The sequence below is a fragment of the Thermanaerovibrio acidaminovorans DSM 6589 genome, assembly GCF_000024905.1.
Lineage (GTDB): Bacteria > Synergistota > Synergistia > Synergistales > Synergistaceae > Thermanaerovibrio > Thermanaerovibrio acidaminovorans.
In genome coordinates this window covers 115344-346029 of sequence record NC_013522.1, presented here as the reverse complement: position 1 = coordinate 346029, position 230686 = coordinate 115344, and the positions used below count along the sequence as shown (strand labels likewise).

The window sequence follows — 230686 nt, the reverse complement described above, 5'->3', positions numbered from 1 at the left end:
ATGCGGCCGAACCGAGCCAGCCTGCCCAGGTCCTCCTCGATCTCCAGGAGGCGGTTGTACTTGGCGATCCGCTCGCTCCTGCAGGCGGAGCCGGTCTTTATCTGGCCGCCCCCCATGGCGACGGTGAAGTCCGCCATGAAGGTGTCCTCCGTCTCCCCGGACCTGTGGGAGATCACGTAGCCCCAGCCGGCCCGGCGGCAGAGTTCGATGGTCTCCATGGTCTCGGTGACGGTGCCGATCTGGTTCAGCTTTATCAGCACCGCATTGGCCGCCTTGGCCTTGATGCCCCGGCGGACGAAGTCCGGGTTGGTGACGAAGATGTCGTCCCCAACGATCTGGACCCGGTGCCCCATCCGGGCGGTCATCTTGGCGAAGCCATCCCAGTCGTTCTCGTCCAAGCCGTCCTCGATGGACGCTATGGGGTAAGCGGAGCACCAGCGATCGAATAGGTCGATCATCTCATCGGTGGACTTCTTGCCCTGGCCGGACTTGTCCAGCATGTAGGAGCCGCCGCTGAAGAAGCTGCTGGCTGCGGGGTCTAGGGCCAGGCAGATGTCCTTTCCAGGCTCGTAGCCCGCAGCCCTTATGGCCTCAACGATGACGTCGCAGGCCTCCTCGTTGCTCTTCAGGTCCGGGGCGAAGCCCCCCTCGTCCCCCACGCCCACCGCGTAGCCCTTCTTCTTGAGGATCCCCTTCAGGGCGTGGAACGTCTCGGCCCCCATCCTCAAGGCCTCCCGGAAGGAGGATGCCCCCAGGGGGAACACCATGAACTCCTGGAAGTCAACGCTATTCTCCGCATGCTTGCCCCCGTTGAGGATGTTCATCATGGGCACCGGCAGGGTGACCGCCCCGGGGCCCCCCAGGTAGGCGTAGAGGGGCAGGTCGCAGTACTCCGCCGCCGCCTTGGCGGCCGCCATGGAGACCCCCAGGATGGCGTTGGCTCCCAGCTTGCCCTTGTTAGGGGTGCCGTCCAGCTCGATCATGGCCCGGTCGATGGCCGCCTGATCCCGGCAGTCCATGCCGATCACCGCCGGGGCGATCACGTCGTTCACGTTGGCAACCGCCTGGAGGACCCCCTTGCCGCCGTAACGCCCCTTGTCTCCATCCCTAAGCTCCACCGCCTCGTTCTCCCCAGTGGAGGCCCCGGATGGCACCGAGGCGCTCACCCTTATCCCGCACTCCAGCTCCAGCCTCACCCGGACGGTGGGGTTGCCCCTGGAATCCAGGATCTCCAAAGCCCTTATGTTGGTTATCACGGAGCTCATAACCCAATCCCTCCCATTGATCGGCCCCAACAAACTCTGGTCTCTGAAGGGCACGGATTGCGTCCCAATGGACGTTGAAATCTATGTTACCACAAGGAGTGGGATGAGATAAACATTTATCAAAACCACGAAAACTTTAGCACTAAAGATTAACCAAACGGCCATGCAATCCAAATTGGATCGTGGTACATTATAACTATTTAGAATAGGGGGTGCTTCTAATGTCGTCATGGCTAAGAGACATGAGCATCAAGGGCAAGATGTGGGTCCTCATCGGGGTTGGGCTGCTTGGCCTTGGAGTCGCCTCCGCCACCGGCTACCGGTTCCTGTCCCAAAGCAACCGCAACTTGGAGGACATGTACCAGGATCAGCTTCTCCCGATCCGCTGGCTCATAGACACCAAGGCTAACGCGGCGTTGATTAAGGGACTGGTATCGGAAATCATAGTTGCAGATAGCGATGCGGAGCGGGACGAGCTGGTTCAACGGATAGGCGAGCTGGTCAAGGCCAACGACTCTAACCTGGAGCTCTACGGCAAGACGAAGTTGGAAAGCTTCGAGGTGGAACACCTGCGAAAAGTCCATGAGGCCATGACCGACTGGCGGGCCAAATGGAGGAAGGTGCTGGAGCTGTCTAAAGAGGGGTTAAAGGAGCAGGCGGAGGACTACTTCAAGGCCGAGGCCATACCGGCCATTAAAAGGCTCATCGGGGAGATTGAGGCGCTAGCCAATTTCAACGTGGAGTTCGCCGAGAAAGTCAAAGACCAGAACGATCAAAGCGCCGCCCGGGCGCTCTACCTCCTGGTTGTGATGTCCATTGGATCGCTGCTGGTCATGGCTCTACTTGGGGCCGTCATTTCTCAACGCATAGCGGGCTCCGTTAGATCCGCCCTGAGCGCCCTGGAGAGGGTTAGGGACGGGGATCTAACCTTATCCAGGGATCAGATAGGCGCCCAGGGAAGGGACGAGATGGGACGCCTGGGGGACGCCCTATTTGAAGCGGTGCTCCAGATCAGGTCCACGATTGAGCAGGTTCTTAGACAGGCATCCGATGTGGCCTCCCGTGCGGAGGACTTCTCCGCCCTGGCGGAGGAGTCCTCCGCCTCCGCCCAGGAGTCCAGGGCCTCGGTTGACGAAGTAGCCTCCCGGATGAACGAGCTGGGGGCAGCAAGCCAGGAGATAAACGCCAGCGTCGAGGAGGTGGCCAGCGGCGCCCAGGCGGTGGCCCAGCGCAGCACCGACATAGCCGCCGAGGTGGACCAGGCCAGGAGCGCCGGGGAGGAAGGCGCAAGAGCGGTGGCCAAGGCGGCCTCCAGTATAGCGAAGGTGGCGGAGGAGGCCTCCCGATCCGCTGAGATGGTGGCTTCCCTGGGCGAGATGGCACACCAGATCCAGTCCTTCGTCGGCCAGATCGGCCAGATAGCGGACCAGACGAACCTTCTGGCGCTGAACGCCGCAATTGAGGCCGCCCGGGCGGGGGATGCGGGCAAGGGCTTCGCGGTGGTGGCCGAGGAGGTTCGCAAGCTGGCGGAGGAGAGCAACCAGGCGGCTTCTAGGATCGCGGAGCTGGCGGACGGGATAGGCCGGGAGCTTGGGACGGTGATATCCGCCTCCCAGAGAAACGCCCAGGAGAGCCAGTCGTCCAAAGAGCTGGCGGAGGAGACCCGGGCCACCATTGAAAGGATCATGGACTCCCTAGGCAGGATCTCCAATGCGACCCAGGACCTGGCGGCGGTGGCGGAGGAGCAGGCGGCCTCCAGCCAGGAGATAGCCTCGGCGGTACAGGACGTGGCCTCCAAGGTCCTTCAGGCGGCCAACGCATCCGAGGTGGTGAGGTCCCAGGTGGCGGAGGTGTCAGCCGCAGCGGAGCGGATCGCCCAGGGATCGGAGGACTTGGTTAAAACCTCTGAGGCCCTCCGGGAGGCGGTGCGGCACTTCAAGGTGGACGACATGTCGTCCCCCGTACATCTTCCCCCTTCGCTGGCATAGGGGCTAAGCTCCAGATCCCAGGGGGAAAAAGCGGAGGGGCGGGTTCCCCCGCCCCTCCGCCAGGTGGTGAAATTCGACCTAGAGGAACACGCCCCGCATCTTGACCGCGTCGGCCACCCGCTTGATGGCCACCATGAAGGCCCCCTTCCTCATGGAGACGTTGTGCTCCTTGCTGTAGTTCCACACCCGCCAGAAGTTGTCCGCCATGAGGGTAAGCAGCCGCTGGTTGTACTCCTCCTTGGTCCAGAAGAAGCCCATCAGGTCCTGGACCCACTCGAAGTAGGAACCCACCACGCCGCCGGAGTTGGCCAGGAAGTCGGGCACCACCAGCACGTCCTTGGGAAGGGCCGCATCTCCCTCGGGGGTGACGGGGCCATTGGCACCCTCCACGATGAACTTGGCCTTGATCTTGTGGGCGTTGTCCCCGTTGATGACCCCCTCAAGGGCGCAGGGGCAGAGCACGTCCGCCTCCAGGTAGAGGATATCCTCCCCGGCGATCTTCTGGAGACCCGGCTGCTCGTAGCCCTCCAGCAGGTGCTTGGGGTGGTTGGTCACGTGATCGAAGGCCTTCTTGACGTCGATCCCGTCGGGGCAGTAGTAGCCGCCGGTGATGTCGCTGATGGCCAAAACCTTGGCCCCCATGTCAACCAGGGTGAGGGCGCAGTGGGTGCCCACGTTGCCGAAGCCCTGGATGATGGCGGTGGCACCCTTCACATCCCGGCCGGCGGCCTTCAGGACCTCCCTCACGCAGGTGGCCACGCCGGCGCCGGTGGCCTCGGTGCGCCCCTTGGAGCCCCACAGGGAGACCGGCTTGCCGGTGAAGATGGCGGGCTCCAGGCGATTGCGCATCTTGCTTATGGTGTCCATGAACCAGACCATCTCCTGGCCGCCGGTGTTCACGTCCGGGGCGGGAACGTCGGTCCAGGCGCCCACCAGGGGCTCTATGCGAGCGGCGAAGGTGCGGGAGATCCTCTCCTTCTCAGCGGTGGACAGCTCCAGGGGGTTGCAGGCCACACCGCCCTTGCCGCCGCCGTAAGGGATTCCGGCCAGAGAGCACTTCCAGGCCATGAGACACGCCAGGGCCTCGCACTCCTCAAGGGTCACGTCCGGGTGGAACCGGATGCCACCCTTGGCAGGACCCAGGGCGGTGGAGTACTGGACCCGGTAGCCCTCGAACACCTTCACGGTGCCGTCGTCCATGGTGACGGGAATGGAGACGCAAAGCTTCCTCTCCGCCCTGCTCAGGATCTCGATGAGACCCTCGTCCAGCCCCATCTCCTCCGCGGCGGCGTAGAAGTTCTTGAGCGCCGTGTCCAGAAGAACGTTGCTGGAAGTCCTCTTCGTAACTGCCATTACGAATCCCTCCTTGTCTTTTTAGGCCAAAGGCCCTGCACGGAACCAACCTAAAATGTTTGTGAAGGAACCCCACAAACCCCAGGCCTATTCTATTCCAACCGGAACTTTCAGTAAAGAGTCAAACGGGACTGATTTTTTGGAAAAATTTTATATATGCACTGAATACCAAATACACTTGCTAGACGATTCTGCGACTAGGTGAAATCCCCGAGCCCCAGGCGTCTGGCCGCCTCCGCCATGTCCGGATAGAGGGGGGCCTCAAAGGCCGCACCGGCCAGGTCCCCCAGGGACTCGCCAAATGGCAACAGCACCCTTCGGGCGTGGAGCATGGTTCTCCCCACCCCCCGGAACCTCACCCCGTACCTGACGTCCCCGAGGATCGGAAGCCCCAGGTGGGCCAGGTGGACCCGGGCCTGGTGCTGGCGTCCGGTGAGAAGCTCCACCTCCACCAGGGAGAAACCACCCCGAACGGCCAGGGGACGCACCACCGACCTGGCGGGTTGCCCTGAGGGCGAAGGGGTCACGTTGCCCCTTCCGTCCTTGGACAGCGGCAGGTCCACCAAAGCCTCCCCAACGCAGGTGCCCCTCACCAGCGCCCAGTAGAGCTTCCTGATGGTCCCCTCCCGGAACAGCCGGTGGAGCTCCCGCCCAAGGGCCCCGTCCAGCGGCACCAGCACCACCCCGGTGGTGTTCACGTCCAGCCTGTGGGAGGGCACGGGCCCCCGGTCAACCCCCAAAAGGCGCCACACCTCCTCGGGCAGGCTGGTCCCCCTGCCTCCCCCGGGCTGGCATATCCACCCGGCGGGCTTGTTCGCCACCAGTAGCCTCCGGTCCCAGTGGATAACCCACCGGGGCAACTCCCTGCCCTCGGCTGGGCATGGGGTCCCAGATCCGGACCGCCTTGGCTCCTGGTCCCAGGGGACCGTCAGCTCCTGCCCCTCCAACAGCCGCTGGGAGCAGGGCACCCGCCTGCCGTCCAGCCGGACCTGGCCGCGCCTTATGGCCCCCATCCGGAGTCCCATGTTCACCTCTGGCCACCACTCCCGAATGAGCCTGTCCAGCCTGCGCCCCTCCTGATCGGGGGGGATCCTGTAGGTCCTCATGGCCGCTGGGGCAGCTCCCCGGTCCAGAACCTGCGCTGGGTGGACCGGTTGAAGTCCGATACGGCCTGGCCGTCCCGGAGCCACCTGAGCCCCTCCCGGCAGCAGAAAAGATGAAAGTCCAGCTCGTCCGCGGCGGACACGATGAGCGCCTCCAGCGTCTGGGGAACCACCGGGGAGCCGTACTCCTTCTGGCCATGGTGGCTCAGTATTATGTGCCCCAGGTGGACCGCCAGCTCCCCCCGGAGCCCCCGGTCCCTCACCAGCTCCTCGAACAGGGCGTAGCCCATGGCCACGTGATCCAGCACGCTCCCTTCCACGGTCACCTCCGGCAGGGGGCTCATCCGGTAAGCCCTGACCTTGCCCAGATCGTGCAGCAACGCCCCCGCCGCCACTACCTCCAGGCTCACGTCCCGGTAGGGACCGCACATGCCCAGCGCCGCCTCCGCCACGTGAACCGTGTGCTCCAAGAGCCCCGCCCGGTACGCATGGTGGTTGGACACCGCCGCAGGGTACGAGAAGAACCTGTCCCTCAGGTCACCAACGAAGATTCCCTCAAGGAAGCCCCGCAGCTCCTCCCCGCAGGACCCGACGATCCTCCAGAAGCGCTCCTCCAGCTCCTCCTGGGGGAATGGGGAACGGGGCACCAGGTCCAGAGGGGGGTACTTGTCCTGGTCCAGCCGGTACAGCTCCCGGAAGTCCACCTGGAGGGACCCCCGGTAATCCTTCACCTGTCCCACCACCCCCACCGACATGCCTTTCAGGGACTGGATCTGGTCCTCGCTCAACGGCTCCCCTTCCCGGCGGTCCAGCCACCGGGCGCTACTCCAGGCCTTCCCCTCCATTGCCCCGGTGGGGTCCATCACCGTAACCGACCAGTAGGTGCCGCCCCCCCTGTCCCGGTTCGCCTGGAGGTCCCGCACCGCGTAGACCCCCTTGAAGGACTCCCCGGGCCTCAGCCGGAGCACCGCCTCCACCGTCATGAGCTCGTCCCTTCCCACGGACCCACCTCCGCTCTAAAATTAAAAAGGGAAATCCCTATTATGCGCTTGAATCATGCGGATCAATAGTTTAATCTTACCCCATGGCGGCCTAGGCCGCAGCAGCGATCGAAGGGGGTAGGCGCCTTGCGGTGGATCACCTCTCCTCCCATAATATCCGTTCCCCTGGTGGCCCTGCTCCTCGCCCTGGGCTCCGGGCCCACCGAGGGGCTACCCCTGCCCCTTTGGGGGCTCTTCCTGGTGGCCTACGGGGCGGCCACCGCGTTCCACTCCATGAACCTGTCAACCCGCCGGGGTGGTCTGGCCTTCTTCACCAACCTGACCGCCCAGGGGCTGGTCCTGGCCTTCGTGTCCCCCGCAGTGGGGGTCACCCCCATCGTCTCCTGGCTTGGACTGGCCCTGGCATCGTCCGGCATGGTGGGACTGGTGAGCCTTGGGATATCCAAGGGTCCGAGCGGCCAACGCCAGCCTATATCCCCAGAGCAGATCAGCATATCCGATATCCAGCAGGAGCTCAAGTCGCTGGAGACCGAGCTGGACATACCCTCCATGATCCCCCTGCCGGCCCTGTGGGGACAGGGAGGGGTGATACTCAAGGCCAACCGGGAGGCGAAGCTGCTCCTGGGGACCAACGACCTGGAGGGAAAGGAGCTGGACAAGATGATCAACCCCTCCCTCCACGAGCTGGAGCTGGGGGGCACCGGTTGGCTGGTCTTCCGGAGGTCCCTGGAGGGGGAGGACCTGGTGCTACTCTCACCCAAGGGGGAGGGATCCGGCGGGGACGACTCGGACTTTGTGGACCCCAAGACCGGGCTCTACTCGGACCGGTACGCCCGAAGGAGGGGTGAGGAGGAGATCGAGCGGGCCAGGCGGTACCGCCGCTGGCTCTCCATGGCGCTGCTAAAGCTGGAGCTGGAGAGCCTGAGCCAGGGCCCCATCCCCAGGAGCTTCCAAGAGGAGGCCTACAATCGGCTCATCGCCACGGTGAAGAAGACCATCCGCACCTCAGACCTGGCCTTCCACCTGAAGGACGATTGCGTGCTTCTCTTGCTCCCCGAGACCCCCTCCTCCGGGGCCAGGACCCTTTTCGACAGGATAAAGGCCCAGCTGAACAAGCTGTTCGAGGAAGGGGAGGCGGCCCCCTACAGGCCCAGGCTCATGGGAGGTTTCTCCTTCTACGGGGGCAACGGCACCACCTCCTACGGCCAGATGCTGGAGGAGGCCTACTCCAACATGGCCCTCAACGAGGACTGAGCCCCTGGACTTCACAAACGATCCGGACTCCCCATGGTGTATCATCTAGTCTGAAGGCCAGAAGGGCCCAAGCTGAGGGATTCAGCCGGGCGTCCGGCCCTAGAAAATGACGAGGAGGGATCGCTTTGTCCAGTTTCTTCCAGGGTCTCTACGGTGAGAGGGTCAAGGACCTGCGTCCATCCCCCATAAGGGAAATGCTGCACCTGGTGAGGCGTCCGGGGATAATCTCCTTCGCGGGGGGCATGCCGGACCCGGAGGCCTTCCCGGTGGAACTCTTCTACCAGGCGGCGGGGATAATAAAGTCCCAGGGCAAGGACGTGCTCCAGTACGGGACCACCGAGGGCTACGCCCCCCTGAAGGACTTCCTGATCCAGTGGACCGCCCCCAGGATGGGCCGCAAGCTGGAGCACGACGAGATGCTCATAACCGCCGGCTCGTCCCAGGTGTCGGACCTGCTCTGCTGGGCCCTGATCGACAAGGACGACCTTATCCTCATGGAGGAGCCCTCCTTCCTGGGGGTCTTCCTCAACATGCACAACCACGGGGCCAAGTTCCTCACCGTCCCCTGCGACGACGAGGGCATGATGGTGGACCTGATCCCCGAGAAGGTGGAGCGGGCCCAGCGGGAGGGCAAGAAGGTGAAGCTCTGCTACACCATCGCCAACTTCCACAACCCCCTGGGGACCACCCTGTCGCTGGAGAGGCGCCGTAAGCTCATCGAGTACGCCCACCGCTACGGCTTCGCCATAATGGAGGACGATCCCTACGGCTACGTGCGATTCGAGGGGGAGCACCTGCCCACCCTGTTCTCCCTGGATGACCGGGGTGTGGTTATCTACGCGGGCTCCTTCTCCAAGATCCTGGCCCCCGGAACCCGGGTTGGATGGTGCTGCGGCCACAAGGATATAATCCGCAAGATGGCCATCTTCAAGCAGGGGGTGGACGTGTGCACCAGCCTTGTGGCCCAGGCCATGGTCTACGAGTACTGCCGGCTGGGGCACCTGGACTCCTTCCTCCCCAAGATAATCGACCACTACCGCAAGAAGCGGGACGCCATGGAGGACGCCATGAGACGGCACCTCCCCCTGGAGAAGCTCCACTGGGTCAAGCCCCAGGGGGGCTACTTCTACTGGGTCAAGATGGACGGGATAGACTGCGACCGCCTCTTCCAGGTGGCGGTGGACAAACAGGTGGCCTTCGTCCCCGGCAAGGCCTTCTACCCCAACCGGGACGGGGGGGATCAGGAGATCCGGCTCTGCTACACCTTCGCCTCCCCGGAGCAGACCGACCAGGGCATGAGGCGCCTGGGGGAGGCCATGAGGGAGATGATCCGGTAGGTGAGGGACGAGCAGGTCATAGCCGCCATATCCACCCCCTTCGGCCAGGGGGGCATAGCGGTGATCCGGCTCTCCGGCAGGGGGAGCGCCCAGGTGGTGGATCGGGTCTTCCGGGGGCGCTCCCCCCTCTCGTCCTCACCCCCCTGGACCATGAGACACGGCCACCTGGTGGACCCCCGGGGCAACCCCATCGACGAGGTGCTGGCGGTCCACTTCAAGGCCCCCAAGAGCTACACCGGGGAGGACTCGGCGGAGGTGCACTGTCACGGGGGTCCATTGGTGGCCCAGATGTGCCTGGAGGCCCTAATATCCGCCGGCGCCAGGCTGGCGGAGAGGGGGGAGTTCACCCGTCGGGCGGTGATTAATCGCCGGATGGACCTGAGCGCCGCCAGCGCGGTGATGGCCCTGGTGAGCGGCCAAAGCCCCAAGGCGGTGGAGGCCGCAATGGGGTCCCTGTCGGGGGCCACCCGCCGGGCCATGGAAGAACTCATGAGGGACCTGACCCGGGCCTGCAGCCACCTGGAGGCCACCTTGGACATGCCGGAGGATGAGATACCCCCCCTGGACTGGGAGCGCCTCCGGGAGGACCTCTCCCGGATAGCCCGGGGGATCCGGGACCTCCACCAGAGGGGCCTGGCGGGCATGGCCCTCTCCCAAGGAGTCCAGGTGACCCTGGTGGGACGCCCCAACGTGGGCAAGTCGTCCCTGCTGAACAGCCTCTCCCGACAGGCCCGAGCCATAGTCACCCCCATACCGGGCACCACCAGGGACGTGGTGGAGGCGGCGGTGATCCACCGGGGCGTGCCCATAAAGCTCCTGGACACTGCGGGCATAAGGGACTCCAACGATCCGATAGAGGCCCTGGGGGTCAAGCTGGCCCGGGAGACCATGCTCACCGCAGACCTTAGGGTACTGGTGCTGGACGGCTCCAGCCCCCCCCACCGGGAGGACCTGGAGCTACTTGGGTCCCTCGATATGCCCGCCGCGGCGGCGCTCAACAAGGCGGACCTGGGGACGGACCCATCCTGGGACCAGGTCCTCCGGGACGCCAGGGTCCCCAACGTGACCCTCTCCGCCCTGTCGGGCAAGGGGGTGGAGGAGCTGAAGGACCTGATGGTCCGGTCCATATGCTCAAACCCCGCGGTGGACGGGGCGGTCACCATGTTCCGCCACCAGCTGGACGCCCTGTCCAGGGCAGCGGAGGCCCTTGATGGGGCCCTGTCATCCCCCTACCTGGACGCCACCGCACAGCTGGCGCTGGAGGCCCAGCGTCACCTGGCCTCCGCCCTGGGGCTGGACCCCACGGAGGAGGTGCTGGAGGCGGTCTTCCGGAACTTCTGCGTAGGAAAGTGAAGGCGGGGCCCCGGGGCCCCGCCTCTAAGACATGGGTTGGATATGCTCGCCCGTGGGCTAGTAGGCCTTGGCGAATATGGCGAGCCTGCCCTCCCTGCCGGTGTAGAAGCACCGCCCCACCGATCGGTCACCGCTGGGGAAGCACCGGACGGTGGCGCCGGTGGCCTCCTTTATGGCCCGCTCGTCCTCCGGGGTGCCGGCGAAGTGGGCCTCCACGAAGCCCCCCTTGGACTCCATGACCTCCTTGAACTCCTCAATGGAGCTCACCCGGTGGGTGTTGTCCCGCCGGAACTTAAGGGCCCGATCGTAGAGCCTGGCCTGGATCTGGTTCAGCACCTCCGCCACCCTCTCCGGAGCCCCCTCCATGGGCACGTCGATCCTCTCCCCGTTGTCCCGGCAGACCAGCCTAACGGTGCGGTTCTCCAGCTCCTTCTGCCCAAGCTCTATCCTCAAGGGAACCCCCTTCTGAAGGTGGCTAAAGAACCGGTCCGAGGGACGCAGGTGGTACTGCCGATCCAACGCCACGGTTCTGGGGCCTATCCGATCCTCTATGGCGGCCTTGAGCTCCATCGCCTTGGGCTCCAGGGAGGAGGAGATTAGGTCCTGATCGGTGCTTATGGGCAACAGCGCCACCTTCACCGGTGCCACTCTAGGGGGCAGGATCAGCCCGTCATCGTCCGAGTGGGTCATGATTATGGCGCCGATGAGCCGGGTGGAGACCCCCCAGCTGGTGGTCCACGCGTACTTGACCTCCCCGTCCCGATCCTGGAACCTTATGTCGAAGGCCTTGGCGAAGTTCTGCCCCAGGAAGTGGCTGGTCCCCGCCTGGAGGGCCTTCCGGTCGCTCATCATGGCCTCGCAGGTGAAGGTGTTGTCCGCCCCAGGGAACCGCTCCCCCTCGGACTTCTCACCGGTCACCACCGGAAGGGCCAGGACGTCCTTCATTATGGTCTCGTAGACCCCCAGCATCCGCAGCGTCTCCTCCATGGCCTCCTCCCGGGTGGCGTGGGCGGTGTGCCCTTCCTGCCACAGGAACTCGGAGGTCCGAAGGAAGAGCCGGGGACGCTTCTCCCAGCGCATCACGTTGCACCACTGGTTTATTAGGATTGGCAGGTCCCGCCAGGACTGGACCCACTTGCTGTACATGTGGCCTATCACGGTCTCCGAGGTGGGGCGCACCACCAACGGCTCCTCCAGCTCATCCCCCCCCGCGTGGGTCACCACCGCGCACTCCGGCGCGAACCCCTCCACATGCTGGGCCTCCCTCTCCAGGAAGGAGTTGGGGATCAGCAGGGGGAAGTAGGCGTTAACGTGCCCCGTCTCCTTGAAGGCCTCGTCGAAGTGCCGCTGGATCGACTCCCAGAGGGCGTAGCCGGTGGGACGGATCACCATGCAGCCCCTCACCGGGGCGTAGTCCGCCAGCTCCGCGGCCCTTATGACATCCAGATACCACTGGGAGAAGTCGCTAGACCTGGGTGTTACGTTCTTAGCCATCTCGATCCCTCTCATGTCCTCGATTTCGAAATCCGTGATGGATCATTATATCCCCAAAGGGCGGGGGGTTGCAAAGCGCCCTCTGTGCCTAACTGAAAAGAAACAACTAGAAGATTGACGTTTTACGCATCGAAGATATACTTTAACTAAGATGCTCCCGCGAGTCATCTTGTTTAAGTAAAATTAAAAAGAACTATCAATCAGGGGAGGTATTAAACCATGGGAAGCCAGTGGAAGGACAGCCTGACGGATCAGCTCTGCCGAGCGTTCCTGTGCCTGGAGAACGAGGATGAGGTGTACCGCTTCCTGGAGGACGTGGCCACCATAGCGGAGATAAGGTCTCTGGCGCAGCGGCTGGAGGTGGCCCGCCGTCTGATGGAGGGGGAGACCTATCCGTCCATCTCCAAGGAGACCGGCGCCAGCACCGCCACCATAAGCCGGGTCAAGAAGTGCGTGGACTACGGCTCCGATGGCTACAAGCTGGTGCTGGAGCGGCTAAAGGGGAAGTAGCCGGTGGCCTGGTGGTTCCCGTTCCTCCACCCCTCCGCCCTGGAGATCCACCGGATGGGGCAGGAGGTCATATGCGCACTCCGGGAGGGGGAACGGCTTCCGGACCAGATCCCGGGGGTGATGGCCGAGGGGGGCATCCGGGGAATCTACAGCGCCACCGTGAGGGCCGCGGAGGAGGCGGACCTGTCGGACATGGTCCTGTGGGTCAAACCTCCCAGGGACGCGTCCAACCTCCTGGACCTGTCAGAGGGGGACTGGAGGCGGGCCTTCGAGGCCCTGGAGGAGGGCCTGGAGGCGCTCCGTTGCGCCCTGCCTTACCTCCTGGGGGAAGGATCCCCCAAGCTGGTCCTCCTGTTGCCCAGGCCCCAGGGGCTCATATCCTCCGCCATCCGGGGTGCCCTCTCCGCCCTGGCGTCATCCTTCGAGGCGGAGGCCCGGGATCTGGGCCTGTCGGTCATCTGCCGCGAGGAGGACCAGCCCCTAGGATAGCATCAGGTACAGCACCACCGCAGCGAGCGCCAGGACCCCCGCCACCGCCGCGTAGGCCACCGGGAAGGACTCCCGGGCCTCCAGCGCCTCCGCCGCGGGGGTCTTTATCTTCAGTTCCCCGGGGGATATGAACTTAAAGAAGCTGCCGTCCCGGTCGAACTGGCCGTGCACCTCGTACTGACCGTTCTTGAGGAGCCGTATCATGTATATGGTGCCCGGCAGCTCCACCTCCCGGGCGGGCTCCACCACCACCGGGTCCCCGGGGCGCATCAGCGACAGGGCCACCCCATGCAGCGGATCCACCGATGGTCTCACCTCCATCACCCCCTGGGGGACATCCAGGGTTCCCTCCTGCGAGACCGGACGGCTGGGGAGGGCGGCCCCCACGTAGGAGTCCAGGGTGGCCTGAAGGGACGTCACCTCGAGCCCCATGTCTCTAAGCTCCGGCAGGGAGGTCACCGCGTACCTCACCGCCCCCAGGGGGACGCTGCGCCCCACCGCCTCCCTTATCTCCTTGGAGACGTCCACCGACAGCCGGGAGTTGATCTCCGAGCTCTCGATCACCTGCCCCTCCCCCACGGACTGGCCGGTGGCGTTGATCCACTCCTCCACCTCCGCGAGGAACATGGGGGCCCATTGGTCCCAGTGGCGGATGAGCGCCCGGTGCACCTGCTCGGCGGACCAGAGATCCGTCTCGGACACCCGCCGATCCTCCTGGACGCCTATGCCGGAGGCCAGCTCCAGCACCCGGTTCCAGAGCCTCAAGGCACCGCTGTCGGAACCCAGGGGCAGAACCGATGACTTCCTCCAGATCATCTGCCTGTCCGGGCCGAACACCGCGGCGAAGAGGATGCTTATAAGGTCCCCAACCGGGAAGGCCGCCCACAGGACCCGGTACTTTCGGCCGTTGACCGACAGGAACTTGAAGAGCCCCGCCGGGTCCGGGGTCCCCCCCGATGAGGCGTACTGCTCCACCAGACCGTCCAGGTCCTCGGGGGGGACCCCGAACATGTAGACCATCAGGTCCCTCACGTACCAATCGATCCCGCCCTGGTTCCTCTCCTCCACTTGGCACCTCCCAACCGGCGCCCGGGACGCCGCCTACGAAAAAGGGGGGCGGATCGCCGCCCCCCGGTAACACCCCACCTGACCTACCCCTTGAGGGCCAGGGGCCCATCGGAGTCTATTTTAAACCCTTGGATGGCCCGGGTGAACTCCTCGGAGAACCGGTACAGGTCGTCGGAGCTGGCCTTCAGCAGATCACTGTTGCGGGATATCTGGTCCACCACCTGGCTTATCCTGGCGGCCACGTCCTTGAGGGATCCTATCCCCACCGCCAGCCGGTCTATGGAGGCCGCCATCTCCTGGGCGCTGGCGGACTGCTCCTGGGCGGTGGCCGCCACGTTCTGGATCTGGCTCACTATCTCCCCTATGGCGTTGAGCACCCCATCGATCTGCTCCCTCATGGCCCGGGTCTCCTCCTCCGCCGCCTGGGCCACCGAGACCCCGCTGGTGGCGGTCTTCACCGCGTAGGAGGTGCCGGATATTATGGCCCCCGCCAGCTCCCCGATGCTCTTGGCCGCCTGGTTGCTCTCCTCCGCCAGCTTCCGGACCTCCTCGGCCACCACCGCGAAGCCCTTGCCCGCCTCCCCGGCCCGGGCCGCCTCGATGGCGGCGTTCAGCGCCAACAGGTTCGTCTGGTCCGCTATCTGGGATATGGTGTTAACTATGCTGCCGATCTGGCTGGCCTGGTCGTTCAGCTTCACCACCGCGTCCGCCACCCCACGGAACGAGGAGGCCATCTCCATCACCCGGTCGGAGGTCTTGACGATCAGGTCCCGGGCCCCCTCCGCGTTGCTCTTGAGGCTCTCCGCGTAGCTGGACGCGTCCGACGCCGCCTGGGCGGCCCCCTGGGAGGCGGAGGCCACTTCCTCTATCCCCGCGTTGGCCGCCTCCACCGCCTCGGAGTTGTCCGTGGCCATCCGGACAAGCACCTCCGCCTGCTCCCTCATGTCCACCAGGGTCTCCACCGTCCGGTCAGACACGTCCTCCAGGACCCGGGCCTGCTGGAGGATCCTATCGCTCTCACCCTTGAAGCGCCGGAATATCTCCCGCTGGGAGGAGATGACCGTGTCCAGCGCCCTTCCAAGCTGGCTCATCTCGTCGTTACCGGCGAAGCAGGCGGACACGCTGAGGTCCCCCTTGGCGGCCTCGCCGGACACCGACATGAGGCACTGGATGGGCCTCATGAGGCCCCGGATCACCGACAAGACCAGCACGGCCAGGAGGGCCATGGCCACCAGGGCCATGAGGAGCTGCTTCATCGCAAGCCCACTAAGCGGACTGAATATCTCCTTCTCGGACACCACCAACGCCAGCGTCCAACCTAAGTTGAGGGGCCTGGTGAAGATTAACCGTACGTCTCCATCAACGCTCCTGTACCTATAAAGACCGTACTTGCCCGACAGGATATCCTGGCCTATCTTGGACAGTTCCTTGCTGACGAACCGAGATTCCTTGGCGATGTTCTCCTTGAGTACCAGATCCTTCTTTGGATGCGCCACGAAGGTGCCGTCCGGCGCCAATAGGATCCCGTAGCCATGCCCCATGATCCTCTGGGAGGAGACCATCTGGATCAGGGTGTCTATGGCCATGTCGGCCCCAAGCACGCCCAGCAGCCTGTCCCCGTAGCCCTTGAGCGGCGTCGCTATGGTGACGATCATCTTACCGGTGTTGGCATCCACGTAGGGCATGGTTATGACGGGACCATCCTTCCTGACCGCCTCCTGATACCAAGGCCTGGTCTTGGGATCCCAGCCATCCGGGGGGGTCCAGCCACTTCCGTCCACGAACCGGCCGGTCTCCAGACCTATGTATATGTCCATGAAGCCCTTGTTGGAGTACTCCTTGGTGAGCCCCTCCATGTAGGGCTGGAGCAGCTGCCCCGCCATGCCGTAGTTGAGCCACAGGTACTGGGAGTTCATGGCGGCGGTGAGCACTATGTCGGTGCGGCCGTCCAGCCAGTTCCTCACGCTGGCAGCGGCGGACTCCGCCGCCAATTCGCCTCCAGACATTATATGGGCCTCAAGGATCCTCCGCCCGTTGTAGTAGGCCAAAAACCCCATGCCCCCAAGGGCTAACACCGCCATCAGCAGGATGGCATAAAGACGCTGTCTCATGGTCATGGCAACTACCCCCTCGAAGGAAATTTTACAAAAATGCTACTTTTACCAGTATATATCAGAACAAAAAATGCCGGAAGGGGGGACCCCAACCAGCATCCGGATCCTTGCGGCGGCCACGTCACTCGTGGAAGGAGAGGACCAGGTATACCCTTCCCTTCTCGGGTCCCACATCGAAGGGGAGGGTGAAGCTCTTCACGTCCGCCTTCTTGGTGGGTATCGCCTTCAGGTTCTCCCCCGCCATGAGCTGCGGAGGGGTTATGTCCAGCCCGGGCACCTCCACCTTCATGAGCGCCTGGCCGCTGGTCATGTTGGTCAGCTCCCCTATGACGCTCATGGACATGGGATCCTCCGGGTTGGCCTCGATCATGCCACCGGTCATGGCCTTCACGTAGGCGGAGAAACCCGCCATGTCCGCCATCAGGGCCACGGTGCCGTGAACGCTGGGCCCCACCACCCCTATGAGGGCCGCCACCCTGCTGCCCGGGGCGTTCACCCCGGGGGTTATCTCTCCCTTGAGGAAGGTGGCCTCCACCCCCATCATCTGACTAACCGATACGAAGGCCCCCGCGTAGGCGTTTACCAGGGACGCTATAACCTGAGTGGACATCCTTCTCGCACTCCTCGATCTTCAGTCTTAAGGCACAAACCCGATGCTCAATTCTATACCTTGGGCAAGCGAAAGACAAAGGGGGGATTAAGATTGAAAATACCTTAAGACGCCCCTAGGTCCCCCTCCCCATCAGGACTATCACCCAGGCGGCCAGGTCGTCCACATCCCGGGGCGGCACCCGGAGCCCACGGGGGATGAGCCTCCCAAGTCCCCGGGGGGGATGGAGGCGGAAGTAGAGCTCCCGGGCCATAAGGGTGCTCCCCGCCTCCGGGACCGGGACGAACCGCACCCCCGCCCTCCGAAGCTCCTCCAGCACCTCCCCAGAGCCGGTCCCGGCCCCCACGAAAACCGATCCGGACAGGTGGACCTCCGGCGGAATGCTGCCATAGGTAAGGTACTCCCTGAGGGGCTCCAGGTCCCCTTGGGTCAGCACCCGGATCAGCTCCCCCAGCCGGTCCCGGGGGATCACCAGGGAGAAGCGGAGCTCCCGGTCCCCGAAGGCCACCCCCACCTTGCACCTGCCGGGATCTATGCCGCAGTCCAGGCCTCCCGGGGAACCGTGCTGGCCCATCGGTCGTACATCCACATCCACTGTTGGGGCACCTCCCTTATCCAGCCGGACAGGAGACGGTTACAGACCCCAACGGACCCCGCCTCGTCCAGACCGAACTCCTCCCCATTTGGTCCCTTGAGGGGATCCAGAAAACGGACCGAGTGACGGGTAGGGTCCGACAGGCTTCTCTGGGACCTGCAGGGCACCACGGGACAGCCCAGCTTGCGGGCCAGCTTCACGGGCCCCAACGGGGTGCTGGCGGGGAAGCCCAGGAAGTCCGACACGATCCCCTTGGCCTTTGCGTCCTGGTCCAGCAGGACCGCCAGGGCCCCTCCCTCCTCCAGACACCGGAAGACCCCCTTGAGGTCCGTGGCCTTACCGATGGTCACCACCCCGCAACTGGACCTCAGGTTCACCAACGTCTGGTTCACCCGGGGATCCCGCTGATCCGCCGCCACCACCCGAATGGGGTAGCCCAGAAGGGCCAAGGCGGCGGCGGTGAGCTCCCAGTTGCCCATGTGACAGGAGAGTATTATGGCCCCCCTGCCCAGAGACAGGGCCCGATCCAGCCTCTCGAGATCCTGAAACTCCACCAGGTCCAAAAGATCCCTCCCCATCACGGGGAAGCGCATCAGCTCCGCCAAGGCCATCCCGAAGTGCCGGTAGGCCCCCAGCACCACCTCCCGGGCCTCCCCAGGAAGGATCCCCAGAACACGGGAGCATCGGCGGGAGGCCTCCTCAAGGCGCCTTGGGGAGGCCCGGCCCACCAGCTCGCCGAGACTCCCCCCTAGCTCAAGGGCCCTCCGGTGCCCCAGGGACCTGAAAAGGGCCCCAACCAGGTTGAGGCCCCGGTAAATCAACGGCTGTTCCATCCATCACATCTCCAAGGACCCTAAAGAGGGGCAGGGGCCGCTCACTGGGACTCCCTTCCCCTCGCCCAATGCTCGAACATGCCCCTGGCCTCGTCCATGCTGAGCCCAAATCCCTGGCCCGAGAGGGCCATCTGACAGGCCACCACCGCCTGCCCCGCCAGGACCGACGCCAGGTAGTCAAGACAGCCGCAGTTGTCCCCCACATCCCCAAGAGTGAGGCACACCGCCGTGGCGGACGCCCGCTCCACCACCTTTATGGACCCATCGCTAAGCTTGGCTAGTCCCGCGGCGCATCCCGCCGCAGCCCCAAGCAGCAGGTCGTAGCCCACCCGACCATCCAGCCGGGACGTGATGTAGCAGCCCACTAGCCCCCCAAGCGCCATGGCCTCCGCCAGCGCCCGCCGGTCCTTGCTCAGGTAGTTGCATATGACCGTCAAGGGCACCGTCAGCAACACCCCGGAAGCCACACAGCCCCTCAGGGGCACCGCCCCCGCCTTGGGGTCCGACAGGGCGAAGTCAAGGGCGGCGCCGCACATGGCCCGGACCACCCAGATTGGGTCCTCGTCGAAGGAGCCCCGCCAAAGACGATAACCCAGGGCCCTACCCCGGGGCTTCAAAACCCCCCGCTGGGCCAGGCGGTAGTTCTGGTCCGCCCTCTCGAGGATCCACTCCTCCTCCTCTTGGGTCAGGTGGGGCACCAGAGCCCATAGATCGCCCCAGGACGCAAGGCCAACCTCTCGATCCACCAAAGGATCCGGAGTATTAGAGTAAAGAGACCTCAGATAGCGGCTTATGTCCAAGACAACTCCTCCCATCCCTAGCCCGGGGGCCCCCCTGTTGAGATTGGTTAACCGTCGCGAAGATATTATCACACAAAGACATCTTATGGAAAAACAATTAGTTTGTTTTAGCAAAATCACCCTCCGTCCAGGGGGGGCAGGACGCATATCTCCCCCGCTGGGACCTCCTCATCCAGGTCCAGAAGGCGCCAGTCCCACACCACCATCCCCACGTGGGACAGGTCCACCCCCGCCTCCTGGAGGGCCCGCCGGACCGGGGCTCCCCTGGGGACCCGGACGCTGAGACTGGATCCGTCCAGCAGGACCCTAATCCGAATGTCATCCATCCATCATCTTCCGGGCCCCGGCGGGCCCCGAGGCGTATATGTCCCCCCCGTGGGCGTCCCCAAGGACCACCAGTCCCATCCGGTCCACGGTGATCTTGAGTATCGCCTCGGGCCCCAGATCCTGGTAGGCCACCACCTCGCAGGATCTTATGGACCGGGAGAGGAGCACCGCCGCCCCCCCGGTGGCCCCCAGGTAGACCGCCCCGTGCCGGGCCATGGCATCCAGCACCTCTTTAGAGCGCCTACCCTTTCCTATCATACCCCGAAGCCCCAGCTCCAGGAGCCTGGGGGTGAAGGGATCCATCCGGCCGCTGGTGGTGGGCCCCATGGCGCCTATCACCCGTCCCGGGGGGGTTGGGGATGGCCCCGCGTAGTAGATCACCTGCCCCTCCAACTGGAACGGGAGGGACCCCCTATCCAGGTCCTCCAACATCCTCCTGTGGGCCTGGTCCCGGGCCACATAGACCACCCCGGAGAGAGACACCAGGTCCCCAGCCCGGAGGGACCTCACCTCCTCCCCCAGGGGGGTGGTGAGCTCTATCCTGGACATCAGATCACCCCCTTGGCGTGACGCAACGCATGACAGCAGAGGTTGACCGCCACCGGCATGCCCGCTATGTGGGTTGGCAACGCCTCGATCCTCACGTCCAGGGCGGTGACCAGCCCCCCGTAGCCCCCAGCCCCTATGCCCAGGCGGTTTATCCTACGGAGAGCCTCCTCCTCCAGCCGGGCGTACCGGGGATCCGGGTTCCTCTGCCCCATGGGACGGAGCAGGGACCTCTTGGCCCAGAGGGGGGCGGTCTCGAAGTTGCCCCCCACCGCCACCCCCACCACTACGGGAGGACACGAGTTGGGGCCCGCGGAGCTCACCACCTCCTCGATGAACCGAAGCACCCCCTCCTCCCCGTCAGCGGGCTTCAGCATCCGGATGGCGCTCATGTTCTCGCTGCCCATCCCCTTGGGCGCCACGGTCACCTCCACCCGATCTCCGGGAACCATCCGAAGGTGAATCACCGCCGGCGTGTTGTCGAAGCTGTTGCGCCGGTCGTATACGGGATCGTACACCACCGACTTGCGCAGGTACCCCTCCACGTAGGCGTCCCTTATGCCCAGATCCACCGCCTCCTGAAGGCTGCCGCCGGTGAGCAACACCTCCTGCCCCCAATCGACAAACACCACCGCAAGCCCGCAGTCCTGGCAGATTGGCATCTTCTCCGTCTCTGCCATCTGGAAGTTCAGGACCAGATCCTCCAGTGCGGACCTGGCAAGCTCTACTCTCTCCAGCTCCAGCGCCGAGGACAGGACATCCCGCACGTCCCGGGGCAGGACGAAGTTGGCCTTAAGGGCCAGGTCCCTGACCAGCCGCGAAAGCTCATCGGAATCTATCAGCCTGGGCAACCGGATCCCTCCAATCTGTACCCCCATAAGGAAACCAACGTAAACTGGCGTAATTTTAACATCAACCGCCAGCGGAACCAAACCCAAGGGAGACAGGACACCCCATAGAAGTGGAGGGAGGGTATCTCCCTCCCTCCACCGGGGCTTGGGCAGCATCTCCTAATCGACCCCATGGGGTCTGACCGCGCACTCCTGGAAACCGCTAGGACCTCTCTCCTAAGATTCCCTCACCCCCCCGACCGGGAGCATGCTCCCGTTCCTGATAAGTCTTAGGTGAAACGAGAAGGCCTCCTTGAGGTCGTGGGGCTCATGTCCTCCATTGGCCTGGGCCCGTCTTATGTAGTCCATCAGGGCCGACCGGTAGTCCGGATGGGCGCACTTGCCCACTATCTCAACGCTCCTCTCCCTGGGGGTCAGCCCCCTGAGGTCCGCCACACCCCACTCGGTGACCACCACGTCCACGTCGTGCTCCGTGTGGTCCACGTGGGAACAGAAGGGAACTATGCGGGATATGCTCCCACCCTTCGCGGTGGAGGGGGTGAGGAACACAGTGAGGTAACCGTTCCTGGCGAAGTCCCCGGATCCACCTATGCCATTTATCATCTTGGACCCCAGGGCCATGGTGGAGTTCACGTGACCGTATACGTCCACCTCGACCGCGGTGTTCATGGCTATGACCCCCAGGCGCCGGATCACCTCCGGGTGATTGCTTATCTCCTGGGGTCTTAAGATCACCCTCTGCCGATAGAGGTCCATGTTGGCGTACATGCGCCGGGCCCCCTCCGGGCTGGGGGTGAAAGAGGTGCCGGAGGCAAAGGAGACCTTGCCCGCATCTATGAGGTCCAACATGGAGTCCTGGATCACCTCGGTGTACATCCTCAGGTTCTCACTGGGCCACTCCAGGAAACCCGCCAGGACCGCATTGGCCACCTCCCCAACCCCGGACTGGAGGGGGAACAGGTCCCTGGGGAGCCGCTGGGCCTTCACCTCCACGTCCAGGAAGTCCAGCAGGTTGCGAGCCATACGGGCACTTACCTCATCCACCGCCGCCAAGGGCCGTTGCTTGTCCGGCACGTCCGAGGGCACTATGGCCACTATCTTGGAGGGATCACAGGGGATGAAGGGGGTCCCTATACGGTCCGAAACGGACGCTATGGGGATGGGCTCACGGCTTGGCGGGTCCCCGGGGATGTAGATGTCGTGAACCCCCTCCAGGGACATGGGCTGGGTGACGTTCACCTCCACGATAACCTTCTCCGCCATCTTCACGAAGGTGGGGCTGTTCCCCACCGACGTGGAGGGCACTATGCTTCCGTCCTGGTTGATGGCCACCGCCTCCACTATGGCCACGTCCATCTTGCCGTAGAAGCCGTAGCGAAGGTTCTGGGTGCCGTGAGAGAGATGTATGTCCTGGAAGAGCACCGTCCCCTCGTTTATGGCCTTCCGCAAACGGTCGTCGGTCTGATAGGGGAAGCGCCGGGCCAGGGCCCCGGAGGCGGTGAGTTCCCCGTCCAGCTCGGGCCCCACCGAGGCACCGCACCAGAGGGTAAGGTTAGAGGGGCTGCCGGTCTCGAGCTTCCTCCTGGCTATGGCCATGGGCACCTCCTTGGGGTACCCCGAGGGGGTGAACCCGCTGGCACCTATCACATCCCCATCGTTGATCAGCTTGGCCGCCTCGTGGGGGTCCATTATCAACGAACGAAGGGACTCGCACCTAACCCTGTCCCTTATATCCAACGCAACGGTCTTCATAGCCGCCACCTCCATCACTCAAGCAACATGTGGAGCATCGAGGTGAAGATCACCATGCCCAGCAGCGCCACGGGATAGGTGGCCCCGTACCCCACCGCCACGTCCTCGGTCTTGGTGGCATCTATGGCGGCTCCAAGACCTGGTGTGCTGGTCATCCCACCGCATATGGCTCCCGCTATAAGTATCCAGTTCATCCTCCAACCGTAACGGGCCAACAGGAACGCCGCCACCTCCGCCGCCAAGGCGGCGAAGAAACCTATCAGCACCAGGAGAACCCCGTGAACTTTCAAGACCTCCACCACCTCGGCGCCGGCGTTGATCCCCACTATCGCCAGGAAGTAGGACAGCCCAAGGGATCTCACCGCCCCGAGCACCTTCGGGTCCATCCGCATGTCAAACGGACCGGACTTTATCATGGACCCAAGGACCAGGGCCGCGATGAGACCGCCGCCGGTGGCGCCAAGGCTTATGGAGAGCTTGCCCCCCAGGGGCACCTTGATGCCTCCCAGAAGGTAACCCGCCACGATGCACAGACCAAAGGCCACCATGGAGAAGGCGTTCTTGTAACCCCCACCTGCCTCACCCTGGCCGTCCCTCATGGCCGCCAGGGTGGCCTTGAACTCCTCCCTCTCCCGGTCCACGTCGATCCTGAATACCATGGGGATCAGTTGGACGAAGAGTATAACCGCCAAAACACCAAATGGATAGGCTATGCTGTGCCCCACCGTCACGTCCGGATTGTTGTTGGTGGCCTCCAACGCCGCCGCAAGCCCAGGAGAGCTGGTCAGAGCCCCGGTGTAGGTACCCCCTATGAGGTGCGGGCTGGCCCCTCCACGGAACATCAAAGCCAGAACATATGTAACCAGGGCTCCGACAAAGGTGATGAACCCACCGAGAAAGGCAAACTTCAGACCGTACCGCCTTATGACGTTCAGCATGTCCCCCGAAGCCAGGAGCCCCACCGCCACCACAAAGAGGGTCAACGTGAAGTTGAAGAACGCCTCCGGCACCGAGTAGCCCACGGCACCCACCACCAGACCAACAAAGAGGGCCCCAGAGGTCTCCAGGCTGAAACGCCCCAGCTTGACCTTCCCGATGAGAACCCCCAACATGGCCGTCAACGTCATCACGAAAATAGGATTCTGCATTAACTTAGCAAAGCTCAACATGCGAACTTAGCCTCCTCCCACCGGAGAGCAAGGATGACGAAACACGGTTGACAAACCAACACGACGCGCAATGACACAGGGGATGGGAATGAAAGGTGTTCAGATAGGCCCTCATCCTGCGAACCTGGCCCGTAGCCTTGCAGGTGGGGTGGCTACGAGGAATAGGCCCGCTTGTGGATGTGTGAATTATCCCACCTGCGGGCCCTAAAGTCAACTGTCAAATCAAAAAATACTACATAATGAAAATATTTTCAGCGCTTTCCCAAAGTGTTCAGGTTAGTTCCGAGGATCACAGACGGTACTCGTCGGTGAGGTCCGGAATAGGGTCCCTCTCGAGCTGCTCCATCACCTCGTCGTACCGCTCGAACAGGCGCTTAACCGCGGTGATCACCGCCTTGCGTCCGCCCCCCCAGTAGCGACTCTCGAAGGCCTTCAGTATGACCTCCCGGTCGAGAACGATGTTCTTCCCCTTCAGGATGGCCCTTATCATGTTTATGGACACTTGGGAGTAAAACGAAACGTCCGCCTCGATTATCACCCCCGTATCCACCTCCACCTCCGCATAGACCCCCACGCTCTTGTAGAGCCCATAGGCCGCTATGTCCTGGGGCAGCCTCGCGTAGGCGGCCAGGAAAACGGTGTTCTCCCCCATGTTCACCACCCGCTTCGATTAAATTTGACCTTGACCACGCCCGGAAGGCCATTTAACCTTGCCCGTCAAGATGATACATGATAATCTCAATATCCAGAAGATGGCCTCCTCGATCACGCCAGGTACTCCACGGTTCAAACCTTCCCCACAGGACGTCCACGATCGGAACGTCAGCCGCATAGCCGCCACTTCACGGGGGCCACACAGAGGGGGGATTGGACATGACCGTTGAACCGATGGAGCCCTTCCGCTTCCACAGTTGCGAGATGGCCATAGTGAGCACCGGTCTGGTGGCCAGGACCCTGTCGGAGCTCCGGGACTGCGTCCGGCGGGCCCCGGAGGGGAGCCTTCACACCCACTTCTGGGGCTGGAAGATGAGGCCCCAACTGGGTGAGAGGGAGTACACCAACGACCTAGCCAACTGGGTGGCCTCCACCCTGAGGGACCGGGGTATGGCGGAGAAGCTGAGCGCCCTGTCACCCAAGGACTTCGAGGATCTGGACTCCCTGAGGGAGGAGATAATCTCCGTCCTGGACCGGCGGCTCGAGGGGGACGACGCCATGGCCTGGTCCAGGGCATCGCACCCCTTCTTCTTCACCGACTCCAGGATGCTGGTCTTCGACACCGGGCAGACCGCCTCCACGCTGAAGGAGTTCCGAGAGGCCATAAGGACCATAGACACCAACAGCATCTTCTACCACGTGATCGACGCGGTCCGCAGGACCCCGGGACATGAGGACGACTTCTCCGCCTGGCTCTCCGGATTCGGGGAGCTGACCGCCAACTTGAGGGCAAGGCTCCGCCGGATCGACACCGCGCTCCTTACCCTGGGGGAGATCCGGGAGAAGATCAACTCCGCCATCCGGAAGTCCCTGCCCTGGGAGGGGGATGAGCAATGAGCCTCAGCATAACGGACTACGAGCCGGTGATAGGCCCCGGCCCCCTCATGCACCTCAGGAGGCTGGGGGAGATGCTGAAGGACAGGTCGGTGGTTCACTTGAACTCCACCCGGGTCGGGGGAGGGGTGGCGGAGATCCTGGAGAACTTCGTGCCCCTAATGCGCGAGCTCGGCATTGACGCCCGATGGGAGGTCATCACCGGCACCGAGGACTTCTTCAAGGCCACCAAGCTGATCCACAACTCCCTCCAGGGGGCGGAGCAGGACCTGTCGCCCACCATGAAGGAGGTCTTCATGGAGACCAACCGGGAGAACGCCCAGCGGCTCGCAGGCCTACTGGAGGAGGCGGACTTCGTGGTGATCCACGACCCACAGCCGGCCCCGCTGCTATCCATGATCCCCCAAAGGAGGGGCAAGTGGATATGGCGGTGCCACATCGATGTGAGCCGCCCCAACCGATCGGTCTGGAACTTCATAAAGGGCCTGGTGGGGCGCTACCATGCCAGCGTCTTCTCCCTGGTGGACTTCGCCCAGCCCCTTCCCCACCCCCAGTACATAATCCCCCCGGGCATAGACCCCTTGAGCTACAAGAACCGGGACCTCTCAGACCAGGAGCTGAATAGGGTCTACGAGGAATTCAACCTGGACCCCACCAGGCCCATAATAACCCAGATCTCCCGCTACGACCGGTTCAAGGACCCGGTGGGGGTCATAAGGGCCTACCGGATGGCCAAGGCCTACCACGAGAACCTCCAGCTGGTCCTGGCGGGGGGGGACGCCACCGACGACCCGGAGGGGGCCTTGGTGCTCAGGGAGACCCTGGAGGCGGCGGGGGATGACCCGGACATCCACGTGCTCTCCCTCCCGTCGGACGCACACCTTACGATCAACGCCCTACAGAGGATCAGCCACGTGATCCTGCAGAAGTCCACACGGGAGGGCTTCGGCCTCACCGTCTCCGAGGGACTGTGGAAGAGGAAGCCGGTCATAGGGGGGGACACGGGGGGCATAAGGCTCCAGGTGATCGACTACCACACGGGCTTCCGGGTCAGATCCCCCGAGGGTGCGGCGCTGAGGATCCGCCAGCTGCTCCAGGACCCCAGGATGATGAGGTCAATGGGGGAGGCGGGACACTCCCACGTGAGGGACCACTTCCTCATAACCCGGCAGCTCAGGAACCTGATGACCACCCTGGCTTGCCTCCAGATGGAGGAAACGGGGGTGACCGCTTGATCAGCACCGGAGCATCAACCGTCAATATCCCCTCCACCATCCCCCCAAGGGGCATACCCGCCTGGTTCTGGAACCAGCTTCGAAGATCCGGGGGGCTATCCCTGTTCCTGGACTACGACGGGACCCTGGCCCCCTTGACCGCCGAAAGAGACCGGGCCCATCCCTGGCCAGGGATCAGGGAGGCGTTGGAATCCCTCATGAACCTTGGGGCCCGGCTGGCGATCATATCCGGCAGGAGGGCCCACCAGATACCGACTCTCCTGGGGCTCCGCCCGGCGGACATATTCGGCTGCCACGGGGCGGAGCGTCTGATGCCAGACGGCACCCGGAGCAGCCAGGAGATCCCCCGGTGGGTAGAGCATCTCCTCAACGCCGCCCACCGGGAGGCGCTGGAGCTGCTGCCCCCCGAGATGGTGGAGATGAAGGCGGCTTCGGTGGAGGTCCACCTCAGGTCCATGCCCCAGGACCTGCGCCCCCTGATACCCCAGCTGGCCCGCTCCTGGGAGGCTCTGGTTCACCGGGGGCTGTCCTTCAGGCACTTCAACGGGGGCTTCGAGCTCAGGGCCCCGGGGATCCATAAGGGCCTGGCGGTGGAGCGGCTCCTCCAGGAAACCCCAAATGGACATCTGGTGACTCTACTGGGGGACGACACCACCGACGAGGACGCCTTCGAGACCCTGGGAGAACGGGGGCTATCCATCCTGGTCCACCCAAAGGGCAGACGATCGATTGCCCAATGCCACATAAAGCCCCCGGAGGAGCTGCTGGACTTCCTCCGGCAAATTCACCGGGAGCTGGAAGGGAAGATGCGGAAAGGAGTGAAGATGTGTGCCGAATAGACCGTCCAGGTTGGTAATAGCCTCACACCGGCTCCCCATAGTGCTCTTCATGGAGGACGGGGAGCTAAAAGTCATCCACGGGGCGGGGGGATTGGTCACCGCCCTCAAGCCGGTGCTGACCCTAAGGGGGGGGAAGTGGATAGGATGTCCGGGCACGGTCCCAGGTGCCAGAGCGGAGGAGGTGGATCGGATCCTGGCGGAGACCCGACAGGAGAGCCCCTTCGAGCTGATCCCGGTCCACCTCACCGAGGAACAGCACCGGCTCTACTACGAGGGGGCCTCCAACTCGGTCATATGGCCCCTCTTCCACGACTTCCTGTCCCTATGCGACTTCGACGGGAGGTACTTCAAGGCCTACGAGGAGGTGAACCGGCTCTTCGCCTCCACCCTGGCGAGCCACACGGACGAGAAGGACCTCATATGGGTCCACGACTACCAACTGATGGAGGTGGCCCTCCACCTGAAGGACATGAGACTCCATCGACGATGCGCCTTCTTCCTCCACATACCCTTCCCGTCCCCGGACATATACCTCAAGCTCCCCTGGCGGGATAGGATCATAAGGGCCCTCCTGGAGTTCCACTTCATAGGCTTTCACACCGTTCGGGAGGTGAGGAACTTCGTCCAGTGCGTCAAGATCTTCGAGAAGGACGCGCTGGTGCGCAGAAGGGGGAACTGGGGAACCATAACCCTGGGGAGTCGGATGGTCTCGGTGGGGGCGCTGCCCATAGGCATAGACTTCCGTCACTTCGACCGGCTCTCCAGGCATCCCGCCGTCAGGGCCAGGGCGGCGGAGATAAAGAATAACCACCGGGGTAGGAAGATCATCTTCGGCGTGGACCGGCTGGACTACACCAAGGGGATACCCGAGAGGCTCACCGCCTTCGAGCTGATGCTGGAGAGACACCCGGAGATGCTCAAGAATGTCACGTTCCTCCAGCTACTGGTGCCAAGCCGGGAGACGGTCCGGGAGTACGCGGAGCTTAGGGACAGGGTGGAGAGGCGAATCTCCTCCATAAACGGCCGATTCTCCCAGGACGACTGGGTGCCCGTCATCTTCATGTCCCGGTCCATGCCCCAGGAGGAACTGGTGGCCCACTACCTGGCGGCGGACGTGGGACTCGTGACCCCCAGGAAGGACGGCATGAACCTGGTCTCCAAGGAGTACTGTGCAGCCCACTCGGACCTATCGGGGACACTGGTGCTCAGCGAGTTCGCCGGCGCCGCCTGCCAGCTCCAGAGGGGGGCCATACTGGTTAACCCCAACGACCGGGAAGGCGTGGCGGAGGCCATCTACCAGGCGCTGGTCATGCCCGAAGGGGATAAGCGCCGGCGGATGAAGATACTGCGGCATGCGGTCCGAAGACACGACGTGTTCTGGTGGGCGGACTCCTTCCTCCTGGCCGCCTCGGGGAAGCACATAAAGGACTTCCCCACCGCGGGGGATCCCGTGGTCCCCTCCTTCCACCCATGACCGGCGGGGGATCCGCACGAGGAACCCCTGGGGCCCCTACGCTCCATGGATGCGTTCCCCCAGGTCGCATGGAAACATAAGAGGGGATAAGGAGGGGAGGGGGAGGCCATGCCTCCCCCTCCCTCTCGCTATGGCCGGATCCGGGATCCTACCGGGTCAGCAGGGTCAACATGGCACCCGCCGCCACGGCGGTGCCTATGACACCCGCCACGTTGGGTCCCATGGCGTGCATCAGCACGTAGCTCCCCGGGAACTCCTGCTGTACCACCCGCTGGCACACTCGAGCTGCCATGGGGACCGCCGATACCCCCGCGGCGCCGATGATGGGGTTTATCTTGCCCCCCGAGAGGACCTTCATGACCTGGCCGAACAGGCAGCCGCCGGCGGTGCTGAAGGCGAAGGCCACCAGACCTAGGGCTATTATCTTTATGGTGGCCAAGGTGAGGAACGACTCGGCCTCCATGGTGGCCCCCACGGTGATCCCCAGGAATATGGTAGTGGCGTTGAGGATCTCATTCTGGGCCGCCTGGTTAAGCCTCTCGGTGCAACCACACTCCCTGAGCAGGTTGCCGAACATGAGCATCCCCACCAGGGGAACCGCCGGGGGCAGGATTAGCCCACAGGCAATGGTGCTTATTATGGGGAAGAGCACCCTCTCCGTCTTGGTGACCGGGCGCAACTGATCCATCCTTATGCCCCTGTCCGCCTTGGAAGTGAACAGTTTGATCACCGGCGGCTGGATCAGGGGCACCAGGGACATGTAGCTGTAGGCCGCCACCGCCACGGCGCCGACTATCTTGGGGGCCAGCTTCATGCAGAGGTAGATGGAGGTGGGACCGTCGGCTCCGCCTATGATCCCTATGGCCGCCGCCTCCCGGATGTTGAAGCCCAGGAACATGGCCCCCACCACCGCCACGAATACCCCCAGCTGGGCCGCAGCCCCAAGCAGGAACGTTATGGGGTTGGCCAGGAGCGGGCCGAAGTCGGTCAGAGCCCCTATCCCCATGAAGATTATTATCGGGTAGATCTCATGTCTCGTCCCGAAGGACACGTAGTACAGGAACCCCCCGGGATCCATTATCCCCGACAGGGGAAGGTTCACGATGAGACACCCGAAGGCTATGGGGGTCAGCAGCAGGGGCTCAAACCCCTTGGCTATCGCCAAGTAAAGGAGCACCAGGGCGACAACGATCATTATGACGTTGCCCCCCGTGAGCCCCACCAAACCCGACTGATCTATCAGCCCCTTTAGGGCCGCTACGTAGAGTTCCATCCCTCTCCCTCCCCGGGGAGCCTAAGATATTACCACCAGGACGTCGCCGGTGTTGACCGAATCGCCCTCCTTGCAGCGGACCTCGGTGACGGTGCCCGCGGAAGGGGCAAAGATCTCGTTCTCCATCTTCATGGCCTCCAGGATAACTATGGCCTGGCCGGCGGACACCGAGGCCCCCTGCTGGACCATCACCTTGAGGATCTTGCCCGGCATGGGGGCGGTCACCGCACCGGCGCCGGCGGGGGCGGCGGGAGCAGGGGCAGCGGCAGGGGCCGGGGCGGGGGCAGGAGCCGCCGCCGGGGCGGGAACGGGGGCAGGAGCGGGAGCGGATGTCACCGGGGCAGGGGCGGAAGCGCCGCCCAGCTCCTCCACCTCCACCTCGTAAGCCTTTCCGTTGACTACAACTCGATACATGCGGGCCATAGGACATACCTCCTAGTATTTTTTAACTTGTGCAGCGGATCTCTCAGCGAAACTACTCCAAACCCTCCATGCCCTCAACCCGGGCCATGGCCCTCCAGGCGCCACCGAAGGAACGGGCCTGCAGGGGCCTCACGGAACGAACCGACACCGGTCGACCTGCGCAGGCGGCGACCGCGGCGGTTACGACCGCCACCAGCTCCAGGTCGTCCTGGGCCTTGGCGCCCGGGGCTGGGGCCGCGGAAGGCGCGGGGGCCGCGGGGGACTGAGGCTTGGACGGGGAAGGAGGGACCGGCTTGGACCGGCCGTCCACCGCCCCGGCCACCATCTTGGTGGCCATCATTATCAGCATCAGCCCCGCTATGACCAGGAAGACCACGCTGAAGGCGATGAGGGACATGAGGATACCCCCCGCGGGGCCCACGAAATGGGAGCTTACGTTCATTGGCATCCCCTCCCTAGTGGGGCATTATCCCGTGCTTGCGCTTGGGGCGGAGCTCCCTCTTGCCGTCGCACATGACCAGCGCCTGGTATATGGCTCCCCGGGTCTCCTCGGGCAGGATCACCCGGTCCACGAAGCCCCTGGAGGCCGCCTGATAGGGGTTGGCGAAGGCCTCCCGGTACTCCTCGATCTTCTGGGCCCGCATGGCCGCCTTGTCCTCCGCCGCGTCTATCTCCTTGCGGAAGATGATGTTGGCCGCCCCCTCGGCGCCCATGACGGCTATCTCCGCCTGGGGCCAGGCGAGCACCACGTCGGCCCCCAGGTCCTTGCTGCACATGCCAAGGTAGGAGCCCCCGTAGGCCTTCCGGAGCACCACGGTTATCTTGGGAGCGGTGGCCTCGCTGTAGGCGTAGAGGAGCTTCGCCCCGTGGCGGATGATGCCCCCCATCTCCTGGTTGAGCCCCGGCAGGTATCCGGGCACGTCCTCGAAGGTGACTATGGGGATGTTGTAGGCGTCACAGATCCTTATGTGCCGGCTCGCCTTGTCGGAGGCGTCTATGTCGAGACACCCCGCCATGTAGTTGGCCTGGTTGGCTATTACGCCGATAACCCGACCACCTATCCGGGCGAAGCCGGTGACGATGTTCCGGGCCCACAGGGGCTGGACCTCGAAGAAGTCCCCGTGGTCCACCACCTTGCGGATCACGTCCCGCACGTCGTAGCCCTTGTTGGGGTTGGTGGGCACCGCCTCCCGGAGGCTCATTTCCATCCTCATTGGGTCATCGGACTCGTCCCCAATGGGGGCCTCCTCCATGTTGTTGCTGGGCAGGTACGAGAGGAGCTTCCGCACCTGGGCGAAGCACTCGTCCTCGTTGGAGGCGAAGAACTGTGCCACCCCGGAGGTGGTGTTGTGGGCCATGGCGCCGCCGATCTGCTCGGAGGTCACGTCCTCACCGGTGACCGCCTTTATGACCGCAGGACCTGTGATGTGCATGATCCCTATCTTGTCCACCATGAAGATGAAGTCCGTCAGTGCCGGGCTGTAGACCGCGCCGCCCGCACAGGGACCCGCTATGACGGATATCTGGGGCACCACGCCGCTGGCCTTCACGTTCCTGAAGAAGATGCTACCGTAGCCGGAGAGGGCGTCCACCGCCTCCTGGATCCTGGCGCCGCCGGAATCGTTGATGCCGATCACGGGGCAGCCGTTCTGAAGGGCCAGGTCCAGCACCTTGCATATCTTCCTGGCGTGCATCTCACCCAGGGAACCACCCATGACGGTGAAGTCCTGGCTGAACACGTAGACGATGCGGCCATCCACCGTGCCGTAGCCGGTTACCACCCCATCCCCCAGGAACTTGGTCTTCTCCAGCCCGAAGTTGGAGCACCGGTGCTCCACGAACTCGTCTATCTCCACGAAGCTGCCCGGATCCAGGAGCCGCTCGATCCTCTCCCGGGCGGTGAGCTTGCCCTTCTCGTGTTGCTTGTCGATGGCCTTCTTGCCGCCCCCCTCCTCGGCGGCCTTCCTCTTGGCCAGGAGCTGTTCGCACAGCTCGTCGATGGTTCGCTCCGCCATGGCTCTACCTCCTTATATTCGCGTGCCCGCCGGCGGACACGGGTGGACCGCTCCGCCGGCGGATCACTTTAACGCTCGCTTATCTCCAGCAGGACGCCGCCGGACGCCTTGGGGTGCACGAAGGCTATCTTGGCCCCGCCGGCCCCCATCCGGGGCTTCTCGTCGATGAGGCGGACCCCCTTGGCCTTCAGCTCCTCCAGGGCCTCCTCGATGTTGGGGACCCGGATGGCTATGTGATGGATCCCCTCACCCTTGGCCTCGATGAACTTGCTCACCGGGCTGTCCTCGGAGGTGCCCTCCAGGAGCTCTATCTCCGTGTCCCCCAGGGGCAGGAAGGCGGTCTTAACCTTCTGCTCCGCCACCTCCTCAACCCCGTGACACTCTATGCCGATCACGTCCTGCCAGAACTTCAGGGACTCGTCGATGCTCCGCACCGCTATCCCTATGTGGTCCACCACCGTGGGCTTCATCCGTTCACTCCCTCCTTCTCACGCTTCTTGGCCACCGCTTCCTCAAGCCACTTTATGCACTCCGAGGTGGGAGTGCCAGGTCCGAAGATGGCGCCAGCCCCAAGCTCGAGCAGGCGCGGAACGTCGGACTCGGGTATCACGCCTCCGCCGAAGACGATTATGTCCCCGGCCCCCCTCTCCTTCAGCATCTCTATTATGACCTTGAAGTAGTGCTCGTGAGCGCCGGAAAGGATGCTTATCCCTATGGCGTCCGCATCCTCCTGGATGGCGGTCTGGACTATCTGCTCCGGGGTCTGACGAAGCCCGGTGTAGATGACCTCCATCCCCGCATCCCGGAACGCCCGGGCTATCACCTTGGCGCCCCGATCGTGACCGTCAAGGCCCGGCTTGGCCACAACAACCCTTATCTTACGGTCCATGATGAACTCCCCTCCCTAGCTTAAAGGACCACGTTCTCCCGGTACTCCCCGAAGACCTCCCGGAGCACCCCGCAGATCTCCCCCTCGGTGGCGTAGTTGCGGACCGCCTCGATGATGGGGGGCATCAGGTTCTCCTCCCCCTGGGCGGCCTTGCGCACGTCCTCCAGGCAGGCCTTCACCTTGAGGTTGTCCCGGCTCTCCTTCAGCTTGGCCAGCTTCTTGGCCTGCATCTCGCCAACCACCGGGTCCACCTTCAAGAGGGTACGCTCAGAGGCGTCCTCCTCAATCTGGAAGCGGTTGACGCCCACCACCACCCGGTCGCCGGACTCCACCGCCTTCTGGTACTCGTAGGCGGCGTCCTGGATCTGCTGCTGCACGTAGCCCTTCTCGATGGCCACCAGCATGCCGCCCATCTCGTCGATCTTGCGGATGTACTCCGCCGCCCCCTCCTCTATCTGGTTGGTGAGGGCCTCTATCACGTAGCTACCCGCCAGGGGATCTATGGTCTGGGTGACCCCCGACTCGTAGGCCACTATCTGCTGGGTCCTAAGGGCTATGCGGACCGACTTCTCGGTGGGCAACGCCAGCGCCTCGTCCAGACTGTTGGTGTGCAACGACTGGGTGCCCCCCAGCACCGCCGCCAGGGTCTGGATGGCCACCCGGACTATGTTGTTCTCCGGCTGCTGGGCGGTGAGGGTGCTACCCGCCGTCTGGGTGTGGAAGCGCAACATCTGGGCGCTCTTGTCGGTGACGCCGAAGCGGTCCCTCATTATCTTGGCCCAGAGCCTCCGAGCAGCCCGGAACTTGGCCACCTCCTCCAGGAAGTCGTTGTGGGCGTTGAAGAAGAACGAGAGCCGCTTGCCGAACACGTTGGGGTCCTGACCCTTCTTGACCGCCGCCTCCACGTAGGCGATCCCGTCCGCCAGGGTGAAGGCCACCTCCTGGATGGCGGTGGACCCCGCCTCCCTTATGTGGTAGCCCGAGATGGATATGGTGTTCCACTTGGGAACGTGGGTGCTGCAGAACTCGAATATGTCGGTGATGAGCCTCATGGAGGGCTTGGGAGGGAAGATGTAGGTGCCCCGGGCGATGTACTCCTTAAGGATGTCGTTCTGGATGGTGCCCGAGAGCTCCGTGGAGGGAACCCCCTGCTTCTCCCCCACCGCTATGTACATGGCCAGAAGCACCGACGCGGGGGCGTTTATGGTCATCGAGGTGGAGACCTTGTCCAGCGGTATCTGGTCGAAGAGGATCTCCATGTCCGCCAGGCTGTCGATGGCCACCCCCACCTTGCCCACCTCACCCTGGGCCATGGGATGGTCCGAGTCGTAGCCTATCTGGGTGGGAAGGTCGAAGGCCACCGATAGCCCCGTGGTGCCCTGGCTCAAAAGATAGCGGTAACGGGCGTTGGACTCCTCCGCGGTGGCGAAACCCGCATACTGGCGCATGGTCCAGAAACGCCCCCGGTACATGGTGGGCTGCACTCCCCTGGTGTAAGGGAAGGCCCCGGGGAAACCCAGGTCCCGATTGTAGTCCAGGTCCTTGACGTCCTCCGGGGTGTAGACCCTCTTGAGAGGGATCCCGCCTCCGGTGGTGAACTCCTTCCGCATCTCCGGGTTCTTGGCCAAGGCCTTCTCAACCGCCGCCTCGTACTGCCCCCGCTTCTCCGCTATGGCCTGCAGTTCCTTCTCCTCAAACACGCGCTCCGCCTCCTCCTGCTTAAAGGAAAATCGGGGCTGCCCAATCCCCGAGGGCCTACCATTGACCTGGTACGGCTCACGGTCTATTATTCAACACCCGCGAACCCTACGCAAGGCGTTATCTGTTTTTTCAAGAAAATTACAAACAACTGTCCAGAACTCCCCTTCGATCAGGACTCACAAAGAGGAGCCCCTTCCGGTTATAATACTATTCCTAACCCTATACTCGCTTAAATGTGGAGGTGTGCCCCCATGGAGATGCATCAGTGCCAAGTATGCCGAAAGCTCTTCGCCTCGTCGGGCCCCAAGATATGCCCATCCTGCATCAAGAGGCTGGACAGGGTCTACGAGAAGGCCCGGTCCTACCTCAGGGACAATCCGGACGCGAACCTGAACGCCAAGGAGCTGGCGGAAGCCATCGATGAGGACGTTCTGGACATCGAGATCCTCATAGCCGAGGGACGATTCGAGAGGGACCTGGCGGAGGACCTCAACGACATCCGCCGCCAACAGCTGCTCAACGAGTTCCAGAAGTCCCTGAGCAAGACTCAGGAGAACCTGAGGGCCCTGCAGGAACAGAAGAAGACCACCTACGGAAAGGACCGGCACGGGAAGGGCATAGCCTGAACCCCTTGACCTCCTCCCCCAGGGGGAGTAAAACTAAAAGGGTTTTTATCAACCTATCAACCATAAGTTAAGAGAGGGGGAACTTGGGGTGGAAAAGGCCATTCCCATCAGAGAGGGTATCTACTGGATCGGGGCCAACGACCGGGAGACGGACCTCTTCGAGGCCCTATGGACGCTGCCCAGAGGGGTCTCCTACAACTCCTACCTTATCTGCGACGACAAGGTGGCGGTCATCGACACGGTCAAGAGCTCCTTCATGAGGGACTACCTCCAGCGTCTCTCCTGGGTTCTCAGGGACTGCAAGCCAGTGGACTACCTGATCATCAACCACATGGAGCCGGACCACTCGGGGTCCATCGCCATGATGCGCAAGGTCTACCCGGACATGAAGATCGTGGGCAACAAGAAGACCCTAGAGATGATCAAGGCCTTCTACGACATCGAAGACGGCCTCGTCGAGGTCTCCGAGGGGGACGTGATCGACCTGGGCTCCCACAAGCTGTCGTTCCACATGATCCCCATGGTCCACTGGCCAGAGACCATGGTCACCTACGACCAGACCACCAAGGTGATATTCACCTGCGACGCCTTCGGGGGCTTCAGCGCCCTGGAGGGGGGGGTCTTCGATGACGAGGTGGACATGGACTACTACGAGGACGAGATCCTCCGCTACTTCGCCAACATCGTGGGCCGCTACAGCTCCTTCGTCCAGAAGGCCATAGCCAAGCTGAGGACCCTGGAGATATCGGTCATCTGCCCCTCCCACGGACCAATACTTCGCTCCAACCCCTGGCGGGTGGTGGACCTCTACGACCGCTGGAGCCGACACGAAACCGAGGAGGGCTGCGTCATCGTCTACGGCTCCATGTACGGCAACACCAAGAAGATGACCGACGCCATCGCCAGGTCCCTCACCGAGTCGGGGATCCAGAAGATAATCGTCCACGACGTCTCCAGGTCCAACATGTCCTTCATGGTGAGGGACATATGGAAATACCGGGGGCTGGTGATGGGGAGCTGCACCTACAACACGGAGCTCTTCCCCCCCATGGCCTACCTGGCAAGGACCCTGGCCAACAAGATGATGAAGAACCGGGTCCTGGGGCTCTGCGGCTCCTACAGCTGGAGCAAGGGGGCCCTGGCGGAGCTACTGGCCTTCGCGGAGAAGGGGGAGTGGGATCGGGTGGACCCCACCGTGGAGGTCAAGTCCTCCCCCACCGAGGAGGACATCCAGGCCTGCTGGCTCCTGGGACAGAACATGGCCAAGGCCATAAAGCGGGCCTGATCCGCCGGATCACCACCGGGACCGAAACGAAGCGGGGAAGCCAAAGCTTCCCCGCTTCGCAGTTCACGCTACAGTTCCAGCCGCGGTCAGGCCCCCAAGGGGACCAGACCTCCCTCCGACTCCCCCCGGACCTTGAAGGCGGACACAGAGGACCTGAGGGACTCGCTCAGGGAGAGCAGCTCCTCCGCCGCACCCGCCAGGGCCTCCACCGCCCGGCGCTGCTCCTCCATGGTCTGGGTGATCCTCAGGGTCTGCTCCGCCACCTCCTGGCTGGAGCGGGATATGGAGTCCATGCCGGCGTTCATCTCCTCCGCGCTGGCGGACTGCTCCTCCATGGCGGAGGCTATGGACCTCACCCGGTCCGATATGGCCCCAACCTTTTGGACCACGTCCAGGATCACGTCCCGAGTCTCGTAGGTCTTGGCCACCACCGCCTCCAGCTGCTCACCGCTGCTCCGGGTGTGCTCCAGGGCCCCCCGGGTCTTGCTGGTCACCTGGTCTATGAGGCCGCTGATCTGGGCCGCCGCCTGGTTGCTCTCCTCCGCCAGCTTACGCACCTCCTCGGCCACCACCGCGAACCCCTTGCCCGCCTCCCCGGCCCGGGCGGCCTCGATGGCGGCGTTCAGCGCCAGAAGGTTCGTCTGGTCCGCTATCTGGCTTATGGTGCTGACGAAGCCGGATATCTGACCCACCGAGGAGGCCAGGTCCTCTATGGCGGAGCTCACCGCCCGGCCCGACTCGGACATCCTCCCCATGAGGGCGGCCATCTCCTCCACGGACCGGCCACCCATCTGGGCCAGATGGGATATGGCCTCCGCCTCCTCCCCCGCCCCCATGGCCCCCTTGGCCCCCTCCTGGGCCGCCAGGGATACCTCGTTGACCCCTGCGGTGGTCTCCTCTATGGCGGCCACCGTGTCCTGAACGTTGGAGCTCACCCGACCCGCCATGGAGGCCACCTCGGAGGCACCGGCGGCCAGCTCCTCGGCGGAAGAGCTCACGTCCTGGGCCTTGGATAGAAGCACCTGGGACGCGTCCAGTATCCCCAGCACCGAACGCCTCATGGCCTCGGTGGTGCCGTTTATGCACGACACCAGGTCCGATACCTCCCGCAGGGACGACCGGACCTCCAGCCGGACCGACAGGTCCCCCCGGGCGATCCGGCCCATCCCCTCCACCACCGCTGCGATCGGCCGGGACATGCTGTTCCCCATCCACACCGAGGCGGCCAGCACCAGGAGGGACAGCAGCACCAGGGAGGAGAGCACCAGGACCCTCAAGGCCCTGACCGGGGCCAGCACCTCAGAGAGAGGCGCCAGAAGCACTAGACACCACCCGGTGCTCCGAATGGGCACAAAGGCCCCCATGGTATCCTTCCCATCGAAGGGGTAGAACCTAACCGCCGCACTCCCCCCAAGAGCGGAGCGGACCGCCTCCGCAAGTTGCGGGGGACCTTCTCGCCCGCCTCCGCCAGGTTCAGCTTACCCACCAGCTCCGCGTTCGGGTGAGCGGCTATCAGCCCCTTGCGATCCACTATGAAGGCGTAGCCGGTCTTGGCCCACCTCATGGAGGCGGCGAAGGCCGCCAGGTCCTTGGTCCTCATGGTGGCCATGAGGATCCCCCTAAGTTCGGGTCCCTTCACTATGGGGACCGCGAAGACCACCACGCTCTCCCAGGTGCTCTTGGATATGACCGGATCCGCCACGTAGGAGCGCCTGGTGGAAAGCACCTCCTTGAAGTAGCCCCGGTCCGAATAGTCCCCCTCCTTGCCCGATATGGACCGCCCCTTCCCCGCCGGATCCAGCACGAAGACATCGAGGAAACCCGCACCCTTGCTCCCCGCCGCCAGGGCGTCCCTCTGGACCGTCCAGTCCATGCCGAGCACCTCCGGCCTCTGGGCCTGGAACTCCAGGAGGGCTAAAAGGCGTCCTATCAGGGCGTCCGTCTTGGCGGAGGCCCCCTCCGCCAGGGCCATCCCCTCCCGCTGGGCCCCCTCGGTGAGGAGCGCCTCGGTTCGATGAAGGGTCACGTAGCCGAGGCTTCCCAACGCCAAGAGCGACACCAAAAGAAAAACCCCGATGAGACGACCCCTTACGCTGTTCACCGTACCATCCCCTCTCGGACGAAAACCTGGACTGGCTGCCCAAAGCCTCGACAAATATATATCACAGACGCGACCCGCTACAACTACCCGGGCCAATAAAAAGGGGAGGGGGATCTCCCCCTCCCGGATCAAGAGTTTGCCCCCTCAGCCCCTCAGGGCGGGAACCGACGAGGCGCCGGATATCTTGAAGGCCCCTATGGCCCGGCCCAGCTCCTTCGCGGTGGCCTCCAGGTCCCTCATGGCCCCCTCCACGGATCCCGTCGCCCCCTTGAACTCCTCGGAGACCCGGGCCAGGACCTCGAAGGCCCTGTCCACCTCCATAACCATGTCCGCCGCCCCCTGGACCGACTCGGCTATCTCCTGGCTGGACGCCGCCTGCTCCTGGGCCACCGCCGCCATGTCCTGGGTGGCCATGCTTATGCTCCTCAAGGACTCCTGGATGGACCGGATGGAACTGTCCACCGAGGCGGCCCTCTCCCGGGCCAGGTCCGCCCGCTCCGCGGTCCTGTCCACCGAGCGGACCACCTCCTCCAGGTCGTTCACTATGACCCCCGCCAGCTGGGCTATGTTCTTGGCCGCCTGGTTGCTCTCCTCCGCCAGCTTCCGGACCTCCTCGGCCACCACTGCAAAGCCCCGGCCCGCCTCCCCGGCACGGGCCGCCTCGATGGCGGCGTTCAGCGCCAAAAGGTTGGTCTGATCCGCTATCTGGGAGATGCTGCCCACGATGGACTGGATCTGATGGGCCCGCTCCGCCAGCTCCCTGACCCGCTTGGAGGACCCCACCGCCTCCTCCGCCAGGGAACCTATGACCTCCGTGGCCTCCTTGACCGACGCAAGCCCCGCCTCCCCGGCCCTGGTGGCGGACGCGGCCTGCTCCGCCATGTCGCTGCTCCGCTGGGCCACCGTCTGGGCCCCGGCGGCCACCTCCTCCACTCCGGCGTTTATCTCCTCTATGGACGAGGCGGCCCGGCTAACCCTGGCCCTGGAGTCCCCTATGGACCGGACCACCTCACCCGCCAGCTGCCCCAGCCGGTTCGACGCCTCCGCCAGCTTGGACGCCGCCTGCTCGTTCCTGCCATGGGCCCCCTTGACCTTCCCCATGGCCTCGTCCAGGGCGGTCAGGAAGGAGTTCACCGACCGGCTCACCTCCCCCACCTCGTCCCCAGCCCAGGTGAAGGTCCTGAACGTGAGGTCCAGCCTGGAGCTTATCTCCCTCATGCCCCTCTCCATGTCCCCCACCGGGGCGTATATGGAGTGCCCCACCAGGCCCGCCACCAACAGGTACGCCGCCGCAAGCCCCACCGCGAAGGGGGTGGGAAGCCAGTGGGACCCCAGGGCCACCGCAAGGCCCAGCACCAGTATGAACCAGATACGAACGGAGGAGCGGAAGGAACGGAGGAAACGCATGACATGAAACCTCCCTCAAAGTGGAATTTGAGTTTGAGATGATGCTATCATATGCGGGCGATCCGCCGCAAAGCATTTACGTCCCATGGATCCCAAAGAACCTGTCCCTTAAGGAGGTAAAGCCCGGATGTCCACCTTCAGAAGCCATGCGGCCGCCCTGGCGGCGCTGGTGACGCTCCTGAGCCTGGTCTACTTCTACAACCTGGGCGGATGGGGCCTCATCGAGCCCGACGAGGGCCGGTACAGCGAGATCCCCCGGGAGATGATCGCCTCCGGCGACTGGGTGACCCCCAGACTAAACGGGGTCAAGTACTTCGAGAAGCCCGTCATGTACTACTGGATGGTGGCCTCCTCCCTCAAGGCCTTCGGCCCGTCGGAGCTGTCCGCCCGGATCCCCTGCGCCGCCTCCGCCCTCCTGGGGGCCATGGGCACCTACGCCATGGGGGCCAGCTACGGTCCCTCCGCCGCCTTCCTGGGGGCCTTCATCACCGGCACCGGCTTCCTATGGTTCGCCCTGGCCCACATAACCCTCACCGACATGGCGCTGGGGGCCTTCATGACCCTCTCCATGGTGCTAATCTTCAAGGGCCTCACCGGATCAAGACCCGCCCTATGGCTGGGCTACGCCGCCATGGGGCTGTCGGTGCTCACCAAGGGGCTCATAGGCATCGTCCTCCCCGGGCTGGTCTTCCTCACCTGGATAGCCCTCACCCGGCGGTGGCGCCTGATCCTCAAGGGCATCTCCCCGGTGGGGATCCTAGCCTTCCTGGGGGTGGCGGGCCCCTGGTTCTACCGGGTCATCAAGGCCAACCCGGACTTCGCATGGTTCTTCTTCGTCCACGAACACCTGCTCAGGTACTCCACCATGGTCTCCAACCGCTACCAGCCCTGGTGGTTCTTCCTGGCCATCCTCCCGGTGGCGCTACTCCCCTGGACCGGCACGGTCCTTCAGGGGGTCGTATCCGCCCTGGGGGAGCTCAGGTACCTGAGATCCGACGTGTCGAGCCGCATCAGGGACCACGAGACCCCATCGGAGGCGGAGGAGGCCCTGTTCATGCTCCTGTGGGCGGCGGTGATCCTGGCCTTCTTCTCCGCCTCCAGGTCCAAGCTGATCCCCTACATGGTGCCCGCCATGCCCCCCCTGGGGCTCCTGGGGGGCATCTTCCTGGACCGGGGGCTGTACGGCCGCCGATACGGCGCCGTGTCTCTGGGCTTCGGCATCACCGCGGTCCTGATGGTCCTCCTGGGGGCGGCCCTGATTGTGTACCCCTCCTACCAGGACCGGTTCGACCCCCAAGCACTAAGACAACTGGGGGCGGTGGTGGGGTCCGTCACCATCGCCTGCGGCGTGATCCCCCTGGGGGTGGCCCTCATGAGGCGGAGCCCGGTGGCCATAGGGTGCGTGGCGGCCATCGTATTCCTCCTGGCCATGAAGCAGGTGTTCCCCCTGGTGGCCCAGGCCAGGTCCCCAAAGGCGCTGGCCTCCATGGCCCAACCCCTGGTTACCCCCGATAGCCGGGTGATCATCTACAAGGACTACGACCAGGCAATCCCCTTCTACCTGAACCGGACCGTCACCCTGGTCCAGGAGGGGGGCGACTACGGGGAGCTCACCTTCGGCTACCGGGCCGAGAGGCCCAGCTGGTTCACGGACCCCAAGGGGCTCCAGGAGATGTGGCAGGCGGAGGCCTGCGTTATGATCCTCCGGCCGGAACATCTACAGGAGATCCAACAACTGGGATTAAAATACCAGGTGGCAGGCCAGGATCCCGCCTACTACGGGAAAATGATATTGGTCAACCGTTGATACGATCACGAGAGGAGATCACAGCCAGATGAGAGAAAGCTTCCTTCCCTTCTCCCGCCCCTCCATAGGGGAGGAGGAGGTGAGCGCCGTCCGGGAGGTCCTGCTGTCCGGGTGGATCACCACCGGCCCGGTCACCCAGAGGTTTGAGGAGGAGTTCGCCCGGCTGGTGGGGGCCGCCCACGGGGTGTCGGTCTCGTCCGCCACCGCGGGTCTTCAGATCGCCCTGATGGCCCTGGGGGTGGGCCCCGGCGACCAGGTGATAACCACCCCCATGACCTTCGCCGCCACGGTGAACGCCATAATCTACACCGGAGCTACCCCGGTTCTGGTGGACGTGGAGGGGGACACCCTCAACATGGACCCGTCGAAGATCGAGGGAGCCATCACGGATCGCACCCGGGCCATAATGCCGGTCCACTTCGCCGGGCTCCCGGTGGACCTGGACCCCATCCGGGAGATCGCATCCCGGCACCGGCTTCACCTGGTGGAGGACTGCGCCCACGCCATAGGCTCCGCCTACAAGGGGCGCCCCATCGGCTCCTCCCCCAGCCCGCTGGGGGTCTTCAGCTTCCACCCCGCCAAAAACATGACCACCGCCGAGGGGGGAATTATCGTCACCGATCGGGAGGACCTGGCGGACGCGTGCCGGGTGATGCGCCAGCACGGCATGTCCAAGGGGGCCTGGAAGAGGTTCGCCCAATCGGGCAGGCCGGACTACGAGATCGTCTCCCCGGGGATCAAGGCCAACCTGACGGACCTCCAGTCCGCCATAGGGCTGGAGCAGCTCAAGAAGCTGAGCCACTTCCAGGAGAGGCGCTCCCAGATAGCCCAGATATACGACTCGGAGCTCCGGGGACTCAAGGGCCTCATCACCCCCGGCACCCCCCGGTACCCCCACGTGCACGGGCACCACCTCTACTGGGTGATGCTCAAGACCGAGGAGCTTGGCATGTCCCGGGAGGAGGTCATGGCCCGGCTCAAGGAGATGAACATAGGCACTGGGGTCCACTACAAGGCGGTGCACCACCACGTGAGGTACCGGGAGTTCGGCTGGAGCGACCAGGACCTGCCCAACGCCTCCTACGCCTCCAGCCGGGTCATGTCCATCCCCCTCTTCCCGGAGATGACCCGGGAGGACGCCATGGACGTGGTTAGGGCCCTGTGGGAGGTATGCCGATGATCGACGTCTCCATCGTCATACCGGTCTACAACGAGGAGGAGTCCCTCCCGGACCTCTTCGGGCGGCTCTTCCCGGTGGTGGAGGCCCTAGATAGGCCCGCGGAGGTGATATTCGTCAACGATGGCAGCTCCGACGGGTCCCTAAGGATGTTGCTGGAGGAGGCCCGCCGGAAGGACTACGTGCGGGTGGTAGACTTCAACGGCAACTTCGGCCAGCACATGGCCATAATGGCCGGGTTCTCCATGGCCAGGGGGGACAAGATAATAACCTTGGACGCGGACCTGCAGAACCCGCCGGAGGAGATACCCCGCATCGTGGCGGAGATGGACCGGGGACACGACATGGTGGGCACCTACCGGGCCATGCGAAAGGACCCGGCAATAACCCGCAAGATACCCTCAAAGCTGGTTAACTGGGTAACCAACCGGATAACGGGGCTCAACATAAGGGACTACGGCTGCATGCTCCGGGGCTACGACCGGCGGATCGTGGACCTGATAAACATGTGCAAAGAGACCACCACGTTCCTGCCCGCCCTGGGGAAGCGGTTCGCCCAGAACCCGGTGGAGATACCGGTCTCCCACGAGGAGCGGCACAAGGGGACCTCCAAGTACGGCCTCTACCAGCTGATCCGGCTGAACTTCGACCTGATGACCGGCTTCTCCATGGTGCCCCTCCAGGCGGTCACCATAACGGGCCTTCTGGTCTCCGTCGGCAGCCTGGTCTTCGCCCTCTACCTCCTGATCCGGCGCCTCCTGGTGGGATCCGAGGCGGAGGGGCTCTTCACCCTGATGGCCATAAACTTCTTCCTCATGGGGATCCTGCTCTTCGGCGTGGGGATAGCGGGGGAGTACGTGGGGCGCATATACCTGGAGGTCCGGCAACGCCCCAGGTACCTCATAAGGGCGGTCTACCCGGAGGATCCGAAGCCATGAGGCCCAGGGTGGCGGTCTGCGCCTACAGCCAGGTGGGGACCCGGTGCCTGGAGTCCCTGCTGGAGCTGGGGGCCAACGTGGTCGCCCTCTTCACCCACCAGGACAACCCGTCGGAGAACCTGTGGTTCAGGACACCGGACCGGGTGGCGGAGCGGCACCGCATACCGGTAATAAGGGACAGCCTCCGCTCCCCGGAGGGGGCCATGGCCCTTCGGGAACTGAAGCCGGATCTCCTGCTCTCCTTCTACTACCGGGACATGATCCCCGGGGAGCTGCTGGAGATCCCCCCTCTAGGGGCCTTCAACGTGCACGGGTCGCTACTGCCTCGCTACCGGGGGCGGGTGTCGGTCCACTGGGCCATGATCATGGGGGAGATGAGGACCGGCGCCACCCTTCACGTTATGACCCCCCGGCCGGACGACGGACCGGTGGTGGACCGGGAGGAGGTGCCGATCCACCTGCACGACACATCCCGGGACGTGATGGAGCGACTGGCGGAGGCGGCCCACCGGTTGATACGGCGGGCCTACCCCACCCTGGAGGACGGGAGCTACCGGGCTGTGCCCCAGGACCAGGGGGCAGCCTCCTACTTCGGCGGCCGGCGCCCGGAGGACGGGCTGATCCAGTGGGACCGGGAGGACTCCCTGGGAGCCTATCACATGGTCAGGGCCCTCACCAGGCCCTACCCGGGGGCCTTCTCCACCCTGGCCGACGGGCGAAGGCTGACGATCTGGAGGGCCCATCCCCTGCCGGAGAAGGCGGTCCCGAGGGCGGAGCCGGGAACCTTGATGGAGGACCCGGAGGGGTACGTGCTGGTCAGGTGCATGGCGGGAGCCCTGAGGATCCTGGAGGCGGAGCTGGACGGGCGGTGCGGGCATCCCCTGGACCTGGGACTTGGAGATATGAGGGGTCAGCTGCTGGGCTGACGGCCCAGCGGGACCGTCAACGAACACGAGGAACGGAAAGGATCTGATGCGTTTGAAGAAGGTGCTTATACTGGGGGCCAACGGCTTCATCGGGAGCCACCTGTGCGAGAAGATACTGGAGCACACCGACTGGGAGATATGTGCCCTGGACGTGGGGTCCCACAACCTGTCGGGGGTGCTTGAGAGCCCCCGGGTGGAGTTCGTGGAGTCCCCCATGGGCTCCGCCTGGGACTGGATAAGGGACAGGGCCCGGGAGGCCTTCGCGGTTGTGCCCCTGGCGGGCATCGCCAGGCCCGCCATGTACATCGAGGACCCCCTCTACACCTATGAGCTGGACTTCGAGGAGAACCTCAAGGTGGTCCGGATATGCGCGGAGCTGAGGCAGTGGGTCATCTTCCCCTCCACCTCGGAGGTCTACGGCATGTGCCCCGACCGGGAGCTGAAGGAGGACGAGAGCAACCTGGTGCTAGGCCCCATCCGCAACGTCCGGTGGATATACAGCTGCAGCAAGCAGATGATGGACCGGGTCATATGGGCCATGGGGATCTCCAAGGGGCTCCCCTTCACACTCTTCCGGCCCTTCAACTGGATAGGTCCCCGGCAGGACGACCCAAGGACGCCTAAAGGCAACCGGCTGGTCCCCCAGATGCTGGGCAACATAATAAGGCGGGAACCCATAAGGCTGGTTAACGGGGGACATCAGCGGAGGAGCTTCACCGACATCGAGGAGGGGGTCATGGGGATCCTGAGCATCCTCAGGAACCCGGATGCGGCGGTGGGGGAGATCTTCAACCTGGGGAACCCGAGGAACAACCACTCGGTCCGGGAGGTGGCCCTGGCGCTGGTGAGGGCCGCTTCCCGAATCCCCGGCTACGAGTACGCCTTGGAGATCCCCCTGGTGGAGGTCTCCGGGGAGGAACACTACGGCAAGGGATACGAGGACGTCCAGGACCGGCTACCCAGCGTGGATAAGGCGGCGTCAAAGCTGGGATGGGTGCCCAAGGCCACCCTGGACGAGATCCTGGACAGGACCGTCCGATACTACCTGTAGGAGGTGGGCCCATGAAGATCCTGGCCTTGAAGGTGGACGTGGACACCCTCAGGGGGCATCGGGAGGGGGTGCTGAACCTGCTGAACCTCTTCGATCGCCTGTCTCTGAAGGCCAGCTTCTTCTTCAGCATGGGGCCCGACAACTCGGGCAAGGCCATAGTCCGCATCTTCCGCAAGGGGTTCCTGGGGAAGATGCTGCGCACCAAGGCCCCGTCCACCTACGGGTTCAAGACCCTGTTCTACGGGACCCTGATCAAGGCCCCCATGATAGCCCAGTCGTTCCCGGGGCTCCTGAAGGAGACGGCGCGCCGAGGACACGACTTCGGCATCCACGCCTGGGACCACGTGAAGTGGCAGGACCGGATCCACAAGCTCCCGGTGACCACCATCGAGGCGGACCTGCGGCGGGCCTTCGATCTTTTCTACCAGTACACGGGACATCAGCCCCGGAGCTTCGCCGCCCCGGGCTGGCAGGTGAGCCAGGACGCCCTGCTGGTGCTGGACTCCATGAGGCTCCGGTACACCAGCAACACCCGGGGGCTCTTCCCGTACGTTCCCCGCTGGGGCCGGAAGGCCTTCTCCACCCTGGAGATCCCCACCACCCTGCCCACCATGGACGAGCTCCTGGGACGGCGGGGACTGAAGGGGGAGGAGATGGCCCGGCACCTGGCTTCGTTGCTCAAGGAGGGGCTCAACGTGTTCACCCTCCACGCGGAGATGGAGGGGCTGTCCCAGATCGGGGTCTTCGAGTCCTTCCTCCGGTCCGCCATGGACCAGGGGGCCAAGTGCGTTCCCCTGTCCTTCGTGGCGGACCAGATACCCCGGGACGAGCTGCCCAGGTGCGAGATCGGGATTGGCACCGTGGAGGGCCGGGCGGGGACATTGGCGGTCCAGGCTACGGAGGCCTGAGACCCAGGGCAATTTAAACAGGAGGTAACGATCCCACATGAGGATATCCGTCATAGGAACCGGCTACGTCGGTCTGGTGACCGGCGCCTGCCTTGCGGGCTTCGGCAACCGGGTGGTGTGCGTGGACGTGGACCAGGAGAAGGTCCGGATGCTGAACCAGGACCGGGTGCCCTTCTACGAGCCAGGGCTCGAGGATATCATACGGAACAACCGGACCGCCGGCAGGCTTGGCTTCACCTGTAGCCTGGAGGAGGGGATCCGGGGGGCGTCGGTCTGCTTCATAACCGTGGGGACCCCGTCAGACGTGGACGGCAGCGCGGACCTCCAGTACGTGCTGGCGGTGGCCCGGCAGATAGGGGCCCACATGGAGGAGCCCCTGGTGGTGGTCACCAAGTCCACCGTGCCGGTGGGCACCGCGGACAAGGTGAGGGCCGCCATCCGGGAGGAGCTGGAAGCCAGGGGGGTCCAGATACCCTTCACCGTGGCGTCCAACCCGGAGTTCCTCAGGGAGGGGGCGGCTGTGTCGGACTTCATGTGCCCCGACCGGGTGGTGATAGGCACCGACGACCCCGCCACGGAGGAGACATTGAAGGAGCTCTACTCTTTCCTTCCGCCGGAGAAGGTGCTATGCATGGACATCCGGTCGTCGGAGATGACCAAGTACGCCGCCAACGCCATGCTGGCCACCAAGATATCCTTCATGAACGAGATGGCCCGGATCTGTGAGCTGGTGGGGGCAGACGTGGAGAAGGTCAGACTTGGGATAGGCTCCGACTCCCGGATAGGCTACGCCTTCATATCCCCCGGTTGCGGCTACGGGGGCTCCTGCTTCCCCAAGGACGTGAGGGCCCTGAGGCACACCGCCCTGAGGCACGGCTACTCCCCCCGGATATTGCAGGCGGTGGAGGACGTGAACGAGTCCCAGAAGCACGTGATCTTCCAGAAGATCCTTCGCCACTTCGGCCAGGACATATCGGGGCTCACCTTCGCCATATGGGGCCTGTCCTTCAAACCCAACACGTCGGACATGAGGGAGGCGTCGTCGGTGACCCTGATCCAGGACCTCCTGGGGGCCGGGGCCCGGGTGAGGCTCCACGACCCCAAGGCCATGGATGAGGCCCGCCACATCCTGGAGGGTCGTAGCGGGGTAACCTTCGTGGAGGACCAGTACGAGGCCATCAAGGGAGCCCAGGGGCTGGCGCTGGTGACCGAGTGGGACGTGTACAAGCAGCCGGACTTCCAGCGGATCCGGGAGGAGATGGAGAGCCCGGTGATATTCGACGGCCGGAACCAGTACTCCCCCCAGGAGATGCGCCGCCTGGGCTTCACGTATTACGCCATAGGACGACCCAACAAGGGCTAGGGCCTGGCATCCAGGCGGCCAGGGGCCATCCGCAATATCACCCTTGACCTGAGGCTAAAAAAAATTTAAACTTGCAACGCATCGGGGGAGCCGAAGGGCTGAGAGGGGAAGGCCATCCTTCCCGACCCCTTGAACCTGATCCGGGTAACGCCGACGAAGGGAAGGTGCGGGATTCAATACGCCGTCCCCGATGCGGGGGCGGCGATTTCATTTTTCACCAAAGGGGAGTGATTCGGTTGGATAACACAAGGGTTAGGATGCTGACCGAGGGGGCGGTGGCGGCGGCCCTGTCGCTGGCGTTGTCGTTCCTCAAGGTCTTTCAGATGCCCCAGGGGGGCTCCATAACCCTGGAGATGGTGCCCCTGCTAGCCTTCGCCGCCATGAGGGGCGTGAGGGCCGGGGCCATGTGCGGCGCCACTTCGGGGCTGCTGCAGATGATGCTCAACGGCTACGTGGTGAACCCCGTCCAGGCGGTGCTGGACTACCCCCTTGCCTTCGGCCTCCTGGCCCTCGGGGGCCTACAGACCCGGGACCTCAAGGGTACCGCCTTGGCCATGATCCTGGCGGGGCTGGCCAGGCTGACCTGCCACGTGCTGTCCGGGGTCATCTTCTTCGCCTCCTTCGCACCGGAGGGGAGCAACGTGTGGGTCTACTCCATCACCTACAACGCCACGTTCCTTGTCCCCTCCCTGGCCATATCGATGCTCATCGCCCTGCCCCTGGTGAGGCGCTTAAAGGGACGGATATAGGACCTACGCGAAGAGGGGGCCCCAGGGGCCCCCTCCAAAATCCTCCAAACTCAGAGGCTCAGATCTTGCCCTCCGCCTCCACCGACTCCTTCTTGACCAGCCACCGGCCCCAGTCGAGCCCCACGGGACCGCTCAGGACGTAGGTGAAGCACAACACCACAGGGGCCCGCTCCTTGAGAACCACCGAGACCACCCCCAGGGTCACCAGGAGGGCGGTGGCCCTGAGGCGGTTGAGGTCGCCCCGGTGGACCTTCTTCAGGTTACCGTAGGGGACTCTGGAGACCATGAGGCCCCCCAAGACCGCCATGAGGGCCGAGGCGGCCCACCAGGGAATGTATATGCCCCCCATCACGAAGGAGACCAGGGTCAGCCCCGCGGCCGGTATGGGGAGCCCCTGAAAGGGACCCACCACGTGGGTCACGTTGAACCGGGCAAGCCTCAGAACCCCGCAGAGGGTGAAGAAGGCCCCGGAGAGGGCCCCTATCAGCCCCCCCTCCAGACCCACGTAGGCGCTGTAGGTCATGAAGGCGGGCACCGCCCCGAAACTGAGCGCGTCCGCCAGGCTGTCCAGCTCCACACCGAAGTCGCTACTACCCCCCAGCATCCTGGCCACCCGGCCGTCCATGTAGTCGAAGATAACCGCCACCCCCACCAGCCACGCGGCGGGCAGGAAACGGTCGTAGTAGCACAGCGCCAGCGCCAGGAAGCCGCACAGCACGCTGCCGCTGGTTATCATGTTGGGCACTATCTTCCTGAAGGGCAGGTCCCGCTTGAAACGTCTTCTCAACTCTTCACCACTCCCACCGGGGTCTCTCCGGCCCTCACCCTCTGCCCCAGACTCACCACCGGCTCCACCGAGGCAGGAAGGTAAAGGTCCACCTTGCTCCCCAACTTGATCATACCATACCGCTCCCCCCGGGCGAACCTGGAGCCCACCGGGGCCCAGGCCACGATGCGCCGGGCAAGCAGCCCCGCTATCTGGACCAGCATGGCGTCCCCGTGGGGGGTCCTTATCCCCACGTAGAGCCGCTCGTTGTTCTCCGACGCCTTGGGCTCGAAGGCCAGCCACTTGCGGCCCGGCACGTAGCGGAGGTGGAACACCTCCCCCTGGAAGGGCATCCGGTTCACGTGCACGTCCAGGGGGCTCATGAAGATCCCCACCTTGCAGCACCGGCCCACCACCGGGTCATCTATCGGCTGGATCTCCACCACCTTGCCGTCCGCTGGGCTGACCCAGACGGAGGGATCCTCCGGGGGGCGTCTCTCCGGGTCCCGGTAGAACCAGAAGAGGAACCCCAACGGCAACGCGAGCGCCAGGGAGACGGGCCTGGAGATGAACCAGGCGCCGGCCATCATGAACAGCACCGCCCCTATGGACGGAAGTCCGTGCCGGTTTATCATTCCCCTTCCTCCATGGAGCAGCGGATCACCGTCACGTCCGCCACCTGATCCCCCTCGTCTAGCCTCACAAGGGTGAGCCCCATGGCGGAACGGCTAAGGGAGGACACGTCCCGGGCGGAGAAGCGTACCACCCGGCCCCTGGAGGTGATCACCATTATCTCGTCGTCGTCCGCCACGCCCCAGGCACCCACCAGGTGGCCAGTTCGCTCCCCAAGCCTCATGGCCCGGACCCCCATGCCGCCCCGGTGATGGACCGTGAACTCCTCATACCGGGTCCTCTTGCCCATCCCCAGCTGGCTTATGAACAGCACCTGCCGGCCGGGCATTATCACGTCGCAGCCCACCACCAGGTCGTCCGGGTCCAGCTTGATCCCCCGGACCCCCTTGGCGGCCCTGCCCTGGGGACGGAACTCGGTCTCGCTCACCCGCAGGGTCTGCCCCTTGGCGGTGGTGAGCAGCAACTGGTCCTCCCCGCCGGTGAACCGCACCCGGGCTATGGTATCGTCCTCCTCAAGCCCCAGGATCCGGCGACCCGCCCGGGTTATGCCCTCCAGCTCCCCCACCGGCAGCCGCTTGGCCAGCCCCATCTTGGTAACCAGGAAAACGAACCGGGCCCCTTCCAATGCGCTGTCCCGGAAGGTGACAACCGACTCCCCCTCGTCCAGGGAGATGAAGGTGCTAACGTGCTTGCCCCGGCCGCTCTTTGGCTCCGGTATGGCTAGACACTTGAGGGAGAAGACCCTGCCCCGGTCGGTGAACAGGTACAGGCTCCGGTGGGTGGTGGTCACCGCCACCAGGGAGACCTCGTCCTCCCCCTTCACCGCCGCCCCCTTAACCCCCTTGCCTCCCCGGGCCTGGCAGCGGTAGTCCTGGAGTGGCATCCGGCGGATGAACCCGTCCCGGGTCATGGCCACCACCACCTCGGTCTCGGGGATCAGGTCCTCGTACGACACGTCGTCCACCGAGTCCTCGATGACGGTCCGCCGCTCGTCCCCGTAGGCGCGCTTCACCTCCAACAGCTCCTCCCGGACCACCGAGTCCAGCTCGGCGGGATCCCCCAGGATGAGCCGGTAGCGGGCTATCTGGGCCATGAGCTCCGCCAGCTCCTCCTGGAGCTTGTGCTTCTCCAGGCTGGTGAGCCGCTGGAGCCTCATGTCCAGTATGGCCTGGGCCTGGGCCTCAGTGAAGCCCAACTCCTCCACCAGCCTGCCCTTGGCCACCAATGGGTCCTCCGAGGACCTTATGAGGGCGATCACCATGTCTATCATGTCCAGGGCCTTCACGAGCCCCTCCAGTATGTGGGCCCGCTCCTCCGCCTTCCGGAGCCGATACTGGGTCCTCCGACGGACCACCATCCGCCGGTGGTCGATGAATATCTGAAGGAGCCCCTTCAGGTTCAGCTCCACCGGACGGCCGTCCACCAGGGCCAGGTTTATCACCCCGAAGGTGGTCTGCAGCTGGGTCCTGGAGTAGAGCTGCCTCAGCACCAGATGGGGGTCGCTGTCCCGGTGGAGCTCCAGCACCAGCCGGATCCCCTCCCGGTTGGACTCGTCCCTGACGTCGGTTATTCCGTCCAGCTGCCCCGCCTGGACCCCCTTAACTATGGTCTCGATCAGGTTGGACTTGTTGACCATGTAGGGGATCTGGGTTATCACGATGGCCTTCTTGCCCCTCTTGGCGTCCTCGATCTCCGCGCATCCCCGGACCACTATCTTGCCCCGGCCGGTGGTGTAGGCGTCGATTATCCCGTCCCGGCCCATGATGACCCCCCCGGTGGGGAAGTCGGGGCCGGGCACGTGGGTCATCAGCTCCCCCACCTCCACGTCCGGGTTGTCCAGCAGGGTGCAACAGGCGTCCACCACCTCCCGGAGGTTGTGGGGGGGCATGTTGGTGGCCATGCCAACCGCTATGCCGGTGCTACCGTTCACCAGCAGGTTCGGTATCCGGCTGGGCAGCACCGCGGGCTCCTCCAGGGACTCGTCGAAGTTGGGGAGCCAGTCCACCGTGTCCTCGTCTATGTCCGCCAACATCTCCTCCCCCAGGGAGTGGAGCCGGGCCTCGGTGTACCTCATGGCCGCAGGGGGATCCCCATCGATGGAGCCGAAGTTGCCCTGCCCGTCCACCAGGGGGTACCGCATGCTGAAGTCCTGGCTCATGCGGACCATGGTCTCGTATATGGCCGCGTCCCCGTGGGGGTGGTACTTACCCATGGTCTCCCCCACCACCCGGGCGGACTTCTTGAAGGGCTGGCTGTGCCTAAGCCCCAGCTCCCTCATGGCGTAGAGGATCCGCCGCTGGACCGGCTTCAGACCATCCCGGGCGTCCGGAAGGGCCCGGCCCACGATGACGCTCATGGCGTAGTCGATGTAGCTGTGCTTTATCTCCTCCTCCAGGGGAAGGGGGATCACCTTCTGGAAGAGATCGGAGCTACCGTTACCCTTTTCCATCCAATCGTGCCTCCGACGAAAAGAAATGAACCGCCCTGCCGGAGCTGCCTGTCCCGGCGGGCGCCCCTAGCATTCTACCATTTAAGTCCTGATGAAACAGCGGGCTCACCAGCGGTCCCGGTGAACCACCCCTTCATCTATTCCCCTATGGGGCTCCTTCTCCTCGTCTGGATGCCCTATGGCGGCTATGCCCATTATGGCGATGTGGTCCGGCACGGAGAGGATCATCCTCATGGCCGCCTCCCTCTCCGGGGAGTGCTTGACCCCCAGCCACACGGACCCCAGCCCAAGGGCGGTGGCCCCCAGAAGGATGTTCTGCATGGCGGCGGAGCAGTCCTCCTCCCAGTACCTGGCGGCGTAGTCGTTCTTCGTGGGATCCCCGCAGACCACGATGGCCAGCTGGGCCTGGAAGAGCATCTTGCCGTAGGGGTGAGCGTCCGCCATCCGGTCCAGCACCTGCCGGTCGGTGACCACGATGAAGTGCCAGGGCCTGGAGTTGGCGGCGCTGGGGGCCGCGCAGGCGCACTGCAACAGGAGGCTGATAACCTCCTCCCCCACCTCCCCGGGCCTGAAGCGCCTTATGCTCCTCCTAGAAAGTATGGTTCGGATCATATCGTTCACGTCAATCATCCTCCCTGTCGGACGAAGCGGGCTCCACCACCCGGCCGGTTATTGGGGACGAGAGCACCACCGAAGTGGTGGTCTGACCGTAGAAGCCCATCTGGTTGACAACCTCCTCCAGGTGACCCACCGAGGACACCACCACCTTCAGGATGATCCCGTCAGTGCCGGTCACGTGGTGGCACTCCAACACCTCCGGGATCCTCTCAGCGATCTGGTCCGCCTCGTGGATCCGGCTGGCGGGGATGGCTATCCTTATGAATGCGGTGATGGGGAAGCCCAGCTTCTCGTAGCTCACCACCGCCTTGTAGCCCTTTATTATCCCCGCGTTCTCCATCCGCCTTATCCGCTCCGCTATGGCAGGGGACGAGAGCCCCACCTTGCGGCCCAGCTCGCTGTAGGATATCCTGGCGTCCTCCTGAAGAGCCCTCAGTATCTTGCGCCCAACCTCGTCAAGGCACTTTTCAACCTGCATCGCACTTCCCCCGCTTCCGTCGTTCCGCAATTTTAGTCCCCCAAAGATCGGGGATATCCCTTAAAATAATACCCTACTTCCCCGTTTTTCCAAACACCTTGCCCCTCCAACTTGGCAACCCGGGAGCGGACCTTGTGCCCATATCATATTGAACCAAAAGAGGTTTATGGTTTACAATGTCCTTACATCCCAAAATTGTAACGAGGAGTGATCGAGATGGCCGCCACCAAGGTCGTAGTAGCGCTGGGGGGCAACGCCCTCCAGGAGGCTGGGACCCCGCCCACCGCGGAGGCCCAGCTGGAAGTGGTGAAGAAGACCGCCACCTACCTGGCGGAGATAAGCAAGAGGGGTTACGAGATGGCGGTTGTGCACGGCAACGGGCCCCAGGTGGGCAGGATCGTCCTGAGCCAGGAGATCGCCGCCCAGGCCAACCCTGAGACCCCCGCCATGCCCTTCGACGTGTGCGGCGCCATGAGCCAGGGCTACATCGGCTACCAGATCCAGCAGGCCCTGAGGGACGCCCTCCGGAACCGGAACCTGAACATCCCGGTGGTGACCCTGGTCACCCAGGTGGTGGTGGACGCCAACGACCCGGCCTTCAAGAACCCCACCAAGCCCATCGGCCCCTTCTACACCGAGGAGGAGGCCAAGAAGCTCATGGCCGAGAAGGGCTACGTGATGAAGGAGGACGCGGGCCGCGGCTGGCGCCGGGTGGTGGCCTCCCCGGAGCCCAAGAAGATCACTGAGATCTCCGCGGTCAAGCGCCTGTGGGACACCACCATAGTGGTCACCGCCGGCGGCGGCGGCATCCCGGTGGTGGAGAACATGGACGGCTCCCTCTCCGGGGTCGCGGCGGTCATCGACAAGGACCTGGCGGCGGAGAAGCTGGCGGAGGAGATCGAGGCGGACATCCTCCTCATCCTCACCGAGGTCGACAAGGTCTGCATAAACTTCAAGAAGCCCAACCAGCAGGAACTCTCCCACATGACCGTGGCGGAGGCCATAAAGTACATGGAAGAGGGCCACTTCGCCCCCGGGAGCATGCTCCCCAAGGTGATGGCGGCGGTAAAGTTCGCCAGGACCTTCCCGGGCAAGAAGGCCATCATCACCTCCCTCTACAAGGCGGTGGACGCCCTGGAGGGCCGGGAGGGCACCGTGGTAACCATGGCCTAAGGCCATACCAGGAAACTCAGCGGGGGGCCCGGAGAGCCGGGCCCCCATCCTTTACCCAATGAACCAGCCCATGAGCCCAACCGACCCGGACCCCATAACCGGCACCTTTGTAAGGCGCCTCAACCGCTTCGTGGCCCTAGTTCAACCGTCGGGATCGGAACCGGTCCAGGCCCACCTCCCAAACCCGGGGCGGCTACTGGAGCTGCTCTTCCCAGGACAGAGGGTCATGCTACTCCCATCCGGGGGATCCAAACCCTACCGCATATACGGCACCTTCAGGTACGGGGACTTCGTCTACCTGGACACGGTGGCCATGAACCGGGTGGCGGAGGACCTGATCCGACGGGAACTGATAGCCCCCCTCCAGGGGATGACCGTCAAGGGCCGGGAGGTCAGGTCCCAGGACTCCAGGTTCGACCTCCTGCTGGGGGGACCCCAAGGGGATATGCTCCTGGAGGTAAAGACCTGCACCCTGTTCACCCGGGACACCGCCTTCTTCCCCGACGCCCCCTCCGAGAGGGCCGCCAGACACGCGAGACACCTCTCCCACCTCACCGGACAGGTCAGGACCGGCATCCTCTTCCTGGTCCAGTCCCCATCCCCCACCCGCTTCCTGCCCGACTGGCACACGGACCCGGACTTCGCCCGGGCGCTGCTGGACGCACGGGAGGCGGGGGTATCGACGATGGCGGTGGGGATCCACCTGGACCACCGGCTGGAGCTCCTCCAGGAGCCAAGGGAGCTGGCGATCCCCCTGGAGGGGGTGCGCCCACACCTGGCGGATCGGGGGGCATTCCTGGCCATGATGGCCCACGGGGGCCAGCAGGGGCTCCAGGAGGGCGAGGAGCTAACGGTGCACGTCTCCCCCCACGGGGACCTGCTGTCCCGGCGGATGGGGGCCTTCTCCAGGTGGGCTCAGAGGACGTCCAAGGCAGACCCCGCGGGCCCCAATCTCGTCCGGATCTTCCCGGTGAGGAGCGCCGATCCGGTGACGGACCGCCTGGCGGAGGGGCTAGCCGCCCTTGGGGGCCGGGAGGTTGCGGGGGGCCCCACCCTGGGCAGGGACTTCAAGGTCTCCCTGGGACCCGGGACACCAAGGGAGATCTTCGAACTGGTGCTGGAGGTCCGGGCGGGGATAGATATTTAACCACCGGGGGAGGGTCGCCCTCCCCCGGCCACTCTCTAATCCAGCCTGGGGGCCTCGGACAGGAGTTGCCGGGCTATCCGCTGGCCCGTAGGGGTGGCGGCGAGTCCCCCCTCGGAGGTCTCCCTCAGGGCGGAGGGCAGGGCCAGGCCAACGCTGTCCATGGCGTCCACCACCTCGTCGGGGGGCACGGTGGACCTGATCCCCGCCATGGCCAGGTCGGAACAGAGCACCGCCATGCCCACCATGGTGCCGTTCCTGAGCACGCAGGGGACCTCCACCAGCCCCGCTATGGGATCGCACACCAACCCCATGATTGACTGGAGGACCAGGGCGGAGGAGTGGAAGACCGCCTCCGGATCTCCCCCCCTCAGGTACGTGAGGGCCGCGGCGGCCATGGCGGCGGCGGCGCCGCACTCCGCCTGGCATCCCCCCTCGGCCCCCGCCAGGGTGGCCCTCTGGGCGATGACGGACCCCACTGCCCCCGCCACGATGAGGGCCTTGAGCAGCTCCTCCTCCGATGGGTCGTTGAGCCTGGAGTAGGCCCCAAGGACCCCGGGCACTATGCCGCAGCTGCCCGCGGTGGGGCATGCCACGATGCGCCTCATGGCGGCGTTCCCCACCGCCACCTTCATGGCCATGGAGCAGGCGGTGGCCACCAGGTCCCCCGAGAGGGCCCCCTGGGACCTCCGGTAGGCCTCCAGGGCCTCCCCCTCTCCCCCCACCAGCCGCCCCCGGGGGGGGCGCTGCTCCACCGACAGGACCGAGGACTTCATCTCCCGGAGCCGGTCCAGCATCCGGCCGGCTATCACGTCCCTGGGAAGCCCCCTCTCCTCCTCCTCCATGGAGAGGATGGCCTCCGGCAGGGGCAGGCTCCTGCAACGTTCCAGTATGGACTCGAAGGATCTCATCGCACTTCCTCCCCGCCGGCGGGTATCAACATCAGGCGCCTTATCGCACTGTGGCAGCCCTTTATCCTCTCCACCACCTGCTCCGGGGGCAGGCCGTCCAGCTCAAGCACCATGGCGGCCCCCTTGCCACGCCCCTGCCGGTGGACGTTCATGGACCCCACGTTGATGCCCGCCTCCGCCAGGATGGCGGTGACCGCTGCTATGACCCCCGGCTCATCCCGGTGAAAGGTCACCATGGTGGGCAGCTCACCAGTGGCTCTGAGGACGAAGCCGTCCACCTCCTGGAGCTCCACCGCCCCCCCGCCAAGGGAGGCACCCACCACCTCCATGGTCCTCTCCCCCTCCCGGATGACGAACCGGACCGAGTTTGGATGGGCCCCATCCACCTTCTCCCCGTGGAACCGGTAGCGGACCCCCCGCTCGGCGGCGATCCGGAACGAGTCCTTCAGCGCCTCATCGCTGGGGGAGAAGCCCATGAGCCCCGCCAAAAGGGCCCTGTCGGTCCCGTGTCCCCAGAACGTGGCGGCGAAGCTGCACCGAAGGTATATGTCCACGTCGGTCACCTCGCCTCCCCAACAAAGCCTCGCCAGGTTGCCCAGCCTCACCGCCCCGGCGGTGTGGCTGGATGAGGGCCCCACCATCACGGGACCCACTATCTCCTCCAAAGCCATCTGAACACCTCCAAAACTAGCCGCTCATGAGCCCCTTGAGGACCGGCTTCTGAACCATGGCCACCATGGGGTCCCTCGCCATGGCCTCCTCCACCTCCTCCTGGTCCAGGGCGCTGATCACCACCACCGGCACGGGCTTTAGCCCCCGGGAGGATTCCAGGGTCCGGATCCCCTCCAGCACCTCCGCCCCGTCCGCCCGGGGCATCAGCATGTCAAGCACCACCCCGTCGAAGGGATTGCCCAGATCCAGCGCCTCCTCGAAGAGCCTCAGCGCCTCCTGGCCATCCTCCGCCAGGACCACTTCCCCCATATCCTCCAGGTATATCCTGAACAGCCGGCCGCTGCTGACGTCATCATCCGCCACCAGGAAACGCAAGGCCATCACCCCACAATCTCACTTTAAGTTCAATTTTACCATCCGATCCCAGCCCGCGGAAGGATCCCCAACCATGGGATGGGGGGGCGGGAACCGCCGGTGATGTTATAATTTTCTTCAGATCCGAGGGGTAACTTAACCCCCATAAAGTTCAAATTAAGCTGGGGGGGGTTTGATGAGGGAGGTGCGCTTCAAGGTCCCCCTCATGTTCACCCTTCTCTTCCTGGCCCTGTCGGGGATTCTGTACCTTTCACTGTTGGCCCGGGCGGACCGGGTCCTCTACCAGCTCGAGCTGTCCAACGGGATCAAGGGGGGCGAGGCGGTCAGGAACTTCCTGGACCACCAGGCCCGGCAGCTGGACCTCCTCTGTCTGGACTGGGCCAGCTGGGATCAGATGTACCACTTCGTTGAGGGGCGGATGGAGTCCTTCGAGAGGCAGATCCTGAGCTACGAGAGCCTGGAGAACGCGGAGGTCTCCCACGGGGCGTTGTTCCGCAGGGACCTCACGGTGGTCTGGCACGGGAAGCCCGAGGGGAGGATCAGGTCCGTGGTGCCCTGCGCCCCGGAGGAGCTCACCAAGCTGCGGGAGACGGTGATCCGGGCGGAGAGGTACGGGTACGCCCGGGGGCTCACGGTCATGTCGGACCGGATACTGATGGTATCCGCCAGGCAGGTCAAGGACACCGCCATGGGGCTCCCGTACAATGGATGGCTTGTCCTGGCCAGGCCCCTGGCCTCCGCCGGGGAGCTCCGGAGGGTGTTGCCCAGCCTGGTTGACGTCCGTCCCTCCCAGGTGGCCATGGAGCCCAAGGTGGTCACCGTGCCGGTGAGCCCCTCGGTGATGGAGACCCGGGTCCCCCTGATGGACATAACCGGCCGCTGGTCCATGGAGGCCCGGCTCCGGGTGGATCGGTGGATCGCCATGGGGCTTCGGGAGCTCATGGGGATGGTGCTGGTGGGGATCGCCATGCTGGGGGTGAGCCTAGGCACCGCCATATTCCTATGGCACAGGACCAGCATATCCCAGCCGTTGGAGGAGATGCGGCGCCGGATATCCCGAATGATCTCCGAGGGGGGCTTGAGGCCCCTGGAGGCTCCATCGGAGGAGCTGGAGTCGGTGGTGGGGCTCGCCAACCTGCTGATAAGGCACTGCACCACCATGGAGCGGCGGCTCATAGGGGAGAACCGGCGGATCCGGGAGATCCTGGACGGGATGGACCTGTTGGTGGCCCTTTGCACCACCTCCGGGGACGTGACCTTCGCCAACCGGGCCATGAGGGACCTCTTCGACTCCCTGGAGCCCCTGGTGGGCCGGAAGATATGGGAGATCGGGGACGTGGAGGACCGGGAGAGGATCAGGGACCGGTTCCTGGCCACCGCCGAGGGGGCCCCTCAGCTGATAAGGGTCCACCTGAGGGAGAAGCGCACGTCCATGGTGATGAACATGTCCCACGTTCACCGGGTGGGAGGCGACGGGGAGGTGCTGGTCCTATGCAGGAGGTCCAGCGCTCACATCCCCCCCGGCATCTTCGCCTGATTCCATCCGGTGCCGCAGGCACCCCATGGTGCGCAGGGTGACGAGCCCACTGACCTTGAAACAACCCCATAGGCCCGCCAGGGCAATCAGGAGCTTGAGGGGGGTCACGGGCCTCAAGTCCAGCGACAGGCCCGGCCACAGGGCCCTCACCGCCAGGCTGTAGATAAGGTATCCCCCCCAGAGGAGGCCAACCCGGAGGATGGCCTCCACGCAACCCATCCGGTCTTCGAAGGACCTGGCCATCAGCGGTCCGGCACCAGTTCCTCGTCCCCCAGGGGAAGGTTGAGCACCTGCCCCACCTTCAGCCGAGACGGATCGGACAGGCCGTTGTGCCGGGACAGCACCGTCCAGGCCTGCCCCTCCCCGTAGAGCCGGCGGGAGATGAGCCACAGGCTGTCTCCCCGCTGGACAGTGTAGCTCCGCTCCACCTGGAGCCCCCTCAGGTCCACGTTCTTGATCCCCTCCATGGCGTAGAGGGCCATCTCCACCTGATAGCGGGTGAGGAGGCTTGGCACCTTGCCGTAGGCCCGTACGGAGTCCCCATCCTGCTCCACCAGGACCTCCACCCTGCCCCGGGAGGCTGATGTGCCCTGCCTCACCCGGGTGAAGCCCAGGGTGTAGGTTCCCTTGACAGGCTCGGAGAGCTTGGAGATGTCGTAGTAGTAGTGGGCCTCCAGGGGGGTCGGTTCCGGACCCCGGAGCCACCGCTCGATCCCCTTGGCCCCCAGGGAAAGGGCCACCAGCAGCACCGCCACCCCGCCGACGGCCATGAGGGACTTCACCGCCAGCCCCATCCGGTAGGCCGCCAGGATGACGGACCTCTTGCCCTCCTCTATGCTCTTGGCCAGCGACAGGGTCCGCTTGAGGGCGAAGTTGCCCGGCTGCAGTTCCGCCGCCCGGCGCCACAGCTCCACCGCCTTCTGGTCCTGCCCCTTGTGGAAGTATATCCGGGCCAAGAGGTCCATGGCCTGGGGGTTCGTGGAGCCCTCCTTGTATATGAGCCGGAACAGGATCTCCTCCGCCTCGAGCATGTCGCCGCACCGGACCAGCCACTGGGCCCGCCAGATGATCACCGACTCCACCAGGGCCGCTATGGCCTCCACCCTCTGGTAGCCCTCCAGGACCGCCTTGGCCCCCGAGGCACCGGGAAGCCCCTCCAGCTTCGGGGCCCCGTGATGCCGCCTATGCGGGATCGCCATCCGCCTCACCCCCTGGACGACCCAGGATGACCTCCCCCACCTGGATCACCTCGCCCTTCAGCATGATGGTGGGGCGCAGGGCCTCCACGATCATCTCCCTCTCCAGCCCCGGCACCTGCACCACCTGGACCACCTTGGGGACCATGCCCAGGGGGACCTCCCCCACGTGATCGATCAGCTGAACCCCCTGACTTGCCATGGACTCCCAGGTGCTCTCCAGGGCGAAGATGGCCTCCTTTATCTCCTTTGGGACCCTCTTCATGGCCTCCACCTTCTTCTTGACCCGCCAGACCCCGGTGCCCAGCTCCGCCAGGAACCGGGCCAGGTCCCTCTTGTCCCGGCGGTGCACGTCCTCCGCGGAGATCAGCGCCGGCTGGATGAGCTGGATCAGCTCCTCAAGGGTGTCCAGCTGATCCCCGTCGAACTCGGGCTCAGGCAACCGTAGCTCCTCCGGGTAGAGGAGCTGCCTCAGCTTCCAAGACAGCTTAGATCGCAAGCTCATGAGGGGATCCCTCCGCTCCCTTTGATTGCGATGATCACTGGCCACCCCTGGGGGGGACCAGGCGGCTAACCAGGGGCATGGCCCTCAGGGCCTTAACCAGAGGCACCCCCAGGCCGAAACAGACCCCCGCCTCCCCCACCGCCACGTAGGCCATGGAGAGGTACCAGGGCATCCCTAGGAGGACCGACAGGTACCCCCCCACTACGAGGCCGTTCACCAGCACGGGCCAGAGGGCCGCCCAGTACTCGTTCCTGGCCCTCATGGTGAGGTACGCCGCCAGGCCGGTGGCCAGGGTGCCGAACACCACGTCCACCCAGCCTAAGCCCCCCAGCAGGTTGGATATGAGGCACCCAACAACCAGTCCCGCCGCCGCCTCGGGCCACAGGAACGGGAAGAGGGTCAGCACCTCCGACACCCGGAACTGGACCGCCCCGTAGGATATGGGGGCGAAGGCCAGGGTGAGCGCCACGTAGGCGGCCCCGATAAGCCCTGCCCTGGAAAGCTTGGAAACCTTAGGATCCCACATGATGATGCCTCCCCGACGTGGAAAAAGGTATCAAAAAATCCTCCGGGGCGGACGCCCCGGCCTTTCGTATTATAAACTATACTCCGGGATCCTCCGAAAGGATCCGCAAGGAAGGGACTTTAGCACTAACCAAGGGGGGTAGCCCGATTGGGTTCCGGAGAGAAGAATGAGAGGACGGGCAGGGTATCGGTGCTGGGGGCTGGGAGCTGGGGGACTGCGGTGGCGGACCTGATAGCCCGGGGAGGGCTGGAGGTCACCATATGGTGTAGGGATCCGGAGGGGGCCAGGCGGATGAACTCCTCGGGAAGGAACCCCAGGTACCTGACGGAGGTGTTGCTCGGGTCCAACGTGACGGTGACCCACCATCTGGAGGAGGCCCTGGAGGGAGCGGAACTCATCGTGTCCGCGGTGCCCGCCCAGGCGGTGAGGGAGCTGCTCAAGGCCAGCTCATCCGCGGCTCCCCCCTCCGCCCGGTGGCTCAACCTGGCGAAGGGGATAGAGATATCCACCGGCAAGCTGCTCCACCAGGTATTCGAGGAGCAACTCCCCGGCGTCTCCTACTCGATCCTGTCCGGCCCCAGCCACGCGGAGGAGGTTGCCCGGGGACTACCCACCGCGGTGGTGGTGGCATCCTCCCGCCCGGAGGACGCCCGGCTCTGGCAGGAGGTGCTCAACTCCAGCCGGTTCAGGGTCTACGCCAGCTCCGACGTGGTGGGGGTTGAGCTCGGCGGGGCGGTGAAGAACGTGATAGCCATAGCCTGCGGGATGGCCCGGGCCATGAGGATGGGGGACAACGGGATCTCCGCCCTGGCCACCCGGGGCCTGGCGGAGATGACCCGGCTGGCATCCAGGATGGGGGCGGACCCCCTTACCCTGTCGGGCCTGGCGGGGGTGGGGGACCTGATGGCCACCTGCTTCAGCATGAACTCCAGAAACCTTAAGCTGGGGATGCTGGTGGGTTCCGGCAAGGACCTGCAGGAGGCCCGGCAGGAGCTGGGCCAGGTGGCGGAGGGGGCCTTCACCGCCCAGGCGATCCGCAACCACGCCAGAAGCTGGGGGGTGGAGATGCCCATATGCGAGGGGGTCTACCGGGTCCTCTTCGAGGGGGAGCTGCCCAGGCGCCTCATGGAGGAGCTGCTCTGCCGGGAGCCCAAGATGGAGATCTACCCGGGCTGACCCCGGGTGGCCAGGTGCCGCAAGGCCAGCTGGACCACCGACTCCAGGGCGTCCACCTCCGGGTACCGCAACACCGGGGCTATCCACTGGACCCGCTGGGACACCCTCTCCGCCAGGGCGGCGAAGGCGGCCCCACCGCCGCAGAGGGCCATGAAGTCCACCCGTCCACCCAGAGACTGGGCCATGGATCCCATCTCCTGGGCCAGCTGGTGGGCCATGGCCTCCACCACCAGCCGGGCCTTCTGGTCCCCCCGGTGGTACAAAGCCTCCACCTCCACCAGGTCGTAGGTGCCCAGGTAACCCACCACCCCTCCTCCCCCCGCCACCAGGCGGGTCAGGTCCTCCCGCCTCAGCGCCCCGCTCATGGCGCGCCGAACCAGCTCCATGGCGGGGAGGGAGCCGGCGAAGGCCACCGAGAAGGGGCCGGTCTCCTCCGGGTTGTTGGAGTCCACCACGCGCCCCCCCTTGAGGGCACAGACCGAAGTTCCCCTGCCCAGGTAGGCCACCACCGCCGAGGCCTCGGGGGGATACAGCCCCTCCTCCCGGGCCCTAAGGTAGCACCACTTGACCTGGGGGGCGTGGCGCAGGGGCCTTATGGGGAGCTCCGGCAACCCCGTGAGGCCCCGGACCCCCTCCCGGGCGGTGAAGGGCTCCACCAGCAGGGCCTCCACCCCAAGCATGTGCGACAGCTCCAGGGCCACCAGTGGGGCGAGCCCCATGGGGCCCGATGAGGCCAGCATGTCCCGGTCCGGGTCGGACAGGGGGAGGACACCCCCTTCGGTGCAGCCGTCGAAGCCGCCGCTGGCCGCCACGGCCGAGACCACAAGGTCCCCCAAGGAGGAGACGGTCCTCTCAGCCAGGCCCGAGGCGGATGGGCGGTCCCCCTGCCCCAGCTGAATCAAGCCGCTCAACGGGGTGGTCCCGTCGTCCCTTCTGGCCAGGAACTCCAGCCCTCTGGAGCTCAGGTTCAGGCCCAGCAAGCATCTCATGGCAACTCCCCCTCGGACTCAGGAATGGCTTCAACATCATCCAACGTAAAGGAAAACTCCGCAAGGACCTGCCGGCCGGGGCCTTTTGGTTTATACTTATGGCTTGATCACTAACGGGAAAGAAGGGTTTGGTATGATGCTCTGCTATCACGATGGGCAGTTCACTCCCTTGGAGAAGGCTTACGTCCCCCTGTCGGACTACGCCATCCAGAGGGGCATAGGGGTCTTCGAGTCCATAAGGACCTACGATCGGCGCCCCTTCGCCCCGGGGCCCCACCTGGAGCGGCTACTTCGGAGCGCCGAGCAGGCGGGCATAGAGGCCAGGGAGATAATCTCCCAGATCCCCGCCGTCTTCCGGGAGGGGCTAGGCAGGCCGGAGCTACAGGGCGGGGAGATAATAATGAAGCCCTACGTCACCGGCGGGGACGTGATGGTTAACAAGCGCTTCCCCAACCCCAGGCTCTACGTGCTCTTCGAGCCCCTGGAGTTGCCGGACCCGGGGCTCTATCAGACAGGGATAACCCTGGAGCCGGTGAACATGGAGCGTCCGTTCCCCCTCATAAAGAGCATAAACTACATGTTCGGCTACATCCCCGTTGCGGGCCGGGGGGACGTGTTCGAGTCCCTTTTCTGCCCCGACGGGGAGATCACCGAGGCCTCATCCAGCAACTTCTTCCTCTGCGTGGACGGCAAGCTGGTAACCGCCCCGGTGGGGCGGGTGCTCCCGGGCATAACCCGGGGCATCGTGCTGCACCTGGCCAGGGAGGCGGGCTTCAAGGTGGAGGAGCGCTGCCCCAAGGTGACCGAGCTGGACCGGGCGGACGAGGCGTTCATAACCGGCTCCATAAAGGAGGTCCTGGGGGTGACCCGGATAGGGGGCCGGCGCATTGGAAACGGCAGGCCCGGACCGGTCACCCAACACCTCCACCGCCTCTACCGGGCCTCCATTCACAAGTGGCTGGGCTGACGGGCAAGATTAACAAATACGGCCAGACGATCGGGACCAGGGGATCGGCCATCGGCCACCCCAGGTCCCGATTAAATTGAAGATTGAGTCTTGGTTTGTTAAACATTTTTTGGTACCATCTACCCGTGCCTCGGCGACTCAACTTTGACGGGTGCCTGTAAAATATCTGATGACAGAGATGATCGCCCCGGGGCGGACAAAACGCAAAAAGGAGAGTCCTCATGTCACCCACCCAGTGGCCCACCACCATCCAGAGCGCATTCACCCCCGTGACCCGGAGGGACTGGGAGGTCCGATTGGCGGTCCTATCCAGAGGGGGTGAGGTGGTCCAGCTGGAGGACTCCGCCCGGGAGCTTCTGGACCGGGTGGGAGGAGTGGACTCACTCCTCAGGTCCATGAGCCGGAGGGACCAGCTGGGCCTTAGGGAGGCCTTCGTGGGGGCCCTTAAGGGCCGCTCGTCGGTGCTCAAGGTGAGCACCGGGGACCTGGGGCTGGTGGTGTGCGTACAGCCCTTCGGGGACGGGGCCTCGGTGGCGGTTCTGCCCCGCCTATCAAGCTGGGAGGGGGCGTTGATCCAGGAGGTGGACCAGATGTGCGCCGTCCTGGACGGCTCGGGGCGGGTCCGGGCGGTGACCACCGCCATGCTGGAGGGCCTAAAGGCCACCAGGGGGGATGTGTTGGGACGCCGGTTCTCCAGGTTCCTCCAGAGCCCCGCCACCGCATCCAGCATAGCCTTCATAGTGAAGGATAAGGGCCTCTGGGAGGGGGAGGCCAACGTCCGGCGCCTGGACGGGGGGGTGGTGCCCATGAGGATCCGGGTCCGCTCCACCGGGGAGATTCACCACCCAAAGGGGAGCTACTGCGTGACGCTGGAGACCGCCAAGCGGGAGGCCAGCTACGGCTGGGAGGCGAGCCACGACCCGGTGACCGCCCTGCCAACCCGGCCGGTGCTCCTGGACATGCTCAAGGAGGAGGGGCTGACCCCCGACTCCCCTCCCCTGGCCATCCTCCTGGTGGACCTGGACCGGTTCCGAGACGTGAACGTCCTCCTGGGGCACGACGGCGGGGACCGGGTGCTGATGCTGGCCTTAAGGCGCATAAGGGAGGCGTTAGGGCCCGTGGAGGGCATCTTCCGGCTGGACGGCAACACCTTCTGCGCGGTGATCCGGTGCGGCGATCCGGAGGCCACCATGGCGGGGGATCAGCTGGTGGAGGTCTTCAAGGCCCCCATAACGGAGACCCAGCCGGTCATAACCGTTGGGTGTAGCGTGGGCATATCGGTGGCCCCCCAGGACGGGACCCGGGGGGACGAGCTGCTGGACAAGGCCCTCCATGCCCTTCGTCGGGCCAAGGAGCTGGGGGGTGGCCGATGCGTCCGGTTCGATCGGCAGATCCGCCGGGAGTTTAACATGCGGATGGTGCTGGAGAACAGCATGCGTCGGGCCATAAAGGAAGGGCAGTTCGAGCTCTACTATCAGCCGCTGGTGAACCCCCTGTCCTGCCGGGTGGTGGCCATGGAGGCGTTGCTCCGGTGGCCCACCGGCAAGGGGACCTACGTCCCCCCCTCCAAGTTCATCCCCATAGCGGAGGCCACGGGGCTCATCCTTGAGATGGCGAGTGGGTGCTGAACAGGGCCTGCACGGACGCCAAGCGCTGGTCCCAGGGGCCCATAGGGCAGGTTCCCGTGTCGGTGAACCTGTCTGGCACGGAGCTGAGGCTGGGCAATCCGGAGGAGAAGATCCGACGGGCCCTTGACAAGTCTGGGTTGGACCCGTCGATGCTCATAGTTGAAATATCGGAGAACGCCCTCCTGGAGGAACGCCGCCGGGCGGAGCGGGTCTTCTGCGACTTGAGAAAGACCGGCGTAAGGGTCTACATCGACGACTTCGGAACCGGCTACTCGTCCCTGAGCTACCTTCGGGACTTCACCCTGGACGGCCTCAAGGTGGACAAGGCCTTCGTGAGCGGGGTTCCAAGGAACGAGAAGGACCTAGCCCTCATATCCGCCATCCTGGGGATGGCCAAGGCGCTGTGCCTGGACACGGTGGTTGAGGGGGTGGAGACCCAGGAGCAGTGCTCCGCCATGAGCAACATGGGAATTGACTGCGTCCAGGGTTTCCTCTTCAGTCCCCCAAGGCCCCTGGAGCACATAGAGGCCATGGTAAACTCCCGGGGCATATTGTTGCCCCCAGCGGCGCCCAGGGGCAACCAGGAGGCTTAGCCTCCCGCGGAGGTAGGCCCGCCCCTTCCGCGGGACCTACGCTGGCCCGCTGGGGTCGCAAGCCCCAATGGAACGAAGACTCCGGCGCACCATGAGAAACCCTAGCATACATCCCCCCACATCCGCTACGGGCAGGGAGGCCCATACGCCGGTTATGCCCATTATGGGTGGAAGTATCATCAGCGGGATCATTACGAAGATCACGATGCGGCACATGGCGGTGATTAGCCCCGCCCGCCAGTTGCCTATGCCCTGGAAGTAATAGGCGGCGGTTATGGACATGCCCGCCATGGGGGCCCCCGCATAGGATACCCTTAGCCCCCAGGCAGCCATGTCCAGCAGAACTGGGTCGTCCTTCACGAACAGGGAGACCAGCTCCGGGGCGAAGATCTGCACCAAGAGCAGGCTCAAGCAGAAGTAGCCCACCGCGTAGCCCACCGCGGTCCAGATTGCCCTTCTGACCCGTTGCAGGTTCCCGGCTCCATAGTTGTAGCCTATGATGGGCTGGGCCCCCTCCCCAACCCCTATGGCGGGAAGGAAGAAAAGGGCGTCCAGGCCGAAGAATATCCCCAGCGCAGAGAGCCCCGCGTCGCCCCCGTAGAGCTTCACCTGACGGTTCATGATGGCGATCACGATGGTGAATCCCATCTCGGTGAGCCCCGATGGGAGCCCAACGGAGAAGATTCGGCCCATCCGGGATGGCTCCGGGACCATGTGCCGAGGGCGGATTCGGGATGAGTTTAGCACCAGGGCGGCGCCCAGGAGGGCCTGAACGGCCTGGGACGCAACGGTGGCCCAAGCGGCCCCTTCAACCCCCATGTGGAGGACCATTACCCACCACCAGTCCAGGGCTATGTTGAGGAAGGCCCCCACCAGCTGGATCCCCATGGCGGCGTTGGGCCTGCCCATGGGACGAAGCACCGGGGTGAAGGTCATCCCCAGCACCGAGAAGGGGGCACCCAAAAGGATCACCCGTAGGTACCGTTGCGCCATGGGCAGTATCTCCCCCGATCCTCCCTGGGACCTCAAGAGCCCCTCCATCCCCCAGAAGCCCAGGGCCAGCATCACCACCGAGCCCACCAGGGCCATCAGGATCCCGTTACCCAGGTACCGCCTGGCCCCCTCCCGATCCGAGGCTCCCAGCGATATGGCCATCCGGGCGGAGGTGCCAACCCCGCACACCAGCCCCCAGGATATGAAGGCCAGCATGAAGGGAAATGCCAGCGACAGGGCCGCTAAACCGGAGGATCCCACCGCCCTGCCGACGAACACCCGGTCAGTTATGTTGTAGAGCGCGTGGGCCAGCAGGGCCACGATGGCGGGACCCGAGAAGCGAACTATCAGCGACGGTATCGGATCCCTGCCCAGGATCTCGTCTCTCAATCGAATTACCCCCCTTGGACCACCCTAAAATTATGATATAATTATAGCAACTGGGGCGCCGTAAAGGAAAATAATTTTCCATTCTGAAAGATCCAACCGATGCTATAATCTACGGTGTACCGGACATCGCCGGCGAAGGAGGGGTTGGAATGCGCGTTATGTGAGCTATCGTTAGGCCGCATGTCATGCGCGCACCCCTTGAGTCTACCGGAGGCCGGCGGTGTCGAACCCTCCCCTTGAGGTCCTTGGTCCACCACGGGTGAGATCTTACGGACCTTGTCAAATCGAGCCGCCGTCCTCCGGTCCATAGAGAGGCTATAGCCCTCTTTGATCCGGAAGGAGGAGAGTGTACCAATGGCGGACTACCGGGAGATGTGGAGCCAACTGGGCCTGGATCTGGAGCTTCACGACCAGCTCTGCGCGGCCCTTCCCCCCCTCTTCGAGGGGGCCTTCCTTCACCAGAAGGACAGGCCATCGGGCATGGACTACTTCAACATGGTGATAGCGGAGGTTCACGGGCTAAGGATCAAGGAGCTGGTGGACCACAAGCGCAACGGGGGCTTCGTGGCCGGGTCCTTCTGCGTCTACGTGCCGGAGGAGCTGGTGATGGCCCTCGGGGGCGTCATGGTGGGGCTCTGCGCGGGATCCCAGTTCTGGGTCCCGGAGGGTGAGAAGGTGCTTCCCCGGAACCTGTGTCCGCTGATCAAGGCCGCCCTGGGGGCCAAGCTCTCCAAGACCTGTCCCTACTTCCAGTCGGTGGACCTGGTGATAGCGGAGAACACCTGCGACGGCAAGAAGAAGGCCTGGGAGGAGATGGGGCGCCTGGTGCCCACCCACGTGATGGACCTGCCGAACCGGAAGTCCCCCGAGGGGCTGGCCCTCTGGCGGGCGGAGGTGCGGCGGCTGGTCTCCCGCCTGGAGGGGATCTCGGGCCGGAAGCTCACCTACGACTCCCTGCTCTCCGCCATAGACAAGGTGGAGGCCAAGAGGCAGGCCCTGCGGGAGCTCTACGAGACCCGCAAGGCGGACCCGGTCCCCATATCGGGGATCGACGCCTTGGTGGCCTCCCAGATAGCCTTCTACGACGATCCGGACCGATTCACCGCCATGACCGCCCAGCTTGCCCAGGAGTGTGCCCAAAGGGTGCAGGGGGGTATTGGGGTATTCCCCAAGGGAACCAAGCGGATACTGCTGACCGGAAGCCCCATAGTGGTCCCCAACTGGAAGGTCCATCACGTGATCGAGACCACCGGGGCCGTGGTGGTGGTGGAAGAGAACTGCACCGGGACCAGGTACTTCACCGGCTCGGTGGATCGCTCCCCCAGGGACCTGGATGGTCTCCTGGACGCCCTGGCGGACCGGTACATCCGGGACATCAACTGCGCCTGCTTCTCCCCCAACGACGGCCGGGCAGACGACGTGGTGCGCCTGGCCCGGGAGTACAAGGTGGACGGGGTGGTGGACGTTACGCTGAGCTTCTGCTCCACCTACCAGGTGGAACAGGGGTCTCTGCAGCGCCGGATGAAGGCGGAGGGGATCCCCTTCCTGGCGCTGGAGACCGACTACGCCCCCGGGGACGAGGGACAGATGAGGACCAGGATAGAGGCCTTCCTGGAGAGCCTCTAGGGCAGGGGAAAGTCATCACCGTGATCCTTGGGATAGACGCAGGCAGCCGGTTCATAAAGTGGGCCCTGATGGACCGGCACCGGGTGGCGGACCTGGGGAGGATCTCCTCCGAGGGGGCGGACCTGACAGGCCTTCCTAAGCTCCTGCCCCGCGCATCCTCCGCGGGGGTGACCGGCTACGGCCGGCACCTTCTCCGGGAGGTCTTCCCCGCGTGTCGGGTCCTGTCCGAGATATCCGCCCACGCCCTGGGGGCCAGGCACCTTAAGGGGGACACCACCCTGGTGCTGGACGTGGGGGGCCAGGACAGCAAGGCAATAGAGATGGACCGATCCGGGAGGGTGCTGGACTTCCGGGTCAACGACCGTTGCGCCGCCGGCACCGGCAGGTTCCTGGAGAACATGGGGCGGGTGCTGGGGATAGGAGTGCAGGATATGATCCAGGAGGCCATTAGGGCCCAGCGGTCCGCACCGGTGAGCTCCATGTGCGCCGTCTTCGCCGAGAGCGAGGTGATCTCCCTCCTCTCGAAGGGGACCCCCAGGGGGGAGGTGGCCAGGGGCATATTCGAGTCCCTCAGGGGCCGGCTCGAGGCGTTGGCGTCCTGCCTGTCCAAGGGGGACTTCGCCTTCACCGGGGGGCTGTCGGAGGTATCCGGCGCGGGGGAGGCCCTGTCGTCCCGGTCGGTGCGGCTGATCCCGCTCCCCAACGGGGCCTACGCGGGGGCCATCGGCGCCGCCCTGGCGGCCATGGGTAATTAAGGATGGCCGGGTGGGTCTACTGCCTCTTCGAGAGCGCCTCGGAGGGGATGATGTTGCACCGACGTCTCAGGGAGGTGGGGCTGGAGCACCACATATGCCCCTCCCCCAGGCACCTGACCGAGAGCTGCGGCATAGCCCTGAAGATGAGTGGGGAGCTGGTGGAGCGGGCCCTGGAGGCCGCCTCGGAGCTCAAACTGAGGGTACGGGTGGTGGAATCCAATTGAAAACTACGGAGGTGATCCCTTTGGTTAAGGTGGATGCCCGGGGTCAGTCGTGCCCCAAGCCGGTGATGATGGCCAAGGAGGCGGTGGACCGCGGGGCCTCCCGGCTGGAGGTGCTGGTGGACAATCCGGTCTCCGGGGAGAACGTGACCAGGTTCCTCAAGGGGCAGGGGTTCCAGGTGACCAGGTCCGAGGGACCGGAGGGGATCCTGCTGACCGCCGAGAGGTCCGCTCCCCCGGCGGAGGTGCCCGAGGATCACCCGCCCTGCTCCTGCCCGTCCGACGCGCCGTCCAAGGCCCCCATGGGGCTCCTCATCCTGTCCAGGACCCTGGGGGGCGAGTCGGCGGAGCTGGGGGAGGCGCTCATGAAGGCCTTCCTGGACACCATGAGGCAGGCGGGGACCGTGTCGGTGGTGGCCCTCATGAACGGCGGGGTGTTCCTCTCCCTGCCCGACTCCTCCGCCAGCGACACGCTGAAGGAGATGGAGGCCCAGGGCACCAGGGTGCTGGTCTGCGGCACCTGCACCAAGCACTTCGGCGTCACCGACCGGGTGTGCGTGGGCTCCATATCCAACATGTTCGAGATCACGTCCGAGGTGTTCGCCGCGGCGAAGCCGGTGGTGATCGGCTGATGTCCTGCCGGGTTTACCTCAACAACGCGGCCACCACCTGGCCCAAGCCGCCGGCGGTGGCGGAGGCCATGTACCGCTTCATGACCCATGGGGGGGCCAACCTGGCCAGGGGCTCCGCCTCCCCGGGGGACCTGGAGACCATGGACCAGGTCCTCTCCTGCCGGGAGGAGCTGGCGGATCTCCTGGGCGCTCCCGACGGGGATCCCAGGTACGTTACCTTCACATCCAACGTCACCGAGGCGTTGAACGTGGTGCTCAAGGGGTACCTGAGGCCTGGCATGACGGTGGTAACCTCCTCCATGGAGCACAACGCGGTGATTCGCCCCTTGAGGCGCCTTGAGGCCTCGGGGGTCACTGTGCGGGTGGTGCAGTGCGATGCTGAGGGGTTCCTGCCCCTTGGCGACCTGGGCCAGGCCCTCCAGGGGGCGGATCTGGCGGTGCTGTGCCACGGCAGCAACGTGTGCGGCACCCTGCAGGACCTGGAGGCCATATCCGAAGCCTGCCGCCTGCGTGGGGTCCCGCTGGTGCTGGATTCCGCCCAGACCGCCGGGGTGGAGCCCATCAGCGTGGAGGATCTGGGCCTTGGGGCCCTGTGCTTCACCGGACACAAGGGGCTCATGGGGCCCCAGGGGGTAGGGGGGATCGTTTGGAACCCCCACATGGCGGAGGCCTGCTCCCCTCTGGTGGACGGGGGCACCGGTAGCTTCTCCCATGAGGAGGTGCAGCCTAATGTGATGCCCGACAAGTTCGAGGCGGGGACCCCAAACCTTCCGGGCATAGTGGGACTCCGGGCTGCGCTGGGCTGGATCCGGGAGGTGGGGATCCAAGGGATCCGGGAGAGGGAGATGGCCCTCAAGGGGATCCTGCTGGAGGGGCTCTCCCAGATCAAGGGGGTCCAGATCCTGGGGCCCAGGGACTCCCGGCGTGGCCTCGGGGTGGTGGCATTGAACCACCCGTCGGTGGACAACGGGACCCTGGCCATGGAGCTATCCGAGCGGGGCATAGAGACCCGGCCGGGGCTCCACTGTGCACCCCTGGCCCACAGGACCCTGGGGACCTTCCCCCAGGGGGCGCTTAGGCTCTCGGTGGGGTACTTCAACACCGAGGAGGAGGTCCGGATGGCGGTGGGGGCCATCCAGGAGGTCTTGAGATCCCACATGTGAGGTGGGACCTCATTATGGAATACTTGTGAAGGAGGCGATGGGTTTGAACAAGGCAGGCGGCTTGCTCACGTCCCGGTTGGGTCCGGTGATAACCGGCGTGGCGGTGGGGGTCCTGGCACCGCTCCTGGTGCACCTGGGGAACCCGGGGAACATGGGGATCTGCGTGGCTTGCTTCACCCGGGACATAGCGGGGGGACTCGGGCTGCACCGGGCGGCGGTGGTTCAATACCTGAGGCCCGAGATACCGGGCATCCTGTTGGGGGCCTTAGGGGCCTCGTTGGTATTCGGGGAGATGAGGCCCCGGGCGGGCTCCTCCCCCATCATCCGTTTCTTCCTGGGCTTCTTCGCCATGGTGGGGGCGCTGATATTCCTGGGCTGCCCCTGGCGGGCGTACCTGAGGCTCGCCGCGGGGGACCTTACCGCCGTGGCGGGGATAGCGGGGCTGATCGCCGGCATAGCGTTGGGCATATACTTCCTCTGGAACGGGTTCAACCTGGGCAGGTCCAGGCCCGCCACCCGGGCCACGGGCTACGTGATGCCCGTGGCCATGCTGGGGCTCCTGGCCCTGCTGGTGGCGTCTCCACTCATGGGGCGCACCCCCGACGGGGACCCTACGGGTCCCATCTTCTTCTCCGCCCAGGGGCCGGGGGCCATGCACGCCTCGGTGGCCATATCCCTGGTAGCGGGGCTACTTATCGGCTGGATGGCCCAGAGGAGCCGGTTCTGCACCGTTGGGGCCTTCCGGGACCTGATGATGCTGAAGGACCCCCACCTCTTCTGGGGCATAGGTGCCCTGGTGGTGACGGCGGTGATCACCAACCTGGCGCTCGGGCAGTTCAAGCTCGGAATGGAGGGACAGCCGGTGGCCCACGCCAACCACCTTTGGAACTTCCTTGGGATGGTCCTGTCGGGGCTGGCGTTCACCCTGGCGGGGGGTTGCCCGGGCAGGCAGGTGATAATGGCCGGCGAGGGGGACTCGGATGCGTCGGTGTTCGTGCTGGGCATGCTGGTAGGGGCCGCCTTCGCCCACAACTTCACACTGGCCAGCACTCCAAAGGGGCCGTCCCCCTACGTGATGGGGGCCTGGGCGCTGGGTATGGCCTTCTGCGTGGCGGTGGGCTTCCTCAACAGGAACGAGAACGTCTAGGGAGGAGGGTTTTCCCATGTCTTCCGACAGGATAGTGGACGCCCGGGGGCTGTCGTGCCCCCAGCCGGTTCTCATGACCCGGCGGGCCCTGGAGGAGTCCGGTGACCTGCCCCTGACGGTGCTGGTGAGCACCGTGACCTCCAGGGAGAACGTGATCCGGTTCGGCACGTCGAAGGGCCTCAAGGTCAGCTTCGAGGAGACCCCGGAGGGGGACTTCAGGGTGACCTTCAGCCGCTAGTGATAGAGGTCATCTGGCGGGAGGGGGGTGACCCCCTCCCTTTTCATTTAGGTCAACCGGTGCCACCGGGGGTGTAAACCGTTGAGGTACCTCTTGGGGTGGATCCGTGTGAGAATTTGCATGGACTACCCTACGGTGAGGGGGAGTGGAGATGGATCAGAGACCCGGGCTCGGCCTGCCCTCCGGCGACGGGGGCGGCGCATCGGCCGATCAGATGATAGAGGCCCTGTCGGACCTGGACGGGCTGCTGAGGTCGTTCCTCCGGGAGCAGCATCTGGCGGTGGCGCTGGCTAGCGCTGACTCCTCGGGGCTCCTGAGGGAGCTAGACCAGGGGCGGCTGGCGCTGGACAAGGCCTGCAACGAGATGGAGAGCAGCCGCAGGCGGATGGCGGAGGTCATAAGGGACGTGGAGTCCATGAAGGGCAGCCTGGAGATGGCGGTCCAGGACGGGGACAGGAGCACGGACATGATGGAGCGGGCCACCAGGTCCCTGGACGAGATGAACCGGTCCTTCGAGGACGTTCAGGGGCTGGTGGCCTCCCTGGCGTCGGTGGCCAAGGACGTGGCGGAGATGCTCAACGGCATCGAGCGGGTGGCCAAGCAGACCAACCTGCTGGCCCTCAACGCCGCCATCGAGGCCGCCCGGGCGGGGGAGCACGGCAAGGGCTTTGCTGTGGTGGCCGACGAGGTGCGGAAGCTGGCGGCGGAGAGCACCGGGATAACCAAGAGGATCGCCTCCCTGATGGAGATGCTGTCCAAGAAGACCCAGGAAACCCAGGAGGGGATCGCGACCTTCCGGGAGCTGAAGGAGGCCACGGTCCAGGAGATCCTGGAGGGGGCCAGGACCCTCAAGGGCTCCATGGCGAACCTCAGGGCCTCCTCCACGAAGTTGCAGGACATATCCAGGCGGGTGGAGGAACAGGGTGAGATCGAGGGGGCGGTGCTGGAGAGGACCTGCGCCATCGGACACAAGATAAGCGAGGCGGTGGAGGTGTCCACCGCCCAGGAGGCCAAGCGGAGGTCCCTCTTCTCCGGCCTGGAGCGGTACGCCAAGGAGGCCAGGAGGAACTTCGATCGGTTCCTCAAGATCCGGTCCGCCGCTTCCGTCCCGGGGAGGATCACCTTCGGCCACGACGACTCCTACGCCCCCTGGGTCTACCTGTCCGAGGGGACCTCCAAGGGGATAAGCGTGGAGGTGGCCCGGAAGGCCGCCTCCGCCCTGGGGCTAAATGGGGACTTCATCGGTGCCCCGTGGGACCAGGTCTTCCCCCTGCTTGTGGAGGGCCGGATAGACGTCATCCTGAACGCCGGCTGGCCGAACTCCTACTTCGACAGCTTCCCCGTGGCGGCCACCAGGCCCTACGGGACCTTCAAGACCCGCATCTACGCCTCCCGGAAGGACGGTCTCGGAAGGACCAGGGACCTGGGATCCCTCCGGGACATGAAGGGGATGTCCGTTGGGGTCCAGAGGGGGGGCACCGGCAACCTCATATCCATCCTCAAGTCCCGGGGGGCAAGGGTGGTTGAGATAGATAACGACCCGCTGAGCTTCGCGGAACACATGTGGAACCGGGTGGACCTGGTGGCCTGCGAGGAGCGGGTGGCCAAGCACCTGAACGACACCATCTACGACGGGCTCTTCGAGCCCGTGGGGGACGTGCTTGAGACGGTCAACGTGGTCATGCTGGTCCACCGGGACCGACAGGATCTGCTCCAGAGGCTGAACGGCGCCATCTGATAACCTGGCTTACCGCCCCCCATCCGCGGAAGGGGGGCTTTACATGTCCAGAGACTTCTCGTATAACAATCTGAATATTCAGGATCGGGGACGATAACCATGAGGGGAACCAGTTTGGCACTTGCGATGGTGCTGGTGCTGTTGGTGGCCGGGTCCGCCCTGGCGGGAAGTGGCACCGGATCGGGCACCCAGGTTAGAGGCGCGCGGGGAGGAACGCGGAGCTGACGTCAACGCCCTTAATTGTCCCCGCGGGGGTCACCGCCACGATAACCAACGTCACCTGCGATGGGGATGGGTTCTGGATCGAGGGTCCCGTATCCGCCTCCTTCAGCACCGGTGCAGAGGCCATAGGGTTCAGGCTTCCCAGCGGCACGTACCGGTTCTATCCTAACCTCAAGGAGGGGCAGTTTCCCCAGCAGAAGGCGAGGGTATCCGTGACGGCCACTTGGCCCTGAGGGAGGGCGATTAGAAGGGGGGCTATGCCCCCCCTTCCCGTTTTAAAGATCTGCCCCTTCGAGCACCCTCTCCGCCGCCTGGCATGCGGTCCTGACCATTAGTTCCAGCTCGTCTTCCCCTATAACGTACGGCGGGAGGAAGTAGATGACATCCCCCAGGGGCCTCAAGAGCACCCCCCGCCTCATGCACTCAAGCCCGATCTGTCGCCCTAGCCTCATTTGAGGCGGCAGGAGAGATCCGTCGGGACGGCGCAACTCAACCGCCCCCACCAGCCCCAAGGACCTAATGTCCCATGTGTACCTAAAGGGCCTGAAGTATCGCTCCATCAGGTCCACGAGGCGATCCCCGAGTCGTCCCACCAGGGCCGTTACCTCCATATCCTCCAGCATCTTCAGCACCTCTATCCCCAGGGCACACCCCAGGGGGTTGCCGCAGTAGCTGTGGCTGTGGAGGAAGGCCCGCTCCAGGCCCCCTCCGTAGAAGGCCTGGTAGATCCCTTCGGTGGCCAGCACCGCCGAGAAGGGCATCATCCCGCCGGTTATGCCCTTGGATAGGCACACCAGGTCCGGCACCACCCCCGCGTGCTGGTAGGCGAAGATCCTTCCGGTCCGGCCGAACCCCATGGCTATCTCGTCGTCGATGAAGAGGATCCCCAGGCGCCCCGCCGCCTCCCGGAGCCCCCGGAAGTATCCGGCGGGGTACATCCTCATCCCCGCCGCCCCCTGGACCAGGGGCTCCACGATCACCGCACAGACCTCCGGTGCGGCCGCTTCGAGGGTTGCCACGTCCCTCTTGAGACACTCAAGGGAGCAGAAGCTCCGCGTACCTCCGTAGGAGCAGTCGACACAGTTGGGACCCTCTAGCCTCAGATTGCGGCGGGTTATACCCCGGTAGGGCTCCCCGTATAGCCCCAGGTCTCCCACGCTCAAGGCCCCCAGGGTCTCCCCGTGGTAGCTACCCGACAGGTGGGCGAACAACTTCCGCTCCGGGTGCCCAAGATTGACCTGGTAGTGGTAGGCCATCTTCATGGCCAGCTCCACCGCGGAGGACCCGTTGTCCGCGTAGAAGACCCGATGGAGGCCCGACAGGGCGGTGAGCCGCTCGGAGAGCTCCACCGCCCAGGGGTGGGTGAGGGAGGCGAACATGCAGTGGTCCAGCCGGGAGGCCTGATCCGCCAGGACCCTCAACAACCGTGGGTGGCAGTGGCCGAAGAGGTTCACCCACCAGGAGGATATGCCGTCCAGGAGACGGCCCCCGTTCTCCAGGTGGAGCCACACCCCCCTGGCGGAGGTGACCACCAGGGGGGGGAAATCTTGGTGGTCCGCCATCTGGGTGCAGGGATGCCAGTTGACCCTTAGATCCCGCTCCACCAGGCTACTCATCCTCAAGCCCCATCACCTCCATGAAGGTCTCCATCCACTCCCCCACCAGGTCCCCGTGAGACCCCTCCGGGGCCACGGTGAACACCGGGACCCCACAGTTGTCCCGGATCCAGCGGGCGTTGTCCCGGTGGATCGGGTCCTCCGGGTCGAAACGGTTCAGGACGACGCACCGTACGTCCACCCCCAGGGACCGTAGGTACTCCAGGCCGGTCACCACACAGCTCAAGGTCCCAAGGCCCCCGGGGGCCACAAGGGCGGCGGGATGACCCCATCGGGCCACCCAGTGGGCCAGCATGAGCCCATCCCCCAGGGGTACCGCCGCCCCCCCGGCCCCCTCGATGAGGGTCACCGGGTGGGACCGGATAACCAGGTCCAGCCGGTCCCTCACCAGCGCCTCCTCCCTGGGCCCTATGGAGGCCCCCTCCAGGGAGGCGGAAAGGTGGGGCGAGGCGGGGAAGCGGAACCATAGGCCCACCAGGTCCCTTGGGTCCGCGCCGGTGACCCGGGAGACCGCCACCCCGTCCTCCGGCATGGGCACCCGGTCCACCAGCCGGACCCCGGTGCCCACGGGCTTGAAGTAGCCCCAGCGCCGCCCCATGGCGCCGGCGGCCCGGAGGATCAGGCAGGACAGGTGGGTCTTCCCCACGTCGGTCCCGGTGCCAAGGATCCAGAAGGCGCCGCTCACCGAGCCATCACCGGGGCCAGCCCAAGGGAGGAGATCATCTCCAGGTCCTCCTGGAAGGACACCCCCCGGGTTGTCAGGTAGTCGCCGGTCATGAGGGAGTCCACCGGCCCCTCCAGGGAGCGCCGGTCCATGGGGCGGATGAGCCGACGCCCACCGGCGATCCGGATCCTCGCCGTGGGATGGATGTAGCGCAGGACGCAGACGAACCGGAGGAAGTCCTCGGGGGGAAGGGGGGCGGCCCCCTCCAGGGGGGTCCCCCCTATGGGATCCAGAACGTTCACCGGGAAGGATTGCGCCCCCAGCCGGCGGCTCCAGACCGACAGGGCTAGCCGGTCCTCCCAGCCCTCCCCCATGCCGATGATGCCACCGCAACAGACCTGGAACCCCATGGTCCGGGCCATGCTTATGAACTCCATCTTCTGCCCCCACCAGTGGGTGGAGCAGACCTTGGGGAAGAAGGCGGGGGAGGCCTCCAGGTTGCAGTGGATCCGCTCCACCCCGGCCAGCTGGAGCCGCAGTAGATCCCGCCGGTCCAACATCCCCAGGGACACGCAGGGGGAGAGCCCCATGTCCCGGAGGATGGGGGCCGCCTGGACCGCCAGGTCCACCACCCATCCGGGGGCCCTGAGCCCCGAGGAGACCAGGGAGAACCGGGCCACCCCGAAGGACCGGGCCCTGCGGGCCATGGAGATCACCGAGTCCAGGTCCAGGTCCACCACTGCCCCCCCAGGGGCCCGGGTGGACTGGGCGCAGAAGGCGCAGTCCTCGGAGCAACCCCCGGTGTGTACCGAGCATATGGAGCAGAGCTCCACCCCGGCCGGCACCAGGGCCCGCCGGATCATGCGGGCCCCCTCCTCCAGCTCCTCCAGGGGACAGGAGAGCAGCTCCAGCGCATCCTCCACATGGATGGACCCGCCGCACAGGACCGACCGGGCGGCGGAGATGGCCAGGGACACGACCCTACCCCCTCACCAGCCGGACACCCAGCTTATCGAGCCGGAGGGCCACCATGGCGATCAGGGCGCACAGCACCAGGTCCCCGCCTATGGGGGTCAGGAAACCCACCTTGACCGCCCAGGCCACTCCGCGCCCCTTGCCCAGGTACATGTCCACGATCATCCACAGGTACGGGACCCCCACCAGGTAGATCACCGCAAGGCCCCCCAGGGCCGCCAGGTAGGCCCACAGGAAGTTCCTTGCTTTGGCCCTCTCCCAGATGAGCCCCGTCAGGTACCCCCCGAGGCAGAAGCCCACCAGGTAGCCGAAGGTGGGCTGGAAGACGTAGGAGGGGCCGCCGCCGGCGGTGAAGACCGGAAGGCCAGAAAGCCCCATGAGGACGTAGATCACCTGGGAGGCGAAGCCCCACCGGGAGCCCAGCAGGATCCCCGACAGGGCGCAGAAGAAGAACTGGAGCGTGAAGGGGACGTAAGGGATGGGGATCCGGATGAAGGCCCCAACCGCGGTCAGGGCGGCGAAGAGCCCCGCCAAAACCCAATGCCTGGTCCTAGAGGAAGAAGCGCTTATGGAATGCAACTTGCCACACCCCCATTTACGGGCTGAGCCCGGGATGTGGCAAGTTTAGCCCCCCTTGGGGAATATGTCAACCTATATTACTGTGCGGTTGACACTCTCGATCTGGCGGCGGCGGCGCCGATGGTGTTGTGGATCGCCGCCCACACCTCGGGGCGCTCGAAGCCCCGCCGCCAGGCGGCCACCCCCGCCAGGCCGTACCGGGGCACCAGGGAGGACTTAAGGGCCAGGGACCTCTCGTCCTCCAGCCATATGCGGTAGCGCTTGCCCCCGCTCCTGTACTCCGCGTACATCTGCCCCGCCTCCTCCAGCCAGGTGAGGGATGCGGAGTTATCCCGGACCCGGGCCTCCGCGGCGGCCATGGAGAGGGCCTTGGACCTCACCTTGACCCCCGACTGGGTCTGGGTCTCCTCCCACTCCCGGGTGTAGAAGGGGAGCCCCAGCAGGAGCTTCTCCGCCGGGACGCTCCTAAGCAGCCCCTCCACCCCCCGCTGGACCCAGGGAAGGGACGCCACGGAGCCCGCCACGGGGCTGCGGCCCCAGTGCTCGTCGTAGGTCATCACCATCACGTAGTCCGCCGCCTCCCCCAGGGCCCGCCGGTCGTAGCACCGGGACCAGAAGGCGCTGGTGGACTCCACGGTGACGTCCACCGAGGTCTTGCGCCCCAGGGGGCGCATCCGCTCCGCCACCGCCTGGACGAAGGCGCTGTAGGCGTCCCGGTCTGCGGGATCCATGTTCTCGAAGTCCAGGTTGAAGCCATCGACCCCGAAGAGCATCGCATAGGCGGCCAGTCGTGCCACCGCCCGGTTCACCGCCGCAGGGTCGTTGAGGAACGTCTTGGTGGCGGAGGGATCGAAGCCGTTGTTCACCAGGGGCCACACCTGGGCCCCCAGCCGGTGGGCCCCCTCCACGTAGGAGGCCCGGCCCTTGAACTCCACCTCCCCGTCGGGGCGGATCCTGAACCAGGATGGGGAGACCACCGACACGGGGGGGAAAGAGGGGTCCTGGTGGGGATCGGTCCTGTAGAGGGGGTCCCAGACCAGGGAGAAGGGGTGCTGGATCTGGTTCCCCAGGGGGGACCTGAGGGGCAGCTCCCCCCTGGATGAGGCCCTCATGAGCACCACCCCGTCATCCAGGGGCTGGAAGGCGATGCCAAGAACGGGCTCGAAGCCCGCCACGTCCATGTAAACGTCGCCGTTCACCGACCGGCCCGGGGCGGTGAGCCTCATGCCCTCCGCCGGCACCGGGAAATCGATTAGCGGGCTCCGTTGGACCTCCATGACCACCAGCTTCGACTCCTGGTTGAAGGCCACGTTGGCCCCGGTGCGGCGCAGGACGCTCAACGGGAAGAGGAGCCTCTCCCCGTCCTGGATGGCGGAGCCGAACCTCACCGGCCTATCCCCCAGGGTGGACACGTAGAGGGGCACTTCGACGGCCCTCTGCTCCGCGGGGACCCCCTCGGAGCCCACCGCCCCGGGGACCAGGATAAGGGGTAGCACCAGGCCTGCCAGGGCCATGAAAAGGGCTCGGATCATGTTCGCAAAACCTCCCAAAGGGTTCTAAGGTGGGCATATTATCTTCCAAGGGCCCCGGGGCCGCAACGGCGAAAATGCCTAGCCTATGCGGGTTTACAACTCCGCCCCGGGGGTGCAAAATTGGGGTTCGAAAACCAGAAAGGGAGGTTCAAAATTGGATATGGCTCACCAACTTCTGCTGTACTTCGGGAAGACCCTATCGGCCTTCACCTACAAGGAGCTGGTCATGATCCTGGTGGGGCTGGGGCTCATATACCTGGCGGTGGTCAAGGACTTTGAGCCCAACCTGCTGTTGTCCATGGGGTTCGGCACCATCCTGGTGAACATCCCCTTCAGCTCCGCCCTGGACCAGCTGGTGGACGGCAAGCTCTCCGAGGGGGCGCTTTCGCTGCTCTTCAACCTGGGTATCGCCACGGAGCTGTTCCCGCTGCTCATTTTCATCGCAGTTGGGGCCATGTGCGACTTCTCACCCCTCATCTCCAACCCCAGGATGTTCGTCTTCGGCCTGGCGGCCCAGGGGGGCATTTTCCTCACCATGGGGCTGGCGCTACTCATGGGCTTCGACATCAACGAGGCGGCCTCCATCGGCATAATAGGTGCCGCCGACGGGCCCACCTCCATATACGTCTCCAACCGGTTCGCCCCGCACCTTTTGGGCCCCATATCGGTGGCGGCCTACACCTACATGGCCCTGGTACCCCTAATACAGCCTCCGGTGATCAAGCTCCTCACCACCCGATCCGAGCGGGCCATGAGGATGACCTACGTCCAAAGGGACGTTTCCCGATTCAAGCTGATCGCCTTCCCCATAGTCATAACCGTGGCGGCCTCCATAGTGGCCCCCCCATCCGCAGCCCTCATAGGATTCCTCATGTTCGGCAACCTGCTCAGGGTAAGCGGCGTCACCGAACGGCTATCCCAGGCGGCCCAGAACGAGCTGGCCAACATAGTGACCATCCTGCTGGGCTTCACCATAGCGGCCACCATGACGGGGGAGCGGTTCGTGAATCCATCCACGTTGCTCATAATCTCCATGGGGCTTGTGGCCTTCGTGCTCGACACCGCCTGCGGTATCCTGATGGCCAAGGGGCTAAACCTGTTCCTCCCCAAGCACCTGAAGGTGAACCCCATGGTGGGCGCCGCGGGGATCTCCGCCTTCCCCATGTCCGCCCGGACCATCCAGAAGCTGGGCCAGGAGGCAGACCCAGGGAACTTCCTCCTGATGCACGCCGTGGGGGCCAACGTGTCGGGCCAGATAGGCTCCGTCCTGGCGGGGGGGCTCCTGCTGGCCCTGCTGAGCTAGGGGGACACCGAGTCCCCCGGGGCCTCCTGCTCCCCCTGATCGGGTACCCACTGGGGCTCCGCCTCCTCCATGGGGTACAGGATCCTCAGGTGGGTTACCCGCCGCAGGATGGCCCCCTCCTCCGGGGTGCACGCCGGAGGCATATCCACCCAATCCCCCCCATCGATCCGCACCTTAACCGAAGGGATCAGAAGGGGGGTCAGGTACCTTCCCTTAAGGTCCCTCTCGGAGGGGCCCGGCACCAGGAAGCCTGAGAAGAGGGGAGGCCTACCTGCCAGGGGTCCCTGGCCCCTTATGATCAACCACTGGGGCTCGTACCAGGCAGATCTCATCTCCGCCGACAGGGCATGCTCCTCCGGGACGACCTGGAAGCCCCCCATCATCCCCGGCGGCGAGGTGGAGACGCACACCACCCCCGGATGGTTGGCCCTTATCCTACCAACCCCCTGGTAGTGGCTACCCTCGAAGACCCCTATGCCCCCCACCGGGTGAACCACCTCCCCTATCAACTTGACACCCGACTGGTAGACCCCCCGGACCTTGCCCCCCAGCCGGTTCTCGATCTCCACCCAGAGCGGGGCCCCCTCGGGGGGCGACACCCGATAGCGGATCTCCACCGCGTCCTTCAGGACCTCCTCGCTCAAGGGCACGTGGCTCCCGTCCCGGAGGACCGCCCAGACCCGGGTGCCCACCGGCGGTGCGTAGGCGCCGAAGAGGCCGCTACCACCCACCCCGTCCACCACCACCGCGCTGAACGGACGGGAAGCAGGGGCCACGGTGTAGGACGGCAACAGGCTAACGATCACTCCCCGGCCTTCCCTCTTGCCCAACAGCAGATGCACCGCGTTCACCGCCGTGGCCACCACCGTGCCGGGTTGCCCCCACTTGGAGGCCCCGAAGGCGTTCATTTGGGGCCTGGAGGGCACCGACTCCACCCGCCCCACCTGCATGGATATCCCCTCCACCTCAACCCGAGCCTGACGTCCCACCTCCAGTGGGATCCGCACCAGGAACGACTCCCCCTGGGCCAGGGCCCGGGATGGACACGTGAGGGCCACCAGGGCCAGGAGGAGCACGCAACGACAGAGAAGCTTCACATCCATCACCTCCGACAAGCCAGCCCATCATACCACCCCCCGGGGCGTTGAGGGCCCCTTGAAGGGGACCCCCGGAGGTGGTATAGTCCACATGACAACATGATGACATTGGAGGTGTGGCCTTGACCCTTCACAAGGAGAGCCCGGTGCCCCTCTACTACCAGCTGAAGGAGCGGCTCCTCCGGAAGATCGAGCAGGGGGAGCTGAAGCCCGGAGATCCCATCCCCTCCGAGAGGGAGCTGTGCGAGATCTACCAGATAAGCCGCATGACCGCCGCCAAGGCGGTCTCCGCCCTGGTAAACGAGGGGGTCCTGGTGAGACAGCGGGGCATAGGCACCTTCGTGGCCCAGCCCAAGCCCCCGTGCAGCTCCTCCCGGCTGGGGGGCTTCACGGACAACATCCGGGAGGCGGGGCTGTCCTCCAGGACGGTGATCATCTCCTTCGAGGAGGAGGCGGCGGACGGGAGCCTGCCCGAGAGGCTCATGATCCAGAAGGGCTCCCCGGTACTGAGCGTGCTGCGGCTCCGACTGGTGGAGGAGGAACCCTTCTCCCTGGAGCACGCCTGGATCCCCAAGGAGCGGTTCCCGGACCTCTCCCGGGAGCTACTGGAGGGGGACTCCCTCTACCGGCTCTTCCGGGAGCACCTGCGTCGGCCGCCGGTGCTGGCCCGGCAGACCATCGAGCCGGTGCTGGCCAGCGACTACGAGGCCAGGATGTTGGAGGTGCCCCCCCGGTGCCCGGTGCTCCTCTTCCGGCGGGTGGCCCTGGACGAGACGGGCCTTCCGCTGGAGTTCTCCAAGTGCATATACCGGGGCAAGAGGTTCCTCTACGAGATCACCTTCTCCATATAGGGCCCTAGGGGGAGACCCCTTCGAGCTAGACATGCCAGATCAAGGAGGTAGAGAGAGATGTTTGGAGGTCTTCAGAAGCTGGGCAAGGCGCTGATGCTCCCCGTGGCGGTGCTGCCCGCCGCGGCGCTGTTGCTGCGACTCGGTGCCTCGGACGTGCTGGACATACCCTTCATCATGCAGGATCATGCAGGCCGGCGGAGCCATATTCGACAACCTGCCCCTGGTGTTCGCCATAGGGGTGGCGGTGGGCTTCGCCTTCGACGGGGCCGGCGCCGCCGCCCTGGCGGGGGCGGTGGGCTACCTGACCCTCACCAAGGCCATGGTGACCATCAACAAGGACATCAACATGGGGGTCCTGGCGGGGATCCTCTCCGGCATAGTGGCGGGCCAGCTCTACAACCGGTTCCACCACATCAAGCTACCGGACTTCCTGGGCTTCTTCGGCGGCAAGCGCTTCGTCCCCATCGCCTCCGCCGGGGTCAGCATCGTGCTGGCCCTCATCTTCGGGTTCATCTGGCCCCCCATCCAGCAGGCCATCCACGGGGTAGGCAACTGGATCGTGGGAGCGGGCCTCATTGGCGCCTTCGCCTTCGGGGCCCTCAACAGGCTCCTCCTGCCCTTCGGACTGCACCACGTGATAAACAGCATGGTCTGGTTCGTGTTCGGCTCCTTCACCGACAAGGCGGGCAAGGTGGTGACCGGTGACCTCTCCAGGTTCTTCGCCGGAGACCCCACCGCGGGCACCTTCATGACCGGCTTCTACCCCATAATGATGTTCGCCCTCCCCGCCGCGGCGCTGGCCATGTACACCACCGCCAGGTCCGAGAACCGCAAGGCGGTGAGCGGCATCCTCCTCAGCGTGGCACTCACCTCCTTCCTCACGGGCATCACGGAGCCCATCGAGTTCGCCTTCATGTTCCTGGCCCCGGCCCTCTACGTGGCCCACTCCATCCTCACTGGCGTATCCCTGGCCATCTGCGAGGCCCTGGGCATCCACCACGGCTTCGGATTCTCCGCCGGCGCCATAGACTACTTCCTCAACTACGGCCTGGCCACCAAGCCCTTCATGCTGATACCCATAGGGCTGGCCTTCGGCGCGGTCTACTACTTCCTCTTCGTCTTCATGATCAAGGCCATGGACCTCAAGACCCCCGGCCGGGAGGAGGCCGCCTCGGGCAGGACCGCCTCCGCCTCCACCCCGGAGGAGATAGACCAGCTGGCCAAGCTCTACATCGACAGCCTCGGCGGGGCGGCCAACATCGCCACCCTTGACTCCTGCATAACCCGGCTACGCCTCACCGTCAAGGACGGCAAGCTGGTCCTGGAGGAGGAGATCCGCCGCCTGGGAGCCACGGGGATCATAAGGCCCAACGACCGGGACATGCAGATAGTGGTGGGCACCAAGGCGGACCTGATAGCCGGCGCCATCAAGAGGCGCCTCAAGGGCTAGGAGGATAGCCATGAAGGCCTTGCGAGGAGTCCGGGTCCTGACCTCCACCGGAGACACAATGGAGGCCACGGTGGTATTCGACCGGGTGATCCGCCAGGTGATCCCCGGATCCCCGGATGTCCCCGGGGCGGAGACCATCCCGGGGGACGGCCTCCTGCTCACCCCCGGGATGGTGGACCTGCACATCCACGGCATAGCGGGCTTCGACGGTTGTGACGGCACCCCGGAGGCCCTGATGGCCATGTCGGAGGCCCTCGCAAGGCACGGCATCACCTCCTTCCTGCCCGCCACCATGACGCTCCCCCGGGAGCAGATCCGCCTCATCCTGGCCAACGTGGGCCGGGCAATGGAATCCCCCCAGCCGGGGGCCAGGATACTGGGGGCCCACCTGGAGGGGCCCTTCATAAGCCCCGAGAGGCCCGGCGCCCAGGACCCCAAGTTCATCGCCGCCCCGGATCCGGACCTGCTGGAGGAGTTCAGGCCCGTGATCAAGGTGGTGACCTTCGCCCCCGAGAGGGACCCGGACCACCGGGGGCTCAACCACATGCTGAGGCTCGGGATGATCCCCTCGGCGGGACACTCCAACGCCTCATACCGGGAGGCCTCCGAGGCCTTCGGCCTCGGGGTCCGGTCGGTCACCCACCTGTTCAACGCCATGTCCCCCTTCCAGCACCGGGAGCCCGGGCTGGTTGGCGCCGCCCTGGACCATCGGGTCCACTGCGAGATCATCCTGGACGGGATCCACTGCCACCCCGCAGCGGTGAGGCTGGCCTTGAAGGCCCTGGGGGAGGACCGGCTGGTGCCCGTGTCGGACTCCATGAGGGCCGCGGACCTGGGAGAGGGGGTCTTCTCCCTGGGGGGACAAAGGGTCACCGTGTCCCAACGGGTGGCCCGGCTGGACAACGGGGCCATCGCGGGCAGCGTGATCACCCTGGAGGACGCGGTGAGGAACCTGCGGGACTTCACGGGGCTCCCGCTGGAGAGGTGCATCCTGATGGCCTCAAGGAACCCGTCGGAGCTACTGCAGGACCGCTCCATGGGGGCCATAGAGCCCCTCCGGCGGGCGGACATGGTGCTTTGGGACCGGGATCGACCGGTCAGAACCTACGTGGAAGGCAGGGAGGTCTTCAGTTCATGAGGATAGTTGTAGCCAGGGACTACGAGCAGATGAGCCGGATGGCCGCCATAGTGGTGTCCAGCCGGGTGATCCTTCAGCCCAACTGCGTGCTGGGACTCGCCACCGGGAGCACCCCGGTGGGGCTGTACCGCAACCTGGTGGAGTTCTACCGGCACGGGGACCTGGACTTCTCCCGGGTCACCACCTTCAACCTGGACGAGTACGTGGGGCTGGGGCCAAACCACCCCTGCAGCTACCACCGCTACATGAGGGAGAACCTGTTCGACCACGTGAACCTGCGCCCCGAGAGGTGCCACATCCCCCGGGGGGATGCGGAGGACCTGGAGGGGGAGTGCCTCCGCTACGAGGAGGAGATCCGCCGGGCGGGGGGCATAGACCTCCAGATCCTTGGGCTTGGGGTGGACGGCCACATAGGCTTCAACGAGCCGGACGTGAAGTTCGAGCGCCGCACCTCGGTGGTGAAGCTGGCGGAGAGCACCATCCAGGCCAACAGCCGGTTCTTTGATGGCCCGGACCAGGTCCCCAGACACGCCATAAGCATGGGGATCCGGACCATAATGATGGCCCGGCGGATCATGCTCCTGGCGTCGGGGCCCGAGAAGGCCCGGGCGGTACGGGGGGCGGTAATGGGGGAGGTGACCCCCTCCCTGCCCGCCTCGGTCCTGCAACTTCACCCCAACGTGACCATAATCGTCGACCGGGACGCCGCATCCCTCATCGGGGACGCGATCCAGAGGGCGGAGGTGTGAGGATCATGAGGATGCTGGATCTCCAGGCCAGCCACCTGGACCGGATGTCCCCAGCGGAGCTGCTGGAGAGCATCCGCTCCGCCGAGGGACGGACAGTGGCGGCGGAGGTCATAGCCCGCTCCAGACCCCTCCTGGGGGACGTCAGCAACCCGGAGCTCGCCAAGGCCATGGGGGCGGACCTGATAATACTCAACATGCTGGACATGGAGGACCCCCGGGTGGAGGGGCTACACAACCCCTCGGACCTGGAGTCCCTCTTCCGGTCCTCCTTCTTCCACGGGGACGAGCCGGAGCCATCCAACGGGATCCGCCTCGCCAGGGCCCTGACCGGATGTCCCGTGGGGGTCAACCTGGAGCCCCTGGGGGACCCGGGAGGTGTCAGCCTGCCCCCCGGGAGGCTGGCCACCCCGGAGAACGCCCGAAGGGCGGCGGAGCTGGGGGCCTCGTTCCTTATCGTCACCGCCAACCCCCACACCAGGATAGGGGTGAGGCACATAATGGACGCGGTCCGGTCCATCCGCCGGGCGGTGCCGGAGGTGATCATAGGGGCCGGGAAGATGCACGCCGCCATGTCCGACTCCCCCTGGGGTGACCTGCCGGACCTGGCGGAGGAGATGATGTCCGCCGGGGCGGACCTGGTGCTGATCCCCTGCCCCGGATCGGTCCCGTCCCTCAGCCAGGAGGTCTTCGCCCAGGCGGCGGATAGGGTCCACCGGCTCGGGGGACTGGTCATGTCCACCATCGGCACCTCTCAGGAGGGCTCGGACCGGGAGACCATACGGCAGATGGCCCTGATGGCCAAGATCGGCGGTGCGGACGTGCAGCACATAGGCGATTCCGGGTACTCGGGGATGGCGGTGCCGGAGAACATAATGACCCTCTCGCTGGCCATAAGGGGCCGGCGGCACACCTTCAGACGGATGGCGAGGTCGATAGCCCGATGATAAGCGGATGGTTCAAACCAAGGGAGCTCAAGATCCTGTCCCCCTTCACGGGGATCCTGCGCCCCCTCTCGGAGGTGCCCGACCAGGTATTCTCCCAGCGACTGGTGGGGGACGGCTTGGCGGTGGAGCCCACCCAGGGACTGGTGCTGAGCCCCGTGGAGGGCACCATCGAGGTCCTCATGGACAGCGGCCACGCCTTCGGGGTCAGGACCCCCGACGGGGTTGAGGTGCTGATCCACATAGGGATCGACACGGTGAACCTCAAGGGTGAGGGGTTCGAGGCCCTGAGGCGCCAGGGGGACCGGGTGAGCGCAAAGGAGCCGGTGATCCGGTTCCACCTGGACCTGATAAGGCAGAAGGCCCCGTCCATCCTGTCCCCGGTGGTGATAACCACCGGTCAGGTGGTGAGGGTCCTCAAGGATCCGGGCTCCAGCGTGTGCGCCGGGGAGGAGATCATATCCTACAAACCCTAGGCCTCCGGCAAGGATGAGAGCCGCCGGAGCTCCTCCTGGGCCAGCCTCAGGAAACTGTCCCAGGAGGGCTTCCGGATCCCCAGGGCTGATCGGGCCTCCCCCATGAGGGACCGGGCCCGGTCCCTACGGCCCTCCAGGGCCTCCTGGAGGGCCCCCATGGCCAGGGTGGGGGCATCTATCCTCCACCAGGGCATCTGATCCAGGGCCCTCAGGGCTTCCGCCCCCAGCCAGGCCCCCTCGGCCCATCTCCCCTCCAGGCACTCCAGCCGCCCCAGCAGGGACATCATGAATGGACGCAAGCGTCTCATCCCCAGGGACTCCGCCTCCTCCAGGCACCGGCGAACCAGCTGGAGCCCCTCCTCCCTTCGACCCATGGCGAAGGTGCTCTCCCCCCGGTAGGCCTCCGCCGCCAGGCGGTTCAGGTGGTACCTAAACCCGGACTCCCCCAGGAGGGAGAACACCTGGGCGGACTCCCCAAAGACCTCCAGCGCCTCCCGGTGAAGCCCCGCGAAGGCCAAAGACAGCCCCCTCAGCCTCAGCGCCAGCCCCAGGTGGGGCAGGTCTCCCCCGGAGGCCACCTCCATCCGGGACGCCACGTCCCCCAGGGACCGGTGGTCCTCCAGCTGGACGTAAAGGTACCCAAGCCGCCGAAGGGCCCCCAGCACCAGCACCCCGTCCCCCAGCCCTTCCGCCAGCTCCAGGGCCTGGAGGACCATGCCCCTTCCTCGGCCGTACTCCCCCCACCAGAGCAGGAAGCCCCCCTTCAACATCAGGAACCGGGCCAGGTAACCTCGGTCCCCCCCGGAGGCGCCCACCAGGGGGCCCACCTGATCCAGCATCTCCAGGGTGGCCTCCCGGTCCCCGTAAAAGGGGGAGGGGGCCTTGAGGGCCTCGTCCGGCAGGGGAGGGAACAGCTCGTAGTGGAGCTCCATGTGCCTGGTGAGATCCTTGAGCCGGAGCTTCAGCTCACCCCTCGGATCCCCGCCGCGCCGCATGTGGTGGATCCCCCGCTGGACCGAGAAGGGGTCCCCCTTCCGGCCCAAGACCCCTCCGGCCCTCCGGTGCAGCTCCCCCTTGACCAGGGGGTCCATGGAAAGGTAGACGCACTCCCTGAATATGCCGTGGTACACGTCCACCACTTCTCCTCCCCCCTCGAGCCGCACGAGCCTCAGCCCCAGCAGGGACCTCAATGCCTCCCGGAAGGCCCCCTCCGAAAGGCCCGAAACCTCCCGAAGGTCCTCCACCTCCACCGGCCCGTCCAGCACCGACAGGGCCTCCATGAGCTCCACCTCCGGCCCGGACAGGTCCCCCATCAGTCCCTCCACCGCCCCGGATAGAAGGTCCGTCCGCCAGGAGGATCGCCCCGCCGCCTCCTCTATGAAGAGGGGAAGCCCCAGAGTGCTGGCGTGGAGCGCCTCCGCCTCCCTTGGGGTGAGCTCCACGCCGGTGAGGGCCAGGTACATGGCGGCCCCGGATCTAACGTCCAGGGGGGACAGCTCCAGCTCCAGCAGCTCCACCCCCCGCCCCTTCAGGGACCTCAGGTGACGACGGATCGGGTGATCCCCCCGCCGGGACACCAGGGCCACCGAAACGCCCCCATCCCCGCCAAGACAGGACAGGAAGGCCCTTAAGGCCTCCAGGGACGGGTGGTCGAACCGGTGCAGGTCGTCGAAGCAGAGCCACACCGGCCCCTCCGTCCTGGCCACCTGCCGGATTATCCGGAAGGCCATGACGCCTATAGATGCCGCGTCGGAGGGCTGGAAGTCCAGCCCCCTGACCCCAAGGGACGGGAAGACCCGGCCTAGCCGCATGGCCGCCTCCTCCGCGCCAGGGAGATGACCTATGGGGCTAAGACCCTTCAGCAGGTCCTCCCATGGCCAGAGGGGCACCCTGCCGAGGGTGGGTCTGCCCCAGAGGGCCCTGGCGGGGTACGAGAGCCTGACCAGCTCCCGGGCGAACCGGGTCTTCCCCACCCCGGGCTCGCCGGAGATCCAGACCACCGATCCCCCCGGCGAGGCGGCGAAGTCAAGGGCGGCCCGGAGCTCCCGGTCCCTGCCCACCAGCTTGGATCGGCGGAGCACCCGCTCCAGCACCCGATCCCGAAGCTCCAACACCTGCTCCGAAGGGCCGTCCTCCAGGTCCTCCATCAGGGCACGACGGTGAAGCCAGAAGGCCCTCAGGGCCTCCCCGGGCCTGTTGGAGCCCATCAGGGCACCCATGACCACCGGCACCACTCGGTGGTCCGTGGGATCGGACCTGAAGAGCCACATCAGGTGCCGATCCCCTTCACCACCGGCGCCTTCCAGCACCATCCGCCGGATCCGCTCCCGGACCTGCTGGCGAACCTGGTAGACCCAGTCGTCGAAGAGGGGGCACTCGGGAAGGGAGAATCCCTCCAGGAAGTCCCCCGCCTCGGGGGGTAGCCTCCCCTCCTCCAGGAGATCCAGGTCCACCTCCCAACCGGGCCCCCGCTCCACCCAGAGTCGGCGGGGGACCAGGGCCTCCGGCGGGAGGTGACGCCTTATCTCGTAGAGGGCGTTCCTAAGACTGCCGGACGCCTTCACCCGGTCCACATCCCCCCACAGCAGATCCATCAGCCGGTCCCGGTGGACCCGCCGGTTCACCAACACATAGGCCAGGAGGCCGTAGGCCTTCTTGAAGGGCAGATGCACCCCCTCCCCGTGGGACCAAAGGGCCATGGGCCCCAGGAGCCTGGCCTTCATGGGCCTCATCGCCGCTCGCACATCCCCTTCAGGAACCGGAATATCACGTCCGCCCCCAGGGAGGCGGTCCTGCCGTCCTGGTCCAGCGGAGGGCTTATCTCCATCACGTCCAGGTACTTGACCTTGTAGCTACGCCCCGCCAGGTAGGCTATCTTGTTCAGCTCGTGGGACGACAGCCCGTTGGGGGACACCGCCGAGGCCCCAGGTGCGTCGGTGCTCCGGACCGAATCGATGTCCACCGACACCGCTATTGCCCGGGTGCCCCGGCCCGCTATCTGCAGCGCCCTTATGAAGGTCTCCATGGGACGCCCCTGCACCTCATCGAAGGTCATCACCGTGGCGTGCCTCTCGCAGAGCCACTCGTAGTAGTAGGGGGAGTTGTGACCCTCCTGGATGGCGTACTCCACGAAGTTCCGCCCCCTAAGGCACCTGGTGGGCATCTCCTCCAGGGAGCGGTAGAAGGGGGTCCCGCTGGTCACCCCCCCCCAGCTCAGGTCCCTCACGTCCAGGTGCTGGTCCACGTTGACCACCCCCAGCTCCCCCTCCCCAAGCTTAAGCCCCTCGCTCAAGCCGTAGAGCCCCGGGTAGGAGTTGTCGTGCCCTCCCCCGATCACTATGGGGATGATCCCCATGGAGGACACCCACCGGACCACCCACCGCAACGCCCCGTGGGCCTCATCCAGGGTCATCCCCTCCACCTTGACGTTGCCCAGGTCGCCTATCTTGAGCTCCGAAAGGGACGGGCCGAAACCGGGGGTGAGCTTGTAGAAGTGACGCCGCACCTCATCGGGGGCCAGCCTGGCCCCCTCCCTGCCCCGGTTGGCCCTCACGCCCCGGTCCTCCGGCATGCCTATGATCACCGCGTCGAACTCGCTAACCACCCGGTCCCCGAAGCTCTGGTCCACCGGGATCACCAGTTCCCCCATCCGGGGGTCCTTGGGGTCCTCCTTGGTGAAGAACAGCCCCCTATCGGGGGGCGTCAGAAGGTCCAACACCTACGATTCACTCTCCTCCATGGCCAACAGCAGGGCCACAAGATCGACCCGCCCCAGGGCCACGGTGGAGAAGCTCTCCCTGCCCTCCCGGGAGGAGACCGTGAAGCCCATCTCCCCCGGGTCGTCGGGAATCGTCACCTCCCCCACCACCCGGACCGGCCGGGGGGCCAGGGACCCACCGCACCGGGGACAGGGGGACCCCGGGGTCAGCGCCCCCAGGTCCGCAAAGGAGCACCGGAAGTCCCTGAGGGGCACCACGTTCCTCAGATGGTGATCCACCCGATTGGCTCCCGCCACCATGGGGCGCGGGGTCCTGAGCGAGTCATGGGCTATTATATCCCCACCCTGGATCCCCACGGGCCCCAGGTAGCCCGCGCAGGGGCCGAAAAGGGACCTGACCGCCCGGTCATCCGCCATCACCACCCGGTAGCCCAGGGCCCGGGAGGCCTTGGCGTAGGACAGCCCCATATCACCCGGCACAAGCCCGGCGGCCAGCCGGCCTCCCCCATCCTCCATCAGGGCCACGGTCTTGATGGTGTCCCTTGGCTCAACCCCCAGGAACCGGCAGAGATCCTCTATGGTGGAGGTGGACGGGGTGTGAACCTCCTCCATGGGGGGCAAATCCCCCATCTCCCCCGGCTCCACCTGGGGCTCCAGGGGGGAGTCGCCGCTCCACAGGGCCCCGCAACCCTGGCAACCCAGGAGCTCCCGGCCGGTCAGGGCATCCCCATGGGAGGGCACCACCCAGAGGCGCCTGAGCCCCCCGGGCTCCACCTCCTGCACCTCCAGCACCGGCAGGTCCGGCTTGCCTATGGACACCTCCCCCCGGGAGTCGAACCGGGCGAAGATGAACTGGTAGCCCCAGTGGGCCCCCCACAGGGTGCGCCGATGGTCCCGCATGTACCGCTCCGCCAGGGACCTGAGGTGCCCGTGATCCTCCGCCCCCCCGCACATCACCCCCCCCTGGGATACGATCCAGTCCGACAGGCGCTTAACCACCCCTCCCAGGGCTTCTAGCCCCAGAGGCAGAAGCAGGAGCCGCCCCTCCTTGGCGTTGAAGGCCCCCTTGCCGGAGGTAACGAAGGAGCATAGGGCCCGGTCCTTCACCTTGGCGGGATTCGACTGGGCGGGCACGAAGACCGCGCCATTGGCGTCACTCATCGCAGATCACCTCCGACAGGGCCTTGAGGAAGGCCAGGTTCTCCTTGGGGGTCCCAACCGACACCCGGATGGCCCCCAGGGAGTCGAAGAGCCTCACCAGCACACCCCGGGCCACAAGTCCCCGGAAGACGTCCCCCGCCCGGTCCCCCAGGGGCATGAACACGAAGTTGGCGTGGGATCGGACGAAGGGGACCTTCAGCCTCTCAAGCCCCTCCTCCAGGAAGCGCCGGCCCTCCAGGAGGGCCTCCACGGTGCGTCTCAGGTGCTCCCGGTCCTCCAGGGCCCCCAGGGCGGCCCCGAGGGCCACCGCGTTGACCCCGTAGGGCTCCTTGGCCCGCCTCATGGCCATGACCACCGACGGGTGGGCGATCAGGTAGCCCACCCGAAGCCCAGCCAGGCCGTAGGCCTTGGAGAAGGTCCTCATCATGATCAGGTTTGGGTACCTCTCCATGAGCTCCAGGGTCCTAGGCAGGTCATCCCCGGCGAAGTCCCCGTAGGCCTCGTCGGAGACCACCAGAACCCGGCGAGGCACCAGGCTCATGAACTCCTCCATCCGCCGGTGGGAAACCAGGGTGCCGGTGGGGTTGTTGGGGTTGCACACGAAGACGAGCCGGGTCCTGTCGGCGATCCTCTGGAGGAAGCCTTCCAGGTCCAGCTCCCACCGGTCCCCCATGGGGACCGGGACCGATACGGCCCCGAGCCTCATGGCCAGAGACTTGTAGACCGAGAAGGTCACCTCCCCGTGTAGCACCTGATCCCCCTCCTCAAGGAAAGTGATCCCCAGCAGGGTTATGACCCCGTCCAGCCCGTTGTCCACCAGGATCCGGTCCTCCTCCACCCCCCAGTGGGCGCTCAAGGCCCCGGTGAGGTCCCGGGCGGAGGGGTCCGGGTACCGGTTCACCCCTCCCTTGAGGGCCCCCAGGGCACCCTCCAGCGCCCGGGGAGAGGGACCGTAGGGGCTCTCGTTGGCGTTCATCACCACCAGGTCCCCTCGGGGCAGGTCAACCCCGGACGGGAGCGCCTCGTAGGGGGCCAGCTTCTCCAGCGACCGCTTGGGGTGCGCCTCGAACTGGAACGTCAAGGCCCCTCACCCCCCGCCTGGGACAGGACCCAGTCCAACCCCTCCTCCACGTTGGAGAACCTGGGACCATCGCCCCCGGGGCTGTCCCCTATGGCCACGAAGACCCCCCGGCCGAAGGCCTCCATGGCGGCCCGGTCGCTCTCCGAGTCGCCGAAGAAGGCGGGGTTGGAGATGTTTAGCTCCTGACACAGGATCCTCAGCCCCTCCGGGGAGGGCTTCAGTATCCCACTGTCGGGGGTCACCGCCAGGTGCCGGGGGAAGTCCTCCCACCCCAGCAACCGGAACGCCAGGTCCAGCTCCCGCCAGGGACGCCCGGTGTAGATCCCCACCGGCAGGGGTATATGGTCGAACCGGCGGCGTATCAGGGGGCTCTCGTACTTAAAGTAGGGCTCCTCCCCATCCAGCCCCTCCACGTAGAGCCTGTCACAGAAACCCCTCACCGCCTCCCGGAAGGACCCGTCGAACTCCGGCTCTCCGAACCGCTCCATGGCCCAGGGGACCGGGTCGTCTCCGTCAAATAAGGCCAGCTCCTCCTCCCACTCACCAGGGATCGGGAAGGACCGGCTCAAGGGGCCTATCCCCCGGCATCTGGCCATGCACAGCATGGCCCAGGGGATGTCGTAGTCGTCGTTGAAGGCCCGGTGGGCCTTGGTGACCCGCTGATGCTCATCGGTGTAACCCTCGCAGTCCACCTCCCCCCCCAGGGCCTCCCATCCCCAGGCCACCGCCCTACGGATAACCCTTGGATACGAGCCCCCCACGTCCACCAGCACCCCATCCACGTCGAATATCACCCCGTCGATTCGCAACTTCACAACACCTCCGTTGATTTTCCGCGGCCCCCATGATATCATGCAAACCACGCTTTCGGCTACCAATTCATCACGCTAACAAGGCACTGGAGGTATGACCATGTCACCTAACCGCCAACTCAGGTGGGTCCCCCGGGAGGAGGTGCCCCGTAATGCGGGTCCCCAGAGGGGCGCTTAACCCCCACCAGGAGCTATCCTACTCCATGGAGGCCTGCCGGATGAAGGCCATGGAGGTCTTCATCCGGCACGGCTACAGGCCCATCTATCCCCCGTCGGTGCAGAGGCTGGACGACCTTTGGGAGGTGCTGGAGCCCTCCAAGGCGGGCTCCATCGTACCCCTCACGTCCCCCCACGGGGAGCCCTGCGCCCTCACCTTCGACGTGACCGTATCGGCGGTGCTGAAGCTGATGCGCCAGGAGGAGCGGCGCCAGCGGCCCATCAGGATATGCTACGCCGAGCGGGCCTTCCGCCGGCCGGATCCCCCGGAGGAGTCCTTCGAGGCCTACCAGACGGGGGCGGAGATCGTGGGGGCCGACGGGGAGGGGGCAGACTGCGAGGCCATCTACCTGGCGGACCGGGCCCTCCGGGAGATGGGCATGGGGGATCACCTCTTCGTTGTGGGGGATCCCGCCATGCTCCGCCGGGCCCTCCGGGGGCTGCCCAGGGGGATGGGGCAGGAGCTCATGGGGGCCCTGCGCCGGCGGGACCTAGTGGCCTACCGGGGGATCCTGGATGGGCTTGGGGACCCGCCCAAGGCCCAGCTCCTCCGGGACATACCCAACATGAAGGGGGATCCGTCCCTCCTGGACCGGGTGCGCCACCGGTTCGATCCAAGGGAGCTGGAGGACCTGGACAGGATCGGGGAGTTCGCCCGGGACTCGGGGGTCAGGATCGTCTTCGACCTGTCCCTCACCCGCAACCCGGACTACTACAGCGGCCCCGCGTTCGAGATATACGCCCCAGACGGGACCCACCTGGGGGGCGGCGGCAGGTATGACGGGCTGCTCCGGCGGGCGGGGCTGCTTGGCCAGGCGGTGGGCTTCTCCCTGGACCTGACCGCCCTGGGCTCCAAGGCCCCCATGGAGGTCCCTCCCCCAAGGGCCATGGTGTGGTGCGGCCCCCTACCCCCCTCCAAGGGGCTGGAGTTCACCCGGCGGCTGGCGGACCGGGGGATAACCTTCGAGGTCAGCTGGCACGGGAGGGCCCAATCGTCCATGGAGATCTGCGCCATGAAGGGGATCCGCTACTGGATCGACCCCTCCGGGGGCCTGGCCATCCATCTGCCCACCGGGGAGAGGCTCACCGTGAGCCGCTTCATAGAGGAGAACTCCCCATGCTGACCATGGCGATCCCCACCGGAAGGTCCATGGAGGACGCGGCGGAGCTCCTCACCAAGGCGGACATCCTGCCCCCCGACACCGACCCGGGCCGTAGACTGGAGATACCCCTCAGGGACATGCGGATCATCCTGGTGAAGCCCCAGGACGTGCCGCCCCTGGTGCACATGGGCTTCGCCCAGCTGGGCCTGGCGGGGCAGGACGTGATCCTGGAGTCCGGCGCCAGGGTGGCGGTGCTCCACGACACGGGGCTATGCCCCTGCCGGATGGTCATAGCGGGCCCCCCCAAGGCCCGGGAGGGGCTGATGAACAGCCCCAACAGAAAGCTGCGGGTGGCCACCAAGTACGTGAGGACCGCCGACCAGGTGCTACCCCAGAGGGGGCTAAGGACCGTAACGGTGCCCCTGCACGGCTCGGTGGAGATAGCCCCAGCGCTTGGCATAGCGGAGGTGATCATGGACATAGTGCAGACCGGGAACACCCTGAAGGCCAACGGTCTCTCGGTTCTCATGGAGCTCTTCCCGGTCACCATGCGCCTCATAGCCAACCCGGGGGCCCTCAACCTCCAGTGGGACCGGATAAGGCCCATGCTGGAGAGGATACGGGAGGTGAGCGGATGATAACCCGGTGTGACCGGTCCACTCGGGAGACCCGCATATCCCTGGAGCTGACCCACCCGGGCACGGGCCTGTTCCAGGTGGACATGGAGCCGTCGTTCCTAACCCACATGCTGGAGGCCCTGGTCCTCCACGGGGGCATGGACCTCCATGGCTCCGCCCAGGGGGACCTCCACGTGGACATGCACCACCTCACCGAGGACCTGGGGATAGTCATGGGCCGTTGCCTCCTGGAGATATGGCCCGGGTCCCCAAGGGTCCGGTACGGTCACGCGGTGATCCCCATGGACGAGGCGCTGGTCCGGTGCGCGGTGGACCTGTCCATGAGGCCCGGGGCCTTCACCTCCGGGGAGCTACCCCGGGGGAGCTGCGGCGGGTTCGACGGGGAGCTGGTCTTAGAGTTCGCAAGGGCGCTCTCCAACGAGGCCCGGATCACCATGCACCTGGACGTCCTCAAGGGGGTAAACCTGCACCACACGGTGGAGGCCTGCTTCAAGGCCATGGGCCGGGCCCTCCGGCAGGCTCTCGCACCAGCGGAGGGGACCATGAGCACCAAGGGGGCGATGTGAAGTGATCGGCATAGTGGACTACGGGGCGGGGAACCTGGAGAACCTGAGGCGGGCCCTCACCAGGATCGGACGGGACGCCCGGGTGCTCAGATCCCCCGGCGAGGCGGAGGGGCTCCAGCTCCTCTTCCTGCCCGGGGTCGGGTCCTTCGGCAGCGCAATGGGATCCCTCCGGGCCTCCGGATGGGACCGGGCCCTGATCGGATGGGCGGAGGCCCAGCGGGGGCTCATAGGCATCTGTCTCGGCATGCAGATGATGATGGAGTTCAGCTTCGAGGACGGGGGACACCGGGGGCTGGGGATCTTCCGGGGCACCGTGGAGCCCTATCGGGGGGGCAGGCGGATTCACATGGGCTGGGACCGGGTAGAGTGGACCCAGGGGGGGCCGGGGGCGGACACATTCTACTTCGTCCACCGTTACTGCGCCCGCAGCTGCCCATCTCAGGCGGCCATCTGCGGCTCAGATGGGGAGCAATTCGTGGCGGCGGTGCGGGAGGGCAGCGTGATGGGCTTCCAGTTCCACCCGGAGCGCAGCGGCCCCGAGGGGCTGGAGTTGCTCCGGTGGGCCATCGGGGAGGTGGTCTAGTTGGAGATCTACCCGGCGGTGGACCTGTACGGGGGCAAGGTGGTGCGGCTCACCGGCGGCAGGTTCCAGGACGCCACCGTCTACCCCACCTCCCCGGGGGAGATGGCCCTCCTCTTCGCCCAGGCGGGGGTCCGGTGGGCCCACGTGGTGGACCTGGAGGGGGCAAAGACCGGAAGGCCCGTCCACCTGTGGGCCCTGGAGGCCTTCGCCGGGGCGGGACTCAAGGTCCAGTTCGGCGGTGGGATCCGCAGCATCCAGTCGGTCCGGGACGCCCTCTCCGCCGGGGCAACCCGGGTGATGATGGGAAGCGCCCTCTTCGACCGGTCGGTGGACGTAGTGGAGGCGCACCGTCTCTTCGGCCCCGCAATCCTGCCCGCGGTAGACCACCGGGGCTGGAGGGTCTCCGTCAAGGGCTGGACCCAGGGGACGGACATACCGGTGGATCGGGCGCTGGAGAACCTGTCCCGGGTGGGGTTCTCCCTCTTCCTGGTCACCGACGGGGACCGGGACGGGACCCTCTCGGGGCCGGACCTGGAGGGGTACCGGAAGATATGCGCCCGGTACGGGATAATCGCCGCCGGGGGCATCGGGGAGCTGGGACACCTTAGGGGCCTTAGGAACGCGGGGGCCGCGGGGGCGGTGCTGGGCAAGGCCCTGTACGAGGGGGCGATCTCCATCGAGGAGGCGATGAGGCTTTGACCATGATACGGATCATACCCTGCCTGGACGTGAAGGGCGGACGGGTGGTCAAGGGGGTGAACTTCCAGGGCCTTAGGGACGCGGGGGACCCGGCGGAGCTGGGGGAGAGGTACTGTATCGAGGGGGCCGACGAGGTGGTCTTCCTGGACATCGCCGCCTCCGGCGAGGGAAGGGGCACCATGCGTGGGTGGACCTGCAGGGTGGCGGAGGTGATGACCATCCCCTTCACCGTGGGGGGCGGCATATCCAGCCCGGAGCAGGCGGTGGAGCTGGTCCGGGCTGGGGCGGACAAGGTGAGCCTGAACACCGCCGCCCTCCGGGACCCGGACCTGGTTAGGCGCTGCGCCCTGGCGCTGGGCAGCCAGGCGGTGGTGGTGGCGGTGGACGTGAAGAGCTCCCCCCTGGGGTTCCAGGTCCACGCCTGCGGGGGCACCGAACCCACCGGGATATCCATGGTGGACTGGATCCGGCGGGTGGAATCCCTGGGGGCGGGGGAGATACTGCTCACCTCCATCGACCGGGACGGGACCCAAGAGGGGTTCCACCTGGAGGCCCTCCAGGCCGCCCGGGAGGCCACGGACCTGCCCATCATAGCCTCCGGCGGGGCGGGACGGAGGGAGCACTTCCTGGAGGCCGCCCGGGCCGGCGCTGACGGGCTCCTGGCCGCTTCGGTGTTCCACTACGGCGGGATACCCATCGGGGACCTGAAGGACTTCCTGAGCTCCCATGGGATCCCGGTTAGGAGGGGGGTGAGGGCATGACGGACCGGATCGAGTGGGGAAATGAAGATCTGCTTCCGGTGGTGGTCCAGAGCGCCAGGAGCGGCCGGGTGCTAATGCTGGCCTACGCCAACCGGGAGGCATTGGATCTCACGCTGGACAGGGGGGAGGCCTGGTTCTTCAGCCGCTCCCGGGGGAGGCTGTGGCGCAAGGGGGAGACCAGCGGGAACACCATGAGGGTCCTGGAGGTGCGGCTGGACTGCGACGGGGACTCGATACTGTACCTGGTGGAGGAGTCGGGCCCCGCGTGCCACACCGGAGAGAGGTCCTGCTTCCACCGGGTGCTCAAGGGCTCCGGCGGCGAGGCGTGCCTCTTCCTGCACCGGCTTGCAGAGATCGTGGACCAGCGGATCTCCCGGGGTGACCAGGGGAGCTACACCCGCTCCCTCTGGGAGAGGGGGGCCTCCAGGATCGCCCAGAAGGTGGGGGAGGAGGGGGTGGAGGTGGCCCTGGCGGTGGCCACCATGGACCGGGAGAGGGCGGTGGAGGAGGCGGCGGACCTGCTGTACCACCTCACCGTGGCCCTCCGGCGGGTGGACGCCACTCTGCTTGACGCGGAGCAGGTCCTCATGGCCCGTCACCAGGCCCGGGGCTAGACCTCCTCATCCAGGTCCCAGCCCTCCTCGGAGACCTTGAGCTGCCCTATCTTCTCCTCGAAGCCGAAGACCGTGGGGTCGATCCGGTTGACCTCCTGATCCAGCTCGTCCAGCCCCTGGATCGAGTACCCCTCGGGGAGCCGGTTGGCGTAGCGCTTCACCTTGAGGAGCGCCTGGAGGTAGTTCCTCTCCTCCCTCCTCAGGACCTCCGCCAGGTCCAGCGCGTGGGGGGTGCCGTGGCGCACAAACAGGTGGGCGGCCCCTATGTTGGAGGGGACGCTCATCTCGTCGAACCACAGGTCCCCCAGGACCCGCTTGAGCCGCCGGCGGGTCTCGGGGTCCTTCACCAGCCCCACGGTCCGGTTTATGAGGTACATGGTCTCCTCTATCTCCGCCAGCACCGTCTCGAACTCCCGCTTGGGGAGGGAGCACTGGGCCACCACCCGGGCCTCCTCCTCGTAGGTGCGCTCCTTCCGGAGGAGGGCCCCCACCGCGGGGCGCACCTCGATCCTGGCGGGCTCCTTGGGGGCCCCCAGGAGCTTCGCGTAGAGCCGCTCGGTGTCGTAGTCCGGGTGCTCGCAACGGCTCTTGGGTATGAAGGTCACGTACCCGGTCTCGAAGAAGCCCCTCCGGCCCGCCCGGCCGGACATCTGGAGGAACTCGTTCTTGGTGAGGGGCCCGTCGAAGAACTTGGCCAGCTGGGCGAAGACCACCGTCTCGGCGGGCAGGTTAACCCCCAACGACAGGGCGTCGGTGCCCACCACCACGTCCAGCACCCGCTCCCGGAAGGCCATCTCCACCAAGAGCTTCTCCTTGGGTAGGAGGCTGCCGTAGTAGATCCCCACCCCCTTCAGGAGCACCTCCGGGATCTGGTCCACCTCAAGTATGTAGGCCATCTCCCTAAGCCTGGACCGGTCCTCCCGGGGGAGCCTCTTGCGGGTCCGGGCTATCTCCCGGGCCACGTACTCCACCCCCTTGCGGGAGAAGGCGAAGACCAGGGCGTCGTGGATCTGGGAGAACTTGACCCCCTTCCGGCGGAAAACCAGCCTGGTGACCCGCTGGGAGGTCTCGTAGAGGACGAAATCCCTCTGGGCCATCTCCTCCAGGTAGTCCTTAACCGTGCCCGGGTTCCCGAAGGTGGCGGACATGACCAGAAGCCGGGAGTCCCTGTGGGTCCCCCTTATGCCGTCCATGTAGGCCCTGGCCCGGTCGGGGTCGCCGAAGATGAAGTGGAACTCGTCCACTATCACCCGCTGGTTGGGCCTGCGGCAGTACTTTAGGGTGTATATCTCCTGGGTGCAGCAAAGCACCGGGGCATCGGAGTTCTTCTTGAAGTCCCCGGTCTCCAGCCCCACGTCGAACCCCATGTTCCTAAGGTCCAGGTACCTCTCGTTGGAGAGGGCCTTTATGGGGGCGGTGAAGATAACCCGGCCGGCGGGCATGTTGGGCCGCCCCTCCCGGTCCATGAGTCCCGCCCAGCGGTAGGCCACCCAGGTCTTGCCGCTACCGGTGGGGGCGGACAGGATGGCATCCCTTCCCCCTATGGCGTGGCAGGCCTCCTCCTGCCACGGATAGAACAGGCCCCCACCTTCCCCAGGGGAGCCTTGAAACTCCAGATCCTCTTCCCTGTCGGGCCGTCTCACCTTGGCTGATCCACCCTTCCGTACCTGTCGTAGGCCCCGGGCTCTATGTCGTAGGCCATCACGGGGATTATCCGCCGCTCCCCCGTCACCACCGTGGGCCAGTCGCCGATGCGGAAAGCTCCCATGTGGCGGTAGAACCCCTCGGCGAAGGGGTCCGACAGGATCCAAACCCACTTGGCCCCCGCCCGGGCCGCCTCCCTCACCGCGTGTTCGAAGAGCCGGCGGCCAAGGCCTAGCCCCATGTGGGGGGGATCCACCCACATGTGATCCAGCTCGCATCGGCCCTGATCCCACAAAAGAGACGAGAAGCCCACCGGGTACCCGGACCCGTCGCAGGCCACGAAGACCCGGTTGCTCGATATGTAATCCTCCGTCACCGTCAGCGGCCCCGCCCACTGGTCTATGGTGGCGGGGTCGTAACCCCAGTGGGCCTTGGCGGCGTAGGCTATCTGGGTCAGGCGCCCCGCGTCGGCCGGGACCCCGTCCCTTATCTCGAACGTGTCTGACCGGGACAAACCATCACCTCCCAAGATAAATGGTCACCTGTAGGGGCCGAAGGTAACCTCCCCGTCCTCCCCCAGGTAGAAGGACACGTACCTCATGGGCTCCATCACGTACCTCTTGACCCCTGAGACCTCCACCACCACCCCGGGGTGCACCTCCCCCCGGACCTTCACCAGCCCGTTCTGGGCGGAGGACCTGAGCATCTCCTCCAACACAGCTATCCGGGCCTTGATCTCCCCCTCCTGTCTCTTGAGGCCTTCGTAGAGGGCCATCACCTTGCCTATCCGCTCCCGCACATCCTCCCGCAGGGAGCTCAGGTCCTTGACCCGGTCGGACACGGCCCTCACCAGGTTCTCCGCCCTCATTATGGAGGCCACCACGTCCCGGAGCTCCCCCTTGAGCCTCTCCAGCTGGGCCTGGACCCGGAAGCTGGTCCCCACCGCCAGCAGGGTCTTAACTTCCGCTGGGCTACCGGCGGAGGTGACGTCCACCGTGGACAGGGCGATCACCACCCCCCCCATCACCCCCCGGTTGCCCTTGACGGTGACCCGGTCGCCGGAGCTTATCTTGCCGTTCAGGGAGTACCTCTCCACCGTCACCGGCCCATCGGATATTACCCGGCCGTGCTCCAGGTGGTGAAGGAGAACGCTACCCATCGCCTCAACAGAGGCCCTCTCCCCAACCACGCCCCCGTGGACCACGCAGTCCCTGCCGCATTGGATCGATGCGTTGAAGACCCCCCCGAAGACCTCCAGGTCCACGCCGGCCACCACCGAGAACCCCTCGGAGACGTTTCCCCGGACCACGATGCTGCCGTCGAACCGGACGTTCCCGGTGGAGACCCCCACGTCACCCCGGACCTCGAAGACCGGGTCCACCCGAAGCGTCCGGCCATCCAGCACCGGCTGCCCCTCCCGGGAGGCCACGTAGGTCCTCGCGTCCTCCAGGATCGATACCCCAGGACCGGGAAACAGGGACACGTCCTTGGGATCCTCAACGGGGATCTCCTCCCCATAAACGTCAACGCCGTTCCTGCCCGGCTTGGGGGGATGGAAGATCGCCAGGCGATCCCCGGAGCGCACCGCCCTTACCTTCACCACCTTGCGGAGATGAAGGGGCAGGTCCTGGTCCTCATCCAGGCTCTCCTCCATGCTCAAGGGGAAGAGGATCTCCACCCGCCCCTCCTCGGAGGGCACCGGCGGGGTCCCCCGGGCCACCACGACATCCTTGACCACCTGGCCGGAGTTGCACCGGTCCACCGCGGAGGCTATCTCCTCGGTCAGGAGCCCCCTCAACCCCTCGGAGGATAGCCGATCCACCAGCACCAGCCAGTCCAGGGGGCTACCGCCGTTCAAGGGGGGGAAAAGGTCCAGCCGGGCGGACATGCGGTCCCTAGAGACCTCCAGCCGGTAGCTGGCGTCCACCACGTCCCGCCCAAGCTCCATGCCGGACAGGCGGCGGTCCATGTCGGCGATGAACCTCTCCAGGTTCTCGGCGAACAGCTCCTCCCTGCTCCTGTCCCGGTCGTCGCCTTGGCTCAACTGGCTCACCCCCTCCGCTTGTGAAACCCCGATTCAAGCTATAACGAGCTCAATCGTAAATATATCAAAAGGGGCGGAGGACCGCCCCCGCCCCTGGACCGGATCAGTCGCTGTAGTCCCCGTTGGAGCTCTTGGTGGAGTTGGGGGCCTTCTCGGGGCCGAAGTCCGCCCGACAGCCCAGGACCTTCCTCTCCGGCGAGGCGTTGTGATCCCTCCGGCGGAGGGCTATCTCCATCACCTTCTCGGCGGTGCCCTCGGCGCCGAAGGCCTTCATGAACCGCTCGGCCCACCAGGCGACCTCGTCAACTATCCTGTCCCGGATATCCTCCGACTCCTCCATGATGGCGTCGTGGAAGGGCAGGTTCAGCTTCTTGTAGTCCCCGCTCTTGCGGCTCATCCCCTTGGAGTCGCACCATTCCACCATCCTGTCCCAGAGGGCCTTGCTGACCCCCCGGGAGGGGTCCTTTACGTAGGATCCGTCCCGGATGACCGCGTTCCCCGTGTCGGGGTCCATCTCCAGGCCGAAGACCACGTTCTGGAAGAGGGTGGCCACGTTGCCCTTCCTTATGCCGTAGCTCCTGAAGGCCTTTACCTTGTCGAGGGGGGTGCCGGAGATGCCGTGCTGGGCTATGGCCACCCCGTAGGGGGCTATGGCGTCCGCGATCTCCTTGGTGCGCCCCAGGTCTATGCCCTCCACCACCCCGGCGGAGGAGTCGTAGGTGCCGTGGAGGCTCCCGTTGGATATGGCCAGGTAGTCGGGGAAGACACCCCAGGCGTTGAGCCCCCCGATGAAGTAGAGGGCCTCCTCCACGGTGGAGAGCTCACCCGCCCCCTTTATCTCCCCCACCTCAACCTCCAGGCCCAGGCCCGAGGGGATCCAGTCCGCCAGGTCCCGGGTGGCGCACAGGTTCTGGTAGTCCGGCAGGTGGGATGCGTCCAGCGCCACGGAGGTGAAGCCCCGGGATATGATGTGCTGAAGGTGGGACACCCCCTTGAGGACGTCCTCCTCCCCCTTTATGCCGTAGTGGTCCACGTGGAGGGCGAAGACCACCCCATGCCCCAGCTCCGCGGAGTAGCGGGCCGCGTACTCCGGTATGTTCTCGTAGTTGGCCCCGCAGTAGGTGGACTCCGACTTGGCCAGCTCTATGTAGACCGCGGCGGAGCAGCGCTTGGCCGCCTTGAGGACCCCCTTGATCACCAGGGCGTTCCTGGCGTTGGCCGCCAGGGCGATGGCCCCCGCCTCACCCATGGCGCCCGCCACGTCCCGGCCGCTCACCAACGCCACGTCCTCGCCGCCGAATCGGGCCTGAACGTTAAGGGGCCTGCGCCTCATTAGCTCCCGGTAGGAGCCGCTGTTCACGTCCAACATGAAACCCACTCTCCTTCCTCTCTCGGCCCGGTGGCCGACTTACCTTAGGTTTATTTTAATCCAAAGGAAGCCCAAGCGCCAGCCGGGTGTGCTCTGTGGGGTTCCCCTCCCGGTCCCATCCCATCAGGTGGTAGAACATCTCCAGAGCCCGCCGGTACTCCCCCGGGTCTATGGGGCGCCCCTCGAAGGGCCCGTGGGGAAGGGGCTGGTGCATCCTAAGGGGCAGGCTGTCGTCCTCCGCCCCCTGACCCAGCCGGCGGTTCAGGATCCGGGCGGCGCAGTGTCCCCGGTGCCCCATCTTGGATATCTCTATCAGCGACGTCCTCCAGCCGGTCATGGCGCTCACCAGGTCCGGTATCCGCTCCAGGGGGAAGTAGCTCCTGGGGGCGAAGACGAAGTAGCACCCCCCCAGGTGGTTTATGGCCCCCCATATCTTCCACAGCTCCCCCATGGCGGCCACCTTCGACGGGGCGAAGCCGGTGAGGTCCATGCTCTCCAGGATGCCCAGGGGCTTCACCGCCTCACAGGCGAAGGACTCCGGGTTGGTGAAGAGGGTGTCGTAGGGCACCTGCAGGTGGTCCGCCCCGGAGGCGGCCACCCCGTACCCCAGGGCCACCCCCACCTTCCCCCTTGGGTCGTGCATGGCCATCTCCTGGCCCTTTATGGTGAGGCAGAACCGGGAGCTACCCTTGCCCAGCCTCTTGGCGGCCCGATGGGTCCCCTCCGCCAGCAGGTCCCCTACCCCGGTCCGGGAGGCAATCATGGGGATCAGCCTGAGCATCCCCTCCGGGTCGCCGAAGCCGGACACCACCGCGTCCCCCGGGTCCACAAGCCCCTCCTCCACGCACTCCATGAGCCAGGCGATGGACATGCCGCAGGATATGGTGTCCAGCCCCAGCCGGTTGCAGAGCTCGTGGGCCTTGAGGATCGCCTCCAGGTCGTCCACCCCGCAGAGGGACCCGAAGGATGCCAAAGTCTCGTACTCGGGCCCCCCGTAGCGGCTGTCCGCCCCGTACCGGCCTCCCCCCGCAACCCGCTTGCACCGGACCGCGCAGGCGAAGCACCCGCCCCGGTCGATCAGGTACCGGTCCGTCAGCGCCTCGTGGCCTATGGCCTGGGCCCCCTCGAAGATCCCCTCCCGGAAGTTGCGGGTGGGGAGCATCCCCATGGAGTTGAGCCCCATCAGCGTGGCGGAGGTGCCGTACCGGTGGAGCCCCATGGCCCCCGGGTGATCCCGCCAGCCGGCGAAGAGCCGCTGTAGCTCCGACAGGAGCTGCCGGTCCTGCACCGGGAGCGCCCTGGGGGAGGGGCACGCCACCGCCTTCACGTTCTTGGAGGCCATCACCGCCCCCAGCCCGGAGCGGCCGTTAACGTGGTGCAGGTCGTTGACGATGCAGGCGAACCGCACCAGGGCCTCCGCCGCGGGGCCCACCACCACGGCGGTGCAGTCCCCGTGGCGATCCCGGAGGCGGTCCATCACCTCCCCGGTCTCCATCCCCGCCATGGCCGGATCGGGGATCACGGACACCTGGCGGTCCTGGACCCACAGGTAGCAGGTCTCATCCGCCCTGCCGGTGAGGACCAGGGAGTCCACCCCCTGGGATCGGATGCCGGGGCCGAAGAAGCCCCCCGCCTCGCTCTCCCCGTAGCCCATGGTGAGGGGGCTCCTGGCGTAGGCCCCGTAGCGGCACATGCCGTGAAAGGGCATGCCGGTCAGAAGCCCCGCCGCCAGGATGAGCACGTTCTGGGGACCCAAGGGGTCCACCGATGGGCCGATCCGGTCCAGTAGGACCGGTAGCGCCAGCCCCTTGCCGCCACCCCATCGACGCACCTCCACCGGGTCCACATCCTCCCGCTCCACCCGGCGGGAGGACAGGTCCACGTGAAAACGGGTCAGAATCACCTTAACTTCACCCCCGTCTAGAAGGATGTCTCACGCACTCCACCACGTGGTCGTCCACCACGCCCAGGGCCTGCATGAGCGAATAGCAGACCACGGGGCCCACGAAGGAGAAGCCCAGCCCCCTTAGTCGCCTGGACAGGTCCTCCGACTCGGGGGTGCTGGGGGGCAGCGCCTCCCCCAGCCTTCGCCGGTTCACCCGGGTCTCACCACCAAAGGGGGACCAGACCAGGTCCGACAGGCGGAGCCCCCGGTCCCACAGGTCCAGGAGGGTCCGTGCGTTCCGCACCACCCCCCTCACCTTGGAAACGCACCGGATCATCCCCTCCGCCCGGAGGGCGGCGGATATCTCCCCCTCCCCCCATGAGGCCAGGGCCTCCGGATCGAAGCCCAGGAGGGCCGCACGGAGGTGCCGTCGACGCCGGAGGACGAGCAGCCAGGACAGACCGCACTGGAAGGTCTCCAGGCACAGGTGCTCGAAGACCTTAAGCTCATCCCTCTCCGGCACCCCCCACTCCAGGTCGTGGTAGGCCACGTAGAGGGGGTCCTTGAGGCACCAGGGGCAGCGGATCGGGCCCTCAGCCAATGGTCCTGGCCACCCCGGTCCTCACCGCCGCCTCCGCCACCGCCCGGGCCACCGCGGGCACCACCCTAGGATCCAGCGCATCGGGGATGACCCGGTCCCTTTCGACCTCTGAGGCGATCACGTCCCTTATGGCCCTTGCGGCGGCCAGCTTCATCTCCATGTTTATCTCCCGGGCCCGGACCGACAGGGCCCCCTTGAAGATCCCCGGGAAGCCCAGGCAGTTGTTCACCTGGTTGGGGAAGTCGCTCCTGCCGGTGGCCACCACGAAGGCCCCGGCGGACAGCGCCTCCTCAGGGAAGATCTCCGGCACAGGGTTAGCCATGGCGAAGACGATAGGGTCCTTGGCCATGGAGGAAACCATCTCCCGGGTGAGTATCCCCCCCTTGGAGACCCCGATGAACACCTGGGCCCCCGAAAGGGCCTCCGCCAGGCCCCCCTTGACCCTCCTAGGGTTGGTGAGCCCCGCCAGCTCCCGCTGGCGGTCCGATAGCCTCGGGTCATCCCGGTCCATTACCCCGTAGCGGTCGCAGAGCACCAGGTCCCGACAGCCCAGGTGGATCAGCATCTCCGCGATGGAGGACCCGGCGGCCCCTATGCCGTTCATCACCACCCGGCAGTCCTCCAGGGGGCGGCCCAGGAGCTCCAGGGCGTTCATCAGCGCCGCGGCCACCACCACCGCGGTCCCGTGCTGGTCATCGTGGAAGACCGGAATGTCCAGCCTCTCCTGAAGCTTGCGCTCTATCTCGAAGCACCGGGGGGCCGCTATGTCCTCCAGGTTTATCCCGCCGAAGGAGACCGACACCTTGGCCACCGCATCCACGAACCGGTCCGGATCCCTCTCGTCCACGCAGAGGGGCACCGCATCCACCTGGGCGAAATGCTTGAACAGACAACACTTGCCCTCCATGACCGGCAGGGCCGCCAGGGGGCCTATGTCCCCAAGGCCAAGCACCGCACTGCCGTCGGTGACCACCGCCACCATGTTCCCCTTGGAGGTGAGCCGGTAGGCCTCCGCCGGATCCGCCTCTATGGCCCTGCAGGGCTCCGCCACACCGGGGGTGTAAGCCAGGGCCAGGTCCTCCCGGGTCTCGATGGGCACCCGGCTCTCCACCGATATCTTGCCCCGGTGAGCCCGATGAAGCTCCAGGGACCTCTGGTAAACGTCGCTCATGGGATCACTCCTTTCACCCTAAAAGTAAACTAACCGGGCGGGAAAATCAAATTCCGGATCCGTAACTTAGGGGTTATACTACATGCAAAGACGTCGGGGGGACTTGGGGCTTGCGGTTGGTTGACACCTACAGCTTGATTCTGGCCTTCATAGTGGTTCAGCTGGCGGCCCTGGGGGCTCTCGGGGCGGACCTGATGAAGGACCCGGAGAGGCGGGACCTGTCGTTCCTGTCCGGGCGGGTCCTTCAGATCATCGGTTGGACCATGATCTTCTACCGGGACGTGCTGCCCGATGGGCTGTCGGTCCTGGTGGGCAACTGTGCCATGTTCGCCGGCATATGCCTCGACTCCGCCTCCCTGGTGGCCATATCCGGCGGGGCCCCCAGGTATTTCCGTCGGATCTACCTGTCAGCGTGGCTTCTCTTCAGCGGGGCGGTGGCCCTGGAGCCATTAGGTCTCATATCCCGGGAGGCCATGTTCCTAGTGGGGACCCTGGTCCACGGGGCCCTCATGGTGGCAAGCGGCTGGTTCTTCGTGTCATGTCCCAGGTCATCTCCCCTGAGACGGGTGCTGACCGGCTTCTACCTGTCCATGGGGCTCGTCCTGGGGTTCAGGGCCGTGTGGCTCACCAGCATCTCCCGCTACGCCCTGTCAGATCCGGCGCTCCCCCAGGTGCTCTCCATCCTGGGGGCCTTCGCCATATCCACCGTCAGCGCCATATCCTACGGGCTCCTCAAGAAGGAGATGGCGTTACGACAGGTGAGGATCATGGCGGACCAGGACCCGCTGACCCACCTCTACAACCGGCGGGCCTTCACCCGGATTGGGGAGGACCTCTTCCGCCGGGCCAGGCAGGAGGGGACACCACTCTGGGCCATGATGATCGACATAGACCACTTCAAGTCCATCAACGACACCTTCGGGCACTCCGCGGGGGACGAGATAATAGCTGACCTGGCGTTCATCATGGCCAAGGTGCTACCCTGCCACCTCACCTGTCGATACGGCGGCGAGGAGTTCGGGGCGTTGCTCACCGGGCTGTCGGACCCGCAGGCACTGGAGACGGCGGAGATGATCCGGGCGGAGGCGGAGAGGGCCTCCGTCATGGGGATCTCCTACACGGTCAGCGTGGGTCTGGCCAAGCTGGAGGGGCAGAAGACCATGTACGCCCTCCTGGACGACGCGGACGCGGCCCTGTACCGGGCCAAGGGGCTCGGAAGGAACCGGGTGGAGGTCTTCCACCAGGATATGATCCCCCGGGAGAGGGACCTGGAGGCGGTGTCGGCGGACCAGGGGATCGGTGGCTAAGGATCGGTTTTGCTGGTACCATTGGTCCCACGACCCCAAGGGGTCCACAAGGAAGGACGTGATGAGATGGCTCTAAAGGCTCAGAAGGACGACACTGTGAAGGTGCACTACCTCGGCACCCTGGCGGACGGGACCGTGTTCGACTCCTCCGAGGGGAGGGACCCCCTGGAGTTCGTGGTGGGCTCCGGGTCGGTCATCGAGGGTTTCGACCGGGCGGTGATCGACATGGAGGAGGGGCAGAGCAAGGAGGTCACCATCCCCAGTGACAGGGCCTACGGCCCATGGAGCCAGGAGCTGGTCTTCAGCCTTGACCGGGAGGCCTTCCCCTTCGAGCCCCAGGAGGGGATGGTGGTCCGGCTCTCGCTCCCCTCCGGGGAGGACATGGCCGCCACGGTCTGCGCCGTGGAGGACCAGACGGTGACGCTGGACGCCAACCACCCGCTGGCGGGTAAGGACCTAACCTTCAAGATCACCCTGGTGGGGATCCAGAGGTCCTAGGGAGGGAGCAGGCGTTGCCCTACGTGGACTTCCTGGCCATAGCCCAGGCCAGGTACAGCCTGAGGCGCTACGACCCCCGGCCGGTGCCCCGGGAGGTGCTGGAGCGGTGCCTGGAGGCCGCCCGGCTGGCCCCCTCGGCCTGCAACGGACAGCCCTGGCGGTTCTTCGTGGCGGATCGGGAGCCCATGAGGGGGCGCCTGGCGGAGGCCGCCTTCGGGGGGCCCTACAGGATGAACTCCTTCGCCGCCAAGGCGCCGGTGCTGGTGGTGGTGGTCTCTACCCCCCTGCCCTGGACCGCCCGGATCGGTCAGTTCATCGGCGGCGTCCCCTTCGCCCCCTGCGACGCGGCGGTGGCCACCGAACACCTTATCCTCCAGGGGGCCAGCGAGGGGGTGGGCAGTTGCTGGCTCGGGTTCTTCAACTTCAAGGCGGTCGGGTCCCTGCTGAACCTCCCCGGGGACCTGAGGCCCCTCTTTATGGTGGCCATGGGGTACCCCCCGGAGGGGCTCGGGGTGCCCGAGCGGGTCCGTAGGCCCGCGGAGGAGGTCTGGACTTTCCTCCAAGAGTAGGGAACGGAAGGGGAGGGGGCCGAGGGTCCCTTCCCCTTCCGTCATCTTGGATCAGCGAAACTGGGTCCAGTAGATTGCCCCGTGGACCAGCCCCCCGATGACCCCCAGGATCCCAAGGGCCCGGTGGAGCCTAAGAATGCGCCGGGGATCCACCAGCCTCCTCAGGATCGCCCCCCCGAGGCCGGTCACCGCCGCCCCCAAGAGCCCCAAGAGGGCGAGCAGCCCCGACAGGCGAAAGAGCAGGTACAAGGCGATCACCTCCGATTGATCCCGGGACACGCCGGGTGCGTTTGGATTAGGATAGCTGAAGGGGTGATGGGGTGAAAACACTGCACCGGTTCCTGATTCTCTTGGCATTGATTGGGACCCCGTTGGGCTGGCTGGTCATGGCCCCCAGGGGGTCAATTCAGGTGGAGAGGCCGGAGATGACCCCCCCGGGGGAGCTACCGCCGCCCCCGGTCTCCCGAATTCAGGTGCCCATCTGGGTCTCAATGGAGGACCTGAGGTCTCTGGCCGACCGGGGGATACCGTCCGAGATGACCGGCTCCGGCCCCATCCGGGAGGGGGCCTTCCGGGGGATCGGCCGCTACAGGGTGCAGCGTCAGGGGGACGTGGCGGTGATAGCCCGGGATGGGCGCCTTACCCTATCGGTCCCCGCCCGGTTCCAGGCCCAGGTGACCGGCTCCGGGGAGGTGCTGGGGATATCCATCCCGGTCTCCGTGTCCGCCCAGGGCTCCCCGGTGATAGGCCTATCCACCAGGCCCCGGGTGGACCGGGACTGGCGGGTGGCACCGGATCTCAAGGTTTGGGTCCAGTGGCGGGAGCCCCCCAGGGCGGAGATCCTGGGGGTGTCCATGACGTTCCAGGGGGCGGCGGACCGGTTCGTGGAGGACACGGTCCGCCGGAGACGGGGGGAGATGGAGGCCTGGATCGACCGGGAGCTGGGACTCAAGGGGCTGATTGAGGAACGGTGGCGGGAGCTCCAGGAGCCGGTGGCCCTTTCGGAGGATCCCCCGCTGTGGCTTATGGTGTCTCCCCTTTCCATCCGGGTACCGCCGGTGGAGGTGACCCCCCGGGGGGTCCTGCTGGACGTTACGATTGGGGCCCGGGTGGGGATCACCACCGATCTCCCCGCCTCCCGGGACCTGACCCCACTGCCCTCCCCGGAGGAGGGGGGATCCGATGGGGGCGGGTTCAGGATCCAGGCGGCGGCCACGCTTGGGTACCAGGCCATGAACCGGATCCTCAACCGGGAGCTGGCGGGCAGGTCCATCCCCCTGGGGGGCCGCGGGAGCGTAAAGATAAGTGGGGTGGAGGTGCGCCCCAACGGGGAGGCCCTCACCCTGGCGGTCCAGCTGGAGGCGTCGGAGGGGCCATGGTTCCTCCCCCGCCGCATCCAGGGGACCGGGTACGTCACCGGCGTCCCCCGGTGGGACCGGGAGAGCCGCACCATCCGGATCGAGGAGGTGGACTTCGACCCGGGCACCATCCGGGGGCTGGCCCGGGCGGCCAGCTGGGTGATCCGGCCGGAGCTGCTCAAGGCCCTGGAGGCGTCCGCGGTCTTCCCCATGGGGGAGAGGCTGGAGGAGCTGGAGCGGTCCCTGGACGCCATGTTGAGGGACCGCTCCATCGGGGGGGAGGTTCGCATCGACGGGTCCGTGAGGCGGGTGACGCTGGACTCCGTCTCGGTGACCCGCGATGGGTTGGTCCTGCTCCTGATGCTGGAGGGGGACGCCACGCTACGGTGGGTCCCTCGATGATCCCTAGGAGCCCTTGGCCATCCTCTGGGCCTCCCTTATGACATCGTACATTGAGTCGTCCCCCCGGACGAACCCGTCGATCCCCAGGGCCCTCATGGCCCCGCCGCACCGTGGGTCCTGGGTGGACAGGGACAGCAACGCACCGGAGGCCCGGGAGATCTCCTCTTCCGGGGAGTCGGCCCGCACCGCCACCGCGTCCTTGGGGATGTCATCGGTGGTGGCCACGATGGCCAGCTCCGAAAGGTTCATCTTCTTGGCCGCCGCGTCCCAGGCGTCGGTGTAGGTGGCCCCAGCATCCACCTCCCCGGCCAGCACCGCCTCGATCACCCGGTCGTGGGTGCCCAGGAACGCCACGTCCCCCAGGTCCCGGTCGGGGTTGAGGCCGGACTTGGCCATGAGCACCCGGGGGTAGAGGTAGCCGGAGCCGCTGGCCCGGTCCACGAAGGCGAACCTCCTTCCCCTGAGGTCCCCTATGGAGCCTATGCCCGAGTCCTTCCTGGCTATTATCAGCCCCCGGTAGGAGGGCTTGCCCTTGACCTTGGGGATCCCCAGCACCCTCATGGGGACCTTCTCGGCGGCCACCACGTATGCCAGGGGGGAGAACCAGGCCACCTGGAGGCGCCCATCCCGCAGGGCCTCTCCCAGGGAGCCGTAGTCGGAGGATACGAAGAGCCGGCAGCGCTTGCCCATCCGGTCCGCCAGGGCCTCCACGATGGGGCCGTAGGAGTCCCTTATTTCCTCCGGGGAGGTGAAGGGGGTGAAGCCCACCCACAGTTCATCCTGGGGCCTTACCTGAGCGCAACGGCCCTGAAGGGTCTCCACCAGGGCCACCAGGGACCTCAACCCATCCCTAAGGCGCTTGGCAGACTGGGCCTCCTTGGTCAGGAGCCGATCCATCTGGGCGGTGGTGGACCAGGCCTCCAGGGCCTCCTGGGACATGGAGGCGGTCTTCTGGGCCACCTCCTCCGCCAGCTTGGACTGGCGGAGCACCATCTGGGCCATCTCCTTGAGGCGTCCCCCCATCTCGAGCGCCGCCCTCCCCGCCTCCTCCACCGATGAGGAGGTGGTCCTGAGGGCCGAGCTTCCCTGGCTCAGCCCGTCCCGGGTGCCCTCCAGCGCCCGGGTCACCTCCGCCAGCTTTGACTTCAGGTCCCCCATGGAGGCATCTATCCGTCGGGCTATGTCCTGGGTGGAGAGGGCCAGGTTCCCCACCTCCTGGGCCACCACCGAGAAGCCCCTGCCCGCCTCCCCCGCCCGGGCGGCCTCTATGGCGGCGTTCAGGGCCAGCATCTGGGTCTGCCGGGTCACCTTGCCTATCTGGGACAGAAGGCCGCTCACCTGCTCCGCCGCCTGGACAAGGCCGGAGAGGAGCTCCTGGTTGGCCCGGGAGGAGGCCTCCATGGCCTCCAGGAAGCGCTGCATCTGGGACATCTCCCCCAGGGCGCCGCCGATGAGGTCCTTGGACCTGGCCTCCGCCTGGGAGGCCTCCACAGAGAAGGCCTCCAGCCGCTTCAGCTCCTCCGAAAGGCCCATCACGTCCCCGGAGACCTCCCCCATACGTTTGGACAGGGAGGACACCCGGTCCCGGATGGACAGGACCCCCTGGCGCAGCTCCTCCGCCGCCTTGCCCTGAAGGGCCCCGTCGGAGAAGGACTGCTGGGCCTTTATCCCCACGCTCTCGATCGCGTCCAGCAGAAGGGAAGACGTGGAATCCACTTGTGACCTCATGCGGCAAAACCTCCCGCCCCCCAGGGGCCAATTGGTGTCCCTCTCTGGCTCTCTCCGGGCATAGGTCTCGGGAGAAATTCTAATTCAACCTACCGTGGGGTTCAATCCGGAATTCAGCACGGGGGTATTTACTTCCCGCCCCGGGGGGTGTAATATCTACCAAAAAGATAGAGATGGGGTGGTCCCCATTGGGGTCAACCAGAAGACCCAGTACGCTCTGAGGGCCCTATATGAGCTATCGGTTCAATACCGGGCGGGGCCAGTGAAGATAGCCCGCATAGCGGAGGCCCAACGGATACCCAGGAAGTTCCTGGAGGTGATCCTGTCGGAGCTGAAGGCCATGGGCTACGTGGAGTCCCTCCGGGGGCGGGAGGGGGGCTACGTGCTGGCCCGTCCACCCTGGGAGATATCCATCGGGGACGTGATCAGGGACGTGCAGGGGCCCCTCTCGCCGGTGGATTGTCTCATAGGGCGGGGGGGTTGCAGGCTCTCGGGCCAGTGCAGCTTCAGGCCTCTTTGGGCTAGGGCTGCCAGGGCCCTGGAGGAGGTCTACGACGGCACCACCTTCCAGGACCTGGTGGATGGGATAACAGCAGAGGAGGTAAGCGAAGATGAGTAGGCGGGTCTACATGGATCACTCGGCCACCACCCCGGTGGATCCCAAGGTGGTGGAGGCCATGGTGCCCTTCTTCACCGAGCACTACGGGAACCCCAACAGCCTGCATGGCTGGGGGAAGGAGGCCCGATCCGCCATGGACCGGGCGAGGGGTCAGGTGGCGTCCCTAATAGGGGCGGAGCCCAAGGAGATCATATTCACCGGCGGCGGGAGCGAGGCGGACAACCTGGCCATAAAGGGCGCCGCCTGGGCCATGAGGGACCGGGGCAGGCACATAATAACCAGCGCCATAGAGCACCACGCGGTGCTGGACGCCTTCAAGTGGCTGGGCAAGAACGGGTTCGAGGTGACGGTGCTGCCCGTGGACCGGGAGGGGCTGGTCTCCCCCGAGGACCTGAGGGGGGCCATAAGGCCTGACACCACCCTGGTGTCCATCATGTTCGCCAACAACGAGATCGGCACCGTCCAGCCCATCGGGGAGCTGGGGGGGATCTGCCGGGAGCGGGGGGTGCTCTTCCACACCGACGGGGTCCAGGCGGCGGGTCACATGCCACTGGACGTCCGGTCCTTGCCGGTGGACATGCTGACCATGGCGGCCCACAAGATGTACGGTCCCAAGGGGATAGGGGCCCTGTACGTCCGGAGGGGCATAAAGCTCACCCCCCTGATCCACGGGGGAGGCCAGGAGTTCGGCCTCAGGTCCGGCACGGAGAACGTGCCTTTGGTGGTGGGCTTCGGCATGGCGGCGGAGATGGCGGCTGAGAGGCTCTCAAAGGGGGAGCACGAGCGGGAGGCCCAGCTCCGGGACCGGCTTATCGAGGGGGTGCTCTCGTCGGTGGAGGACTCCTTCGTCACCGGAAGCAGGACCCATCGACTGCCCTTTCACGCCAGCTTCTGCATCCCCCGGGTGGAAGGGGAGGCCATGGTGTTGCGGCTGGACTTCGCCGGGGTGGCGGCCTCCAGCGGGTCCGCCTGCACCTCCGGCAGCCTTGACCCCAGCCACGTGCTATTGTCCATAGGGCTCCCCCACGAGCTGGCCCACGGGTCGCTGCGGCTCACCCTTGGGAAGGACACCACCCAGGAGGACGTGGATCACGTGCTGTCGGTCCTTCCCCCCATAATAAAGACCCTAAGGGACATGTCCCCCTACAAGAAGGCGTAAGGAGATGATCTGTCATGGCCTATAGCGAGAAGGTGGTCCAGTACTTCATGAACCCGGTGAACGTGGGGGAGCTGCCCGACCCGGATGGGGTGGGGGAGGTGGGGAACCCCAAGTGCGGGGACGTGATGAAGATATACCTCCGGATAAGGGATGGTAAGATAGAGGACGTAAGGTTCCAGACCTTCGGCTGCGCCGCCGCCATCGCCACCAGCTCCATGGTGACCGAGATGGTGAAGGGCAAGACCATCGATGAGGCCCTCAATGTGACCAACAAGGACGTGGCGGAGGCCCTGGGGGGCCTGCCACCGGAGAAGGTCCACTGCTCCCTCCTGGCGGAGCAGGGCATAAGGGCCGCCATCGAGGACTACCTGAGGCGCCAGCGGGGTGAGTCTCCGGAGCCCACGGGGGGGAGCTGCTTCTCCCACCACGAAGACGAGGAGGGGATGGAGAGCCGTGCCGCGGACTGAGGGGAGGGTCACGGCGGTCTGCTTGTCCGAATCCAAGGGGACCGTCAAACACCGGGTGGACCAGGCCCGGATCCTGGAGGGGTTCGGCCTGGAGGGGGACGCCCACGGGGGTGACTGGCACCGACAGGTGAGCCTGCTGGCCCAGGAGGACATCGACATGATGGCAGAAAAGCTGTCCAGCATAGTGAACGGCAGCTTCGGGGAGAACATTGGGGTGAGCGGCATAGACCTGTCTTCGCTGCCCATCGGCACCAGGATCCAGGTTGGGGAGGCGCTGCTGGAGGTTACCCAGATAGGCAAGGAGTGCCACACCCGGTGCCAGATCTACCACACCACCGGGGACTGCATAATGCCCCGGAGGGGGATCTTCTGCCGGGTGCTCCGGTCCGGGCTGGTGCGCACCGGCGACCCGGTCACGGTCCTAGACTGAGGGTCCGGGAAGGGTTCGAGGGGGGCCATGGCCACCCTCGAACCCTTCCCTTAGATCCGACGACGGCTCTCTACTGGGCGTCCATCTCCCTGAGCGCCCGGCGGCTGACCTTGCCGGTGCTGGAGATGGGCAGCTCCGGCAGGATCACCACCTTGCGGGGCACCTTGAAGTGGGGCAGCTTATCCTTGGCGAAGTCGATGATGTCCCTCGGCGAGGCGGAGGCCCCCTCCTTCAGCACCACGAAGGCCTTTACAACCTCACCGGTCATGCTGTTCCTCTCCCCCACCGCCACCGCGGCGGCCACCGCCGGGTGCTCCAGGAGGCATAGCTCCACCTCCTGGGGGTAGACGTTGAAGCCCCCAACGATGATTATGTCCGTGGCCCTGTCCAGGATGGTAACGTAGCCGTCCGGGTCGATCCGGACCACGTCGCCGGTGTTGAACCAGCCGTCCCTGAACCGGGCCTGGGTGTTCTCCCGGTCCCTGAAGTAGCCGGCGGTCACCGACGGTCCCTTGACCCACAGGACCCCCTCGCTCCCATCCTCCAGGAGGTTGTCGTTCAGGTCCCTTATCTGCCACTCGTAGCCCTTTACTATGGGGCCCACGGTGCCCAGCCGGCGCTTATCGTAGCTTCGGTTCACCGCCACCACAGGAGAGCACTCGGTTAGCCCGTATCCCTCCAGGATGGGGGCCCCCAGCAGCTCGCCGCACCGGCGGTCCATCTCCACGTTCAGCTTGTCCCCCCCGGAGATGACGAAGTTGACCCCCCGAGGCCGCTCACCACCCCTGGCCACGGAGCCCACCAGCATGGATATCATGGTGGGGACCGCGATTATCCCCGTGACAGCCGCCGCGTTGATGGCGGCCAGCGCCTGATCCGGGGGGATGAAGGAGGGAATGATGGCCTGGGATATCTCACCGATGAGGGGCAACATCCCCGCCACGCTGTAGCCCAGGGTGTGGAAGTTGGGAAGGGCGTTCAGGAGCACCTCCCCGGGGCGGAGGAACTCCACGTGATCTATCACGGCGGTCACGTTGCTCATTATGTTCCGGTGGGATATGGGGACCGCCTTCGGGAGGCCGGTGGTGCCCGAGGTGCTGAAGATCACCGCCACGTCCGGCAGGTCCAGCTGGGAGGCCCCCCGGCCGGTGAAGGGCCGCAAGGGCCCCTCCAGGCCACAGGGGGACGAGGGTATCCCCGCCTGCTTGAGCCCCTCCCCTATCTCCGGCCGGTCCTCCATGAAGGCCACCCCGTGGAGGTCCAGCATCGATATGAGCCTCATGAGCCCCTCGAAGCCGGACCGGAGGTTCAGGGGGGCCACCGCCCCGCCCAGGCTCCAGGCCGCTATGGAAAGGGCCAACACCATGGGGCAGTTGGGCATCATGAGCCCCAGCCTCATACCCTCCCGGAAACCCGATTCCTCCAGGGTCCTCCTGGAATGGACCACCAGGTCCGCCAGGTCCCGCCTGGTCCTCCACTGGCCCTTCCACCAGTAACAGTTGGTCCCCGGGGACTCCTCAAGCTTGCCCTTCAGGAACTTCTCCAAACGATCCATGGACTCTCCCCTCTCGCATCTTCTACAAACGGCATTTTTTAATTATAGCATCTTCAGCGGCCCCTCACCCATATCCTCCGCTGGAAGGCGGGGCCCCGGTCGCCCACGTATATGAGCGCCATGGCCTTGCTGGAGGGGGCGTGGATCGATGGGTCTATGGTGAGGGTGGCGTGCACCAGCGGCACCGACCTGGTGTCCGCCAGCGCATACCTTATGCCCTCCGGCCGGTAGGAGGAGGCCCTGGATATGGCGTCCGCCGCCCACCGGACCCCGTCGTAGCTCAGCACCGCCGGGGCCACCAGATCCCGGGGCAGCTGCTCCTTGTACCTCTGGCGGTAGGCCACCACGAAGGGCTGGACGTACACGTCCCCGGGGGCCAAATCGTCCAGCCACCAGCTGTTGCGAAACGCCTCCAGGTGGGCCTCCCTGGGAAGCCCCAGCCCCACCAAAGGGCCCCTGAAGCGGAGCCTCAGGATCCTCGCCAGGTCCACCAGCCGGTGATCGAACACCAGGGCCACCACCGCCGAGTCCGACTCAGCCAGGGCCGCCTCGTCCAACACCCGCTGGAGCTGGTCCAGGGATCCCTGGGACACGTCGAACCGGTTGGCCACCTCCCCACCGGCGGCGGGGAAGGCGGACTCGAACCGGCGCTGGGCCTCCACGGACCTGGGGCTTCCACCGTCGAAGACCAGCAGGACCCGGCGCCGGTTCAGCCCCCTGGAGACCAGGTGGGCCAGGGACCTGCCCTCCACGTTGGGCCCCGCCAGGAGGGCGAACATGAAGGGGTTGGGCTTGTAGGGGCTAACCGCCGGCACCTTGGGATCCTTGGCGTCCAGCGCTATGACCGGCGTAAGGGTGGACTGGCTCCAATTCACCAGCTCCAGGGCCCCCGCGTCCCCCACCGCCGCCACCACCACGTGGGGCCTGGTCTTGGCCTTCATCCGGTCCGCCATCTCCGCCGCACCGGCCCCGTCGGGGGCGAAGGAGTCGAAGCCCAGGAGCCTCACCCGATAGCCCCTTATGCCCCCCTGAGCGTTAACCTGCTCCACCGCCAGCTGCCCGGCCCTCAGCATGGCCTGCCCCGCGGGGCCCCCAGGACCGGTCAGGGGGGCCATCAGGGTTATCCGGAACTCCCCCCCCTCGGGCCTCCGGTCCGCCAACATCCGGTAGACCCCGAACGACAGGGCGGCGAAGAACCACAGGAGCCCCATGACCGCCCACAAGATCTGGCTGGGAGAGAGCATTGGCCTCCGCCGGGGCACCCCCTCCAGGTCCACCACCCGCGACCGGGTCACCTCGGAGCTGGACCCGTAGTGGCGACGGGACAGCAACACCAGGCCGGAGGAGGCCCATCGGGCGGTCTCCGGGTCGATCCCGAACCGATCCACCATCGCGTCCGCCACCACCGCCCCCATGGGGGAGCTGAGGGGCATGGAGTAGCCCACCTCCCGGGCGGTCCGGACCGCCATCACGAAGGGGAAGAACCACTCCCGGCCTGCTCCCCACTCCCCCTCCAGCAGATGCTGAAGCCTGTCCGGGTCCTCCAACAGCTCCCGGCCGTACCTGTCCAATATCTCCCCTATCCGGTCTAGCGCCATCGACTGGTCCAAAGGATCTCCCCCATCTCCAAGCTTAAGTCCAATTTTATACCACCCGATAAAGGGACGGGAGCCGGGCCCCTAGAGGTGTGCAAATCTTTTGTTTTTCATATATACTTAAGTCCGGATAGAATCACACGGGGGACCTCCCCAGGGAGGAATCGGAAGTGAAGCATACCGCCAGCTACAGAAGGACAGTCCCAGTGGAGGAGATAGCGTCCTACCCGGACGCGGTGTTCGTCAAGAACATCTTCAGCTCCTCCGGAAGCGCCCTCTTGGTGCCCAACAAGGTCCCCATAGGGGAGATCCTGGGCAAGTTCAGGAACCCGGAGCGGCTAGTGTCGTCCCTCAAGGCGGAGGGGATAGACCAGGTGGAGCTGGAGTTCTCCCACCGGGTGGACAAGGGGGTCATGAGGGAGCTGCTCAAGCAGATCGACTCCTCCTTCGAGACCGTGGACCCCAAGGTGAGCCAGGAGGTGAGCGACACCCTGTCGGAGGTGTTCTCCAGGCTCACCATAGACCAAAAGTTCAACTTCCCCAAGGGGGAGGTGGACCGGCTGGGGAACATGCTGGGTGACGAGATCCGCAGGACCAACCAGATCCTCTACTCCCTGGCCTCGGCGGACCGGGCGGACAGCTACACCCACACCCACAGCCTCAACGTCTCGCTCCTGGCGGGATACCTGGCCAAGAGGCTCTGCGAGATCAACCGATGCCAGGAACCCGTGGTGGACAAGGCCATAAGGGCGGGGCTGCTCTTCGACCTGGGGAAGACCGCCATCCCCAAGGAGGTGCTGGACAAGTCGGAGCCCCTGTCCGACCAGGAGCGGGCGCTGATCCGCCAGCACCCCCTCCACAGCGAGCGGATCGCCCGGGAGTCGGGGGTGGACGACCCGGACATCCTGCTGGGCATAAGGCACCACCACGAGCGGTGGGACGGCTCCGGATACCCGGACGGCCTCACGGAAAAGGACATCCCCTTGATCGCCCGGATCCTGGCGGTGGCGGACACCTTCGACGCCATGACCAGTGACAGGTCCTACAAGCAGGCGGTCTCCGCCAAGGCGGCCTTCAACTTCGTCATGAGCGCCAACGAGACCCACTTCGACCCGGAGGTCTGCAAGGTGTTGCTCAGCGGCATGGGCATATATCCCCCGGGATCGGTGGTGGAGCTGTCGGACGGGACCATCGGAACCGTGGCGGCATCCACGGAGGGGAACCTGTTGCAGCCCAAGATAATGGTCAAGGAGCCCGACGGGACCACCAGGATAATCGAGCTCCACAAGGAGGTCCACCGGAAGCTGTTCATCAAGCGGGCGCTGGACGTCTAAGATCGATCGAGTCCGAGATCAAATCAAGCCCGGGGGCCCCATGGGCCCCCGGGCCGCATCCGGGCCTCAGCGGCGGCTGAAGGTACTCCGCATGATTAGCTCCCGATCCCTAACCGCCATGGAGCCGCGGCTCATCACGTGGACCGGCCGGAGGTCCTGGTCCACCACCAACAGGTCCCCGTCGAAGCCCTCCGCCACCGAACCCTTCCGGGGCAGCCGGTGGAAACGGGCGGGGGAAGAGGTGGCCACCGGGACCGCCCTCTCCAGCGGCACCCCTTCGGACAGGACCGAGTCCCGAACCTCCTCCCAAAGGGAGCCCACCCCTCCAACCGTCAGCCCACGCAGGTTACCCTCCGGGTCGAAGTCCGGCAGGCTACCCTGTCCGTCGGAGCTGAAGCAGATCCGCTCCACCGGCACCCCCGCATCCAGAAGCCGCCGCAATCCCAGGGAGCACTTCACCTCCCCCTCCGCCAGGAAGACCGGGGTGGTGCTGGTGGTGAGGTCCACCACCCCGCCCTCCAGGGCGTAGGCCACCGCCTCATCGAACAGCTTCGGGTTCCGGTTCACGTGGGTGGGGATGAACTGATCCACCGGTATCTCCGTCTCCCGGGCGGCCCGGCGGAGCATCTCCAACCCCCTGGGCCCGTCCCCCATGTGGACGTTCACCTTGCCGCCGAAGCCCTTGAGCATGCCCCCTACCCGGGCGGCGGCGGCCAGACGAACGAACTCCTCGAAGGAGGGCTGGCTGGACCGGTGGTCCGACAGAGCCACCTCCCCCACGCCGATCACCGCCTCCACCAGGGCTATGTCGGACCGGATGCTGCCCGTCAGGGTGGCCACCGGCAACTGGTAGGACCCCACCATGACCCAGGCGCTCATCCCCTCCGCCGCAAGCCCCCTGGACTTGGCCACCAGGGAGGCCACCGACCGGGTAACGTCGTCGGTCCCGAGTACCCCTATCACGGTGGTGACTCCGGACCTGAAGGCCTCCTCCACCGACAGCTCCGGAGTCCTGGTGGCGGGGCCACCCTCGCCGCCGCCCCCCAGGATGTGCACGTGGTTGTCGATCAGCCCCGGCAGGACCACGAGCCCCGAGACGTCCACCACCTCCAGGTCCGGCAGGCACACGCCCCCCAGATCCCCCACCGCCGCTATCCTCTCCCCCACGCAGAGCACATCGCATCTCCCCAGGGGCTCGGGGGAGAAGACATCCCCGCCTCTCAAAAGATAAGACCTCAAATCCGATCCTCCCTCCCAGGGGCCCTTCGGCCCCTCCGGTGTCTCTTCTCCCCTTCGAACATGTCCAGAAACAGGGCCTCCCGCCCTCCGAAGGCTATCCGGTAGCCCCGGGTGCTCCTCAGGTGCTCCTCCGCCGCCCGCCGGGCCCCCTCCGGATCCCGCCTCTCTATGGCGTCCACTATCCGCCGGTGCTCCAGGAGGCTCTGGGATCCCCCGTCCTCCGACGGGGGGAGGAAGTCGATCAGGGCGTGGACGTAAAGCTGGCTCCTCCAGTAGACCAGCTTGAAGGCCTTCATGAGGTAGCCGTTCCTCGCCATCCGGGCCACCGCCATGTGGAACTCGTCGTTGGCGGCGCAGTAGCCCTCCACGTCCCCCAAGTTGGCCAGGGCCTCCTCCTTGGCGTTGATGGCCCTAAGGCACCCTATGTCCTCCCCGGTGGCGGCCAGTGCCGCCTTCTGGGCCATGAAGCCCTCCAGCACCTCCCGGGCGGAGAAGACCTCCGTCATGTCCTCCCGGGTGAGCCTGGGTATCAGGTAGCCACGCCGCCCCTCCTCCCTCACCAGGACCCCGTCGGACACCAGGGCGGACAGGGCGTGCCGCACCGGCGTCCGGCTGAGCCCCAGCTCCTCCGCCAGGGCCGGCTCGGTGAGCCGGTCCCCCGGCAGGTACCGGCGGCTCACTATCCGGGACAGGACGTGGGATTCCACTTTCTGCATCGCCCCCAGTTGATCCTCCAACTGCCCCCCTCCCATCTATGGATCCAATATGCTATTATTGGATCCATTATAGCGGGCCATACGCCCAAATCAACCCCAGGGAGGGGGGAAGCGCTGCGGGGTGGGCGGACCTGAAAACCGAGAGAGGGGGATGTTCATGAGCGGACCGGAGTCTAAGAACAAGACCACTTGGATGCTGGACACGTACATCATAATCTTCCTTGTGGTGGCCTTCATGGCGGCGTTAACCTACGTGGTACCGGTGGGCAAGTTCGAGACCCACGAGATCAAGTACACCATGTCGGGGAAGGAGAAGACCCGGACGGTGCTAAAGCCCGAGTCCTTCACCATCGTGAAGGACGAATCTGGCAACCCGCTCAAGAAGGGGATAGCTCTCTTCGAGCCCGGCGGGGAGGTGGGCTTCCTCAACTACGTGTTCGAGGGGCTGGTGTCCGGGGACAAGTGGGGTTCCGCCGTGGGTGTGGTGGCCTTCATCCTGGTCATAGGCGGAGCCTTCGGGATCATACTGAGGACCGGAGCGGTGGAGAACGGCATAATGACCATCATAAGCAGGCTACAGGGGAAGGAGATCCTCCTCCTGCCGATCCTCTTCGTCCTCTTCTCCCTGGGCGGGGCGGTCTTCGGCATGGGGGAGGAGGCGATACCCTTCGTGATGATCCTCTGCCCCGTGTGCGTGGCCATGGGCTACGACTCCATAACCGCCATCCTGGTCTCCTACGTGGCCACCCAGATAGGGTTCGCCACCAGCTGGATGAACCCCTTCAGCGTGGCCATAGCCCAGGGGGTCAGCCAGATACCGGTCCTGTCCGCCGCGGGCTTCAGGATCGCCATGTGGAGCTTCTTCACCCTCTTCGGCATCGGGTACACGCTTCGCTACGCCAAGAAGGTAAAGGAGAACCCCACCTCCTCAATCTCCTACAAGACCGACGAGTTCTTCCGCAAGGACATATCGGAGCACAGCTCCAGGGGGGGCAACTTCACCCTGGGACACGGTCTGGTGGTGTTCACCGTGGCGCTGGGCATCGTGTGGGTCATCTGGGGCGTGGTTGAGGAGGGCTACTACATCCCGGAGATAGCCACCCAGTTCTTCGTAATGGGGCTGGTGGCGGGAATCATCGGGGTGGTCTTCAGACTGGAGGGCATGAAGGTCAACGACATAGCCGTCAGCTTCCGCAAGGGGGCGGAGGACCTGGTGGGGGCCGCCCTGGTGGTGGGCATGGCCAAGGGCATCGTGTTGGTCTTAGGCGGCACCGACCCATCCACCCCCACGGTGCTCAACACGGTGCTTCACTACGCCGGCGAGGCCTTCAAGGGGCTGCCCGCGGCGGTCTCCGCCTGGCTCATGTACATATTCCAGTCCTGCTTCAACTTCTTCGTGGTCTCCGGCTCCGGCCAGGCGGCGCTCACCATGCCCCTCATGGCGCCCCTGTCGGACATATTAGGAGTCTCACGCCAGGTGGCGGTGCTGGCCTTCCAGCTGGGGGACGGGTTCACCAACCTCATAGTCCCCACCTCCGGGGTGCTCATGGCCTGCCTTGGCGCCGCCAGGATGGACTGGACCCAATGGGCCCGGTGGCAAATAAAGTTCCAGGGACTGCTTTTCCTGTTCGGCTCCCTCTTCGTGGTGGGAGGAGTCGTAATGGGCCTAAAGTAGCGGAAACGGCGGGCCGGGAGGGACTTGCCCCTCCCGGCCGCTCGTTTAAGCGCCACCTGGAAGCGCTACATTGCGGCCTTGAAGACCTCCACCGCCCGCTGGGGCACGTAGACCTTGCCCGTTATGGGGGACAGGACCGACAACCCACCGGTGCTAACAACCCTGCCGCCAAGGCGCATCGTGCTCTTGCTCAGCGGGATCTCAGCCCTGACCCTGCCCCTCTCCACCACCAGGACCTGATTGTTGGGATCCGATTTATCCAACCTGACCGAGGCACCCATGGAGCCGAAGACGGCAAAGGCGTCCACGAAGAGCCTAGAGGTGGCCTCATCCAAGTTCACCCCCATCTCCCGGGCACAGATCCTGGCTATGTCGGTGTTCTCTATGGTCTTGAGCGGCTCCTTGAGACCATAGTAGTTTATGAAGAGGTCCTCTCCGGTGTGGCCATTGGTGGTCCACCCGATGGGGCTCCGCCTGGATAGGATGGGGCCCAGGACGTAGTTCATCCGGCCCTTCTCGGCCTGGGCTATGGCCTTCACCTCGTCATCCGTCAGATCCGTGATCCCGTAGTTGGAGGCCACCACCTCCCGGATACCCGACTCGGTCCTCTGGTCTCCCAGCAACCGCTCAACCCCCTCACCGGTCAGCCTGGCCCGCCTCAAGGGCTCCACCAGGGCGTTCAGCGGCAGCTTGGAGTAGCTGGCGTCGGTGACCTTGCTGCCCAGCGACATGCCTCCGTTCCCGTGGTCGGAGAAGACCAGCACCGCCGTGTCCCCGCTCCTCCTGGCGAAGTCCAGGGCCACCAGGACCGCGTCGTCGAAGGCCAGCACGTCGGACACCACCCCCACCGGGTCGTTGGCGTGGGAGGCCCAGTCTATCTTGGATCCCTCCACGAAGAGGAAGAAGCCGTCCGGATCCTTGGATAGGATCTCTATGGCCTTGGCGGTCATCTCCGACAGCGAGGGCTGGGATGGGGTGAGCACCGGACGGTCAAACTCGTATGACAGGTCGTCCGGGGCAAAGAGGCCCAAAACCCTGCCGGAGCTCAGCGACATCATGCCGGAGCGATCGGACACCACCCGGTAGCCAAGTCGCCGGGCCTCCTCCATAAGATCCTCCCCATCCTTCCGGGCACCCCCCTTTTCCGCAGGGATAAGGTATCGGCTGCCCCCGCCGAAGATCACGTCCATCCCCAAATACAGCTGCTGCTCCCCTATCTCGTTGTAATCGTTTCGATCGGGCCAGTGAGACGAATAAGCGGCAGGGCTGGCGTGCTGCACGTTGGAGGTGACCACTATACCGGTGGCCTTGCCGGCCAGCTTGGCGGCCTCTAGGACGCTGGCCACCGGACGGGCCTTGGTCTCCTCCGTGACCGCCGGCACGCCGGGCATGGCTACCGACCAGGGCATTACCCCTATGGCCTTGTCGCTGGCCTTGTGGCCGGTGGCAAAGGCGGTGGCCGCCGGGGCCGAGTCGGTTATGAGGCTCTCCGCCCCCCAGGTGCGCACCCGCCCCACGTACATCTGATCCATGGCCAGGGGACCCCCCTTGTACCAACGGGCCACGGTGGTGTGGGTGGCACCGGTGCCATCACACATCAGGACTATGACGTTCCTGGCCCTGGCGTCCGCCGGGGCGGTCACCAGCAACAGGGCCAACAGCATCACCCAACATCGGATCCTTCGAACCATCCCTACCTACCTCCTCCTCGACTTTGATGCCCCCACTCTACAGGACAAGCGTAACGATATATTAACCAAAAGGCTAAGGAAAGATCAACGGCCCGCCACCATGAACTCCTTGGGGAAGGAGTTGAGCACCTGGCACCCCTGGGGGGTGACCGCCACCAGGTCCTCGATCCGGACCCCCATCAGGCCCGGTATGTAGATCCCGGGCTCCACGCTGAACACGTTCCCCGCCTCCAAGGGGTTGGAGTTGCCCTCAACTATGTAGGGCCCCTCGTGGACCTCCAGGCCTATCCCGTGCCCCAGGCGGTTGAGGAAGAACTCCCCGTAACCGGCCCGGGATATCACCTCCCGGGCGGCCCGGTCCACCATTTGGGCCTCCACCCCGGTACGGACCGCCGCCAGCCCCGCCAGTTGAGCCTCCAGCACCACCCGATATATCCGTCTGGCCTCATCGGATGGATCCCCAACGAAGAACGTCCTGGTCATGTCGGAACAGTAGCCCTTGAAACGGCACCCAAAGTCCAACACCGCGCAGTCCCCCTCCCGGGCCACGCCATCGCCCCCCGAGTAGTGGGGCATGGAGGCGTTGGCCCCGAAGGCCACGATGGGCTCGAAGGAGGGAACCACCCCCATCTCCTCAAAGGACCTCAGGATCAGGTCCCGCACCTGTCTCTCGGTGACCCCGGGGCGAAGGCTCTCAAAGACCCGCCACATCACCCGGTCAGCCATTTCCGATGCGGACCTCATGAGATCCAGCTCCCCCGGATCCTTGACCCGCCGCAACGGATCCATCACCTTGGAGCCGTTGACGTAGCGGGCCCTCACAACCCCCATGGCTTCTATCAGATCCACCGCCCTCATGCCGGAGTTGATCCCTATCACCTTGCCCACCAGTCCCAGGGAGGCACAGCCCCGGGCAAAGGCCCCCAAAAAACCCTCCCGGTCGTCCCACACGAAGAGGGGTATCCCCTCCAGCCGCTCCCCCATCTCCTGCCGGTAGAGGAGCGGCACCAGGCCGAAACAGCCGGCTCCGGAAACCATCAGCCCCTTGCACCTCTCGTCGGGGAACAGCTCCAGCCCGGTCAGGTACGTGAGATCCCCCGATGGACCAAGGAAGATCCCGTCCATCCCCTCCTCACTAAGCCGCGCGAGAAGCCCTTCGATCCTGTCCCGCCTCAAATCCCCCACCTCCAACAGATTGATGCTCCAATGATACATCACACCCGCCCAAGGGGGAGCATTAAAGGATTTTTTGGGTGCCCTATGGCCATATTGAAACTTATGCTATATATTATTGGGTGTCAGAACTAAAGGGGGTGCTTAGTTTGAAGCCCGTACGGACCCTGATAACCGAGGACGACCCCATGGTGTCCTTCATCATAGGCCGGCTGGTGAACTCCCTGGGGGACTTCCTCCTGGTGGGCCAGGCCCAGAACGGTCGGGAAGCGCTGGAGCAGATCCGGGCCCACAAGGTGGACCTGGTGCTGCTGGACCTGTCCATGCCGGAGGTGGACGGCAAGGAGGTGATGCTCACCATCCGGAACGAGGACCTGGACTCGGACGTGATAATAATAACCAGCTCCTACCGGAAGGCGGACGCGGTGGAGGCCCTCAGGCTCGGCGCCTGGGACTATATAGTGAAGCCCTTCTCCTACGATCGGCTCCGGGTCTCCCTGGACTCCTACAAGGACGCGTTCCGCTACCGGGCCTCGCTGCCCGCGGAACTGGCCCAGGAGCAGCTGGACCGGGTCTTCTACCCCGAGAGCCGGCTCAACCTCTACTCCACCTCGGGGATCCAGCGGGGGGACACGGCCCAGCGTATCATGGACGTGCTCTCCCAGGAGGAGCGGCCCCTTTCCGCCGGGGAGATCGCCGACAAGATAGGAATATCCAGGATAACGGTCCGCAAGTACTGCGAGGCCCTGGTATCCACCGGTAGGCTGATAGCCCAGAACCACTACCAGCCAAAGGGGCGCCCCATAAAGAAGTACCAGCCCATATAGGCGGGTGAGGTGAAATGGCCTTAAAGGTGGACCTGGAGGATCTGGAGCTGCCGGCCATAATCCTGCCCCCTGACGGCCCCCCGGTGGGGGCCAACCAGGAAGGGGAGCGGATCCTGTCCCGCTTCCCGGAGGAGCTATCGTCCCTTAAACCCGACGGGACGGTGACCCTGGAGGGGCGCCCCTTCAGGCCCGTGAGGCTCTGTACCCTCCCCCAGGGGGAGCTCCTCATCCTGGTGGAGATGATCCACGGGAGGCGTCAGGACCTGCTCATCTCCCAGATAAGCCACGAGATCAGGACCCCGTTGAGCAACATAATAGGCATGTCGGAGATGTGCCTCATGTCTCCGCCTCCCCCAACCGGCGGTGGCTGGAGTGCATAAGGGAGGCCTCGGGGCACCTGCTCCGGATCGCCAACGATCTGCTTGACCTGTCGGAGATCTCCGGGGACCGGATGGCCCTCAAGGCGGTCCCCTACGACCTGAGGAAGCTGGTCGCCAACACCACCCGGTTCGTGGCACCCATGGCGGAATCCAAGGGGATAATGATGCTGACCCGGGTATCCCAGTCGGTGCCGGAGCTAGTAAACGGCGATCAGGACCGGGTGAGGCAGATCCTGCTGAACCTGCTCACCAACGCAATAAAGTTCTCCGACCGGGGGATGATCTCCGTGGAGGCGGAGGTGGAGGATCAGCGGCTGGCCATATCGGTCATCGACTCCGGACGGGGGATCCCGGAGGACCAACATGAGAAGGTGTTCCTCCCCTTCTACCAGGCCTCCCCGGAGGACCGGGATAAAGGGCGAGGACTCGGACTGGCCATATGCAAGAAACTGGCGGAGTCCATGGGGGGGACCATGGCCCTCAAGAGCGCCCCCGGGGAGGGGTCCACCTTCACCCTTTATCTGCCCCTGGTGCAGGGGGATTCGAAGACGGAACAGGGAGGTGAGGAGCAGGTGGAGGACCGCAGCACGCCGAAACTCCACATCCTGCTGGCGGAGGACGACAACCTGAACCGGGAGCTGGTGGAGGCCATGCTGGTCTCCATGGGCCACCAGGTCACCAGCGCATCCACCGGCATTGAGGCTTTGAACCTCTTCCTCCAAAAGAGGTTCGACTTGGCCATCCTGGACGTTAACATGCCAGAGGGAGATGGGGTGTGGCTAACCAAGGAGATCCGCCGGATCGAAGCCAGACATCCCTCGAGGGGTAAGACCACCATAATGGCCCTAACCGCCTGCGTGATGGAGCACGACAAACAGCGGTGCCTCAATGCGGGAATGGACCTGTTCATAACAAAACCCGTGTCGGTCATGGAACTTCAATCCGCCATAGATGGTCTCTTCGGAGTCAAAGGAGGGACGGGAGAGCGGGACGGGCAGGGGGACCAGAATGCAGAGGTGGATACCAGCGTGCTGTCCGACATGGCCATGGGACAGGTGGAGGTGATGGAGAGGGCCCTGACCCTCTTCAAGGAGGGGGTCCCCCTGATGCTGGAGACGCTACGAATGCTGCTACACCGGCGGGACCTGGCGGGTGCCGCATCGGTGGTGCACAAGCTGAAGGGCCGGTTCGCCACCGTGGGCCACTCAGGGGCTCGGGAGTACCTGGCCAAGCTGGAGGAGGACATCAAGGTTGGCGCCTCCCCGGACCCGGATGGGCTGGTGGAACGGGTGGAGCACTTCGCCAAACAGGTGATTGACCAGTACGAGAGGATAGGCATAAGGGCCCGCTGACCGTTGACGATGTTTTGACAGAGGTGCGCTATGATCCCCCCTGTACAAGGGGGGATTTACATGTCAGTACGGTTCACCCTGAACGGGAGCCCCGTGACCTACTCCCCAGCCCCCTCCGAGAGGCTCGTGGACATGCTACGGAACCTGGGCATGAGGAGCGTAAAGGAGGGGTGCGGAGAGGGGGAGTGCGGGGCCTGCACGGTCCTCATGGACCACCGCCCGGTTACCTCCTGCACCGTGATGGCCTTCCAGGCCCACGGATCGGAGATCCTCACGTTGGAGGGGCTGGAGAGGATGGGGGTACTCCACCCGATCCAGCGGGCCTTCGTGGACAACGACGCGGTCCAGTGCGGCTTCTGCACTCCGGGGATGATCATGTCCGCCTACGCCCTCCTCTCGTCAAACCCGGATCCCACCAGGGAGCAGGTGGCAGAGGCCCTGTCGGGTAACCTGTGCCGCTGCACCGGCTACGTCCCCATGGTGGAGGCGGTGCTGGACGCCGCCAGGAGGCTTAGGGGATCATGACTCACCTGAAGCCCACCAGCCTGGACCAGCTGGTCAAATCCGTCGCCTGCGCGCCGGAGGAGACCCGTTACATCGCCGGCGGCACCGACCTGGTGCCCCAGATCAACCGCCACGGCCTGCCAGGGCCCCTGGTGGACCTCACGTCGGTCCCGGAGCTTCGAAGGCTACAGCTGGGGGACCAGATCCTCCTTAGCTCCGGGGTCACCTTCGCGGAGGTGGCCCAGGCATCGGTCCCCCAAGGGCTCAGGGACATGGCGTCCATGGTGGGATCCCCCCAGATAAGGAACCGGGGGACCTTGGGGGGCAACGTGGCCAACCTCTCCCCCGCGGCGGACGCGGTCCCGATGTTGCTGGCCCTGGACGCCCGGGTGGAGGTCTTGAACCCCCGGGATCACATGACCCGGCTGGAGCCCCTGGAGGGGCTACTGTCCACCCGGGGTCGGGTGGTCCAGAGCCCGCTGGACCTGATCGTGTCCTTCCGGGTGACCAACCGATGGGACATATCCTTCTTCGGCAAGGTGGGATCCCGTCGGCAGGTGACCATATCGAAGCTCAACCTGGCCTTCGCGGCGGACCTGGGCTCCAACGTCTGCCGGGTCTTCATGGGCGCCATCGGACCCACCCCGGTCCGGTGCCCCCAGGCGGAGGAGGCCATACTGGCCCTAAAGGGGCGGGACCTGATGGAGCAACTCCCCCGGATCCTCTCCAGGGCGGTGGAGATGGCGATCCCAACCAGGGCCTCCATGCCCTACAAGCGCAGGGCGGTAATGGGGCTCGGCGAGGACCTGGCCAGGTGCATTTTGACTCACGGGAGGTGAGCCCCTTGAGGGAAGGCAAGGTTGGGATCCCCCTGAACCGCCTGGACGGGGAGGCCAAGGTGCGGGGCACCTTCCGCTTCCTGGCGGATCGGCTCCCCGGCGACGTGCTCCACGGGAGGCTAATAACCAGCCCGGTGGCCAACGGCTGGGTCCACGGGTTCCAGGTCTCTGAAGCCAACCGGGTGGACGGCCTGGTGCGCATATTCACCCCCCAGGATGACCCGCTCCTCAAACCCTTCAACAGCGCGGTCTACATGGAGGACCAGACGGACCTTAGGGACGAGAGGATATTCACCGACCGGCCCCTCTTCGTGGGGGACATAGTCGGGGCGGTGTTGGCCAGGACACCCCAGGGGGCAGCGGAGGCGGCCTTAAGGGTCAGGGTCCTATGTCAGGCGATGGAGCCGGTGGTGTCCATCCACCAGGCCCTCGAGAGGCCCTTCCTGGACTCAAGGCCCGGGCGGCTGGAGGGGCGGATATCCGCCGGGGAGGAGGTTCACCAGGAGGAGTGCGAGACCCTCTCGGTGACGGCAAGCACCCCAAAGGTACACCACGGGGCCATGGAGCCCCACATCTGCCTCAGCTACATGGATGGCCCCACCTTGGTGGTGGAGTCCCCCTGCCAGATGCCCTTCGCGGTCCGGTACGTGCTCTCCCAGGCGCTGGGACTCCCCATGAGCCGGGTCCGGGTGATCAAGGCCCCCATGGGGGGCACATTCGGGGGCAAGCAGGAGGTGATCCTGGAGACCCGATGCGCCCTCATGACCCTGCTCACCGGGCGCCCGGTGCTCCTAACCACCTCCCGGGAGGAGACCATCAACTCCACCAGGAGCCGGGCCGCCACGGTGGGGCAGGTTCACATGACCGCCCGGCGGGACGGGAGGATACTCAGCCGCCGAATCCACGTGATCTGCGACGCAGGGGCCTACGCCTCCGGGGGACACAGGATAACCATGGCCATGGGGAAGAAGGCCTTCCGGCTCTACCGAATCCCCCATCAGGAGTTCCTAGGCATCACGGTGTTCACCAACACGGTCCCCAGCGGGCCCTGCAGGGGCTACGGATCCCCCCAGATTCACGCCATAACCGAGATAGCCATGGACCTGATGGCCCGGCGCCTCCGGATGGACCCGGCGGAGCTGAGGCTCCGCAACCTGGTGCACCCCTTCGACCCGGACCCCACCGGGGCCCCGAACCTGGGTAACGCCCGGGTCAGGGACTGCCTCACCCGGGGCATGGAGGCCTTCCGCTGGGCGGAGAGGCGCGACGAGCTGGAGAATGGCAAGGGGGGCCGGTTCGTCCAAGGGGTGGGGCTCGCCTGCGCCTCCCACGGGAACGGCTACTTCGGCTCCCCCTTCCTAGACGTGATGGGCATCTCCATCCGGCTCGCCGAGGACGGCTCCGCCCTAGTGAGCGGCGCCTTCCAGGAGCTGGGCAACGGCACCATGACCGCCATGACCCAGATAGCCGCCCAGGCCCTGTCGCTGCCGGTGGAGAGGGTCTTCGTGAGCGAGGCGGACACCCATCTGAGCCCCTTCGACGTGGGCTGCGTGGCCAGCCGGGTCACCTACGTATGCGGATCCGCGGTATTGGAGGCCGCAAGGTCCCTCAAGGACCTCATGGCGGAGGCCTTCCTCCGCCTTGCGGGGCTGGAGGGGGACCCGAGCCGGGTCCGGTTCGCGGATGGAAGGCTGGAGCTGGACGGGACCTCCATGACCTATCGGGATCTGGCCACCAGGGCCCTGCGGGAGCTGAAGCTGGAGCTGGCCTCCCATGGAACCCACCACCCGGTGGACAACCCCGCATCCTTCGGGGTCCACTTCGCCCAGGTGGAGGTGGACACCCTCACCGGCCTGGTGCGGGTCACCGACTACCTGGCCTGTCACGACGTGGGCCGGGCCATAAACCCCAAGCTCCTGCGGGGCCAGATTCTGGGGGGGGTCCAGATGGGGATCGGCATGGCCCTCAGCGAGGAGCTCCGGTACGACCGATCCGGCAGGCCCCTCTGCGGCTCCCTGAGCCGGTACCACATGCCCAACTGCCCGGACATGCCGGACGTGAAGGTCCTCCTGGTGGAGGAGGGGGAGGAGGGAGGGCCCTTCGGGGCCAAGAGCATTGGGGAGATAGCCACCGTGCCGGTGGCCCCCGCCATATGCAACGCGGTGAACATGGCGCTGGGCACCTCCATGACGGAGCTGCCCTTCACCCCCGAGAGGATAGTTTCCGCCATGAATGGAGGGAACGTACGATGACCGTCACCCTTGGCGACCGCCCGATCTCGATCCACCAGGTCCTATCGGTGGCCCGGGGGGAGGGGGTGGAGATCCACCCGGAGGCCCTCCAGAGGTGCACCGCCACCTGGGAGGCGCTGATGGACATAGCCAACAGGGGACACCCCAAGGTATACGGCCTCAACACCGGGGTGGGGATAAACAAGGACCAGGAGGTCACCAAGGACAGCTACTGCCGCTACAACATGAACATGCTTCAGGTGCACTGCGTGGGGCTCCCCCCCTACGGGAACCTGGAGGAGGCCCGGGCAGTGATGGTGATCAAGCTGAACCACCTCCTCATGGGCTACACGGGGATAACGCCCCGGTTCATAACCCTCCTCAAGGACATGATAAACCTGGGGGTCCACCCGGCCATACCGCTTAGGGGCTCCGTGGGGGAGGCGGACATAGCGTGCCTATCGCACCTGGGGCTGGTGATGACCGGACAGGGGTTAGTGATCCAGGATGGCAGGCCGGTTCCTTCCGGCCCGGAGCTGGAGCGGATGGGGCTCGAGGCCGTTCAGCCGGGGCCCAAGGACGGGTTGGGACTGGTTACCTCCAACGCCCTGGGGGAAGCGTTGGGGGCCCTGATCCTGGACCGGATCGGCAGGATCGTGGATACCGCGGACCTGGTCTACGCCATGACCCTGGAGGCCTTCCACGGCAACCCTTCCCCCCTGGACCCAAGGGCCATGGACCTCTACCCCTCCCCGGGGGCCCAAAGGAGCGCCCAGACGGTCCGGTCGCTTCTGGCGGGCAGCTACATCTGGGATGACCCGAAGTCCCTTCAGGATCCCCTGTCGCTCCGTTGCTCCGCCATGGTCCACGGGACCGTGAGGGACCTGATCCGGCGTTGCATTAAGGTCCTCACCGCCCACATCAACGCCCCGGACGACAACCCCCTGGCGTTCCCGGACGGGACTGTGGTCCCCTCCGCCCTGTTCGAGCCCCTGCCGTGGGTGGTCCACTTCGAGGGCCTCAAGGTGGCCCTCGGACACCTGGCCCAGACTGTGGCCCGGAGGACCTTGAGGCTAGGCTCCGACCGGTTCACCGGCCTTCCCCGGTTCCTGAACAACGATCCCTGCAACTGCCACGCCTTCGGGGTGATCCAGAAGACCTTGTCCTACCTGTTGGCGGAGGTGCGGCACCTGTGCAACCCCTGCTCCATGGACGTGGAGTCCCTCTCGGAGGACCAGGAGGACCGGGGGTGCAACACCCCCATGGTGATGGACCAGCTGGGTCAGATCGCCCAGAGGCTGGAGGCCCTCCTGGCCATCGAGGCCATCCACGCAGCCCAGGGGATGGACCTGAGGGGCGCCCGCTACGGCGTCGGATCCTCCGCCGCCCTGGAACGTCTCCGGCGGGAGGTGGCGTTCCTGGATGTGGACCGGGACCTGTCGTGCGACATCCTCTCCGCCCAGGCCCTCATCGCCGGGGGAGGTCTGCTTAAGGCATCCAGGGATGCACTGGGGGAGGTGGTGGCTTACCGGGACCTTTGAGGGGTTTTGCAAGCGACGATCCATGGGCTTTACGAGACATGAGAGGAGGGATTGGGATGTTAGCAGGAAACGGAGACATGAAGGTCCGCAAGGAGGTATTCTACCCAATGGCGGCCATCTTCATCGGCGCCATAGCCCTTGGCATTGCGGCCCCCGAGGCGTTCTACAAGGCGGAGAACGCCATAGTGGAGTTCGCCTTCGTCAACTTCGGCTGGCTGTTTCAGCTGTCCAGCGTCATGTTTCTCGCCATATGCACCTACCTCGGGTTCTCCAAGTACGGGGACATAAAGTTCGGTGGCAAGGATGCCAAACCGACCCTTACCGACTGGCAGTGGTTCAGCATCTCCCTCTGCGGCGGGATAGCCACCGGGATCCTCTTCTGGGGCATAGCGGAGCCCATAACCCACTTCATGAGCCCTCCGGACGTGCTGGGTCTCAAGCCCCAGAGCGAGGGGGCCGCCATGTTCTCCATGGTGACCACCTTCATCCACTGGACCTTCATCCCCTACAGCATGTACGGCATAGCGGGGCTGGGGATAGCCTACTGCGCCTACAACATGGGGCTCCCCTACTCGGTAAGCTCCACCCTCTATCCCCTCTTCGGCAACCGAACCCGGGGAACGGTAAGCGCACTGGTGGACAACATATGCCTCCTTGCCATCGCCGGCGGCGTGGCGGCAGTGCTTGGAGTGGGGGCCATGCAGGCGGGCAGCGGCCTTCAGACCCTGACGGGGATCAAGACCGGCAAAACCGTATGGGCGACGGTGCTCGCCATAACGGTCACCATATACGTGGTCTCCTCCTATTCTGGCATCATGAGGGGCATAAGGATCCTTTCGGACTACAACGCCAAGATCTTCCTCCTGATGATGCTCTTCTTCTTCGTTGTCGGTCCCACCAGCTTCATCCTAAACCTGGGGGTCCAGAGCTTCGGCCACTTCCTGGACTCCTTCTTCGAGCGGACCATGTTCCTGTCCCCCATAGACGGGAGCCCCTGGCCCAGGTGGTGGCCCGTCTACTACTGGGCCATATGGCTCGCCTACGCGCCGCTGATCGGCATGTTCCTGGCCCGGCTCTCCTACGGCAGGACCGTAAGGCAGTTCCTGCTCTTCAACGTGGTTCTCCCCTCGGCCTTCGGCCTCCTCTGGTTCTCCATCTTCGGGGGCAACGCCATCCACTCCCAGATACACGGGGGCCAGATATGGGATTCCATCCAGAAGTCGGGGCTGGAGGTCTCGGTCTTCTCCTTCCTCAAGAACTACCCCCTGGGCACCGCCTGGTCCTGGATCTTCATATCGGTGCTGATCCTCTCCATAGTCACCCTCTGCGACTCCATGACCACCACCGTGGCGTCCCTGTCCATGACCGGGAGCCACCTGGAGGGCAAGGAGCCCCCGGCGCCCATGAAGATCTTCTGGGGCATCACCATGGCCTCAATGGCCATAATCAACCTCTTGAGCAGCTCCGGCAAGATATCCGGCATCGACGCCACCAAGCAGATAGCCACCGTGGCGGGGTTCCCCATCCTCTTCTTCATGTGCCTCATGGCCCTGGGGACCGCCAGGGCGATCATGAAGGGCATGGGACCGGTGGACCAGGAGACGGATCCAGCGGAGGCTCCCAAGGGGGCCTGATACGTTCACAGGGGGGAGGCGACTCCCCCCTACTCCACCCCCTGCCCGGCCTCCTCTGGTAGCTCCTCCACGTCCCGAAGGCGCCTCTCCATGGTCCTGCTCCGGCTGGCCGCCCGGTCCAGCTCGTCCCCCGCGTCCTGGATCTTCCGCCGGGCCTTCTCCAGCATCTCCCCAAACCTCCTGAGATCTCCCTTCACCTGACCCAGTAGCTTCCAGACCTCCCCGGACCTGCGCTGGATCGCCAGGGTCCTGAAGCCCATCTGCAGGCTGTTCAGCAGCGCCGCCAGGACCATGGGGCCCGAGGGGACCACCCGGAACTCGGTCATAAGCCTCTCCGCCAGCCCGGGAGCCTTCAGCACCTCCGCGTAGAGCCCCTCCACCGGCAGGTACATGACCGCGAAGTCGGTGGTGTGGGGGGGACACACGTACTTGTCCCTTATGGACCTGGCCTCCGCCACTATCCGGTTCGCCAGCTCCCGCCGGGCCTCCTCCGCCCCCTTCGGATCCGACGCCTCCTGGGCGCTGAGCAGCCGATGGTAGTCCTCCTGGGGGAACTTGGAGTCCAGGGGGAGCCACACGGGGCTCTCGTCCCCCGGCAGCTTCACCGCGAACTCCACCCGGTTGGAGGACCCGGGAACCACCTGCACGTTCACCCCGTACTGGTCCGGGGACATGACCTGTTCCAGCATGTTCCCCAGCTGGATCTCCCCCCAGATCCCCCGGCTCTTCACATTGGATAGCACCCGCTTCAGGTCCCCCACGTCGCTGGCCAGGGCCCTCATCTCCCCCAGCCCCTGGTGGACCTTCTCGAGCCTCTCGGACACGGAGCTGAAGGCCTCCCCAAGCCGCCTCTCCAGCGCCCCCTGGAGCTTCTCCTCCACCACGTCCCGCATCCGGTCCAGCTTCTCCTCGTTGCCCCGCCTTATGCGCTCCATCCCCTCCGCAAGGACCTCCTGCACCCGGGACAGACCGCTAAGCACCGACTCGTTCATGGTCCCCAGCCCCTGGAAGACCCGGGATGAGGAGGCCTCCAGCCCCTTCAGGATCCTCTCCAGCTGGGAGGCCTGCCCCTGCCCCAGGGACTCCATCCCCCGGGACAGGGCGTCCATCTGGCGGATGGACGAGGTCTCCACCAGGTTCCTCAGCTCCACCCGCTGGTCCTGCTGGTACTTGAGGAGCTCTTCCCGGAGGGACCTCATGTCCATCCGGACCTGCCCCGCCTCCCTGGACAGGGCCTCCTCCAGGCGCCTGATGTCCCGCTGGACCTCCCCCTGCTGGGCCCTCACCCTGCCAAGGATCCAAATGGACACCGCCAGGTTGGCCGCCGAGACCCCGAGGCCCGATAGGGCCAAAACAAGGTAGTTCAAATCCGCACCTCCAGTTCACCCATGTTTCGCGGACCACCGAGACCGCCCGCGGAACCGTTATGATATTCTCATACCATCAGGCATTCAACCGTCCAGAGGGACGAAGGGGGTATGACGGTGGTCTACGATCTCTACTCCATGTTCGTTAAGCAGGTGGAGAGGGCGGAACCCTACCTGGGGGCCAACTCGGAGCTCCTTCCCATCTTCCTGGAGCCTCGGGAGGTGACCGAGTACACCCTCCCGCTTCGCATGTCCGACGGCACCATCCGGCCCATAAAGGCCTGGCGGAGCCGGCACAACAACGCCCTGGGTCCCTACAAGGGGGGCGTCCGGTTCTACCGGGAGGCCTCTCGGGAGGAGATCATGGCCCTATCGGGCTGGATGACCGTCAAGTGCTCCGCCGCGGGGCTCCCCTTCGGGGGCTCCAAGGGGGGGGTCAAGGTGGACCCCCACCAGCTGGACCACGAGGAGCTGGAGCGGCTGGCCCGGCTATACGGGATGGCCATCGCCTCCGACAGCGGGGAGGAGGTGGAGATCCCCGCCCCGGACGTGAACACCAACCCCCAGATAATGGCCTGGATGCTGGACACCTTCGAGAAGGTCCGGGGTATCAGCTCCCCCGGGGCCTTCACCGGCAAGCCACCGGAGGTGGGGGGCTCCCAGGGCCGGGGGGAGGCGGGGGCCATGGGGGGCGCCTTCGTGCTGGAGAAGGTGCTCCGCCGGATGGGCAAGGACCCCAGGGGAATGAAGGTGGCCATCCAGGGGTACGGCAGCCTGGGGATCACCGCCCACCGGGCGCTGAGCGCCATGGGGTTCAGGGTGGTGGCCATCACGGACAGCCACGGGGGGGTCTACCGGGAGGGGGGACTTGACCCGGAGGACCTTAGCTCCCACAAGATAATGACCGGGGTCCTAAGGGACTACCGGGACGCGGACAACATTACCGGGGACGAGATCTTCGGGGTGGACTGCCACGTGCTGGTCCCCGCCGCGCTGGAGTGCGCCATAAACGACCGGACCGCCCCAGCGGTGAGGGCCCAGATCGTGCTGGAGCTGGCCAACGCCCCCACCACGCCGGAGGGGGATCAGATCCTGGCGGACAAGGGTACGGTGGTGATCCCCGATGTGCTGGCCAACTCCGGGGGCGTCACGGTGAGCTACTTCGAGTGGGTCCAGTGCAGATCCGGGGAGGTATGGCGCCACTCAAAGGTGGTCCGTAAGCTGAAGGAGAAGCTGAAGGGGGCCATGTGGGACACCCTGGAGCTATCGGAGACCTACGGCATACCCCTGAGGACCGCCGCCTTCGTAAGGGGGGTGGGCAGGGTGCTCAGGGCAATGAAGCTCAAGGGGGTATGGCCCTGAGGAGGGGTAGCATCAAGCGGGGGACGTTGCTGGCCCTCCTGGGACTGGGGCTCCTCCTGGTGATCCTTTCGAACCTGCCGTCCTTCAGGCTGGCCCTGGGGGCCATCCAGCGGGGCTGGGCCCACGGGGGGCTGATCCGGGAGCTCCTGGGGCTGGTGGGACGGGGCTACGCCCTGGCCCGGGGGGCGCTTTTCAACCCCCTCTCGGTGGCCCTGTACGGGGTGGTCATTGGGGCGGTGATACTGCTGGAGAACCGGAACCCGGACCGGACGGTGGCCTGGCTCATGGCCCTGGCGCTGGTGCCCCTCCTGGGGCTGGTGGCCTACCTTCTGGTGGGCCCCAAGTTCGCCTCCGCCCGGGCCCTGAGGCGGCGGCACCAGGAGCTAGCTCGTCACCGAAGATACCCCCTCGAGGTGGAGATCCCCCCTTCGGAGTTTCAGGGGGTGGCCAGGCTTCTGGTCAGGACCAACGGGGCTTTTCCCCTGGCCTTCCAGGATCCTACCATCCTGTCCGATTCGGCCAGCGCCTTCGGCGCCATGTTCGCCGCCCTGGAGGAGGCCAAGGGGTACTTGCACGCCCAGTTCTTCTCCCTGACCAGCGACGGCACCGGCCGCAGGTTCGCCCAGCTGCTGACGGAGGCCCGCCGCCGGGGGGTGGAGGTGCGGCTCCTGTACGACGGGGTGGGAAGCTGGGGGCTCGAGAGGGACCTGCTGGAGGAGCTAAAGGCCGCGGGGGTCCGGGCGGTGCCGTTCCTGCCCATATCGTTCCCCATGTTCCGCCGGGAGTTCAACTACCGGAACCACCGGAAGATCCTGGTGGTGGACGGGTCCGTGGCCTTCGTGGGGGGCTTCAACGTGGGGGACAAGTACGTGGGGCTGGCCAAGGGGCTATCCCCCTGGCGGGACACCATGCTGAGGATCCGGGGGGACGGGGCCCTGGGGTTGGACGACGTGTTCCGTCGGGACTGGCGCTTCGCCTCCGGGGAGGAGCTTCCCCTTTGGAACCCGCCCCCCGCGTGGGGGGGGCCCTTCGTCCAGGTGGCCACCGGGGGCCCCGACTCGCCGGGGGACCCGCTCAAGCACGCCTACCTGGCCGCCATGGGGGCCTGCCGGGAGAGGCTGTGGCTCACCACCCCCTACCTGGTGCCCGGAATGGAGGTGATGGAGGCCATGAGGACCGCCGCCATGCGGGGGGTGGACGTGAGGCTGGTGATCCCCGGCAGGCCGGACCACCGGACCGTCTACTTCGCATCCAGGCACCACATAGGGGAGCTGCTGGAGGCGGGGGTCCAGGTATATCGGTATCAGCGGGGGTTCATCCACGCCAAGACCATGATCGTTGACCGGGAGCTGGCGGCGGTGGGGACCCTGAACCTGGACGTGAGGAGCCTGGAGATAAACTACGAGGTCCAGGCGTTCATCCACCACCGGCGGACGGTGGAGCGGCTGGAGGCGGACTTCGTGAAGGACTTCATGGACAGCCACCTGGTCACCCGGGAGGAGTGGGCCTCCCGGGGGCTGTGGGAGAGGCTACTGGACTCCTCATTCCGCCTCCTCTCCCCGGAGCTCTGAGCTCCGGTGGACCAGCTGGAACACCGTCACCTCCGGGGGGGCCATCAGCCTCACCGGAGCCCCCCAAGTGCCGGTGCCGGCGCTCACGTAGACCAGGCTACCTTCGAAGGGCCCCTTCATCCGCTTGAGCCCCTTGGAGTGCCGGTAGGCGGACAGGGCCAGCAGGGTGAAGGGGAAGATCTGCCCCCCGTGCACGTGACCGCATAGCATAAGCTGAAACCTGCCGGCGGAACACCGGTGGACAGTGGGCCTATGCTTCAGAGCCAGGGTGAAGACCCCGTCCTCCGGCACCGATCCCCAGAGCTCCGCCTCCTCCCGGGACCTCCCGGGCCCCGAAAGGTAGCCCGGATCGTCCACCCCCACGATCCTAAGGGGCCCCACCGGGACCCACTGGTCCCGGAGGATCCGCATACCGCAGGCCCGGTGGAACTCCATGGCCTCCTCCAACCCCGCGTAGTGCTCGTGGTTGCCCAACACCGCGTAGGCCCCCAGGGGGTGCGGCACCGACGCCAGAGCCTCCGCCAGGTCCCTAAGCCCCTCCGGCGGCCCGTCCAACAGGTCCCCGGTGGAGACCAGCAGGTGGGGCTCGAGCCCCCTCAAGGTCTCGCAGAGCCTGGCCACGAAGGCCCGATCGTTCACCATCCCCAGGTGCAGATCCGATATCTGGACCACCCTTATGGAGGTCCCCGGGGGGAGTCGATCGGATCCCACCACGTACCGGACCACCCGCACCCGGGACGCCTCCCCGAGCCCCCAGGCCACCGCCAGCACCGAGACCCCAAGGGTCAATCCCAGGTCCCAGGGGGCGGGTATCAGGCGCCACAGGGCCCCCAAAGGCACCGCCGACACCGCCCGCCAGAGCCCAAGGCACCGGAGGGCCACCAGCCCCCAGGTCAGTAGCCCCCACAGGAACCCCACCGGCACCGCCAGGTAGGATGCGTCCTCCACCAAGTCCCCGATGGGACCCGCAAGACGCCGGCGGAGGAAGGGGGTGAGGAGGGAGAAGCCGGTGACCGGGGCGAGGAGCAGGAGGGCGGTCAGGGCCCCGTCGAAGGGGAGCACCCACCGGCGGTAGGCGAAGAGGCCGCCGGCAAGGAGGGCGAAGGTGGCCAGCGCCGCCACCGCATGGCCCACGTAGGCCCGCCGGAGCGTGAGGCCCCTACCCCCCGCAGCGGTCCCCATGGGGATCCACCTTGACCCGGAAGGCGCTCCTGGGCAGGAACCGGGCGCAAAGGACGGTTATGGCCGAGGCGGCCAGGATCCGGGCGGTTATGAGGAGCCAGCCGTTGGCCCCCACCGCCACGAATACCAGGGTGTCCTCCACCACCGCATGACACCCCACCAGGAAGAGGATCACCAGGAACCGGTCCCTCAGGCTGAGCCCCTCCTCCTCCGAGGCCTGGATTATGACCCCTGCCCCGTAGGCCAGGCCGAAGGCGAGCCCAACCAGGAGGGGCAGCGACGCCCGCTTGGACATCCCGAGGGCCCGGGAGACCGGCGCGAAGGCCCCTAATAGCCGCTCCATCAGCCGGTAGTCCCTGGCCAGCTGCATCAAGATCATCAGGGGGATCACCACCACCGCCAGGTTCTTCACGGACCTCATAGCCCCAAGGGCTATCTTCAACGCCAGATCCACCTCACGCACCCCCTAACGTGCCCATCAAAAGCCCCGCGGCGGACGCCATGCCCAACCGGATGGCCGCCATGAGCCAGAAGGAGACCCCCATCTTGCGGCACAGGGCCCCCTCCACGAAGAGGTTGTGGGAAAAGGACAGCATCAGCGCCAGGGTGGTCACCTGGTAACCGGTGAGATCCAGGGCCTTCATGGCCCCTATGGCGGCGTAGAGATTTATGGCGTTCCCCACCACCAGCACCATGGCGGCCTCCCCGGGCAGGCCGAAGATCCCCATCAGGGGGCCAAAGAGCCTGGCCACCCACCCCAAAGCCGGCGTGGCCCCCAGGAGGGACACCACCACGTAGACCGGCACCGATATCTTCACCAGCGTCCAGGTGGTCCTTAGCCCCAACTTAACCCCCCGCTGGATGGACTCCAAAAGGAACTCCAACCCGCCAGATCCGCTCAACCCTCATCCCCCCACGGCCGATCTAATGGGGCCCGCCCCCAAGCCAAGACCCGGCTACCACGGACCCCATGATGATGATAACATCCCCTTTGACCTTTGGGCCCTTTGGGCCTATGCTCAAACTTACCAAGTAAGACGAGGAGGCCGATTATCCGGTGAGCATGTTAGGCCTGTTTCTTGGATTAGTTACCGCCTGTTTTTGGGCCATATCCCCCATACTTTTAAAGGTCGGGATGAGGGGGGTCCGGCGGGAGGACGTGAACCCCATGAGGTCCTTCGGGTTCCTTCTGGGGATGACCCTCATAGCCCTCCTGACCCGCTCCGGGGGGTTCGTGCCCAACGGGGCACTGGCGGCGGTGATGGTGGTGCTGAACGTGGTGCTAGGGAACTACCTGGGGGACCAGCTCTACTTCGGGGCCATAAAGGAGCTTGGGGTGAGCCGGGCGGTGTCGGTGGGCAGCTCCTATCCCCTGATGGTGACTTTGGTGTCCGTCCTGTGGCTCAAGGAGAGGCCCGGGGTGCTACACCTGATGGCCACGGGGCTGATCGTGCTGGGGCTGGTGCTCCTCAAGATGGAGCCTCATCGGGAAGGGGAGAGGGTCTACCCCATAGGGGGCTACATAAAGGCCCTTGGGGCCGCCGCCTGCTGGGGGGTGAGCATCCCCATGACCCGGTGGCTGGTCACCGCCGGCGGGCTCTCGCCGGTGGGGGCCAACTGGTGGAGGTCCCTTACGCTGGTGGTGGTGGCCTGGGGGCTCTGGTTCAGGGGGCCCGGGTCGAGACCGGAGAGGCGCCGGGCCCTGGCCCGGATACCCCTCAAGACCTGGCTGATCCTGAACGTGGCGGGGGCCATAGGGCTAGCCCTGGGGGGCTACACCTTCGCGGTGGCCCTCACCATGTCCCCCGCGTCGCTGATAACCCCCATAACCGCCTCCAGCCCCATAATCACCGCCCTAGTGGCGGTGGCCTTCATGGGGGAGAGGCTGGCCAGGCATCAGTGGATCGGGGTGGGCATGGTGGTCCTGGGCTCCGCCATCATCGGGGCCCTCTAGCCCTTCACGTCCAGCCTGCCCTTGGGTAGCGGGGACCGTTGGGGGGAGGCGGCCTCCAGGCGCTGGACCTCCTCCGGAGGGAGCAGGTCGATCATGCGCCTCACCGAGGCGTAGATCTCCTCCAGCTCCCTAGGCTCCAGGGGCTCGTTGGCGATCCGGGACCTCTTGCGGCCCCTCATGAGGTAGTATTCGTCCAGCAGGGCCTCCACGTTGCCCATGAACTTGAGGGAGGCCTTCTGGAACTCCCGCTGGTAGTGATCCACCAGCTCCTGGTTCCGGTTGGACACCGCCTGGTCGATCCGGTCCGCCAAGGTGGCCAGCACCGCCACCAGGCGCTCCGCGTTGTAGGCGCTCAGGCGGAGACGATCCTCCGGGGAGTCGGGCGTAACGCTCATGGCAATACCTCCGAGTGGATGGTTATCCTCAAAATTATATTCGGAAGGGGCGTTGGGTTCCATGAGAGGACTTTTCAGATCCCTTAGGCACCGGAACTTCCGGCTCTTCTTCATGGGCCAGTCGGTTTCCCTCACCGGCTTTTGGATGCAGAAGGTGGCCACCGGATGGCTGGTCTACCGGCTCACTGACTCCCCCATGGCGCTGGGGACCGTGGACTTCGCGGGCTCCATCCCCATGCTGTTCCTCACCCCCTTCACCGGGGCGGTGCTGGACCGGCTGGACCTGAGGAGGACGCTGTTCGTATGCCAGGCCCTCTGCGCCCTCCAGGCCCTGGCGCTGGGGATCCTCACCCTGGCGGGAGTAATATCATTCTGGCACGTGGTGCTCCTCAGCGCCGCCATGGGGGTCATAAACTCCTTCGAGATGCCCACCCGCCACTCCATGGTGCCCCAGCTGCTGGACAACCGGGATGACCTGGGCAACGCCCTGGCGCTGAACTCCTCCCTCTTCAACCTGGCCCGGCTGGTGGGCCCCTCGGTGGCGGGCTTCGCCATAGCGAAGCTGGGGGAGGGGATCTGCTTCCTGGCCAACGGGGTCTCCTACCTGGCAACCCTCAAGGCCCTCACCATGATGAACCTCCCCAGGGTGGATCGCCCAGCCAGCAGGTCCTCCACCCTGGATGACCTGCTGGCGGGTTGGCGGTACGGGATGGAGAACCGCACCATCCGGTCGGTCCTGCTGACCCTATCGGCCCTCTCCTTCTTCGCCTTCCCCTACCTGGTGATGCTCCCTGCGGTGGCCCGGGACGTCCTCCGGGGGGACAGCGTAACCCTGGGGCTCCTCACCTCCGCCACCGGGGTCGGGGGGCTCACCGGGGCCCTCTTCATGGCCTGGGCCAGCGGGATGGACCTCAAGAGGCTACTCCCCACCGCGGTGCTGGCCTTTGGCCTTTCGCTTACCGCCTTCGGGGCCTCCAGGGTCACCGGGCTATCCATGATCTCTGTGGCCTGCGCCGGGTTCTCCATGGTGATGTGCCTCATCGGCAGCAACACCCTCCTGCAGCTCAACGCGGAGGACTCCAAGCGGAGCCGGGTCATGAGCCTCTACATCCTGGCGGTAATGGGCATGGGCCCCTTTGGGAGCCTGATCATCGGCGGGCTCTCCAAGGCCCTGGGGGTCTCCATGGGGATAGCCCTGGGCGGGGTGCTCACCCTGCTCTCCGGGGGGCTACTCATGACGAGCCTCAGGAACCGATAGGGAACCCCATCCTCTCCGCCACGTGGATCACGTGACGGCGCACCAGCTCCTCCGCCAGGTCCGGGGCCCCCTGGTCCAGGGCCCGGACTATGGCGGCGTGGTCACCCGTGGAGGCCCTGCCCAGACCCATCTCCCCCTCGAAGAGCTCCCGGTGCAGCACCGCGAAGGCGAAGGTCTTGGCCAAGGGACGATCCAAACACTCCAGGAGGGTCTTGCTCCCCGAGGACTCCCCCACCAGCCGGTGGAACATCCAGCTGGCGTCTATGTAGCCCTCCATATCCCCCTGGTCCACTGCCAGCTCCTCCCGGTGGACCACCTCCTCCAGGCGCCTCAAGGTGGAGGTCCTGCGCCCCACGGCACCCCGGCGGGCCGCCATGCCCTCCAAAATCACCCGCAGCTCAAAGGCGTCCCGGATCTCCTCCTCCGTAGGGTTGGACACCCAGGCACCGCCGTTACGGACCAAGGTCACCAGCCCGTCAGAGTCAAGACGCCTTATGGCCTCCCGGACCGGGGTCCTGCTTATGCCCAGCATGTCCGCCAGCAGGTTCTCGTATAGCCTCTCCCCGGGCTTCAGCTCCCCCAGCATTATCTTCAGCCGTATGGCCCTGTAGGCCTCGTCCGCGGCGGTGGAACTAATCAACCAGATCGACCCCCTATTCGCTAGCCATGTCTATGGCCTGGTTGGACAGCCTGTCCGCCCGGCGGTTCTCCTCCCGGGGTATCCACCGGAACGACACGTCCATCCCCTCCGAAAGCTCCCACACCCGCCGGGCCAGCTCCCGTAGGTGCGGCATGTTTATCTTCCACTTTCGGGTCACCTGGCTCACCACCAGTTGGCTGTCCCCCATGGCGATGAGCCTGTCTATCCCCCGGGACCGGGCCTCCTCCAGTAGGGCTATGAGAGCCCAGTACTCCGCCTCGTTGTTGGTCCTCCTGCCCAGGTACTCCCGGTGCTCCCAGACCACGCGACCATCCTCATCCTCCAGCAGGGCACCGGCCCCAGCGGGACCCGGGTTCCCCCGGGACGCCCCATCGAAATATCCCTTGAACAAGTCCATTCATCCTTCCAGTGAAACTTATTTTAGTGGTGAATAGCAATGCTATAATAGCCACGAACAACATTGGACCAAGGGGGTGAGGGCCTTGCGGTTCGTCTTCGAGTCCTTGGAAGAGCTGGCGGGATCCCGGGACCGGATCCTCCAGGTCCTCAGGATCATGGCCCCCTCCAAGGCCCTTAGGATCTTCGTAACCCTCAACGAGGCACTGAACAACGCGGCCCTCCATGGGGAACCCCCGATCGTCCTGGAGATAGATAAGCATACCAGAGAAACCACCGGGGAAGAAAGGCTGATCATAAAGGTCTCCTGCGGGGGAAGGGGCTTCGTGCCCCGTCTCAGGCTCAGCGATCCAGAAGTGCCCCGGGGCAGGGGGCTTTGGCTCATGGGAGCCATGGCGGACCGGCTGGCATTCGAGGATCGGGGACGGATGGTCATCATGGAACACCGGCTGGACAGGCCCGGTCGGAAGAGGTCACTAGACACCTACTGGGGGGATGAGGATGGGATACAACATAACCACTGAAGGACAGAAGGCCACCGTGGCTGTCCGGGGGCACCTATACGTGGAGGACGTGGCGGACATGAAGGCCCGGATCTTCGACGAGATCGCCAACGGGGTGGTGAACTTCCAGTTCGACCTGACGGACCTGAACTACATCGACAGCGCGGGGCTGGGGCTCCTAATAAGCATACAGAAGCGGGTCATCCCCCTGGGGGGGAGGGTCACCGTCACCGGCGCCCAGGGACTGGTGCTGGAGATCTTCGAGCTGACCCGGCTGGACCGGGTCTTCTTCCCCCGCTGAGAGAAGCCCCGAGGGGAGATCCCCTCGGGGCCAAAGGCTACAGCCTGGACAGCAGGTCCTTGACCCTTTCGTAGGTGGGCAGCTGGCCCGCGGTCAGCACCTTACCGTCAACCGCCAGTCCTGGCGTGGACATTACACCGAATTCCATTATCTCGTTTATGTCCGAAACCTTCCTGATGGTGAACTCCAGCCCCAGCTCCCTGGCGGCCTGCTCCGCCATCTCCGTCAGCTTCTTGCACTTGGGACAGCCGGTCCCCAGTATCTGTATCTCCATCCTCTACACCTCCCTAATGGTATAGGGGCGCTAAACCCCTTTCATCTTCCTAAGGATCCTTAGCAACAGATCCGGCTTAACTCCCCCGTAGGCGGCCACCTTGTGGTCCACCATCACCAGGGGAATAAGGTCCGGCGATGACTCCGCGGCCCTCCGGGCCACATGGTCACAACTCGGATCCGACGGATCCTCCACCGTCACCGACACGTCCTCGAACCCCTCAGCAGATAGGATCCTACGGATCTCCTCCGCCGCCCCCTCAAGGGTCATCTCCGGATCGCACTGACTGCCCCCACAGCAACAGATGGGATTGGCCTTGCTTCCCTTGGGACCCACTATAAAGCCCCTGCTCACCGACCGCATCCCTCCGTTCGAGCTACGCAAATCATGTGACGATATTATCACATATCAACCGGATCGCCAAGGGTACGGGTCAGAGGGCAAGGTAGAAGAAGCGGGCGGAGAGCCCCAGGAGCACCAGGCCAGCCCCGATCCTTACGATCCTCACCGACCCGGTGAGCCGCCGGTCCTCCAGGAGGCGGCGCACCAGGGCAGCGGAGGCCCCCGCCAGCAGGAACGGCACCGAGTGCCCCGCCGAGTAGGCCAGCATCACCGCCGCCGCGCTGATGGCCCCGCCGGAGGCGGACAGCCCCAGGGCGGCGATGAGAAGGGGAGATGAGCAGGGGGAGGACAGGAAGGCGATGGCGAACCCCGCCGCCAGGGCCCCCAGGGGGCCGGTGAACCGGCCATGCATGGGGAGCCTCACGGAGGGGAGCTGGATCAGGTCCAGCGTCCCCAGCCCCGCCAGCATTGTCAGGACCCCCAAGGCCCCGTAGAGGAGCCCCGGCCGGGCCCTCAGCGCCCCCCCGAGGAAGGAGGCCCCCACCCCCAGGGGAACCAGGGCCAGGGCCATCCCGGCCCACAGCAGAAGCCCCATGGCCAGTCCCATTGCCCTGGAGGGGGATCGGGTGCCCGCCGCCAGCGCCAACGTCATGGGGATCGTCACCGCAAGGCATGGGGAGAGGGCCCCCAACAGGCCCATGCCAAAGGCCCCTACAAGGCTCGCCCCGTGGATCACTCCACGTCCACCCCCATGAGCCGGAAGAGCCCCAGGATCTGGTGGGACGTCAAGGGCCCCTCGTGGATGGTGTAGACGTGTCGGCCCGATCCGTCCCGGTACTCGAAGAGCCCCAGCTGGTCGTCCTTGGGCACCGCCAGGGGGGTCCCATCCCGGTTGAAGAAGAACTGGGTGGGGATGACCCGCAAGGGGAAACCCTCCGCCAGGGAGGAATCCTTCCACACGTCGGCGAAGAGAATGATCCCCTTGCCACGAACCAGGGCCTCCGCCCATATGAGCTCCGACTCCATGGCCCGGCAGGGGCCGCAGTACTCGGACCCGAAGTCAATCATCACCGGGAGCCCCGATGATAGGGCCCGCTCAATCTCCGACCTGGCGGAAACCTCGAAGGTTAAACCCTCCACCGCCTCCCGCCGACGCTCAAAAACCTTCATCAGCAGGGCCGCGGACAGCACCATGATTACCGCCAGAACAGCCCAAAGTCTCCTGTTTTTGAAGTTCAACTCCTACCCCCTCTCATGATCAACCCGGACATCATCTTCCACCAGGCGGAAGCGAAGACGCCCCACTCCCTCCACGAAGAATAGGTAGTCCCCCTCCGGGGATGGACGACTTCGCTCCATCCAATCCAACACCTGATCCTGAATCCAACAGGTGACATTCTCCCCCTCCACCTGGAAGGGGACGAAAAGGTGTCTCTCCGCATCATCTGGCGCACCCCAAAGGCCCGACGGGCCTTTATAGGCCATTCATCACCCGGCGATTATGGTGCTCATAATCATCCTAAAGTCACGTCCGTGCTTCGACACCATGTTCAACCAGAACCTGGACGTTATGCGAACCTTCATCCCCATCCCCCTTTCTGCGCTCAGAGTTTATTCCGCTCCGAAGCACAGCATAGTCACGTCGTCCCTTCGGGGCTTATCGCCAAGGAACGTCTGGAAGGCGGAGTATATCGCCCGGAGGATCTCCTCAGGCGACTCCGCACCGTGGCGCTCCAGCAGGTCCTTGACCCTAAAGACTCCAAACCTCTCACCAGAGGAGTCCTGATCCACAACTCCGTCGGTAAGGAGGAGCAGCCTCGAGCCACTCCGGAACGGCACCTCCACCGGGGTTATATCCTCTTCGCCCAAACCTGCCACCGGAGTCCCAACGCAGTCCAACAGCGCGACTCCCCCTTCAGGGGTGAACAGCATGGGCCTCACCGGGTTGCCAGCGTTGACCAGGCGAAACGTGCCCTTGCCTCGGTCAAACAGGGCTATCTGGAGGCAGATGAAGTAATCGTACAGGAGTTCCTCCCCAAGGAAACGGCTCGATATGTGTTCAAGCAGGTTCAGGGGGTCCACCTGGGAGGGAGTTCTGCCCGAAAGGTACTCCGCCACCCAGTCCCTAACGAAAAGGGAGATGAGGGCCCCATCCAGCCCGTGTCCGCTCACGTCCACCAGGTACGCCAGCGCCCGGTCCCCCAGGGGAACCACCCCGTAAAAGTCCCCCCCTATGCGAGAGGCGGGATCGAAACAGCCGGCTCCCACGATGCCCTCCATCTTAGGGATGGCGGGCATCAGCTTCCGATGGAGCTTGGCCGCCTTCTGGAGCTGGTCGTCCAGGGCCTGCTGGGTCTGCCGCAACTTCATGGCGATCCGCTCCATCTCCTCCATGTAGAACTCCACCTGAGCCTCGGAGCGGACACGTTCCGACAAGTCTATGGCGGTGAGGTATATGGCCTCCTCTCCCGCCCAGGAGCCCTTGGACACGTGGAGCTCCATGGTGACCTCCACACCATCGTGCCTCACCATCGGGTAACGGTTCATTCTAAGCATCCTGGGTCGCGATATAAAGCGAAGGAACTCCTCCCTCCTGTCCGGCGGCAACAAGTTGGCGAAGCTGGTTCCCCTTATATCGTTGGGCATTAGACCCAAAAACACGAAAGCCGACGCGCCGGCCTCAACTATCCTGCCCGATCGATCCAGCACAAACAACATATCCGGATGGTAATTCAACAGGTCCCTTATAGGATCGATTTTATCGCTCAACGGATCACCCCCAAGGGATCTCTGTCAGATTATAATCGTTTCGATCAATCTCGTCCCGGCAGGAGGTGATGATCATGAAGTCAAAGGGGAAAACCAACGCTATCCGGATCCTGGAACAGATGGGGATTCATTTCGAGACCAGGGAGTATCAGGCGGACGAGTCAGATCTGTCCGCCAGGGCGGTGGCCCTGAAAGTGAACCTTCCCCTCGAGCAGGTCTTCAAGACATTGGTGCTCAAGGGGGACCGGACCGGTCACCTGGTGGCGGTGATACCCGGCAACCGTGAGGCGGACATGAAGGCCCTTGCGGCCCTATCAGGCAACAAACGGGTGGAGCTGATAGACCTCAAGGACCTCCAGCCCCTAACCGGCTACGTCCGGGGGGGCTGCTCCCCGGTGGGGATGAAGCGCCACTTCCCCACCTACATCGATGAATCCGCCCGGAGCTTCCCCTTCATATCGGTGAGCGCCGGCGTCAGGGGCATGCAGGTCCTCATGAACCCCCATGACCTCCTTAGGGCCACCTCCGGCTCCTGGGGGAAGATCTCCCGGGAGGGCTAGCCCATGAGGCCCAGGAGGGCCTGCACCACTGCGGGATCGTACCAGGTACCGGAGCGGGAGGCGATCTCCTCCAGCGCCTGGTCGGGGCTCATGGGGGGCCTATAGGGACGGCCGCCGGTGATAACCTCGTAGGAGTCCGCCACCCGGAAGATCCGATCCAGGAGGGGTATCTGGTTGCCCTTGAGCCCGTGGGGGTAGCCGGTGCCGTCGTAGTTCTCGTGGTGGTGGAGGATCAGCCGGGCTATCTCCCCCAGCGACGACGAGGATGCGTTGGCCACCCGGTAGCCGGTCTCCGGGTGCTTCATCACCAGGGACATCTCGTACCGGTCCAGGGGGCCCTCCTTCCGGAGGACCTCCTCCCCCACCTCTATCATCCCCACGTCGTGGTACTCCCCCAGGAGCATGAGCCGCTCCAGGTCGTCGTCCTCCAGCCCCATGGCCCTACCGATCCCCAGCGCCAGGTTGGCTACCCTTCTACGGTGCTCGCAGGTCTCGCAGGACCTCTTCTCGATGTCCAGCATGAGGGAGTTGACGATCTTCTCCCGGACCCAGTCCCTCTCCCGGCCCTTGAGGGAGTACATCCGGTCCTCCGCCATGCGGAGGACCGAGTTCGCGTCCTGCTCCGGCGACGTCTTCACCCCAAGGCCGAAGGTTATCTTGTAGGGCACCGGCTTTCGGCTCGAGTCCATCACCGACAGCCGCCGGGCTATCTCCATGGCCACCTCCGGGTCCGTCTTGGGGAGCAGCACCACGAACTCGTCCCCTCCCCACCGGGCCAGCACGTCCTCCCGCCGGATACTCCGCTTTAGGTGCTCCGCCACGTCCATCAGAAGCCGGTCCCCCTCGTGGTGGCCGAACACGTCGTTGGTGAGCTTGAGCCCGTCCACGTCCCCCATGAGGACACACAGGGGCAACTGCCGGTCCGTATCGAGCCGCCTCATCTCCTCCTCAAAGAACCGCCGGTTGTAGAGCCCAGTGAGGGGGTCGTGGTAGCCCATGAAGCGCATCATCTCCTCAGCCGCCCGCCGCTCCGTCACGTCCCGCAAGACGATCCCCACCGCCTCCACCCCTCCGCTGAGGCCCCTCATGGGGAAGAGGGAGGAGTCGAAGACCACCCGGGAGCCACCCGCCACCGACTCCACGTCCCGGCGGATCGGAGAGCTGGATGAGAGGGCCTGGCCGATGAGGCCCCGCCAGGTCTCCGCGTAGTCCCCGTCTCCCAGAAGCTCCTCGGGGGACATGCCAAGCGCCTCATCCATGGACAGGCCGTACCGGGAGAGGAAGGCCCCGTTGCAGTAGGAGAGCCTGTGGCCCCGGTCCACCAATAAAACCGGATCGTCCATGGCCTCGAAGACCTGGAAGACCCGCTCCTGGGCCCCACGGGCCTCGGTCCGGGCCTCGGCGATCTCCTGGTCCAGCTTGCGCCTCTCCGCCCGGGCCTCCAGCTTGGACCGCTCCAGGGAGAAGCAACGGCTCACCAGCTCCCCGTTGGCCTCCTTGAGGGCGTCGATCAGCTGCCTTGATTGGATGGCCCCCGCCAGGGAGCTCAGGATCACCGACAGGAAGACCAGCTTCACGTCCGGCACGTCGCCGAAGTCCATGGCGGCCAGGAACATCCCCATGACCCGGTCGTTGGACACCATGGGCTGGAGCAGCATCCGCAGGTTGCCGTCGCTGGAGGTGCACCAGGTGCGCTTGCTCACCTCCACCGCCCAGGCGAAGGACCCGTCCTCTATCAGGATGTCCTTCTCCCTCTCCAGCAGGGGCATCTTGGAGGAGGGGTAACAGCCCGCCAGGTCGAAGCTGGGGAAGCCGGGGGCCACCACGTAGAAGGCGAAGGCGATTGGGGAGAGGATGGACCTCACCTTGGAGGCCGCCTCGTCCAGCATGTCCCTCAGGGGGCCATCCTTGTAGGAGGAGGGCAGGTGGCTGCTGAACTCCATGGCTATCTGGAGGGCCATCACCGCCTCCATCCTCTCCCGCTGGGCCTGCTCCAGCTGGGCCTCCAGCTCCCTGACCCGCTTCTGAGGGTCCTGCTCCACTACCCCCCACCCCCTCAGGAGAAGAACATGCCGATTATCTCCCGGATCTGCCTCTGACCCTGGACGAACACCGGCTCTATGACGTTGACCGATAGCCCCAGCTGGTCCCAGTGGTAGGGGCTAAGGCGGGGCACCATGAAGCTACCGCTGGTGCCGAACCGACCCGCCATGGCGAACACGTCCGCCACGTGGACCACCAGCTCCTCCGGCGTGCGGGCGGAGGAGGGCCTGTGGTGAAACCGGACCAGCTCCCCTATGGACGAGGGGATCTTCCATTCCCTCAGGGCGTAGTAGCTCAGGTGTCCGTGATCGAACCCCAGGACATCCTGTTCGGTCTCGTAGATGTCCTGCCCCTGGGAGGACAGGCGGATCACCTCCCCCATGCTGAAGGGGACCTTCACGTACAGGATCAGGCGCCCTATGTCGTGCATGAGCCCCGCCAGGAAGAACCGTTCCTCCTCCCGGATGCCCATCTTTGCGGCCAGGATCCGGGCGAAGACCCCGCAGGCCACCGAGTGGGTCCAGAAGGACCGGACGGACACGTAGCCCGGGTCCAGCCCCTTGAAGGCGGACAGCAGTGACACCCCTATGGCCAAGTTCAGGAGCTCCTTGGTGCCCACCAGCGTCACCGCCCGGGCCACCGAATCCACCCGGGATGGGAGGCCGTAGAAGGAGCTGTTCACCAGCTTCAGGAGCTTGGCGGAGAGGCTGGGATCCTTTCCCACAACCCGGGCTATCTGCTCCACCGAGCTGTTCGGGGCCTTTATCACCTCGTCTATCCGATAGTAGATGTCCGGGAGGGTGACGAAGGCGTTGGCCGCCACCAGCTCGTGAGGGGTCACCTTGCGCCGGACCCCCACCGACGAGGGGGACACGGGGATGCACCCCACCTCCAGGGGGAACTCCTCCCCCTCCGCGAGGGACTTGGCCATGGCCAGCACCCCGCAACGGTGGATCTCCCTCATGGGCATCTCGTCCCTCCCCTCCCGGGGGAAGAACATGTCCGCCAGAGCCCGGGCCCTGTCGATGAACGGCGCCAGGCCCTCCGGCACCGGGGGCTCCTCCGCCACGGGCCCTTCCGCCACCGATGCCTCCACCACCCCCCAGGCCTTGAAGGTCTTTATGTAGGACTCCCTTATGACCGCCCCCTTGGGCAGGATGAACCTGCCGTTGGGGGCCAACAGGTCCTCCTGGAGGACCATTCCCTCCCTGAGGTCTGACACCCTAACCTTCGGCAAGCCCATCACCTCCAAGACGCCACATTGACATATCAGAACCTTCCCTTCCTGAGGACCCACCAGGGAGCCATGGAGGAGTCCAGGTGCCCCCGGGCCACCATCTCCCAGATGACCGCCGCGGCGGACCATAGGCGGGACGCGAAGGTGAAGACCGGGAAGAGGGGCAGCAGGACGCCCAAGATCAGGTCATCCCTGGGCCGCTCGGACACGAAGGCGAGCCCCAGCAGGTAGAACACCAAGGTGACCCCCAGGTAGAACAAGTATACCAGCAAGAGGATCCTAAATACCGTCCCCAGCGGCAAGGTGATGAAGCTGAAGGCGGTGTAGACCAACAGGATCAGGGGCACCACGATCTGGAAGTAGAGCCCTCCCAGGGTTACGGTGATGAAGTTCCTCCAGCCCATCATGGATGGCGAGAAGGACTTCAGGTGCTTGCGGACGTATATGTAGAACAGGTCCCCGTCCCAGCGGAGGCGCTGCTTGAAGAAGCCCCGGAACGTGGGGGGCGCGTCGGTGTGCCCTATCACCTCCGGGTCGAAGAGGATCCTCACCGACCGGTATCGGCCGAAGTAGTTCTTTATCCTCATGGTGATGTCCAGATCCTCGGCGCTCCCCGCGTCCCAGCCCATGATCAGGTTCAGCACCTCCCGCCGGAATATGCCGAAGGCGCCGGATATGTTGTTCACCGCGTTGAACTGGCTAAGGCCCGTCTTGCTGACCCCTATGGCCAGCATGTACTCCAGCCCCTGCAGCGCTGCCGCCAGGGAGGACCTCCAGTTCCGCACCCGGAGGCACCCGGCCACCGCCGCCACGTTCGGATCCCTGAAGTGGCGCACCGCCTTGGAGACCATGTCGTTGTCGAAGGAGGTGTCCCCGTCCAGGGCCATCACCACCTCCCCCCGGGCCACCGACAGCCCCGCGTTGAGCGACGAGACCCGCCCCCCCCGCTGCCACTTGGGCAACACCAGCAGCTCCCGGTTGGGAGCCCTCATCACCTGGTCCATCATCTCCAGCGCCGCCCGGTGGGTGTGGGAGTTCACCAGGGCCCCGTCTATGACCGGTATTATCTGGATCCTGCCGGGGTAGATCTGGTGCGCCAGGGTCCTTATGGTGAGCTTCACGTCCTCCCCCTCGGAGTAGCAGGTGATTATGCAGGACACGCTCGGGTGGTACTGCACCTCCTCCCAGGGCAGCAGGGCCCTCTCCATGGCGTACTTGAGCACCCCAGCCAGGACGAAGGCGTAGTAGGGTAGCTCCAGGAAGACCACCATGGGGACGAACTTGAAGATCACCACCCACACCTGGGACGACAGGGGATCCTCCAGTAGCCCCCGGATCGCCGCCGCCGCCATCCGCAGGACATCGGTAACGAGGAAGGGTCCCAAGTCACCTCACCTCTCGCAGCTTCGCAAGGAACAGGTCCACGTCCGCCGAGTCCTCCAGGTCCTCGGGCACCGAGGCGATCTTCACCTCCAGGGGCAAGGTGGAGGCCACCTCCTGGGGCAGGGCAGACCGAATCTGTCCTATGCGGCGGGCCACCACCAGCCCCCCCTCCAGGGGGGTCTTGGGCAACAGAAGCAGGATCTCCTCATGCTCGGACCGGGTGCTCACGTCGGTGGTTCGGATCATCTCCTTTATCCTTCCCATGATGGAGCGAAGGGTCTCCATGGCCCGCCGGAGCCCAACCCGGGCCACGAAGGCGTCCAGGTCCCCGAAGGATATGGAAAGCAGGCAGAAGGGCTCCACCGGTGGCCTCCTGGAGAGGTTCAGCATCCACTGCAGGATGTGCCGGAAGGGCTCGGGCTTCATGTAGTTTAGGGTGTCCATCACCTCGTACCGGCTCTGCATCTCCCCCGTCTGGGCCGCCAGGACCCCCTTATCGGTGAGCCTCCAGACCCGGAAGTTCCGGGGGATCAGGTCCGCCGGGTCGCTCCACTGGCCGCATAGGAGGCAGTGGCAGGAGACCCTGGGCTCCGAGAAGGCGGCCCCGCAGTCCCGGCATCGCTGGTTCTCCATGGGGATGTCGTAGTCGGACCCTATGTGCCTCAGCCTGGCGGCGCAGAAGGGGCATATCATCTCCCCGGTGACCAGGAAGTCCTCCTTGGGGCCCACCCGGCCGCAGGTGAAGCAGTGGATGAACTGGACGTTCTCTATGTCCATGCTCCCGCAGGAGGGGCACAGGTCCACGTAGTTCAGGTGCCCCCCGTCGCAGAAGGGGCAGAAGCGGACCCGCTCCACCAGCTCCCCCTCCTCCAGGTATCCCCCGTCCGCCAGCCGGGCTATCCAGCCCTGGGGATCCACCTTGCCTCCCCCTAAGGCCTCCATCAGGGGCCAGAGGTAGACCCGGCCGGTCAAGGGCCTGAGCACCGGCGAAAGGCCCCTGTGGGGTCTAGAGTACAGGAAGGCGATTAGCCGGTAATCCAGGCTGGAGCCCAGGAGATCCCATTGGATCCCCTGTAGCCGGTCCCATATCTCCTCCGCCCGGGAGGACATCTGGGCCTCGGTCAGGTCCACCCCGTCGCACAGCTCCGCCAGGAACCGGTCCGTCTCCCCCTCCACGAAGGCGGGGATGAGCCCCCGATCCCGGTGGGACCGGAGCTCCATCAGCACCTCGAGCGTCTCGGCCCCCCGGGGCACCAGGATCCCCCTGGTGGCCCCCTCCAGCGCCTCCCTCAGGGCCAGAACCGAGCCCACCCGGAGGATCCCATGACCCCCATGCGCCTCTCCGATCAACCGACTCACCCCCCTAGATCCGGATCCCCAGGGACCTCATGGCGTTCCTCCAGGAGAAGGGGAAGCGCAGGTCCACCTTTATGCCGTCCACGTGGTAGGCGGCGGGTAGCTCCGGGCAGGTGACGCTGATGAGGACCGCCCTGCCCCGCTCGTTCAACGGCCCCGACAGGTCCGGCGGGATCTGGGTGCTCAGGGTCGGGGTCGCCTCCACCCGTCCCTGCACCGTCATCCCGTCGGGCGTGCGGACCCGGACCGGGGAGCCCACCTCCCCGTAGGGCATGAACCTGGGGTCCAGGTAGCCCCATATCCGGACCCTGGAGCGGTCCCCCAGGGTGACCACCCCTCCCCCCATGGGGACCGACCCTCGATCGTTAACCAGTAGCTCCAGCACCACCCCGTCCACCGGGCTGGTTACCACCTTGTGGCGCACGGAGCCTAGCTGCTCCGCCTCCGCCTGGATCTGGGCCATCCGGTTGAGCCGCATGGCCTCGTACTCGCTGAACTGGGATGCCGGCTGGGCGGAGGGCTTGAGGGTCGAAAGGGCCGCCTCCGCCTGGGCCAGGGCCGCCTCCGCCTGCCGGAGCCGGTCCTCTGCCTGGTCAAGCTCCGCCCGGGTGGCGGCGCCGCGGGAGAACAGGTCCCGGATCCGGTCCCGGACCTCCCGCTGATATGCCACGGACCTGCGCTGAACCTGAACCTGGGACGCCAGGGGGGAGAGGTCCACCCGATTAAGTGATGGTGGGCGGTAGGGGGAGGACTTGAGGGCCCCCAGCTCCGCGTTGAGCACCGCAAGGCGGGCCTCCACCGACGGGTCCCGGACGGAGAAGAGTTGGTCCCCGCGCCTCACCAGCTGCCCGGGCCTGAGGGGCAGGGACACCACCCCCTGGATGGGGGAGGACACGGTGACCGTCTCCAGCCTGACCACCCCGGGGGCGGAGACCAGGATCGCGTAGCTGGCCACCTTCCACAGCAAGAAGGCCAGGGGGGAGAACAGGAGCAACAGCAACAGGTACCACCGCCACTTCAGGGCTGCCCTCCTGGCGGGGCCGTAGTCCACCTTTAACCCCCCGGGGTCCACGTTGGGGGACTCCTTACGGCTGAAACGGATCCTCATCTGCCTCCACCTCCAGTCATGGACAGGTGGTCCTCGAAGGACTGGACCAGCACGGACCTAACTCCCGCCCTGCCCATCCGGTCCAGGGCGTCCGAGAAACCCGCTGGCCCAAGCCCTCGAAGGCTCTCCTCCGGTGAGACGTTCCCCTCCACCGACACCGCAAGCCACATCCTGATGTCCCCCACGCCCCGGGCGACGGACAGGAACCGCTCCACCGCCCTGTCCGTCGAGGAGGTGTAGATCATCACCGCCACGCCCCGGACCCGGGAGCGATGGAGCCCCTCGAGGGTCTCCTGCCGGAAGGGCTCCTCCAGGTAGCGGGGGTGGATGGACACCGAGACCCCCCAGGGGGAGGCCTTGGCCGCCGCTTCCACCGCCTGGAGGAAGCGCCGGTTCAGCTCCTGCCGCCTTTGGGAGGCGCCGGGAATCTGGTCCACCTCCAGGTCCAGGTGGAGCCCGTCGAAGGGCAGGCCCTTGAGGCGGGATATCAGGTCCACCATGCCCTTAGGATCCAGGATGAAGTCCGGGTCCCCCAGCAGGAGCTCCACCCACACCCCCGATGATCTGGCGGACCTCAAGAAATCGTGGAGGCGCCGGGAGGCCGGGCCCCCGTCCAGGATGGACCGGATCCCCCGGGAGGTGAAGGAGATAAGGATCCGCCGGAAGGGGGACCGTCCGATCAGCTCCAGCAACCGGTCCCCCTCCCCATTGAGCACCCGGTCCCCGTTCCAGAGGTAGGCCCCAAGCTGTAGGGCACCGGTGGATTGCCCCCTGGGCGATGGGGTGCCCCCCAGGGCGGTCATCACCAGGGCCCACCGCTGGGATGTGCCCGGAGGGGGGGAGGAGATCACCACGGGGTCCTCCTGGGGGCCGTCTTGGGGGATCAGCTCCAGCAGCTCCGCGTGGTACTGCATGGCCAGTCCCTCCGCCTCCACCACGTCCATGGCGGCGGAGAAGAGGTCCATCTGGGCCCTAAGGCGCCGCTCCAGCACGTCTCCCGGAATGGAGGAGGCCCTCAGGTCGGCCACCCGGAGGGCCTCCAGGGCGGACTCGAGCCTGGCGGAGGAGAACTCCAGCTGACTTAGGGCGTGGCGGCAGCGGGAGACCCCGTGCAGAATGGATGAGAGCCGGTCCATCCGGTGGATCGCCTCCTCCTCCGCCGCCGCCTGGGCCTCGAAGAGGGCCGCCTCCCTGGAGAGCCGGGAGGCCTTGGAGAGCCCCACCGGGGCTGTCAGGCCGAAGGAGACGAAAGCGTCGTGGCCGCCCCTGCCCGGGTCCTCCAGGCTGTAGGAGACCCCGGCCCTCACCTCCGCTTCGTACCCTCCCCGGCCCTGGTGATGGGCCGCCAGCTCCATCTGCTCCGTCACCTGCTGAAGGATCCCGAGCTCCGGGTCATCCTGGTTGACGTACCTGCCCAGGGCCCCCTTGGAGTAGCGGACCGGCCGCAGGGAGGGGGTCTCGGCCTTAAGGATCTCCTGGTACGGCCGGCCGGTGGCCTTGCGGATGATCCCCATGGCCATCTCCTGGTCCGCCAGGGCCCCCTCAAGCTGGCGCCGGGCCAGGTGGAACCAGCTCTCCATCTCCAGCAGGTCCGCCTTGAGGAGGTAGCCCTCCTCGGTCCTGCGGCGCATGGGGGGCATGGCCTGCCCCTCCAGCCGGAGGAACCAGCGGGAGAGGAGCTCCCGTCGCTGGGAGGTCCAGAGAAGCACGTAGGCCTTCCGAAGGGCGGTCAGGTTGGCCCGCCGGGCCTCCATCTCCCGTTGGGCCCCCTTGAGGGAGTCGATCCGGGCCCGGATCTGGGAGACCCGCTCTCGATGCCAGGACCCCAACACCGGCAACGCCAGCCCCACCCGGCCGGACAGGGTGGAGTAGCCCTCCAGCCTGGCGTCGTCGGACCTGGACTCCGGCCGGTTGGATCCGGTCACGGAGGCCTCGGCGAAGAACTTGAGCCCCGAGGAGGCCACAAGCGCCTCCTCCCGAGCCTGCAACGCCAGGAGGTCGTACACCGCCCGGAGCACCTCCGGCGAGGAGGACACCATCTCCTCCAGCTCCGGCAGGGTGGCCCCCATGGAGGGCTGGGGGGATAGCTGGCACAGGATAGCCAGGGACAGGGCCAGGAGGAACGACCGAACCGGACGGGAAGTCACCGAGGAACCCCTCCATTCTCGCGAATTATAAGGCGAATATTTTAACTATTTACGTTATATTGACTAGGCCGCAAAGACAAAATAGCATTTATTGTCCCCCCCCCCCCCCCCGGGGGTCTGTTTAATTTTATCATGCGGGAGGCGGTAGGATGGAAGGCTTTCTCATGGATCTGGTCTCCAGCGCCAACGGGGTGCTGTGGGGCAAGGTGATGGTGTGGCTCCTGTTGGGCACCGGGGTCTTTTACACCCTCAGGCTTCGGTTCCCCCAGGTGAGGCACTTCGGCCACATGTTCAAGGTGACCCTCGGGGGACGCAAGTCTCAGGAGGGGGGCATAAGCTCCTTTCAGGCCCTCTGCACCGGCCTGGCGGCCCAGGTGGGGACCGGCAACCTGGCGGGGGTTGCCACCGCGCTGGTGTCTGGAGGCCCAGGGGCCATATTTTGGATGTGGCTAACCGCGGTTCTCGGCATGGCCACCATATGCGGTGAGGCCATCCTAGCCCAGTTGTTCCGGGTGAAGGACCAGGACGGTACCTATAGGGGCGGCCCCGCCTACTACCTGGAGAAGGGGCTGGGCCAGCGCTGGATGGGGATGCTCTTCGCGGTGTCCATCATCGTTGCCATGGGCTTCATCTTCAACGCGGTGCAGAGCAACTCCATAGCGGCGGGTCTGCGGGGCGCCTTCGGCATGAGGGAGCTACCGGTGGCGGCGGTTCTCATGGCGGTCACCGCGGTGGTCATCTTCGGGGGCCTCAAGCGGATCGCCCACGTGGCGGAGGTGGTGGTGCCCGTCATGGCCATCGCCTACATAGCCATCTCCCTCTACATAACCCTGACCCACATATCGCTCCTGCCCTCCATCATATCCATGATCTTCCAGGGGGCCTTCGGGGCCAAGCAGGTGGCGGGGGGCGTCCTGGGGCACACGGTGGCCCAGGCGTTCCGCTACGGGGTGGCCCGGGGGCTCTTCTCCAACGAGGCGGGCATGGGCTCCACCCCCAACGCCCACGCCACCGCGGAGGTTCGCCATCCGGCCCGGCAGGGCTTCGTGGCCATGATGGGGGTCTTCGTGGACACCTTGCTGGTCTGCTCCGCCACCGCCACCATAATCCTGGTATCAGGGCAACTGGGCAGCGGCGCCACCGGCATCGAGCTTACCCAGCTGGCCATCCGGTCCGCGGTTGGAAGCTGGGGCCCCTACTTCATAGCCGCCGCCCTGCTCTTCTTCTCCTGGACCTCCATCCTGGGCAACTACTACTACGGGGAGAGCAACCTGAAGTACCTGTTCCCCAACTGCGGGACCTTGGGGCTCGGCGCGTACCGGGTCATCGTGCTGGGGATGCTCCTCTTCGGCGCCACCTCGTCGGTGCCCCTGGTCTGGGAGCTGGCGGACTTCTTCAACGGCATAATGGCCCTCCTAAACTTGGTCGGCATAATACTCCTGTCAAATTTGGCGGTCAGAGCCATGAACGACTACGAGTCGAAGCTGAAATCCGATCCAGACCCCTCCTACGACGGAAACTGACCGAAAGGCCAGGCCCCGGCCCCGCCGGGGCCTGGCCTTTCTCCTTCGGCGATGTATAATAGTGTGGTATAACTATCTAAATCGACACCCAGCTCGAAGGGGGGGATCACCATGGACACCAGGTACCGGGAAATCCTTCCCCGGGCGTTCGAGTCATGGCCCTACCCCCTGCTCCTGCTGGAGGATGGCCCCCCTCCAAGGGTCATCTACCACAACCCCGCGTTCGCCGGGCTTCTCGACCGGGAGGACCTGGAGGGGGCCATCCTGTCGGACCTGCCCCATTTGGGGGGTTGCGACCTTTCGGACCTGGCCGGGCTACCGGCGGGTGAGCGTGGCTACCTCAAGGCGAAGGACAGGACGTTCAACATCCAGCGCACCGCCCCGGCGGAGGGGGTCAGCCTCCTCATCTTCCAGGACGTGTCCCAGGAGATGAGGCGGATAGACCTGCTGGAGGTGGAGGGGGAGAGGGTTTCGAAGATCTCCCTGGAGTTCGAGGACGTGTTCGAGGGGATCCAGGAGGGGGCCTTCCTGGTGAGGGCCCACCCGGACGGGTCATTCCGCTATGTGCTGGTGAACCGCCTCTACCGGGACATGTTCATGATAGGCTCTCGGGACGTCCGGGGGCTCACCGCCCGGGAGCTGCTCGGCGATCGCATGGGGGCCATGGTGGAGGCCAACTACCGGGACTGCATCAATTCCCGCTCCCCCATAACGGTGGCCGAGCGTTTCCTCCTCCCCAACGACCAGGTGCGGTTGCTGCAAACCTCCCTGGTGCCCTCCTTCCTTGACCATGCCCCGTCCCACATAGTGGGGTTCATAAAGGACGTGACCGACGAGAGAAGGGCCCAGGAAGAGAGGGACGCGGCGCTCAGGCGCTACGAGGCCATGTTCCGGGAGCACCCGGCGGTGATGCTCCTCATTGATCCCGAGTCGGGGCAGATCCTGGACGCGAACCCATCGGCGCTGAACTTCTACGGCTACCGGCACGAGGAGATCACCCGGATGACCATTCAGGACATCAACCAGCTCCCCGAGGAGGAGGTGAGAAGGCGTAGCCTCCTGGCCGCCCATGGGAAGCAACGCTACTTCCTGTTCCCCCACCGGCTCCGGAGCGGCGCGGTGAGGCTGGTGGACGTTTTCACCGCTCCGGTAAACATCGGCGAAAGCACCGCCCTCTTCTCGATCATCTTTGACGTAACCGAGCGGGAGGAGGCGAAGAGGAGACTCCACCAGGAGAAGGAGACCCTCAACACCACCCTTATGAGCATCGCTGACGGGGTGGTGGCCACAGATGCGGGCGGCACCATCACGTCCATCAACCCATCGGCCCTCAAGATGGCGGGGATCAAAGAGCAGGACGCCCTTGGCAGGCCCTTCTCCCATGTCTTCTCCATAATTGAGTCCAAGACCCTGAACGAGGGGGATCCCCTGGGAGCCGCCATCCGTTCCGGAAGGATAATCCCCATATCCGATGCGGTGGCCAACACCCCAGGGGGTAAGATCCACATCTCCGGCAGCGCTTCTCCCGTAAGGAATTCCCTGGGAGAGGTCACCGGGGCGGTGGCTGTCCTCCGAGACGTGGGACAGGAGAAGCAGTGGCGGGATAAGATGCTGTATATGAGCTATCACGACCCGCTCACCAAACTGCCGAACCGCCGGTTCCTGGAGGAGGAGATCTCTCGGCTGGAGGAGGAGCAGGTGATGCCCGTATCGGTCATCATGGCGGACGTTAACGCCCTCAAGATGACCAACGACGCCTTCGGCCACGAGAGGGGAGACGCCCTCCTTATCAACGCCGCCAAGGTCCTCAAGGCCGCATGCCGACGGGGGGATGTGGTTGGCCGATGGGGGGGAGATGAGTTCCTGATCCTCCTGGTGGGAGCCACCGAGCGGGGGGCAGAGATGGCCGCCCAGCGAATCCGGGAGATGGTCCGGGATTCCCCCCTGGGTGACATACCCATGAGCATCGCCCTAGGTTGGGGTACCAGGTCCAATCCAGGCCAGGGCATCCTCCCCGCCATGAAGGAGGCGGAGGAGATGATGTACCGACACAAGCTCATCGACGGGAGGGACCAGCGGCAGATGCTGCTGGACCGGATACTGTCCGCCCTGAGCTCCCGATGCCACGAGGACGAAGACCACAGGAACCGCCTCAAGAAAATCTGCCTTGCGGTGGGATCCGCCATGAATCTGAGCCCCAGGGAGATGGAGGATCTCTCCCTGCTGACCTACTACCATGACATAGGGATGATAGGAATACCTCCGGAGGTTCTGAGGGCCGAAGGCCCACTGACGGAGAACCAGATGGAGGACATCCGACGACACCCCGAGGTGGGCTACATGATAGCCCAGAACGTGAAGGAGATAGTATCCGTAGCAGACTTGATCCTGTTGCACCACGAGCGATACGACGGCTCCGGATACCCCCGGGGACTCAAGGGGGATCAGATCCCCATCCAGTGCCGGATCTTCGCCCTGGCGGACGCCTACGAGGCCATGACCAGCGGCAGACCCTACCGGAGGCCCCTGAGCCATCGGGAGGCGCTGGAGGAGATAGCCTCCCTCAAGGGAATCATCTTCGACCCCCAGGTGGTGGAGGCCTTCGTATCCTCCTTGGGGAACTGACCGGCCCCTTGGAAACCGAAGGGGCCCCGGCACCCCGGGGCCCCGCAGGTGGTCAGGCCTCCTCGGGCCTCACCTCCAGATCCTCCTCCAGATCCCCTTCCGCATCGTCCTTGAGGACCACGTTAAGCAACAGGGCCGCCACAGTGCCGGCGCTTATGCCGGAGGAGAAGAAGCTCCTCACCGCCCTGGGCATGCTGGAGATGAAGTCCGGCCTCACGGTGACGCCGATACCGATCCCAAGGGATATGGCCAGGATCAGCATGTTGCGGTTGTTGAGCTCCACCCCCTTGAGGGTCTTGATCCCCGCCGCCATGACCATGCCGAACATGATGATCCCCGCCCCACCCAGAACCGGGTTAGGCATTATGGCCACCAGGGCCCCCAGCTTGGGGAATAACCCCATGAGGATCAAGATTATACCCGCCACCTGGACCACATAGCGGCTGGCCACCTTGCTCAACGGGATCAGCCCCACGTTCTGAGAGAAGGAGGTGTTGGGTCCCGCGTTGACGAATCCGGCGATGAGAGACCCAACCCCATCCGCCAGGATACCCTTGGATATGTCCTCCGAGTCCAGCTCCTTGCCGGACGCCTCGCCGATGGCGAAGAGACACCCCACGGTCTCCACGGTGGTCACCAGATATGCGGTGAAGAAGGCGAAGAACCCCCCCATGGAGAACTTGACTCCATACTTGAAGATGGTCGGAACCTCGAACCATCCCGCCTTCGCTATGGGGGACATGTCCAGCATCCCGAAGGGGATGCAGATCAGGTAGCCGAAGATGAGGCCTATTATGACCGCCGCGGAGGAGAGGAACCCCTTGGCGTAGCGGTTGAGCAGCATGATCACCGTCATGACCGACAGGGCTATGGACACGTTCCTCACACTGCCGTAGTCCGGCGCCCCGTAGCCCCCGGCGGCCCAGTCGATGGCCACCGGCAACAGGGTGAGCCCTATGAGCATCACCACCGTGCCGGTCACCACCGGGGGGAAGAACCGTCTCAGGGGCTTTATGAACCGGCTTAGGGCGATCTCTATGAAGGAGCCCGCTATGGTGGCCCCAAATATACCCGGCAACCCCATCTGGGCCCCCACCGCTATGGAGGGGCCAACGAAGGTGAAGTCGGTGCCCATCACGCAGGGTAGCTTGGCCCCCACGGGGCCTATCCCCTTGGCCTGGATGTAGGTGGCTATCCCCGCCGCCAACAGGGCGGCGCTCACCAGGAACCCCAGGTCGTGGACCGGAAGCTTCAACGCCCCCCCCACTATCAGGGGTACCGCCACTATCCCGCCGAAGGCGGCCATGATGTGCTGGATCGCCAAAACCACCGATAGGTTTAGGGGCGGACGATCGTCCACCTTGTACAGGATCCCGTCCCCGTACCCCCTAGCTCCCCTAGTCTCCATGCTCCTTCCCCTCCTTGAAAGGTAATAAGGCCACCCCACCGGGGCCACCACCACTATACAATATAACCCTTGAGAAATATCAGACAATGTTCGGGTGTGACAGGTCCGACGCAACGGGTATCATTGGTGTAGACTGGCATGGGGGTGATCGAATTGAACCATCACGACCAGTTGCTGGCCAGGGTCTTGGACTTCCTGGATCGAAACCGGGAGGAGGCGGTCCGCATGTCGGACCGGATATGCGACCATCCGGAGCTGGGGGGGGAGGAGGTGCGGACCTCCGGCGAGTTCGCCCGGGCGCTCCGGGAGGGGGGCTTCCGGGTGAAGACGGGGATACTGGACCTCCCCACCGCCTTTCACGCCACCTGGGGGAGGGGGCCGGTCAACGTGGCACTCCTGGCGGAGATGGACGCCCTGCCGGAGATAGGCCACGGGTGCGGCCACAACCTGCACGGCACCGCCTCGGTCTTCGCCGCCCTGGCGCTCAAGGAGGCCCTGAGGGAGGAGGACGCCACGATCCACGTGTTCGGCACTCCGGCGGAGGAGACCAATGGCTCAAAGGTGGAGATGGCCCGGGCGGGGCTCTTCGACGAGATGGACCTGGCGCTCATGTTCCACTGCTGCTCCGGCGGGAGCTACGTGGACTACAGATCAATGGCCATTGACTCCCTGGAGTTCACCTTCTCGGGACGCACCGCCCACGCGGCGGCGGCCCCCTGGGAGGGGCGGAACGGGTTGAACGGGGTTATCCTGCTCTTCCACGCCCTGGACATGCTGAGGCAGCACGTAAGACCCCACGTCAGGATGCACGGGATCATCACCCACGGGGGCGCGGCCCCCAACATCGTTCCCCACGAGGCCCGGGCCCACTGGTACTTCCGGGCCCCCACCCGGGAGGAGCTGGACCAGCTGGTGGAGCGGGTGAAGGCCATAGCCCACGGTTGCGCCGCCGCCACCGAGACGGAGGTTTCCTACCGCTACAACGAGGCCAGCTTCGATCACATGAGGCCTAACCCCCCGGCGGAGGAGGCCATGGAGCGGATCCTGACGGAGCTGGGCTTCCGCCTCCGGAAGGGCCCGGGCCCCAGCGGATCCAGCGACGTGGGCAACGTGAGCCGCCGGTGCCCGGCCCTTCAGCCGGAGCTGTCCATATCCGACCGGGAGATCCCCCTCCACTCCCGGGAGTTCGCCCTGGCCACCAAGTCGGAGGGGGGACACCGGGCCCTGATCCAGGGGGCAAAGGCCCTGGCCTGGATGGGCCTTGATGTGATCTTCAACCCCCAGCTCCGGGAGCGGATCCGCCGGGCCTTCGAATCCCCCACCACCCACGGCTAGAGGGGCCTCAGCTCCACCTCCACCTGGCTCAGGCAGCAGTTCCAGCGGTCCGTCAGCTGGGGCCCCACGAGGAGGTTGACCCCCCGCTGCCCCGAGTGGGTCCAGCAGGTTCCGGGGGCCACCCCCTCCTCCACCCTAAGCACCCCCCGCACCTCCCCCCAGGGGGAGCGGACCGCCACCCGCTGCCGGTCCCGTAGGCCCAGCCTCGAGGCCTCCCGGGGAGACAGGCGGAAGACCAGCCCATCCCCCTCCGCCCAGGACTCGCAGCCGCCGCCGTTCACCGCGTCGAACCGGTGGGGTGTCACCAGTGTGAGACTATCCCCGGCTGGGCCGACTGGGGGGACCAGAGGGAAGGAGAAGGCTCCCCGGTTCCTGTCCGGGTGGGGGAAGCGCCATATGCCCTCCGCCACGGGGACCAGCCCCGGGTTGGAGAGCACTTGCCTGACGAAGGGCTCGAAGGAGCCCCGGACGCAGGGGTCAAAGCCCAGCATCCGGAGGATGGAATCCAGCAGATCCGCCTCGGATGGGCATGGGGACCTCCTGACGGGCCGGGTGACCTGGAGCAGATCGTGCCAGTAGCTGAACACCAGCCCATCCGGTTGCTCCGGGAAGGGGGCCACGGGGATGAAGAGGTGGGACCTCGATGCGGTGGCGGAGAGCCGCCAGTCCAGGCATACGAAGAAGGGGTCTTCCCGGTCCATCAGCTCCAACAGGTCCTCCACCCCCTGGGTCTGGGTAACCGGGTTGCAGCGGGAGAAGATCACCAGCTCAACCGGCGGATCCTGGGCCCCCTTTAGCCAGGGCCCCACGACGGGCCGCGGCGCCAGGCGGGAGAAGCAGCCTTCGGCGAAGCCCGGGGGGAAAGGGGCCCCGTCGTCGGCGCTGAACACCATCCCTCCTCCGGGAACCCCCTGGGAGCCCAGGAGGAAGACCAGCGAATCCAAGACCCGCATGAGCAAGTCCCCCCCCTGGCGGCGCTGCATGGCCCAGCCGGCCCAGAGGCTGAGGGGCCCGTCGGAGGTGACGAACTGGAGGATCTCGTCCAGTTCTTGGGACGAAAGACCGGTGAGACGGCCGACCTCCTGCCGGGTGGCCCACCGGATGGACCCCTCGAACTCCTCCAGACCCCGGAACTCCCCCACGGGACCTCCCCCGCCCCTCAAGACCTCCCCGCACAGGAAGGCCCCCAGGGCCAGGTCCGAGCCGGGCCTCAATGTCCACGCCACGTCCGCCAGCCCATGAGTCCTGGTGGGCCTCACGTCCAGGTATCCCACCTTGGCCCCCATGGCCCTGGCCCGGGCTATGAGGGGAACAAAGTGGACGTTGGTCTCCGCCACGTTGCGGCCCCAGAGGAGGATCCGGCGGCTCTCCAGCACCTCCTCGGGGGGCACGTGCCGCCTGACCGGGTAGGAGAGGGACAGGCCGTGTCCCCCCTCGCCGCCGCAAAGGGACCCCGCAAGGCCGGTGAAGCCCCCGAGGCGCTGGGAGAAGAGGTCCAGCAGACAGTTGGTCATAAGCAGGTTGCCGGACCCGGTCCCCCACAGGATCCGCCGGGGATCCCGCTTCACCGCCGATTCGATGCGCCCCGCCAGGATGGACAGGGCCCGATCCCAGGAGATGGGGTTCAAAACCCCTCCCTCCCGGAGCATGGGCTGGGTGGGCCTGGGGCCCTCCAGGGCATCCAGTAGCTTCGTCAGCTTCCTGCACACGAACCCCCGGGTGTAGGGGTGGTCATCCCTGCCCCTGACCTGGCTGGAACCCCACTGGGCCTCGAAACCGCAGGCGTCGGGACAATCGAAGGCGCAGGCGGAAAGGATCTTCAACGTTGACACCTCCCTAGGGGCTGGATGGAGGATGTGCCCCTCTCTGCGATCCATGTTAACACCCTCCAGCGGCGGATCAAACCATCGCCGGCTCCGCCCTTTAAGGTGACCCATCGCAGGACCAAGGGTTCAGCGGGGAAGAAGCCTGGACCTGGGACGTGGGGGGCTATAGAATCTTCTCCGGAACTCAAGAAACTCCCCGCTGGGGAGAGGAGAGGGATGATGGCGATTGACTGAGCGGAAGGACCGGGGCGGCTGGCCGGTGGTGCTCTACGTGGTGCTGGTGGCCGCCTACTTCATGTCCAACTTCTTCAGGGTATCCCCGGCGGTGCTCCTGCCCCGGCTGGCCAGGGAGATGGGGATGACCGCAGGGGTTACGGGCTTCATATCGAGCCTTTTCTTCTACGCCTACGGGGGGGTGCAGCCCCTTTGCGGCTCCCTAAACGACCGGTACGGCCCCATGAGGATCGGCGCCTTGGGGATGCTCATCTGCGCGGTGGGCACCTTCATGTTCTCCTTCGCGGACAGTCCCGCAAGCCTTGGGGTGGCCCGGATGCTCACCGGCCTGGGGCTTGGCCCCATCTTCTCCGGGGTCCTGGTGCACCAGGCCCACGGGTTCCCCAAGGAGAGGTACCCCATGCTGACGGGGCTCACCATCGCCCTGGGCAACCTGGGGGCGGTGGTCTCCGTGGTGCCCCTGGGGCTTGCGCTGGACTCCATGGGCCGGTTCAACACCTTCCTCCTCCTGGGGATCGTGAGCGCCGGGATCGCCCTGGTCCTCTGGGTCCTCAAGGGGCACGATCCGGTGACCTCCTCCGGGGGCAAGGGGCCCATGCTTAAGGGGCTCAAGGAGGGGATGAGGATCCTGGTCTCCGGGCACCGGGGAATAAAGGTGGCGGCGCTGCTCTGGGCCTCCGCGGTGGGGGTGCAGCTCTCCCTCCAGGGCCTATGGGGGGTGGCGTGGTTCGAGGAGGCATACCGGTGCGGCCCCTCCGCCGCCAGGAACTGGGCCACCATGATAGGCATAGGGATGATGGCGGGCACCCTCCTTGGGGGGCCGTTGGCCTCCATGGCCCGGGGCCGGCGATCCTCCTTCGCCGCCATAGGCGGGTCCGTGGCGGCCTCCTGGGGGCTCTTCCTGGCCCTGATGGCCCTGCGGGCCCCCATCTGGGCCTCCGGATGGGCCGGGGCCCTCATGGGGATCACCACCGGCGGGGCGGTGGTGGCCGCCAACTCCGCCATAAACGACCTGGTGGACCGGGAGAGGATCGGGGCCCTCCTGGGGGCGGCCAACATGATGGTCTTCGCCCTGGTGATCCTCTGCCAGTGGGGCTCGGGGCTCATGATCGAGGCCTTCGGGGGGCAGAGCCACGGGGCGTTCCTCAAGGCCTACGGCATCATGGCCCTCTTCCTCCTGGCCTGCACCCTGCCGATCCTCACCGTCAGGTCCTTCAAACGGAGCTAATCGGCCCCCAGGGCCCTCACCGCGTCCCTCCCGGACGCCTTGGCCAGGTAGAGCGCCTGGTCCGCCAGGTTGTTGAGCTGGTCCACCGTCAGCTGCGGCACGAACTCCGCCACGCCGAAGCTGGCGGTGACCGGTATCTGGAGCCCGTCGTACAGCACCGGCTCGGATCCTATGGCGCTCCTCATCCTCTCGCAGAGCCGCTTGGCGTCCCCCAGGGAGGCACCGGGCAGGATCAGGAGGAACTCCTCCCCCCCGTAGCGGCCCACCACGTCGTAGACCCTAAGCTTTGAGCCGACCCGGCGGGCCACCTCCCGGAGGACCTGGTCCCCCGCCAGGTGCCCGTAGGTGTCGTTTATGGCCTTGAACCGGTCTATGTCCATCATGGCCACCGACAGGCTGCCCCCCTCCCGGACGGACCGGGCCATCTCCCGCTCCTCCATCTCTATCACCGCCCGGCGGTTGAGCAGCCCGGTCAGCTGGTCGTGCCGGGCCATGAACCTCAGCTTCCGCTGCACCTCCATCACCCGGGTGCCCGAGAGGACCCGAAGGGTCAGGTCATCGGGATCGAAGGGCTTCACCACGTAGTCGTCCGCCCCGGAGGCCATGGCGAGCACCAGGTCCTCCTTGGTGTCCTTAACGGTGATCATGATCACGTACGTGTACCTCTCGCTGCACTGCTCCTCCTCCCGAAGGCGCCTTATGACCTCCACCCCGCCGATGTGGGGCATCATGTAGTCCACGAGGGCCACATCCACCTCACCCTTTAGGAGCACCTCCAGGGCCTCCTCCCCGGTGGAGGCGGTGAGCACCCTTATGCCCCGGTTGGAGAAGATCCGCAGGATCCCCTCCCGGGTGGATGGGTTGTCGTCCGCTACCAGCAGCCTCATGCCCTGGGGGAACTCCACACCGCCGAAGCGGCCGCCGACCCCCATGGGGACCCTAAAGGAGGCCCCGCCGGATCCGCGCCACTGGCCGAAGGAGAGAGCCGCCCCCTTGAACTCGTGAAGGGACTTGAGGAACAGGTCCTGATCCCCCTCCCGGAAGGCCTTGAGCATCACGTCCTCCAGGCGGGCCATGTCCGCCCGGAAGGTCTCCAGCAGGTCCGTCTGCAGGTTCCGCTGGGGCGCCTCCCGATGCTTCAGCGCCCAGGCCAGCTCCATCACGTCCAGGGGCTTCCTCAAGACCTTGAGCATCCCCTCCCGGAGGAACGCCTCCTCCACGTCGGGGGATACCCCGGCGGTGAGGCCCACCACCCGACACCCCAGGGCCTCATGAAGCCGGTGCATGGCCGAGAGCCCATCCCCACCGGGGAGGTTAAGGTCCATCAGCACGAAGTCGAACTTACCATCCTCCGCCTCCTCCAGGGCCTCCTGGACGGACTGGGCCCCCACCGCCTGAACCCCACACTCCCTGAGCACCCCGCAGGCGGCGGAGAGGCTGGTGTTGTTGTCGTCCAGCACCAGGGCCCTTAGCCCGTCCAGGGGGCACCCGGTCCCCTCCTCCTGGCGGACCGGCAGGTCAAGGGTGAAGACCGTCCCGTACCCGGGCCTGGAACGGACCGTTATGTCCCCCCCCATCCGGTTGGCCAGCTCCTTGGACAGGTACAGCCCCAGCCCGGCGCCGGAGGAGCTCCCCGAGAAGGGCACGAAGAGGCGCCCCATCTCCTGGTCCCCCATGCCCAGGCCGCTGTCCTCCACCGCGAAGTAGACCCTGCCCTCCCCTCCCCAGCCGGAGAGGGACACGTGCCCCTTGCGGGTGAACTTAAGGGAGTTGGACAGCAGGTTCACCAGGATCTGACGGAGCCGCCTGGGATCCCCCATGATCCGGTCCGGCAGGGCGTCGGTGAAGAACCGGAACTCCAGCCCCCGGTCCTGGGCCCGGACCGAGAAGGTGCTGGCCAGCTCCTCCAAAAGCGCCTGGGGGGAGAAGGGGATGGCGGTGATGTCGAGCCGCCCCGCCTCCAGCTTGGAGTAGTCCAGCAGGTCGTCCAGGAGGCTGTTCAACGTCTCGCACTCCCGAAGCAGCACCTCCATCCGGTGGGCCACCGGCGGGGGCAGCTCCGCCCCCAGGGTGGTCCTGAGGAGCCCCATCATCCCCCCCAGGGGGTTTCGGATCTCGTGCCCTATGTGGGCCAGGAAGGCGTCCTTGAGGCGGTTGGCCTCCTCCAGGGCCCTCTTGGTCTCCTCCAACCTCTCCACGTTCTCCTTCAGCTGCCCGTTGAGGGACCGGACCTCCTCGAGCCGCATCTGGTTCTCTATGGATATGGCGGTGTAGGACATCAGGGTCCGGAAGAAGGCAACCCCTATCTCCGGGATCTCCTCGGGCCTCTCCTCCAGGGATGCCATGAAGACCCCCAGGATCTTCGACGGGGTGCTCAGGGCGGAGACCAGGAAGCTACCCTGGGGGAGGGACATGAACATGGGGTTCGGGTGGGTGAGCGCCCAGGCCAGGGTGCCGTCGGAGGACATCTCCGCCAGGGCGGCGTCGAAGTCCACCTCCCCCTCCTGCCCAGCCACCCGGGATAGGTCCATGCCGTCCTCGGAGAAGAGCAGGCAGGTCCAAGCCCCTATCTTTATCAGCGACCTGGCCCGGTCGGCGGCCCTCACCAGGATCCGGTCCAGGTGCCCATCCTCCTCCACCGCGGAGGGCACCAGCCCGACCGCCACCGCCAGGATCCGGTTTATCCTCTCCCTCTCCGCCTCCAGCATCCGGAAGCGGCGCTCCAGCTCCGACAACCTCGAGGTGTTCATCCCGCTCCTCCTTAGATCAGGAAGATCCTGCGGATCTCCGCTATCTGACGCCTGGCCTGGGAGACCATGGCGGGTAGCGCCTCCGGCGGGATCTCCAGCATGTCCAGCCCCCGCTGGGACAGGGTGGGCACCAGGTGGGATCCGGAGTTGCCCCACCGGAGGGCCAGGGCCATGGCGTCCGCCAGATGCACCACCGCTGACTCCCTGGGAAGGTCCGACTCGTCCGGGGAGTGGTGTCCACCCACCATGGTCCGGATGAAGTCCGGTATGTTCCACTCCTTGAGTAGCGCCTCCCCCATAGAGCCGTGGTGGAACCCCAGGTGCCGCTCCTCCACCCGGTGCATGGGGACACCCTCGTACAGCGCCAGGTCCATCAGGGACTTCATGACCCAGGGCACCTTGGCGAAGAGCACCAGGCGCCCCACATCGTGAAGCAGCCCGGAGAGGAAGAACTGCTCCTCGTTGGGCATCCTCAACGTGAAGGCTATGACCCGGCAGATCACCGCACAGGATATGGAGTGCTCCCAGAAGGACTCCACGTCGATCCTGGAGGATGGGATCCCCTTGAAGGCCCCAACGGCGCTCACCGCCATGGCCAGGGCGGTGAGCTGATTGGTTCCCACTATGGCCACCGCCCGCTGGATGGAGTCGATCCTCTTGGGGAAGCCGTAGTAGGAGCTGTTCACCAGCCGCAGCAACCGCACCGTGAGGGCCGGGTCCTTGCTCACCACCTCGGCTATCTTGGAGGCGGAGCTCACCGGGGACTCGATCACCTCCCGGAGCTTGAAGTATATGGCGGGGAAGGAAGACAGCCGCACGTGCTGTCTCACCAGGTGCCGCATGGCGGGCACACCCACCCCCATGTCACCCAGGGTCACCTTTGGCACCTCCGCGGGGGGATAGGGTATCCAGGCGGATGGGACCGATCCCTCCTTGGCGATCCGCTGCCCCACCTCCCTAACCGCCTGGGCAAAGATCTCCTCCTCAAAGGCCGTTCCGGGATTCATCCATCGGGAGACCAGGGCCCTGGCCTTCCTCAAAGCCTCTTCCCTGACCCCTTCCTCCTCGGCAATGGCCCGGTCCTCGTAGCCCTCCACGTCTGCGACGGGGATCCCCCACAGGCGAAGCATCCGTATGTGCCGATCCTCTATGGTGACCCCCTTGCCCAACATGACCCTGCCGTCCGGGGCCCTTAGCTCCGAGGCCAGCACCATGCCGGGCCTTACGTTCTCGATGGAGACCAGTCCCACCGCCCGATCACCCCCGGGAATCCCGACGTTTCACCTGACGTACCCCCCAAGGGGCACGGTCTCGACCCTAACGCCCCCCGGGCCCACCGTAACCCGGTGGTAGTGGTGGAAGCCGCTCTCCGGGTCCCGGCTGTAGAGGCTAGCCCCCCCGCCGCCGGAGATGGTGTAGGGGACCCCATCCCAGTCCCCCTGGAAGAAGGCGTGCACGTGGCTGGCGAAGACCCGGTCCACCCGGTGGCGCTTCAGGACCTCCAACATCTCCCTGGCCCCCCGCTCATCCATGGCGTGGCTCTTGCCTGGCCTGGGATCGAAGAGGGGCTGGTGCATGAAAACCATCTTGGGCCCCGGGTGGGAAGCCAGCTCCCGGTCCAGCCACCGAAGGCGCTCCTCCGACAGGGGCCTTCCATCCGCGTTGTCCAGCAGGACCAGGAGGGCACCCCCCAGAACGAAGGCCCGGTCCCGCCAGGACCCGAAGATGTCCTCGAAGCGCCCCCGCCCCCGGTCCACCAGCTCATGGTTGCCAATCACCACCAGGAAGGGCTTGCGGATGGACCGGAGGAGCTCCAGCGCCTCCCGGTACTCCCCCTGGGTGCCCCGGTTGGTCAGGTCCCCCAGGTGGATCACGAAGAGCCCCTGGTCCTCCCTCATCTGGGGCACCAGGAACCGGAAACGGCTGCCGGGCCCCCTGGTGTCCCCCACCACCAGGAACCTGAGCTCCCCCTCCACCGGGGTGGACAGGATGGAGTCCAGGTTGATGTGGTTAAGCCCCCTGACCGCCCCATTGGCCCCCTGGGGGATAAGGAGGAGAAGGAGGAGAAGGAGCGGGAACCATGCCAGGCCCCTGAAGGGCCTTGAAAGCGGAGTCAAGCGGGACACCCCCTGCGGTAAAATTTGTTTTATTTTACAACCCCCCGCCCGGGGTGCCAACGGTGGATTATAATGTTTGTCTCAGGCGGAACTAGGGGAGGTATATGTGTTGGACTTGGACCTGGCGATGTCGTTTCACCTTGTGAAGGAGAACGAGGGCAACTTGAGGCGCTACGGGGCGTTGCTGGCCTCGGGGAACTCCAAGGTCCGTCTCACGGGGACCGCAGGCGAGGAGGACCTATGGGAGCAGCACATAGTGGACTGCGGGGCCCTGGTGTCCCTGTTGCCCCGGGGGGCCAGGGTTATCGACGTGGGGACCGGCGGTGGGCTCCCGGGAATGGTGTGGGCCCTGTGCAGGTCCGACGTGGGGGTAACACTCCTGGACAGCGTGGGCAAGAAGTGCGCCGCCGTGGAGGAGATGGCCCGGATGATGGGGCTGGAACCCCACCGGGTCCAGGTGGTCTGCTCCAGGTCCGAGGAGTTCGCAAGACTTAACCGCGAGGTATACGACGTGGCCTGCGCCAGGGCGCTGAGCGAGGCGCCGGTTCTGGCGGAGCTCCTGTCCCCCCTGGTGGCGGTGGGGGGAATGGTGTGGGCCATGAAGGGACCCAGATGCGAGGAGGAGCTGGCCCCCGGGGAGGGCCGGTGGGGTGAGCTGGGCCTGTCGGACCCGGAGGTGTTGGACTACGACCTGGGGGACCGACACAGGAAGCTGGTGATATGGCGCAAGATCTCCCCGTGTCCCGACAGGTACCCCCGGAGACCCGGCATGGCGGAGAAGAGGCCCTGGTACCGGTAACCGGTAATAAGTTGAAGGGGGGCCCTTGGCCCCCCTTCCGTTTCGTCAGCCCCTGGGTTGCTCCATAAGGCGCCGGGCCTCCATCATGAGTCCCAGGTAGGGATCGTCCACCGAGTTGTGGGACGGGGAGTGGATGAAGTAGCGGGCGAACAGGTCCTGAACGGTGGACCTGGAGGCCACCACGTCGATGAACCGCTCCGCCAGGTGGACCGGGTTGTCCCCCTCGGTGAGCACCTGGAAGCCTATGATCTGCCCTGGGGTCACCCCAGGGCCCCCCATGGCCACGGTGATCTTCCAAGCCCCGTCCCGGCCCTCCATGAAGGGATCCCGGGAGCGGACCGGGATCCGGACCCCCACCGCCTCCACGCCGCACCTACGGGCGGCCTCCACGGTCCAGCCCACGGAGCCCCAGTGGAGATCGAAGACCTGGCTCACCCCCCAGGTGGTGACCGGCGGTAGCTGGGCGGGCATGCCCGCCACGTTCATGGCGGCCACCATGGCCTGTCTCATGGCCAGGGTGCCGATGAGGGGGAGGAGGGGCAGACCGGTGGCGGCATCGGTTAGCTGGGCCATGTCCCCCACCGCGTACACGTCCTCCAGGGAGGTCATCATCCGGCCATCCACCACCACCCCACGGTCCACCTTCAGCCCCAGGGAGCGGGCCAGGTCGAGCCGGGGCCGCACCCCGGAGGCGAAGACCACAAGCTCCGCCTCCAGCTTGGAGCCATCAGACAGGAGGATTCCATCCCGGAGGACCTCCGATACCGTGAGGCCAACCTTGAGGTCAATTCCATTCTGGAGGAGCTTATTCTCCAGCACCGCCGCCATGTCCTCGTCAAGGGCCGCCACCGCATGGGGGAGCACCTCCACCACGGTGACCGACAGCCCCCGCTGGTGCAACGCCTCCGCCACCTCGAGCCCGATGGCGCCGCTACCGACCACCACGGCCCTCTTGGCGGACTTGGCCATCTGGTCCAGGTCCTTGGCGTCCTGAAGGCCTCTGAGGACCTTCACGTTGGGGGCCAAGGCGTCCCTGGGGAGTAGCCGGTCCCCCACCATCACGGTGGGTCCCGAAGAACCCTCCCCCGCCAGGACGCCGGGCACGTCCGGGATCCAGGGGGCCGCCCCCTGGGCCAGGATCAGCTTACGGTACCGGACGGTTACCTCCCCATCCCGGGTCTCCACCCGGGCGGTCCTCAAGGCGTGATCCACGGACCTCACGGAACCCCAGATCACGTCCTGGGCTATCTCCTTCGGCAGCCGGTGGCTGTTCTCCAGGTCAACCGCCACCGCGCAGGGGCCGTTGGGGATCAGCCGACGCCCCACCGAATAGGGCAGGCTACAGATCACCGTCGGGGGCTCGTCCGCCACCATGGCGATGGATCGGACCCCCATGTTCCAGAGGGCCATGTAGGACACCCTCCCGCCAGGACCGCCTCCCGCTATGAGAACCTCCACCGTCCGATCCAAGGTCAACACCTCCGAAATTGAAATCTTGCCATCACACCCAACTTATATACCCCACCAGGGTATGTGTCAAGGGTCCGGGGGCTTGAAAAGCGGCGACTTGCTATTAAAATGGTGTAAAGATCTTCAAGTGAAGAGGGGGGTTGTGCCGCATGCTGTCTGTCAGCGAAATAGAGAACATACTGGGCGACGAGGCGGAGGACTTGCTGAATTACACCTGCAAGGGTATCCCTAAGGAGGACCTTCACCTTCCGGGTCCTGACTTCGTGGACCGGGTCTTCGCCCAGTCGGATCGGAATCCCCAGGTCTTGAGGTCCCTTCAGCAGCTCTTCTCCCACGGCAGGCTTGGCAACACCGGCTATCTGTCGATCCTCCCGGTGGACCAGGGGATAGAGCACTCCGCCGCCGCCAGCTTCGCCCCCAACCCCATGTACATGGATCCGGAGAATATAGTTCGTCTGGCCATTGAGGGGGGCTGCAGCGCGGTGGCCAGCACCCTGGGCGTGCTGGGGATGGTGGCTCGGAGGTACGCCCACCGGATCCCCTTCGTTCTCAAGATAAACCACAACGAGCTCCTGTCGTACCCCAACGTCCACGACCAGACCCTTTTCGCCACGGTGGAGCAGGCCTGGGACATGGGGGCGGTGGCGGTAGGGGCCACGGTCTACTTCGGATCCCCCGAGTGCCGGAGGCAGATAATCGAGGTCTCCAAGGCCTTCAGGAGGGCCCATCAGCTGGGGATGGCCACCATCCTATGGTGCTACCTGAGGAACCCGGTGTTCGAGAAGGAGGTGGACTACCACCTCTCGGCGGACCTTACCGGCCAGGCGGACCACCTGGGGGCCACCATCGAGGCGGACATCGTCAAGCAGAAGCTGCCGGAGAACAACGGGGGCTTCAGGGCCATAGGGTTCGGCAAGACCCATCCCAGGGTCTACGAGGAGCTGGTGCCCAACCATCCCATAGAGTACGTCCGCTGGCAGGTGGCCAACGGCTACATGGGCCGGGTGGGGCTGATCAACTCCGGGGGCCCGTCGGGGAAGAACGACCTGAAGGACGCGGTGCGCACCGCGGTGATCAACAAGAGAGGCGGCGGAATGGGGCTAATCCTGGGCAGGAAGGCGTTCCAGAAGCCCTTCGAGGAGGGGGTTAAGCTGATCAAGGCGGTGCAGGACGTGTACCTCTGCGACGAGATCGTGCCCGCCTGAAGCCGTTCAAAAACCGGGGAGGCGGGATGACACTCATGCATTCAGCCCCCCCGGTCCTCGGTTCCTCCGGCCACTTGGTCCTTGAAGACCACGAAGTAGGTAACCACCACGAACAGTATGGCCCCAAGGACATTGCCCAGCGTGACGGGCAACAGGTTGCCCACGTAGCCTGCCAGGTTCACGTGGGACAGCTTGTCCGCCGGCAGGCTAGACGCGGTCAGCGTGGATCCCTCGCGGCGAACCAGGATCCCCAGCGCCATGTAGTACATGTTGGCCACGTTGTGCTCAAAGCCGGATGCCACGAAACCCATTATGGGGAAGAATATGGCGGATATCTTTCCCGCCACATCATCCGCCGCCATGGACATCCATACCGCCAGGGCCACCAACCAGTTGCAGAGGACACCCCTCACCATGGCCTGCCCGAAAGGCAAACTCATCTTAACCGCCGCGATCTTAAGGGCGTTTGCCCCCACCTCCCCCTCGGCCAACCCGGACCAGTGGACTAGGAACGCCACCGCCACCGCCCCTGCCATGTTGGACAGGAAGACCCAGGCCCAGTTTTTTATCACCCGCCCAAGGGGGACACATCCCACCAGGATCCCCATGGGCATAAGACAGTTTCCGGTGAACAGCTCGCCGCCCGCTATCACCACCAAAATAAGCCCCAATGGGAACACCGTCCCACCCAATAGCTTGGCTATGCCGGTTCCCACGTACCGGGCCGCATCCTGAGTTACCACCGTGTACAGGAAACCCGCCATCGCTATGTAGGCCCCGGCCATGAAACCCAGGACCAGCATCTGAACCGGAGCCCAGGCCCCTTTCTTCTCCGCCATCCTGGCACAGGATTGCACCAGCTCTGCCGGTGTCTTATATCCCACTTGGCTCCCTCCAATCTAGCCTACGCGCGAAGGGGGGGAGGGTTCTCCCTCCCCCCCTTACCGGATCTCCCGGATCCCTAACTAGACGTCGGACCGCTTGAAGTAGTGGGTGTGAAGCAGGTGATGAGCCGTCTCACCCAGGGGCTTGCCCAGGAACTCCTCGTAGAGCTTCACTATCTCCGGGTTCTCGTGGGACTTCCGGATCGGCTTGCCCTGGTCCTCCCGATATATGGCCTCGGCCCTCTTCTTCACTATCTCGAAGTTGCCGTGGTGGTAAGGCTGGCCGCCGCCTCCAACGCATCCGCCGGGACAGGCCATGATCTCAATGGCATGGAACATCTCCCCCTTGCCGTCCCGGACGGCCTCCAGAAGCCGCCTGGCGTTGCCAAGACCGTGGGCTATGCCTATGTGAAGCTTGAGGTCCCCCACGTTCACCCAGGCCTCCCGGCATCCCTGCATGCCCCGGAGCTCGGTGAAGTCCACCTTTTCAAGCGGCTTGCCGGTGGCCCACTCCACCGCCGTGCGGACCGCCGCCTCTATGACCCCACCGGTGGTGCCGAAGATCACCCCCGCGCCGGTCGACTCGCCCAGCGGACGATCGAAGTCCTCGTCTGGCAGGGACAGGAAGTCTATGTTGCAGCGCTTGATCAGATGGGCAAGCTCCCGGGTGGAGATGGATATGTCCACGTCCGGGTTCCCATCCACGGCGAACTCCGGCCTGGAAGCCTCGTACTTCTTGGCCAGGCAGGGCATCACCGACACCACCACCATCTTCTCCCTGGGGATACCCAGCTTCTTGGCGAAGAAGTTCTTGGCCACTGCGCCGAACATCTGCTGGGGGGACTTGGCGGTGGAGGGCACGTCCAGCAGCTCCGGGAACTGGTGCTCGAAGAACTTGACCCAAGCGGGGCAGCAGGAGGTAAGGATCGGCATCCTAACGGCCTTGTCACCCTTAAGATACCGATTCAACCTGTCCAGGAACTCCGACGCCTCCTCCATTATGGTGAGGTCCGCGGCAAAGTCCGTGTCGAACACGTAGTCGAATCCCATCTGCCTCAAGGCGGAAACCATCTTGCCGGTCACCAAAGTACCGGGCTCGAGGCCGAACTCCTCCCCCAGGGCAGCCCTCACGGCTGGGGCGGTCTGGACCACCACCACCTTGTCCGGATCCGCCAGAGCCTCTATGACCCTCCAAGAATAGTCCCTCTCCACCAGGGCCCCGGTGGGGCACACGGCGGCGCACTGGCCGCAGAAGGTGCAGACCGTGTCGACAAGGGGTTTCTCAAAAGCGGGGGCTACAACCGCGTTGAAACCCCGGTTTACCCCGGAGAGCACACCAACGGTCTGGACCTCGTTGCACATGGTCTCGCACCGACGACACATGACACACTTGTCCATGTCCCTCTCCAGGGCAGGGGAGTGGTCCTTCTTGTAGGTGGACTGGACTCCCTGGTAGCGTACCTCCCGGATGCAGAACCTCTCCGCCAGATCCTGGAGCTCACAGTTGCCGCTCTTGGCACAGGTGAGACACTCCTTGGGATGATCTGAGAGCAAGAGCTCCAACACGGTCTTCCGGGCGTTCAAGACCCGGATGGTGTTGGTCCTCACCTCCATCCCCTCCGCCACCGGGGTGGCGCAGGCAGGGGCCAGGTTGCGGCGGCCCTTAACCTCCACAACGCAGACCCGGCAGGAGGCGCTCTTGTTAACCATGCCCACGTTGTCATCCAGCTTGAGGTGACAGAGGGTGGGGATGTCGATCCCCAGCTGCCTTGCCGCCTCGAGGATGGTGGACCCCTCCGGAACCTTAACGTACTTTCCGTCTATGTTCAGGTTTATCATGGCTATCCTCCCGTGCTCTAGCTACGCGAGATGGCGCCGAACTTGCAGGCGGTGTAGCAGGCGCCGCACTTGACGCACTTGTCCTGGTCTATCACATGGGGCTCCCGGACCTTGCCGGAGATGGCGTCCGCGGGGCAGACCTTGGCGCAGAGGGTGCAGCCCTTGCACTTCTCCGGGTCTATGACATAGCGGACCAGGTCCTTGCACTTACCGGCGGGGCAACGCTTCTCCTCCACGTGAGCCAGGTACTCGTCGAAGAAGTTGTCCAGCGTGGAAAGCACCGGGTTGGGCGCCGTCTGTCCAAGGCCGCAGAGGGAGGTGTCCTTGATTATCAGCGCCAGCTCCCTGAGCCTGTTGAGGTCATCCCGGGTGGCCTTCCCCTGGCATATCTTGTCCAGCATCTCCAGCATCCGCCGGTTCCCCACCCGGCAGGGGGTACACTTGCCGCAGGACTCCTCCACGGTGAACTCCAGGTAGAACTTGGCCACGGACACCATGCAGTTGTCCTCGTCCATGACGATCATGCCGCCGGAGCCCATCATGGACCCCGCCTCGAGCAGGGTGTCAAAGTCAATGGGGGTGTCCAGATGCTTCTCGGTGAGACACCCGCCGGAGGGGCCACCGGTCTGTACCGCCTTGAACTTGCGGCCGTCCCTTATGCCGCCCCCGATGTCGTAGATGACCTCCCTCAGGGTTATGCCCATGGGGACCTCCACCAGGCCCACGTTGTTGACCTTGCCCGCCAGGGCGAAGACCTTGGTTCCCTTGGACTTCTCGGTCCCTATGGAGGCGAACCAGTCCGCCCCCTTAAGGATGATGGGGGGAACGCAGGCGAAGGTCTCCACGTTGTTGACGTTGGAGGGCTTGCCGTAGAAACCCCTCTCCGCCGGGAAGGGTGGCTTGCTGACCGGCTCTCCCCGGTTCCCCTCCAGGGACTGAATCAGGGCGGTCTCCTCACCGCACACGAAGGCTCCCGCGCCGTAGCGGAGCTCCACGTCGAAGTCGAAGCCGCTGCCCAAGATGTCCTTGCCCAGCAGCCCCACCTCTCGGGCATCCTCTATGGCCTTCTGGAGACGCTTAACCGCCAGGGGATACTCGGCCCGGATGTAGACCATCCCCTTGGTGGCCCCGATGGCGTAGCCGCAGATGGCCATGGCCTCGATGACCGAGTGGGGATCCCCCTCCAGAATCGAACGATCCATGAAGGCCCCCGGGTCACCCTCGTCGGCGTTGCAGATCACGTACTTCTGGTCCGCGCTGAAACGGCTGGCGATCTCCCACTTAAGCCCCGTGGGGAACCCACCGCCGCCCCGGCCCCGAAGCCCCGACTTCTTGACCTCCGCTATCACGTCCTGGGGCTTCATGGAGGTGAGAACCTTGCCCAGCGCCTCGTAGCCGTCCCGAGCTATATACTCGTTCACGTTCTCCGGATCTATGAACCCGCAGTTCCTCAGGGCGATCCGCATCTGCTTCTTGTAGAAGTCCATGTGCTTGGAGTCGGACACCTCGTGGGCGGTCTTGGGATCCTTGTAGAGGAGCCGAGTCACCTTGCGGCCCTTCAGGATGTGCTCCGCCACTATCTCGTCCGCATCCTCGGGGGTCACCTTGACGTAGAAGGTGTTATCCGGGGCCACCTTGACTATTGGCCCCTGCTCGCAGAAGCCAAAGCACCCGGATAGGACCACCTTAACCTCCTCCGCCAACCCCCTCTTGGCCAGGGCCTCCTTCAGGGCCTCCGCCAGGCGGTCGCTCTGGGAAGATATGCAGCCGGTTCCGCCGCACACCAGGATGTGCATCTTAACAGCCATGACTTCAAGGCCCCCTTACTCGTGAGAGGTTCTGTAGCTGGTGGGGATCATTCCGTCCACCATCTCACCCTTCTCGATCACGTGGTCGAAGATCTCCTTGATCCTCTCGGTGCCCTTCACGTTCCCGTAGAGCACCGGCTCCTCACCAGGGCGCACGATCATTATGGTGGGCTCGCTGTGGCAGAAGCCCATGCAGCCGCTCTGGGTGAAAACCACGTTGCTAAGGCCCCGGCGCTTGGCCTCCTCGATCATCTCCGCCATGACCTCCCGGGCCCCGGAGGCGATGCCGCAGGTGGCCATGCTGACCTTGACCTCTATCATCTTGTCGATGTCCTGCCCCTTCTCCCGGAGCTCCGTGCCCTCTTTGACGCTCTGCTTTATCTTCCTCAGTTCATCAAGGGACTTTATCTTGTTAGACATTGCAAGTGTTCACCTCCGAGCCGGCCACCTTGGGCCTGTACTGATCCACTATGCCCGGCACATCCGCCGGGGTGACCCGGCCAAAGACCCGGCCGTTCACTATGACCACCGGCGCCAGCCCGCAGGCGCCAACGCAGCGGAGGGTGTCCAATGAGAAGTAGCCGTCCTCCGAGACCTTGCCGGCCTTGACCCCCATGGCCTTCTCCAGCTCATGAAGAACGTCCTCCGCCCCACGGACATAGCAGGCAGTCCCCATGCAGACCGATACCGCCACCTTGCCCTTGGGCTCCATGGTGAAGAAAGAATAGAAGGTTACAACCCCGTAGACCTTGGCCAGGGGAATCTCCAGCTTCCTGGCCACGAAGGCCTGGACCTCCTCGGGAAGGTAACCGAAGATCTCCTGGGCCTTGTGGAGCACCGTTATTAGCTCCCCCTTCTTGTTCGGGAGCTTGTCTATGAACTCCTCCAGCTCCCGGAACTGCTGCCCATTCTCCTTGCCACAGCAACAGCAACTCATCTTCCGCCCTCGCCTCCTTCGATGCCGCATGCTTTCGCGCAAACGAGCACAAGCTCGTAGACATTATAATTTCTACTACTGGAAAGGGCAATTTAGCAAGGCCCCAAATTCGCAACCCGGATAAATTTTTATTGCGGGCAATAAAAATTTATAAAAAGGCGGAGGCCGCAACACAGCTCCCCGCCCTTCCTTCAACGCTACGCCATATCCCAGCTCCCGATCAGCTAGATCAGCCCCACAACCGCCCTATCCAGGATCCCGCTCCGCTTGGCGAACAGGACCCCGTAGTTGGTAATGGGTACCCCCTGGGACCTGGCAGCCATGATCCGGCTCATCATGTGCTTCCGGTTCAGCATGCAGCCCCCGCAGTGCACCACCAGCGAGAACCCCTTCAAATCCCGGGGGAAGTCGTTGCCCGCCACCACCCTGAACTCCAGCCGGGCCCTGCTCATCTCCGATATGAGGGCGGGCAGCTTCTCCCTGCCTATATCACCCTCAAGGGGATGATGGGTACAGGCCTCGGCGATCAACACCACGTCCCCATCAACCAGCCGGTCCACCGCCCGGGCCCCCTCCACCAGGGTCCTGAGGTCCCCCTTGTAGCGGGCCATGAGGATGGAGAAGGACGTTAGCCGCACATCGGGCCCCACCAGGTCCTTCACCAGGTGGAACACCTGAGAGTCGGTCACCACCAAATCCGGCCGCCTCCCCGCCGCCTCCAGGAGCTCCATAGCCCCCCGAAGCTCCCCGGTCTTCACCATCATGGCCACCCCATCGTGGTCCAACACGTCCCGCATGACCTGAACCTGGGGAAGGATCAGCCGGCCCTTTGGGGCCTGCACGTCCTGGGGGGCCACCAGAAGCACCAGGTCCTCCGCCTCCATCAGGTCCCCCAGTATGGTCCGCATCTCCCAGCCCTCCGGGACCGCTTCCTGGATGGCCGCCTTAAGCTCCTGTATCCCATCCCCAGTAAGGGCGCTGACCGGCGTCAACCGCAACCCAAGGCGACCGCTCACCCACTGGACCGGGAGCTCCCCCTGGTCGCTCTTGTTGAAGACCCCAACCACCGGGATCCCCCGCCCCCTAAGCTCCGCCAGCCACCCCTCCTCCATGGACAGGTCCGTGACCGGGGGGGACACCACCAGCAGAGCCAGGTCCGTCCGGTCCAGCACCCGGCGGGTCCGCTCCACCCGGAGCTGCCCCAGCTCCCCCTGGTCGTCTATCCCCGCGGTGTCGATGAACACCACGGGACCTATGGGCAACAGCTCCATGGCCTTCATCACCGGATCGGTGGTGGTCCCCGGCTCGCTGGAGACCAGAGCCGCATCCTGGCCGGTCAGGGCGTTTATGAGGCTCGACTTACCCGCGTTGCGACGGCCGAATATGGCTATATGAAGCCTGTTGGCCTTGGGTGTGTCCAACACCGCAGCTACCCCCTAGAACCGGAGATCCCGATCGCCGGACTCCACCCGGCGAAGCATCTCCAGCGCAGCCTCACGAGCCCTGGGATGGGGGATCTCATTGACCTCCCTCTCGATGAGCCGCTCTCCGATCTCCCTGGCCTCCTCATCACCGTAGTCCAGGAGGAACTCCTTCAAGGTAAGCAGGGCGTTGGGCTGGCACACGTTGCCTATCTGCCCCGACTTGGCCAGGCTCATGAACCGGTCCCCGGTGCGCCCCTCCCGGTAGCAGGCGGTGCAGTAGCTGGGTATGTACCCCCCCCTCATGAGGCTCTTTATGATCTCCATGGGGGATCGGTGATCCCCCACCTCGAATTGGGGCTTCTCGTCCTCCGCCCGACGGCCGTAGTGGTCCGCGTAACCCCCAACCCCGGTGCAGGAACCGGCGCTTATCTGGGATATCCCCAGGGAGATCACCTGGTCCCGGAACTCCGCGTCCTCCCGGGTGGACAGGATCATCCCCGTGTAGGGCACCGCAAGCCTTATGACCGCCACCAAGCGTTTGAAGGCCTCGTCGTCCACCAGTTGGAACGCGGAAACGTCCACCCCGTGGGCCCTCCTGAGCCTTGGCACCGATATGGTGTGGGGCCCCACCCCGAAACGCTCCTCCAGGTGCCGGGCGTGGAACAGCATGGCCACCGTGTCGTACACGTGGTCGTACAGGCCGTAGAGGACCCCAAGCCCCACATCGTCTATCCCGGCTTCCATGGCCCGGTCCATGGCGGTGGTGTGATAGTCGTACGACGACTTGGGCCCCCTAGGGTGAAGCGCCCGGTAGGTGGGTCGATGGTAGGTCTCCTGGAACAGAACGTAAGTACCTATGCCGGCCTCCTTGAGGCGCCGGTACTCCTCCACCGTGGTGGCCGCTATGTTGACGTTAACCCTCCTTATGCTGCCGTTGTCGAACTTGAGAGAGTATATGGTCCCTATGCAATCCAGGATGTAGTCCAAGGGGCAGTTCACCGGGTCCTCCCCCGCCTCCAACGCCAGCCTCTTGTGCCCCAGGCCCTCCAGGATCCGGACCTCCTCCGCCAGTTCCTCCATGGTCAGCCGCCGCCGCTCGAATCCCCGATTGGAGCATTTGTACCCGCAGTAGGAACAGTCGTTCACACAGTGGTTGCTCACGTAGAGGGGGGCGAAGAGCACTATGCGGCGCCCGTATATCCGCTCCTTTACCTCCCTAGCCAGGGAGAACATCTCATCCTCCATTGCGGGATCCTGAACCGACAGGAGTGCCGCCGCCTCCTGGGGGTCCAGCCCCTTGGCCTGACGGGCCTTGGCCAAAACTTCCCTCAGGTACCCCACATCCCCGGCCCGGGAACGGGCCGCCTCCAGAACCTCCGTTATCCTGCCATGGTCTATGAAGTCCGCCGTATCCAATGCCCTAGCGCTCAAAACCCCCATATCAGATCGCCCCCATGCAATATGGCTTCAAAAACAAGCGGCGGGCCCCTAAACCCTCACCGCATCTCCCCTGTCCCTGGCCACCCGAAGCCCCATGGACTCCAGTGCCCTCTCCAACTCCTCTCTCTCCTCCGCTATGGACCTCTCCTCCCCTACCCCCTTGGGATATATGTCGTAGAGCCGCCGGTACCGGTGGGGCTCCAGCTTCTGCATAACCACATTGGCCCCCCCATGGAAGGCCCAGTCCCTCATCCGCCGGTCCAACACCCCAAGCGCGGTGGTGGCCGGAAGGTGGGGACGCCGCAGGAGCAACCTGGCCAAGGCAACGGTCTTAAGCACCAGGAAGGGATCCCCCGCCGGCTGATCCCCCAAGGGGGTACGTGGATGGGGAACGAAGGGACCTATCCCCGCCATGTCCACGTCCAGCTTCTTGAGCAGCAGCACGTCCCGCGCTATGGACCTCAAGGTCTGCCCCGGCAGGCCCACCATGAAACCGCTCCCCACCTGGTAGCCCAGCTCCTTGAGCTGCGTCAGGCACTCCAGCCTCCTGCGGAACGACGAATGGGGGTGCAGCCGGTCGTAGAGACCCTGGTCGGCGGTCTCGTGCTTCATTAGGAACCGGTCCGCCCCCGCCTGCCTGAGGTACCTGTAGTCCTCGTAGGACCTCTCCCCTATGCTCAGGGTGATGGCCACGTCCTTTATCCCCTTGATCCTCTCTATGACCCTCCCCAACGTCCAGCGATCGTACCAGCCGTCCTCCCCAGACTGGAGCACCAGGCTCATGTACCCCGCCCCTATGGCCTCCTCCGCGCACCGGACTATCTCCTCCTCCTCCATCCGGTACCGGGCAAGGTCCCGGTTATCAGCCCTGAGGCCGCAATACAGGCACCGGCCGGAGCAGTGGCTGGAGAACTCTATGATCCCCCTTATGTGAACCTCCGGGCCAAAGAGCTCCTCCTTGACCTTCCGGGCCCCCTCAAGGAGCACCTGGGCCCCCTCCCAGTCCAGGGAGAGCAAAAACTCCATCTCATCCATGGTCGGCAGATACCCCCCAACCATCGACGAGACCAGCTCCCTGATTTCCACCTCATCCCTGACCAAGCTCAACCGATCCCCTCCCCAGCGTCCCTCAGCTTCGCGTATGCGGCCTTCACCGACACGCCCGATATTCGCCCCAGCTTGCCGGTCATGGCACTTATCTCCTCGTTGCTGCCATCCACTATGAGGGATATGACCGACACCCCCCGATCCCGATAGGGGATGCCCATCCTGCCCACCACTATCTGAGCATGCTCGTGGAGCACCGAGTTCACCCGGTGGACCATCTCCAGGTCCTCCACCACTATGGCCACCACCCCGAGCCTGCTCCCACCGGAAACCGTCAAAACCGATCCCCCCGACGGATTCAAAATTAAAAAGCGCCCCCCGAAGGATCGGAGGGCGCACAACACGCTCCGGGACCCACAAGTCCCCTTTGACCCCTCCCCCTCGGGCTCACCCCTCGCGGTCGGCCTAAGACAATCTCAACTCCCCGTCGGAAGAACCTCCGGGTCGTTACCGGATTATCATACACTCAGTCGCCGGAGCCCGCAACAGCCCGGCGGCTCACCAGACCTATGTTGTTCATTATCCTCCTGGTGGTGTCCGGCCGGTTCATGGTGTATATGTGGATACCATCAACACCAAAGGCCAGGAGGTCCACTATCTGCTCCGTGGCGTAAGCCACCCCCGCCTCCGCCAGGGAGGCGGGATCGTCCGCATACCGGGCCACCATCCGGGTGAACTTCGGAGGGAACGAGACCCCGCAGAGGGACACTATCCTCTCCACTTGCCGGGCGTTCAGCACCGGGAAGATCCCGGCACACACCGGAACCCTGATCCCCAGGCGCCCTATGCTCTCCAGGAAGCGGTAGAAGATCTCGTTGTCGAAGAATAGCTGGGTTATGAGGAGCTCCGCCCCCATGTCCACCTTGAGCTTAAGGAAAGCTAGATCCTCCTCCATATCCCGGGCCTCCACGTGACCCTCCGGGTAGGCGGCGGCGGCGATGCACACCTCATCCCCAAACGCTCGCCTCAGGTACCCGATGAGATCCGACCCATGGGGGAAACTGGGACCCTCCGGCACATGGCGGTCCCTGGGGGGATCCCCACGCATTGCCAGGAGGTTGTGGACCCCCTCGTACATCAGGTCCTCCACCATCTCGTGAACCTCCGGAGGGGTGTGGCACAGGCCCGTGCAGTGGGCCATCACCTCAAGGCCGAACCGGTTCTTGACCGTGGAGGCTATCTCCAGCGTGGCATCCCGGGTGCTTCCCCCCGCTCCGTAGGTGACGCTCACGAAGTCCGGCGCTAGGTCCTTTATGGCCCCCAGGGTCCTGTAGACCTCCTCAACCGGAACTCCCCCCCTGGGGGGGAATATCTCGAAGGATATGACGGGCCTTCCTCGCCCGAAGAGCTCCCTTATGAACATCCCAATCCCTCCCAGTCGCAAGGAAGACCGGAGAGGAGCCGCTCCACCAGCCTGGCGGCCCCCACCGCGTCGTAGGACATGCCATCCGCCCCTATGGACCTGGCGTAGGCGGGGCTCACCGCCGCACCGCCCACTATCACCTTGAAACCCGCCCCCCGGCGCCGGGCCTCCTCTATGAACTCCCTCATCCGGGGCACCGTGCTGGTCATCAGGGCCGACAGGCCCACCACCTGGGCCCCCTCCCTCTGGGCGGCCTCCAGGATTACCTCCGCCTTCACGTCCTTCCCCAGGTCCACCACCCGGTAGCCGTGGCTCTTGAGCACCGTGCCCACCAAGTTCTTGCCCAGGTCATGCAGGTCCCCCTCCACGGTGGCCAGCACCACCGTGCCCCTATTGGCGGATCGCCCCAGCCTCAATAGTTCCTCCTCCGCCAACCGGCAGACCGCCGACGCCGCCTCCGCCGCCTCCATCAGCTGGGGCAGGAAGAACTCCCCGGTCTCGTAGCGGCGCCCCACCTCATCCAGGGCGGGTATCAAGTGTCCGGATATGACCTCCATGGGCCCCTCCTGGGCCATAACAGTCAAGGCCTCCGCCAAGGCCCCATCCCGATCCCCCTCCATGACCCGGCGGGACAGCTCCGAAAGCCCAGAGCAGACCTCACCCGCCGACGCCTCCGCAGCCTGTACGGCCCCCCTCTCCGGCTCCCTCCAGGAGGGGCCGAAGGCCATGAAGGCCCCAAGCCCCCGGTCCCGGCCTCGAAGGGCATCCGCCGCCCTCACCACCCCAAGAAGCTCCCGATCCAGCGGGTTGCATATCACCATGTCCAGCCCCCGCTCCATGGCCATGGCCAGGAACGTGCGGTTCAAGAGCCCCCGGGCGGGGAGGCCGTGGGACACGTTGCTTATCCCCAGCATTGTGTGCCCCCCCATGCGGCTAACCGCCTCCACCGCCCTCAGGGTCTCCAACCCATTGGACTGGCTTGCCCCCAGCGTGAGCGTCAGGGGGTCGAAGACGATCCTGTTGGGACCAAGCCCCCGGGAGGAGGCCACATCCAGGACCCGCTGGGCGATCCGGGCCCTCTCCAGCCCGTCCTCCAGTATCCCCCGCTGATCTATGAGCAACACCGCCAACACCGCCCCATACCTCAAGGCAAGCCGGATCCCCAGCTCCAGGGACTCCTCCTTGGCGGTGACGGAGTTCATGAGCGGCACCCCAACCGCCTCGGCGAGCCCCGCCTCCAACACCGCCGGGGCGTCGCTGTCTATCGATATGGGCAGGTGGGTCACCGACTCCACCGCCCAAATGGCCTCCCTGATGGCCCTCACCTGGTCGATCTGGGGGAGACCCACGTTCACGTCTATCACCGCTGCCCCGGCGACGGTCTGGGCCTTGGCCTCCCGCTTGACCTCCCCGTAGCGGTACTCCCCCACCTGCTCCCTCAGGGGGGACTTGCGGGAGACGTTGATCCTCTCCCCGATCATGGCCAGCGGCAAACCCGCCCCGGCGGAGATCACCCGGGACCTGCTGGAGAGCCTGACCCCCCCAAGGTCACAGTGAAGCCTGGTCACCCGGCGGCCCCGAGCCAGCGCCGCCAGGGCCCTCACGTGGTCCGGAGTGGTGCCGCAGCAACCCCCGATCACCGAGGCACCCGCCTTCAGCAACTCCTCGCACTCACCGACAAACTCGTCCGGCCCCAGATAGTCCCCTGCCGAGGGGACCCCCGCGTTGGGGTACACCCACACGGGCAGGGGGGACGCCTCAGCCAGGCGACGGACCACCGGCACGTAGCCCCGGGGACCCAGCCCGCAGTTGGCCCCCACCCCCAGGGCCCCCACCGCCTGGGCCCAGCACGCCGCCGCCTCCGGGGTGGTGCCCGTGACGGTCCGCCCGTCCCGGTCGAAGGTGAAGCTCACCACGAAGGGGAAGAGGGGATCCACCCGCTTGACCGCCTCCACCGCCGCGGCGGCCTCCTTCAGGTCCAACATGGTCTCGATGAGGATCAGGTCCGCCCCGCCCCGGATGAGGCCCCTAACCTGGGGCTCGAAGGACTTCACCGCCTCCTCGAAGGACATCTCCCCCAGGGGGGCCAGCATCTCCCCCGTGGGCCCCACGGACCCGGCCACCAGGGCGTCCCCCGCCGCCTGCCGGGCTATCTGGGCGGACCGGAGGGCCAGCTCCTCCGCCAGGTGACCGAGCCCCCTCATGGACAGCTTGCGGACCGACCCGCCGAAGCTGTTGGTCTCCAGCACCGCGGCCCCGGACTCCACGTAGCTCTCGTGGACCTCCCGGACCGCCTGGGGCATGTGAAGGCACATCTCCTCGGGCAACATGGGGGGATGCCAACCCCGCTCCGCCAGCTGGGTACCCATGCCCCCGTCCATCACCAACGGGGATCGGACTTCCCCAAGGAGACTCCTCACTCGCCCACGATCCAACAGCACCACTTCCTTCCTACACGACTCCACCGTCCACCGGGACGGTTTTAAAGAGGCATACTATAGCAAAGGCCCCCTCGCTTCAAGGGGGCCCTGGATCAACGTCCCTGGGGACCGGAGGGGATGCGGTACAGCACCCGGGGGCGCCCCGGCCGGCCGTCGCTCAAGGCCTCCTCCCGCTCCACCAGCCCCTTCATGGCCAGGTGCTCCATGTACCGGTGGGCGGTGGCATAGGCCAACCCCATGAGGGACGCCATCTCCTCCACCGTAACCCACCGCCCGCCAGCCCCCTCCAGGATCTCCATGGCCCGGCGGATCCGGCCCTCCGACAGGCCCTTCCTCTCCCTCCAGGAGGAGCCGGCAGAGAGGCCCACCCGCCGGAGCAGGTTCACCCGGGCGCAGAAGTCCGCCAGCCTTATGGGCTTGGCTATGAAGTCGTCCGCCCCGGCGGAGATGAGGGTCCTGGCGGTGACCGGGTCCTGCTCGATGGTGAGCATGGCCACCACCGCGTTGGGTCGAAGGGCCTTGGCCTGCCTCAACACCTCCAATCCGGACATCCTTGGCAGGTGGTAGTCCAGCAGGTATATGTCCTTGGCCCCATCCCGAACCCACCGGAGGAACCGGTCGCAGGAGGTGGTGGTCTCCATCTCCCAACCCTGGCTCTCCGCCATGGAGCTCAGGGTGAAGAGGATGTTCTCGTCGTCGTCAAGGGCCCCTATCCGCAGCATCCCCATCCACCTCCACCAATGGCAGGAATATCACCGCCTCGCAGCCGCCCCCCTCCGGGGTCCGGACCTGGAAGCTGCCCCCGTGATCCCGGGCCACCTGCTCCACGAAGGTGAGCCCGGTGCCGAACCGGACCTCCTGGCCCTGGACACCGAAGCCGGGCCCCCGATCAAGGACGAACAGCTCCACCCCCCGGTCCACCCGTCGCCCCCCGAACTCCACCGGCCCGTCGTAGGCGTTGGCGGCGTTGTCCAACAGGTTCGTCAAGGCCCTGGCCAGCCTCATCAAATTGGCCCGGATCACCAGTCCCCCCACTGCCTCGTCCCCCGCCTCGAATATCCTCCCCCGGTATGGCATGGGGCTCACCTGGGATAACACCAGATCGTAAAGATCCCTAAGGCGCACCTCCCCAGCCGCATCACCGCTCAGGATCTCGCGGATCATTCGATCCATACCCTCCGCAGAAGCCATCATCCTGACCAGACGCTCGTCCCCGGGACGCTCCGCCATGAGCACGTCCCCCAGGCCCATTATCACCGTCAGCGGCCGCCTCAGGTCGTGCACCAGCCCCTGCAGCTCCCGGAAGACCCGGGCCCTGCGCCCCTCCTCCCGAAGCTGGGCCATCCGCCTCTCCTGGCTCCTTATGAGCCTGAACTGCCTCTCCTGCAACACCTTCCCCATGGTTATGGAGGCGGACCCCACGGCCCCCACCAGCGAGAGGGCGAAGCCCAGGAAGCCGATCCAGTCGAAGAGGACCCCCTCGCCCATCACGGACGCCATGGCCTTCAGACCCATGGACAGCTCCCCACCGCCGAAGCCATAGGGGGTCAGGGAGGGGCAGATGTCCAGCCACTGGATGGCCAGCACCAGCAGGGCCATCACTATGAGCCGATCCAGCCAACCCTTGAGACCCTGGGTGAGCCACCGGAGGACCAGCACCGCCACTAGGGAGGCAAGGGCGCTGGTGCCGAAGTGGAGCCCCGGACCTCCCATCAGGCCCCAGGATACCCCGTAGGACAGGGGGACCCCCAGCAGGATGACCACAAACCCCCACAGGGATCTTATGCCCCCCTTGAGGGACAGCCCCAGGGCGAACCAGCCCCCGTAGAGCATCAGGGCCCTGCCGGAGTTGATGGCCACCAGCCGGAGGGCCCCAAGGGCCAGGTCCCCCACCGACAGGCCCCTGGAGGCCCGATCCAGCGCCTCCAGGATCCAGGAGGCCCCCATTCGAAGACTGAGGGCCCAGAACAGTATCAGCCCCATCCCCACCCAGAGGGAGATGGGGCGGCGGATCCGTATCGGGATATCTGCCATGGAAGGGATTCTAAATCAGAGGGGGACCTTACAAGAAGGCCCCCCGATCTCTAGACTAGAACCCCACCGGCACCCCAAGCCGCCGGGAATCCGCGCCGCCGTTCAGTCCCTTGACGGGATCGAACAGGATGCCCTGGGCGGTTCCGAAGGCCCCCGCCTTGGGCTTCAGCTCCACCGTGTGCCCCTTGATCCCAAGCACCTCCAGCGCCATGGGATCGATGCCCTCCTCGGCGAAGAGGTTCCCCGCCTTGCTTCCCGAGACAAGGTTGTAGATCCTGGCCTGCTCGATGGCGTCATCCATGGACATGCCGAAGTCCACCACGTTCATGATGATCTGGGAGACCGCGGTGATTATCCGGGTGGCCCCCGCGGCCCCTACGGACATGAAGGGCTTGCCCTCCGGGGTCAGCACCACCGTGGGGGACATGGACGACAGGGGCCTCTTCCCCGGCTCCGGTGCGTTGACGCTCTTGGGATCCCACGAGAAGTCGTCCATCTCGTCGTTGAGAACTATCCCGTAACCGGGCACCATCACCCCGGAACCGAAGAAGTAGTTTATGGTGTTTGTGGCCGCCACTATGTTGCCCATCTTGTCCGCCACGGAGAAGCTGCTGGTGCTTATCCGCTCGTCAATGCCGTCCGCCCGATAGCTGGCCATGCCCCGGTCAAAGGGCCAGGGATCCCCGGGGACCACCTCCTTGGCCACCTTCTTGAAGTCTATCCGCTGGGCCTGCTTGGCCGCGTAGGCCTTGCTGGTGAGCCCCTGGATGGGCACCTTGACGAAGGCGGTGTCCGCCATGTACTTGGCCCTATCCGCGTAGATCAGCTTCATGGCCTCCGCCATCACGTGCAGGTACGAGGCGGAGTTGTGCTTCAGGTCCCGCATGGGGAAGTTCTCCAGGATGTTGAGGAGCTCCGCCACGTGGGTGCCGCCGCTGGAGGCGGGAGGGGTGGAGTAGATCCGGTAGCCCCGGTAGGTGCCGAACACGGGCTTCCGCTCCACCACCCGGTAGGCCTTCAGGTCCTCCATGGACATCTTGCCCCCCGAGGCGTTCACCGCCCTGACCAGCGCCTCCCCGATGGGCCCCCCGTAGAAGGCCCCCTTCCCCTCCTTGGAGAGGATCCTGAGGGTCTTCGCCAGGTCCGGCTGGGTGAGCACCTCTCCGGCGGGCATGGGCATCCCGTCCTTGAAGAAGGGCACCTTGGCGGGGTCGTTGTAGGTGGCCAGCTTCTCGTACTCGTCGGTTATTATCTGGTTCTGCATGGGGTGCAGCTTGAACCCCTTCTCCGCCAGATCGATGGCGGGCTGGGCAACCTGGGCGAAGCTCATGGTACCGTACCTCTCCAGCACGTGAAACATCCCAGCCACGAAGCCTGGGACCGCCACCGACTTGCCCCCCCGGATGGACCACTTGCCCTTCTTGGCCTCCTCGGAGGCGAACATGTCCTTGGTGGAGGAGAGGGGAGCGGTCTCCCGGTAGTCCACCACCACGGTCTTGCCGTCCGCAGTCCTTATGGTCATGAAGCCGCCGCCGCCCATGCCAGAGGCGTTGGGCTCCACCACGTTGAGTGCCAGGGCCACCGCCACCGCCGCGTCCACCGCGTTGCCACCCCGCTTGAGGATCTCAACCCCCGCCCTGGAGGCCAGCTCATGGGCGCTGGACACCATGCCGTTCCGGGCGTACACGTCCCCCTGGCCAGCCCACAAGGTCCCAACCCCGAGGACCAATACCATCACCAAGGCTAAAAATCCGGACTTGAACTTCATCCACTTCTCCCTCCTTCTCCGTCTCCCCCGGGGCTACCGCCCCGACCTCAGAAAGTGACCTATGCCCCTGGACATGACATCCTGATACGAAGGTATCCCGCGGATCTCCACCCCCCTGTCCTGGTCGAACATGGAGAAGGCACTCACCAGGGCGGACAGGGTGGCCAGCTGACGGCCCACCCGCTCGTCCAAAGGCTTCCCCCCCTGGTCGTAGGGGACGAAGAGCCTCCCCAGGGAAGAGGCCTTCAGGTACGCCTTGTCCAGCCCGGTCTTGACCAGCCTCTCGTCGGTGCGCCCCCGGAGCCGCCCCTGGCTCGGGTTGGCGGTCTCTATGAGGAAGGGGACAGCACCGGTTCCATCCCCCCACTCCCGGTGGCTGAGCCCCCGCAGGTTCTTGGGCGACGGCTCGAGCCTCATCTCTATCCCCTCCAGCTTCAGATCCATGGCCGCCGCGGCGGCCACCTCCATGCCCTTCTCGTGGGCCACGATGGCGTCCACCACCGGGTACTCCGGCGAGGCCTCGTGGAGGTCGAAGGCCACCGACACCTCCTCCCGGCGGAGGAGCTCCATGATGGCGAAGCCCAGCCTCTCCGCGGGACTGCCGTCCGGATCACCCGGGTAGGACCGGTTCAGGTTCCGGCTCTCGTTCCCCGACAGGCTCTGCCCCGAGGGCTTGTGGACGTACACGTCCGGCACGGGCCACATCACCAGGGGGCTCACGTCCCGGGATCCGTAGCGGAAGGTCCTCATGGACCCATCGTCCAGCTGGAAGGTCAGCCTGTTGGGGGACGCCTCCTGGGGCTGGTTGTGGGTGAACCCCGACGCGTTGCCGAAGGGCACCACCATGAGACGCCCACGCCGGACCTTTGCATTCTCCACCAGCAGAACCGCCGCCAGGTACCCCGCCGGCTCGTTTGGATGGGTACCCCCCAGGACGAAGACGGTGCCCCCCTTCTCGGGCCCCTCCTGCACGTACACCTCCGTGTCCATCCCGGTCCCCTTGAGGTCCGGAAGGTAGCTGGACAGCATCTCCACCCGGAAGCCCGGGGCGGGGAAGACCCGATCCCTCTCCCTCATGGCCAGGAAGTCCCGGGAGGCCCAAAGGCACACCGCCGCCGCCAGGGCCAACATCAAGAGTGCAGACCTGCGCTCCTTCCCCATCATCCCCTTCACCTACTTAACCCTCAGAAGCCGGAGCACCAGGGGGATCGCTACCATGGCCGCCGTGGCCTGGGTCATGGGATCCCTGTCCCTGAGACACCGGTCAACCACCAGGAAGAGCACCAGGGCCACCAGGCCCATGTATATCCAAGTCATAGGTTCCTCGCCTCCTACCTAAGAAGGGATGCTATGGGGTTCGCCAAGGCTATCATCCCCAGCCCCCAGAGGGCGGTGACCACCCCGGGCACCACGCAGTGCCTCAGGACCTTGAAGTAGTCCTCCTCATCGGTAACCTGGGCGGCGAAGATCCCCGCCAGGGCGGTGGGGGGCATCAGGTCCCCCAGGCCGGACAGGAGGGCCAGGGCGCCGGCCACCACTATCTGGTCCTTCCCCAGGAGGGCCAGCACGAAGGGGACCCCCAGCACCGAGGCGGCCCCGAAGGCGGACACCGCCCCGAAGAGGGGGATGCTTATCCCCATGACCGGGTAGAGGAGCGCCGCGGGGACCGCAAGGCAGGAGACCACCACGAAGCCCCTGACCCCCGTCAAGGTCATCACCTGGATGAACATCCCTACCCCCATGAGGATCCCCAGCACCGGCAGGGCATCCCTTATGGCCTCCCGGGCCACCTCCAGGGGCCGCATGGGCTTGCCCACCGCAAAGGCGGAGGCGGCGGCCAACAGGAACTGAAGGGGCATCCCCAGAGACAGCAGGGGGGACTTGAAGAGCCTCTCGGCCCCCATGAGCACCAGGAGCACCAGGAACGGAAGGAACAGGGACCCCTTGAGGGGAACCTCCTCCATCCGGCGCAGCTCCTCCTCCATCTGCCCCCCCAGGGTGACCCTCTTAAGGTGGGGTAGCAGGAGCCAGAGGGACGACAGGATCGCCAGGGGCACCGTGGCCAAGAGCAGCGGGAGACCGAACCCCACGTAGGGCATATCTATGCCGCCCCCTATGATCATCACCGGGATGTCGATGGGAGGGGCTATCATTCCGTATATAGCCCCCATGGCTATGGCGGCCGCCACCTTGGCCCTGGGGACCCCGAGGCGCACCAGCACCGGGGCCACCAGGGCGCCAGTGGTGAGACACCCGGCGGTGGATGAGCCGGTGATCATGCCGGGCAACATCACCAACAGTGTGATGGACAGGCACAAGAGCACCGGCCGACGGGCGAAGCGCCTTATGACCCAGGCGGCCAGGGAGTTCAGTAGCCCGCACCCTTGGACGGACTTCATGAATATCATGGCAAAAGCGATGATGAGGATCGTATCCAGGTACCCGAACATGCCCTCCACCAGGTGCCGGACCGGCAACCCCGCACCGGACGCTACCGCCCCCACCACCGAGGCGAGCCCCAGCGCCAGGGATATGGGTAGCTTCAGCTTGAAGGCCCCCAGGATGAAGGCCCCCACCATCAAAACCGTGAGGGCCCCCTCGGGCCAGAACCAGTTGCCCATGTGAGACCTACTTGACGCCCCAGGCGGCCAGCTTGGCCTTCAGGGGATCCGACACCGCCTGTATGGTCTCTACCTGCTGGACCTTTACCCCCTTTGGGACCAGCTTGTCCACCAGGCCGTCGTCGTTGCCCCCCTTGACCACCATGGCGGCGTCAGCGGCGGGGAAGGCAACCCCCATGAGGAAGTCGGTAAGCTCCCCCCGGCGGCCCTTGCCCCCCACGTGCATGACCAAGACCTTGACCCCCTTGGACCTGGCGGCCCCCAGGAGATCCTTGACCCGGTCCCTCTCCTGCTCCTTGTTTATCCCCGCCGCCCCAAGTCCCTTCATGCTGCCACCAACCACCGCCACCAGCACCTTGTGCTCCTTGGACAGCTGAGAGGCCTTCATGGTGGCCTCGTAGTCGGAGTCCAACCCAGCCTTCTTGAGCAGCACCTTCACCATCATGGCGTCCGGGCTCTGTCCCACCGACGTGAGCGCCACCGGGGCCGCCAACGCCCCGGTGGACAGGGCCAACACCAACGCCAGGGCACACAAAAGTCCCATCCACCCTCCAAGCCTTACCTTCTTCACCAGAGATCGCCTCCCATCTGAACGCTCTTATAGCTGAATGATATGCCATGGGGCGGGGGCCAGGAAGCGATTGTTATCTTTTCTCTATCGCCAATTGCATAATGAACCAAATTTTCCTATGATTAGACGTGCTTTATATGGCTTTAAGGGGAGGTGTTTAAGGTGATCCCAGGCAGCAAGGAAGTGCCCGGAGGGGCGGCATCCGCGGCGGAGGCGCTGGAGCACATGGAGCTGGGGCTGGACGACCTGGAGGGGGCGGTGGAGGCCCTCAAGGGGTCCATCGGGTCCATCGAGGAGGAGGCATCGGCGGTGGCCCGGGCGGGGGCGGAGGTCAACGCCCATGCCCGGCGGATGACCGAGGAGCTGATGAGGAACGCCAGCGCCGCCCGGGAGGCCATGGAGGTCATGGAGCGGGCCCTCAAGATCGGCACCGCGGTCCAGGAGGACGCCCAGCGCAGCCGGGGCATGCTGGACGAGACCAATAGGGCGGTCATGGCCATGGTCTCCTCCGCCCAGGGGGTGGCGGACTCCATTCAGCGGATGACCAAGGTCCTCCAGGACATATCGGAGATAACGGGGCACATAACCGCCATAGCCAAGCAGACCAAGTTGCTCTCGCTGAACGCCTCCATCGAGGCGGAACGGGCGGGGGAGCACGGCAAGGGCTTCGGGGTGGTGGCGGCGGAGGTCCGGAAGCTGGCCCAGAGGACCGACGAGGCGGCCTCTAAGATAAGCCAGCTGGCCTCCTCCAGCAGGGCCATCGGGGACGAGGCCTCCTCCAGCATCGCCCAGGCGGTGGGCCTGTCCACCCAGGCCTCGGAGAGGACCCAGGCCACCATGGAGGCCCTGGAGACTATGTTCCAGTCGATCCTAACCGTGGCGGAGGCCCTCCGGTCCGGGGCGAAGACCGCATCCCAGCAGTCCAGGTCCGCCTCGGAGCTGGCGGAGATGTCCCAGGCCATGGCCCAGAGGACCGACGAGCAGGCCTCCATGCTGACCACCGTGGACGGCAAGGTGAAGGAGAACCGGATAGTCATGGACCTGCTCCCCCAGCGGATCCTGGACTCCTCCCGGCACCTGGAGTCCCTCAAGGGGGCCCTGTGCGGGGACGACCACGGGGAGCCATCGGTGGCCTCCATCCGCCAGCGTGGCGAGGTCCTCATGGGGATCGAGGCCGACGACTTCGGCAAGTTCCACTGGTGGGAGGGGCGAATACCCAAGGGGCTCGACGTGGACCTGGGGGAGGCCATAGCCCGGGAGCTGGCAGTTCCTGCCCGATGGGTGGCCATACCCTGGGGCAACGGCGAAAGGGGCACCGTAACCGGCACCTGGACACTGGGGGACTTCGACGGGTTCCACTTCCTGTGCACCACCGTGACCAAGCTGCCGGAGCGGCTCCGGCACGTGACCTTCTCCCGGTGCTACTTCAAGAGCGGACAGTCGGTGGTGGTCCCCAGGGCCTCGGGGATCAGGGCCATAGGGGACCTAAAGGGCCGCCGGGTGGCGGTCACCTCGGGCTCCACCAGCGAGGCGGCGGCCAGGCGGCACCTGAAGGAATCGAAGATCGTCCCCTTCCCCACCGGGGTCCAGGAGGCCAACGCCCTGGCAAACGGGGAGGTGGACGCCATGGTGCTGGACCGGCCGGTGGCCTGGGATCACCTGGAGCGGCACCCGGAGTGGACCGAGCTGGGCATATCCCTGTCGGTGGAGAGCTTCGCGGTGACCATGCCCAAGGGGACATCCCCGGCGCTTAAGGCCCTGATAGACCAGGTGGTCATCCGGGAGAGGGACCGGCTCTTCTCCAAGTACTTCGCCAACCGGGTCAGGAGGTGACCACCTGAGCGATCCGACGGGAGGCCCCCAGGTTCTCCCGCCGGATCTGGAGGAAGGCCCGCCTCATCTCCTCCCCCAGGGGGGAACCCATGATCTCCAGGGCCCGGCGGGCCACCTGGCGGGGCTCCAGGTCACCCACCATCTCGGGCACCAACCGCCTGCCCAGGATCCGGTTGGGCAGGCTCACGTGGGGCAGCCGCAGGGCCGCCCGGGAGATGAGCCACTTCTTGAGCCCCCTGAGGCCCGGCAGGTGGGCGGGGATCATCCCCAGGATCCCGTCCAGGGGGATCTCCCAGGCCCGGTTAAGGGGCAACAGCACCAGCAGGGGCACCCCCAGGGACACCGCCTCCAGGTTGTTGGTCCCCGGCAGGGCCACCCAGAGAAAGGCCCCCTCCGGCAGGGATCCGTCCCAGGTGATGGCCATTGGGACCCCTCGGTAGGCCAGCAGACCGGGCCTCTGGGGCCGGTCCACCTCCCCCAGGGAGGCCAAGAGGCGCCCCATCACGTCCGGATCCAGGGTCCGGGCCAGGGGGAACACGGGCAGCACCCCCGGGTCCGTCTGGGCCATGGTCCAGGCGGCCTCCACCATGAAGGGCAGGGCGTGAAGGGCCTCGAAGGGGCGGCTACCCACCATGAAGACCACGGGCCGCGGGGCGTGGAACCTGCGGGTCTTAAGGGGAAGGTCGAAGATGGGGTAGCCCACCCGGACCGCGTTGACCCCCCTCGATGCCAGCACATCCCGGCCCGCCCAGTCGGGGGTGAGGTACGTCCTCACCCCCCGGGCGGTTCGTGGGGCCCCCACGTAGGCATCGGTCACCAGCCCACCTGCGCTTCCCAAAAGGGCGGTCAGCTTGAGGTCCCACCCAAGCCTGAGGAGCCTCGCCGGGACGGAGGGGTCCGCAAGCCAGGGGCGGTCCAGGATGAACCGCCCGAGGCGATAGGACCGGTAGCCCATGGCGGCGCACAGGTCCTCCTCCCCGCCGCTCGCATACTGGCAGGGGGGGATCACCAGGGAGACTGAACAGCCCCTTCGGGTGAGCTCCAAGGCCACCGGCCTGGCCCAGCCGGCCATCTCCCCCGGGGAGTTAACCACCATGTACACTTGGTATCTCAACGGTCACCCACCGTTCATGGTAGAATGAAGGTTCAGCGCCAGATCGGGCAAGGGGGTAGAGAGCGTGTTCCTTTCGCTTGGCTCCGGCGAGCTGGTATCCGCCCGCCGGGTGGTGGCCATGGTCAGGGATGGCAATAGGACCTACGTCCACCTGGACGACATGTCCGCCCTGGCGTCTAACCTCCTGCCCGCCTCAATCCTCGCCAGGTCCCGGGCGCTACTGGGGCTTGAGGGATCATCGTCAGGGAAGGATACCACGAAAGAGGCCAACATGGAAAAGAAGGAGAGAATGGAATGAACGCACCGGTTTCCCAGTACACCGCCAAGGACATCCAGGTTCTGGAGGGCCTGTCGGCGGTACGGAAGCGTCCCGGCATGTACATAGGGGACCAGGGGCAGCGGGGCCTGCACCATCTGGTCTACGAGGTGGTGGACAACGCCATAGACGAGGCCATGGCGGGGTTCTGCGACACGGTGCAGGTGACGGTGCACCCGGACGGGAGCGTATCGGTGGAGGACAACGGACGGGGTATCCCCACCGAGATGCACCCTACCATGGGGCGCCCCGCGGCGGAGGTGGTCCTCACGGTGCTCCACGCGGGGGCCAAGTTCGACAAGAAGGCCTATCAGGTCTCTGGAGGCCTCCACGGGGTGGGGGTCTCGGTGGTCAATGCCCTCTCGGAGTGGCTGGAGGTCACCATATGGAGGAACGGGAAGGAACACCGGCAGAGCTACCGCCGGGGGGTGCCTGTGACGGACCTGATCGCCGGGGAGGACACGGACCGCCGGGGCACCAAGGTCCACTTCATGCCCGACGGGGAGATATTCTCCACCCTGGAGTTCTCGGCGGACACCCTGATAGGGCGGCTTAGGGAGCTGGCCTTCCTCAACCCGGGGGTCACCATCGTCTTCCGGGACCTTCGGCAGGACCCGCCGATGGAGAGGAAGCTTCACTTCGAGGGGGGCATCCGGTCCTTCGTGGAGTACCTGAACCGGGGCAAGGAGGTGCTCTTCTCCCCCCCCATGGTGGTCAAGGGGGAGAAGGACGGGGTCATCGTGGAGGTGGCCCTCCAGTACAACGACACGTACCTGGAGAGGATCTTCGCCTTCGCCAACCTGATAAACACCGTGGAGGGGGGCACCCACGTGTCGGGCTTCCGCACCGCCCTCACCCGGCTCATCAACGACCAGGCCCGGAAGGAGAAGCTACTTAAGGACAAGGACCCCAACTTCACCGGCGACGACCTGAAGGAGGGGCTCACGGCGGTCATATCGGTGAAGCTACTGGAGCCCCAGTTCGAGGGGCAGACCAAGACCAAGCTGGGCAACGGGGACGTGAAGGGCATCGTGGACTCGGTGGTCTACGAGGGCCTCAAGGTGATCCTGGAGGACCAGCCCCAGATACTCCGGCCCGTGGTGGAGAAGGCGGTGAAGGCCCGGCAGGCCCGGGAGGCGGCCAAGAAGGCCCGGGACCTGGTGAGGCGCAAGTCCGCCATGAGCGGGATGGACCTGCCGGGCAAGCTGGCGGACTGCTCCAACCGCCGGCCGGAGGAGTGCGAGCTCTACATAGTGGAGGGGGACTCCGCGGGGGGAAGCGCCAAGATGGGGCGCGACAGGTCCTTCCAGGCCATCCTCCCCCTGAGGGGCAAGATCCTCAACGTGGAGAAGGCCCGGCTGGACAAGATCCTCTCCAACGACCAGGTGAGGACCATAATCCAGGCCCTGGGCTGCGGCGTGGGGGACGAGTTCGACTACTCCAAGCTCCGGTACCACAAGATCTTCCTCATGGCGGACGCGGACGTGGACGGGGCCCACATAAGGACCCTGCTCCTAACCCTCTTCTTCCGCTACATGCCCCAGATAATAGAGAACGGCCACCTCTACGTGGCCCAACCCCCCCTCTACCGGGTTCAGGAGGGGAAGAACGTCCACTACTGCTACTCCGACCGGGAGCTCAAGGAGATCATGCAGCGCCTGTCGGGCCGGAAGGCCTCGGTGCAGCGCTACAAGGGGCTTGGGGAGATGAACCCGGAGCAGCTGTGGGAGACCACCATGGACCCCGCCAACCGGGTCATAAAGCGGGTTGAGATCGAGGACGCGGTGCTGGCGGACGAGCTGTTCAGCGTCCTCATGGGGGACGCGGTGGAGCCCCGGAGGGAGTTCATCGAGGCCCACGCCAAGGAGGTCCGGAACCTGGACGTCTAGACCCGGCGGGGAGGGGCGGTGTCCCTCCCCGCTCGTCAAGGGCTAAAGCCCCTCCCGGGGCCTGGTGACCCGGCCGCTCCCGCTGCCCCCCAGGTTTGGCAGCACCACGGACGTCACGATCCTTCCGTGCCGGGACATCCTGGTCAGCAGCGCCTCCAGGAACTCCATGGAGGGGATCAGGGCCTCCATGTAGAAGTCGTTGGAACCGGTCACGCTCCAGCACCGGATCACCTCCGGCAACTCCTCCAGGGCCCTCATGATGGGGTCGTCCGGGTTGCTGTATATGGAGGACATGGCCAGCATGACCCTAAAGGAGTACCCCACCCTGCGGGGGTTAACCACCGCCCGGTAGCCCTCGATTATCCCCGCCTCCTCCATCCGCCTCACCCGCTCTATCACCGCCGGGGTGGAGAGCCCCACCCTACGCCCCAGCTCCTTGTAGGAGATCCGGCAGTTCTCCTGCAGCTCCTCAAGGATCCTCCATCCCGTTTCGTCCAGAAGCCTATCGGAATCGCCAGACAAGCTCATCACCTCACCGGGGTAAACTAACCTGCATACCCGCCTAACTTTATTAGGCGGCTCGCCGCATCTGTGTTAACGGGGTTATTTAAAAATATACCACGGTTTGGTAGGATTCCCCCCAACTTGAGGCCTTGGGGCCGTGAGGGGGGATTGGATGAGCTTCGTGGATCTGGTGAGCGTGATCGTGTGGGACTACCTATGGGGGATGCCGCTGGTGCTGACCATCCTTGGCGTCGGGGCGTACCTCACGATCCGAAGCGGTTTCTTCCAGGTGGTGGGCTTCAGGTCCGCCATGGGCTACGCCCTTCGGAGCGTCCTGGGACGGGAGGGGGACCGGGGCAAGGGGCTGTTGAGCTCCGCAGAGGCCATGAGCGCCGCCCTGGGGACCACCATAGGGGTGGGGAACATCGGCGGGGTTGCCACCGCCATAGCCACCGGGGGGCCCGGGGCGGTCTTCTGGATGTGGGTGGCGGGGCTGGTGGGCATGGTGATAAAGATGGCGGAGATAACCCTGGCGGTCCACTACCGCTCCACCGATCACCGGGGGGAGACCTACGGGGGACCCAACTACTACATGAGAAGGGGCATAGGGGAAGAGATGGGCAAGAGGGGCCTGTTCAAGGTCCTAAGCGGTATCTTCGCCTTCGGGTTCCTCACCTCCTACTTCATAAACATCCAGACCTACACGGTCTCCGAGGCGGTGGGCAACACCTTCGGCCTCTCCATGACTTGGGTCGGGGTGGTCTACACGGTATTTCTCTACGGGATGATAAGCGGGGGGCTCAAGGGGCTGGGGCGAATCGCATCCTGGCTGGTACCCTTCATGTGCGTCTTCTACCTGGCGGCGGGAGTCTTCATCATCGTAAGGAACCTGCCCGCCATACCCGGGGCACTTGGGCTGATCGTGAGCTCCGCATTCAACGGCACCGCCGCGGTGGGGGGCTTCGCGGGGGCGGCGGTGGCCCAGGCCATGAAGGTGGGCTTCTCCAGGTCCGTGTTCAGCAACGAGGCGGGATGGGGGTCCGCCCCGATGATCCACGCCACCGCCCGGGTGGACCACCCGGTGAAGCAGGGCCTCATGGGGATCTTCGAGGTCTTCGTGGACACCTTCGTCATATGCACAATAACTTGCCTTGTGATCGTTGCCACCGGCACCTGGTCCAGCGGTCAGGACGGGGCCACCCTCACCCTGTCGGCCTTCGAGATGTCCATAGGAAGTTACGGCCGGTACGTGCTGGCCCTGGCGGTGTTCATCTTCGGGCTCACCACCTCAGGGGGGGTCTACGCCCAAATAGAGGTGGTGCTCAGGTACCTGCTGGACGAATCCCCATTGAAGGACCGGCTGCTCTGGCTCTACAAGTGGACCTACCCACTGCCCAGCCTGGCGATGGTCTACATAGCGGTCCGGTACGGCCTGCCCGGCACCCTGGTCTGGGTCTTCTCCGACGCGTCCACCGCCCTTCCAATCTTCGCCAACGTGGTGGCCCTGTTCTTCCTCTCCAACCGCTTCTTGGCTTTGCTCAAAGACTACAGGGCCAGGCACATGGGGGAGGTCACCCACCGGGAGGCCCCGGTACCCCTGTTCTTCGAGGGGGGCCAGGGGGAGGAGGCGTGAGGCCCCGACCAGTTGCGCTTCGGACGATCGACAGGATCACCATAACCATTTAAGGAGGGTTCATCGCATGTTCAAGAACGTCATCGCAAGGCGCCCCGGCACGTCCATAACGGAGGGGATCACCTCTGCTCCCGAGCTGGGCAAGCCGGACCACCAGCTGGCACTCCGCCAGCATCAGGCCTACTGCCAGGCCCTGGAGTCCTGCGGGGTCCAGGTAACGGTCCTGCCCCCCCTGGAGGAGTACCCGGACTCCTGCTTCGTGGAGGACACGGCGGTGCTCACCACCCGGTGCGCAGTGATCACCAACCCGGGGGCACCGAGCCGCCGGGGGGAGGTGGACCACATGGTGGATGTGATCCGGTCCTTCTACCCCGCCGACCGGGTGGAGTTCATCCGGGACCCGGGCACCCTGGAGGGAGGGGACGTGATGATGGTGGGGGACACCTTCTACGTGGGCCTCTCCGCCCGGACCAACCGGGAGGGGATAGAGCAGTTCGCCCGGATCCTGGGTCGTAACGGCTTCAAGGTCAGGGCCGTGCCCCTCAGCCAGGTGCTGCACCTTAAGACCGGTGTCAACTACCTGGAGGGGGGCAACCTCCTGGTCTCCGGCGAGTTCGTGGATCACCCGGAGTTCGCCTCCTTCAACCGGATCGTGGTCCCCCCGGAGGAGGCCTACGGGGCCAACTGCATCTGGGTGAACGGCACGGTCATCGTCCCCCAGGGCTACCCCACCGTGGAGGCCCAGGTCAGGGACCTGGGCTACCGGGTGATCTTGGTGGACACCTCGGAGTTCCGGAAGATCGACGGGGGGCTATCCTGCCTGTCCCTTAGGTTCTAGGGGTGCCCGAGGGGCCCGGGGATCCGGGCCCCTCAGTACTCCACCCCCTGCCGGGCCTTGATCCCCCGCTGGTAGGGGTGCTTCACCTCCCTCATCTCGGTCACCAGGTCCGCCACCTCCAGCACCTCCTCCGGCGCATAGCGACCGGTGAGGACCACCTCCGTGTCCGGGTGCCGGTTGGCGATGGCCTCCAGCACATCCTCCACCGGCACCAGCCCGTAGTCCATGGCCACGTTGATCTCGTCCAGGATGACCAGCTGGTACTCTCCGGAGCTCAACGCCTCCCGGGCCAGCTCCAGCCCCCGCCGGGCCTCCTGGTGATCGATGGGCCTTGCCCCCCCCTTGGGGACGTAGTCCGGGGTGCCGGTCCGGACCAGCTCGAAGCCCGGAAGGCCCTGGGTCCCCTCTATCTCCCCGTAGAAGTCCCACCCCTTCAGGAACTGGATCATCTTCACCCTCATGCGGTGCCCCACCGCCCTCACCGCCAGGCCTATGGCGGCGGTGGTCTTCCCCTTTCCGTTACCGGTGTAAACCTGAACCATGCCCACTTAAAAACACCCCCGAATTTCTGATAGAATCTAATGGCTCATTCAAAGGATACCAGAAGGCCCGAGACCTTTGGCGAGGGGGTTCGCGCACATGACGGACATGAAGATCGGTTTCATCGGAGGCGGCGACGGGGCGCTCAAGATAATGAGGCACCTCATGAGGCTTGGATTCAAGATAGCCGGGGTGGTGGACCTGTCAGACGACGCCCCGGCCATGAGGGAGGCGAGGGCCAACCACATACCCACCTACAAGCGGATGGAGGACCTGCTCTCCAAGCCCCTGGACCTGGTGATCGAGGTTACCGGCAGGGACTCGGTGGCCAAGGAGGCGGAGGAGAAGAAATCCCCCAGGACGGGGTTGCTTCGCTCCGGCGACGCCCGGTTCATGTACGAGATCATAGCCCGGGAGGAGGAGAACTCCAAGGTTATCCGCCGGCAGATCGAGGAGATCGCCTCCCTAAGGCGCCGGCTGGAGGAGGTGCTGGAGCCCCTGAAGGAGGCCTTCGAGGGGCTGGCGTCGGGCAACAAGGACGTGGAGGCCACCATGAGGCCCATGCTGGACAGCATGGACAAGCTGTCCCAGCAGACCCAGCGGTCCGACGAGCTGGTGGGGACCATCCACGCCATAGCCCGCCAGACCAAGATGCTGGGGTTGAACGCCGCCATCGAGGCCGCCCGGGCGGGTGAGCTGGGGAAGGGCTTCGCGGTGGTGGCCGACGAGGTCCGGAAGCTGGCGGAGCAGACCACCGCATCGGTCCAGGAGGTGGGCGACGTGCTGACCGACATCGCCAGCATCGCCAAGACCCTGGCGGAGCCGATCCAGCAGTTCAGCCAGGTGGCAGAGAAGAGGGTCAAGGCCATCGAGGGGCTAAAGGGCAAGGTGGAGACCCTCTCCAGCATGATCAGGTCCGCCCAGGAGGTGGAGCAGCGGCTGGAGAAGCTGCTGTAGGCGTCGCCGCCGGAGGATCGGCCAGGGGTGAGGGAAGGCAAGCCGAGCGGGGGGTCCGGCCCCCCGCTCGATCTGTTTGACACTGGGTTGGGGTTGATCTACTGGGCCCCCGGGGGCTCCAGCCGGTACGGTAGCCCCTCCACCAGGGCGGGAAGGGATATCATGGCCCGGTCCTCGAAGGAGAAGGACAGGGAGGCGTCCACGGTCTTGAGCACCTTGCCGTCCTGGTCGAGCACCTCCACCCTTATGGAGGCCCTGGGGCCCCTCACCACCGTCACGTCCCGGTCGTCCGCCATGAACTCCATGGGCTCGCCCCCCGCCACCGAGACCCGGAGGGACTCGATGGGGGCCAGATCCCGGCCGGAGACGGTGACATTCTGGTTGTCGATGAAGAGCTGGTGCTCCTTGCCCAGGAGGAAGAGCAGGGCCCCCAGGGCCACCAGGGCCGCCAGGAGGGCGAGCCTTACAGCGTTTCGCCTGGTCAACTTGGTCACCTCCCTCAGGCCGCCTGGCCCCGCAGGGACCGCCGAGCCCGCTCCCTATCCTTCTGCCGCTTCCAGGCGTGCAGCGCCAGGGAGATGGCGATTATGCCGTAGGAGACGAAGACCCGGAAGTACTCTCCCAGCTGGGCCTGGCCTATGAGCTGCTTGCCCGCCATGGGGGACACCACGAACATCAGGTGGAAGAGCACCACTCCCAGGAACACGTTGCCGATGGTGGCCCTGGCCACCGTGGCGCCCCCGATGAGCAGGGCCGCTATGGCGAACATGCCCGCCTGGTCGTGGCTGTTGTAGGTGTTCATGGTTCCGATGTTCTGGAGGAAGATTATCTGCCCGTAGCAGGCCAGAACGGTGGAGATGATGATGGCGATGATCCTGGTCCGCTCCACCGGTATGCCCGCCGAATCCGCCACCGCCATGTCCTGGCCTATGGCCCGCATGTCCTGCCCCAGCTTGGTCCTCTGGAACCAGAGGATGAAGAGGCAGAAGGCGGCGATCACCAGGTAGGTGGCCAGGGGGACGCTCATGTCCCCGATCTTGAGGGGGATCAGGTCGTCCAGGCAGTGCCTTATGCCCTGGAGGTTTATGGCGTTGCGGATCCCGTAGCCCCGGGAGAGCACCAGTTCGGCCTTCCGGATGGGGATCAGCTTCCCCATGCCGTACAGGACCGCCAGCTGGTAGAGGCCGTTGATGAAGAAGCCCAGTATGTAGCTGGTCACCATCTCCCGCCCCTTGGCCCGGTTGAGCACCGTGCCGCAGATCCAGCCCAAGAAGACCGCTATGGGGGTGGCGATGAGGGCCGCCAGCAGCATCCCCGGCAGGCCCGACACGGACCAGTCGGAGATGAGGATGAGCCCTATCTGCCCCGCCATGGCCCCCAGGACCATTCCGAAGTTGAGCCCCATGCCCGCCAGGATGGGGATCAGCAACGACAGCACCAGGAAGGAGTTCCTGGCCACCCGGGTCATCATCTCCTGGATCAGGTACTGGGGGGTGAACCCCGAGAGGGGGATCGCCACCGCAGACAGGAGGACGAAGATGATGGGCACCGCGTTGCTTATGAGAAGCCGCTGGATCTTTTCCTTCACGTTGGCGTCCTTCATCTCTTAACCTGCACCTTTCTGGTCAAAGCGTAGAGGATCATGCCGTTGCTGACGATGATCCTTATGACCTCCGACATGTCGGTCTGCATTATGCTGTTGATGACCGACGGGGTCATGGTGAGGATCCCCTGGAAGAGGAAGGTCCCCACGATCACGTTGAGCAGCGAGGCCTTGTTGACCGAGGCGCCCCCCAGAAGTATGGCGGCCACCGCAGGGAAGGCCATGTAGAAGGGCCCCATGTAGAGCTGGATGAACCCGAAGCTCTGCTGGTACACCAGGATGCCGATGGCGCCGAACACGGTGGAGAGCACCACCGACACGATCCTCATCCGGTCCACGTCGATGCCGCAGGCCCGGGCGAACTCCGGGTTGGACCCCACCGCCGTCATGGCGGTTCCGGTCTTGGTCTTGAAGAAGGCCCACATGAGGAAGCACATGAGGGCGAAGAAGAGGAACATCCCGGTGGGGAAGTAGAAGTAGGGCCCCACGTTGAAGCTCATGAAGTCGCTCAACACCTTGAGCCAGTACCCCTGGACGCTTATGGTGGTCCTCAGCCCCGATCCCCCGTAGCCCCAGATCATGTTGGGGCTCTTGTAGGGGAGGAGCAGCCAGGCCATGCACATGAGGGCCACGGAGGAGAAGCCCACGTAGGTGGCTATCATCATCTCGTCCCCCTTGACCCGGTTGAGCAGGAGGCCGTAGGCGTAGCCGAGCACCACCGCCAGGGCTATCGCTATGGCCATGGCCACCAGGAACCCTGGCAGCCCCCGCACGTCCATCTCGATGCTGGTCACCGCCCCCACCAGGCCGGCGATTATGCCCAACGGCAGGCCGAAGTTGAGTCCGCAACCGGACTGGACCATAGGCACCAGGGCCAGCACCATCACCCCGTTCATCCCCACCCGCACCAGGGTGTCGCTGAGGGACGTGTCCACCCGGACACCCACGAACGGGGCGGCCACGAACAGGGAGAGGAGGAAGAGGCCTATTATAACCCTTGGCCACCCGGCGGCCTCTATAAAGGATCTGAGCTTGTCATTCACAGGCCTTCACCTTCTCTTCCGTAGAAACCTTTATCTCCCCCATCATGAGGAGGCCGAACTCCTCCGACGGGGCCTGGGCGGGTAGCACCCCGGCGATGCGCCCCTCGTCCACTATGGCTATCCGATCGCATATGGACCTCAGCTCCTCCAGCTCAGAGGAGGTCATCACTATGGTGGTGCCGTACTCCCGGTTGTACCGCCTCAGGGTGTCCAGCACCAGCTTCTTGGCCCCCACGTCGATGCCCCGGGTGGGCTCCGACACGAAGAGCACCTCCGGGCGCACCACGAAGGCCTTGGCCAGGCACACCTTCTGCTGGTTGCCCCCCGATAGCTCCACCGCCCTCTGCTTGGGGCCCGTGCACTTTATCTCCAGGGCCTTTATGTACTCGTTGGCGCACTCCTCTATGGCCCGGTCGTCCCGCCACTTCACCAGACCCCCCAGCAGGGGGCGGATGAACTTCTCCTGGATCTGCATGGCGGTGAAGGCCATGTTCCAGTCGATGCCCTCGTCCAACAGGAGCCCCACCCCCCGCCGGTCCTCGGACACGAAGGCCATGCCGGCCCTGAGGGAGCCCTCCGGGTCGTTGAGCCTTATGGGCTTGCCGTTCAGCTCCACCGCGCCACCCGCCGGGTAGAGGCCCATTATCCCGTTGGCGATGCCCAGCTTCCCCTGCCCCGCCAGGCCGCCGATGCCGAAGATCTCCCCCTGGCGGACCTGGAAGGACACGTCCCTCACGGTCTCCCCGGGCATGTCCACCCACAGGTTCCGGACCGAGAGGATGGTGGGCCCGAAGGAGCGGACCTCCCCCTCCTCCCGGTGAGACTCCTCCACCTTGCGTCCCACCATCCATCCGGCGATCTGCCGGACCGTCACGTCGCAGGTCTTGGCCTCCTGGACCACGTGACCGTCCCGGAGGACCACTATCTTGTCGCAGAGGTCTATGACCTCCTGGAGGCGGTGGGATATGAAGATCACCGACATGCCCTTGGCGGCCAGGTTGCGGACCGCCTTTATGAGGATCTCCGCCTCCGACTCGGTGAGCACCGCGGTGGGCTCGTCCAACACCAGCAACTTGGTGTTGGACCGGTCGATCTCCCGGGCTATCTCGGTGAACTGCTTATGTCCCACCGGCATCTCGGAACACAGGGTGTCCGGGTCTATCTCAACCCCCAGGGTGGAGATGGCCCTCTGGGCCCGCTGGCGCATCACCGGTCGGTCCAGGGTCCTGAGCCGATCGTCGAAGACCTCCACCAGCAGGTTGTACCGGGTGGACTCCCGGTTCAGCAGGATGTTCTCCGTGGCGGTGAAGCCCGGGATCAGGGAGAACTCCTGGTGCACCATCCCGATCCCCGCGTCCAGGGCCTCGAAGGGGGACTTGAAGCTTACCTCCCGGCCCTCAAAGAAGATCTTGCCATCGTAGCCCCCGGTCTGGTGAATCACCGGCATTCCGAAGAGGATCTTCATCAGGGTGGTCTTTCCCGCCCCGTTCTCACCCACCAGGCCCATTATCTCCCCGGGCCCTAGGGTGAAGGACACGTCTGAGAGGACCCGGTTGCCGAAGTACTCCTTCCCCACGTGTTCAAGCCTCAGAATGGGCTCGTTAGAAGCCAAATCGCTCACACCTCTCTCTAGATCTAGGCATAGGGGCCCCCAGAGGGGGAGCTCTGCCCCAGAAAGCTCAAGGGGGGGTCACGACAGGAGGGGGGAGGCAAGACCCCCCTCCCCCCTCCTGCATCTGGTGAGCTCCGCTACTTTATCTTGAAGTACTTCTCCGGCACCTTGACGGAGGTCATCCCCAGGTAGCCCTTGCCGAACACGTAGGTGTCCTGGTAGACCAGCACGTGGTTCTTCTTCTTGACGCCGGTGCCCATGTCCACGTAGTAGCTGCCGTTCCACTGGGCGCCGGGGGTGTACTTGGCGTAGCAGGCCATGAGGGCCTTGAAGTCGCTGAGTTTTGCCTTCTTCTCCACGATCCGCTTGCCGAACTCGCCCAGGGCGGCGGTGGTGGCGTAGCCGTAGCTGTAGGCCCAGGTGCCCATGCGGCCCTTGCCGCCCGCCTTGATGACCGCCGCCTCAACCTTCTTGAGGATGGCGGGCCAGTTGCCCTTCTCCTTGGAGAGGTCTATGCCGAAGGCACCGGGGTAGCCCATGAGGGGACTGGGCAGGTCCGCCTCAACGAAGTAACCCCCGTAGGCGGCCACCTGCTTCAGCAGCGGCTCCGTCTGGGCGTCGTTGGTGCAGAAGAAGGCGGCGTTCTTGCCGTACTTCTTGACCCAGGCGGGCACCTTCTCCAGGATGAACTGCTGGGCCCCCGCCACCCCCACGTCGCTGGTGGGGTCCGGGGCGGTCTCGAAGGCGAACTTGAGCCCCAGGTCCTTGCAGGCCGCCTCCATTATGTTGCGGCGCCGGGAGAGGAGCTCGTAGCTCATGTGCCGGGGGAAGGAGATGTGGACGAAGGCGTTGGCCCCCATCTTCTTGGCGGCGGCGATGATCAGGTAGCCCCGGGCCACGTTGTCCGCGTTGATCGCCAGGTCCGCGGCGGACTCGATGACCCCCGGATCCTCATGGGGCTCACCGGCGAAGCAGAGGATGTCCGGCCGCTTCTCCTTGACCCGCCGGAACGCCTCGGTGGTGCCCGGGATCGCCTGGTTGACCACGATGACCTTCATGAGGGGATCGTCTGCCAGGCCGACTATCTGGGAGATGGTGGTCTCCATCTCGGACATGAAGTTGTCCGGATAGGTGAGATGCTTGATCATGCCCCCCTTGGCCACGTCCCCATACTCCTTGATGAGCCGCTCGGCACCCCTCAGGTCGTCCTCCGACTGGGAGACCGTGCCGGTCACCACTCCGATGTGGAACTTGGCCGCCCCGAAGGCCGGAAGGGCCAAGAGGGCCCCGAGGGCCGCCACCGCGAGAGCCACAAGAAGCCGCTTTCGCATTGAACTACCTCCCCTTTCCAAAAATGGTTAACTCCCTGGGCTAAAGCTATCACCATGCACGCAGCAAGTCAACCGCCGCACCGTAGATCTGAAGGATTCAACCCGCAACGGGCCCCGACTAATGACCTGTTCACAAGGCCATCCGCCGGGACCCGCTTGAGATCAAGCTATATGCAGGTCGCGGAATCTTCGCACTACTTCTTGATCTTGAAGTACTTCTCCGGCACCTTCACGGAGGTGACGTTCATGAAGCCCCGGCCGAAGACGTAGGTGTCCTGGTAGACCAGCACGAAGTTCTTCATCTTGACGCCGGTGTTAACGTCCCGGTAGAGCTGGCCGTTCCACTTGGCGCCCGGGGTGTAGCGGTCGTAGCACTTCCACAGGTCCTCCAGGTTGCCCAGCTTTGCCTTCTTCTCCACGATCCGCTTGCCGTACTCCGCCAGGGCGCAGACGGTGCTCCAGCCGTAGCTGTAGGCCCAGGTGCCCATGCGGCCCTTGCCGCCCGCCTTGATGACCGCCGCCTCAACCTTCTTGAGGATGGCGGGCCAGTTGCCCTTCTCCTTGGAGAGGTCTATGCCGAAGGCACCGGGGTAGCCCATGATGGGGCTGGGCAGGTCGGGCTCCACGAAGATGGCCCCGTAGGCGGCCACCTGCTTCAGCAGCGGCTCCGTCTGGGCGTCGTTGGTGCAGAAGAAGGCGGTGTCCTTGCCGTACTTCTTGACCCAGGCGGGCACCTTCTCCAGGATGAACTGCTGGGCCCCCGCCACCCCCACGTCGCTGGTGGGGTCCGGGGCGGTCTCGAAGGCGAACTTGAGCCCCAGGTCCTTGCAGGCCGCCTCCATTATGGCCCTCCGGCGGGAGAGGAGCTCGTAGCTCATGTGCCGGGGGAAGGAGATGTGGACGAAGGTCTTGGCCCCCAGCTGCTTGGCGGTGTGGATTATGAGATACCCCCGGGCTATGTTGTCCACCCCGATGGCGAAGTCCGCCACGGAGGAGATCACCCCCGGGTCCTCCTGGGGCTCTCCCGCCAGGCAGAGGATGTCCGGCCGCTTCTCCTTGATGCGGCGGAACGCCTCGGTGGTGCCCGGGATGGCATCGTCAACCACCACCACCTTCATGAGGGGATCGTCCGCAAAGCTGGCGATCTGGGAGATGGTGGTCTCCATCTCGGACATGAAGTTGTCCGGGAGAGTTATGTGCTTTATCATGCCCCCCTTGGCCACGTCCCCGTACTCCTGGATCATTCGCTCCGCCCCCCTCAGGGTGTCCTCCGCCTGGGACACCGTCAGGGTGGCGATGCCGATGTGAAACTTGGGAGCCCCCAGGGCACAGGACGCACCCCAGAGCACCAACAGCGCCGAAAGAGCCAGCCAGCCGAGCCTCCTCAACCTCAATACCCCCTTCTGAATGATCGTTTAAGACGCTGACGAGGCTAAAATATATTTGACTCCCCCGCCTGTCAAGGGGGCTGATATATCTGAAATGTTTCTAATCGAGCCCCTAGTCAGCAAAGGTGAGGGGCTTCTTCCCCCATCGCTAGGGGGTAAAGGGGTAAAAAAATGGGCGGCGCCAGGCCGCCCGGGTGTGAGGTCAGGCTATCGGGTGCCCAGGAACTTAAGGCACTCGGCCATAAAGAGGGGGAGGTCGTCGGGCCTTCGGCTGGAGACCATGTTCCGGTCCACTACCACCGGCTCGTCGGTCCAGAGGGCCCCGGCGTGCACCAGGTCGTCCTTTATGCCCGGGGTGGAGGTGAGGCGGAAGCCGGATACCACCTCGGCGGAGGCGCAGATCCAGCCCCCATGGCAGATGTGGGCCACCAGCTTGCCGGAGGCCATGAAGTTCCTCACCAGCTCAAGCACCTTGGGGATCCGGCGGAGTTTGTCCGGGGCGAAGCCCCCGGGGATGACGATCCCCATGAAGTCCTGGTCCTTGAGGTCGTAGACCGACGCGTCGCTCCTACAGGGGTAGCCGTGCTTGCCCGAGTAGACCTTCCTGGCCTCGGGGCCCGCCACCACTGGCTGGTACCCCGCCTCCTCCAGCCGATACTTGGGGTACCAGAGCTCCATCTCCTCGTAGAGGTCCTCCACCAGCAACATCACCTTCTTGTGGTCCATCCCATCTCCTCCCTTCTAAGGTCCCGATCAGCTCCCTGGACGGAGCACCGCCCGGTGCTTCCGGACGAAGTCCATGGGCAGGTAGGACATCTTGGCATCCCTGAGACCCGGGTCACCCATGTCCTCCTCCCGGTTCAGGAACTTGAAGCCCAGGTTGTGGAGGGCGAACTCCCGGTTTATCACCTGGTAGACGCTCCCGTAAGCGGGGTCCCCCTTCTCGAAGTGAACGAATAGGGTATCACCCCGGCCCTCCCCGATTGCGTAGGCCACCACGGAGCCTCCCACCTCCACGTATCCCCCCACTAGGCCCCTCAGGGCCTGGTAGTTATCCAGGACTCGCATGATCGCCCGGTTCTCCCCCTCCAGCACGAAGGACCCACTGCAGTCCCGGGCGGCGCACCACCGGCGCTGGAAGTCCATGATGCGTTCCAGGTCGCCGGAGGTCATCTCCACGTACCGGTAGCCGAACTGCCTGGCGAACCGGTTAACGTGGTTTCGCTTCCTCATGTAGCGGTTCCCCTTGAGGTGCGCCAGGTCCTCGGTGAGATGCAGGTACTCGAAGGCATCCCTGTCCTCCTCCAGAAGGATCCGCCCACCGAGTTGTCGCCCCCACTCCAGCGCCAGCTCCTCAGGCACGGACAGCACCTCCGCCCCGAGTGGCAGGTGTAGGGCCAGCTCCCGCTCCCAGTCCCGGCCTTGCCAGTCCCCCACCGGGGCCAGATATACGGGCCTGGGCCTCTCCTGCCTTATCCAGCAGAGGCCATCGTGGAACATAAGCCTATACTCCAGTGCCTGGTCCCAGCCGAAGAGGACGGGGAAACAGTGGTCCGCGGTAACGGAGCCCGTTAGGTCCAGCAGGGCCAGGTAGTCGTCCTGCATTGACAGAGATATCCTATTATATTCCAAGACCCACACCGTCCTTTGTGTTGATTATCCCACATCCCCGCCCCTCCGCCAACGCCCCTTACAAATCCAAGGTGCGCCGCCGGAACCCGGGCGAAACTCCACAAAAATCAACCGGAAACGCCCCATTGGGGTAAAAGTAGCGTGTTGACAGACAATAAACCCAGGCGTATCATTTGTTCACGAAAAAGAGAGACCCGCCGGATCACGGCCAGTGAAAGAAAATCAAGGAGGTGTATTGAGAAATGATCTTCGATCCCAACTACATAATAAAGATGGAAATGGTTCTCGCCGGAAATGCTAAGATTGAGAGCGATATCTACGATCTGATCCGCAGGGTGGCCATGTAGACCACCGGGGGATCAAATCCCCTCTTCTCCACTCCCCTCTCTCATCCAGGGCGGCCCCAAAGAAACGGGCCGCCCTGTTTTGTTTATATGTCCCCCCCGCCGGGGTCTGGTAAAATCTACCCTGTGGAAGAAAAGATACTTAAACCAAAACGGAGGGATCGGCCCCATGAGACAGGACCAGCAAAGGACGGAGGAGCCCCCACTGGAGAACCCCCCCCCAAAGGAGCCCAGGACCGTCTCAAAGGGGACCCTGGGGCTCATAGGCCTCGTGATGCTCATGGCCTTCTTGGGCGGCGGGTGGTGGCACTACAGGACCAAGGTGCTCCCCGAGAGGCTCTTCATGGAGGCGGAGGACCTCTATCGGGCGGGCCGGTACGCGGAGGCCCTCCCGGTCTATCAGCGGGTGTACCAGCTGAGGCCCGTGAGGAAGGACGTGGTGCTCCGGATCGCCCTCTGCCAGGAGAGGCTGGGGCGCCTCAACGACGCCATGGACAGCTTCGACCTCCAGTCCCGACTGGACCCCAAGGACCCGCGTCCCCTGCTGGGCAAGGGCCGGATCCTGCTAAGCCTGGGCCGCCCCGAGGAGGCCTTAGGCCCCCTCAAGAGGGCCCAGAAGCTCTCCAGCTCCTCCCCCTACTCCAACCGCCTCCTGGCGGAGGCGTACCGCCGGGTGGGAAGCCACGATATGGCCATCAAGCACCTCAAGCTGTCCGCCGAGCGGGATAGGGACCCGGAGCGGGTCCTCATGGACGCCAAGGACCTCTTCCAGCTCAAGGACTTCGAGGGGGCCCGGTGGGCCTTCGAGCGCACCCTGGAGCTCTCGCCGGATCATCGGGGGGCCCGGCACGGGCTGGACGCGGCCAACGCCATGCTGGGCATCCCTAACGACCGGAACCTTCTGGTGGTGCCCGGCAGGTCCCTGGGGCCAGTGGAGATCGGAATGAGCCGGGACCAGGTGCTGGAGACCCTGGGGGAGCCCAACGGATCCGACGGGCTGGACGTGTCCGGCAGGGCGTACGAGGTCTGGACCTACAACTCGGTCACCCTCAAGGACCAGCCGGGGGTCAAATACCCGGGGCTTAGAATACTGTTCGACCCGACGGGGACGGTGGTCCAGGTGGAGAGCTCCTCTGACCGCTACAAGACCTACGACGGGATCGGCACCATGAGTTTCATGAAGGATCGGTTCAAGGACAGGTTCGAGATCTGGCAGGAGAACACCCATGACCACCTGGGCTACCGCTACTGCCTCAAGGGTGGAGGCCTCACCCTCTACGTATCCGACCTGGGGGGCGTCACCGACCAGGGGGAGAGGCGGGCCCTGGTGGTCCACCGGGGGTTCCTGCCGGTGGATGACGTCTCTCCGGACCTGTGGGTCCGGGTGGAACCCAACTAGACGCCGTGACGTGATAACATGAAAGCGCCGATTAAGACCGCGGAGGTGATGAATTTGGATCGCAGGGAGCTGGCGGCCAAGATAGAGCACGCTTTCCTCAAGCCGGATACGGATGTGAACGCCATCCGCCGGGGGATATCCGACTCGGTGGAGGCCGGGCTGGGGGCGGTGGTGCTGCAGCCCTGCCACGTCAAGATGGCGGCCAACGTGACCGACGGGAGCAGGACCAAGGTGGTGGCGGTGGTGGGCTTCCCCCTGGGGAGCACCTACACGGAGGCCAAGGTGCTGGAGACCAGGATGTGCGTGGACGACGGGGCGGACGAGATCGACATGGTGATGAACCTGTCCCTCTTCGCCTCCGGCAGCTACGACCAGGTCCAGCGGGACGTTGAGGCGGTAATATCCTCCGCCCAAGGGCGCCCGGTGAAGGTGATAATCGAGACCGCCCTGTGGGACGAGGGGGCCATAGTGAAGGCCTGTCAGCTGGCCCGGGACTCGGGGGCGTCGTTCGTGAAGACCTCCACCGGGTTCTTCGGCGGCGCGGAGGAGTGGTCCGTACGGCTGATCCGGAAGACCGTTGGCAACCGGCTGGGGGTGAAGGCCTCGGGGGGCATAAGGGACCTGAGCAAGATGCTGGCCATGCTCTCCGCCGGGGCGGACCGGATAGGCACCAGCTCCTCTCTGGAGATCCTGGACCAGTGGGACAAGCGCTTCAGGTAGGTCACCGAAGCCGGGGGGGAGGCGAACCTCCCCCCCGGGCCTCAACCGCCGCAGCGGCAGGGCTCCGCACCGCAGATGACGTTATCCCTTATCCACTCCACCGGCTCCGCCCCCTGGGGCACAACGAACCGGGCGGACCTCTTGGCCAGATCGGAGGCACCGGCAACCGCCACCGAGTTGGGGAAGGAGCTCAGCATGTGGCTGTCGTTGTCCCCGTCCCCCATGACCAGCACCTGGTCCTTCTGGATCCCCAGGAAGTAGATCAGCATCTCCAGGGACCTGCCCTTGTTGACCCCCTTCAGCATCACCTCCAGGAACTGTCCCTTGGAGGTGTAAAAGTCCAGGGACGGGAAACTGGACCTGGCCTCCCGGATCAGCTCCTCCATCCTCTTTGGGTCCTCCTCCACCGCCAGGATCTTTGTGGAGGCGAAGCCTCCCCTGTACAGGTCATCCCCCACCTGGGTGGGCTCCACCCCGGACAGCCGGGCGTAGTACCGGGACGCGGGGGATGTGGCCTCCTCCACCCAGAGCTCCTCCCGGTTGTAGGCCTGCACGTATACCCCCCAGTCCCGGAAGAAACCCAGCACCCGCCTGGTCTCCTCCTCCGGGATCGGATCGTGGTACCACATGACCCCCATGAGGTCCACTATCATGGCCCCGTTGTAGGCCACCAACGGGGCCCCAAGGGGCACCATCTCCCCGTAACGGACCGCGGAGCGGAACATTCGGCCGGTGACGAAGGTTATCCTGATCCCCTCATCCGCCAGCTCCCGGAGCAGCTCCGCCCTCCGGGGGGGTAGGACTCCCCCCTCATCCAGGATGGTGCCGTCCATGTCCAAAGCCAAGAGCCTTATCAACCGCTTCACCTCTGTCTCCAGATCAATTAAAGTTGGCTAATCATATCGCCGCCACATGGGAAGGGTAACCCTCCAGGGGGATTTTTTCAACCCATGGGGTCATATCCACCAGGCCCTGGTCCTTCTCCAAAGGCTTGTCCACCTCCAGATCCACCTGGGTCAGAGACGGCTCCACTCGGAAGCGCCCCACCGCCTCTCCCAGGGCGTACGAGAGGGCCTCCACCTCCCTGGCTCCCAGGGCCACCAGGTTGGCCTCCTCCTCAAGACCCTGCACCTCCATCCTGACCCTTCGGGACTCCAGGAAGGCCTGGCCTGCCATGGCGGACATATCCCGGACGGTGGCGGCCATCTCCTGGCTGTAGGTCGCCTGCCGCTCCGCCACCGACGCCAGCTCCCCGGTGTCGGAGCTCATCTCCTCCAGCAGGCCCATCATGGTATCTATTGCCCCCCGGGCCTGTTCCGCCAGGTCCCTGGAGGCCAGACACCCATGGAGGCTCCCGTTAGCCGCCTCCGCCACGGAGGCCACGTCCCCCTGGATCCCCTGGGCCAGTTGGGCTATGGTCACCGCCGCCCCCCGGGTCTCCTCCGCCAGCTTCCGGACCTCCTCGGCCACCACTGCGAACCCCCTGCCCTGGTCCCCCGCCCGGGCGGCCTCTATGGCGGCGTTCAGCGCCAGCAGGTTGGTCTGATCCGACAGCTCCTCTATCCGGGACACGAAGCCCCGGATATCCGACGCCCTCCTGTCAAGGCCCTCCAACCTCTGGGCGGCCCCCTCCGCGTGGGAAGCCATGCCCTCCAGCCCCTGGGACAGCCGCTGGACCATCTGGGCCCCCAGTAGGCCTGCGGACCGGGCCTCCTGGGACTGCCGGACCATCCGGGCGCAACTATGGGACAGCCGCTGTACCCCCTGGGACAGCTCCTCCACCGATGCGGCCATGCATCGGGAGGACTCCATCAGCTCCTCCAGCCGCTCCGCCAGAGAATCGACCCCCTGGGCCGCCCGGGCGGCCCCCTCGCCGGCCCGCTCGGACAAGGACGTGAACTCACAGGACCGGTCCAGCAGCTCCCGGGCACAACGCCGAACCTCCAGGATCGAATCCCTCACCTGCTCCACCGCATTGGCCACCCCCCGGGCAAGACGGGACAGTTCGGGCACCGGTGAGTCCACCAGGGAGTCACCGGAAGGGGCAACGTCTCCACGGGAGAGTCGATCCATGGCGTCCATCACCCCGCCGAGGGGCTTGGATATGGAGTTGGATAGGGACAACCCCAGCACAAGGAGTCCCCAGAATGCGCCGGCGGCGATCAGAGCCACCAGGAGGGACCAGCGGTAGGCCCGGCGGGCCACCCGGGACGATATGCCCCCCGCCAGCTCCGATCTGTGATCCCCAAGCACCTCCAGCCCCTTCAGCACCTTGGACATGGCGGGCAGCTCCTCCTCCTTGAAATTCACCAGCGCCTCATCCCGCCTCCCCTCCTTCGCCAGTTTCAAAGTCATGCCTCTGACCGAGTCCCACTCCTTCATGGCGTCAGCGAGAGCTTCCAGCCGCTCCGCCTCGAAGGAATCCAGCGGAGCCCCCTTGAACCTATCTATCAGCTCCCGGCACTGGGAGCTCCACTGCTCCACTTCCCACTCGGCTATATCAGCGGTTACCGCGTCCTTCTCCTTGGTCCTATCCAGGAAGATCAGATCGTAGACGTTGCCCTTCGCCTTGGCGAGATTTGCCTCCATTCGCGTAAGCTCCCGGACCGAATCCAGGCATCGGGATCTCATTGCCTCCATGGAGGATAGAACCCCCCGGGTGGACAGACAGCCCAAGGATCCCACCGCAATAAGTGCCCCAAGGGAGGCCCCAAGGAGAAAAAGAACTCTGCCCCTAACTCCTAAGGATCGAAAAAAGATCATCCTGGATCCCTCCGTTCTTCATGTCTCACCCGGGATATATAGCCCATAAGCATTTAGATTTCCCTAAGGGGACGTTAGAGATCCGCAACAGTCCAGGGCCCCGGGTGACCCCGGGGCCCTGGACCTTCGAAGGAGGAAGGAACGGACAACCGACCGTAGCGCGTCAAATTTTGGTTTTCGGTTCTCGACCCATCTATATGTCTAGCACGCCTCCCGGTGGACCCGGACGGAGTGCATCAGGTCCCGGTGGGGCACATGGGGATCGCAGGGGATTCCCTCCAAGGGTCTCTCGTCGAAGAGGGCCACGAAGAGCTCCGCCAGCATGGGGTCGAACTGGTCCCCCCGGTGGTGCCATATCTCCCCCAGGGCCTGGGAGACCCCCATGGCCCTCCGGTATGGCCGGTGGGAGGTCATGGCGTCGAAGGAGTCCGCCAGGGCTATGATCCTGGAGAGGAGGGGGATCCGGTTCCCCGACAGGCCGTCCGGGTATCCCCGGCCGTCGAACCTCTCGTGGTGGTGCCGCACCGCCTCCACCACCTCCGGGTCGAACCCCTCGGAGGAGAGGATCTCCGCCGAGTGGACCGGGTGACGCTGGATCATGGCCTTTTCGTGATCGTTCAGGACGCCCCCCTTGAGCAGAACCCCCTCGGGGACCTTCACCTTCCCCACGTCGTGGAGGAGCGCCGCAGTGGAGAGGGTCTCCAGCCGGGGTCCCTCGAGGCCTGCGGCCCTGCCGATCCGGACGGCGATCCCCATGACCCGGATGGAGTGGAGCCGAGTGTTCCCATCCAGGAGCCACATCACCGGGTATCGCCGGAAGGGGTCGGACTGCCGCCAGGCCCCCCAGGGGGACTGGTCCAGCTCCGGGGTCGAGGTCTGAAGGTTCATGGACCTTGTCCCCCCCTTAAAGACCCATGACCAGGGCCAGCCGGTAGGTCAGGAGGGCCGCCAGGTACCCCACCGAGGTGCTGTAGACCGCACCGAACAGGGCCCACTTGAGGCTGCCGCTCTCCTTGTACAGGGTCCCCATGGCGGCCACGCATGGCACGTATAGGAGGGTCATCACCATGAAGGCCAGGGCGCTGGCGGGGCTGAAGAGGCCCCCCAGGACGGAGGAGAGTCCCTCCTCCCCCACTCCCAGCACGGTGCCCAAGGCGCCTATCACCACCTCCTTGGCCAGGAACCCGAACACCAGGGAGACCCCCGCCTGCCAGAAGCCGAAGCCCAGGGGCTCCAGGAGGGGGGCTATGGCGGAGCCCAAGCGGCCGATGAGACTCTCCTCCGAGGCGTACTCCACACCCAGGGGCAGGTTCGCCAGGGCCCAGATGAGGATCACCGTGCCCAAGATGAAGGTGCCCGCCTTCCGGACGAAGGCCATGGCCCGCGTGGAGGCGCTCATGATCACCGCCCTAGGCTGGGGCAACCGGTAGGGGGGCAGCTCCATGATGAACTGGGAGGGCTCCCCCTTGAAGATGGTGCCCGAGAAGAGTTTGGCGGACAGGATGGCCACCCCCATGCCCAAGAGGTACATGCCGAACACCACGTTCCCCGCCGCATGGGGGAAGAATGCGCCGGCGAAGAGGACCAGCACCGGCAGCCGGGCGGAGCAGGATATGAACGGTATGGAGAGCAGGGCTATCTTCCGGTCCCTGGGGCTGTCCAGGATCCGGGTGGCCATCATGGCTGGCACGCTACAGCCGAAGCCCAGCAGCATGGGGATGAAGCTCTTGCCGTGGAGGCCCAGGGCCCTCATCACCCGGTCCATCACGAAGGCCCCCCGGGCCATGTAGCCCGAGTCCTCCAAAACCGATATGAGGGCGAAGAGGATGAATATGTGGGGCACGAAGACCAGCACGGACCCGATGCCTCCTATTATCCCGTCGGAGACCAGGGACATGAGGATCTCCGACGCCCCGGCGGATTGGAGTACCCCGCCGGCCCACTCCCCCAGGGAGCCGAAGAGCTCGTCCAGCCGGTCCGCCAGGGGGGTTCCCAGGGCGAAGGTGAGCTTGAACATCCCCCAGGCCACCAGGAGGAACAGGGGCAGCCCAAGGAAGCGGTTGGTGAAGATCCGGTCCAGCCGGTCGTCCAGACTGTCGGAGGCCTTGGCGGAAGGGTCGAAGGTGACGCACCGGGAGGCGATGGAGCTAACCATGGCCCACCGGCGCTCCATCAAGGCGGTCTCCAGGTCCATGCCCATGGCCTCCTCCAGCCGCAGGCTCTCCCGCCTGACCAGCTGGTCCAGTTGCTCCCGGTGGTCCTCCAGCAGGGCCCATATCCGGGGATCCCCCTCGGCGGCCATCACCGCCCCCACCTGGGGGCTCACTGGGAGCTTGTCCGCGTGGGAGGCAAGGAAACCCTCCAGCCTGGCCAGGGAGGTGGACAACTCCGGGCCGTAGTCCACCTGGATCGTCCCTCCGGGCAGGGACTCCTCCTCCAGACACCGGAGCAGATCCTCCACCCCCTGGCCGGTGCGGGCCACGGTGGGCACCACCCGGACCCCCAGGGCCCCCTCCAGGGCCTTAAGGTCCACCCTTATGCCCCGCTTCTCCGCCAGGTCCACCATGTTGAGGGCACAGAGCACCGGCTTGCCCCTCTCCCGAATCTGGAGGGCCAGGTACAGGCTCCTATCCAGGCAGGAGGCGTCCAGCACCAGGATGACCCCCTTCACCTCCTCCTGGGAGATGAACTGGCTGGCGATCTGCTCGTCCACCGACGTGGCCCCCAGGCCGTATATGCCCGGCAGGTCCACCACCACCGCCTCACCCCGGGAGAGCCGGACCCGCCCCTCCTTCCTCTCCACCGTCACCCCCGGCCAGTTTCCAACCTTCTGGCGGGAGCCGGTGAGCACGTTGAAGAGGCTCGTCTTGCCCACGTTGGGGTTGCCCGCCAGGGCCCACACGGCGCTCATATGGTGCACCCCCCGCAGCAGCCGGCGCAACCCCCGCAGGGGGACACCATCTCCACCCGGACCGCCGAGGCCTCCTGACGCCTCAGGCTCACCTCCATGCCCCGGAACCGGACCGACATGGGATCCCCCATGGGAGCTGGGCGCATCACCTCCACCACCGTGCCGGGCACCAGACCCATCTGGAGCACCCGGGTCTTCACGGGCCCCGACTGGGCGAACCCCGACACCCTGCACACGCCCCCCAGGGGCACATCCGAGAGAAGCTTCATTTCCACTCCGATCACCTCTTCTGTTTGATGCATAAAACTTATTGGCGCTTAAAAAAATTCAGGGCCGCCGGTGGGCACAGGGGCTTACCCATATGCAACGGGCCATCTGCCCCCCCAGGGCCAGCCGGCTCCCCCCCACGGACACCACCACCGAGGACTCGTCCCGGCTCACCAGCCTCACCGAGGCCCCCTTCACCAGCCCCATCTCGCCGAGCCGCCGGGCCACGTGCTGGTCCAGCGACACCCTCATGACCGACAACTCCTCCCCCTCCCGGGCGGAAGAAAGCGGACACATGACGACACCTCCCGTCGATCCCTCTCTAGTGGGCGGGGATCCGCCCTAAGCCTCGGTCACCCAGACCCGGGACGCCTCGTCCCGCCTCAACGCCACCACCCGTCCCTGGAGCCTCACCTTGAGCGGGTCCCGATCCCAGGACTCTCCCGCCAGCTCCACCGATGCCCCGGGGATGAACCCCATCTCCATCAGGCGCTTCCTCAATGGCCCCTCGGCGGTGATGCGGACCACCCTGCACGTCCGGGAGCCGGCGAGACACAGGGGATGGGGCAGGGTCCCTGGGTTCGAGAGCCTCTCCTGAAGCTCCCGTGCCCACCCCTCGGAGGCCTTGATCCCCTGGGAGATGAACTCCGACAGGGCGAAGATCCGCCCCTCCAAGTCATCGTCCAGCAGGTGCTCCATCTCGCAGGCGATCCGGCCGGCCCTGTCCTGATCCACCCCCAGCAGCTCCAAGAAGAAGACGAGGTTGTAGTGCCTCCGGTAGATGGAGAGCGCCCTGGCCCTGCCCGCCTCGGTCAGGGCGGGGGTGCCGTACCTCTCATGGGACAGGAGCCCCTCGGAGGACAGCTTCTTAAGCACCGACACCACCGTGCCCTTGGTCACCTCCAGGGCCCTGGCTAGGCCGGTGACCGAGGGGGTGCCCCCCTGGATCTCCTGGAGCAGCATCTCCTCCAGGTAGTCCTCCGAGCGCCTGGACGACATGAGGAACCTCCCGTGTTTTAGCCATCAAACTTCACCCGAAGGGTACACCACCGGGGCCCAAAGGTCAAGGGGGTTTATCTTTTCACCGCCAGGGACGATAATCTCTCAAGAAGACCCAGAGGAGGTGGTGCGAATGGACATGGTATCGGCCCTTCAGGCCCAGCGGGAGGCGGTGACCGGGGTCCAGATCCAGTACGCCACGGCCAACAAGGTCCTAAAGGCCACCGAGGCCCTCCAGGTGGACATGCTGAACAAG

Annotated in this window: 215 protein-coding genes, 1 pseudogene and 1 riboswitch (2 of these 217 only partly in view); of the genes and pseudogenes, 88 read left to right on the top strand and 128 right to left on the bottom strand. The window is 65.4% G+C overall.

Annotated features, from left to right (window positions below; all coding sequences use genetic code 11):
• On the bottom strand, positions 1–1265 hold the 5' portion of the coding sequence (gene eno, locus TACI_RS01600; protein ID WP_012869074.1) for a phosphopyruvate hydratase. Its footprint begins 7 nt before the window's first position; the window shows 1265 of its 1272 coding nt (coding positions 1–1265); its start codon is at positions 1263–1265; the stop codon falls past the left edge of the window.
• Positions 1266–1486: 221 nt separating this feature from the next.
• On the opposite strand from eno, the gene TACI_RS01595 reads away from it, so the two are divergent.
• Positions 1487–3253 (top strand): methyl-accepting chemotaxis protein, encoded by a 1767-nt coding sequence (locus TACI_RS01595; protein ID WP_012869073.1) that lies wholly within the window; start codon positions 1487–1489, stop codon positions 3251–3253.
• A 78-nt stretch (positions 3254–3331) separates the two neighbouring features.
• On the opposite strand, the gene TACI_RS01590 is transcribed toward TACI_RS01595, so the two are convergent.
• From TACI_RS01590 to TACI_RS01580, 3 genes are all read right to left on the bottom strand, one after another.
• Positions 3332–4606 (bottom strand): Glu/Leu/Phe/Val family dehydrogenase, encoded by a 1275-nt coding sequence (locus TACI_RS01590; protein WP_012869072.1) that lies wholly within the window; start codon positions 4604–4606, stop codon positions 3332–3334.
• Between the two features lie 197 nt (positions 4607–4803).
• Positions 4804–5712 carry an RluA family pseudouridine synthase gene (locus TACI_RS01585; RefSeq protein ID WP_012869071.1) on the bottom strand — a complete coding sequence of 303 codons (909 nt, stop codon included), beginning with the start codon at positions 5710–5712 and terminating at the stop codon, positions 4804–4806.
• The gene (locus TACI_RS01580) at positions 5709–6710 is read right to left on the bottom strand and encodes a 3'-5' exoribonuclease YhaM family protein (protein ID WP_012869070.1); all 1002 of its coding nucleotides are present in this window, start codon (positions 6708–6710) and stop codon (positions 5709–5711) included. The genes TACI_RS01585 and TACI_RS01580 overlap by 4 nt, the downstream gene beginning before the upstream one ends.
• A gap of 126 nt (positions 6711–6836) precedes the next feature.
• Here TACI_RS01580 and TACI_RS01575 point away from each other — a divergent pair, with 126 nt between their 5' ends.
• The 3 genes from TACI_RS01575 (at position 6837) to mnmE (ending at position 10654) form a co-directional block, all read left to right on the top strand.
• Entirely contained in the window at positions 6837–7964 is a 1128-nt protein-coding gene (locus tag TACI_RS01575; RefSeq protein WP_012869069.1) for a diguanylate cyclase domain-containing protein, read from the top strand.
• 125 nt (positions 7965–8089) lie between these two features.
• Positions 8090–9301 carry an aminotransferase-like domain-containing protein gene (locus TACI_RS01570; RefSeq protein ID WP_012869068.1) on the top strand — a complete coding sequence of 404 codons (1212 nt, stop codon included), beginning with the start codon at positions 8090–8092 and terminating at the stop codon, positions 9299–9301.
• Complete coding sequence (gene mnmE / locus TACI_RS01565; RefSeq protein ID WP_012869067.1) at positions 9302–10654, top strand: tRNA uridine-5-carboxymethylaminomethyl(34) synthesis GTPase MnmE; 1353 nt, start codon at positions 9302–9304, stop codon at positions 10652–10654. It begins immediately after the preceding gene.
• Between the two features lie 57 nt (positions 10655–10711).
• On the opposite strand, the gene proS is transcribed toward mnmE, so the two are convergent.
• Positions 10712–12148 carry a proline--tRNA ligase gene (gene proS / locus TACI_RS01560; protein ID WP_012869066.1) on the bottom strand — a complete coding sequence of 479 codons (1437 nt, stop codon included), beginning with the start codon at positions 12146–12148 and terminating at the stop codon, positions 10712–10714.
• A 219-nt stretch (positions 12149–12367) separates the two neighbouring features.
• On the opposite strand from proS, the gene TACI_RS01555 reads away from it, so the two are divergent.
• Both TACI_RS01555 and TACI_RS01550 read left to right on the top strand, forming a co-directional pair.
• Positions 12368–12658, top strand: coding sequence for a YerC/YecD family TrpR-related protein (locus tag TACI_RS01555; protein WP_012869065.1), 291 nt, complete (start codon positions 12368–12370; stop codon positions 12656–12658).
• Between the two features lie 3 nt (positions 12659–12661).
• A complete protein-coding gene (locus TACI_RS01550) occupies positions 12662–13147 on the top strand; it encodes a hypothetical protein (RefSeq protein ID WP_012869064.1) in 486 nt (161 codons plus the stop codon).
• On the opposite strand, the gene TACI_RS01545 is transcribed toward TACI_RS01550, so the two are convergent.
• From TACI_RS01545 to TACI_RS01490, 12 genes are all read right to left on the bottom strand, one after another.
• On the bottom strand, positions 13139–14215 hold the full coding sequence (locus TACI_RS01545) for a hypothetical protein (RefSeq protein ID WP_012869063.1): 1077 nt from the start codon (positions 14213–14215) through the stop codon (positions 13139–13141). The genes TACI_RS01550 and TACI_RS01545 overlap by 9 nt on opposite strands.
• A gap of 83 nt (positions 14216–14298) precedes the next feature.
• The gene (locus TACI_RS01540; protein ID WP_012869062.1) at positions 14299–16332 is read right to left on the bottom strand and encodes a methyl-accepting chemotaxis protein; all 2034 of its coding nucleotides are present in this window, start codon (positions 16330–16332) and stop codon (positions 14299–14301) included.
• Between the two features lie 118 nt (positions 16333–16450).
• On the bottom strand, positions 16451–16939 hold the full coding sequence (locus TACI_RS01535) for a chemotaxis protein CheX (protein WP_012869061.1): 489 nt from the start codon (positions 16937–16939) through the stop codon (positions 16451–16453).
• A gap of 115 nt (positions 16940–17054) precedes the next feature.
• Positions 17055–17513 carry a RuvC family protein gene (locus TACI_RS01530; RefSeq protein ID WP_012869060.1) on the bottom strand — a complete coding sequence of 153 codons (459 nt, stop codon included), beginning with the start codon at positions 17511–17513 and terminating at the stop codon, positions 17055–17057.
• Complete coding sequence (locus TACI_RS01525) at positions 17471–18367, bottom strand: lysophospholipid acyltransferase family protein (RefSeq protein WP_012869059.1); 897 nt, start codon at positions 18365–18367, stop codon at positions 17471–17473. Before TACI_RS01525 ends, TACI_RS01530 begins: the two co-directional genes overlap by 43 nt.
• A gap of 41 nt (positions 18368–18408) precedes the next feature.
• The gene (locus TACI_RS01520; RefSeq protein ID WP_242601128.1) at positions 18409–19113 is read right to left on the bottom strand and encodes an L-serine ammonia-lyase, iron-sulfur-dependent, subunit alpha; all 705 of its coding nucleotides are present in this window, start codon (positions 19111–19113) and stop codon (positions 18409–18411) included.
• A gap of 170 nt (positions 19114–19283) precedes the next feature.
• Positions 19284–19493, bottom strand: a complete 210-nt coding sequence (locus tag TACI_RS01515; RefSeq protein WP_012869057.1) for a hypothetical protein — start codon at positions 19491–19493, stop codon at positions 19284–19286.
• A complete protein-coding gene (locus tag TACI_RS01510) occupies positions 19486–20043 on the bottom strand; it encodes a FumA C-terminus/TtdB family hydratase beta subunit (RefSeq protein WP_012869056.1) in 558 nt (185 codons plus the stop codon). The genes TACI_RS01515 and TACI_RS01510 overlap by 8 nt, the downstream gene beginning before the upstream one ends.
• Entirely contained in the window at positions 20043–20891 is an 849-nt protein-coding gene (locus TACI_RS01505; RefSeq protein WP_012869055.1) for a fumarate hydratase, read from the bottom strand. Before TACI_RS01505 ends, TACI_RS01510 begins: the two co-directional genes overlap by 1 nt.
• Before the next feature lie 216 nt (positions 20892–21107).
• Positions 21108–22643 (bottom strand): acetyl-CoA hydrolase/transferase family protein, encoded by a 1536-nt coding sequence (locus tag TACI_RS01500; protein ID WP_012869054.1) that lies wholly within the window; start codon positions 22641–22643, stop codon positions 21108–21110.
• 14 nt (positions 22644–22657) lie between these two features.
• Positions 22658–23770, bottom strand: coding sequence for an aspartate-alanine antiporter-like transporter (locus TACI_RS01495; protein ID WP_242601127.1), 1113 nt, complete (start codon positions 23768–23770; stop codon positions 22658–22660).
• 331 nt (positions 23771–24101) lie between these two features.
• The gene (locus TACI_RS01490; protein ID WP_012869052.1) at positions 24102–24464 is read right to left on the bottom strand and encodes a DUF3870 domain-containing protein; all 363 of its coding nucleotides are present in this window, start codon (positions 24462–24464) and stop codon (positions 24102–24104) included.
• Positions 24465–24685: 221 nt separating this feature from the next.
• Between TACI_RS01490 and TACI_RS01485 the strand changes: the two genes are divergently transcribed.
• From TACI_RS01485 to TACI_RS01470, 4 genes are read left to right on the top strand one after another with little or no spacing between them, the layout of a single operon-like run.
• Positions 24686–25363, top strand: coding sequence for a DUF5752 family protein (locus tag TACI_RS01485; RefSeq protein ID WP_012869051.1), 678 nt, complete (start codon positions 24686–24688; stop codon positions 25361–25363).
• Complete coding sequence (locus tag TACI_RS01480) at positions 25360–26595, top strand: glycosyltransferase (protein ID WP_012869050.1); 1236 nt, start codon at positions 25360–25362, stop codon at positions 26593–26595. Before TACI_RS01485 ends, TACI_RS01480 begins: the two co-directional genes overlap by 4 nt.
• The gene (gene otsB / locus TACI_RS01475) at positions 26592–27434 is read left to right on the top strand and encodes a trehalose-phosphatase (RefSeq protein ID WP_012869049.1); all 843 of its coding nucleotides are present in this window, start codon (positions 26592–26594) and stop codon (positions 27432–27434) included. Before TACI_RS01480 ends, otsB begins: the two co-directional genes overlap by 4 nt.
• A complete protein-coding gene (locus TACI_RS01470; protein WP_012869048.1) occupies positions 27424–28908 on the top strand; it encodes an alpha,alpha-trehalose-phosphate synthase (UDP-forming) in 1485 nt (494 codons plus the stop codon). Before otsB ends, TACI_RS01470 begins: the two co-directional genes overlap by 11 nt.
• A gap of 148 nt (positions 28909–29056) precedes the next feature.
• Here the strand turns inward: TACI_RS01470 and TACI_RS01465 are convergent, their stop codons facing one another.
• The 7 genes from TACI_RS01465 to TACI_RS01435 all read right to left on the bottom strand — a co-directional run bounded on the left by TACI_RS01465 (position 29057) and on the right by TACI_RS01435 (position 35208).
• Positions 29057–30181: a sodium ion-translocating decarboxylase subunit beta gene (locus TACI_RS01465; RefSeq protein ID WP_012869047.1), complete on the bottom strand. Its 1125-nt coding sequence runs from the start codon at positions 30179–30181 to the stop codon at positions 29057–29059.
• A 21-nt stretch (positions 30182–30202) separates the two neighbouring features.
• On the bottom strand, positions 30203–30604 hold the full coding sequence (locus TACI_RS01460) for a biotin/lipoyl-containing protein (RefSeq protein ID WP_012869046.1): 402 nt from the start codon (positions 30602–30604) through the stop codon (positions 30203–30205).
• Between the two features lie 52 nt (positions 30605–30656).
• Positions 30657–31046 carry an OadG family transporter subunit gene (locus tag TACI_RS01455; RefSeq protein ID WP_012869045.1) on the bottom strand — a complete coding sequence of 130 codons (390 nt, stop codon included), beginning with the start codon at positions 31044–31046 and terminating at the stop codon, positions 30657–30659.
• A gap of 13 nt (positions 31047–31059) precedes the next feature.
• Complete coding sequence (locus tag TACI_RS01450; protein ID WP_012869044.1) at positions 31060–32619, bottom strand: acyl-CoA carboxylase subunit beta; 1560 nt, start codon at positions 32617–32619, stop codon at positions 31060–31062.
• Between the two features lie 68 nt (positions 32620–32687).
• Positions 32688–33089 (bottom strand): methylmalonyl-CoA epimerase, encoded by a 402-nt coding sequence (gene mce, locus TACI_RS01445; protein WP_012869043.1) that lies wholly within the window; start codon positions 33087–33089, stop codon positions 32688–32690.
• On the bottom strand, positions 33086–33511 hold the full coding sequence (locus TACI_RS01440) for a cobalamin B12-binding domain-containing protein (protein ID WP_242601165.1): 426 nt from the start codon (positions 33509–33511) through the stop codon (positions 33086–33088). The genes mce and TACI_RS01440 overlap by 4 nt, the downstream gene beginning before the upstream one ends.
• Positions 33512–33528: 17 nt before the next feature.
• Positions 33529–35208, bottom strand: a complete 1680-nt coding sequence (locus TACI_RS01435) for an acyl-CoA mutase large subunit family protein (protein ID WP_012869041.1) — start codon at positions 35206–35208, stop codon at positions 33529–33531.
• 252 nt (positions 35209–35460) lie between these two features.
• On the opposite strand from TACI_RS01435, the gene TACI_RS01430 reads away from it, so the two are divergent.
• Together TACI_RS01430 and TACI_RS01425 are read left to right on the top strand one after the other, a co-directional pair.
• The gene (locus TACI_RS01430; RefSeq protein WP_012869040.1) at positions 35461–35835 is read left to right on the top strand and encodes a hypothetical protein; all 375 of its coding nucleotides are present in this window, start codon (positions 35461–35463) and stop codon (positions 35833–35835) included.
• Between the two features lie 88 nt (positions 35836–35923).
• Entirely contained in the window at positions 35924–37120 is a 1197-nt protein-coding gene (locus TACI_RS01425; RefSeq protein ID WP_012869039.1) for an FprA family A-type flavoprotein, read from the top strand.
• 86 nt (positions 37121–37206) lie between these two features.
• Here TACI_RS01425 and TACI_RS01420 read toward each other — a convergent pair whose 3' ends face one another.
• The 3 genes from TACI_RS01420 to TACI_RS09385 all read right to left on the bottom strand — a co-directional run bounded on the left by TACI_RS01420 (position 37207) and on the right by TACI_RS09385 (position 40628).
• Positions 37207–38442 (bottom strand): methyl-accepting chemotaxis protein, encoded by a 1236-nt coding sequence (locus tag TACI_RS01420; protein ID WP_012869038.1) that lies wholly within the window; start codon positions 38440–38442, stop codon positions 37207–37209.
• On the bottom strand, positions 38442–39221 hold the full coding sequence (locus TACI_RS01415) for a cache domain-containing protein (RefSeq protein WP_164925092.1): 780 nt from the start codon (positions 39219–39221) through the stop codon (positions 38442–38444). Before TACI_RS01415 ends, TACI_RS01420 begins: the two co-directional genes overlap by 1 nt.
• A gap of 144 nt (positions 39222–39365) precedes the next feature.
• The gene (locus TACI_RS09385; protein WP_012869036.1) at positions 39366–40628 is read right to left on the bottom strand and encodes a methyl-accepting chemotaxis protein; all 1263 of its coding nucleotides are present in this window, start codon (positions 40626–40628) and stop codon (positions 39366–39368) included.
• Between the two features lie 127 nt (positions 40629–40755).
• On the opposite strand from TACI_RS09385, the gene TACI_RS01405 reads away from it, so the two are divergent.
• The 8 genes from TACI_RS01405 (at position 40756) to thiT (ending at position 49547) form a co-directional block, all read left to right on the top strand.
• Positions 40756–42435 (top strand): glycosyltransferase family 39 protein, encoded by a 1680-nt coding sequence (locus tag TACI_RS01405; RefSeq protein WP_012869035.1) that lies wholly within the window; start codon positions 40756–40758, stop codon positions 42433–42435.
• Positions 42436–42463: 28 nt separating this feature from the next.
• On the top strand, positions 42464–43615 hold the full coding sequence (locus tag TACI_RS01400) for a DegT/DnrJ/EryC1/StrS family aminotransferase (protein ID WP_012869034.1): 1152 nt from the start codon (positions 42464–42466) through the stop codon (positions 43613–43615).
• A complete protein-coding gene (locus TACI_RS01395) occupies positions 43612–44550 on the top strand; it encodes a glycosyltransferase (RefSeq protein WP_012869033.1) in 939 nt (312 codons plus the stop codon). Before TACI_RS01400 ends, TACI_RS01395 begins: the two co-directional genes overlap by 4 nt.
• Complete coding sequence (locus tag TACI_RS01390; RefSeq protein WP_012869032.1) at positions 44547–45476, top strand: formyltransferase; 930 nt, start codon at positions 44547–44549, stop codon at positions 45474–45476. The genes TACI_RS01395 and TACI_RS01390 overlap by 4 nt, the downstream gene beginning before the upstream one ends.
• A gap of 46 nt (positions 45477–45522) precedes the next feature.
• Positions 45523–46527 carry a bifunctional UDP-4-keto-pentose/UDP-xylose synthase gene (locus TACI_RS01385; protein WP_165442271.1) on the top strand — a complete coding sequence of 335 codons (1005 nt, stop codon included), beginning with the start codon at positions 45523–45525 and terminating at the stop codon, positions 46525–46527.
• An 11-nt stretch (positions 46528–46538) separates the two neighbouring features.
• On the top strand, positions 46539–47435 hold the full coding sequence (locus TACI_RS01380; protein WP_012869030.1) for a polysaccharide deacetylase family protein: 897 nt from the start codon (positions 46539–46541) through the stop codon (positions 47433–47435).
• A 37-nt stretch (positions 47436–47472) separates the two neighbouring features.
• Entirely contained in the window at positions 47473–48798 is a 1326-nt protein-coding gene (locus TACI_RS01375) for a UDP-glucose dehydrogenase family protein (protein WP_012869029.1), read from the top strand.
• A gap of 73 nt (positions 48799–48871) precedes the next feature.
• Positions 48872–48978: riboswitch (TPP riboswitch) on the top strand.
• Positions 48979–49034: 56 nt separating this feature from the next.
• Positions 49035–49547, top strand: a complete 513-nt coding sequence (gene thiT / locus TACI_RS01370) for an energy-coupled thiamine transporter ThiT (protein WP_012869028.1) — start codon at positions 49035–49037, stop codon at positions 49545–49547.
• A 58-nt stretch (positions 49548–49605) separates the two neighbouring features.
• On the opposite strand, the gene pssA is transcribed toward thiT, so the two are convergent.
• From pssA to TACI_RS01345, 5 genes are all read right to left on the bottom strand, one after another.
• Positions 49606–50334: a CDP-diacylglycerol--serine O-phosphatidyltransferase gene (pssA, locus tag TACI_RS01365; RefSeq protein ID WP_012869027.1), complete on the bottom strand. Its 729-nt coding sequence runs from the start codon at positions 50332–50334 to the stop codon at positions 49606–49608.
• Complete coding sequence (locus tag TACI_RS01360; protein ID WP_012869026.1) at positions 50331–50948, bottom strand: phosphatidylserine decarboxylase; 618 nt, start codon at positions 50946–50948, stop codon at positions 50331–50333. Before TACI_RS01360 ends, pssA begins: the two co-directional genes overlap by 4 nt.
• Positions 50945–53395: a DNA gyrase subunit A gene (gyrA, locus tag TACI_RS01355; RefSeq protein WP_012869025.1), complete on the bottom strand. Its 2451-nt coding sequence runs from the start codon at positions 53393–53395 to the stop codon at positions 50945–50947. Before gyrA ends, TACI_RS01360 begins: the two co-directional genes overlap by 4 nt.
• 105 nt (positions 53396–53500) lie before the next feature.
• The gene (locus TACI_RS01350; protein WP_165442270.1) at positions 53501–54025 is read right to left on the bottom strand and encodes a nitroreductase family protein; all 525 of its coding nucleotides are present in this window, start codon (positions 54023–54025) and stop codon (positions 53501–53503) included.
• Positions 54018–54491 (bottom strand): Lrp/AsnC family transcriptional regulator, encoded by a 474-nt coding sequence (locus TACI_RS01345; protein ID WP_012869023.1) that lies wholly within the window; start codon positions 54489–54491, stop codon positions 54018–54020. Before TACI_RS01345 ends, TACI_RS01350 begins: the two co-directional genes overlap by 8 nt.
• A gap of 216 nt (positions 54492–54707) precedes the next feature.
• On the opposite strand from TACI_RS01345, the gene arcC reads away from it, so the two are divergent.
• Both arcC and sfsA read left to right on the top strand, forming a co-directional pair.
• On the top strand, positions 54708–55664 hold the full coding sequence (gene arcC, locus TACI_RS01340) for a carbamate kinase (protein WP_012869022.1): 957 nt from the start codon (positions 54708–54710) through the stop codon (positions 55662–55664).
• 58 nt (positions 55665–55722) lie between these two features.
• A complete protein-coding gene (gene sfsA / locus TACI_RS01335) occupies positions 55723–56811 on the top strand; it encodes a DNA/RNA nuclease SfsA (protein ID WP_012869021.1) in 1089 nt (362 codons plus the stop codon).
• A 35-nt stretch (positions 56812–56846) separates the two neighbouring features.
• On the opposite strand, the gene sdaAA is transcribed toward sfsA, so the two are convergent.
• The 3 genes from sdaAA to TACI_RS01320 are packed head-to-tail and all read right to left on the bottom strand — an operon-like array spanning position 56847 to position 58772.
• The gene (gene sdaAA / locus TACI_RS01330) at positions 56847–57719 is read right to left on the bottom strand and encodes an L-serine ammonia-lyase, iron-sulfur-dependent, subunit alpha (RefSeq protein WP_012869020.1); all 873 of its coding nucleotides are present in this window, start codon (positions 57717–57719) and stop codon (positions 56847–56849) included.
• Complete coding sequence (sdaAB, locus tag TACI_RS01325; protein ID WP_012869019.1) at positions 57716–58390, bottom strand: L-serine ammonia-lyase, iron-sulfur-dependent subunit beta; 675 nt, start codon at positions 58388–58390, stop codon at positions 57716–57718. The genes sdaAA and sdaAB overlap by 4 nt, the downstream gene beginning before the upstream one ends.
• A 16-nt stretch (positions 58391–58406) precedes the next feature.
• A complete protein-coding gene (locus tag TACI_RS01320) occupies positions 58407–58772 on the bottom strand; it encodes a response regulator (protein ID WP_012869018.1) in 366 nt (121 codons plus the stop codon).
• A gap of 169 nt (positions 58773–58941) precedes the next feature.
• Between TACI_RS01320 and TACI_RS01315 the strand changes: the two genes are divergently transcribed.
• On the top strand, positions 58942–60303 hold the full coding sequence (locus TACI_RS01315; RefSeq protein ID WP_012869017.1) for a CHASE4 domain-containing protein: 1362 nt from the start codon (positions 58942–58944) through the stop codon (positions 60301–60303).
• Here TACI_RS01315 and TACI_RS01310 read toward each other — a convergent pair.
• Genes TACI_RS01310 through TACI_RS01295 form a run of 4 tightly spaced genes read right to left on the bottom strand, consistent with a single transcriptional unit; the run spans position 60256 to position 62530 of the window.
• Positions 60256–60546 carry a hypothetical protein gene (locus TACI_RS01310; protein ID WP_012869016.1) on the bottom strand — a complete coding sequence of 97 codons (291 nt, stop codon included), beginning with the start codon at positions 60544–60546 and terminating at the stop codon, positions 60256–60258. The genes TACI_RS01315 and TACI_RS01310 overlap by 48 nt on opposite strands.
• A complete protein-coding gene (locus TACI_RS01305) occupies positions 60546–61502 on the bottom strand; it encodes a LysM peptidoglycan-binding domain-containing protein (protein WP_012869015.1) in 957 nt (318 codons plus the stop codon). The genes TACI_RS01310 and TACI_RS01305 overlap by 1 nt, the downstream gene beginning before the upstream one ends.
• A complete protein-coding gene (locus TACI_RS01300; RefSeq protein ID WP_012869014.1) occupies positions 61486–62004 on the bottom strand; it encodes a hypothetical protein in 519 nt (172 codons plus the stop codon). Before TACI_RS01300 ends, TACI_RS01305 begins: the two co-directional genes overlap by 17 nt.
• 34 nt (positions 62005–62038) lie before the next feature.
• Positions 62039–62530, bottom strand: coding sequence for a QueT transporter family protein (locus TACI_RS01295; protein ID WP_012869013.1), 492 nt, complete (start codon positions 62528–62530; stop codon positions 62039–62041).
• Between the two features lie 147 nt (positions 62531–62677).
• Here TACI_RS01295 and TACI_RS01290 point away from each other — a divergent pair, with 147 nt between their 5' ends.
• The gene (locus tag TACI_RS01290) at positions 62678–63706 is read left to right on the top strand and encodes an NAD(P)H-dependent glycerol-3-phosphate dehydrogenase (RefSeq protein WP_012869012.1); all 1029 of its coding nucleotides are present in this window, start codon (positions 62678–62680) and stop codon (positions 63704–63706) included.
• Here TACI_RS01290 and TACI_RS01285 read toward each other — a convergent pair.
• Positions 63694–64695, bottom strand: coding sequence for an acetate and sugar kinases/Hsc70/actin family protein (locus tag TACI_RS01285; protein ID WP_012869011.1), 1002 nt, complete (start codon positions 64693–64695; stop codon positions 63694–63696). The two genes, TACI_RS01290 and TACI_RS01285, sit on opposite strands and share 13 nt — an antisense overlap.
• A 133-nt stretch (positions 64696–64828) precedes the next feature.
• Here TACI_RS01285 and TACI_RS01280 point away from each other — a divergent pair, with 133 nt between their 5' ends.
• Together TACI_RS01280 and TACI_RS09200 are read left to right on the top strand one after the other, a co-directional pair.
• Complete coding sequence (locus tag TACI_RS01280; RefSeq protein WP_012869010.1) at positions 64829–65662, top strand: aminotransferase class IV; 834 nt, start codon at positions 64829–64831, stop codon at positions 65660–65662.
• A 221-nt stretch (positions 65663–65883) separates the two neighbouring features.
• Positions 65884–67883 (top strand): annotated as a pseudogene (locus TACI_RS09200) (putative bifunctional diguanylate cyclase/phosphodiesterase).
• A 36-nt stretch (positions 67884–67919) separates the two neighbouring features.
• Here TACI_RS09200 and TACI_RS01265 read toward each other — a convergent pair.
• A complete protein-coding gene (locus TACI_RS01265) occupies positions 67920–69266 on the bottom strand; it encodes an MATE family efflux transporter (protein WP_012869009.1) in 1347 nt (448 codons plus the stop codon).
• Between the two features lie 354 nt (positions 69267–69620).
• Between TACI_RS01265 and TACI_RS01260 the strand changes: the two genes are divergently transcribed.
• The 8 genes from TACI_RS01260 (at position 69621) to TACI_RS09525 (ending at position 76786) form a co-directional block, all read left to right on the top strand.
• On the top strand, positions 69621–70892 hold the full coding sequence (locus tag TACI_RS01260; protein WP_012869008.1) for a double-cubane-cluster-containing anaerobic reductase: 1272 nt from the start codon (positions 69621–69623) through the stop codon (positions 70890–70892).
• A 20-nt stretch (positions 70893–70912) separates the two neighbouring features.
• Positions 70913–71647 (top strand): acyl-CoA dehydratase activase, encoded by a 735-nt coding sequence (locus TACI_RS01255; protein WP_012869007.1) that lies wholly within the window; start codon positions 70913–70915, stop codon positions 71645–71647.
• Positions 71648–71649: 2 nt separating this feature from the next.
• On the top strand, positions 71650–71871 hold the full coding sequence (locus tag TACI_RS01250) for a putative Se/S carrier protein (protein ID WP_012869006.1): 222 nt from the start codon (positions 71650–71652) through the stop codon (positions 71869–71871).
• Positions 71872–71900: 29 nt separating this feature from the next.
• Positions 71901–72500: a sulfurtransferase-like selenium metabolism protein YedF gene (gene yedF / locus TACI_RS01245; protein ID WP_242601164.1), complete on the top strand. Its 600-nt coding sequence runs from the start codon at positions 71901–71903 to the stop codon at positions 72498–72500.
• Entirely contained in the window at positions 72500–73663 is a 1164-nt protein-coding gene (locus TACI_RS01240) for an aminotransferase class V-fold PLP-dependent enzyme (RefSeq protein ID WP_012869004.1), read from the top strand. The genes yedF and TACI_RS01240 overlap by 1 nt, the downstream gene beginning before the upstream one ends.
• A 43-nt stretch (positions 73664–73706) precedes the next feature.
• Positions 73707–74810, top strand: coding sequence for a YedE family putative selenium transporter (yedE, locus tag TACI_RS01235; RefSeq protein WP_012869003.1), 1104 nt, complete (start codon positions 73707–73709; stop codon positions 74808–74810).
• Between the two features lie 16 nt (positions 74811–74826).
• Entirely contained in the window at positions 74827–75048 is a 222-nt protein-coding gene (locus TACI_RS01230) for a sulfurtransferase TusA family protein (protein ID WP_012869002.1), read from the top strand.
• 151 nt (positions 75049–75199) lie between these two features.
• On the top strand, positions 75200–76786 hold the full coding sequence (locus TACI_RS09525) for a methyl-accepting chemotaxis protein (protein WP_012869001.1): 1587 nt from the start codon (positions 75200–75202) through the stop codon (positions 76784–76786).
• Between the two features lie 497 nt (positions 76787–77283).
• Here TACI_RS09525 and bioA read toward each other — a convergent pair whose 3' ends face one another.
• From bioA to TACI_RS01200, 5 genes are all read right to left on the bottom strand, one after another.
• Positions 77284–78624, bottom strand: a complete 1341-nt coding sequence (gene bioA, locus TACI_RS01220; protein ID WP_164925292.1) for an adenosylmethionine--8-amino-7-oxononanoate transaminase — start codon at positions 78622–78624, stop codon at positions 77284–77286.
• Positions 78617–79309, bottom strand: coding sequence for a dethiobiotin synthase (bioD, locus tag TACI_RS01215; protein WP_012868999.1), 693 nt, complete (start codon positions 79307–79309; stop codon positions 78617–78619). The genes bioA and bioD overlap by 8 nt, the downstream gene beginning before the upstream one ends.
• Positions 79306–80265 carry a biotin synthase BioB gene (gene bioB / locus TACI_RS01210; RefSeq protein WP_012868998.1) on the bottom strand — a complete coding sequence of 320 codons (960 nt, stop codon included), beginning with the start codon at positions 80263–80265 and terminating at the stop codon, positions 79306–79308. The genes bioD and bioB overlap by 4 nt, the downstream gene beginning before the upstream one ends.
• Before the next feature lie 4 nt (positions 80266–80269).
• Positions 80270–80842: a biotin transporter BioY gene (locus TACI_RS01205; protein ID WP_012868997.1), complete on the bottom strand. Its 573-nt coding sequence runs from the start codon at positions 80840–80842 to the stop codon at positions 80270–80272.
• 77 nt (positions 80843–80919) lie between these two features.
• Entirely contained in the window at positions 80920–82374 is a 1455-nt protein-coding gene (locus tag TACI_RS01200) for a glycosyl hydrolase family 18 protein (RefSeq protein WP_012868996.1), read from the bottom strand.
• Positions 82375–82534: 160 nt separating this feature from the next.
• Between TACI_RS01200 and TACI_RS01195 the strand changes: the two genes are divergently transcribed.
• Positions 82535–83677 (top strand): sodium ion-translocating decarboxylase subunit beta, encoded by a 1143-nt coding sequence (locus TACI_RS01195; protein ID WP_164925088.1) that lies wholly within the window; start codon positions 82535–82537, stop codon positions 83675–83677.
• On the opposite strand, the gene TACI_RS01190 is transcribed toward TACI_RS01195, so the two are convergent.
• Positions 83674–84780, bottom strand: a complete 1107-nt coding sequence (locus tag TACI_RS01190) for a hypothetical protein (protein ID WP_423218561.1) — start codon at positions 84778–84780, stop codon at positions 83674–83676. The two genes, TACI_RS01195 and TACI_RS01190, sit on opposite strands and share 4 nt — an antisense overlap.
• A 116-nt stretch (positions 84781–84896) precedes the next feature.
• Between TACI_RS01190 and TACI_RS01185 the strand changes: the two genes are divergently transcribed.
• The 6 genes from TACI_RS01185 to TACI_RS01160 all read left to right on the top strand — a co-directional run bounded on the left by TACI_RS01185 (position 84897) and on the right by TACI_RS01160 (position 90379).
• Positions 84897–85625, top strand: a complete 729-nt coding sequence (locus TACI_RS01185; protein WP_012868993.1) for a GntR family transcriptional regulator — start codon at positions 84897–84899, stop codon at positions 85623–85625.
• 184 nt (positions 85626–85809) lie between these two features.
• The gene (locus TACI_RS01180; RefSeq protein WP_207280514.1) at positions 85810–87075 is read left to right on the top strand and encodes a PTS transporter subunit EIIC; all 1266 of its coding nucleotides are present in this window, start codon (positions 85810–85812) and stop codon (positions 87073–87075) included.
• 10 nt (positions 87076–87085) lie between these two features.
• Positions 87086–88213, top strand: coding sequence for an N-acetylglucosamine-6-phosphate deacetylase (gene nagA / locus TACI_RS01175; protein WP_012868992.1), 1128 nt, complete (start codon positions 87086–87088; stop codon positions 88211–88213).
• Positions 88210–88962 carry a glucosamine-6-phosphate deaminase gene (gene nagB / locus TACI_RS01170; protein WP_012868991.1) on the top strand — a complete coding sequence of 251 codons (753 nt, stop codon included), beginning with the start codon at positions 88210–88212 and terminating at the stop codon, positions 88960–88962. The genes nagA and nagB overlap by 4 nt, the downstream gene beginning before the upstream one ends.
• Before the next feature lie 5 nt (positions 88963–88967).
• A complete protein-coding gene (locus tag TACI_RS01165) occupies positions 88968–89906 on the top strand; it encodes a DUF7916 family protein (protein WP_012868990.1) in 939 nt (312 codons plus the stop codon).
• Complete coding sequence (locus TACI_RS01160; protein WP_012868989.1) at positions 89903–90379, top strand: PTS sugar transporter subunit IIA; 477 nt, start codon at positions 89903–89905, stop codon at positions 90377–90379. The genes TACI_RS01165 and TACI_RS01160 overlap by 4 nt, the downstream gene beginning before the upstream one ends.
• Here TACI_RS01160 and TACI_RS09380 read toward each other — a convergent pair.
• From TACI_RS09380 to TACI_RS01135, 5 genes are read right to left on the bottom strand one after another with little or no spacing between them, the layout of a single operon-like run.
• The gene (locus TACI_RS09380) at positions 90376–93111 is read right to left on the bottom strand and encodes an AAA family ATPase (RefSeq protein ID WP_012868988.1); all 2736 of its coding nucleotides are present in this window, start codon (positions 93109–93111) and stop codon (positions 90376–90378) included. The genes TACI_RS01160 and TACI_RS09380 overlap by 4 nt on opposite strands.
• Positions 93108–94097, bottom strand: a complete 990-nt coding sequence (locus TACI_RS01150; protein ID WP_164925087.1) for a formimidoylglutamase — start codon at positions 94095–94097, stop codon at positions 93108–93110. The genes TACI_RS09380 and TACI_RS01150 overlap by 4 nt, the downstream gene beginning before the upstream one ends.
• Positions 94098–95258: a YbaK/EbsC family protein gene (locus TACI_RS01145; protein ID WP_012868986.1), complete on the bottom strand. Its 1161-nt coding sequence runs from the start codon at positions 95256–95258 to the stop codon at positions 94098–94100.
• Positions 95251–96339: a histidinol-phosphate transaminase gene (gene hisC / locus TACI_RS01140; protein ID WP_012868985.1), complete on the bottom strand. Its 1089-nt coding sequence runs from the start codon at positions 96337–96339 to the stop codon at positions 95251–95253. The genes TACI_RS01145 and hisC overlap by 8 nt, the downstream gene beginning before the upstream one ends.
• Complete coding sequence (locus TACI_RS01135; protein ID WP_423218554.1) at positions 96336–97154, bottom strand: HAD family hydrolase; 819 nt, start codon at positions 97152–97154, stop codon at positions 96336–96338. The genes hisC and TACI_RS01135 overlap by 4 nt, the downstream gene beginning before the upstream one ends.
• A 149-nt stretch (positions 97155–97303) precedes the next feature.
• Between TACI_RS01135 and TACI_RS01130 the strand changes: the two genes are divergently transcribed.
• The 7 genes from TACI_RS01130 to hisIE are packed head-to-tail and all read left to right on the top strand — an operon-like array spanning position 97304 to position 102331.
• Entirely contained in the window at positions 97304–98491 is a 1188-nt protein-coding gene (locus TACI_RS01130) for an ATP phosphoribosyltransferase regulatory subunit (protein ID WP_012868983.1), read from the top strand.
• Positions 98485–99108 (top strand): ATP phosphoribosyltransferase, encoded by a 624-nt coding sequence (gene hisG / locus TACI_RS01125; RefSeq protein ID WP_012868982.1) that lies wholly within the window; start codon positions 98485–98487, stop codon positions 99106–99108. Before TACI_RS01130 ends, hisG begins: the two co-directional genes overlap by 7 nt.
• On the top strand, positions 99105–99674 hold the full coding sequence (gene hisB / locus TACI_RS01120) for an imidazoleglycerol-phosphate dehydratase HisB (RefSeq protein ID WP_012868981.1): 570 nt from the start codon (positions 99105–99107) through the stop codon (positions 99672–99674). Before hisG ends, hisB begins: the two co-directional genes overlap by 4 nt.
• A 1-nt stretch (position 99675) precedes the next feature.
• Positions 99676–100257, top strand: coding sequence for an imidazole glycerol phosphate synthase subunit HisH (gene hisH, locus TACI_RS01115; RefSeq protein ID WP_012868980.1), 582 nt, complete (start codon positions 99676–99678; stop codon positions 100255–100257).
• Positions 100258–100956: a 1-(5-phosphoribosyl)-5-[(5-phosphoribosylamino)methylideneamino]imidazole-4-carboxamide isomerase gene (locus TACI_RS01110; protein ID WP_012868979.1), complete on the top strand. Its 699-nt coding sequence runs from the start codon at positions 100258–100260 to the stop codon at positions 100954–100956. It begins immediately after the preceding gene.
• On the top strand, positions 100953–101717 hold the full coding sequence (gene hisF / locus TACI_RS01105) for an imidazole glycerol phosphate synthase subunit HisF (protein ID WP_012868978.1): 765 nt from the start codon (positions 100953–100955) through the stop codon (positions 101715–101717). Before TACI_RS01110 ends, hisF begins: the two co-directional genes overlap by 4 nt.
• Positions 101714–102331 (top strand): bifunctional phosphoribosyl-AMP cyclohydrolase/phosphoribosyl-ATP diphosphatase HisIE, encoded by a 618-nt coding sequence (gene hisIE, locus TACI_RS01100; protein WP_012868977.1) that lies wholly within the window; start codon positions 101714–101716, stop codon positions 102329–102331. Before hisF ends, hisIE begins: the two co-directional genes overlap by 4 nt.
• Here hisIE and TACI_RS09375 read toward each other — a convergent pair.
• The 7 genes from TACI_RS09375 to TACI_RS01065 all read right to left on the bottom strand — a co-directional run bounded on the left by TACI_RS09375 (position 102328) and on the right by TACI_RS01065 (position 111045).
• Positions 102328–103974, bottom strand: coding sequence for a DEAD/DEAH box helicase (locus tag TACI_RS09375; RefSeq protein ID WP_012868976.1), 1647 nt, complete (start codon positions 103972–103974; stop codon positions 102328–102330). The two genes, hisIE and TACI_RS09375, sit on opposite strands and share 4 nt — an antisense overlap.
• A complete protein-coding gene (locus tag TACI_RS01090) occupies positions 103971–104489 on the bottom strand; it encodes a GNAT family N-acetyltransferase (protein WP_012868975.1) in 519 nt (172 codons plus the stop codon). The genes TACI_RS09375 and TACI_RS01090 overlap by 4 nt, the downstream gene beginning before the upstream one ends.
• 24 nt (positions 104490–104513) lie before the next feature.
• The gene (locus tag TACI_RS01085) at positions 104514–106028 is read right to left on the bottom strand and encodes a FapA family protein (protein WP_423218553.1); all 1515 of its coding nucleotides are present in this window, start codon (positions 106026–106028) and stop codon (positions 104514–104516) included.
• Positions 106029–106122: 94 nt separating this feature from the next.
• Positions 106123–107388 carry a class II fructose-bisphosphate aldolase gene (locus TACI_RS01080; protein ID WP_012868973.1) on the bottom strand — a complete coding sequence of 422 codons (1266 nt, stop codon included), beginning with the start codon at positions 107386–107388 and terminating at the stop codon, positions 106123–106125.
• Positions 107389–107443: 55 nt separating this feature from the next.
• Positions 107444–109291, bottom strand: coding sequence for an aldehyde ferredoxin oxidoreductase family protein (locus TACI_RS01075; RefSeq protein ID WP_012868972.1), 1848 nt, complete (start codon positions 109289–109291; stop codon positions 107444–107446).
• 7 nt (positions 109292–109298) lie between these two features.
• On the bottom strand, positions 109299–109874 hold the full coding sequence (locus tag TACI_RS01070) for a DNA-3-methyladenine glycosylase I (RefSeq protein ID WP_012868971.1): 576 nt from the start codon (positions 109872–109874) through the stop codon (positions 109299–109301).
• On the bottom strand, positions 109867–111045 hold the full coding sequence (locus TACI_RS01065; RefSeq protein ID WP_012868970.1) for an NAD(P)-dependent malic enzyme: 1179 nt from the start codon (positions 111043–111045) through the stop codon (positions 109867–109869). Before TACI_RS01065 ends, TACI_RS01070 begins: the two co-directional genes overlap by 8 nt.
• A 110-nt stretch (positions 111046–111155) precedes the next feature.
• Here TACI_RS01065 and TACI_RS01060 point away from each other — a divergent pair, with 110 nt between their 5' ends.
• The 3 genes from TACI_RS01060 (at position 111156) to TACI_RS01050 (ending at position 113419) form a co-directional block, all read left to right on the top strand.
• A complete protein-coding gene (locus TACI_RS01060; RefSeq protein ID WP_012868969.1) occupies positions 111156–112352 on the top strand; it encodes a GGDEF domain-containing protein in 1197 nt (398 codons plus the stop codon).
• Between the two features lie 66 nt (positions 112353–112418).
• Positions 112419–112850, top strand: a complete 432-nt coding sequence (locus TACI_RS01055) for an FKBP-type peptidyl-prolyl cis-trans isomerase (RefSeq protein WP_012868968.1) — start codon at positions 112419–112421, stop codon at positions 112848–112850.
• A 23-nt stretch (positions 112851–112873) separates the two neighbouring features.
• Positions 112874–113419, top strand: a complete 546-nt coding sequence (locus TACI_RS01050) for a nitroreductase family protein (RefSeq protein ID WP_164925285.1) — start codon at positions 112874–112876, stop codon at positions 113417–113419.
• Positions 113420–113470: 51 nt separating this feature from the next.
• Here the strand turns inward: TACI_RS01050 and TACI_RS01045 are convergent, their stop codons facing one another.
• Complete coding sequence (locus TACI_RS01045; RefSeq protein WP_012868966.1) at positions 113471–113668, bottom strand: hypothetical protein; 198 nt, start codon at positions 113666–113668, stop codon at positions 113471–113473.
• Positions 113669–113739: 71 nt separating this feature from the next.
• Between TACI_RS01045 and TACI_RS01040 the strand changes: the two genes are divergently transcribed.
• Positions 113740–115179, top strand: coding sequence for a DUF4403 family protein (locus TACI_RS01040; RefSeq protein ID WP_164925085.1), 1440 nt, complete (start codon positions 113740–113742; stop codon positions 115177–115179).
• 3 nt (positions 115180–115182) lie between these two features.
• On the opposite strand, the gene phnD is transcribed toward TACI_RS01040, so the two are convergent.
• A complete protein-coding gene (gene phnD, locus TACI_RS01035; protein WP_012868964.1) occupies positions 115183–116907 on the bottom strand; it encodes a phosphate/phosphite/phosphonate ABC transporter substrate-binding protein in 1725 nt (574 codons plus the stop codon).
• Between the two features lie 178 nt (positions 116908–117085).
• On the opposite strand from phnD, the gene TACI_RS01030 reads away from it, so the two are divergent.
• The 4 genes from TACI_RS01030 to TACI_RS01015 are packed head-to-tail and all read left to right on the top strand — an operon-like array spanning position 117086 to position 119582.
• A complete protein-coding gene (locus tag TACI_RS01030; RefSeq protein WP_012868963.1) occupies positions 117086–117526 on the top strand; it encodes an RrF2 family transcriptional regulator in 441 nt (146 codons plus the stop codon).
• A complete protein-coding gene (gene nifS, locus TACI_RS01025) occupies positions 117519–118685 on the top strand; it encodes a cysteine desulfurase NifS (protein ID WP_012868962.1) in 1167 nt (388 codons plus the stop codon). Before TACI_RS01030 ends, nifS begins: the two co-directional genes overlap by 8 nt.
• 14 nt (positions 118686–118699) lie before the next feature.
• Positions 118700–119152: a Fe-S cluster assembly scaffold protein NifU gene (gene nifU, locus TACI_RS01020; protein ID WP_012868961.1), complete on the top strand. Its 453-nt coding sequence runs from the start codon at positions 118700–118702 to the stop codon at positions 119150–119152.
• Entirely contained in the window at positions 119139–119582 is a 444-nt protein-coding gene (locus TACI_RS01015; RefSeq protein ID WP_012868960.1) for an MOSC domain-containing protein, read from the top strand. The genes nifU and TACI_RS01015 overlap by 14 nt, the downstream gene beginning before the upstream one ends.
• A 70-nt stretch (positions 119583–119652) precedes the next feature.
• Here the strand turns inward: TACI_RS01015 and TACI_RS01010 are convergent, their stop codons facing one another.
• Together TACI_RS01010 and TACI_RS01005 are read right to left on the bottom strand one after the other, a co-directional pair.
• Complete coding sequence (locus tag TACI_RS01010; protein ID WP_012868959.1) at positions 119653–121137, bottom strand: AMP-binding protein; 1485 nt, start codon at positions 121135–121137, stop codon at positions 119653–119655.
• Positions 121138–121190: 53 nt separating this feature from the next.
• Positions 121191–122747 (bottom strand): ABC transporter substrate-binding protein, encoded by a 1557-nt coding sequence (locus tag TACI_RS01005; RefSeq protein WP_012868958.1) that lies wholly within the window; start codon positions 122745–122747, stop codon positions 121191–121193.
• Positions 122748–122902: 155 nt separating this feature from the next.
• Here TACI_RS01005 and TACI_RS01000 point away from each other — a divergent pair, with 155 nt between their 5' ends.
• Positions 122903–124066 carry an HD-GYP domain-containing protein gene (locus TACI_RS01000; RefSeq protein WP_164925084.1) on the top strand — a complete coding sequence of 388 codons (1164 nt, stop codon included), beginning with the start codon at positions 122903–122905 and terminating at the stop codon, positions 124064–124066.
• Between the two features lie 66 nt (positions 124067–124132).
• Here TACI_RS01000 and iadA read toward each other — a convergent pair whose 3' ends face one another.
• Together iadA and TACI_RS00990 are read right to left on the bottom strand one after the other, a co-directional pair.
• Positions 124133–125305 carry a beta-aspartyl-peptidase gene (gene iadA / locus TACI_RS00995; RefSeq protein WP_012868956.1) on the bottom strand — a complete coding sequence of 391 codons (1173 nt, stop codon included), beginning with the start codon at positions 125303–125305 and terminating at the stop codon, positions 124133–124135.
• Positions 125302–126042 (bottom strand): GntR family transcriptional regulator, encoded by a 741-nt coding sequence (locus TACI_RS00990; protein WP_012868955.1) that lies wholly within the window; start codon positions 126040–126042, stop codon positions 125302–125304. Before TACI_RS00990 ends, iadA begins: the two co-directional genes overlap by 4 nt.
• A gap of 136 nt (positions 126043–126178) precedes the next feature.
• Here TACI_RS00990 and yfcC point away from each other — a divergent pair, with 136 nt between their 5' ends.
• Positions 126179–127696 (top strand): putative basic amino acid antiporter YfcC, encoded by a 1518-nt coding sequence (gene yfcC, locus TACI_RS00985; RefSeq protein ID WP_012868954.1) that lies wholly within the window; start codon positions 126179–126181, stop codon positions 127694–127696.
• Between the two features lie 65 nt (positions 127697–127761).
• Here the strand turns inward: yfcC and TACI_RS00980 are convergent, their stop codons facing one another.
• Both TACI_RS00980 and TACI_RS00975 read right to left on the bottom strand, forming a co-directional pair.
• A complete protein-coding gene (locus tag TACI_RS00980; RefSeq protein ID WP_012868953.1) occupies positions 127762–129387 on the bottom strand; it encodes an alkaline phosphatase in 1626 nt (541 codons plus the stop codon).
• Positions 129388–129471: 84 nt separating this feature from the next.
• Entirely contained in the window at positions 129472–130602 is a 1131-nt protein-coding gene (locus tag TACI_RS00975) for a M24 family metallopeptidase (protein WP_012868952.1), read from the bottom strand.
• Positions 130603–130709: 107 nt separating this feature from the next.
• On the opposite strand from TACI_RS00975, the gene TACI_RS00970 reads away from it, so the two are divergent.
• The 8 genes from TACI_RS00970 (at position 130710) to TACI_RS00935 (ending at position 139868) form a co-directional block, all read left to right on the top strand.
• Positions 130710–131387, top strand: a complete 678-nt coding sequence (locus TACI_RS00970) for a response regulator (RefSeq protein WP_012868951.1) — start codon at positions 130710–130712, stop codon at positions 131385–131387.
• Positions 131388–131401: 14 nt separating this feature from the next.
• Positions 131402–131767, top strand: a complete 366-nt coding sequence (locus TACI_RS00965) for a histidine kinase dimerization/phospho-acceptor domain-containing protein (protein WP_164925082.1) — start codon at positions 131402–131404, stop codon at positions 131765–131767.
• Positions 131719–133119 carry an ATP-binding protein gene (locus tag TACI_RS00960; RefSeq protein WP_164925081.1) on the top strand — a complete coding sequence of 467 codons (1401 nt, stop codon included), beginning with the start codon at positions 131719–131721 and terminating at the stop codon, positions 133117–133119. The genes TACI_RS00965 and TACI_RS00960 overlap by 49 nt, the downstream gene beginning before the upstream one ends.
• Positions 133120–133179: 60 nt before the next feature.
• The gene (locus TACI_RS00955; RefSeq protein WP_012868950.1) at positions 133180–133644 is read left to right on the top strand and encodes a (2Fe-2S)-binding protein; all 465 of its coding nucleotides are present in this window, start codon (positions 133180–133182) and stop codon (positions 133642–133644) included.
• Positions 133641–134462 (top strand): FAD binding domain-containing protein, encoded by an 822-nt coding sequence (locus tag TACI_RS00950; protein ID WP_012868949.1) that lies wholly within the window; start codon positions 133641–133643, stop codon positions 134460–134462. Before TACI_RS00955 ends, TACI_RS00950 begins: the two co-directional genes overlap by 4 nt.
• 5 nt (positions 134463–134467) lie before the next feature.
• On the top strand, positions 134468–136714 hold the full coding sequence (locus TACI_RS00945) for a xanthine dehydrogenase family protein molybdopterin-binding subunit (RefSeq protein ID WP_012868948.1): 2247 nt from the start codon (positions 134468–134470) through the stop codon (positions 136712–136714).
• Positions 136711–138234, top strand: a complete 1524-nt coding sequence (locus TACI_RS00940) for an aromatic amino acid ammonia-lyase (RefSeq protein ID WP_012868947.1) — start codon at positions 136711–136713, stop codon at positions 138232–138234. The genes TACI_RS00945 and TACI_RS00940 overlap by 4 nt, the downstream gene beginning before the upstream one ends.
• Before the next feature lie 77 nt (positions 138235–138311).
• A complete protein-coding gene (locus TACI_RS00935; RefSeq protein ID WP_242601124.1) occupies positions 138312–139868 on the top strand; it encodes a BCCT family transporter in 1557 nt (518 codons plus the stop codon).
• Positions 139869–139897: 29 nt separating this feature from the next.
• Here the strand turns inward: TACI_RS00935 and TACI_RS00930 are convergent, their stop codons facing one another.
• Positions 139898–141235: a DNA recombination protein RmuC gene (locus TACI_RS00930; RefSeq protein WP_012868945.1), complete on the bottom strand. Its 1338-nt coding sequence runs from the start codon at positions 141233–141235 to the stop codon at positions 139898–139900.
• Positions 141236–141346: 111 nt separating this feature from the next.
• Here TACI_RS00930 and TACI_RS00925 point away from each other — a divergent pair, with 111 nt between their 5' ends.
• Positions 141347–142597 carry a Glu/Leu/Phe/Val family dehydrogenase gene (locus TACI_RS00925; protein WP_242601123.1) on the top strand — a complete coding sequence of 417 codons (1251 nt, stop codon included), beginning with the start codon at positions 141347–141349 and terminating at the stop codon, positions 142595–142597.
• Positions 142588–144168 (top strand): cardiolipin synthase, encoded by a 1581-nt coding sequence (gene cls / locus TACI_RS00920; RefSeq protein ID WP_012868943.1) that lies wholly within the window; start codon positions 142588–142590, stop codon positions 144166–144168. The genes TACI_RS00925 and cls overlap by 10 nt, the downstream gene beginning before the upstream one ends.
• On the opposite strand, the gene TACI_RS00915 is transcribed toward cls, so the two are convergent.
• From TACI_RS00915 to TACI_RS00905, 3 genes are read right to left on the bottom strand one after another with little or no spacing between them, the layout of a single operon-like run.
• Positions 144139–145350 (bottom strand): metallophosphoesterase, encoded by a 1212-nt coding sequence (locus TACI_RS00915; RefSeq protein ID WP_012868942.1) that lies wholly within the window; start codon positions 145348–145350, stop codon positions 144139–144141. The two genes, cls and TACI_RS00915, sit on opposite strands and share 30 nt — an antisense overlap.
• Positions 145328–145804, bottom strand: coding sequence for a nucleoside recognition domain-containing protein (locus tag TACI_RS00910; protein WP_164925080.1), 477 nt, complete (start codon positions 145802–145804; stop codon positions 145328–145330). Before TACI_RS00910 ends, TACI_RS00915 begins: the two co-directional genes overlap by 23 nt.
• 1 nt (position 145805) lies before the next feature.
• The gene (locus TACI_RS00905; protein WP_012868940.1) at positions 145806–146252 is read right to left on the bottom strand and encodes a nucleoside recognition domain-containing protein; all 447 of its coding nucleotides are present in this window, start codon (positions 146250–146252) and stop codon (positions 145806–145808) included.
• A gap of 161 nt (positions 146253–146413) precedes the next feature.
• Between TACI_RS00905 and TACI_RS00900 the strand changes: the two genes are divergently transcribed.
• A complete protein-coding gene (locus TACI_RS00900) occupies positions 146414–147304 on the top strand; it encodes a DMT family transporter (RefSeq protein ID WP_242601163.1) in 891 nt (296 codons plus the stop codon).
• Here TACI_RS00900 and TACI_RS00895 read toward each other — a convergent pair.
• Entirely contained in the window at positions 147301–147699 is a 399-nt protein-coding gene (locus TACI_RS00895; protein ID WP_012868938.1) for a hypothetical protein, read from the bottom strand. The two genes, TACI_RS00900 and TACI_RS00895, sit on opposite strands and share 4 nt — an antisense overlap.
• A 61-nt stretch (positions 147700–147760) precedes the next feature.
• Here TACI_RS00895 and TACI_RS00890 point away from each other — a divergent pair, with 61 nt between their 5' ends.
• Positions 147761–148957: an MFS transporter gene (locus TACI_RS00890; protein ID WP_164925079.1), complete on the top strand. Its 1197-nt coding sequence runs from the start codon at positions 147761–147763 to the stop codon at positions 148955–148957.
• Here the strand turns inward: TACI_RS00890 and TACI_RS00885 are convergent.
• On the bottom strand, positions 148944–149597 hold the full coding sequence (locus tag TACI_RS00885; protein ID WP_012868936.1) for a GntR family transcriptional regulator: 654 nt from the start codon (positions 149595–149597) through the stop codon (positions 148944–148946). The two genes, TACI_RS00890 and TACI_RS00885, sit on opposite strands and share 14 nt — an antisense overlap.
• 13 nt (positions 149598–149610) lie before the next feature.
• Positions 149611–150015, bottom strand: a complete 405-nt coding sequence (locus tag TACI_RS00880; protein ID WP_423218552.1) for a ribonuclease HI family protein — start codon at positions 150013–150015, stop codon at positions 149611–149613.
• Between the two features lie 85 nt (positions 150016–150100).
• On the opposite strand from TACI_RS00880, the gene TACI_RS00875 reads away from it, so the two are divergent.
• Entirely contained in the window at positions 150101–150538 is a 438-nt protein-coding gene (locus TACI_RS00875) for an ATP-binding protein (protein WP_012868934.1), read from the top strand.
• Positions 150516–150818, top strand: a complete 303-nt coding sequence (locus TACI_RS00870) for an STAS domain-containing protein (protein ID WP_012868933.1) — start codon at positions 150516–150518, stop codon at positions 150816–150818. The genes TACI_RS00875 and TACI_RS00870 overlap by 23 nt, the downstream gene beginning before the upstream one ends.
• A 37-nt stretch (positions 150819–150855) precedes the next feature.
• On the opposite strand, the gene TACI_RS00865 is transcribed toward TACI_RS00870, so the two are convergent.
• From TACI_RS00865 to TACI_RS00840, 6 genes are all read right to left on the bottom strand, one after another.
• Positions 150856–151092, bottom strand: a complete 237-nt coding sequence (locus tag TACI_RS00865; RefSeq protein ID WP_012868932.1) for a thioredoxin family protein — start codon at positions 151090–151092, stop codon at positions 150856–150858.
• 30 nt (positions 151093–151122) lie between these two features.
• The gene (locus tag TACI_RS00860; protein ID WP_012868931.1) at positions 151123–151446 is read right to left on the bottom strand and encodes a hypothetical protein; all 324 of its coding nucleotides are present in this window, start codon (positions 151444–151446) and stop codon (positions 151123–151125) included.
• A 79-nt stretch (positions 151447–151525) separates the two neighbouring features.
• On the bottom strand, positions 151526–152170 hold the full coding sequence (locus TACI_RS00855; protein WP_012868930.1) for a cytochrome c biogenesis CcdA family protein: 645 nt from the start codon (positions 152168–152170) through the stop codon (positions 151526–151528).
• On the bottom strand, positions 152167–152673 hold the full coding sequence (locus TACI_RS00850; protein WP_012868929.1) for a thioredoxin family protein: 507 nt from the start codon (positions 152671–152673) through the stop codon (positions 152167–152169). The genes TACI_RS00855 and TACI_RS00850 overlap by 4 nt, the downstream gene beginning before the upstream one ends.
• A 3-nt stretch (positions 152674–152676) precedes the next feature.
• On the bottom strand, positions 152677–152919 hold the full coding sequence (locus TACI_RS00845) for a trimethylamine--corrinoid methyltransferase (protein WP_164925078.1): 243 nt from the start codon (positions 152917–152919) through the stop codon (positions 152677–152679).
• 126 nt (positions 152920–153045) lie between these two features.
• Positions 153046–154170, bottom strand: a complete 1125-nt coding sequence (locus TACI_RS00840; RefSeq protein WP_278007113.1) for a PP2C family protein-serine/threonine phosphatase — start codon at positions 154168–154170, stop codon at positions 153046–153048.
• Between the two features lie 107 nt (positions 154171–154277).
• Between TACI_RS00840 and ybaK the strand changes: the two genes are divergently transcribed.
• A complete protein-coding gene (gene ybaK / locus TACI_RS00835; protein ID WP_012868926.1) occupies positions 154278–154763 on the top strand; it encodes a Cys-tRNA(Pro) deacylase in 486 nt (161 codons plus the stop codon).
• Here ybaK and TACI_RS00830 read toward each other — a convergent pair.
• From TACI_RS00830 to TACI_RS00805, 6 genes are read right to left on the bottom strand one after another with little or no spacing between them, the layout of a single operon-like run.
• Positions 154760–156805 (bottom strand): bifunctional diguanylate cyclase/phosphohydrolase, encoded by a 2046-nt coding sequence (locus tag TACI_RS00830; protein ID WP_012868925.1) that lies wholly within the window; start codon positions 156803–156805, stop codon positions 154760–154762. The two genes, ybaK and TACI_RS00830, sit on opposite strands and share 4 nt — an antisense overlap.
• Before the next feature lie 14 nt (positions 156806–156819).
• Complete coding sequence (locus TACI_RS00825; RefSeq protein WP_423218551.1) at positions 156820–158049, bottom strand: HDOD domain-containing protein; 1230 nt, start codon at positions 158047–158049, stop codon at positions 156820–156822.
• Positions 158050–158075: 26 nt separating this feature from the next.
• Entirely contained in the window at positions 158076–159428 is a 1353-nt protein-coding gene (locus TACI_RS00820) for a glycosyltransferase family 2 protein (RefSeq protein ID WP_012868923.1), read from the bottom strand.
• Position 159429: 1 nt separating this feature from the next.
• Entirely contained in the window at positions 159430–160785 is a 1356-nt protein-coding gene (locus TACI_RS00815; protein WP_423218550.1) for a TackOD1 domain-containing metal-binding protein, read from the bottom strand.
• 4 nt (positions 160786–160789) lie between these two features.
• A complete protein-coding gene (locus TACI_RS00810; RefSeq protein ID WP_012868921.1) occupies positions 160790–161890 on the bottom strand; it encodes an HlyD family secretion protein in 1101 nt (366 codons plus the stop codon).
• The gene (locus tag TACI_RS00805) at positions 161887–164037 is read right to left on the bottom strand and encodes a TolC family protein (RefSeq protein WP_012868920.1); all 2151 of its coding nucleotides are present in this window, start codon (positions 164035–164037) and stop codon (positions 161887–161889) included. Before TACI_RS00805 ends, TACI_RS00810 begins: the two co-directional genes overlap by 4 nt.
• Positions 164038–164186: 149 nt before the next feature.
• Here TACI_RS00805 and TACI_RS00800 point away from each other — a divergent pair, with 149 nt between their 5' ends.
• Entirely contained in the window at positions 164187–165560 is a 1374-nt protein-coding gene (locus TACI_RS00800) for an alanine/glycine:cation symporter family protein (RefSeq protein WP_012868919.1), read from the top strand.
• A 111-nt stretch (positions 165561–165671) separates the two neighbouring features.
• Positions 165672–168185, top strand: a complete 2514-nt coding sequence (locus TACI_RS00795; protein ID WP_012868918.1) for an HD domain-containing phosphohydrolase — start codon at positions 165672–165674, stop codon at positions 168183–168185.
• A 52-nt stretch (positions 168186–168237) separates the two neighbouring features.
• Here the strand turns inward: TACI_RS00795 and TACI_RS00790 are convergent, their stop codons facing one another.
• A complete protein-coding gene (locus TACI_RS00790) occupies positions 168238–169593 on the bottom strand; it encodes a nucleobase:cation symporter-2 family protein (RefSeq protein ID WP_012868917.1) in 1356 nt (451 codons plus the stop codon).
• 144 nt (positions 169594–169737) lie between these two features.
• On the opposite strand from TACI_RS00790, the gene TACI_RS00785 reads away from it, so the two are divergent.
• A complete protein-coding gene (locus tag TACI_RS00785) occupies positions 169738–170928 on the top strand; it encodes a M20 family metallopeptidase (RefSeq protein WP_416340832.1) in 1191 nt (396 codons plus the stop codon).
• On the opposite strand, the gene TACI_RS00780 is transcribed toward TACI_RS00785, so the two are convergent.
• On the bottom strand, positions 170925–172760 hold the full coding sequence (locus TACI_RS00780) for a molybdopterin-dependent oxidoreductase (RefSeq protein ID WP_423218560.1): 1836 nt from the start codon (positions 172758–172760) through the stop codon (positions 170925–170927). The two genes, TACI_RS00785 and TACI_RS00780, sit on opposite strands and share 4 nt — an antisense overlap.
• 220 nt (positions 172761–172980) lie before the next feature.
• Here TACI_RS00780 and TACI_RS09370 point away from each other — a divergent pair, with 220 nt between their 5' ends.
• Entirely contained in the window at positions 172981–174216 is a 1236-nt protein-coding gene (locus TACI_RS09370) for an MFS transporter (RefSeq protein WP_012868914.1), read from the top strand.
• Here the strand turns inward: TACI_RS09370 and TACI_RS00770 are convergent.
• From TACI_RS00770 to TACI_RS00760, 3 genes are read right to left on the bottom strand one after another with little or no spacing between them, the layout of a single operon-like run.
• Positions 174213–176966 carry a diguanylate cyclase gene (locus TACI_RS00770; protein WP_012868913.1) on the bottom strand — a complete coding sequence of 918 codons (2754 nt, stop codon included), beginning with the start codon at positions 176964–176966 and terminating at the stop codon, positions 174213–174215. The genes TACI_RS09370 and TACI_RS00770 overlap by 4 nt on opposite strands.
• An 11-nt stretch (positions 176967–176977) precedes the next feature.
• Positions 176978–178216, bottom strand: a complete 1239-nt coding sequence (locus TACI_RS00765) for an HDOD domain-containing protein (RefSeq protein ID WP_012868912.1) — start codon at positions 178214–178216, stop codon at positions 176978–176980.
• 30 nt (positions 178217–178246) lie between these two features.
• The gene (locus TACI_RS00760) at positions 178247–179092 is read right to left on the bottom strand and encodes a metallophosphoesterase family protein (protein WP_164925074.1); all 846 of its coding nucleotides are present in this window, start codon (positions 179090–179092) and stop codon (positions 178247–178249) included.
• 118 nt (positions 179093–179210) lie between these two features.
• Between TACI_RS00760 and rsmG the strand changes: the two genes are divergently transcribed.
• Entirely contained in the window at positions 179211–179882 is a 672-nt protein-coding gene (gene rsmG / locus TACI_RS00755; protein WP_242601122.1) for a 16S rRNA (guanine(527)-N(7))-methyltransferase RsmG, read from the top strand.
• Positions 179883–179927: 45 nt separating this feature from the next.
• On the opposite strand, the gene TACI_RS00750 is transcribed toward rsmG, so the two are convergent.
• Positions 179928–181361 carry an NAD(P)/FAD-dependent oxidoreductase gene (locus TACI_RS00750; protein WP_242601121.1) on the bottom strand — a complete coding sequence of 478 codons (1434 nt, stop codon included), beginning with the start codon at positions 181359–181361 and terminating at the stop codon, positions 179928–179930.
• A 140-nt stretch (positions 181362–181501) separates the two neighbouring features.
• Here TACI_RS00750 and TACI_RS00745 point away from each other — a divergent pair, with 140 nt between their 5' ends.
• Positions 181502–182557: a class I fructose-bisphosphate aldolase gene (locus TACI_RS00745; protein ID WP_012868908.1), complete on the top strand. Its 1056-nt coding sequence runs from the start codon at positions 181502–181504 to the stop codon at positions 182555–182557.
• 41 nt (positions 182558–182598) lie between these two features.
• On the opposite strand, the gene TACI_RS00740 is transcribed toward TACI_RS00745, so the two are convergent.
• From TACI_RS00740 to TACI_RS00660, 18 genes are all read right to left on the bottom strand, one after another.
• Entirely contained in the window at positions 182599–183441 is an 843-nt protein-coding gene (locus tag TACI_RS00740) for a formate/nitrite transporter family protein (RefSeq protein WP_012868907.1), read from the bottom strand.
• An 81-nt stretch (positions 183442–183522) separates the two neighbouring features.
• Complete coding sequence (locus tag TACI_RS00735) at positions 183523–185280, bottom strand: NADH-dependent [FeFe] hydrogenase, group A6 (protein ID WP_012868906.1); 1758 nt, start codon at positions 185278–185280, stop codon at positions 183523–183525.
• Positions 185281–185297: 17 nt separating this feature from the next.
• On the bottom strand, positions 185298–187088 hold the full coding sequence (gene nuoF, locus TACI_RS00730) for an NADH-quinone oxidoreductase subunit NuoF (protein WP_012868905.1): 1791 nt from the start codon (positions 187086–187088) through the stop codon (positions 185298–185300).
• A 15-nt stretch (positions 187089–187103) separates the two neighbouring features.
• Positions 187104–187508 carry a (2Fe-2S) ferredoxin domain-containing protein gene (locus tag TACI_RS00725; RefSeq protein ID WP_012868904.1) on the bottom strand — a complete coding sequence of 135 codons (405 nt, stop codon included), beginning with the start codon at positions 187506–187508 and terminating at the stop codon, positions 187104–187106.
• On the bottom strand, positions 187501–188025 hold the full coding sequence (locus TACI_RS00720; RefSeq protein ID WP_012868903.1) for an NADH-quinone oxidoreductase subunit NuoE family protein: 525 nt from the start codon (positions 188023–188025) through the stop codon (positions 187501–187503). The genes TACI_RS00725 and TACI_RS00720 overlap by 8 nt, the downstream gene beginning before the upstream one ends.
• Positions 188026–188249: 224 nt before the next feature.
• Positions 188250–189449, bottom strand: a complete 1200-nt coding sequence (gene hydF, locus TACI_RS00715; RefSeq protein ID WP_164925073.1) for a [FeFe] hydrogenase H-cluster maturation GTPase HydF — start codon at positions 189447–189449, stop codon at positions 188250–188252.
• Positions 189450–189461: 12 nt separating this feature from the next.
• Positions 189462–190889 (bottom strand): [FeFe] hydrogenase H-cluster radical SAM maturase HydG, encoded by a 1428-nt coding sequence (hydG, locus tag TACI_RS00710; protein ID WP_012868901.1) that lies wholly within the window; start codon positions 190887–190889, stop codon positions 189462–189464.
• Positions 190890–190937: 48 nt separating this feature from the next.
• Entirely contained in the window at positions 190938–191996 is a 1059-nt protein-coding gene (hydE, locus tag TACI_RS00705; protein ID WP_012868900.1) for a [FeFe] hydrogenase H-cluster radical SAM maturase HydE, read from the bottom strand.
• Positions 191993–192274 carry a TM1266 family iron-only hydrogenase system putative regulator gene (locus TACI_RS09155; RefSeq protein WP_012868899.1) on the bottom strand — a complete coding sequence of 94 codons (282 nt, stop codon included), beginning with the start codon at positions 192272–192274 and terminating at the stop codon, positions 191993–191995. The genes hydE and TACI_RS09155 overlap by 4 nt, the downstream gene beginning before the upstream one ends.
• A 188-nt stretch (positions 192275–192462) precedes the next feature.
• Positions 192463–193359 (bottom strand): methylenetetrahydrofolate reductase, encoded by an 897-nt coding sequence (locus TACI_RS00695; protein ID WP_012868898.1) that lies wholly within the window; start codon positions 193357–193359, stop codon positions 192463–192465.
• Positions 193350–195800 (bottom strand): homocysteine S-methyltransferase family protein, encoded by a 2451-nt coding sequence (locus TACI_RS00690; RefSeq protein ID WP_012868897.1) that lies wholly within the window; start codon positions 195798–195800, stop codon positions 193350–193352. Before TACI_RS00690 ends, TACI_RS00695 begins: the two co-directional genes overlap by 10 nt.
• Positions 195801–195892: 92 nt before the next feature.
• Complete coding sequence (locus tag TACI_RS00685) at positions 195893–196522, bottom strand: response regulator (RefSeq protein ID WP_012868896.1); 630 nt, start codon at positions 196520–196522, stop codon at positions 195893–195895.
• Positions 196500–197834, bottom strand: coding sequence for a sensor histidine kinase (locus TACI_RS00680; protein WP_012868895.1), 1335 nt, complete (start codon positions 197832–197834; stop codon positions 196500–196502). Before TACI_RS00680 ends, TACI_RS00685 begins: the two co-directional genes overlap by 23 nt.
• 55 nt (positions 197835–197889) lie before the next feature.
• Positions 197890–199602, bottom strand: a complete 1713-nt coding sequence (gene ggt, locus TACI_RS00675; protein WP_012868894.1) for a gamma-glutamyltransferase — start codon at positions 199600–199602, stop codon at positions 197890–197892.
• 33 nt (positions 199603–199635) lie between these two features.
• Positions 199636–200766, bottom strand: coding sequence for a succinylglutamate desuccinylase/aspartoacylase family protein (locus tag TACI_RS00670; RefSeq protein WP_012868893.1), 1131 nt, complete (start codon positions 200764–200766; stop codon positions 199636–199638).
• A gap of 9 nt (positions 200767–200775) precedes the next feature.
• On the bottom strand, positions 200776–200919 hold the full coding sequence (locus TACI_RS09135; RefSeq protein WP_012868892.1) for a hypothetical protein: 144 nt from the start codon (positions 200917–200919) through the stop codon (positions 200776–200778).
• 14 nt (positions 200920–200933) lie between these two features.
• Complete coding sequence (locus tag TACI_RS00665) at positions 200934–202223, bottom strand: TRAP transporter large permease subunit (RefSeq protein ID WP_012868891.1); 1290 nt, start codon at positions 202221–202223, stop codon at positions 200934–200936.
• A 7-nt stretch (positions 202224–202230) separates the two neighbouring features.
• Positions 202231–202794 carry a DUF6305 family protein gene (locus TACI_RS00660; RefSeq protein ID WP_012868890.1) on the bottom strand — a complete coding sequence of 188 codons (564 nt, stop codon included), beginning with the start codon at positions 202792–202794 and terminating at the stop codon, positions 202231–202233.
• 162 nt (positions 202795–202956) lie between these two features.
• Here TACI_RS00660 and TACI_RS00655 point away from each other — a divergent pair, with 162 nt between their 5' ends.
• Positions 202957–204627: a methyl-accepting chemotaxis protein gene (locus TACI_RS00655; protein WP_012868889.1), complete on the top strand. Its 1671-nt coding sequence runs from the start codon at positions 202957–202959 to the stop codon at positions 204625–204627.
• Here the strand turns inward: TACI_RS00655 and TACI_RS00650 are convergent.
• A complete protein-coding gene (locus tag TACI_RS00650) occupies positions 204617–205741 on the bottom strand; it encodes a glycosyltransferase family protein (protein WP_012868888.1) in 1125 nt (374 codons plus the stop codon). The two genes, TACI_RS00655 and TACI_RS00650, sit on opposite strands and share 11 nt — an antisense overlap.
• A gap of 64 nt (positions 205742–205805) precedes the next feature.
• Between TACI_RS00650 and TACI_RS00645 the strand changes: the two genes are divergently transcribed.
• Positions 205806–206039 carry a hypothetical protein gene (locus TACI_RS00645; RefSeq protein ID WP_012868887.1) on the top strand — a complete coding sequence of 78 codons (234 nt, stop codon included), beginning with the start codon at positions 205806–205808 and terminating at the stop codon, positions 206037–206039.
• On the top strand, positions 206036–207946 hold the full coding sequence (gyrB, locus tag TACI_RS00640; protein ID WP_012868886.1) for a DNA topoisomerase (ATP-hydrolyzing) subunit B: 1911 nt from the start codon (positions 206036–206038) through the stop codon (positions 207944–207946). Before TACI_RS00645 ends, gyrB begins: the two co-directional genes overlap by 4 nt.
• A gap of 42 nt (positions 207947–207988) precedes the next feature.
• Here the strand turns inward: gyrB and TACI_RS00635 are convergent, their stop codons facing one another.
• Positions 207989–208474, bottom strand: coding sequence for an Lrp/AsnC family transcriptional regulator (locus tag TACI_RS00635; protein WP_423218549.1), 486 nt, complete (start codon positions 208472–208474; stop codon positions 207989–207991).
• A 148-nt stretch (positions 208475–208622) separates the two neighbouring features.
• Here TACI_RS00635 and TACI_RS00630 point away from each other — a divergent pair, with 148 nt between their 5' ends.
• Both TACI_RS00630 and TACI_RS00625 read left to right on the top strand, forming a co-directional pair.
• Positions 208623–210083: an alanine/glycine:cation symporter family protein gene (locus TACI_RS00630; RefSeq protein WP_012868884.1), complete on the top strand. Its 1461-nt coding sequence runs from the start codon at positions 208623–208625 to the stop codon at positions 210081–210083.
• A 67-nt stretch (positions 210084–210150) separates the two neighbouring features.
• Complete coding sequence (locus TACI_RS00625; protein WP_012868883.1) at positions 210151–210921, top strand: dimethylarginine dimethylaminohydrolase family protein; 771 nt, start codon at positions 210151–210153, stop codon at positions 210919–210921.
• A gap of 32 nt (positions 210922–210953) precedes the next feature.
• Here TACI_RS00625 and cobO read toward each other — a convergent pair whose 3' ends face one another.
• Entirely contained in the window at positions 210954–211469 is a 516-nt protein-coding gene (gene cobO / locus TACI_RS00620) for a cob(I)yrinic acid a,c-diamide adenosyltransferase (RefSeq protein ID WP_012868882.1), read from the bottom strand.
• 91 nt (positions 211470–211560) lie between these two features.
• Between cobO and TACI_RS00615 the strand changes: the two genes are divergently transcribed.
• Entirely contained in the window at positions 211561–212418 is an 858-nt protein-coding gene (locus TACI_RS00615) for a methyl-accepting chemotaxis protein (protein ID WP_164925070.1), read from the top strand.
• Positions 212419–212516: 98 nt separating this feature from the next.
• On the opposite strand, the gene TACI_RS00610 is transcribed toward TACI_RS00615, so the two are convergent.
• The 8 genes from TACI_RS00610 to TACI_RS00575 all read right to left on the bottom strand — a co-directional run bounded on the left by TACI_RS00610 (position 212517) and on the right by TACI_RS00575 (position 221036).
• Entirely contained in the window at positions 212517–212912 is a 396-nt protein-coding gene (locus TACI_RS00610; RefSeq protein ID WP_242601120.1) for a DUF6672 family protein, read from the bottom strand.
• Between the two features lie 5 nt (positions 212913–212917).
• Positions 212918–214021, bottom strand: a complete 1104-nt coding sequence (locus tag TACI_RS00605; RefSeq protein WP_012868879.1) for an ABC transporter permease — start codon at positions 214019–214021, stop codon at positions 212918–212920.
• On the bottom strand, positions 214018–215064 hold the full coding sequence (locus TACI_RS00600) for an ABC transporter permease subunit (RefSeq protein WP_012868878.1): 1047 nt from the start codon (positions 215062–215064) through the stop codon (positions 214018–214020). Before TACI_RS00600 ends, TACI_RS00605 begins: the two co-directional genes overlap by 4 nt.
• Complete coding sequence (locus TACI_RS00595) at positions 215057–216676, bottom strand: sugar ABC transporter ATP-binding protein (RefSeq protein ID WP_012868877.1); 1620 nt, start codon at positions 216674–216676, stop codon at positions 215057–215059. Before TACI_RS00595 ends, TACI_RS00600 begins: the two co-directional genes overlap by 8 nt.
• Before the next feature lie 137 nt (positions 216677–216813).
• Positions 216814–218007, bottom strand: coding sequence for a DUF3798 domain-containing protein (locus TACI_RS00590; protein ID WP_012868876.1), 1194 nt, complete (start codon positions 218005–218007; stop codon positions 216814–216816).
• A gap of 194 nt (positions 218008–218201) precedes the next feature.
• The gene (locus TACI_RS00585) at positions 218202–219401 is read right to left on the bottom strand and encodes a DUF3798 domain-containing protein (protein WP_012868875.1); all 1200 of its coding nucleotides are present in this window, start codon (positions 219399–219401) and stop codon (positions 218202–218204) included.
• Between the two features lie 201 nt (positions 219402–219602).
• The gene (locus tag TACI_RS00580; RefSeq protein WP_012868874.1) at positions 219603–220121 is read right to left on the bottom strand and encodes a type 1 glutamine amidotransferase domain-containing protein; all 519 of its coding nucleotides are present in this window, start codon (positions 220119–220121) and stop codon (positions 219603–219605) included.
• A 27-nt stretch (positions 220122–220148) separates the two neighbouring features.
• Entirely contained in the window at positions 220149–221036 is an 888-nt protein-coding gene (locus TACI_RS00575; protein ID WP_242601119.1) for a DUF2156 domain-containing protein, read from the bottom strand.
• Between the two features lie 504 nt (positions 221037–221540).
• On the opposite strand from TACI_RS00575, the gene TACI_RS00570 reads away from it, so the two are divergent.
• On the top strand, positions 221541–222770 hold the full coding sequence (locus TACI_RS00570) for a tetratricopeptide repeat protein (RefSeq protein ID WP_012868871.1): 1230 nt from the start codon (positions 221541–221543) through the stop codon (positions 222768–222770).
• A gap of 48 nt (positions 222771–222818) precedes the next feature.
• Positions 222819–223490: a deoxyribose-phosphate aldolase gene (gene deoC, locus TACI_RS00565; protein ID WP_242601118.1), complete on the top strand. Its 672-nt coding sequence runs from the start codon at positions 222819–222821 to the stop codon at positions 223488–223490.
• Positions 223491–223531: 41 nt separating this feature from the next.
• Here the strand turns inward: deoC and TACI_RS00560 are convergent, their stop codons facing one another.
• The 7 genes from TACI_RS00560 to TACI_RS00530 form a co-directional block, all read right to left on the bottom strand.
• Entirely contained in the window at positions 223532–224356 is an 825-nt protein-coding gene (locus TACI_RS00560) for a Cof-type HAD-IIB family hydrolase (RefSeq protein ID WP_423218548.1), read from the bottom strand.
• A 31-nt stretch (positions 224357–224387) separates the two neighbouring features.
• Positions 224388–226253, bottom strand: a complete 1866-nt coding sequence (locus TACI_RS00555; RefSeq protein ID WP_012868868.1) for a HAMP domain-containing methyl-accepting chemotaxis protein — start codon at positions 226251–226253, stop codon at positions 224388–224390.
• A 201-nt stretch (positions 226254–226454) separates the two neighbouring features.
• Entirely contained in the window at positions 226455–227141 is a 687-nt protein-coding gene (locus tag TACI_RS00550) for an HD-GYP domain-containing protein (RefSeq protein WP_012868867.1), read from the bottom strand.
• Positions 227142–227157: 16 nt separating this feature from the next.
• Complete coding sequence (gene feoB, locus TACI_RS00545; RefSeq protein ID WP_012868866.1) at positions 227158–229164, bottom strand: ferrous iron transport protein B; 2007 nt, start codon at positions 229162–229164, stop codon at positions 227158–227160.
• Positions 229161–229448: a FeoA family protein gene (locus TACI_RS00540; RefSeq protein WP_242601117.1), complete on the bottom strand. Its 288-nt coding sequence runs from the start codon at positions 229446–229448 to the stop codon at positions 229161–229163. The genes feoB and TACI_RS00540 overlap by 4 nt, the downstream gene beginning before the upstream one ends.
• A 43-nt stretch (positions 229449–229491) precedes the next feature.
• Positions 229492–229728, bottom strand: coding sequence for a ferrous iron transport protein A (locus TACI_RS00535; RefSeq protein ID WP_012868864.1), 237 nt, complete (start codon positions 229726–229728; stop codon positions 229492–229494).
• A 45-nt stretch (positions 229729–229773) separates the two neighbouring features.
• Positions 229774–230430: a metal-dependent transcriptional regulator gene (locus tag TACI_RS00530; RefSeq protein WP_012868863.1), complete on the bottom strand. Its 657-nt coding sequence runs from the start codon at positions 230428–230430 to the stop codon at positions 229774–229776.
• Between the two features lie 133 nt (positions 230431–230563).
• Between TACI_RS00530 and TACI_RS09130 the strand changes: the two genes are divergently transcribed.
• On the top strand, positions 230564–230686 hold the 5' portion of the coding sequence (locus TACI_RS09130; RefSeq protein WP_012868862.1) for a hypothetical protein. It continues 48 nt past the right edge of the window; only the first 123 of its 171 coding nucleotides appear in the window; its start codon is at positions 230564–230566; its stop codon lies off the right edge, out of view.

Bases quoted from the DNA above. Each gene is read 5' to 3' on its own strand.
- TACI_RS01595 (WP_012869073.1), top strand. From the start codon at position 1,487: ATGTCGTCATGGCTAAGAGACATGAGCATCAAGGGCAAGATGTGGGTC.
- TACI_RS01590 (WP_012869072.1), bottom strand. From the start codon at position 4,606: ATGGCAGTTACGAAGAGGACTTCCAGCAACGTTCTTCTGGACACGGCG.
- TACI_RS01585 (WP_012869071.1), bottom strand. From the start codon at position 5,712: ATGAGGACCTACAGGATCCCCCCCGATCAGGAGGGGCGCAGGCTGGAC.
- proS (WP_012869066.1), bottom strand. From the start codon at position 12,148: ATGGCTAAGAACGTAACACCCAGGTCTAGCGACTTCTCCCAGTGGTAT.
- TACI_RS01555 (WP_012869065.1), top strand. From the start codon at position 12,368: ATGGGAAGCCAGTGGAAGGACAGCCTGACGGATCAGCTCTGCCGAGCG.
- TACI_RS01540 (WP_012869062.1), bottom strand. From the start codon at position 16,332: ATGACCATGAGACAGCGTCTTTATGCCATCCTGCTGATGGCGGTGTTA.
- TACI_RS01535 (WP_012869061.1), bottom strand. From the start codon at position 16,939: ATGTCCACTCAGGTTATAGCGTCCCTGGTAAACGCCTACGCGGGGGCC.
- TACI_RS01530 (WP_012869060.1), bottom strand. From the start codon at position 17,513: ATGGGCCAGCACGGTTCCCCGGGAGGCCTGGACTGCGGCATAGATCCC.
- TACI_RS01525 (WP_012869059.1), bottom strand. From the start codon at position 18,367: ATGGAACAGCCGTTGATTTACCGGGGCCTCAACCTGGTTGGGGCCCTT.
- TACI_RS01515 (WP_012869057.1), bottom strand. From the start codon at position 19,493: ATGGATGACATTCGGATTAGGGTCCTGCTGGACGGATCCAGTCTCAGC.
- TACI_RS01510 (WP_012869056.1), bottom strand. From the start codon at position 20,043: ATGTCCAGGATAGAGCTCACCACCCCCCTGGGGGAGGAGGTGAGGTCC.
- TACI_RS01500 (WP_012869054.1), bottom strand. From the start codon at position 22,643: ATGAAGACCGTTGCGTTGGATATAAGGGACAGGGTTAGGTGCGAGTCC.
- TACI_RS01495 (WP_242601127.1), bottom strand. From the start codon at position 23,770: ATGACGTTGACGGCCATGTTGGGGGTTCTCATCGGGAAGGTCAAGCTG.
- TACI_RS01490 (WP_012869052.1), bottom strand. From the start codon at position 24,464: ATGGGGGAGAACACCGTTTTCCTGGCCGCCTACGCGAGGCTGCCCCAG.
- TACI_RS01485 (WP_012869051.1), top strand. From the start codon at position 24,686: ATGACCGTTGAACCGATGGAGCCCTTCCGCTTCCACAGTTGCGAGATG.
- TACI_RS01480 (WP_012869050.1), top strand. From the start codon at position 25,360: ATGAGCCTCAGCATAACGGACTACGAGCCGGTGATAGGCCCCGGCCCC.
- TACI_RS01465 (WP_012869047.1), bottom strand. From the start codon at position 30,181: ATGGAACTCTACGTAGCGGCCCTAAAGGGGCTGATAGATCAGTCGGGT.
- TACI_RS01460 (WP_012869046.1), bottom strand. From the start codon at position 30,604: ATGGCCCGCATGTATCGAGTTGTAGTCAACGGAAAGGCTTACGAGGTG.
- TACI_RS01455 (WP_012869045.1), bottom strand. From the start codon at position 31,046: ATGAACGTAAGCTCCCATTTCGTGGGCCCCGCGGGGGGTATCCTCATG.
- TACI_RS01450 (WP_012869044.1), bottom strand. From the start codon at position 32,619: ATGGCGGAGCGAACCATCGACGAGCTGTGCGAACAGCTCCTGGCCAAG.
- mce (WP_012869043.1), bottom strand. From the start codon at position 33,089: ATGAAGCCCACGGTGGTGGACCACATAGGGATAGCGGTGCGGAGCATC.
- TACI_RS01430 (WP_012869040.1), top strand. From the start codon at position 35,461: ATGGAGATGCATCAGTGCCAAGTATGCCGAAAGCTCTTCGCCTCGTCG.
- TACI_RS09385 (WP_012869036.1), bottom strand. From the start codon at position 40,628: ATGCGTTTCCTCCGTTCCTTCCGCTCCTCCGTTCGTATCTGGTTCATA.
- TACI_RS01405 (WP_012869035.1), top strand. From the start codon at position 40,756: ATGTCCACCTTCAGAAGCCATGCGGCCGCCCTGGCGGCGCTGGTGACG.
- TACI_RS01400 (WP_012869034.1), top strand. From the start codon at position 42,464: ATGAGAGAAAGCTTCCTTCCCTTCTCCCGCCCCTCCATAGGGGAGGAG.
- TACI_RS01395 (WP_012869033.1), top strand. From the start codon at position 43,612: ATGATCGACGTCTCCATCGTCATACCGGTCTACAACGAGGAGGAGTCC.
- TACI_RS01390 (WP_012869032.1), top strand. From the start codon at position 44,547: ATGAGGCCCAGGGTGGCGGTCTGCGCCTACAGCCAGGTGGGGACCCGG.
- TACI_RS01385 (WP_165442271.1), top strand. From the start codon at position 45,523: ATGCGTTTGAAGAAGGTGCTTATACTGGGGGCCAACGGCTTCATCGGG.
- TACI_RS01380 (WP_012869030.1), top strand. From the start codon at position 46,539: ATGAAGATCCTGGCCTTGAAGGTGGACGTGGACACCCTCAGGGGGCAT.
- TACI_RS01375 (WP_012869029.1), top strand. From the start codon at position 47,473: ATGAGGATATCCGTCATAGGAACCGGCTACGTCGGTCTGGTGACCGGC.
- TACI_RS01360 (WP_012869026.1), bottom strand. From the start codon at position 50,948: ATGATAAACCGGCACGGACTTCCGTCCATAGGGGCGGTGCTGTTCATG.
- gyrA (WP_012869025.1), bottom strand. From the start codon at position 53,395: ATGGAAAAGGGTAACGGTAGCTCCGATCTCTTCCAGAAGGTGATCCCC.
- TACI_RS01350 (WP_165442270.1), bottom strand. From the start codon at position 54,025: ATGATTGACGTGAACGATATGATCCGAACCATACTTTCTAGGAGGAGC.
- TACI_RS01345 (WP_012869023.1), bottom strand. From the start codon at position 54,491: ATGCAGGTTGAAAAGTGCCTTGACGAGGTTGGGCGCAAGATACTGAGG.
- arcC (WP_012869022.1), top strand. From the start codon at position 54,708: ATGGCCGCCACCAAGGTCGTAGTAGCGCTGGGGGGCAACGCCCTCCAG.
- sfsA (WP_012869021.1), top strand. From the start codon at position 55,723: ATGAACCAGCCCATGAGCCCAACCGACCCGGACCCCATAACCGGCACC.
- sdaAA (WP_012869020.1), bottom strand. From the start codon at position 57,719: ATGAGATCCTTCGAGTCCATACTGGAACGTTGCAGGAGCCTGCCCCTG.
- sdaAB (WP_012869019.1), bottom strand. From the start codon at position 58,390: ATGGCTTTGGAGGAGATAGTGGGTCCCGTGATGGTGGGGCCCTCATCC.
- TACI_RS01320 (WP_012869018.1), bottom strand. From the start codon at position 58,772: ATGGCCTTGCGTTTCCTGGTGGCGGATGATGACGTCAGCAGCGGCCGG.
- TACI_RS01315 (WP_012869017.1), top strand. From the start codon at position 58,942: ATGAGGGAGGTGCGCTTCAAGGTCCCCCTCATGTTCACCCTTCTCTTC.
- TACI_RS01310 (WP_012869016.1), bottom strand. From the start codon at position 60,546: ATGGCCAGGTCCTTCGAAGACCGGATGGGTTGCGTGGAGGCCATCCTC.
- TACI_RS01305 (WP_012869015.1), bottom strand. From the start codon at position 61,502: ATGGCGATCCCGCATAGGCGGCATCACGGGGCCCCGAAGCTGGAGGGG.
- TACI_RS01300 (WP_012869014.1), bottom strand. From the start codon at position 62,004: ATGAGCTTGCGATCTAAGCTGTCTTGGAAGCTGAGGCAGCTCCTCTAC.
- TACI_RS01295 (WP_012869013.1), bottom strand. From the start codon at position 62,530: ATGTGGGATCCTAAGGTTTCCAAGCTTTCCAGGGCAGGGCTTATCGGG.
- TACI_RS01285 (WP_012869011.1), bottom strand. From the start codon at position 64,695: ATGAGATGCTTGCTGGGCCTGAACCTGAGCTCCAGAGGGCTGGAGTTC.
- TACI_RS01280 (WP_012869010.1), top strand. From the start codon at position 64,829: ATGATGCTCTGCTATCACGATGGGCAGTTCACTCCCTTGGAGAAGGCT.
- TACI_RS01260 (WP_012869008.1), top strand. From the start codon at position 69,621: ATGGCGGACTACCGGGAGATGTGGAGCCAACTGGGCCTGGATCTGGAG.
- TACI_RS01250 (WP_012869006.1), top strand. From the start codon at position 71,650: ATGGCCGGGTGGGTCTACTGCCTCTTCGAGAGCGCCTCGGAGGGGATG.
- TACI_RS01240 (WP_012869004.1), top strand. From the start codon at position 72,500: ATGTCCTGCCGGGTTTACCTCAACAACGCGGCCACCACCTGGCCCAAG.
- TACI_RS01230 (WP_012869002.1), top strand. From the start codon at position 74,827: ATGTCTTCCGACAGGATAGTGGACGCCCGGGGGCTGTCGTGCCCCCAG.
- TACI_RS09525 (WP_012869001.1), top strand. From the start codon at position 75,200: ATGGATCAGAGACCCGGGCTCGGCCTGCCCTCCGGCGACGGGGGCGGC.
- bioA (WP_164925292.1), bottom strand. From the start codon at position 78,624: ATGAGTAGCCTGGTGGAGCGGGATCTAAGGGTCAACTGGCATCCCTGC.
- TACI_RS01200 (WP_012868996.1), bottom strand. From the start codon at position 82,374: ATGATCCGAGCCCTTTTCATGGCCCTGGCAGGCCTGGTGCTACCCCTT.
- TACI_RS01195 (WP_164925088.1), top strand. From the start codon at position 82,535: ATGGCTCACCAACTTCTGCTGTACTTCGGGAAGACCCTATCGGCCTTC.
- TACI_RS01190 (WP_423218561.1), bottom strand. From the start codon at position 84,780: ATGGATGTGAAGCTTCTCTGTCGTTGCGTGCTCCTCCTGGCCCTGGTG.
- TACI_RS01180 (WP_207280514.1), top strand. From the start codon at position 85,810: ATGCAGGCCGGCGGAGCCATATTCGACAACCTGCCCCTGGTGTTCGCC.
- nagA (WP_012868992.1), top strand. From the start codon at position 87,086: ATGAAGGCCTTGCGAGGAGTCCGGGTCCTGACCTCCACCGGAGACACA.
- nagB (WP_012868991.1), top strand. From the start codon at position 88,210: ATGAGGATAGTTGTAGCCAGGGACTACGAGCAGATGAGCCGGATGGCC.
- TACI_RS01165 (WP_012868990.1), top strand. From the start codon at position 88,968: ATGAGGATGCTGGATCTCCAGGCCAGCCACCTGGACCGGATGTCCCCA.
- TACI_RS01160 (WP_012868989.1), top strand. From the start codon at position 89,903: ATGATAAGCGGATGGTTCAAACCAAGGGAGCTCAAGATCCTGTCCCCC.
- TACI_RS09380 (WP_012868988.1), bottom strand. From the start codon at position 93,111: ATGAGGCCCATGAAGGCCAGGCTCCTGGGGCCCATGGCCCTTTGGTCC.
- TACI_RS01145 (WP_012868986.1), bottom strand. From the start codon at position 95,258: ATGAGTGACGCCAATGGCGCGGTCTTCGTGCCCGCCCAGTCGAATCCC.
- TACI_RS01130 (WP_012868983.1), top strand. From the start codon at position 97,304: ATGCGGGTCCCCAGAGGGGCGCTTAACCCCCACCAGGAGCTATCCTAC.
- hisG (WP_012868982.1), top strand. From the start codon at position 98,485: ATGCTGACCATGGCGATCCCCACCGGAAGGTCCATGGAGGACGCGGCG.
- hisB (WP_012868981.1), top strand. From the start codon at position 99,105: ATGATAACCCGGTGTGACCGGTCCACTCGGGAGACCCGCATATCCCTG.
- hisIE (WP_012868977.1), top strand. From the start codon at position 101,714: ATGACGGACCGGATCGAGTGGGGAAATGAAGATCTGCTTCCGGTGGTG.
- TACI_RS01080 (WP_012868973.1), bottom strand. From the start codon at position 107,388: ATGTTGGACGTGAACAGCGGCTCCTACCGGGAGCTAATGAGGCGCAGG.
- TACI_RS01065 (WP_012868970.1), bottom strand. From the start codon at position 111,045: ATGAGCGACGTTTACCAGAGGTCCCTGGAGCTTCATCGGGCTCACCGG.
- TACI_RS01055 (WP_012868968.1), top strand. From the start codon at position 112,419: ATGGCTCTAAAGGCTCAGAAGGACGACACTGTGAAGGTGCACTACCTC.
- phnD (WP_012868964.1), bottom strand. From the start codon at position 116,907: ATGAGGTCACAAGTGGATTCCACGTCTTCCCTTCTGCTGGACGCGATC.
- nifS (WP_012868962.1), top strand. From the start codon at position 117,519: ATGAGTAGGCGGGTCTACATGGATCACTCGGCCACCACCCCGGTGGAT.
- nifU (WP_012868961.1), top strand. From the start codon at position 118,700: ATGGCCTATAGCGAGAAGGTGGTCCAGTACTTCATGAACCCGGTGAAC.
- TACI_RS01010 (WP_012868959.1), bottom strand. From the start codon at position 121,137: ATGGATCGTTTGGAGAAGTTCCTGAAGGGCAAGCTTGAGGAGTCCCCG.
- yfcC (WP_012868954.1), top strand. From the start codon at position 126,179: ATGAGCGGACCGGAGTCTAAGAACAAGACCACTTGGATGCTGGACACG.
- TACI_RS00980 (WP_012868953.1), bottom strand. From the start codon at position 129,387: ATGGTTCGAAGGATCCGATGTTGGGTGATGCTGTTGGCCCTGTTGCTG.
- TACI_RS00975 (WP_012868952.1), bottom strand. From the start codon at position 130,602: ATGTATCATTGGAGCATCAATCTGTTGGAGGTGGGGGATTTGAGGCGG.
- TACI_RS00965 (WP_164925082.1), top strand. From the start codon at position 131,402: ATGGCCTTAAAGGTGGACCTGGAGGATCTGGAGCTGCCGGCCATAATC.
- TACI_RS00955 (WP_012868950.1), top strand. From the start codon at position 133,180: ATGTCAGTACGGTTCACCCTGAACGGGAGCCCCGTGACCTACTCCCCA.
- TACI_RS00950 (WP_012868949.1), top strand. From the start codon at position 133,641: ATGACTCACCTGAAGCCCACCAGCCTGGACCAGCTGGTCAAATCCGTC.
- TACI_RS00940 (WP_012868947.1), top strand. From the start codon at position 136,711: ATGACCGTCACCCTTGGCGACCGCCCGATCTCGATCCACCAGGTCCTA.
- TACI_RS00935 (WP_242601124.1), top strand. From the start codon at position 138,312: ATGAAGGTCCGCAAGGAGGTATTCTACCCAATGGCGGCCATCTTCATC.
- TACI_RS00925 (WP_242601123.1), top strand. From the start codon at position 141,347: ATGACGGTGGTCTACGATCTCTACTCCATGTTCGTTAAGCAGGTGGAG.
- cls (WP_012868943.1), top strand. From the start codon at position 142,588: ATGGCCCTGAGGAGGGGTAGCATCAAGCGGGGGACGTTGCTGGCCCTC.
- TACI_RS00915 (WP_012868942.1), bottom strand. From the start codon at position 145,350: ATGGGGACCGCTGCGGGGGGTAGGGGCCTCACGCTCCGGCGGGCCTAC.
- TACI_RS00900 (WP_242601163.1), top strand. From the start codon at position 146,414: ATGTTAGGCCTGTTTCTTGGATTAGTTACCGCCTGTTTTTGGGCCATA.
- TACI_RS00895 (WP_012868938.1), bottom strand. From the start codon at position 147,699: ATGAGCGTTACGCCCGACTCCCCGGAGGATCGTCTCCGCCTGAGCGCC.
- TACI_RS00890 (WP_164925079.1), top strand. From the start codon at position 147,761: ATGAGAGGACTTTTCAGATCCCTTAGGCACCGGAACTTCCGGCTCTTC.
- TACI_RS00880 (WP_423218552.1), bottom strand. From the start codon at position 150,015: ATGGACTTGTTCAAGGGATATTTCGATGGGGCGTCCCGGGGGAACCCG.
- TACI_RS00870 (WP_012868933.1), top strand. From the start codon at position 150,516: ATGGGATACAACATAACCACTGAAGGACAGAAGGCCACCGTGGCTGTC.
- TACI_RS00865 (WP_012868932.1), bottom strand. From the start codon at position 151,092: ATGGAGATACAGATACTGGGGACCGGCTGTCCCAAGTGCAAGAAGCTG.
- TACI_RS00845 (WP_164925078.1), bottom strand. From the start codon at position 152,919: ATGGCCTATAAAGGCCCGTCGGGCCTTTGGGGTGCGCCAGATGATGCG.
- ybaK (WP_012868926.1), top strand. From the start codon at position 154,278: ATGAAGTCAAAGGGGAAAACCAACGCTATCCGGATCCTGGAACAGATG.
- TACI_RS00825 (WP_423218551.1), bottom strand. From the start codon at position 158,049: ATGGGCTTGCCGAAGGTTAGGGTGTCAGACCTCAGGGAGGGAATGGTC.
- TACI_RS00810 (WP_012868921.1), bottom strand. From the start codon at position 161,890: ATGAGGATCCGTTTCAGCCGTAAGGAGTCCCCCAACGTGGACCCCGGG.
- TACI_RS00800 (WP_012868919.1), top strand. From the start codon at position 164,187: ATGGAAGGCTTTCTCATGGATCTGGTCTCCAGCGCCAACGGGGTGCTG.
- TACI_RS00795 (WP_012868918.1), top strand. From the start codon at position 165,672: ATGGACACCAGGTACCGGGAAATCCTTCCCCGGGCGTTCGAGTCATGG.
- TACI_RS00790 (WP_012868917.1), bottom strand. From the start codon at position 169,593: ATGGAGACTAGGGGAGCTAGGGGGTACGGGGACGGGATCCTGTACAAG.
- TACI_RS00770 (WP_012868913.1), bottom strand. From the start codon at position 176,966: ATGAACACCTCGAGGTTGTCGGAGCTGGAGCGCCGCTTCCGGATGCTG.
- rsmG (WP_242601122.1), top strand. From the start codon at position 179,211: ATGTCGTTTCACCTTGTGAAGGAGAACGAGGGCAACTTGAGGCGCTAC.
- TACI_RS00745 (WP_012868908.1), top strand. From the start codon at position 181,502: ATGCTGTCTGTCAGCGAAATAGAGAACATACTGGGCGACGAGGCGGAG.
- TACI_RS00735 (WP_012868906.1), bottom strand. From the start codon at position 185,280: ATGATAAACCTGAACATAGACGGAAAGTACGTTAAGGTTCCGGAGGGG.
- nuoF (WP_012868905.1), bottom strand. From the start codon at position 187,088: ATGGCTGTTAAGATGCACATCCTGGTGTGCGGCGGAACCGGCTGCATA.
- TACI_RS00725 (WP_012868904.1), bottom strand. From the start codon at position 187,508: ATGTCTAACAAGATAAAGTCCCTTGATGAACTGAGGAAGATAAAGCAG.
- TACI_RS00720 (WP_012868903.1), bottom strand. From the start codon at position 188,025: ATGAGTTGCTGTTGCTGTGGCAAGGAGAATGGGCAGCAGTTCCGGGAG.
- hydG (WP_012868901.1), bottom strand. From the start codon at position 190,889: ATGGGGGTTTTGAGCGCTAGGGCATTGGATACGGCGGACTTCATAGAC.
- TACI_RS00695 (WP_012868898.1), bottom strand. From the start codon at position 193,359: ATGTTCATAAGGGAGCTCTTCGGGCGAGGAAGGCCCGTCATATCCTTC.
- TACI_RS00685 (WP_012868896.1), bottom strand. From the start codon at position 196,522: ATGCTGCGGATAGGGGCCCTTGACGACGACGAGAACATCCTCTTCACC.
- TACI_RS00680 (WP_012868895.1), bottom strand. From the start codon at position 197,834: ATGGCAGATATCCCGATACGGATCCGCCGCCCCATCTCCCTCTGGGTG.
- ggt (WP_012868894.1), bottom strand. From the start codon at position 199,602: ATGAAGTTCAAGTCCGGATTTTTAGCCTTGGTGATGGTATTGGTCCTC.
- TACI_RS00670 (WP_012868893.1), bottom strand. From the start codon at position 200,766: ATGATGGGGAAGGAGCGCAGGTCTGCACTCTTGATGTTGGCCCTGGCG.
- TACI_RS09135 (WP_012868892.1), bottom strand. From the start codon at position 200,919: ATGACTTGGATATACATGGGCCTGGTGGCCCTGGTGCTCTTCCTGGTG.
- TACI_RS00665 (WP_012868891.1), bottom strand. From the start codon at position 202,223: ATGGGCAACTGGTTCTGGCCCGAGGGGGCCCTCACGGTTTTGATGGTG.
- gyrB (WP_012868886.1), top strand. From the start codon at position 206,036: ATGAACGCACCGGTTTCCCAGTACACCGCCAAGGACATCCAGGTTCTG.
- TACI_RS00635 (WP_423218549.1), bottom strand. From the start codon at position 208,474: ATGAGCTTGTCTGGCGATTCCGATAGGCTTCTGGACGAAACGGGATGG.
- TACI_RS00630 (WP_012868884.1), top strand. From the start codon at position 208,623: ATGAGCTTCGTGGATCTGGTGAGCGTGATCGTGTGGGACTACCTATGG.
- TACI_RS00625 (WP_012868883.1), top strand. From the start codon at position 210,151: ATGTTCAAGAACGTCATCGCAAGGCGCCCCGGCACGTCCATAACGGAG.
- TACI_RS00615 (WP_164925070.1), top strand. From the start codon at position 211,561: ATGACGGACATGAAGATCGGTTTCATCGGAGGCGGCGACGGGGCGCTC.
- TACI_RS00605 (WP_012868879.1), bottom strand. From the start codon at position 214,021: ATGAAGGACGCCAACGTGAAGGAAAAGATCCAGCGGCTTCTCATAAGC.
- TACI_RS00590 (WP_012868876.1), bottom strand. From the start codon at position 218,007: ATGCGAAAGCGGCTTCTTGTGGCTCTCGCGGTGGCGGCCCTCGGGGCC.
- TACI_RS00580 (WP_012868874.1), bottom strand. From the start codon at position 220,121: ATGGACCACAAGAAGGTGATGTTGCTGGTGGAGGACCTCTACGAGGAG.
- TACI_RS00570 (WP_012868871.1), top strand. From the start codon at position 221,541: ATGAGACAGGACCAGCAAAGGACGGAGGAGCCCCCACTGGAGAACCCC.
- deoC (WP_242601118.1), top strand. From the start codon at position 222,819: ATGAATTTGGATCGCAGGGAGCTGGCGGCCAAGATAGAGCACGCTTTC.
- TACI_RS00555 (WP_012868868.1), bottom strand. From the start codon at position 226,253: ATGATCTTTTTTCGATCCTTAGGAGTTAGGGGCAGAGTTCTTTTTCTC.
- TACI_RS00550 (WP_012868867.1), bottom strand. From the start codon at position 227,141: ATGAACCTTCAGACCTCGACCCCGGAGCTGGACCAGTCCCCCTGGGGG.
- feoB (WP_012868866.1), bottom strand. From the start codon at position 229,164: ATGAGCGCCGTGTGGGCCCTGGCGGGCAACCCCAACGTGGGCAAGACG.
- TACI_RS00535 (WP_012868864.1), bottom strand. From the start codon at position 229,728: ATGTGTCCGCTTTCTTCCGCCCGGGAGGGGGAGGAGTTGTCGGTCATG.
- TACI_RS00530 (WP_012868863.1), bottom strand. From the start codon at position 230,430: ATGTCGTCCAGGCGCTCGGAGGACTACCTGGAGGAGATGCTGCTCCAG.